154 protein-coding genes and 6 pseudogenes (1 of these 160 running past the window's edge) are annotated in these 176,719 nt (G+C 63.7%); 97 read left to right on the forward strand and 63 right to left on the reverse strand.

Annotated features, from left to right (window positions below; genetic code table 11):
- Nucleotides 1-55, forward strand: partial view of a cupin domain-containing protein gene (locus P5W99_RS34610; protein WP_421028296.1) — the final stretch only. It extends 1,070 nt beyond the left edge of the window; the window shows 55 of its 1,125 coding nt (coding positions 1,071-1,125); its start codon lies beyond the left edge, outside the window; the stop codon is at nt 53-55.
- A 19-nt stretch (nt 56-74) separates the two neighbouring features.
- On the opposite strand, the pseudogene P5W99_RS34615 reads toward P5W99_RS34610, so the two are convergent.
- Nucleotides 75-776: pseudogene (locus P5W99_RS34615) on the reverse strand (LysR substrate-binding domain-containing protein); the annotation flags it as partial.
- A gap of 1 nt (nt 777) precedes the next feature.
- On the opposite strand from P5W99_RS34615, the pseudogene P5W99_RS34620 reads away from it, so the two are divergent.
- Nucleotides 778-1,209, forward strand: a pseudogene (locus tag P5W99_RS34620) (MBL fold metallo-hydrolase); the annotation flags it as partial.
- A 36-nt stretch (nt 1,210-1,245) separates the two neighbouring features.
- Here the strand turns inward: P5W99_RS34620 and P5W99_RS34625 are convergent.
- The 7 genes from P5W99_RS34625 to P5W99_RS34655 all read right to left on the reverse strand — a co-directional run bounded on the left by P5W99_RS34625 (nt 1,246) and on the right by P5W99_RS34655 (nt 8,222).
- Nucleotides 1,246-1,602 carry an STAS/SEC14 domain-containing protein gene (locus P5W99_RS34625; protein WP_421028297.1) on the reverse strand — a complete coding sequence of 119 codons (357 nt, stop codon included), beginning with the start codon at nt 1,600-1,602 and terminating at the stop codon, nt 1,246-1,248.
- A 91-nt stretch (nt 1,603-1,693) separates the two neighbouring features.
- Nucleotides 1,694-2,020 carry a DUF4148 domain-containing protein gene (locus tag P5W99_RS34630; RefSeq protein ID WP_421028298.1) on the reverse strand — a complete coding sequence of 109 codons (327 nt, stop codon included), beginning with the start codon at nt 2,018-2,020 and terminating at the stop codon, nt 1,694-1,696.
- A 153-nt stretch (nt 2,021-2,173) separates the two neighbouring features.
- Nucleotides 2,174-4,552, reverse strand: coding sequence for a plasma-membrane proton-efflux P-type ATPase (locus tag P5W99_RS34635; RefSeq protein WP_421028299.1), 2,379 nt, complete (start codon nt 4,550-4,552; stop codon nt 2,174-2,176).
- A gap of 143 nt (nt 4,553-4,695) precedes the next feature.
- Entirely contained in the window at nt 4,696-5,586 is an 891-nt protein-coding gene (locus P5W99_RS34640) for an amino acid ABC transporter substrate-binding protein (RefSeq protein ID WP_421028300.1), read from the reverse strand.
- A gap of 409 nt (nt 5,587-5,995) precedes the next feature.
- Entirely contained in the window at nt 5,996-6,625 is a 630-nt protein-coding gene (locus P5W99_RS34645) for a hypothetical protein (protein ID WP_421028301.1), read from the reverse strand.
- Nucleotides 6,626-6,645: 20 nt separating this feature from the next.
- Nucleotides 6,646-7,023: a hypothetical protein gene (locus P5W99_RS34650; protein WP_421028302.1), complete on the reverse strand. Its 378-nt coding sequence runs from the start codon at nt 7,021-7,023 to the stop codon at nt 6,646-6,648.
- 146 nt (nt 7,024-7,169) lie between these two features.
- Entirely contained in the window at nt 7,170-8,222 is a 1,053-nt protein-coding gene (locus P5W99_RS34655) for an acyl-CoA dehydrogenase family protein (RefSeq protein ID WP_421028303.1), read from the reverse strand.
- Between the two features lie 615 nt (nt 8,223-8,837).
- On the opposite strand from P5W99_RS34655, the gene P5W99_RS34660 reads away from it, so the two are divergent.
- From P5W99_RS34660 to P5W99_RS34690, 7 genes are all read left to right on the forward strand, one after another.
- On the forward strand, nt 8,838-10,025 hold the full coding sequence (locus P5W99_RS34660; protein ID WP_421028304.1) for an ABC transporter substrate-binding protein: 1,188 nt from the start codon (nt 8,838-8,840) through the stop codon (nt 10,023-10,025).
- A 62-nt stretch (nt 10,026-10,087) separates the two neighbouring features.
- Nucleotides 10,088-11,311 carry an ABC transporter substrate-binding protein gene (locus P5W99_RS34665; RefSeq protein WP_421028305.1) on the forward strand — a complete coding sequence of 408 codons (1,224 nt, stop codon included), beginning with the start codon at nt 10,088-10,090 and terminating at the stop codon, nt 11,309-11,311.
- Between the two features lie 46 nt (nt 11,312-11,357).
- Nucleotides 11,358-12,230 (forward strand): branched-chain amino acid ABC transporter permease, encoded by an 873-nt coding sequence (locus P5W99_RS34670; protein ID WP_421028306.1) that lies wholly within the window; start codon nt 11,358-11,360, stop codon nt 12,228-12,230.
- Between the two features lie 5 nt (nt 12,231-12,235).
- Nucleotides 12,236-13,249: a branched-chain amino acid ABC transporter permease gene (locus P5W99_RS34675; RefSeq protein ID WP_421028307.1), complete on the forward strand. Its 1,014-nt coding sequence runs from the start codon at nt 12,236-12,238 to the stop codon at nt 13,247-13,249.
- Nucleotides 13,236-13,976, forward strand: coding sequence for an ABC transporter ATP-binding protein (locus tag P5W99_RS34680; RefSeq protein ID WP_421028308.1), 741 nt, complete (start codon nt 13,236-13,238; stop codon nt 13,974-13,976). Before P5W99_RS34675 ends, P5W99_RS34680 begins: the two co-directional genes overlap by 14 nt.
- Nucleotides 13,969-14,670 (forward strand): ABC transporter ATP-binding protein, encoded by a 702-nt coding sequence (locus P5W99_RS34685; protein ID WP_421028309.1) that lies wholly within the window; start codon nt 13,969-13,971, stop codon nt 14,668-14,670. The genes P5W99_RS34680 and P5W99_RS34685 overlap by 8 nt, the downstream gene beginning before the upstream one ends.
- A gap of 247 nt (nt 14,671-14,917) precedes the next feature.
- Nucleotides 14,918-15,562 (forward strand): FMN-binding negative transcriptional regulator, encoded by a 645-nt coding sequence (locus tag P5W99_RS34690; RefSeq protein ID WP_421028310.1) that lies wholly within the window; start codon nt 14,918-14,920, stop codon nt 15,560-15,562.
- 21 nt (nt 15,563-15,583) lie between these two features.
- Here the strand turns inward: P5W99_RS34690 and P5W99_RS34695 are convergent, their stop codons facing one another.
- Together P5W99_RS34695 and sbcD are read right to left on the reverse strand one after the other, a co-directional pair.
- A complete protein-coding gene (locus P5W99_RS34695; protein ID WP_434665819.1) occupies nt 15,584-19,114 on the reverse strand; it encodes an AAA family ATPase in 3,531 nt (1,176 codons plus the stop codon).
- A complete protein-coding gene (sbcD, locus tag P5W99_RS34700) occupies nt 19,111-20,391 on the reverse strand; it encodes an exonuclease subunit SbcD (RefSeq protein WP_434665821.1) in 1,281 nt (426 codons plus the stop codon). Before sbcD ends, P5W99_RS34695 begins: the two co-directional genes overlap by 4 nt.
- Before the next feature lie 237 nt (nt 20,392-20,628).
- Here sbcD and P5W99_RS34705 point away from each other — a divergent pair, with 237 nt between their 5' ends.
- A complete protein-coding gene (locus P5W99_RS34705; RefSeq protein WP_421028313.1) occupies nt 20,629-21,621 on the forward strand; it encodes an IclR family transcriptional regulator in 993 nt (330 codons plus the stop codon).
- A 39-nt stretch (nt 21,622-21,660) separates the two neighbouring features.
- On the opposite strand, the gene P5W99_RS34710 is transcribed toward P5W99_RS34705, so the two are convergent.
- On the reverse strand, nt 21,661-22,737 hold the full coding sequence (locus P5W99_RS34710; RefSeq protein WP_421028314.1) for a porin: 1,077 nt from the start codon (nt 22,735-22,737) through the stop codon (nt 21,661-21,663).
- A 445-nt stretch (nt 22,738-23,182) separates the two neighbouring features.
- Between P5W99_RS34710 and P5W99_RS34715 the strand changes: the two genes are divergently transcribed.
- The 14 genes from P5W99_RS34715 to P5W99_RS34780 are packed head-to-tail and all read left to right on the forward strand — an operon-like array spanning nt 23,183 to nt 36,659.
- Nucleotides 23,183-23,497, forward strand: a complete 315-nt coding sequence (locus P5W99_RS34715; protein WP_421028315.1) for a non-heme iron oxygenase ferredoxin subunit — start codon at nt 23,183-23,185, stop codon at nt 23,495-23,497.
- Between the two features lies 1 nt (nt 23,498).
- The gene (locus tag P5W99_RS34720; protein WP_421028316.1) at nt 23,499-23,810 is read left to right on the forward strand and encodes a recombinase-like helix-turn-helix domain-containing protein; all 312 of its coding nucleotides are present in this window, start codon (nt 23,499-23,501) and stop codon (nt 23,808-23,810) included.
- Nucleotides 23,811-23,854: 44 nt separating this feature from the next.
- Nucleotides 23,855-24,940: a Rieske 2Fe-2S domain-containing protein gene (locus P5W99_RS34725; RefSeq protein ID WP_421028317.1), complete on the forward strand. Its 1,086-nt coding sequence runs from the start codon at nt 23,855-23,857 to the stop codon at nt 24,938-24,940.
- Nucleotides 24,933-25,709, forward strand: a complete 777-nt coding sequence (locus P5W99_RS34730; protein ID WP_421028318.1) for an SDR family oxidoreductase — start codon at nt 24,933-24,935, stop codon at nt 25,707-25,709. The genes P5W99_RS34725 and P5W99_RS34730 overlap by 8 nt, the downstream gene beginning before the upstream one ends.
- Nucleotides 25,710-25,755: 46 nt before the next feature.
- On the forward strand, nt 25,756-26,292 hold the full coding sequence (locus P5W99_RS34735; protein WP_413188254.1) for a cupin domain-containing protein: 537 nt from the start codon (nt 25,756-25,758) through the stop codon (nt 26,290-26,292).
- Nucleotides 26,293-26,342: 50 nt separating this feature from the next.
- Nucleotides 26,343-27,233: an alpha/beta fold hydrolase gene (locus P5W99_RS34740; RefSeq protein ID WP_434665829.1), complete on the forward strand. Its 891-nt coding sequence runs from the start codon at nt 26,343-26,345 to the stop codon at nt 27,231-27,233.
- Nucleotides 27,234-27,253: 20 nt separating this feature from the next.
- The gene (locus P5W99_RS34745) at nt 27,254-28,135 is read left to right on the forward strand and encodes an IclR family transcriptional regulator (protein WP_421028320.1); all 882 of its coding nucleotides are present in this window, start codon (nt 27,254-27,256) and stop codon (nt 28,133-28,135) included.
- Nucleotides 28,132-28,971 carry an SDR family oxidoreductase gene (locus P5W99_RS34750; protein WP_421028321.1) on the forward strand — a complete coding sequence of 280 codons (840 nt, stop codon included), beginning with the start codon at nt 28,132-28,134 and terminating at the stop codon, nt 28,969-28,971. Before P5W99_RS34745 ends, P5W99_RS34750 begins: the two co-directional genes overlap by 4 nt.
- On the forward strand, nt 28,964-30,622 hold the full coding sequence (locus P5W99_RS34755) for a thiamine pyrophosphate-binding protein (RefSeq protein WP_421028322.1): 1,659 nt from the start codon (nt 28,964-28,966) through the stop codon (nt 30,620-30,622). The genes P5W99_RS34750 and P5W99_RS34755 overlap by 8 nt, the downstream gene beginning before the upstream one ends.
- Nucleotides 30,615-31,430, forward strand: coding sequence for an aspartate dehydrogenase (locus P5W99_RS34760; protein WP_421028323.1), 816 nt, complete (start codon nt 30,615-30,617; stop codon nt 31,428-31,430). The genes P5W99_RS34755 and P5W99_RS34760 overlap by 8 nt, the downstream gene beginning before the upstream one ends.
- A 20-nt stretch (nt 31,431-31,450) precedes the next feature.
- Complete coding sequence (locus P5W99_RS34765; protein ID WP_421028324.1) at nt 31,451-32,944, forward strand: aldehyde dehydrogenase; 1,494 nt, start codon at nt 31,451-31,453, stop codon at nt 32,942-32,944.
- Between the two features lie 23 nt (nt 32,945-32,967).
- Nucleotides 32,968-33,930 (forward strand): VOC family protein, encoded by a 963-nt coding sequence (locus P5W99_RS34770; protein ID WP_421028325.1) that lies wholly within the window; start codon nt 32,968-32,970, stop codon nt 33,928-33,930.
- A complete protein-coding gene (locus P5W99_RS34775) occupies nt 33,927-35,192 on the forward strand; it encodes an NAD(P)/FAD-dependent oxidoreductase (RefSeq protein ID WP_421028326.1) in 1,266 nt (421 codons plus the stop codon). The genes P5W99_RS34770 and P5W99_RS34775 overlap by 4 nt, the downstream gene beginning before the upstream one ends.
- 51 nt (nt 35,193-35,243) lie before the next feature.
- The gene (locus P5W99_RS34780) at nt 35,244-36,659 is read left to right on the forward strand and encodes an MFS transporter (protein ID WP_421028327.1); all 1,416 of its coding nucleotides are present in this window, start codon (nt 35,244-35,246) and stop codon (nt 36,657-36,659) included.
- An 82-nt stretch (nt 36,660-36,741) separates the two neighbouring features.
- Here P5W99_RS34780 and dkgB read toward each other — a convergent pair whose 3' ends face one another.
- Nucleotides 36,742-37,548, reverse strand: a complete 807-nt coding sequence (gene dkgB / locus P5W99_RS34785) for a 2,5-didehydrogluconate reductase DkgB (RefSeq protein WP_434665836.1) — start codon at nt 37,546-37,548, stop codon at nt 36,742-36,744.
- Nucleotides 37,549-37,578: 30 nt separating this feature from the next.
- Nucleotides 37,579-38,847, reverse strand: coding sequence for an MFS transporter (locus P5W99_RS34790; protein WP_421028329.1), 1,269 nt, complete (start codon nt 38,845-38,847; stop codon nt 37,579-37,581).
- 118 nt (nt 38,848-38,965) lie between these two features.
- Here P5W99_RS34790 and P5W99_RS34795 point away from each other — a divergent pair, with 118 nt between their 5' ends.
- Complete coding sequence (locus tag P5W99_RS34795) at nt 38,966-39,868, forward strand: LysR substrate-binding domain-containing protein (protein ID WP_434665840.1); 903 nt, start codon at nt 38,966-38,968, stop codon at nt 39,866-39,868.
- Nucleotides 39,869-39,882: 14 nt separating this feature from the next.
- Here P5W99_RS34795 and P5W99_RS34800 read toward each other — a convergent pair whose 3' ends face one another.
- Entirely contained in the window at nt 39,883-40,884 is a 1,002-nt protein-coding gene (locus tag P5W99_RS34800; RefSeq protein ID WP_434665843.1) for an AraC family transcriptional regulator, read from the reverse strand.
- Nucleotides 40,885-41,134: 250 nt separating this feature from the next.
- On the opposite strand from P5W99_RS34800, the gene P5W99_RS34805 reads away from it, so the two are divergent.
- The 6 genes from P5W99_RS34805 to P5W99_RS34830 all read left to right on the forward strand — a co-directional run bounded on the left by P5W99_RS34805 (nt 41,135) and on the right by P5W99_RS34830 (nt 46,928).
- A complete protein-coding gene (locus P5W99_RS34805; RefSeq protein ID WP_434665846.1) occupies nt 41,135-41,983 on the forward strand; it encodes a TauD/TfdA dioxygenase family protein in 849 nt (282 codons plus the stop codon).
- A gap of 64 nt (nt 41,984-42,047) precedes the next feature.
- Nucleotides 42,048-43,103 (forward strand): 3-keto-5-aminohexanoate cleavage protein, encoded by a 1,056-nt coding sequence (locus tag P5W99_RS34810; RefSeq protein ID WP_421028333.1) that lies wholly within the window; start codon nt 42,048-42,050, stop codon nt 43,101-43,103.
- 140 nt (nt 43,104-43,243) lie between these two features.
- The gene (locus P5W99_RS34815; RefSeq protein ID WP_421028334.1) at nt 43,244-44,542 is read left to right on the forward strand and encodes an MFS transporter; all 1,299 of its coding nucleotides are present in this window, start codon (nt 43,244-43,246) and stop codon (nt 44,540-44,542) included.
- Nucleotides 44,543-44,589: 47 nt separating this feature from the next.
- Nucleotides 44,590-45,321: an SDR family NAD(P)-dependent oxidoreductase gene (locus tag P5W99_RS34820; protein WP_421028335.1), complete on the forward strand. Its 732-nt coding sequence runs from the start codon at nt 44,590-44,592 to the stop codon at nt 45,319-45,321.
- Between the two features lie 40 nt (nt 45,322-45,361).
- On the forward strand, nt 45,362-46,234 hold the full coding sequence (locus P5W99_RS34825; protein WP_421028336.1) for an SDR family NAD(P)-dependent oxidoreductase: 873 nt from the start codon (nt 45,362-45,364) through the stop codon (nt 46,232-46,234).
- A gap of 115 nt (nt 46,235-46,349) precedes the next feature.
- Complete coding sequence (locus tag P5W99_RS34830; RefSeq protein WP_421028337.1) at nt 46,350-46,928, forward strand: HD domain-containing protein; 579 nt, start codon at nt 46,350-46,352, stop codon at nt 46,926-46,928.
- Between the two features lie 29 nt (nt 46,929-46,957).
- Here the strand turns inward: P5W99_RS34830 and P5W99_RS34835 are convergent, their stop codons facing one another.
- The 18 genes and pseudogenes from P5W99_RS34835 to P5W99_RS34920 all read right to left on the reverse strand — a co-directional run bounded on the left by P5W99_RS34835 (nt 46,958) and on the right by P5W99_RS34920 (nt 67,307).
- Entirely contained in the window at nt 46,958-48,202 is a 1,245-nt protein-coding gene (locus P5W99_RS34835; RefSeq protein ID WP_421028338.1) for a hypothetical protein, read from the reverse strand.
- Nucleotides 48,203-48,258: 56 nt separating this feature from the next.
- On the reverse strand, nt 48,259-49,203 hold the full coding sequence (locus P5W99_RS34840) for a hypothetical protein (protein ID WP_421028769.1): 945 nt from the start codon (nt 49,201-49,203) through the stop codon (nt 48,259-48,261).
- Nucleotides 49,204-49,485: 282 nt separating this feature from the next.
- The gene (locus P5W99_RS34845) at nt 49,486-50,409 is read right to left on the reverse strand and encodes a transporter (RefSeq protein WP_421028339.1); all 924 of its coding nucleotides are present in this window, start codon (nt 50,407-50,409) and stop codon (nt 49,486-49,488) included.
- A 211-nt stretch (nt 50,410-50,620) separates the two neighbouring features.
- Entirely contained in the window at nt 50,621-51,571 is a 951-nt protein-coding gene (arcC, locus tag P5W99_RS34850) for a carbamate kinase (protein WP_434665852.1), read from the reverse strand.
- Between the two features lie 81 nt (nt 51,572-51,652).
- Nucleotides 51,653-52,663 (reverse strand): ornithine carbamoyltransferase, encoded by a 1,011-nt coding sequence (locus tag P5W99_RS34855; RefSeq protein ID WP_421028340.1) that lies wholly within the window; start codon nt 52,661-52,663, stop codon nt 51,653-51,655.
- Nucleotides 52,664-52,767: 104 nt separating this feature from the next.
- Nucleotides 52,768-54,024, reverse strand: a complete 1,257-nt coding sequence (gene arcA / locus P5W99_RS34860; protein WP_421028771.1) for an arginine deiminase — start codon at nt 54,022-54,024, stop codon at nt 52,768-52,770.
- Nucleotides 54,025-54,040: 16 nt separating this feature from the next.
- Nucleotides 54,041-55,522, reverse strand: a complete 1,482-nt coding sequence (gene arcD, locus P5W99_RS34865) for an arginine-ornithine antiporter (protein ID WP_421028341.1) — start codon at nt 55,520-55,522, stop codon at nt 54,041-54,043.
- Between the two features lie 64 nt (nt 55,523-55,586).
- Nucleotides 55,587-55,790: a hypothetical protein gene (locus P5W99_RS34870; protein ID WP_421042648.1), complete on the reverse strand. Its 204-nt coding sequence runs from the start codon at nt 55,788-55,790 to the stop codon at nt 55,587-55,589.
- 61 nt (nt 55,791-55,851) lie between these two features.
- Entirely contained in the window at nt 55,852-58,098 is a 2,247-nt protein-coding gene (gene potE, locus P5W99_RS34875) for a putrescine-ornithine antiporter (protein WP_421028343.1), read from the reverse strand.
- 176 nt (nt 58,099-58,274) lie between these two features.
- Nucleotides 58,275-58,904, reverse strand: a complete 630-nt coding sequence (locus P5W99_RS34880) for a YdeI/OmpD-associated family protein (protein WP_421028344.1) — start codon at nt 58,902-58,904, stop codon at nt 58,275-58,277.
- A gap of 152 nt (nt 58,905-59,056) precedes the next feature.
- Complete coding sequence (locus tag P5W99_RS34885) at nt 59,057-59,581, reverse strand: polymorphic toxin type 4 domain-containing protein (protein ID WP_421028345.1); 525 nt, start codon at nt 59,579-59,581, stop codon at nt 59,057-59,059.
- Between the two features lie 66 nt (nt 59,582-59,647).
- Nucleotides 59,648-60,118, reverse strand: a pseudogene (locus P5W99_RS34890) (XdhC family protein); the annotation flags it as partial.
- A gap of 154 nt (nt 60,119-60,272) precedes the next feature.
- Nucleotides 60,273-62,081 (reverse strand): alkaline phosphatase D family protein, encoded by a 1,809-nt coding sequence (locus P5W99_RS34895; protein ID WP_421028346.1) that lies wholly within the window; start codon nt 62,079-62,081, stop codon nt 60,273-60,275.
- Nucleotides 62,082-62,199: 118 nt separating this feature from the next.
- The gene (locus tag P5W99_RS34900; protein WP_434665859.1) at nt 62,200-63,315 is read right to left on the reverse strand and encodes a succinylglutamate desuccinylase/aspartoacylase family protein; all 1,116 of its coding nucleotides are present in this window, start codon (nt 63,313-63,315) and stop codon (nt 62,200-62,202) included.
- Between the two features lie 31 nt (nt 63,316-63,346).
- A complete protein-coding gene (locus tag P5W99_RS34905) occupies nt 63,347-64,123 on the reverse strand; it encodes an ABC transporter substrate-binding protein (protein WP_434665862.1) in 777 nt (258 codons plus the stop codon).
- 288 nt (nt 64,124-64,411) lie between these two features.
- On the reverse strand, nt 64,412-65,173 hold the full coding sequence (locus tag P5W99_RS34910) for an ABC transporter substrate-binding protein (RefSeq protein WP_421047102.1): 762 nt from the start codon (nt 65,171-65,173) through the stop codon (nt 64,412-64,414).
- 202 nt (nt 65,174-65,375) lie between these two features.
- Nucleotides 65,376-65,885, reverse strand: coding sequence for a nucleoside deaminase (locus P5W99_RS34915; RefSeq protein ID WP_434665866.1), 510 nt, complete (start codon nt 65,883-65,885; stop codon nt 65,376-65,378).
- Between the two features lie 63 nt (nt 65,886-65,948).
- Complete coding sequence (locus P5W99_RS34920; RefSeq protein ID WP_434665869.1) at nt 65,949-67,307, reverse strand: nucleobase:cation symporter-2 family protein; 1,359 nt, start codon at nt 67,305-67,307, stop codon at nt 65,949-65,951.
- Nucleotides 67,308-67,435: 128 nt separating this feature from the next.
- Here P5W99_RS34920 and P5W99_RS34925 point away from each other — a divergent pair, with 128 nt between their 5' ends.
- Complete coding sequence (locus P5W99_RS34925) at nt 67,436-68,350, forward strand: LysR family transcriptional regulator (RefSeq protein WP_434665872.1); 915 nt, start codon at nt 67,436-67,438, stop codon at nt 68,348-68,350.
- A gap of 343 nt (nt 68,351-68,693) precedes the next feature.
- On the opposite strand, the gene P5W99_RS34930 is transcribed toward P5W99_RS34925, so the two are convergent.
- Nucleotides 68,694-68,951, reverse strand: coding sequence for a hypothetical protein (locus tag P5W99_RS34930; protein ID WP_434665875.1), 258 nt, complete (start codon nt 68,949-68,951; stop codon nt 68,694-68,696).
- A gap of 268 nt (nt 68,952-69,219) precedes the next feature.
- Between P5W99_RS34930 and P5W99_RS34935 the strand changes: the two genes are divergently transcribed.
- The 7 genes from P5W99_RS34935 (at nt 69,220) to P5W99_RS34965 (ending at nt 80,931) form a co-directional block, all read left to right on the forward strand.
- The gene (locus tag P5W99_RS34935) at nt 69,220-72,186 is read left to right on the forward strand and encodes a patatin-like phospholipase family protein (RefSeq protein WP_434665877.1); all 2,967 of its coding nucleotides are present in this window, start codon (nt 69,220-69,222) and stop codon (nt 72,184-72,186) included.
- A gap of 3 nt (nt 72,187-72,189) precedes the next feature.
- The gene (locus P5W99_RS34940) at nt 72,190-73,092 is read left to right on the forward strand and encodes an alpha/beta fold hydrolase (RefSeq protein ID WP_434665880.1); all 903 of its coding nucleotides are present in this window, start codon (nt 72,190-72,192) and stop codon (nt 73,090-73,092) included.
- A 92-nt stretch (nt 73,093-73,184) separates the two neighbouring features.
- A complete protein-coding gene (locus tag P5W99_RS34945) occupies nt 73,185-75,719 on the forward strand; it encodes a hypothetical protein (RefSeq protein ID WP_434665883.1) in 2,535 nt (844 codons plus the stop codon).
- 27 nt (nt 75,720-75,746) lie between these two features.
- Nucleotides 75,747-77,597 (forward strand): GMC family oxidoreductase, encoded by a 1,851-nt coding sequence (locus tag P5W99_RS34950; RefSeq protein WP_421028356.1) that lies wholly within the window; start codon nt 75,747-75,749, stop codon nt 77,595-77,597.
- 17 nt (nt 77,598-77,614) lie between these two features.
- A complete protein-coding gene (locus tag P5W99_RS34955; protein ID WP_421028357.1) occupies nt 77,615-78,046 on the forward strand; it encodes a hypothetical protein in 432 nt (143 codons plus the stop codon).
- Between the two features lie 13 nt (nt 78,047-78,059).
- Nucleotides 78,060-79,361, forward strand: coding sequence for a hypothetical protein (locus P5W99_RS34960; RefSeq protein ID WP_434665887.1), 1,302 nt, complete (start codon nt 78,060-78,062; stop codon nt 79,359-79,361).
- Nucleotides 79,362-79,383: 22 nt separating this feature from the next.
- The gene (locus P5W99_RS34965) at nt 79,384-80,931 is read left to right on the forward strand and encodes a Dyp-type peroxidase (protein ID WP_434665890.1); all 1,548 of its coding nucleotides are present in this window, start codon (nt 79,384-79,386) and stop codon (nt 80,929-80,931) included.
- Here P5W99_RS34965 and P5W99_RS34970 read toward each other — a convergent pair.
- The gene (locus P5W99_RS34970) at nt 80,895-82,109 is read right to left on the reverse strand and encodes a catalase family protein (protein ID WP_421028360.1); all 1,215 of its coding nucleotides are present in this window, start codon (nt 82,107-82,109) and stop codon (nt 80,895-80,897) included. The genes P5W99_RS34965 and P5W99_RS34970 overlap by 37 nt on opposite strands.
- A 138-nt stretch (nt 82,110-82,247) precedes the next feature.
- Here P5W99_RS34970 and P5W99_RS34975 point away from each other — a divergent pair, with 138 nt between their 5' ends.
- Complete coding sequence (locus P5W99_RS34975; RefSeq protein ID WP_434665893.1) at nt 82,248-84,263, forward strand: ATP-binding response regulator; 2,016 nt, start codon at nt 82,248-82,250, stop codon at nt 84,261-84,263.
- 24 nt (nt 84,264-84,287) lie between these two features.
- Here the strand turns inward: P5W99_RS34975 and P5W99_RS34980 are convergent, their stop codons facing one another.
- Nucleotides 84,288-84,983 carry a response regulator gene (locus P5W99_RS34980; RefSeq protein WP_421028362.1) on the reverse strand — a complete coding sequence of 232 codons (696 nt, stop codon included), beginning with the start codon at nt 84,981-84,983 and terminating at the stop codon, nt 84,288-84,290.
- A gap of 243 nt (nt 84,984-85,226) precedes the next feature.
- Between P5W99_RS34980 and P5W99_RS34985 the strand changes: the two genes are divergently transcribed.
- Both P5W99_RS34985 and hutC read left to right on the forward strand, forming a co-directional pair.
- Complete coding sequence (locus P5W99_RS34985; RefSeq protein WP_434665896.1) at nt 85,227-85,715, forward strand: hypothetical protein; 489 nt, start codon at nt 85,227-85,229, stop codon at nt 85,713-85,715.
- Nucleotides 85,716-85,752: 37 nt separating this feature from the next.
- Complete coding sequence (gene hutC / locus P5W99_RS34990; protein ID WP_421028364.1) at nt 85,753-86,490, forward strand: histidine utilization repressor; 738 nt, start codon at nt 85,753-85,755, stop codon at nt 86,488-86,490.
- Between the two features lie 88 nt (nt 86,491-86,578).
- Here hutC and P5W99_RS34995 read toward each other — a convergent pair whose 3' ends face one another.
- Entirely contained in the window at nt 86,579-87,430 is an 852-nt protein-coding gene (locus P5W99_RS34995) for a phytanoyl-CoA dioxygenase family protein (RefSeq protein WP_434665899.1), read from the reverse strand.
- 23 nt (nt 87,431-87,453) lie between these two features.
- Nucleotides 87,454-88,239 (reverse strand): ABC transporter substrate-binding protein, encoded by a 786-nt coding sequence (locus P5W99_RS35000; protein ID WP_421028366.1) that lies wholly within the window; start codon nt 88,237-88,239, stop codon nt 87,454-87,456.
- A 705-nt stretch (nt 88,240-88,944) separates the two neighbouring features.
- Here P5W99_RS35000 and P5W99_RS35005 point away from each other — a divergent pair.
- Nucleotides 88,945-89,685, forward strand: coding sequence for a 3-ketoacyl-ACP reductase (locus P5W99_RS35005; RefSeq protein WP_421028367.1), 741 nt, complete (start codon nt 88,945-88,947; stop codon nt 89,683-89,685).
- A 586-nt stretch (nt 89,686-90,271) separates the two neighbouring features.
- On the opposite strand, the gene P5W99_RS35010 is transcribed toward P5W99_RS35005, so the two are convergent.
- Nucleotides 90,272-91,498 carry an IS110 family transposase gene (locus P5W99_RS35010; protein ID WP_434661090.1) on the reverse strand — a complete coding sequence of 409 codons (1,227 nt, stop codon included), beginning with the start codon at nt 91,496-91,498 and terminating at the stop codon, nt 90,272-90,274.
- A gap of 276 nt (nt 91,499-91,774) precedes the next feature.
- Between P5W99_RS35010 and P5W99_RS35015 the strand changes: the two genes are divergently transcribed.
- Both P5W99_RS35015 and P5W99_RS35020 read left to right on the forward strand, forming a co-directional pair.
- Complete coding sequence (locus P5W99_RS35015; RefSeq protein ID WP_434665903.1) at nt 91,775-92,998, forward strand: Zn-dependent hydrolase; 1,224 nt, start codon at nt 91,775-91,777, stop codon at nt 92,996-92,998.
- 43 nt (nt 92,999-93,041) lie between these two features.
- A complete protein-coding gene (locus P5W99_RS35020) occupies nt 93,042-93,806 on the forward strand; it encodes a DUF169 domain-containing protein (protein ID WP_421047121.1) in 765 nt (254 codons plus the stop codon).
- A gap of 63 nt (nt 93,807-93,869) precedes the next feature.
- Here P5W99_RS35020 and P5W99_RS35025 read toward each other — a convergent pair whose 3' ends face one another.
- Nucleotides 93,870-94,808 (reverse strand): helix-turn-helix domain-containing protein, encoded by a 939-nt coding sequence (locus tag P5W99_RS35025; protein ID WP_421028370.1) that lies wholly within the window; start codon nt 94,806-94,808, stop codon nt 93,870-93,872.
- Nucleotides 94,809-94,999: 191 nt separating this feature from the next.
- Here P5W99_RS35025 and P5W99_RS35030 point away from each other — a divergent pair, with 191 nt between their 5' ends.
- The 7 genes from P5W99_RS35030 (at nt 95,000) to P5W99_RS35060 (ending at nt 101,933) form a co-directional block, all read left to right on the forward strand.
- A complete protein-coding gene (locus P5W99_RS35030) occupies nt 95,000-95,899 on the forward strand; it encodes a DMT family transporter (RefSeq protein WP_421028371.1) in 900 nt (299 codons plus the stop codon).
- A 192-nt stretch (nt 95,900-96,091) separates the two neighbouring features.
- Entirely contained in the window at nt 96,092-96,334 is a 243-nt protein-coding gene (locus tag P5W99_RS35035; RefSeq protein ID WP_421028372.1) for a type II toxin-antitoxin system CcdA family antitoxin, read from the forward strand.
- Nucleotides 96,334-96,651 (forward strand): CcdB family protein, encoded by a 318-nt coding sequence (locus P5W99_RS35040; RefSeq protein WP_421028373.1) that lies wholly within the window; start codon nt 96,334-96,336, stop codon nt 96,649-96,651. The genes P5W99_RS35035 and P5W99_RS35040 overlap by 1 nt, the downstream gene beginning before the upstream one ends.
- 345 nt (nt 96,652-96,996) lie before the next feature.
- Nucleotides 96,997-97,440, forward strand: coding sequence for a (2Fe-2S)-binding protein (locus tag P5W99_RS35045; protein WP_421028374.1), 444 nt, complete (start codon nt 96,997-96,999; stop codon nt 97,438-97,440).
- 4 nt (nt 97,441-97,444) lie between these two features.
- The gene (locus P5W99_RS35050) at nt 97,445-99,697 is read left to right on the forward strand and encodes a xanthine dehydrogenase family protein molybdopterin-binding subunit (protein WP_421042649.1); all 2,253 of its coding nucleotides are present in this window, start codon (nt 97,445-97,447) and stop codon (nt 99,695-99,697) included.
- Between the two features lie 81 nt (nt 99,698-99,778).
- A complete protein-coding gene (locus P5W99_RS35055) occupies nt 99,779-100,852 on the forward strand; it encodes a porin (RefSeq protein ID WP_434665907.1) in 1,074 nt (357 codons plus the stop codon).
- Between the two features lie 94 nt (nt 100,853-100,946).
- The gene (locus P5W99_RS35060; protein WP_421028376.1) at nt 100,947-101,933 is read left to right on the forward strand and encodes an AraC family transcriptional regulator; all 987 of its coding nucleotides are present in this window, start codon (nt 100,947-100,949) and stop codon (nt 101,931-101,933) included.
- 70 nt (nt 101,934-102,003) lie between these two features.
- Here P5W99_RS35060 and P5W99_RS35065 read toward each other — a convergent pair whose 3' ends face one another.
- Nucleotides 102,004-102,921 carry a LysR substrate-binding domain-containing protein gene (locus P5W99_RS35065; protein WP_421028377.1) on the reverse strand — a complete coding sequence of 306 codons (918 nt, stop codon included), beginning with the start codon at nt 102,919-102,921 and terminating at the stop codon, nt 102,004-102,006.
- 118 nt (nt 102,922-103,039) lie between these two features.
- Between P5W99_RS35065 and P5W99_RS35070 the strand changes: the two genes are divergently transcribed.
- A complete protein-coding gene (locus P5W99_RS35070) occupies nt 103,040-104,122 on the forward strand; it encodes a tartrate dehydrogenase (protein ID WP_421028378.1) in 1,083 nt (360 codons plus the stop codon).
- Between the two features lie 138 nt (nt 104,123-104,260).
- The gene (locus P5W99_RS35075) at nt 104,261-105,568 is read left to right on the forward strand and encodes an MFS transporter (RefSeq protein WP_421028379.1); all 1,308 of its coding nucleotides are present in this window, start codon (nt 104,261-104,263) and stop codon (nt 105,566-105,568) included.
- An 86-nt stretch (nt 105,569-105,654) separates the two neighbouring features.
- Here P5W99_RS35075 and P5W99_RS35080 read toward each other — a convergent pair whose 3' ends face one another.
- From P5W99_RS35080 to P5W99_RS35095, 4 genes are read right to left on the reverse strand one after another with little or no spacing between them, the layout of a single operon-like run.
- On the reverse strand, nt 105,655-106,350 hold the full coding sequence (locus P5W99_RS35080; RefSeq protein WP_434665910.1) for a DUF2894 domain-containing protein: 696 nt from the start codon (nt 106,348-106,350) through the stop codon (nt 105,655-105,657).
- Nucleotides 106,343-107,008 carry an OmpA family protein gene (locus P5W99_RS35085; RefSeq protein ID WP_421028381.1) on the reverse strand — a complete coding sequence of 222 codons (666 nt, stop codon included), beginning with the start codon at nt 107,006-107,008 and terminating at the stop codon, nt 106,343-106,345. Before P5W99_RS35085 ends, P5W99_RS35080 begins: the two co-directional genes overlap by 8 nt.
- Nucleotides 107,005-109,560, reverse strand: coding sequence for a DUF802 domain-containing protein (locus P5W99_RS35090; protein WP_434665913.1), 2,556 nt, complete (start codon nt 109,558-109,560; stop codon nt 107,005-107,007). Before P5W99_RS35090 ends, P5W99_RS35085 begins: the two co-directional genes overlap by 4 nt.
- Nucleotides 109,561-109,580: 20 nt before the next feature.
- Nucleotides 109,581-110,420, reverse strand: a complete 840-nt coding sequence (locus P5W99_RS35095) for a DUF3348 domain-containing protein (protein ID WP_421028383.1) — start codon at nt 110,418-110,420, stop codon at nt 109,581-109,583.
- A 150-nt stretch (nt 110,421-110,570) separates the two neighbouring features.
- Between P5W99_RS35095 and P5W99_RS35100 the strand changes: the two genes are divergently transcribed.
- The 3 genes from P5W99_RS35100 to P5W99_RS35110 all read left to right on the forward strand — a co-directional run bounded on the left by P5W99_RS35100 (nt 110,571) and on the right by P5W99_RS35110 (nt 111,872).
- The gene (locus P5W99_RS35100) at nt 110,571-111,182 is read left to right on the forward strand and encodes a LysE family translocator (RefSeq protein WP_421028384.1); all 612 of its coding nucleotides are present in this window, start codon (nt 110,571-110,573) and stop codon (nt 111,180-111,182) included.
- Nucleotides 111,183-111,258: 76 nt separating this feature from the next.
- Nucleotides 111,259-111,495, forward strand: a complete 237-nt coding sequence (locus P5W99_RS35105; protein ID WP_421028385.1) for a type II toxin-antitoxin system Phd/YefM family antitoxin — start codon at nt 111,259-111,261, stop codon at nt 111,493-111,495.
- Entirely contained in the window at nt 111,495-111,872 is a 378-nt protein-coding gene (locus P5W99_RS35110; protein WP_434665918.1) for a type II toxin-antitoxin system VapC family toxin, read from the forward strand. The genes P5W99_RS35105 and P5W99_RS35110 overlap by 1 nt, the downstream gene beginning before the upstream one ends.
- Here the strand turns inward: P5W99_RS35110 and P5W99_RS35115 are convergent.
- The gene (locus tag P5W99_RS35115) at nt 111,837-112,265 is read right to left on the reverse strand and encodes a helix-turn-helix domain-containing protein (RefSeq protein ID WP_434665921.1); all 429 of its coding nucleotides are present in this window, start codon (nt 112,263-112,265) and stop codon (nt 111,837-111,839) included. The genes P5W99_RS35110 and P5W99_RS35115 overlap by 36 nt on opposite strands.
- On the opposite strand from P5W99_RS35115, the gene P5W99_RS35120 reads away from it, so the two are divergent.
- On the forward strand, nt 112,242-112,502 hold the full coding sequence (locus P5W99_RS35120) for a transporter substrate-binding domain-containing protein (RefSeq protein ID WP_434665924.1): 261 nt from the start codon (nt 112,242-112,244) through the stop codon (nt 112,500-112,502). The two genes, P5W99_RS35115 and P5W99_RS35120, sit on opposite strands and share 24 nt — an antisense overlap.
- A 24-nt stretch (nt 112,503-112,526) precedes the next feature.
- Here P5W99_RS35120 and P5W99_RS35125 read toward each other — a convergent pair whose 3' ends face one another.
- The gene (locus P5W99_RS35125) at nt 112,527-113,249 is read right to left on the reverse strand and encodes a TetR family transcriptional regulator (protein ID WP_434666570.1); all 723 of its coding nucleotides are present in this window, start codon (nt 113,247-113,249) and stop codon (nt 112,527-112,529) included.
- 98 nt (nt 113,250-113,347) lie between these two features.
- Between P5W99_RS35125 and shc the strand changes: the two genes are divergently transcribed.
- Nucleotides 113,348-115,396 carry a squalene--hopene cyclase gene (gene shc / locus P5W99_RS35130; protein ID WP_434665927.1) on the forward strand — a complete coding sequence of 683 codons (2,049 nt, stop codon included), beginning with the start codon at nt 113,348-113,350 and terminating at the stop codon, nt 115,394-115,396.
- 259 nt (nt 115,397-115,655) lie between these two features.
- Nucleotides 115,656-116,393, forward strand: a complete 738-nt coding sequence (locus P5W99_RS35135) for a hypothetical protein (protein ID WP_434665930.1) — start codon at nt 115,656-115,658, stop codon at nt 116,391-116,393.
- A 55-nt stretch (nt 116,394-116,448) separates the two neighbouring features.
- Here P5W99_RS35135 and P5W99_RS35140 read toward each other — a convergent pair whose 3' ends face one another.
- Together P5W99_RS35140 and psrA are read right to left on the reverse strand one after the other, a co-directional pair.
- Nucleotides 116,449-117,753, reverse strand: coding sequence for an MFS transporter (locus P5W99_RS35140; protein WP_434665932.1), 1,305 nt, complete (start codon nt 117,751-117,753; stop codon nt 116,449-116,451).
- 176 nt (nt 117,754-117,929) lie between these two features.
- Entirely contained in the window at nt 117,930-119,021 is a 1,092-nt protein-coding gene (gene psrA / locus P5W99_RS35145) for an iron-containing alcohol dehydrogenase PsrA (protein WP_434665935.1), read from the reverse strand.
- 100 nt (nt 119,022-119,121) lie between these two features.
- Here psrA and P5W99_RS35150 point away from each other — a divergent pair, with 100 nt between their 5' ends.
- The 7 genes from P5W99_RS35150 (at nt 119,122) to P5W99_RS35180 (ending at nt 127,726) form a co-directional block, all read left to right on the forward strand.
- On the forward strand, nt 119,122-120,033 hold the full coding sequence (locus P5W99_RS35150; protein WP_421028393.1) for a LysR substrate-binding domain-containing protein: 912 nt from the start codon (nt 119,122-119,124) through the stop codon (nt 120,031-120,033).
- Between the two features lie 239 nt (nt 120,034-120,272).
- Nucleotides 120,273-122,858 (forward strand): bifunctional aconitate hydratase 2/2-methylisocitrate dehydratase, encoded by a 2,586-nt coding sequence (gene acnB, locus P5W99_RS35155; protein WP_421047150.1) that lies wholly within the window; start codon nt 120,273-120,275, stop codon nt 122,856-122,858.
- A 174-nt stretch (nt 122,859-123,032) separates the two neighbouring features.
- A complete protein-coding gene (locus P5W99_RS35160) occupies nt 123,033-124,013 on the forward strand; it encodes a chromate resistance protein ChrB domain-containing protein (protein WP_434666573.1) in 981 nt (326 codons plus the stop codon).
- Nucleotides 124,010-125,191 carry a chromate transporter gene (locus P5W99_RS35165; RefSeq protein WP_421028396.1) on the forward strand — a complete coding sequence of 394 codons (1,182 nt, stop codon included), beginning with the start codon at nt 124,010-124,012 and terminating at the stop codon, nt 125,189-125,191. The genes P5W99_RS35160 and P5W99_RS35165 overlap by 4 nt, the downstream gene beginning before the upstream one ends.
- Before the next feature lie 34 nt (nt 125,192-125,225).
- Entirely contained in the window at nt 125,226-125,417 is a 192-nt protein-coding gene (locus tag P5W99_RS35170; protein WP_421028397.1) for a hypothetical protein, read from the forward strand.
- Between the two features lie 27 nt (nt 125,418-125,444).
- The gene (locus tag P5W99_RS35175; RefSeq protein ID WP_421028398.1) at nt 125,445-126,686 is read left to right on the forward strand and encodes an MFS transporter; all 1,242 of its coding nucleotides are present in this window, start codon (nt 125,445-125,447) and stop codon (nt 126,684-126,686) included.
- 65 nt (nt 126,687-126,751) lie between these two features.
- Complete coding sequence (locus tag P5W99_RS35180) at nt 126,752-127,726, forward strand: hypothetical protein (RefSeq protein ID WP_421028773.1); 975 nt, start codon at nt 126,752-126,754, stop codon at nt 127,724-127,726.
- A gap of 145 nt (nt 127,727-127,871) precedes the next feature.
- Here P5W99_RS35180 and chrA read toward each other — a convergent pair whose 3' ends face one another.
- Nucleotides 127,872-129,101: a chromate efflux transporter gene (gene chrA / locus P5W99_RS35185; RefSeq protein WP_421028399.1), complete on the reverse strand. Its 1,230-nt coding sequence runs from the start codon at nt 129,099-129,101 to the stop codon at nt 127,872-127,874.
- Between the two features lie 162 nt (nt 129,102-129,263).
- Between chrA and P5W99_RS35190 the strand changes: the two genes are divergently transcribed.
- The 3 genes and pseudogenes from P5W99_RS35190 (at nt 129,264) to P5W99_RS35200 (ending at nt 131,035) form a co-directional block, all read left to right on the forward strand.
- A complete protein-coding gene (locus tag P5W99_RS35190; RefSeq protein ID WP_421028400.1) occupies nt 129,264-129,806 on the forward strand; it encodes a helix-turn-helix domain-containing protein in 543 nt (180 codons plus the stop codon).
- Nucleotides 129,803-130,219 (forward strand): annotated as a pseudogene (locus P5W99_RS35195) (VOC family protein). The gene P5W99_RS35190 and the pseudogene P5W99_RS35195 overlap by 4 nt, the downstream one beginning before the upstream one ends.
- Before the next feature lie 189 nt (nt 130,220-130,408).
- Nucleotides 130,409-131,035, forward strand: a complete 627-nt coding sequence (locus P5W99_RS35200) for a histidine phosphatase family protein (RefSeq protein ID WP_434665942.1) — start codon at nt 130,409-130,411, stop codon at nt 131,033-131,035.
- Nucleotides 131,036-131,404: 369 nt separating this feature from the next.
- On the opposite strand, the gene P5W99_RS35205 is transcribed toward P5W99_RS35200, so the two are convergent.
- The 3 genes from P5W99_RS35205 to P5W99_RS35215 form a co-directional block, all read right to left on the reverse strand.
- Nucleotides 131,405-132,592, reverse strand: coding sequence for a porin (locus tag P5W99_RS35205; RefSeq protein ID WP_421028403.1), 1,188 nt, complete (start codon nt 132,590-132,592; stop codon nt 131,405-131,407).
- A gap of 120 nt (nt 132,593-132,712) precedes the next feature.
- A complete protein-coding gene (locus P5W99_RS35210) occupies nt 132,713-133,507 on the reverse strand; it encodes an ABC transporter substrate-binding protein (RefSeq protein ID WP_434665945.1) in 795 nt (264 codons plus the stop codon).
- Nucleotides 133,508-133,546: 39 nt separating this feature from the next.
- Nucleotides 133,547-134,668, reverse strand: coding sequence for a M20 aminoacylase family protein (locus P5W99_RS35215; protein ID WP_421028405.1), 1,122 nt, complete (start codon nt 134,666-134,668; stop codon nt 133,547-133,549).
- A 178-nt stretch (nt 134,669-134,846) separates the two neighbouring features.
- Between P5W99_RS35215 and P5W99_RS35220 the strand changes: the two genes are divergently transcribed.
- Nucleotides 134,847-135,800, forward strand: a complete 954-nt coding sequence (locus P5W99_RS35220; protein ID WP_434665948.1) for a LysR substrate-binding domain-containing protein — start codon at nt 134,847-134,849, stop codon at nt 135,798-135,800.
- 422 nt (nt 135,801-136,222) lie between these two features.
- Here the strand turns inward: P5W99_RS35220 and P5W99_RS35225 are convergent, their stop codons facing one another.
- Nucleotides 136,223-137,305 (reverse strand): ArsO family NAD(P)H-dependent flavin-containing monooxygenase, encoded by a 1,083-nt coding sequence (locus P5W99_RS35225; RefSeq protein ID WP_421028407.1) that lies wholly within the window; start codon nt 137,303-137,305, stop codon nt 136,223-136,225.
- A gap of 276 nt (nt 137,306-137,581) precedes the next feature.
- Here P5W99_RS35225 and P5W99_RS35230 point away from each other — a divergent pair, with 276 nt between their 5' ends.
- From P5W99_RS35230 to P5W99_RS35260, 7 genes and pseudogenes are all read left to right on the forward strand, one after another.
- Nucleotides 137,582-138,766 (forward strand): thiolase family protein, encoded by a 1,185-nt coding sequence (locus tag P5W99_RS35230; RefSeq protein WP_421028408.1) that lies wholly within the window; start codon nt 137,582-137,584, stop codon nt 138,764-138,766.
- 224 nt (nt 138,767-138,990) lie between these two features.
- The gene (locus P5W99_RS35235) at nt 138,991-140,430 is read left to right on the forward strand and encodes an NADH-ubiquinone oxidoreductase-F iron-sulfur binding region domain-containing protein (RefSeq protein WP_421028409.1); all 1,440 of its coding nucleotides are present in this window, start codon (nt 138,991-138,993) and stop codon (nt 140,428-140,430) included.
- Nucleotides 140,418-143,078, forward strand: a complete 2,661-nt coding sequence (gene fdhF / locus P5W99_RS35240; protein ID WP_421028410.1) for a formate dehydrogenase subunit alpha — start codon at nt 140,418-140,420, stop codon at nt 143,076-143,078. Before P5W99_RS35235 ends, fdhF begins: the two co-directional genes overlap by 13 nt.
- A 256-nt stretch (nt 143,079-143,334) precedes the next feature.
- Nucleotides 143,335-144,270, forward strand: a complete 936-nt coding sequence (locus tag P5W99_RS35245; protein ID WP_421028774.1) for a DnaJ C-terminal domain-containing protein — start codon at nt 143,335-143,337, stop codon at nt 144,268-144,270.
- Nucleotides 144,271-144,542: 272 nt separating this feature from the next.
- A complete protein-coding gene (locus P5W99_RS35250) occupies nt 144,543-145,418 on the forward strand; it encodes a tyrosine-type recombinase/integrase (RefSeq protein WP_434664670.1) in 876 nt (291 codons plus the stop codon).
- 20 nt (nt 145,419-145,438) lie between these two features.
- Nucleotides 145,439-146,608, forward strand: coding sequence for an IS91 family transposase (locus P5W99_RS35255; protein ID WP_434664668.1), 1,170 nt, complete (start codon nt 145,439-145,441; stop codon nt 146,606-146,608).
- 382 nt (nt 146,609-146,990) lie between these two features.
- Nucleotides 146,991-147,140: pseudogene (locus P5W99_RS35260) on the forward strand (chaperone modulator CbpM); the annotation flags it as partial.
- Between the two features lie 261 nt (nt 147,141-147,401).
- Here P5W99_RS35260 and P5W99_RS35265 read toward each other — a convergent pair.
- The gene (locus P5W99_RS35265; RefSeq protein WP_421028412.1) at nt 147,402-147,599 is read right to left on the reverse strand and encodes a CsbD family protein; all 198 of its coding nucleotides are present in this window, start codon (nt 147,597-147,599) and stop codon (nt 147,402-147,404) included.
- On the reverse strand, nt 147,580-148,620 hold the full coding sequence (locus P5W99_RS35270; RefSeq protein ID WP_421028775.1) for a LysR family transcriptional regulator: 1,041 nt from the start codon (nt 148,618-148,620) through the stop codon (nt 147,580-147,582). Before P5W99_RS35270 ends, P5W99_RS35265 begins: the two co-directional genes overlap by 20 nt.
- Nucleotides 148,621-148,754: 134 nt before the next feature.
- Between P5W99_RS35270 and P5W99_RS35275 the strand changes: the two genes are divergently transcribed.
- Complete coding sequence (locus P5W99_RS35275) at nt 148,755-149,471, forward strand: SDR family NAD(P)-dependent oxidoreductase (RefSeq protein ID WP_421028413.1); 717 nt, start codon at nt 148,755-148,757, stop codon at nt 149,469-149,471.
- Between the two features lie 125 nt (nt 149,472-149,596).
- On the opposite strand, the gene P5W99_RS35280 is transcribed toward P5W99_RS35275, so the two are convergent.
- The gene (locus tag P5W99_RS35280; protein ID WP_421028414.1) at nt 149,597-149,974 is read right to left on the reverse strand and encodes a helix-turn-helix domain-containing protein; all 378 of its coding nucleotides are present in this window, start codon (nt 149,972-149,974) and stop codon (nt 149,597-149,599) included.
- Nucleotides 149,975-150,501: 527 nt separating this feature from the next.
- On the opposite strand from P5W99_RS35280, the gene P5W99_RS35285 reads away from it, so the two are divergent.
- Entirely contained in the window at nt 150,502-150,630 is a 129-nt protein-coding gene (locus tag P5W99_RS35285; RefSeq protein ID WP_421028415.1) for a hypothetical protein, read from the forward strand.
- Nucleotides 150,631-150,887: 257 nt separating this feature from the next.
- Nucleotides 150,888-152,000 carry a Glu/Leu/Phe/Val family dehydrogenase gene (locus P5W99_RS35290; RefSeq protein ID WP_434665956.1) on the forward strand — a complete coding sequence of 371 codons (1,113 nt, stop codon included), beginning with the start codon at nt 150,888-150,890 and terminating at the stop codon, nt 151,998-152,000.
- Nucleotides 152,001-152,077: 77 nt separating this feature from the next.
- Here P5W99_RS35290 and ald read toward each other — a convergent pair whose 3' ends face one another.
- On the reverse strand, nt 152,078-153,193 hold the full coding sequence (gene ald / locus P5W99_RS35295; protein WP_421028417.1) for an alanine dehydrogenase: 1,116 nt from the start codon (nt 153,191-153,193) through the stop codon (nt 152,078-152,080).
- A gap of 92 nt (nt 153,194-153,285) precedes the next feature.
- Nucleotides 153,286-153,765, reverse strand: a complete 480-nt coding sequence (locus tag P5W99_RS35300) for a CreA family protein (RefSeq protein WP_421028418.1) — start codon at nt 153,763-153,765, stop codon at nt 153,286-153,288.
- Nucleotides 153,766-153,943: 178 nt separating this feature from the next.
- Between P5W99_RS35300 and P5W99_RS35305 the strand changes: the two genes are divergently transcribed.
- From P5W99_RS35305 to P5W99_RS35335, 7 genes are all read left to right on the forward strand, one after another.
- A complete protein-coding gene (locus P5W99_RS35305) occupies nt 153,944-154,165 on the forward strand; it encodes a hypothetical protein (protein ID WP_421028419.1) in 222 nt (73 codons plus the stop codon).
- A 31-nt stretch (nt 154,166-154,196) separates the two neighbouring features.
- A complete protein-coding gene (locus P5W99_RS35310; protein WP_421028420.1) occupies nt 154,197-154,901 on the forward strand; it encodes an ABC transporter ATP-binding protein in 705 nt (234 codons plus the stop codon).
- Nucleotides 154,895-157,264: an ABC transporter permease gene (locus P5W99_RS35315; protein WP_421028421.1), complete on the forward strand. Its 2,370-nt coding sequence runs from the start codon at nt 154,895-154,897 to the stop codon at nt 157,262-157,264. The genes P5W99_RS35310 and P5W99_RS35315 overlap by 7 nt, the downstream gene beginning before the upstream one ends.
- Complete coding sequence (locus tag P5W99_RS35320; protein WP_421028422.1) at nt 157,261-158,427, forward strand: efflux RND transporter periplasmic adaptor subunit; 1,167 nt, start codon at nt 157,261-157,263, stop codon at nt 158,425-158,427. The genes P5W99_RS35315 and P5W99_RS35320 overlap by 4 nt, the downstream gene beginning before the upstream one ends.
- Before the next feature lie 173 nt (nt 158,428-158,600).
- The gene (locus P5W99_RS35325) at nt 158,601-159,077 is read left to right on the forward strand and encodes a hypothetical protein (RefSeq protein WP_421028423.1); all 477 of its coding nucleotides are present in this window, start codon (nt 158,601-158,603) and stop codon (nt 159,075-159,077) included.
- 301 nt (nt 159,078-159,378) lie between these two features.
- Nucleotides 159,379-160,719 carry an alkaline phosphatase family protein gene (locus P5W99_RS35330; protein WP_421028424.1) on the forward strand — a complete coding sequence of 447 codons (1,341 nt, stop codon included), beginning with the start codon at nt 159,379-159,381 and terminating at the stop codon, nt 160,717-160,719.
- A 48-nt stretch (nt 160,720-160,767) separates the two neighbouring features.
- Nucleotides 160,768-161,820: an IS630 family transposase gene (locus P5W99_RS35335; RefSeq protein WP_434664674.1), complete on the forward strand. Its 1,053-nt coding sequence runs from the start codon at nt 160,768-160,770 to the stop codon at nt 161,818-161,820.
- A gap of 9 nt (nt 161,821-161,829) precedes the next feature.
- Here P5W99_RS35335 and P5W99_RS35340 read toward each other — a convergent pair whose 3' ends face one another.
- Entirely contained in the window at nt 161,830-162,495 is a 666-nt protein-coding gene (locus P5W99_RS35340) for a hypothetical protein (RefSeq protein ID WP_434665964.1), read from the reverse strand.
- 8 nt (nt 162,496-162,503) lie between these two features.
- A complete protein-coding gene (locus P5W99_RS35345; protein WP_434665966.1) occupies nt 162,504-163,112 on the reverse strand; it encodes a glycoside hydrolase family 108 protein in 609 nt (202 codons plus the stop codon).
- Between the two features lie 107 nt (nt 163,113-163,219).
- Between P5W99_RS35345 and P5W99_RS35350 the strand changes: the two are divergent.
- A pseudogene (locus P5W99_RS35350) lies at nt 163,220-163,615 on the forward strand (acyl-CoA dehydrogenase family protein); the annotation flags it as partial.
- 444 nt (nt 163,616-164,059) lie between these two features.
- Here the strand turns inward: P5W99_RS35350 and P5W99_RS35355 are convergent.
- Nucleotides 164,060-164,491: a hypothetical protein gene (locus P5W99_RS35355; protein ID WP_434665969.1), complete on the reverse strand. Its 432-nt coding sequence runs from the start codon at nt 164,489-164,491 to the stop codon at nt 164,060-164,062.
- Between the two features lie 489 nt (nt 164,492-164,980).
- Between P5W99_RS35355 and P5W99_RS35360 the strand changes: the two genes are divergently transcribed.
- Entirely contained in the window at nt 164,981-166,375 is a 1,395-nt protein-coding gene (locus P5W99_RS35360) for an MFS transporter (protein ID WP_421028428.1), read from the forward strand.
- A 175-nt stretch (nt 166,376-166,550) separates the two neighbouring features.
- Here the strand turns inward: P5W99_RS35360 and P5W99_RS35365 are convergent, their stop codons facing one another.
- Nucleotides 166,551-167,522, reverse strand: a complete 972-nt coding sequence (locus P5W99_RS35365; protein ID WP_434665972.1) for an alpha/beta hydrolase — start codon at nt 167,520-167,522, stop codon at nt 166,551-166,553.
- Between the two features lie 166 nt (nt 167,523-167,688).
- The gene (locus P5W99_RS35370; RefSeq protein WP_421028430.1) at nt 167,689-168,606 is read right to left on the reverse strand and encodes a LysR family transcriptional regulator; all 918 of its coding nucleotides are present in this window, start codon (nt 168,604-168,606) and stop codon (nt 167,689-167,691) included.
- A 153-nt stretch (nt 168,607-168,759) separates the two neighbouring features.
- Between P5W99_RS35370 and P5W99_RS35375 the strand changes: the two genes are divergently transcribed.
- The 7 genes from P5W99_RS35375 to P5W99_RS35405 all read left to right on the forward strand — a co-directional run bounded on the left by P5W99_RS35375 (nt 168,760) and on the right by P5W99_RS35405 (nt 176,610).
- Nucleotides 168,760-169,524 carry an SDR family NAD(P)-dependent oxidoreductase gene (locus P5W99_RS35375; RefSeq protein WP_421028431.1) on the forward strand — a complete coding sequence of 255 codons (765 nt, stop codon included), beginning with the start codon at nt 168,760-168,762 and terminating at the stop codon, nt 169,522-169,524.
- 225 nt (nt 169,525-169,749) lie between these two features.
- A complete protein-coding gene (locus P5W99_RS35380) occupies nt 169,750-170,670 on the forward strand; it encodes a LysR substrate-binding domain-containing protein (RefSeq protein ID WP_434665977.1) in 921 nt (306 codons plus the stop codon).
- A gap of 174 nt (nt 170,671-170,844) precedes the next feature.
- Entirely contained in the window at nt 170,845-172,278 is a 1,434-nt protein-coding gene (gene leuC / locus P5W99_RS35385; RefSeq protein ID WP_421028433.1) for a 3-isopropylmalate dehydratase large subunit, read from the forward strand.
- A complete protein-coding gene (gene leuD / locus P5W99_RS35390) occupies nt 172,278-172,916 on the forward strand; it encodes a 3-isopropylmalate dehydratase small subunit (protein WP_421028434.1) in 639 nt (212 codons plus the stop codon). The genes leuC and leuD overlap by 1 nt, the downstream gene beginning before the upstream one ends.
- A 39-nt stretch (nt 172,917-172,955) precedes the next feature.
- Entirely contained in the window at nt 172,956-174,173 is a 1,218-nt protein-coding gene (locus P5W99_RS35395) for a CaiB/BaiF CoA transferase family protein (protein ID WP_421028435.1), read from the forward strand.
- Nucleotides 174,170-175,156, forward strand: coding sequence for a hydroxymethylglutaryl-CoA lyase (locus P5W99_RS35400; RefSeq protein ID WP_434665982.1), 987 nt, complete (start codon nt 174,170-174,172; stop codon nt 175,154-175,156). The genes P5W99_RS35395 and P5W99_RS35400 overlap by 4 nt, the downstream gene beginning before the upstream one ends.
- Before the next feature lie 95 nt (nt 175,157-175,251).
- On the forward strand, nt 175,252-176,610 hold the full coding sequence (locus P5W99_RS35405; RefSeq protein WP_434665985.1) for an MFS transporter: 1,359 nt from the start codon (nt 175,252-175,254) through the stop codon (nt 176,608-176,610).
- Nucleotides 176,611-176,719: the final 109 nt, after the last annotated feature.

The raw sequence follows: 176,719 nt of genomic DNA on the forward strand, positions 1-176,719 counted from the left end.
TGATCTCCAGTTGCTTGAAATTACGCTGCCAGACCAGTTTTTGATCGGCGATTGATATCGATCTCGTGATGTGCTCAGGCGCTGCTTTCAGGCGCCGGGCCTCTGGCTTCGTCAAAAATCCAGTTCGCAAATGCCTGGAGCGGCCCTGCACTCGATTCGATGGATTCAGGAAGAACGAGGCAGAAGTTTTTGACTACCCCTTTACCGTCGGGCCAGGGCGCGACCAAACGGCCTTGTTCGAGCTCCGTTCCGACGTAAAGACGCGGCACCAGCGCAACACCCAAGCCGGCTAGCGCCGCCTCGATCAGCATGGCATGGAGGTCATAGCGTGCGCCAACCGCCGAGTTGGTCAGCGCGATGCCGCACTCCTGGGCATAACGCTGCCAGGCGTCCGGATTCTGTCGCCGGTGCAGACGTGGCAGATCATCCAGCGATGCGTCTGCACCGGCGTCTTCGAGCAGCGCCGGACTGCAGACGGGCACCAGCACCTCCTCCCGCAGCCGATATCGATGCATCCCGGCCCACGCGGGGTGCTCAAAATGGATGGCTGCGTCGAAACCGCTACCCGCAAGAACGAACGGCTCCATGCGCTCGGCGATATGCACGGTGATGTTCGGATGCCGAGTCTGAAAACGCTTGAGCCGAGGGATAAGCCAACGGGTGGCAAAGGTCGGAATGGCGGCGATATCGATGCTCGCGCCTTCAACGGGCTGCCCCATCAGATACAGGCTGTCGCGTTCCAGCCGTTCGAGTATCTCGCGAACCTGCGCCGCGTAGCAAGATGACGGAAATCTGGCGCGTGCCAGCGAACGGGCACGCGGAAATTTCCTGATCGCGCGCCAGGTGTTCGATAGCTACAGGGACAAGCTTCGTACTATCGCTGAGGGGGACGTGCTCCCCGGTATCAGCGCGGTGCCGTTGCCGGGGCATACGGACGGTCACACCGGATACCTCCTTGAATCACGCGATCAGGGCGTGCTTGTCTGGGGGGATATCGTTCACTTTCCTCACATCCAGATTAAACGGCCAGACGTATCGATCGCATTCGATCAAAACCCGTCGCTCGCGGCCACTACACGGTCACGGCTTCTGGAGCGGGTCAGCGCGGACGGGCTTTTGATCGCTGGCATGCATTTGGGGGTGCCCGGTTTCGCGCGAATAAAGCGAACGACGGGCGAATACGGTCTGCATTACGAAACAGATGCCTGAAGCGACGCGCACGGCGATGCCGTGACCACCGCCTGATCAGGCGGTGATCCAGGCCCGCGCCTGTTCCAGCTCGTTGACGTGGAAGGCCTTGATTTCAGCCTTCGTGAAGAACCGCGCCAAATGCATCGATGCACGAATCCAGCCGGCGTCGGCCACCACGGCAGCGCGCGTGATCTTGCGGGCGAGGGGGACACCGAGCGTCATGTCGGTCCACAGCGCCTTCGGCTCGATGCCGCTGAAATGCTCGATGCGTTCGAGCACGCGGGTCTTGCCGTTCAGTTCGATATCGCTGCGCATGCGCTCGATGGTTTCGCGCAATTCGTGGTCGGTGATTTTACCTTCGACGGTTATTTCGACGACCGGGGAATCTGAGGTGGTGTGATACAGGATCATGGTGGACTCCTCGCTTGGGAGAGTGCGGCTCAGGCACGAATGCGCCTCGCGTTCGATAACGTCTTCATGGTACCCCTTTCCCATGCGGTTCTCAGCCGGGTTGAAGGTGCGGGCACTCTGTCTGGAACCAATAGTCAACCAGGCGCTGCGCCGCTTGTAGATCATCCGGATAGTACGGGTCGTCGAACCAGGGCGACGGGTCGTAACCCGCTTTCCTCAGGGCCGAGAGTTCGCTTTGGTGTTGCGCCATCGTAGGCGGCGCGTTGCTCTTCAGCGATGCAAGGTCGCGGCACTCCGTTGGACTGAGGTGCGGGCCGGCATAAGGCGGCGGCATGCCGCTGTAGACACAACCGGCGAGCAGAAGCACCAGCGCGGCAAGAAGTGCGGAGCGTATTCCTGGCGGATGCGGCTTTCTCATGGCGCGTGTCCTTTGCATTGAACGCGCTGGCGCCAGGCGGTGGCGTGCGTCCGGCCGGATCCAGCGTTGTGCGTTCTTTCACAAATTGTAGGCGCTATGTAGACGTTAGACGGCTGGAGGTGTCCGCCGGGCTCCATGACGTGCGAGCGTCATTTACGCGCCGCTGAACATGAAACGCCGAAACACGACACTCTTGATCCGATCGAGAAGGACAGCGAACAGGACGACGGCACAGATCAAGGCTCCAACGAGTTCCGGTCGGACGGCTGCCATCAGCGTTCCGGTTACGGCCATCGAACTCACCAGGACGACGTCGATGGCGCTCGCACACGCCATGAGCGTCCCGGGAGCGAACGCCCACATTCGCCCGTCGTTGCGGAGCACATAAACATTGGCCTGCGTCGTGAATACCAGCAGCAGGAACACGATTGTCTGCATTTGCCCGGCACTCAGCCCAAACTGGGTGCGCGCCACGCCATACAGCGATAGCGTGAACACAAGCGAAACGGCTGCGAGCACGGCTGAGGCGCCGACAAGCTGGCCGACTCGCCAGCGCTGGGGCTGGGTCGCCGGTCGGACGCGGTCGGCTGCGATGCTCATCGTGACGAAGTCATTGGCGAACAGCAGCAACACGATCAGCCGCGGCGAGATCACGAAGCCTTTGGTGAGCCAGAGACCCAGTGTGAGGAAAACGACGATCTCAAGTGTCTTGACGATTTTGTTGAGAACATACGTAAGCATGCGCCGGTGCACTTCGCGCCCTGTGCCGACCACGGTCAGGACACCGCTCAGACCCGGATCGGTCAGCACAACGCCCGCTGCGGCCTTGGCCACATCCGTGGCACTGGCCACGGCGATCCCGAGTTCGGCCTGCCGTAGCGCGGGCGCGTCATTGACGCCGTCGCCGGTCATTCCCGTGATGTGTCCTGCCCGTTGCAGCGCGCGGATGATGGCATGCTTCTCTTCAGGCAGCACGCGGGCGAAGATGTCGCATTTTTCGGGATGTCGCAGGTCGTCTTCGCGCGGAACGCAGATACGCGTGCCCAGCCCAAGTCGTTGTCCGATGGCCCGCGCGGTCTCCAGCGCGTCTCCGGTGGCCATGCAGACTCTCACGCCAAGCTGGCCTAGTTTGGCGATGAGTTCGGCAGCGTCCTCCCGAGGCGGATCGGAGAGGCCGATCAGGCCTACAGGCCGGATCGCGCCCACTGGACCCGCCGCAACCGCGAGCACGCGCGCGCCTCCAGCGGCCAACTCCCTTCCGGTGTCTTGCGCGGCCTGGCGTTGCGCCGCGCTGGCACCGCAATGTTCGAATACTGCGCTGGTCGCGCCTTTCAGGGCATGCCACTCCTGCCCATCGACGACGTAGATGCCTTCGCTGAATCGGCTTGCCGGATCGAAGGGCTGAAAATGCGCGCGCGCGGGCACCGGGGCAGTCTGCGCGCTTTTGCGATGGGCAAAAAGGATCGCGAGATCGAGCGGATCCTGCGATGCATCGTCGCTCGCCATTGCTGCAGCGCGCAAGACGGCGCCCTCGTCGGCGTCAGCCAATGCCTCGACCCCGACGACAGACAGGGCGTTCTGCGTCAATGTACCGGTCTTGTCGGATAGAAGGGTGTCCATGGCTGCAGCTTCCTCTACCGCAGGCAGCCTCGTGACGAGAGCCCCCTGTTTTGAAAGGCGTGTGCTCGCGATAGCCGTGGCCAGGGTGTAGGTCGCCGGCAAGGCGACCGGAACGGACGCGACGAGCAGCAGCAATGCGAACACCACGGTATCGCCCAACGGCAGACCATGCGTGACGGCGTAAAGGACGACCAGCACCACGAGCACGAGGTCGAAAGCGACGAGGCGCTTGACGATCGAGAAAATCGTGCGTTGCATATGGCTGGGCGCGCTGGACGTGCGCACGAGTTCCGCGGTCCGCCCGAAGCAGGTTCGCGAGCCGGTGGCAATCACTTCGCCGCTGGCTTCGCCCTGATGCACGATCGAACCGGTGTACGCGGGCTGCCCGGGACCGGCGTCGACGGCGAGAGACTCACCGGTCAGGGCCGACTGATCCAGCGTCACGGCTCCATCGAACAACGCGAGATCTGCGGGGATGATATCGCCCGCCCGCACGCGCACCACATCTCCGGGAACCAGTTGCGCGGCGGGACGACGGCTCCAATGCGCGTCGCGCAGCACGCGCGCGTTGACCTGCAATTGCCGGCGCAGCAAAGTCAGTGCGTCCTGCGCGCGCTGCTCCTGTACGAAGGCAACGAGGGCGTTGAAAGCGAGCAGAAACAGGATAACCAGCGCCTCCTGGCCACGATGAAGCATCACCTGCAGCGCGATTACCGCTTCGAGCATCCACGGCACGGGGCCCCAGAGCTTGCCGAGAAGCTGGCGCCATCGCGGCGTGCGAACCTCTTCGATGGCATTGACGCCGAATAATTGCAGGCGGCGTTGCGCCTCGGCCGACGCAAGTCCCGTCGCACGGTCGGTGGTCGGCAGGGCTTCGGCGGCGTCAGCGCGAGGTCCGGCGGCGATTGTCATCGTGATGCCTGGTCAGCGATGGTTGGGGTGCGCTGTCCGGTGCGGGCGCGACATGCGCCGGGCACCCTCGAGGCATATCGCGACGCCAGCCACTTGCGGTCATTTGCGCCTGTTCTGCGCGAAGTGAAGACGCGCGCGATCTGTCATTGTGCGGGGCGATCGCTGCGCGCGTTCAGGTTTGCCTTCAGCGCAGCGCTCATCGGCATTTTGAGGTTTGCGCCGCGCGGTGGAATCGGCGATTCGAACCACTTTGCGTACAGGCGCGTGAACTCGCCGCTCTTCATCAGCCGGGTCAGCGTGCCGTCGACGAGCCGTTTGAACGCCGGATCATCCTTTCGCACCATACACGCGTATGGCTCGATCTGCAGCGCCTCGCCGGCGACTTCCCACGTATCCGGGTCGCTTGCGTTCGCACGTAGCCCATAAAGCAGAACGTCGTCGAGTGCGAGCGCCGCCGCTCTATTGTTCGCAACGTCCTGCAGCGCTTCGGCGTAATCCTTTGCGAGCACCACGTCCGCTTCGATGCGCTGCGTGTTGAGTTGGCGGCGCAAGACCGTCTCATTGGTGCTGCCGCCGACGGTCGCGACGACCTTGTGTGCGAGACCCGCGTAGTCACCGATGTGTGATTCACGTTTGGCCATCAGTCGCGTGCCGGCATAGAAGTAGTTGATCGAAAACGCGACGTCCTTGCCGCGCGTCGATGTATTTGTCGTCGATCCGCACTCCAGATCAACGGTGCCGTTGACGAGCAACGGAATCCGGTTTTGCCCGGTAACGGGCATGTAGACGGTGCGCAGGTCCGGCTTTCGAAGTGTCTTTCGGACGTCATCGACAATGGCTTCGGTCACATCCACCGAAAATCCAACCGCCTTATGCGGCGTCAGCAGATAACTGAAGGGGACCGCGGATTCCCGATACGAAACGACGATCTGATTGGTTCGCGCAATCTTGTCCAATGTCTGGGCCTGAGCGGCCGTCAATGCGGCAAGGCCGACAAACGCTGCGGCGAGCGCCGCAATGGGTTGATGGATCATGATGCCTCCCGGGTCGCGATATGAGCGCTTGGTGGTGCGTTCTTCGTACGAATCGTAGCGGCTCGGCAGGCGGGACGAACGCGCTCCGCGCCCCATCGAGCAGCAGTCGATTCGGCTCGTAACCCACCATAAGGTCCCATTGACGGTATCCGATTGATTCAGGTCAATGGCTTCTTTCCCGTTGTAAAGCCGTCTTTGCCGCCGGCCATTCAAGGCATCGCGAAATGGGAAGGTGTTCGGAAATCCACGGGCGATCGTGCGGCGTCCCCATGGACATCGTCGGATTTTTGCCGGAACTATCGTCGAGCGTTGTCGAACCTTAGCAGCCGCAGAATGATGCGCGGCTGCTCGAATCTGGAGCAGAAATCGGATTCACCAAGGCGTTCGCGAACTCGAGGCAGCCTAGCGGCTACTTCTCGAACCAGTATTCGAACTCGGTATGGTTCTGGTTGAAGGTCTTGGAGTCGGAGGTTGTCTCTGCGCGCACGATGCCGCGAATACCGCGGAACTTGCCGGTACCGCCGGTGATATCCAACTCTGTGAGGTTCTTCAGACGGTTGCTGTCTGGCAGCTTGTGATTGAGGAAATATCCACGCGCAAAAATCTTGTCGCCGTTCTCCATTCGGTATTCGACATAGCTGCGTCCCAGGCCGTTCAGATCGGTCAGATCGCTGGTGGCGCGGATGACGGCTTCTTTCAGAACGATGCCTTCGATTGTCTGGTCTTTGCCGCCGTAATTGCGCACCAGCTCGTATAGCCGCAGTTTGTGGCCGGGCACGTCACCGACGTCGAGGACATACTGTTGCGTGTACTTGTTTCCGCTCGCTGGTGCATCGAATGCGGCGATATGCGTATCTTGCGCAATGGCGGTCGTGGAAGCGAAAAGCAAGCCGCATAGTGCCGCCATCATTCCAGGTTGCATGGTCTTCTCCCAGCGGGGAAACCTGAAGCACGCCAGCAAGATCGCGGGAGGCAAACGCAACGCGCCTGGATCGGCCGGCGAGGCCGGAGCCAGGGCGAATGCGTGTTGCTGGCGCATGCCGTGAAAGCCAGGGACGCCTAGGCCTTCAGCAGCTCAGCTGCGAAAGAATTTGCGTGCGCTACGGCCTCTTGCGCGTTGAGGAATACACCGAGCTGCTCCCAGTGCTCCTCGACCGCGTAGGTTCCGTTGATGCCGAGTGCTCTTTGAACGCGCAGCTGCGCCGCGTACCTGCCGTCCTCCAATGGTCGTGCTGTCGCAACCACCTTGTGCGGAAGGCCGGGTCTTTCCGGCTGAACCAACTGTACAGGGGCTCCGGGCGCCCCGATATTGTTTAACTCGTTCCTCGCGTTACAGTCCGGGCAGTAGAAAAACCACGCCTCGTCGTCACGACTGAGTCGGACCTGCCCACGAGCCAGCACGGCACGACATTCAACGTTTTCACAGATGAACGGCATCGCAGTCTCCGGAGTTGTTTGGAGGAAAGCCTAGCATGTCTGCGGGCGGCCGGCCATCGGCGATGGTGCCGTGCCTGAAGCCAAAATCCGCGCCATTTCGGAACCGACGTCGTGGCGTTATGGACTGCGGAGCCGCATTCGTATGACTACCGCGCAGACAGATCCTGTTGCGGGCGATTCGATGAAAGCGTTCTCGAAAGCGCCAACGGCGTAGCCGCTTCATCGAGCGCATCGAAAATACCCGATGCATCTTCGCAGCGATCAACCGCCTGCGCACTCACAATCTCATCCCAGAAGGATTCCGAACCATATTGCAGGCGCTGCGCATGCAAGCGCCGCGTATAAAGCTGCAGATCGAACTTCGCGGCAATGCCCATCGCGCCCAGCAGCCCATGCGCGCCGTTCGCGACCAGCGGCGCCGCTCGGCTTGCGCGCGCCTTGGCAATCGCGGTGGCGAGGCGCTGCTGCCCGCTGCGATGCGCGGCACAGCCCATCTGCGCAGCCGAGCGCGTGGCGGCAACGTGCCCCGCCATCGCGCTCAGTTGCTGCTGCGCCGCTTCGACTTTGCCGGATTTGCCGGATGTTTCGTCAACCCGCTCGCGCGCGTTTACATAGTCGGCCGTGATGTCGAGCACGCGCTGCATCGCGCCCGCCATTGTGGCGGCCGTCACAAGCGCGCCCAACTCGGCGATGCCGCGCGCGGGCAGCGTACGTGCCGTGCGCGTATCGAAGCGCACAGTCGCGTCCAGTCCGTCGCCGTGTTTCTCCACGCAGGCTGTGTCGAGCGAGACGAGATACACGCCTGCCGCAGTCTCGACCACGACCGCGTCGGCCACTTGTCCATAGGGCACGAAGGCCATGCGTTGCGTGGAGTCGGCAATCGCCAGCGCGATCGGGCCGCGTGGCGCGTCCACCTGTGCGGCAGCCAGCAGATGGCGCGCGAGCATCGTGTGCGCGGCGGGCAACGGCAAGGCGTGCTGGCCGAACGCGAACAGCACGCCAGCCGCCTCGGCGAGCGGCAAGTCGGCGCCGCCTTGCGCCTTGGGCACGAGCGCGTCCAGCAGTCCGAGTGTTTCGAGTTGCCGCCAGAGTTCGCGACCCGCGCGGCGGTTGTGCGCCGCCTCCACGCCGCGCACGAATTGCGGCGTGCAGAGGCTGGCGAGCACCGCTTGCGCCGAAGCGGTCAGCATGTCGTCCATTTGCATCTCCCCTGGGTTGGCGTCGTTCCAGCATTTTTTTGCGGGAGGCTCGCGAGCGCTGCCCGAGTCCGTCCGATTCTAGGATCGCGGTCAAGGCGAAGCAACCGGAAAAAATCGGCGCTGCCGCGATTGATGCTTTGTTTAAGGCCTTGCTTCATTGCTGGGACGACGAATTCTCATTGATTCGCAAGGGAATTCGGGCGCGGCAGCGAAGCTTCGGGGTATACGCGCAGGCCGTTCCGATTCGCGCATCAGTTCATTTCGAAATTGGAAATGACGTGATGTGCGTGCAGTAGTTGCGTATGCAATTGATCGGCGGCGTCGATGCGAGCGCCGAACGCGGCCGAGGGTTTTCCCTTGGCTGTCGGGCGCAACGGCCACCCTCAGGCGCGCACCTAGGGGCAATTGCCGACTTCCACCGAGCCGAACGCCGGCTTTCCCGAAAACTAATTGTTAGCGTGGCGGCGCTCGACCACACTGGCACCTGTTCGATAGTGGCAAGCCCGGTGTGCCAGTCGGCCCGTTGGACCGAGGCCACCGAATAATGATTCGATATGCGAAATAAAAAGATACGATAAGCCTTCACACAAAAGCCCTCGAGGCACCGGAGGAGACATGACTCGATTGAAGCCGCGCGTCGCGCAGGCATTCGCCGCACTCGCCGCACTGAGCGGCCTCTTCGCCCCGGCTCAGGCCCACGCCTCCGAATGGAAAGTGGGCGTCGAACTGCCGCTCACCGGGCCGCTCGCGCAGGCCGGCACGGAGATGTACCGCGGCATTCAGGTGGCCGCCGACATGTTCAACCGGCGTCATCCTCAGGACAAGATCACGCTGGTCACCATCGACGACGAGTCGAACCCCGCCAAGGCCGTAGCGGCGGTCGAACAGCTTGCCTCGCAGCACATGGTCGCCATCGCGGGCGCGGCGAACTCGAATTGCGCGGGCCCGGCCTCCGAGGCCGCGAGCAAGGCAGGGCTCGTCTACGTGACCTCGGGCGGCACCAGCGACGACATGGTCACGCGCGGTCTCAAGAACTTCTTTCGCGTGAGCAACACGCCCGGTTATACGAAGGGCATGGCGGGACTCTTCGAGACGCTCGGTGTGAAGTCGGTGGCCATCGTCTACTCGACCAAGGACGCGACTAGCGACCTCGCGCGCCAACTGGATGCGGCGCTCAAGGCCAAGGGCGTGACGACGTACCTGCATGCCTACGACCCTTCCATTCGCGACTTCAAGCCTCTCATCAACAAGGTGAAGCTGCAGGACAAGCCCGACGCCATGGCCATGCTCGGCTACGAGAACGACTACGTGGGCATTCTGCGCGCCTCGCGCGTGCTCAAGCCCGAGGTCAAGGCGATTGCGGCGCCGTGGGCCTTCGCGAGCCCGAAGTTGGCGCAGTCGTTTCCCGAACTCGTGCCCAACGTGTACGGCGCGACGGTGCTTGCCTCACCCGCCGACTATCGCTCGGCGGATCAGCGCGACTTCTCGGACACCTATCAGCGGCTCTTCAAGACCGTTTCGAACTATCAGTCGCAAACCTCGTTCGTCTACGCGCAACTGCTGTTCGACGCTGTCGCCAGCGCGCAGAAGGCGGGCACGCTCGACAAGGGCGGCCTTGCCGACACCCTGCGCGCCACGCAACGCGACGACACCTTCATCGGCAAGGTGAGCTTCGATGCGCGCGGCGACAACCCGCACTACGTCGCGCACATGGGCCAGTTCGCTGCCAACGGTCAGCTCGCGCTCGTCTGGCCGGCACAGTACGCCACCGCGAAACCCGTCTATCCGGGCGTGCCGTGGTGAGCCCGCGCGTTCTCGCGCAATAACGCTATAAAAAACGCCATAAAACCGGTTTGGAGAACTCGATGTCCCGCAGCACTTCTCGCAACACGAACAACGCCGGGCGCGGCAAAGGGCGCGAGTTCGCACGCGCAATGATCAACCTTGGCGCATGTGCGCTCGCGCTGCTAGCCGGCACACCGTCCGCGTTCGCCGACGTGTTGCCGGTGGGCGTCGAGTTGCCGCTCACGGGAGCCATGGCGCGCGCGGGCACCGCGCAGCTCGAAGGCATCAAGGTTGCGGCCGACCTGTTCAATCGCAGCAACGGCCAGCACAAAATCGCGCTCACCGTGATCGACGACGAAGCGCAGCCGGCCAAGGCCGTCTCCGCCGTGGAGAAGCTCGCTTCGCAAGGCGTGCTGGCGATTACCGGCGGCTACGGCTCGAACGCCGTGAGCCCGGCTTCGGAAGCCGCCGACAAGGCCGGTCTCGTCTACATCACCTCGGGCGCCGTCGACAGTGCGATCACCTCGCGCGGTCTCAAGCGCTTCTTTCGGGTGGGCCCCGCATCGGGCTATTCGAAGGCCGTGCTGGCGCAGCTGGATGCGATGGGCGTGAAGTCGGTGTCGATCGTCGCCTCGACAAAGCAGGCGACCACCGACCTGAGCAACGACGTCTCCACGAAGCTGCGCGCTAAGGGCGTGACGGTCACGGTGCATGCGTTCGATCCCACCATGACGGACTTCAAGCCGCTCGTGAACAAGATCCGCTTGCAGGACAAGCCCGAAGTCATGCTGATGATCGGCTACGAAAACGACTATATCGGCATCCTGCGCGCGGCGAAGGTTCTCAAGCCGCAACTGAAGGCGGTGATGGGCACATGGTCGCTTGCCACGCCGAAGATGGCCGCCGAGTTTCCCGACCTCGTGAACAACGTGATCGGCTGCGCGATGTTGCCGTATCCGGTGCAGTTCGCGAGCGCCGAGGGCAAGGCCTTCGTCGACGCCTTCGTGACCGCGTACAAGAAGGAACCGGACTACGCCGCCGAGTTCGCCTTCGTGCAATCGACGCTGCTCTTCAACGCGATGGCGCGCGCCGCCGACGCCGGCACGCTCAAGAAAGACGGCATTGCCGCGGAACTGCGCGCGAAACCGCAGGACACGCTGATCGGCAAGGTGAGCTTCGCGGCGAATGGCGACAACCCCTCGTTCGTGAACTACGTGGCGCAGATTCAGGGCGAACGCATCGTGATCGTGTGGCCGAAGGAGCACGCTACGGGCAAGCTCAACTATCCGGCGCTGCCATGGTGAGCGCGCCGCTTTTTTCGCAATCGCGGATTTGAAAGAGGAGGTCGCGATGAGCGAACTCGTATTGCAATCGCTGTACTCGGGGGTGCTCGTGGGCGGTGCGTATGCACTTGTCGCGCTCGGGCTTGCCCTCGTGTTCGGCTCGATGCGCGTCATCAATCTCGCGCATGGCGAATTCGTGCTGCTGGCGGCCTATATCGCCTATACGTTCGAGACGCGCCTGAACCTCAACCCCGTGTTCGCAATTCCAGCGGCGATTCCGGTGGTATGCGCGGCCGCGGTGGCCGCGTGGCATCTGGTGAGCCGCATCAAGAGCGACCGGGAGCTGAACTCGCTGATCCTCACCTACGGCATCGGCATCGTGCTCACCAACGCGGTGCTGCTGGGCTGGGGCGCCGACGTGCGCTCGACCGGCAACCCCTGGCTGCAAGACAGCGTGATGCTAGGCAATCTGCTTGCGATGCGCAGCGAAGTGCTGTCGTTCGGCATCAGCGTCGTGCTGATGCTCGCGCTCTGGTGGTGGCTCTCGCGCTCGTGGTATGGGCGCGCGGTGCGCGCGATCTCGAGCAACCGCGACGCCGCGCGCCTCATGGGCATCGATCCTCGCAAGACCGAGCTGGTCTCGTTCATCGTGGCGGGCGTGCTGGCCTCGTGCGCGGGCGTGTCTATCTATGCGTCGAGCGCCGTGCAGCCTTCGATTGGCGAGGCGCTCACCGTGAAGGCGTTCATCATCACGGTGCTCGCGGGCGTGGGCTCGATACCTGGCGTGCTGGCGGGCGCGATGCTGCTAGGCATTACCGAGGCGCTGACCGTCACGCTCGCGAGCTCCGCATTGCAGGAACTGGCCGGCATGCTGCTGTTCCTGATCGTGCTGTACGTGCTGCCCAACGGCCTGTTCGGCGTGGCGAAGAGAAGAGGGTGAGGCCGATGACCACCATGTCCAAACTGGCGTCGAAACCGCAGGCGGCACGCGCCTCCAGGCCCGCCGCGCGTCTTGTCGCGCTGGCCATGACGCTGGCGCTGCTCTATGTGGCCGTGCCGCTCGCGCTGGGGCACAACCTCTACCTGATGAGCCTGGCCGTGGCCTCGCTCACGATCGCGGCCATCGCGCTCGCGTGGGCCTTGCTCGGCAACCTCGGCGGCATGGTGAGCTTCGGGCACAGCGCATTCTTCGGCGTGGGCTCCTATATCTCGGCGCTGCTCACGCTGAAGGCGGGCTGGCCCGTATTCGCGGCAATCGCGGCGGGCGGCGTGGGCGCGGTTATCGCCTCGCTTGCCATGGCGCCGGCATTGCGCCTGCGGGGGCCGTACTTCGCGCTGGCCATTCTCGCGTATGCGCAAATCTTCCGCATCGTCGCGACCGAATGGTCCGGCCTCACGGGCGGTGCGAGCGGCCTCTCCAGCATTCCATCGTTGCCTGAAGTCGCGGGCTTCGACTTCGGCAGCAAGGTCGGCGGTTATCTGATCATCCTGACGATCGTGCTGGTCTTCGCACTGATCTATGCAAAGCTGCGCGGCTCCAACGTGGGGCTCGCGCTGCGCGCGATGCACGAATCGGAAGACGCCACGCGCGTGGTGGGCGTGAACAGCGTGATGCTCAAACTCGCGATGCTGATGCTCTCCGCGCTCATGACGGGCCTCGTGGGCGCTTTCAACGCGCACTACATCAACTTTCTCGAACCCGACTATGCCTTCAACGCGAGCTGGGCCGTGGTGCCCATCATCGCGGCGATCTGCGGCGGCTATCGCACCATACTCGGGCCGCTGGTGGGCGCGGTGTCGGTGTATCTGATCGATCAACTGGTGCTCAAGAGCCTGTTGCCCACCGGGCATCAGATTGTACTTGGCATGCTGCTCGTGGCGATGATCATCGTGAGCCCGGCGGGGCTGACCGCGCTGCGCCTGAAACGTACCCGGCGAGGTGTCTATGCAGCAGGCTGAAGGCAAGACTGCGCTGCAACTGCAGGACGTGTCGATTCGCTTTGGTGGCATCACGGCGGTGAGCGGCGTTTCGCTCACGCTCGACACGCACGACGTGGTGGGCCTCGTCGGCCCGAACGGCGCGGGCAAGACCACGCTGTTCAACGCGGTCTCCGGGCTCGTGCGTCCCACCAGCGGCTCGATCCGCTTCGCGGACGTGGACCTGCTCAAGACGCCGCTGTACCGGCGTGCGCGCATGGGCATCGGGCGCACCTTCCAGGTGCCGCAGCCCCTGCACGAACTCACGGTGCGCGAGAACCTCGTGGTCTCGCAGCGCTTTGGCGCCGGCCACGTGGACGACGCGCGCATCGACGAGATTCTCGAATTCATGGGCCTCGCCGGCAAGGCGCAGCGCAACGCGGCGACCGAACTGGCGCTCACCGAGCTCAAGGCGCTCGAAGTAGCGAAGGCGCTAGCGACCAATCCCAGGCTGCTTCTGCTCGACGAAGTGCTGGGCGGCCTGGAGACGGCAACCAAGCGGCGCTTCATGAAGACACTGATCGACGTGCATGAGCGCTATCAGGTAGGCATCCTGATCATCGAGCACGACATCGAGACGGTGATGAACCTGTGCCGCCGCGTGGCTGTGCTCAACTTCGGCAAGCTGATCGCCGACGGGCCGCCCGCCGAGGTGTTCCGAGATCCGGAGGTCGTGCGCAGCTACACCGGGGAGGCGGCCCATGCTTGACATCGTCAAAGTGCGCGCGGGCTACGGCGCGATCAACGTGCTATGGGACGTATCGCTGAACGTGGCGAGCGGCGAGGTGACCACCATCGTCGGCCCGAACGGTGCGGGCAAGACCACGCTGCTGCGCGCGATCATGGGGCTCGTGCCGGTCGAGCACGGGCAGATCCTGTTTGACGGCGCACCGCTTGGGGGTGTGCCCACGTGGCAGATGGCGCAGCGCGGCATTGCGATGGTGCCCGAGGGCCGCATGATCTTCCGCGATATGTCGATCGAGGAGAACCTCATGCTGGGCGCATTCGCGAAGACGCGCCGCGCCGGGGCCGCCCGGCAGATCGAGGAGGTCTACGCGCTTTTTCCGCTGCTCAAGGAGCGCCGCGCGTTGCCTGCGGGCACGCTCTCGGGCGGCCAGGCGCAGATGCTCGCGCTCGGGCGCGGCCTGATGTCCGCGCCGCAACTGATGCTGATCGACGAGCCATCGCTCGGGCTCGCGCCCGTGATGGTGCAGGAGGTGTTCGCGATCCTCGAACGGCTGAAGGCGGCGGGCCGCACGATCGTGCTGGTCGAGCAGAACACCCATATGGCGTTGCGGCTGGCGAATCAGGTCTACCTGATGCAGGGCGGCAAGGTTACGTTCGCGGCGCGCGCGAACGAGGTGGATGTCGAGGCGCTGCACGACAGGTACTTTGCGCGCTGAGGGTTCCGGGCGGGTGCAAAACCGGGATGCGCGGTCAATTCCAGATATCGTCAAGGGAAGCGGGATATCGGCCGCTTCATGGTGCGCCGTGGCGAACGCTAGCGGCATGAAGTCTGCGGCTGGTCCCTCGAAGATGGCCCGCGCTGGCTCTACAGCACGGGCCGGTTTGGCGCGACAATAGATGGATTATTCTCGCAGGGCGCGCGGGTCGGCACACCGTTAGCGCCCGCCCACCCGTGGAGCCGCCATGTACGTCCCAGCCCATTTCGACGAGTCCCGCACCGAGGTCCTGCACGCGCTCATCGCGCAGCATCCGTTCGGCACGCTCGTCACGCACGGCGCAAACGGCCTGGACGCCAATCACATTCCGTTCGAACTCCTTGCCAATGAAGGCGCGCTCGGCACGCTGCACGCGCATGTCGCGCGCGCGAATCCGCTCTGGCAGGAAGTGGCCGACGGCGGCGAAGTGCTAGCCATCTTTCGCGCCGGCGACGCCTATGTTTCGCCCACCTGGTACCCGAGCAAACACGAGACGCACCGCCAGGTGCCCACCTGGAACTATGTCGTGGTGCACGCGCATGGCCGCATCCGCATTCGTGACGACGAAAAATTCGTGCGCGGCGTGGTGGCGCGCCTCACGCGCACCCACGAGGCGAACGAGGCCAGGCCCTGGAAAATGGGTGATGCGCCGCAGGACTATCTCGACACCATGCTCAAGGCCATTGTGGGGCTGGAGATCGAGATCACGCGCCTCGTGGGCAAGCGCAAGCTCGGACAGAACAAGGACGCGCGCGACATACACGGCGCAGGCGATGCGCTCGTGGCGCGCGGCCACGACGACCTGGGCCTGCAGATGCTCGAAATTGCCACGCACAAGGCCGGGCAGGGCTGAAGCGCGCGCGGCGGATTCGCCTTAGCGCGCGTGGATCGATAGCCGCGAGTGGCCGATCCCACCGCCTTTGTCCACGCGGATCTGCGTGGCAATGCGCTCCTTGAGGCTGTCGACGTGGCTGATTACGCCGATCATCTTGCCGCTGGCGTTGAGCGTATCGAGTGCATCGAGCGCGATTTCCAGCGTATCGCCGTCGAGCGTGCCGAAGCCCTCGTCCAGGAACAGCGAATCGATCGAGGTCTTGTGGCTCACCAGATCCGAAAGCGCGAGCGCCAGCGCGAGACTCACGAGGAAGCTCTCGCCGCCCGAAAGCGTGCGCGTGTCGCGCGTGGCGTCGGCCTGCCAGCCGTCGACAATCTCCAGTTCGAGTTCGCCCGTGGACTTGCGGCGCAGCAGATAGCGCGCGTGCAGGCGGTCGAGATGGCGGTTCGCGAGCGCGAGCAGATGGTCGAGCGTGAGCCCTTGCGCGAAGCGGCGGAACTTGTCGCCCCTTGCGGAGCCGATCAGCGCGTCGAGCCGTTGCCAGAGATCGGCGTCCTGGGTTTGCGCTTCGATTTGCTCGAATAGCGCGCGCTGGCTTTCGCGCTGCTGCGCATCGCGTGCGAGCAGCCCGCGTTGCTCGCCTAACCGTTCGGTGAGCGCGGCGCTTTCCTTCTCCACCGTTTCGAGTTGCGCGTCCAGTGCGTCGGCGCTGGCCTCGGTGAGCGCTTGCGCTTGCAGGCGTGCGAGCTTGTCGCGCACGCTTTGCAGCAGCGCGCCAGCTGTCTGTTGCTCTTGCTCATGTTGCTGCTTGAGCGTCTGAAGCTGCTTGCGCGTCTCGGCAGGCAACAGCGCCGCGAGGAACGCGATGTGATCGGCAAACGGGCTGTTGGCGAGCGCTGCTTGCCATGTTTGCGTGGCTTCGTCGAGCGCGGCGCGCTGCTGTGCGAGCGTGCGTTCGAGATGGGTGCGCTGGCCGTCGAGCGTGTCCAGTTCGCGCGTGAGCGCATCGGCGCGCGCCACGCCGGCTTCGAATGCTTCCGCTGAGGCATCTTCCTCGCTATCGCTGCTGTGATCGATGTCGTCGAACAGGGAGGCCGTCTGGTTCCGGCGTGCCGGATCAATTGGTTCGGACGTCGACATTTCCATGCCGACGGCCTTGCAGCGCTCGCGCCATCCCTGGACTTGCGCCTGCGCGGCGTCGCATTGCACGCGCTGGCGCACGAGCGCCTGTTCGAGCGCTTGCAGGCGGCGCTGCGTGTCTTGCCACGTGCGCCATTCGACCTCGCGTGCTTGCAGCCACGAAGCCGTGTCTTCGGGGACGGCTTCGAGCTGGTAGCCTCCTGCGCGCACCGCGTCGAGCAAGGTGCTGGCCTCGCGGTCGAGGTCGGCTTGCAGCGCGTCGCGTTCATGTGCGATCTCGGCAAGCCGCGCCTGCATGGCGTTGAGCGATTGCTCCAGCAACGCTGCATCAGCGCGCGCCGCCTGCAATGCGTCCGAGCAACGGTTGTTTGCCTCGCGTGCGCGAGCGAGCGCTTCCTCTGCCTGCTCGGCGGCGTCCAGATGCTGCTTGAGTTGCTGCGAAGTTTTCCCGGCTGATTCGCGAGCCGCTGCAATGCCTTCCGAATCTTGCCAGCCCGTCTCGCCAGTTGCGGGCTGCGCGGGGAGCATCGCGACGATCGCGTCCCATTCCTCGCGGCCCTGAGCGCCGCGCGTGGCGAGCTGCTCGTGCTGCGCACGCTGCTGTGCCTGGGTCGCGCGCAGCGCCGACAAGGCCTCCGAGCCTTCGCGCAGACTCCGCTCGGAGACCTGCAGCTCCGCGCGAATCGCCTGCAAAGCCGTTTGCGTCGCCGACACATCGAGTGCGCGATATGCCTCGATTGCCGGGTGCTCGTGCGAGCCGCAGAGCGGGCAGGCCTCGCTGGGCCGCAATTGCTCGCGGTGCTGCGCGAGGCTGCGGATGATTTGCTCCTGTTCGAGCAGCTTCTGCTTGTCGGCCTCGCGAGCCCGGCATTGCGCATGCGTCTGCTGCAACGTCTTGAGCCCGGCGTCTCGAGCGTCGATCTCCCGCTCCACGCGCGCCAGATTGGCCGCGAGCGCGCGCGTTTCCGCGGCGATCGCACGGCGGCGCTCCGCCACGGCTTCCAGTTGCTGCCAGCGGGTGAACGTTGCTTGTCCCGCCTGCCATGCGTCGCGCAGTTGCGCGAGCGGCCGGCCCGCAAGCCGCTGGGCTTGCGCGGCATCCAGCTTTTGCACGTTTGCGTCGGACTCGGCTTTGGCGCGCTCGGCGGCGGTGAGCTTCGCAGCATGCTTTTCGCGTTGCGCGCGCTGTTCGCCTTGTTGCCGCTGCAGATCGGCGCGCAGTTTTTCCCGCGCGGCAACATCGGCTTGCATGCGCCGGCGCTGATCGAACTGCTGACGCCATGCGCCGATCCGCTCGCCAAGCTGCGCGAGATTTTCATTGGCGCGGCAAAAGGCATCGAGTTGCTGCTTCTGCGCATCGAGCTTTTCGAATTCCGCGCGTGCGCCACGCGCGAGGCTCGCGGCAAGCGCGGTGGTCTTGCCGTACGCGCGCCGTTGCGCAGTGAGCCGCTGCGTGCGGTCGCGGTGCAACGCAACGAGGTCCGCGCTGGATTGCCGGCATGCTGCTTCCGCTTGCTGCGCAGCTTGAAACGCGGGGCGCAGCGCTTCCGCTGGCTCGCTTGCCGCAAGCCGCCCGAGTTCGGGCGCGGCGGCATCAAGCGCGCTCACCGCCGTGGCCAGGCGCGCCTGCGCCGAATTCGCATCGGTTTCGGCCTGAGCGAGTTCGCGACGCCACTGGCGCTGGGCATGCAGCGTTTTCGCGTGCGTGGCGAACGCGCTCAACTGGCCCGTGAGCGTGCCGATTTCCTGCTCCATCGCCGCGCGCTGTTCGGCGCTCAGCAGTTCCATGCCGTCCGCTTTGGCGCGCAGTTGCTTGAGTGCGTCGCGCGCCTCGCCCGCGCGCTCGAATACCTTGCGCGAAATGTCGCCGTAGATTTCGGTGCCGGTGAGCTCTTCGAGCAATTCGGCGCGGTCGTTCGCGCTGGCGTTGAGGAACACCGCAAAGCCGCCTTGCGCGAGCAGCATCGAGCGCGTGAAGCGCGGAAAATCGAGCCGCGTGATTTCCGTCACACGCTTGAGTTTCTCGTTGATGTGAGTCGTGAGGATCGTGTCGCCGCCTGCGCCGCCGGGCAACACGCTCGCCAACTCCACGCGCGGCGCCTGCAATGCGCCGTCGACCTTGTCGCGCGCGCGGCGCTGGCTCCAGAACGCGCGATACACGCCACCCTTCACTTCGAAGACCACTTCCGCGAGGCAGTCCGCGGTATGGCGCGTCATGATCTCGTTCGCCGACGCGGACACCGTCTTCAGGCGCGGCGTTTCGTGATAGAGCGCGAGGCAGATCGCGTCGAGCAGTGTGGACTTGCCGGCCCCCGTGGGCCCGGTGATGGCGAAGAGGCCGTTATCGGCGAAGGGCGGCTGGGTGAAGTCGATATGCCACTCGCCCTTGAGCGAGTTCAGGTTCTTCAGGCGCAGGCTGCGGATCTTCATGCCTCGCCCTCCACGGTGGCGACGAGCACGCTCTTGTAGCGCTCGGTGAGCGCGGCGCGTATGTCGTCTTCCAGCGTTTCGTGTGCGAGACGCTGCGCGAACACGTCGAGCGGATCGAGCTCGTCGAGCGTCACGCCCGCGCTGCCCGACCACTGCGCCACGGCATTGCCGCGTTCGCGGCGAATGCGCAGCACTTCGAGCGGCAGGCCTTCGGCCATCGCCTGGATGCGCGCGGGCAGGTCGGCCAGATAGTCGTCTTCGGCCACCGTTACTTCGAGCCAGACGGGCCGCTCCGGCGAGGCGTCGCACGCGGCTTGAGCGACCTGAGCGACCTGAGCGACCTGAGCGACCTGAGCGAACGCGCCGGGCAGCGACTTCAGATTGCCCCGCAGGGCGACGAGCGGCTGAAACACCGGCACCGGAAGGGGCGTGACGGCTTCGAGGCCAGTCTCGCCCAGATCGACGAGCAGGACCTCCTTCTGTTGCGCGGCTTCATCGAAGCTCAGCGCGATGGGCGAACCGCTGTAGCGGATATGCGCGAGGCCGCCCACTTTCTGGGGCCGATGGATATGCCCGAGCGCGAGGTAGTCGACGTCCGGGAAAGCGCTGGTGGGGAACGCATCGAGCGCGCCCACGTAGATCTCACGCACCGATTCGCTCGCGCTCGCGCCCACCGTGGTGAGATGGCCCGTGGCGATGAGCGGGACATGGCGGCCAAGCTGCGCGCTCAATAGTTTGCGCGTGCTCTGCGCTTGCGCGTGGACGGCCTGATAGTAAGCCTGGATAGCGAGTTGCAGCGATTGCTGCTTTTGCTCGGCGCTCTGGCCATATTCGCTCTGCGTGACGTCGCGCGCGCGAATGAAGGGCACCGCGCAAACCACGCAGCCCGGCGTGGCGCCCGCGCCGCCGCCGCCGCGTTGCGGCAACACGCGCACCTGGTTCGCGGGCGCATCGGCGGCCGGAACCACGCTTGCCGAGAGCTGCTCCAGCAACGCGCTGCTTTCGCGCAGCGTCGCCACCGAGTCGTGATTGCCGCCGAGCAGCAGCAGCGCCACGCCGGCCGCGTGCAGGCGCACGACAAGCTGGCTATAGAGCTCGCGCGCGTAGCTCGGCGGCGTGCCGGTGTCGAAGATGTCGCCGGCGATCAGGACCGCATCGACAGCGTGCGCGTCGACTTGAACCATCAGCCAGTCGATGAGCTGCTGATGTTCGGCCTGGCGGCTCTTGCCCATGAAGTTCTGGCCCAGATGCCAGTCTGAGGTGTGAAGGAGGCGCATGCGGGGCGGATTTCGTTGGAGAGGCGGCCCGCGTGGTGCGGCTTGAAGCGGGCGCGAGTGGGCAATTGTAGTGCAGGCGCTGCGCCGGAGTTCGATGGGGGCGGTGCGCAACCCGATGGCGTGATGGCTGACGGGAGTGCGCTTCGCGCTATCATTGCCTCCATTACCGAATGCTTGAGGCGGGTTCGCCGGAGGCCACCCGATTCGAGCCGATTATTCAGCCGATCCAAGCCACCCATGGCCACAAAGAAAACGACTGGCAAGCGCGCCGCGCCGCCACCCGAGGAGATGCGCGACGACATCGACGCCGCCGAAACGGACAGCAACGCCGACAATAGCGCGGACGCGAACGCCGATGCAGAAGGCGCGCTGGCGTCCACCTATCTCGTGCCGGGGCTCGAGCGCGGGCTGCGCATCCTCGCCGAATTTTCGGCGCGCGAGCCCGTGCTGGGCGCGCCCGAACTGTCACGGCGCATCGGCATTCCGCGCACGACCACGTTTCGTCTCTTGCAGACGCTCGAAGCGCTCGGCTTCATCGAACGCGCCAACGGCGACCGGCAGTACCGGCTGAGCGTGGCGGTGCTGCGCCTCGGCTTTGAATATCTGAGCTCGCTCGAACTCACCGATTTCGGCACGCCGGTGCTGGAGCGCCTGCGCGACGCGACCGGCCTGTCCACCCATCTGCTGATACGCGACGAGCGCGACGTGGTGTTCGTGGCGAAGGCGCAAACGCGCGAGCCGATGTTCAGCTCGGTGAAGGTCCATGTGGGCACGCGCCTGCCCGCGCATGCGACCGTGCACGGCCAGGTGCTGATGGGAGACCTCACGCTCGCCGACTTGCGCGCGCTCTATCCTGAGAAGCAGCTCGAACGCTATACGGACCTCACGCCCGCGACCGTGGCCGACCTGTATGCGCGCGTGCGCGAATTCGCCCAGCAGGGCTATGCGGTGAGCGAAGCCTCGTTCGAGACCGGCATTTCGGTGGTGAGCGCGCCGGTGCGCGATCAGTCGGGCCGCATCGTGGCCGCGCTCACGGCGACCGTGCCGCGCTCGGACATCGGCGAGGCCGAGCGCGCGCCGCTGGTGGCCGCGGTGTGCGCGGCGGCACTGGATTTGTCGACGCGGCTCAATTACCGGCCCGCGCCCACCGACCCCACCGCGGCCCAGGCGGCTCTGGCCAATCAGGCGCCAGCCGCCGCGGCGCGCAGCCGGGGCGTTCACACACCCTGATGGGTTTCGGCGCGCGCGCCGCGCGCCAACGTCCGGCTATCAGAACGAATGGTGGATGCCGGCGAGCACGATGGCCTGATTGCGCCCGCTCGACACGCCCGCGGTGAAGAAGGCGGCGTTCGCCTCGGAGTTGGCGCGCTGGTAGAGCGCGTTCACATAAACCTGCGTGCGCTTCGACAGCGAGTACACGTCGCCGATCATCACCTGAGTCCAGCGGCGGCCGTCCAGCGTGGAGGTGGCCGCGCCGCCCACGACGCTGTTGAACGCCGTGAACTGGTAGTTCGCGCCGGCGTCGTAGCTCTGGAACGTGTCCGAGTGGCCGTTGGATTCCAGCTTGGTGCGCGTATAGAGGCCGTGCACGAGCAGTTTGCCGAACGAATACGACGCGCCGACACCCATGTTCTCCACCTTGTCGGCCATATACGTGGCCGAGGGCTGGCCCTGGAACGTCGGGACGATGCCCGTGGTGGCGATCGCCACCGCGCGGTTGTGCTCGTTCGACCACGCGGCGCCAGCCTTGAATGGGCCGTTCGCATAACCAAGCGAAAAGCCCATCGTGCGGCCGGTCGAGAAGTTCGTGGTGTTGCCGAAGCCGAACATCGCGCCCGCCGTGAAGCCGTACCAGCTGGGCGAGCGGTATTTCACCGAGTTGTCATAGGGCACCACGCTGGTATCCGCGAGCTGATCGATATTGCCCGGATGGAAGGCGTACCAGCTCTGCCCCAGATACGCCGTGCTTAGCGGGGAAAGCACGTCGAATGAAAACGGTGTTTGATGGCCGAACGTGAGGGAGCCAAACTTGTCCGAGGCGAGACCCACGTACGCCTGGCGATTGAACAGCGTGTTGGCCTTCGCCATCGCGCCCGTGTTCGTGTAAAAGCCGTTCTCCAACTGGAAGATCGCCTTGAGGCCGCTGCCCAGATCTTCCTGGCCGCGCAGGCCCCAGCGGTCGGGCTGTGTGTTGCCCTGTTCCATCATCCACTTCGAATGGCCGCCCACGTTGCTGATGTAGGCCACGCCCGCATCCAGACTGCCATATAGCGTGACGCTGCTCTGCGCCCATGCAGACGAGACGGCGCAGATGCCCGTCAACCCCGCGGCAATGAAGTGTTTCAAGTTGGTACTCCTGATCGTATGACGAAAAGCCAGGTTGATCGCCCGGCAGACCCAATTTCCTCGGACTGGTGCGGCGTGCTTCCAGCACCGTTACGCACGCTTTATTATTTGTTCCACCTATGGTTATATGTGCTGTATGTGGAACGTTTTGAGCAGTATAGTAACTATCGCGCGACGCCAAAATACTTTTTTGGGACGGTAGTTCCCCCAGGTGCGGACCCGCCGTTGTTTGCTCCACACGCGCGTAAGTGCCTGCGCTGTAGGCGTTTTGGCAACTTGAGCGGGATCTTGCGCAACGTTGATCATGTCCTTTTCAGAGATGCGCTCGGTGTTTTCCCCAGGAGCCATGAATTTCTGTTTTCTCGCCGCCTGAACGTTTCTATAATTGACCATACACGAACTGATGTTCCGTATGTGGAACATAGCTGATCGGGAAAGGTGAGAAATGGCTGAAGAATGGCGTTGCGCCGGACATGCCGGCGATCTGTCCGAAGATGCGCCGATCGAGTACAAGCTCGACGGCACGGAGATCGGCATCTACAAGGTGGGAGACGCGCTCTATGCGCTCGAAAACGTCTGCCCCCATGCATACGCGTTGCTGACGCAGGGCTTCGTCGATGGTGACACCGTCGAATGTCCGCTGCACGAAGCCGTGTTCCATATCCCAACCGGGAAGTGCCTCAAGGAGCCCGGCGGCCGCGATCTGAAGACGTACGCAGTGCGACTCGCCGGCGAAGAAATCCAGATCAAGGTGGAATGACATGCGAGAAGTCCCCGTGAAATTCAATCCGTGGCTCAAGCCCTGGCTCGCGCCGCAACCCAACAACGTCGCTGGCAAGGGCGTGATCGAGCAGCCGGGCCAGACCGAAAACATGGTCTGGCAAACGCGCAAGGCCGAGCCCACGCAATATGAGAACGATTTCGGCGATGCGCTAGAACAGGTGTTCGAAGCAGGCGCCGCCGAACTCGATGAAGTGGTTGCGGGCCTGAACCGCATCGGTTTTCGCACGCCAGAAGGCGCGGCATGGAACGCCGAGCGCCTCGCCGCCGAATTCCGTCTGCTTGCTGAATAAGCCAGCGCCCGGAACCACGGAAACACTGAACACGGAGACCCCACATGACGTCCCCCACGCCTGAAGCCGCCGGCGGCGCCGACCCGATTCGCGCCTATCTCGACCGCGGCATCAAGAACTACTGGTACCCCGTTGCGCCCAGCTGGCAAGTGGGCAACGCGCCCATCGGCATCACGCGCCTTGGCGAGCAGATCGTGCTGTGGCGCGATCAAGACGGCTCGGTCCACGCACTCGAAGACCGCTGCCCGCACCGCGGCGCGCGCCTCTCGCTTGGCTGGAACCTCGGCAACCGCGTGGCGTGCTGGTACCACGGCATCGAAGTCGACGGCAGCGGCACGGTGCAGAACGTGCCCGCCGTTTCGGCGTGCCCGCTCGAAGGCACGAAGTGCGTGAAGTCGTATCCGGCGCAAGAGCATGCCGGTGCAGTCTTCCTGTGGTTCGGCGACGAAGCGCACAAGGAACCGGCACCGCTGAACTTGCCCGAAGAACTCGTGGGCGAGGAGTACGCGAGCTTCCTTTGCATGTCCAACTGGAAGTGCAATTACCAGTACGCGATCGACAACGTGATGGACCCGATGCATGGCGCGTATCTGCACGCGACCTCGCACTCGATGGCCGAAGGCGACAAGCAGGCCGATATGCGCGTGCGCAAGACCGAGTCCGGCCTGATGTTCGAAAAAGTCGGCCAGCGCGACGTGAACTTCGACTGGGTCGAACTGGGCGAAACCGGCTGCCTGTGGATGCGCCTCGCGATTCCGTACAAGAAGAAGTTCGGGCCGGGCGGCAACTTCGGCATCATCGGCTTTGCGGTGCCGGTCGACGGCGACAACTGCCAGGTCTACTTCTGGCGCACGCGCAAGGTGCAGGGCTGGCAGCGCGACGCATGGCGCTTCCTTTATCGCAACCGCCTGGAAGGCCTGCACTGGGACGTGCTCGAGCAAGACCGCTACGTGCTGGAAAGCATGGCGCCGAACGCACGCGATCACGAATTTCTTTATCAGCACGACGTGGGCATGACGCGCGTGCGCCGGATGCTGCGCCAGCGCGCCCAGCAGCACTTCGCCGAACTCGATGCGCTGCGCGCCCAGCAAGCCAGCGCCACGCAAGAAGCAGGGCACAGCCATGCATGACGCCACGCTTGCGGCGCAAGCCTCGCTCGCCGGCCGCCGCGTGATCGTCACGGGCGGTGCGCGAGGACTCGGCGCGGCGTTCGTCACCGCGCTGGTTCAAGCTGGCGCATGCGTGACCTTCGGCGACGTGCTGCACGAAGCGGGCGAGGCGCTGGCGAAGTCGCTGGCGGCCAGCGGCCATGACGTGGCGTTCGCGCCGCTCGACCTCGCGCAGCCCGAGAGCATTACGGCTTTCGTCGATGGCGCCGCGCACCGCATGGGCGGCGTGGATGCGCTCATCAACAACGCGGCCATCACGAACTCGGGCGGCAAGTTCGCACACGAAATCAGCGTGGCCACGTGGGACGCCGTGATGGACGTGAACGTGCGCGGCACCTGGCTCATGTGCGCGGCGGCGCAGCGCTGGCTGCGCGAGTCGGGTCGCGGCGCCATCGTCAATATCGCTTCGGATACCGCGCTATGGGGCGCGCCGAAGCTGCTCGCCTACGTGGCGAGCAAGGGCGCCGTGATTGCGATGACGCACTCGCTCGCACGCGAGTTCGGCGCGGACGGCATCACCGTCAACGCCATTGCGCCGGGCCTCACTGAAGTGGAAGCCACGGCCTACGTGCCGGCCGAGCGTCACGCGTACTACCTCGAAGGGCGCGCGTTGCAGCGTGCCCAGGTGCCCGAGGACGTCTCGGGCCCGGTGTTGTTCCTGTTGTCCGACGCGGCGCGATTCGTGACCGGACAACTGCTGCCGGTGAACGGCGGCTTCGTGATGAATTGATTTCGTAGAACTGAAGACGCGTTCGAAAGAACCCAAGGAGAAAGCAATGGCCGATGTCGAGATCGAGAGCAAGTCGTGGGATCGTCCCGCCGATGCGAGTTTTGACGACTGGATGAACAGCCGCGTGGCGCGCTACGAAACGCGCCGCTACGACTGGGACGCCCTGAAGTTCCAGGCCGATTACGACCCGAAGTACCGCCGCGCGCAAATGCGCTACGTGGGCACGGGCGGCACCGGCGTCGCGAAGGACGTGAACACCGTGCCGGCTGGCAACTTCACGTTCTCGACCATGGTGATTCCGGCCGGCAACATCGGCCCGAGCCATATTCATATGGACGTCGAGGAAATCTTCTTCGTGCTGCGCGGCAAGATGAAGGTGATCTGCGAGAAGGACGGTGAGACCTGGGAAGCCGTGCTCGGCGAGCGCGACCTGATCTCGGTGCCGCCAGGCGTGTATCGCACGGAAATCAATATCGGCGAAGAAGACGCGCTGATGTGCGTGATGCTCGGTTCGCCCAAGCCCATCACGCCGACTTACCCGCCGGATTCACCGCTCGCAAAGATCAAGCGCGAAGCGAAGTAAGGCGAAAGCGTCAAACCAGTCACTTGCGAAGCCCAACGGAACCCGAAGTCATGAACGAAGCGATGCACACAGCCGCCTCATCAGCCGCCGCGCTCGAAACGCGTCTCGCGCGCTTTGTGCTGCGCGACGCGCAAGCCGGCGAGGCGCGCGTGAGCTATCGCGAAGCCGTGGATGAGCGCGGTAAAGAGGCACTGCCGCTCGTGCTCCTGCATGGCATCGGCTCCGGCGCGGCTTCGTGGGTGCAGCAGTTCGAAGCATTGGGCGAGTCGCAGGACAGACCGCGCCGCGTGCTTGCGTGGGATGCGCCGGGTTACGGCGCTTCCACGCCGGTCGCGAACGCGTCACCCGTCGCCGCCGACTATGCGCGCGTGCTGGCCGACTGGCTCGACACGCTCGGCATCGAGCGCTGCGTGCTGGTGGGGCATTCGCTCGGTGCGATCATCGCGGGCGCTTTCGCGGCCTGGCATCCCGAGCGCGTGGCGGGCCTGCTGTTGATTTCTCCCGCCGCCGGCTACGGCGCAGCCGAAGCGGCCGTGCGCGAAGGAAAGCGCGATGCGCGTCTCGCGATGCTGGCCGAACTCGGCCCCCAGGGCCTTGCGGAGAAGCGCAGCGCCAATATGCTTTCGCCGCACGCGAGCGCCGATGCGCGCGCGTGGGTGCGCTGGAACATGGCGCGCGTCGTGCCGCAAGGCTATGCGCAGGCCACGCATCTGCTCGCGAATGCCGATCTCGCTACCGACCTCGCGCGCTGCGCCGGCAAGGTGCGTATGGCCGTTGCCGTGGGCGCGGAAGACACGATTACCCCGCCGCCGGCCTGCGAGCGGCTTGCGCACATTGCGCAGGCGCCGTTCCAGACCATGCCGCGCGCGGGCCACGCAGGCTATATCGAGCAGCCCGCCGCATATAGCGCGCTAATCGATATGTTCTGTGCTGAACATTAAGTACTACGGAGCTTAGAGGCATGACACCCGACGTCGCCAACGCGTCCCCCGACGCCGACGCAGACCGCAACGACACGAGTTACCGCGTGCCGGGTCTGGAGCGGGGCCTGCGCATTCTGACCGAATTCTCGCCGCGCGAGCCGGTGCTCGGCGCGCCCGAACTGTCGCGCCGCCTCGGCATTCCGCGCACCACGGTGTTTCGCCTGTTGCAGACGCTGGAATCGCTGGGCTTTCTGGAGCGCGCCGACCGCGACCGCAACTATCGCCTCGGCGTGGCTGTGCTGCGGCTCGGTTTCGAATACCTGAGCTCGCTCGAGCTGACCGATCTCGGCCTGCCGCTGATCGAGTCGCTGCGCGACGACACCGGGCTCACCTCGCATATCGTGATTCGCGACGGACGCGACATCGTGTTCGTCGCCAAGGCCCAAAGCCATGCGCCCATTTTCAGCTCGGTGAAGGTCAACGTGGGCACGCGCCTGCCAGCGCACGCCACCACGCACGGCCAGGTGCTGATGGGCGATCTCACGCTCGACGAATTGCGCGCGATCTATCCGGAGCCCCAGCTCGAACGCTTCACGCCCTCCACGCCGGAAACGGTCGAAGCGCTCTATGAGCGCATTCGCGAGGACGCGGAGCGCGGCTACGCCGTGAGCGAGTCGTCGTTCGAGCGCGGCATCTCGGTGGTTTCCGCGCCGGTGCGCAACGACACGGGCCGCATCGCGGCCGTGGTGACGACGACCATTCCGCGCCCCGGCATCGACACGCAGCTGCTCGACAGCGGCCTGATCGACAAGGTGCGCCACACCGCCGACGAACTCTCGAAGCGCCTGAACTATCGTCCGCAGGCGTCGAAGGGCAATAGCAAGCGTACGGACTACATGAAGGCATTGGGGATCAAATGATTCAACTCGACTTGACTGGTCAGGTTGCAGTGGTGACGGGCGGCTCGTCCGGCATCGGCCTCGCCACCGCCGAACTCTTTCTGCGCGCGGGCGCATCGGTCGCGATCTGCGGCCGCGACAGCGACCGCCTCGCGCGAGCCGAGCGCGAATTGCGCGAGCGGCATCCGCAGGCGCAACTGCTGGCCGTGCGCTGCGACGTGCTCGACGCCGACGACGTGGCCGCCTTCGCGGACGAAGTCGAAAAGCGCTTCGGCCGCGCCGACATGCTCGTGAACAACGCGGGCCAGGGCCGCGTCTCCACCTTCGCCAACACCACCGACGAAGCGTGGCGCGAGGAACTGGACCTCAAGTACTTCAGCATCATCCGCCCGACGCGCGCGTTCTTGCCGATGCTGCGCCACGCCGCGAAGCAGGGCGACGGTGCTGGCAACGGTGCTGGCAACGCCGCGATCGTCTGCGTGAACTCGCTGCTGGCCTTGCAGCCCGAGCCGCACATGGTGGCCACCTCGTCGGCGCGCGCGGGCGTGCTGAGCCTCATCAAGTCGCTCGCGGTGGAACTCGCGCCCGAGCACATTCGCGTGAACTCGATCCTGATCGGCATCGTGGAGTCGGGCCAATGGCGCCGCCGCTACGAAGCCGACGGCGAGGCGCAGGCCGCTGGCCAGAGCTGGGAAGACTGGACCCGCGAGCTCGCGCGCAAGAAACACATTCCGCTCGGCCGCTTCGGCCGCCCCGAAGAAGCCGCACAGGCGCTGTTTTATCTGGCCACGTCCCTGTCGTCCTATACGACGGGCAGTCATATCGATGTATCTGGAGGCGTTGCACGTCATGTCTAATCAAACCACCGTCGGCGAACTGATCGCCGCCTTCCTCGAACAATGCGGAGTCCAAACCGCTTTCGGCGTGATCTCGATTCATAACATGCCGATTCTCGACGCCATCGGCCGTCGCGGCAATATCCGCTATGTGGGTGCGCGCGGCGAAGCGGGCGCGCTCAACATGGCGGACGGCCTCGCACGCGTCTCGGGCGGCCTCGGCGTGGCGTTCACGAGCACGGGCACGGCGGCGGGCAACGCAGCGGGCGCGATGGTCGAAGCGCTCACGGCCGGCACCGCGGTTCTGCACATCACCGGCCAGATCGAAACCGAATACCTCGATCAGGACCTCGCCTATATCCACGAGGCGCCCGATCAATTGTCGATGCTCCAGTCGATCTCTAAGGCCGCGTTCCGCGTGCGCTCGGTCGAGACCGCGCTGCCGACCATCCGCGAAGCGGTGCGCATCGCGCAAACCGCGCCGAGCGGCCCGGTGAGCGTGGAGATTCCCATCGACATCCAGGCCGCGCTGACCGAGTGGCCCGCCGATCTGAGCGCGCCGCACCTCACGACGCTCACGCATGACGAAGCCCGCGTGGAGCAATTGGCCAACGAACTCGCGAAGGCGAAGCGTCCGCTGCTGTGGCTCGGCGGCGGCACGCGTCGCGCGCGCGCTGCCGTGGAGCGTCTGGTGGCGCTGGGCTTTGGCGTGGTGACCAGCGTGCAGGGCCGTGGCGTGCTGCCCGAAGATCATCCGGCCACGCTGGGCGCGTTCAACGTGAGCCCCTCGGTCGAGCGCTTCTACAAGACCTGCGATGCGATGCTCGTGGTTGGCTCGCGCCTGCGCGGCAACGAAACGCTCAAGTACAAGCTTGGTCTGCCGCAGCCGCTTTATCGCATCGATGCCGACGCGCTCGCCGACAACCGCGGCTACCGCAACGCGCTGTTCGTGCATGGCGACGCCGCGCGCGTGCTCGATGCGCTCGCCACGCGCCTCGAAAACCGCATCAAGGTCGATCCGCAATTCGCCGCCGATCTGGCCGAAGCGCGTGAGATCGCCGTGTCGGATACCGCCAAGGGCCTCGGCCCGTATCGCCGTCTCGTGGAGTCGCTGCAGCGCGCCGTGGGCCGCGACTACAACTGGGTGCGCGACGTCACCATCTCGAACAGCACGTGGGGCAACCGCCTGCTGAAGATCTTTTCGCCGCGCGCGGGCGTGCATGCGCTTGGCGGCGGCATCGGCCAGGGCATGCAGATGGCGATTGGCGCGGCGCTCGCGAACGCCGCCGCGAAGACCGTGTGCCTCGTGGGCGACGGCGGCCTGATGGTGAACGTGGGCGAGCTCGCGACGGCCGTCCAGGAAAAGGCCAACGTGATGATCGTGCTGATGAACGATCAGTGCTACGGCGTGATCCGCAACATTCAGGACGCGCAGTACGGTGGCCGCCGCATGTTCGTCGATCTGCATCAGCCGGAGTTCTCGCAGTTCTGCGCGAGCTTGGGGCTGAAGCATTTCCGCCTGTCGTCGCTCGACGATGCCGACGCGGTGATTCAGGAAAGCATGGCATTCGACGGCCCGGTGCTGCTCGAAGTCGACATGAAGTCGGTGGGCAGCTTCGAGACGGTGTTTGCGGGCCCGCCGGTGCGCAAAGAGGAGCCGCAACATGCATAACGGCCATGCGCCCATCGACATCGCCATGATCGGCTTCGGCGCGATCGGGCAGACGGTGTATCGCGCAGTCGCGGCGGACCCGCTCGTGCACGTCTCGCACGTGATCGTGCCCGAGAGTCACGCCGCCGCCGTGCGCGAGCAGGTGGACGGCGCGGTGGAAGTGGTGTCGTCGGTGCGCGCGCTGTCGACCCGGCCGCAGTTCGCGCTCGAATGCGCGGGCCATGCGGCGCTGGTCGATCACGTGGTGCCGCTGCTGCAAAGCGGCACCGATTGCGCGGTGAACTCGATCGGCGCGCTTTCCGACGTCGACTTGCTCGAGCGCCTCTCGCTCGCCGCCGATGAAGGCGGCGCCACCGTCACGCTGCTGTCCGGCGCGATCGGCGGCATCGACGCGCTTTCGGCGGCCAAGCTCGGCGGCCTCGACGAGGTGCTGTACACGGGCCGCAAGCCACCGCTCGGCTGGCTCGACACGCCGGCGGAAAAGGTCTGCGATCTGCGCACGCTCACGAAGGAGCAGGTGATCTTCGAAGGCAGCGCGCGCGAAGCGGCGCGGCTCTTTCCGAAGAACGCGAACGTGGCGGCCACCGTCGCGCTCGCGGGCCTCGGGCTCGACCAGACGAAAGTGCGCCTGATTGCCGATCCTGCGGTCGAGCGCAACGTGCACCGCATCGTCGCGCGCGGCATGTTCGGCGAGATGTCGCTGGAGATGTGCGGCAAGCCGCTGCCCGACAACCCGAAGACCTCGGCGCTCACCGCGTACAGCGCGATTCGCGCGCTGCGCAACCGGGCCGCGCGCTGCGTGATTTGATGAACGAAGAGACCTCTGACATGACTCCATTCGATACCAGCCTCGTGCCGACCGGCGATATCCTGATCGGCGGCGAGTGGCGCCAGGGGCGCGCCGCGCCCTTCGCGAGCCTCTATCCCGCCGACCAGTCGGTGAACATGGAGGTCTCGACGGCAAGCGCCGAAGACGCCAGCGAGGCAGTCGAGAAAGCGCACGCGGCGTGGAAGCACGGCACGTGGGCCGGCATGAAGCCGCATCTGCGCGCGCTCGTGCTCTACCGCATCGCGGACCTCATCATGCAGCGCCACGAAGCGCTCGCCCAACTGCAGCGCCGCGACAACGGCAAGCCCATCGGCGAGACGCGCGTGCTGGTGGCGAGCGCCGCCAACACGTTCCGCTACTTCGCCGCCTGCCTCGAAACGCTCGACGACGACCTCACGCCGCCGCGCGGCGACTATATGACGATGAGCGTGCACGAGCCGATTGGCGTGGTCGCCGCGATCACGCCGTGGAATTCGCCGATTGCCTCGGATGCGCAGAAACTCGCGCCCGCGCTCGCGGCCGGCAACGCAGTGGTGCTCAAGCCCGCCGAAGTCACGCCGCTTGTTTCGCTTGCGCTGGCGCGCATCTGCGAGGAAGCGGGCGTGCCCAAGGGCATCCTGAGCGTGCTGCCCGGCAAGGGCTCGGTGATCGGCGACGTGCTGGTGCGCCATCCGCTCGTGAAGAAAGTCTCATTCACGGGCGGCACCGAAGTGGGCCGTGGCATCGCGCGCATCGCGGCGGAAAAGCTCATGCCCGTATCGCTCGAACTGGGCGGCAAGTCGCCCACCATCGTGTTTGAAGACGCCGATCTCGACCATGCCGTGAACGGCGTGCTGTACGGCATCTTCAGCTCGTCGGGCGAGGCCTGCATTGCGGGCTCGCGCCTGTTCGTGCAGCGCTCGATTTACGACGTGTTCATGCAGCGCCTCGTGGAAGGCGCGCGCAAGCTGCGCGTGGGCGACCCGACGCGCGAGAACACGCAGATGGGGCCGCTCATCACCGCGAAACATCGCGAGTCGGTGGAGCGTTACGTGGCAATCGGTCTCGAGGAAGGCGGCCGCCTCCTGTGCGGCGGCGAGCGTCCCGTGGGCGACGGCCGTGAAAACGGCTTCTTCTATCAGCCGACCATTCTGGAAGGACTCCAGAACAGTGCGCGCATCTGCCAGGAGGAGATCTTCGGGCCGGTGCTGGTGGCCATGCCTTTCGACGACGAAGCCGCGCTCATCGAGGAAGCCAACGACAGCGTGTTTGGACTCGCCGCCGGCATCTGGACGCGCGACTACAAGCGCGCATGGCGCGTGGCGCGCAAGCTCGAAGCGGGCACGGTCTGGATCAATACCTACAAGCTGTTCTCGATCTCCACGCCGTTTTCGGGCTGGAAGGAGAGCGGCATGGGCCGCGAGAAAGGGCGGCTCGGCATTCGCGAATACATGCAGCAGAAGAGCCTCTACTGGGGTTTGAACGACGCGCCGCTGCCCTGGGCCAACGCCTGAGCGCGCGCAACGGAGCAATGAACATGACGATTCTCGGCATCGAACAGATTACCTACGGCGTGACCGACCTCGAAACTTGCCGCCGCTTTTTCGCGGACTGGGGCTTGACGCAGACGTCGCATGACGAGACGCGCGCGCGCTTCGAAACGCTCAACGGCTGCACCGTGCTCGTGGCCGACGCGAACGACGCGTCGTTGCCCGCCGCATTCGAAGCGGGTCCGACGCTGCGCGAGGTGACATGGGGCGTGGCCACGCGCGAAGAACTCGACGCGCTGCGCGAGCGCCTGAAGGGCCAGCCCGGCTACTACAGCGACGCCGATGCAGTGGGTTGCTTCGACCCGGCCGGCATGGCGATTCGCGTGGAAGTCACGCGCCGCCGCGAGATCGACGTGAAGGGCTCGCCCTCGAACGTCTGGGGCCAGACGCTGCGCGTGGATACGCCGTCGCCGGTCTACGAGCGCGCCCAGCCGGTGGAAGTGGGGCACGTGGTGTTCTTCACGAACTGCCTCGCGGAGCAGGAAAAGTTCTATCACGAACTGCTTGGCTTCGAGACCTCGGACCGCTATCCGAATCGCGGCGCGTTCATGCGCTGCGCGCCGCACGGCGGCCATCACGACCTGTTCCTGCTCGCGCTGCCCGACGGCAAGAAGGGCCTCAATCACGTGGCGTTCACGGTGCGCGACATTCACGAGGTGTTCGGCGGCGGCCTGCATATCAGCCGTTGCGGCTGGACCACGCAACTCGGTCCGGGCCGGCATCCGGTTTCGTCGGCGTACTTCTGGTACTTCAAGAACCCGGCGGGCGGCCTGATCGAGTATTACGCCGATGAAGACGTGCTCACGCCCGAATGGCAGCCGCGCGAGTTCGAGCCGGGCCCGACCGTGTTCGCGGAATGGGCCATCGACGGCGGCCTCGACGGCAACACGCGCCGCCAGAAGAACGCCGAAGCGCCGCAAGGCAAGTTCATGACGGAGCGTAAGCAATGAGCGACGCACAGCAAAACAGCGAGGAAAGCAGCGCGCCGCACAACACGCAGGACGTGCCGCGCACGGTCGTCGTGATCGGCGGCGGCCAGGCGGCAGGCTGGGTCGTGAAGACGCTGCGCAAGGAAGGCTACGCTGGCCGACTCGTGATGATCGCCGACGAAGTGCATTTGCCCTACGAGCGGCCGCCGCTTTCGAAGGCCGTGCTCGCGGGCGAGGCCGATATCGAAACGGTGCGCATTGCAAAGCCCGACGAATTCGCGGCGCTGAATGTCGAAGCCTGGCAGCCCGACTGCGCAACGGCCATCGACCGCGCGGCGCGCGTGGTGACCACGCGCTCGGGCCGCGAAGTGAAGTACGACCGGCTCGTGATCGCCACGGGCGGCGCGGCGCGCAAGCTTCCCGCGAGCGTGGCGAAGAGCGCGCACGTGACTTACCTGCGCACGCTCGACGAGGCGATGGCGCTGGGCGAGCGGCTGCGCCGCAGCCAGCGCGTGCTGGTGGTGGGCGGCGGCTGGATCGGGCTCGAAGTGGCGGCCACGGCGCGCAAGCTCGGCGTGGCGGCCACCGTGGTGGAGGGTGCGCCGCGTCTGTGCGCGCGTTCGCTGCCGCAGGACGTCTCGGACTTCCTGCTCGATCTGCATCGCGCGAACGGCGTGGACGTGCGGCTGAATGCGGCGCTGGTCTCGCTGGAAGACCGTGAGGATGGCGGCATTCGCGCGACCTTCGCCGACGGCAGCACGCTCGATGCGGATTTTGCCGTCGCCGGCATCGGCCTCGCGCCGCACACGGCGCTGGCCGAGGCAGCGGGGCTGGCGGTGGAAGACGGCGTCGTCGTGGACGAATTCGGAGAAACTTCGGATCCCTGCATATTCGCGTGCGGCGACGTGGCGAACCATCCGAACGCTTGGCTCAAGCGCCGCGTGCGTCTGGAGTCGTGGGCCAATGCGCAGAACCAGGCGATTGCCGCAGCCAAAGCCGTGCTGGGCGTGAAGACGCCCTATGCGGAAATTCCATGGTTCTGGTCCGATCAGTACGACGTGAATCTGCAGATTCTCGGCGATATTCCGGCCGGCGTCGCGCCAGCGCTGCGCGGCAGCCTCGTGGAAAAGCGCGCGACGCTCTTCTTCGTGGCGGACGGACATGTGCGCGGCGTCATCGCAATCAACTCGGCGCGCGACCTCAAGCTCGCGCGCAAATGGATGAGCCAGGGGCGCGCGGTCGATATCGCCGCGCTCACGGACACCAGCAAGGCCCTCGCTTAAAGCAGCACCAAGGCGGCATACACGAGACAACACGGAGACGGGACGACAGGCATGACAACATTCGACACTACCCTCGGCCATAGCGGCGACGCCGCAGCCGTCGAGCCGTACAGCGGCCCGCTCACGCGCGGGTCGATCATTGCGCGGCTCGAGCGGCTGCCAGCCAACGCCATGCAGGTGCGCGCGCGTCTTTTGATCGGCCTGGCGACTTTCTTCGATGGTTTCGATGTGATCGCGATTGCCGCGACGCTGCCGATCCTGATTCAGAAGTGGCATCTCACGCCTTGGGAGATCGGTTTTCTGATCGCTTCGGGCTCGGTCGGCCAACTGATCGGCGCGTTCCTGTTTCCGTGGTTCGCGGAACGTCGGGGCCGCGTGCGGGCGATCGCGTGGAGCTCCGGCATCATCGGCGTGACGAGCATTGCATGCGGCTTCGCGCCGTCGTTCATGGTGTTCGCCGCGCTGCGCGTGGTCCAGGGCCTGGGGCTGGGCGGCGAACTGCCCGTGGCGGCGACCTATATCAACGAGGTCAGCCGCGCTCATGGCCGTGGACGTTTCGTTCTTCTCTACGAGATCGTGTTCCCGGTTGGCCTGCTGGCGTCGAATGCACTGGGCGCATGGATCGTGCCGCGCTTCGGCTGGCAGGCGATGTACTTCATCGGCGCGATGCCGCTGGTGCTGTTCTTCGTGCTGCGCAAGCTCGTGCCCGAGTCGCCGCGCTGGCTGGCTGAACGCGGTCGCCTGCAGGAAGCCGACGACGCCGTGAATGCGTTCGAGCGCACCGCGAAGGGTCCGCTCGAGCCGGTCACGAACGCCGCCGATTTCGATGCCCTCGTCAAGCGCCATCCGAAGCGCAGCGTGAAGGATCTGTTCGGTCCCGCGTATCTCAAGCGCACGCTTGCGGTGGCCATGCTGTGGATGACGTGCGGCTTCATTCAGTACGGGCTGTCCACTTGGCTGCCCACGATCTATCGCACCGTCTATCACGCGCCGCTGCAGCTCGCGCTCAATCTCGCGGTGGCTGCGTCGGTGCTCGGCGTGCTCGGTTCGCTCACCTGTGCGCTGCTGGTGGACAAGGTGGGCCGCAAGCCCATCATCAACGTCTCGTTCGTGCTGTGCGCCCTGTCGCTCGCGCTGGCCGGCATTTGCCACGCGATGTCGGTCTACGTGGTGGCGACGTTCTGCGCGCTGTCGCTCGGCTTTCTCGCTTGCGGCTTCATTACCGCCTACGTCTACACGCCGGAGCTGTACCCCACCAGCATCCGCGCGATGGGTTGCGGCGTGGGCGGCGCATGGCTCAAGGTGGCGGCCATCTTCGCGCCCACCATCGTGTCGAAGACGATGATCGGCGGCAATCTGGACGTGGCTTTCTATATCCTTGCCGCCGTGCCGTTCCTCGCGGCTATCACCGTGCACTTGCTCGGCATCGAGACCAAGGGCAAGGTGCTGGAGCAACTGGAGGCTTGAGCCGCCAGTCCCCAGCCGGCGGGTTTGCTTGAGCTGCGTCGACGTGTTGGGCGTCGGCGCAGCGGTACTTCAAAGCCGCTGATTAATCCCACTGTGCCGCGAGCCTCTCGGGGCTCACCTCGCGGCCATTGCGCTCGAGCGCCGCGATTTCCGCCATGTCGTCCTCGCTCAGTTGCAGCGTTTGCGCGAGCAGGTTGCTGGCGAGGTTTTCGCGCTTCGTCGACGAAGGAATCACCGAGTAGCCGAGGCGCAGCGCCCAGGCGAGCGCAACCTGGGCCGGCGTGGCGTGGCGGCGTTCGGCGATCGCGCGAATGACCGGGTCGCCGAGCACCTTGCCGTAGGCGAGCGTCATGTACGACGTCACGTGAATGCCTTCCTGCTGGAGGAAGCCCACGAGCTTGCGGCTTTGCAGATACGGGCTCAATTCGATCTGGTTGGTCGCGATATTCTCTTTGCCCACCACGGCGATGGCCTGCTGCGTGAGTTCGATGTTGAAGTTCGAAACGCCGATCTGCTTTGTCAGACCCTGCGACTTCGCCTCGGCCAGCGCGCTCATGAATTCTTCGAGCGAGACGCCGTTATTCGGTGCGGGCCAGTGGATCAGCGTGAGGTCGACTTCGTCGGTGCGCAGTTTCTCGAGGCTGTCCTTGAGGCTCGGCACGAGCTTTTCGCGCGAGTAGTTGTCGACCCAGATCTTCGTGGTCAGGAACAGGTCCTTGCGCGCGACGCCCGAGGCGGCCATCGCTTCGCCCACTTCGGCTTCGTTGCCGTAGATCTGCGCGGTGTCGATGGCGCGGTAGCCGAGTTCAAGGCCATTGCGCACCGAGTCGATGACCATCTGGCCTTGCAGACGGAAGGTTCCAAGACCGAATGCGGGAATCTTGCTCATGAGGTTCTCCGTTGCCGTGTGGGGAAAAAATCAAATATGGGTCGACGGGAGATCGCGCGCCGAGCTGTGCGAGCCACCGTTGGGCTGTTTGCGCTGCAAGGCCATCTGCACGAACACCAGCGCGAGTCCCGAAGTGGCGATCATCGCGCCCACGATGGGCACGGCGGCGTAGCTGAAGCCCGCTGAAATCGCCGCACCGCCCGCGGCCGCGCCCAGCGCATTGCCGAGATTGAACGCGCCCACATTGACCGACGAGGCGAGCCCCGGCGCTTCCGAAGCGGCGCGCATGACGCGCATCTGCAAGGGCGGCACGACCGCAAAGGTGGCGATGCCCCATACGACCACCGCAATCGCGGCGCCGACGTGATGCCTCGCCAGCAACGGAAAGGCCAGCATGATGGCCACCAGCAGGGTCAGGAACACGATCAGGCTGCCATTGAGCGAGCGGTCCGCGAGCCGTCCGCCGGCCACGTTGCCGATCGAGAAGCCCACGCCCACGAGCACCAGCATGACCGTCACGAACGAGGGCGATGCGCCGGCAAGATGTTCGAGGGTCGGCGCGATATAGGTGTAGAGCGTGAACATCGCACCCGAGCCCAGCACGGTGGTCGCCATCGCCATCAACACCACGGGGCGGGTGAGCACCTTCAATTCGCCGCGCACGTGCGGCACCTTTCCGGCTTCGCCCTTGGGCAGCGCCATGCGCAGAATCAGCATCGTGAGCACGCCCAGCGCGGCGGTGGCCGCGAACGACATGCGCCAGCCGATCGTCTGGCCGAGCCACGTCGCGGCGGGCACGCCGCCGATGTTGGCGATGGTCAGACCCATGAACATGGTGGCGACGGCGCTGGCCTGCTTGTGACGCGGCACGACGCTTGCCGCCACGAGCGAGCCGAGCCCGAAGAACGCTCCATGATTGAGGCTCGTGACGAGCCGCGCGAGCATCAGCGTGGTGTAGTTCGACGACACCGCCGAGAGCAGATTGCCGATCACGAAAAGGCTCATGAGCGCGATGAGCGCCGTTCTGCGCGACCAGCGCGAGAATGCGAGCGTCATCAGCGGCGCGCCGACCATCACACCGATCGCGTAGGTGGTGATCAGCATGCCGGCGGTCGGGATCGACACGTGCACGCCTTCGGCGATCACGGGCAGCAGCCCCATCGGCGAAAACTCCGTTGTGCCGATGCTGAACGCGCCCATGGCGAGCGCCAGCAACGAAAGCCAGGCGCTTCCTTGTTCGCTTTTCTCCGCGCTGGCCGGTAGAACCGGCGCGGTCTTTTCAGGTGCATTCACGTTCATGCTCGATGCTCCGTTACGTTTCGTGGAATGTGCATTCATGGTGAGGACGTAGTGTGCACGCTTTACTTTTGACGAAAAACAGGCTTATAAGGGAATATGTTTTGATTTGAAATCAACAATGAAAATCACCCTGGACGAGCTGCAAGCCTTTGTCAGCGTGGTCGATAGCGGATCGATCACGGCCGCCGCGCAGCAACTCGGCCTGACGATCTCGGCCACGAGCCGCACGCTCGGGCGGCTGGAGGACAAGCTCAAGACCACGCTGCTGCGCCGCACGACGCGGCGTCTGGAATTGACCGAGGAAGGGCGCGCGTTTCTGAACGACGCGCGGGCGATCATCGCTTCGGTGGAGGGCGCGGAGGAGCAGATGGCCGCGCGCCGCGAGCGCCCGTCGGGCCGGCTGCGCGTGGATGCGGCCACGCCATTCATGCTCCACGTGATCGTGCCGCTGGTGCAGGGCTACCGCGAGCGCTACCCGCAGGTGGAACTGGAGCTCAATAGCAACGAGGGGTTCATCGACTTGCTGGAGCGGCGCACCGACGTTGCGATCCGCATCGGCGCGCTCAAGGACTCCACGCTGCATGGCAAACTCGTGGGCTGCAGCCGCGTGCGGATTCTTGCGAGCCCCGCGTATCTTGAGGCCCATGGCCACCCGAAGCGCGTGGAAGATCTCGCGAAGCACGTGCTGCTGGGCTTCAATCAGCCCGAGGCCCTCAACGTCTGGCCGATTCTGGGGCCGGACAATGAGCCGTATCGCGTCGCGCCGGCCATCTGGTCGTCGAGCGGCGAGACGCTGCGTCAGCTGGCGCTGGCCGGCGCGGGCATTGTCTGTCTGTCCGATTTCATGACGGCGCGCGACCGGCGCGACGGCGTGCTCGTGCCGCTTTTCGCGCGTCAGACTCAGGAGGTCCGGCAGCCGATTAATGCGGTGTACTACCGGAATACCGCGATTTCGGCGCGCATTGCCTCGTTTGTGGATTATTTGATCGAGGCGGTGCGAGGCACGGAGTTCGAGCGCTAGCGGATAAAGCATCGCTAGCGTTTGCGGCTTCGCCTCCACGACGAAGGGGCACAGCCGTAGCGCGCCGTGAACCACCTCGAAAACGCGCTCAACGACGAGAAGCCCAACAGCCTCGCCACGTCGGTAAAGGGGCGCTCATCGGACTCGACATAGCGCGTCACCAGTTCGGCCCGTACTTCGTCGACGAGCGATGACCAGGTATGGCCGTGTTCAGCAAGGTGCCGATAGAGCGTCTTCCGGTGCATGCCAAGTTTCTGTGCCACCTGGTTCGAGTCACATTCGCCAACCGGCAGCAGCGCAAAGATGAGTTGCGTGACTTTCTCGGCCATGCCGGCGTTTGACTGGGCCAGCTTCGCATCGAGGAAAACCCGTGCATGTGACGCGAGCAGGGGATCGTACGAGGAGATAGGGGTATCCAGATCGGCTCTCGAGAGCACGATCCCATTGAAGTCCTGCTTGAAATCGACGGGCATGCGGAAGATGCGCCGGTGGGTGGCAAGACTGGCCGGCGGCCGGTGGGAAAAACAGATGCCGCGTGGCTTCCAGTCGCTGCCCAGAAGTGTTGTGAGCGTGCGATGCAGGACGCAGACGACCAACTCGACCGATTGTCGAAACGTTCCAGGCCCCAAACCGAGGACCTCTACGATGAGCAGCGCGACATCGCCCTCTTCCTGCAAGCGGGTCGCCATCGCCTCATTCTGCAGACGCACGTAACGAGAAAACGATTCGAGCGCCCGTCGCAGGGTGGGGGCCTCCTGCAAGGCAATGGTCAACGGGCCAAGATTGGCGAACTGGCGCGTCTCGCCCATGCGAAGCCCGAAATCCTGCGCGCCGCTTATCTCGGCGGATTCTTCGAGCATGCGCATGGCCGGCTGCGCGGGAAGCCGGATGTCCGGATCGAGCAGGGCAGCCGCACTGATGCCGGCGCGGCGAAGTTGCATATCGGGACTCAGCCCCACTTCGCGGGCGACAGTCACAAAATTGGTCAGGCTCGCGCTTCTCAGCAACGACGGCATAGGGGTCTCCACCAGTGCCACAAAATGTAAAGCCCGTGCCACCGATTGTCAAACTCCTCCATCGCCATTCGTTGACACTGTGCTCACGCCAATGCACGGGAATGCGGTTCGATCAACAAGGACGGAGAGGAACACATCATGGGTTATGCGAGGTACGAGACTGCCGGTCCGGCAGTCATGCGGTGGGAGCCCGTCGAGGTCGGCGCGCCTGAAGCGATCAGTCCGGTCTTCACCGTCTGATGGGACTTCCATGAGAATCGAGCCGCTTACCTGTTCGATCGGTGCTGAGCTGTTTGGCGTGAACCTGGCTCGCGCCATTCACGATGACGGCCTGTTTGCCAGCATCCATGCGGCCCTGCTCACGTATCGCGTGCTGTTTCTGCGCGACCAGGACATCACGAGCGCCGAGCTCGTTGCTTTTGCACGCCGCTTCGGTCAACTCGAAGACCACCCGGTCGCCGGCAGCGACCCGGAGCATCCGGGACTGGTCCGCATCTACAAGGATCCGGGCCAGCCGACGCCACGCTACGAGAACGTATGGCACACCGACGCCACCTGGCGTGAGGCGCCCCCGCTGGGTTGCGTGCTGCGCTGTCGCGAGTGCCCGCCGGTAGGCGGCGACACCATGTGGGCCAACATGGCGCTGGCCTATGAAAACTTGCCCGGCCCTGTCAAGCAACAAATCGCGGACTTGCGGGCTCGCCACAGCATCGAGGCGAGTTTCGGTGCGGCAATGCCGATCGAAAAGCGTCTTGCCCTGAAGGCGCAGTATCCGGACGCCGAGCACCCGGTAGTACGCATACATCCCGTGACCGGTGAAAAGGTGTTGTTCGTCAATGCATTCACGACGCACTTCACCAACTACCACACGCCGCAGCGCGTGCGTTTCGGCCAGGACGCCAACCCGGGCGCCGCCCAGTTGCTGGGTTACCTCCTGAGTCAGGCATATGTCCCGGAGCACCAGGTGCGCTGGCGCTGGACGAAGCACAGCGTCGCGATCTGGGACAACCGCAGCACCCAGCACTACGCCGTGATGGATTACCCCCCGTGCCATCGCAAGATGGACCGCGCCACGATCATCGGCGACACACCGTTCTGATTCGGCGCGGCGCCAGCCCCTGGTCGCATTCGCGACCCGATCACCCTGCCAGGAGACACAAGCCATGCAATTTCTGGATGATTCGCTGCACCCCGAAAATCAGGACAAGGTCGTCATCACTGTCGCACCGTACGGCCCGGAATGGATGCCCGAGGACTTTCCCGAGGACATTCCCGTCACCATGGAAGAGCAGATCCAGAAGGCCGTGGATTGCTACAACGCGGGCGCAACGGTGCTGCACCTGCACGTGCGCGAACTGGATGGCAAGGGCTCGAAGCGCCTCTCGAAGTTCAACGAGCTGATCGCCGGTGTGCGCGCGGCCGTACCGGACATGATCATCCAGGTCGGCGGCTCGATTTCGTTCGCGCCGGAAGACGCAGGCCAGGCCGCGAAGTGGCTCTCGGACGACACCCGCCACATGCTGGCCGAACTCGACCCGAAGCCCGATCAGGTGACGGTGGCGATCAACACCACGCAGATGAACATCATGGAGCTGCTCTATCCGGAGCATCTGCAAGGCACTTCGCTGTCCAATCCCGCGTTCATGGCCGCCTATAGCGAAATGACGGTGCCGGCTGGGCCGGCATGGGTCGACGAGCATCTGCGCCGCCTGCAGGCTTCGGGTATCCAGCCGCACTTCCAGCTCACCGGCATCCACGCGCTCGAAACGCTCGAGCGCCTCGTGCGCAAGGGCGTGTACAAGGGCCCGCTGAATCTCACGTGGATTGGCATCGGCGGCGGCTTCGACGGGCCGAACCCCTTCAACTTCTTCAACTTCGTCCATCGCGCACCCGACGGCTGCACGCTCACCGCCGAGTCGCTGATGAAGAACGTTCTGCCGTTCAACATGATGGCGATGTCCATGGGTCTGCATCCGCGCTGCGGCATCGAAGACACGATCATCGACCAGCACGGCAAGCGCTTCACATCGATGCAGCAGATCGAGCAGTGTGTGCGCGTGGCGCGCGAACTGGGCCGTGAAATCGCCACGGGCAAGGAAGCACGCGAGATCTACCGCATCGGTGTGCAGTACGAAACGATCGACGAGACGCTGGCCGCCAACGGCATGACGCCGAACCGCAAAGCGGGATTGACGGATCGCCAGCTGCGCGCTGCCTGAACGAAAGGTCGTGCGTCCGGCATGGCGGTGCCGCTCATGGGCGCATTGCCTGCCGGTCTGCCAGGACTTTCGCGGTCTGCCGCGTTTTCACTGAGTCAACGTCCTTACGCCTCGCACGTGGCAAGGAACAAGGGGAAGCCATGCTGGAAGAGAATATCGGTTCGTTTGCCGGGCGCGCCGTCCCGGTGCGGGCAACCCGCTCGCGCGTGTATCCCTGGGTGGTGTTCGGCTTGATCTTCGGCCTCATGCTCTCCGACTACATGTCGAGACAGGTGCTGAACGCGGTGTTCCCGCAACTGAAGTCCCAGTGGTACCTCACCGACGCGCAACTGGGCCTGCTTAGCGGCGTGGTCGGCCTGATGGTTGGCATGCTGGCCTTTCCGGCCGCACTGCTCGCCGATCGCTGGAACCGCACGCGAAGCGTCGTGCTGATGGCGCTCTTCTGGAGTCTCGCCACGCTTGGATGCGGGGTCGCGGAAAACTACGGTCATATGCTGACTGCGCGTCTGCTCGTCGGGATCGGCGAGGCCGGTTACGGTAGCGTCGGTCTCGCCATCATCCTGAGTGTGTTTCCTGCCTCGATGCGCGCCACGCTCACGGGCGCCTTCACATCGGCCGGGATGCTCGGCTCGGTGCTTGGCATGGCAGCGGGCGGCGTGGTCGCGGCCCGCTTTGGCTGGCGCGCCGCTTTCGTCGGGATGGCGCTGTTCGGCCTCCTGCTTGTCCTGGCGTGCGCCGCGACGGTCACCGAAGCCCGCGTGAAGCGTCATGCGCGTTGCCAGGAGGGCGGGCCGCAAGGCGTTTCAAAGTCGTTGCCGAAGCTCGTTCGATCGCTCTTTTGCACGCCAACGCTGGTTTTCACCTATGTGGGCAGTGGTTTGCAGCTCTTTACTGCCTACGCCATCATCGCCTGGCTGCCCAGCTATCTCAATCGCTACCATCACATGGCTCCGGCGAAAGCCGCCCTCTCCGCCGCGGTCATGCTGATCGTGAGCGGCGTGGGCATGGCGCTCTGCGGGATGGTCACGGACTGGGCCGCGCGAAAATCGGCTCGCAGCAAGGTCACGCTGGCTATCGGTTACTGCCTCGGTTCATGCGTACTGCTGATGATAGCCATGCGGATGGAAGACGGCGGCGCCCAGTTCGCGGTCCTCGCCGCGGGTGTGTTTCTTGCCGCCGGGACCTGGGGGGCCGCCGGTGCGATGGCAACGAACCTCGTGCATGCCTCGATGCATTCAACGGCGCTAGCCACATTGACGCTCGCCAACAACCTGCTCGGCGGCGCGCCGGGACCTTACGTTACCGGGGTACTGGCAGACCGGATCGGTTTGCTTGGCGCCCTGCAGTGGATCCCGCTCGTCTCCGTCGGCGCGGCGCTCGCTTTCGCCTGCGCCAGGGTGACTTACGAACGCGACCTGAACCGATTCCAGGCAACCTGAGTGTAGCGGCGCGTAGCTCCGCCTCTCAATTCATACAGGAGTTCTTGATGGCACAGACGAGTACACCGCGCTCCCTCGACGGCAGGGTGGCCGTGATTACCGGCGCCGGCCGCGGAATTGGGCGCGCGATTGCCCTCGCGTATGCGCGCGCCGGCGCCTCCGTTGTGTGCAGTGCGCGCAGCGAGAAAGAGATCATGGAAACCGCCGCCCTGATCCGCGAGGCGGGAGGAACCGCGATCGCCCAGACGGCGGATGTCGGCAACTACGAGGACACGGTTGCACTGTTGCGCCGCGCGAGCGAGGTCTTCGGCGGCGTCGATATTGTGGTGGTCAACGCGGGTGTCGCATCGGACCTGCGCAGGATCGAAGACAGCGATCCCGCAGCGTGGCGCAAGACGATCGACATCAATCTGAACGGGGCCTACCACACCGCGCACGCGGCCATCCCGCATCTGCGGCGGCGCGGGGCGGGCAAGATCATCATGGTGGGCTCAGGCCAGCGCAACCGCCCGGTGCCGGGGTTCTCCGCCTATTCCTGCTCCAAGAGCGGTCTGTGGATGCTGACCCAGTCGCTGGCCGTGGAACTGCTCGACTACAACATCAGCGTCAACGAACTCATTCCGGGCCCCGTCAGGACCGACATGACCCGCGATGTGCCCATGCCCGCTGGCGAATGGGCCAAGCAACCCGAAGACGTGGTGCCGTTGGCCCTGTTCATGGCCAGCATGCCCGATGGTGGTCCGACGGCACAAAGCTACAGCCTGATGCGCCGCGCGTGAGCCGCGCAGGCAACCCATTACACGAATAGCGGAGAGATTCATGCTTATGAAAGAGCAGGTTGGCCAGTCCAGCGAAGCGACTGCGAACGTGCGGACCCTCGCGGGCCGCGTCGCCCTCATCACCGGAGCAGGCCGTGGCCTCGGTGGCATCATCGCCCGGCATTTCGCGAGAGCGGGCGCGGACATCGTCATCTGCGATGTCAATCTGCCCGCCCTCGAGGAGACGCGGGCAGCCGTCGAAGCCATTGGAGCCCGCTGTATGGCGCTCGGATGTGACATCACGTCGAGCAGCAATGTGAAAGACATGTTCGCCGCGATCGTCGAGCGCTTTGGCACGCTGCACATTCTGGTGAATAACGCGGCGCTGGGACCGACGGCGGCCGACGACGAGGCGCGGCGCAACAAGCACTACGCGTACATCACGACGCCGCAACCCCGGCAGGCCCTTGGTTTCACGAGCGAGATCACGGACGAGGACTGGCATCGCTACTGGGATGTCAATGTGCACGGCATGTTCTACTGCACGCGCGAAGCCCTCAGGTTGATGCAGCCGCAAAGCTATGGCCGCATCGTGAATCTCGCGTCCATCGCGGGAATTTCGCCCATTAGCGCGCACAGTCCGCACTACAGCGCGTCGAAGGGGGCGGTGATCGCGTTCACGAAGTCCGTCGCGGCCGAGGTCGCCGGGGGCAACATTCTTGTCAACGCGCTCGCGCCAGGCGGGGTGCAGACGCCGTTCTTCGAACACTATCTGGGCTCCATAGGCGAAGAGGCGCGCAACCGGTTCTGGCAGGTCATACCGGCCGGGCGGTTTGGCACGATGGACGAATATGCCTCGGTGGCAACGTTCCTCGCAGGCGATCACTACTTTGTCGGGCAGGTCATCAGCCCCAACGGAGGCGCCGTGATCTGAGCGGCGCATGCATGGCGAACACCCCGATCACCGATCGGCGGAATCGCGCGAGGGCAGGGCGGCGCGCGCTCATCCGCTTGATCGGTTCACTCACCCGATCCCACGATGCCACACCATGAAACTGGCCACGTTCAAACGCATGCAGGACAGCACCCGGGAGGACTGGGAGATCATCAAGCCCCAGGCTGCGGAGTACTTTTTCAAACTTCCCGAGCGTGTACTTGCGCACCTGAAGCTGCTGGAAGGGGAATACAGCGGATTTCCGATAGATCGCTACCACCACTGCCTGCAGACCGCCACGATGGCGCTGAAGGATGGCCGTGACGACGAGTACGTGGTTTGCGCACTGCTTCACGATATCGGCGATACGCTCGGCTCGTACAATCACCCAGAGATCGCGGCCGCCATACTCAAACCGTTTGTTTCCGAAGCGAACCTCTGGATGATCGAGCACCACGGCATCGTACAGGGGCACAACTTCTTTCACCATATTGGCATGGACCGCAATATGCGTGAGCAGCTCAGGGCGCATCGCCATTATCAACATACGCTCGAGTTCGTCGATCTCTACGACGACCCTGCGTTCGACCCCTCTGCGGAGACCTGGCCGATCGACGTATTCGAGCCGATTGTGCGTCGGGTGATGAAGGCGCCAAAGCGATCGATCTATAAAACGATTACCGCGGACGCGTGAACGTGTGAATCGATCATCGATCGATGCTTTCAGAGTATCAATCCGAACAGTCTTTTCAGCAGGTCCTCCAGCGACATCATCGTGAGCGCCAGCGGCACGATGGGCACAAGTACCGCGGCTGCGAGGCGAATAATGGCATCTTTGGTAATGGGCGCGATACGCATGGTTCGGACAACGTCGAAACTGTTGGCGAGATCCGCGAGCGACTGAATATCGCCGCTGCCCACCAGCGCCTCGTCATCGGGCGAGCCGCCTCGCAGCCACTTGGCGTCGAATTCGCGCACGTACCGTTGCGCCAGGGTGCCGTATTCACTCAGGCCAGTCCGCTTCGCCTGGGCCAGTTGCGGCGCGAAAACCAGTAACGGACCAAAGACCAGGCACAGCAGGAAGAGCACCATCGTTGCGGTCTCTACCTTGAATTCGGTGAGTGCGACCCCGGCGTAGAAAATGCGGTTGGCGAACTGGGCAGCGAGCATTGCGCCGTGCGCGGCAAGCAGGGGCGTGAAGGCATAGACGGTATTGGCAAGGAATCCCAGACCGCCGACGCGATCGGGATGAGTCGGAACGAGGCTGAGATCGATGCGCGACACTCGCCAGAGAAACCGCATCCAGACGAACAGCCGGAAGTACCAGCGGATCAACAGGAACTGGAATAGCGGAACGCTCACGTAGGCATACCAATATCCGGCGAGCGAAAGTTTCAAGCCTTCTGGCGTGGGTGTTGCGTACCATGTCGAAGTCGCTTGCATTGCGGTGTATTGGCGCCACACGACAAGGATGCCAACACCGTATACCAGCGCGATCATCAGCAGCTCGGCAGCCACGGAGTTGCGCAGACGGAATACCGACCTGATTGCCTCGTCGAACCGCGCCGCCGACGCTTCCGGAATGATCTTGCGGTCGAGGAATGCCCGCGCGATGGGACGCATGCGCCGATGCACCACCAGCTCCGCGATGATCAAAAGCGGCACGGCCACCAGGAAGCGGATGTGAACTTCCAGATCCAGCAGGAATGGCACGGCCACGCGCTTGTCGAGCAAATGCCCGTCCAGCGCGGCTAGCGCCAGGAGCGGTAGCCACGCCGCGAGCGCGATGACGAGAACCCGCTGGCGCACCAGTTCCAGCGCATCGTCGGCCATGCGCGTGCGGCGCAGAAGCTGGAAAAGGGGACCGCCCAGCACCAGCGAAAAATTTTGCGTATCGTTCAGAATATCTGCGGCGGTTGGCGCCGCACGGTCTATTCTTCGTGATCCTGAATGAAATAAGTGATTCATCGCTGGGCACCCTTGCTCTCGAATTCGAGTTCACCTTGGGACCGCACAGGCCTGCTTCAGTGCCACGACGCGCGTGTTGCGGCGTCGATATGCAGTCCGGCTGGCAGGAGTTCGGCACGTGGAAATCGCACGAGTGCGAACGCGCGCATGCGAGGCGGATCACCGGGAATGCGTGCGAGGCGAAACTCCATGATGCGGCTGGCCTGTGTTTCGTCGTTCCTCACCACGTTCATCAGGTCCAGACGGACATTGCGCTGCTCGACGTAGATGTGCTCCGCAGGCGTGGAAAACACCTCGCAGACCCGCTCCAGTTCGAGCTCGATCGCCTCGGTCGGCACGCGAAGCGCCGCCAGTTCGCGCGCGTTTTCTTCGATTTGGGCCTGCAGTCTTTTCAGTTCGTCCGCTGCGGTGTCTGGTGCGTCGCCTACCAGAGAGCGAATACCCGTACCCTGCTGCTCCAGCAACTTCACGCGCGCCTCGAGCAGTTCGCGTCCTTTTTCGACCAGCTCGCGCCGGTCGGCGGCGAGTTTGGCCAGTCCTTCCAGCGCCAGTTGATCGATCAGACGGCGCACGATTTCCTCCCGCAGATCCGGGGCCGAGCGCGCGCAGATGCTGACGCGATGGTCCAGGAAACACAGCTTGGTCTGCGGCACTTCATGACGTACTGAATCGCCTTCCAGGGCGACACCCAGCACGTGCCGCTCCATCATCGCCATCCCGAGCGTGACGTAGGCGTGCGTCATATCAGGATTCTGATCGAAGTATTCGCGTAACGTCTCCGAGCGGCTGAATGCTTTTGGCAGGTCGTCGGACGTCGCAAAGAATGCGCGAATCAACGGATCGGTCGACCACGCTGCCATGTTGGCCTCGTGAGGCGCGGGCAACGAACCGGTCAGATCGTCGATGTAGCGAAGCGAGAGGCGGATCGATTCGCCAAGGCGTTTGCGGTAATGCTGCGCCAACCGCAGACGGGGCTCCATGGCGACGACACGTTCGATCATTTCGTCCACGCGGGCGCCCTCATCACGCGCGCCCGGGGCTCGTGAGGGACTCATAAAGCGAGCTAGCAAACCCATATCGCTACCTTTCAAGGGTGTCGTGCAACCAGGACCGCCTGCAACGTCGGCTATCCCACGGACCCGCCTGGCGCAATGAAGAACCGCGCATCGGAAACCGGGAAACCGTTCGCCTTCACTCTAGTATTTCGTCCCTCCGGCTCGTTGATCTCCGTCAATCGCGCGCCTTCGCCGCAAACGTCGCGATTATCGGGCGGCGATGCGTGGTCACCGGTCGAACCAGCGATATTGAAGCGCCACCGTCACGATCTGGTAATTGCCCGCCGCCCGCGTGACGAAGCCGCGCGACCAGGCGAGCTTGGCCGACCAGCCGCGCGCGATCGGCACCGCGAGCGTGACGCCGCCGCGCAGGTTCGCCTGGGAACCGCCGCTCGACGCACCATCCACACTCGCGCCGCCGCCCAAGGCATAACCGAGATCGACGGCAAGCCATAAGCCGGGGCGGAAGGTGTAGCCGCCATGGAACTGCGTGAACGCGAGCGGCGCCTGGCTGCGCTCATGTCCGTTGACGAAGTTCGTGTTGGCGGTGAAGAAGAAAACGCCCGCCGAAGCCTCGAAGAACCAGTTTCCCCACGGCTGCGATACGCCGATTTCAGGTCTGAACGCCCAGCGATTGTTTCCCAGGTTGACGAGACGCCAGGGAGCGTACTGGCCAGTGGGCGCCTGGACCGTCAGGCTGATGCCCAGCGAAGTGCGAGGCGGCGCTTGCGCGAATTCCTCGGGCGAAAGCGGGGGATTGCCGAACAGGTTGAAGGCGAATCGCATCTGCATGTCGCCCATGCCGCCGCGGTGGATCTGGGTCGGCGCGTCGATGACGAGCCCGCTCAGGTCCCCGCGCTGGAACGGAACGACCAGGCCAAACGACGCCGTGTGACCGGCGAGCGCGAATGTGCGCACGTAGCCGAGCACAAAATTGTCGACTTGCGCGCGTACGCCGCTCACCGGGAGGGAAGGGTCGGTGAGAACGTCTCCGCTCACGTGCGAGTAGCCGGCGACAATGAAATTCGTGCCGACCGGGGAGGCGGAATAGGCTCGCGGCTCCAGTTCCTGGGCGTGCGGCGCACCCGCCTGCCAGAGCAGCACGGCGGTGCCGAAGCACGCATGCCTCCAGTGAGCGGCTCGCCTGCTCATCGCAGTTCAGATCGGAGTATCGGGAATGGTGCCGTGCGGCGCTGCACGGCGAGGTCCAGCATAGCAGTGCCATTCGACACGATGAATAAGACTTTGGTCGGATCCCTGCTAGTGACGTTCGGCGCTTAGCGCGCAGCGGCGGGCGCCGGTTCGGCGTCCGCGCCCCTTACCGCCATCGCGGCTTTCACTGGAGGCATGATGCGCTACGGCGTTAGCCGGCCGCTACCGCGCGATACTGGATGCCGGGCTCGGTGATGCTGATGCGGGTGCCGGCCTGGCGCGTCGTAATCGCAACGATGTCCGATAACGAACCGATCACCGCGTCCTTGCCGGTATTGCGCGCGAACTCGATCGCCGCCTGGATCTTCGGCCCCATCGATCCCGCAGCGAAGCCCAGCTTCTCGAGCGCGTCGGGGTGGGCCTGCGCGATGGCCTTCTGGCCCGGCTGGCCCCAGTCGACATAGGCCGCATCGACATCGGTGGCGATGATCAGCAGGTCGGCGTCCAGCTCTTCGGCAAGCAGCGCGGAACACAGGTCCTTGTCGATCACGGCTTCGACTCCGGTCAAATGCTCGCGCGCCTCGTCGTAGCAGGTCGGTATGCCGCCGCCGCCCGCGCAGATGACGATCGTGCCGTGGTCGAGCAGCCACTTGACCGGCCGGATTTCGAAGATGTGCTTCGGCCGGGGGCTCGCAACGACGCGCCGAAACTTGTCGCCGTCCGGCGCGATGCTCCAGCCGCGTTCCTTGGCAAGACGCTCGGCCTCCGCTTTGTCATAGACCGGGCCGATCGGCTTGGTCGGGTTGCGGAACGCGGGATCGTGCGCGTCGACTTCGACCTGGGTCAGGATCGTCGCGAACGGGACTTCATAGGGCAGCAGGTTGCCGAGCTCCTGTTCGATCAGATAGCCGATCATGCCTTCGGTCTGCGCGCCGAGCACGTCGAGCGGATAGGTTTCGACTTCCTTGTAGGCCGCGCCCTGCAGCGCGAGCAGGCCGACTTGCGGGCCGTTGCCGTGCGCGATCACCAGCTCGTTGTCTGGCGCGATCTGCGCGATCTGCTGCGCTGCGATTCGCACGTTTTCGCGCTGCTTTTCGGCGGTCATCGGCTCGCCGCGCCGCAAGAGGGCGTTCCCGCCCAAGGCTATGACGATACGCATCATGCTGCCCCTTTCAAAATTCGTTTCGATGGCGCGCTGCGCGCCCTTTCATCGGGCGCGCAGCGTCAGCCGGGGCCACGCGGCTCAGAGGTCGGCAAGCGTGGAGACGAGGATCGCCTTGATCGTGTGCATACGGTTCTCGGCTTGCTCGAAGGCGATATTGAGCGGCGACTCGAAGACATCCTCGGTCACTTCGATCCCGTTAGCGAGCGCCGGGTACTGCTGGGCGATCTTCTTGCCGACCTCAGTCTCGCTGTTATGGAACGCGGGCAGGCAGTGCATGAACTTCACCTGCGCGTTTTGCGCGGCTTTCATCAACGCCATGTTGACCTGGTAAGGCAGCAGCTCGCCGATGCGCTCGCCCCACGCCTCGACCGGTTCACCCATCGAAACCCAGACGTCCGTATGCACGAAGTCCACGCCATTGACGGCGGCCTGCGCATCCTCGGTCAGCGTCAGACGGGCGCCGCTTTCGGCGGCAAAGTGCTGGCAAGCCTCGATGTGCTCCGCGTTCGGCCAAAGCGCCTTTGGTGCGCCGATACGCACGTCCATGCCGAGCTTCGCACCGATCAGGAGCAGCGAGTTGCCCATGTTGTTGCGCGCGTCGCCGAGGTACGCATAGCTGATCTGGGGCAGCGGCTTGTCGCTGTGTTCGCGCATCGTCAGTACGTCGGCGAGCATCTGGGTCGGGTGATATTCGTCTGTGAGACCGTTGAACACCGGCACACCCGCGTACTTCGCCAGCTCTTCGACGATGTCCTGCCTGAAGCCCCGGTACTCGATGGCGTCGTACATGCGGCCGAGCACGCGAGCCGTGTCCTTCATGCTCTCTTTGTGGCCGATCTGCGAGGAATGCGGATCGATGTAGGTGACGTTCGCGCCCTGGTCGTAGGCGGCCACCTCGAATGCACAGCGCGTGCGCGTGGACGTTTTCTCGAAGATCAGCGCGATGTTCACGCCCTTCAGATGCTGCTGCTCGGTGCCCGTGTACTTGGCGCGCTTAAGGTCGCGCGAGAGGTCGAGGAGATACCGCAGCTCGCGGGGCGTGTGATGCATCAGGCTGAGGAGACTTCGATTGCGCAAATTGAAACTCATAGCGGTTCTCCAACGTAATAGGGCCGGCGGGAAGCAAGTTGTCGAGTGCTGGGCCCGTTGTCGGCGGGGGCGGGCCCAGGTGCGCGGGCAGGTGCGTGGGTGATTCAGTAATCGATCGGGTCGCGCGCGATCGGGCATGTCATGCAGTGGCCGCCGCCCCGGCCGCGGCCCAGCTCGCTCGCGCTGATCGTGATGACCTCGACGCCAGCCTTGCGCAACAGCGTGTTCGTGTAGGTGTTGCGGTCGTAGCCGACGACCACGCCGGGCTCGAGGCAGACGACGTTATTGCCGTCGTCCCATTGCTCGCGCTCGGCAGCGAAGCTATTGCCGCCCGTCTCCACGACGCGCAGTTTCGGAAGACCGAGCGCTTCCCCCACGACGTCGATGAACGGCTTTCCCTCGTGGCGGATGCTCAGATTCGAAGGCTGCGATTCGTCGGGCCGCACCGAGAACGCGACGATTTCGTTCACGACTTCTGGGAACACCGTGACGAGATCGCGATCGCAGAACGTGAATACCGTGTCCAGATGCATGGCCGCGCGGGATTTCGGCAATCCGGCGACGATGATGCGCTGTGCCGCGCCCTTCGCGAACAGGCTCTGCGCAAGCGCGCCGATGGCCTGCCGCGACGTGCGCTCGCCCATGCCGATCAGGACGATGCCGCGGCCGATCGGCATCACGTCGCCGCCTTCGAGCGTCGCCGCGCCGTGATCCTCGTCCGGGTCGCCGTACCAGAACTCGAACGGTTGATCGGCGAAGTCGGGATGGAACTTGTAGATCGCCGTCGTCAGCAGCGTTTCCTGCCTGCGGGCTGGCCAGTACATCGGGTTGAGGCTCACGCCTCCATAGATCCAGCAGGTCGTATCGCGCGTGAAGAGCGTGTTCGGCAGCGGCGGCAGCACGAAGCTCGAGTAACCCAGATACTGGCGAAACAACTTGAGGGCGTTGCTATGGGCAGTGTCGGGAATGTCCTCCGCGACGACGCCGCCTATCAGAAACTCGGCCTGCTTGCGCGGCTCGAGGCTTTCCATCCACGACCGAACCTCGCTGGCGAGGCCGACGCCGACCGTGTTCGGGCGCACCTTCCGGTCGAGGATCCACTTCAGCGCTTCCGGGTTCTGCACCGTCTCTGTGAGAAGGTTGTGCATCTCCAGCACTTCGACATCGCGCTCGCGCATCTTGGTGACGAAGTCGAAATGATCGCGCTTGGCCTGGTTGAGCCAGATGACGTCATCGAAGAGCAACTCGTCGCAATTGCTCGGCGTCAGGCGCTGGTGCGCAAGGCCGGGCGAGCACACCATCACCTTGCGCAGCTTGCCTGCTTCGGAATGAACGCCATATCGGGGTGTTTCCGTGCCCATCATGTCTCTCCTGAATTTAAAGCGTGAGGTATCCCCGGTACAGGCCGAATGCGGCGGCGACTGCGCCGACCACGACCACCGCGAAAATGAGTTTCTCGAGCTGTGTGAAGACCGGTTGCCCGGCTTCGCGCTTCGCCTTGGCGAACAGCAGGACGCCCGGCGCATAAAGCAGCGCCGATAGCAGGACGTACTTGAGCCCGCCCGCGTAGAGCAGCCAGAGCGCGTAGAGCACCGAGATCGCCGAGATCACGAGGTCCTTCGTGCGCTCCTTCGGTTCGCGCTCATAAGACTCACCGCGCCACGCGAGGAGCAGTGCATAGGCCGCCGACCAAAAGTACGGCAGCAGGATCATGGACGTTGCCAGGTAGATCAGGGACAGGTAAGTTCCCTTCGAGAACAGCGTGATCAGCAGAAACAGCTGGGTCAGGCCATTGGTCAGCCAGAGCGCGTTCGTCGGCACATGCTTCGCGTTCTCCTTGCGCACGAACCTGGGCATCGTGCTGTCGCGCGCCGCGGAGAAGATGATTTCGGCGCACAGCAGCACCCACGACAGCAGCGCGCCGGCCAGCGAGATTACGAGCCCCACGCTGATCAGGATGGCGCCCCAGTGGCCAACGACATGCTCGAGCACGCCGGCCATCGACGGGTTTTGCAAGGCGGCGAGCTGCGGCTGGGTCATGATGCCGAGCGACAGGATGTTCACCAGCACGAGCACGAGCAGCACGCCCACGAAACCGACGACGGTTGCCTTGCCGACATCGGTGCGCCTTTCCGCGCGCGCGGAGAAGATACTTGCGCCTTCGATCCCGATGAACACCCAGACGGTCACCAGCATCATGTTGCGGACCTGATTCGTTATGCTGCCGAGCTTCGGATTGCCCAATCCGAAGAAGTCGCTCGCGAAGATGCGCGACTTGAAAGCGAAGGCGCAGATCAGAATGAACAGGACGATTGGGACGATCTTTGCAATCGTGGTGATCAGATTGACGAAGGCTGCTTCCTTGATGCCTCGCAGCACGAGGAAATGCACGCCCCACAGCAGCACGGACGCGCACACGATGGCGATTGGCGTGTTGCCTTCGCCGAAGACCGGGAAAAAATATCCGAAGGTGCTGAAGAGGAGAACAAAGTAGCCGACGTTGCCGAGCCACGCGCTGATCCAGTATCCCCACGCGGAGGAAAAGCCCATGTAGTCGCCGAAGCCTTCCTTCGCGTAGATGTAGACGCCGCCGTCGAGCTCGGGCTTGCGGTTGGCGAGCGTCTGGAAGACGAACGCAAGGGTCAGCATGCCGACCGCCGTAATGGCCCAGCCGATCAGCACGGCGCCGGCGTCTGCGCTGACCGCCATGTTTTGAGGCAAAGAGAAGATGCCGCCGCCGATCATCGAACCCACGACCAGCGCGGTTAGCGCACCCAGGCGCAGTTTCGGGGCGGGCGCGGCAGTGACGGCTGGCTTGGCCGCCGGGCCGGAGCCGGTTGCAGACGCGGAATCAGACATGAAATGCCTCCTTCAATCAGATAACAGGGACTTTCTGGCTCACCTGGTTTTTCCAAAGAATTTGTTATCTAACATCGATATTTCCAATATTTAATTGGATTGCTAAACAAAATAGCGTTGCGGATAAAAGATTTAAAAAAGCGACATTTAGATCGATGATGGCAACGCGATACTTTTGCCATTTGATCGAAATCAATTGCTGGCGGAGTTGCTGGCGTGGGCCCATGGCGTCTATTGCTGCGATGCGCCGCATTTCACGGCATTTCACGACCTTGCATGGGCCCTTGCACGGACGCTCGCAGGCGGGTTTTACACGAGCGCAGGAATGGTTACTCCGGCAAGGCGGCAGCGCGGAAGAACGCGCTCGCGTCCGCGTCGAGTTTTCCAAACGATCTTTCGTATACGGCCGCGAACTCCGCAGACCCGTAAAGCCGGCTGAGCGTGCGGTCTATCAGCAAGCGCAGATCGTCGTCGCCGCGCGCCATGCCGATTGCCACGGAAACCCGCGTGAATCGCCGGTCGAGAACGACCAGTTCGCCCGCGGCAGGACTGTCGTGCGCCGCAGCAAAGAGCAGGGCACGGTCCGCGAAAAAGACGTTCGATCGACGGTCAATCACCTTCTCCAAACCTGCCTCCATCGAGGTGACGGGAACGACCGTCGCGGAAACCTCGAGCTCGCCGAGCTTGCCGGAAAGCCATCGCTGTGCCGGAGAATCCGCGATGACCGAGACCGTCTGCCGCGACAGCAATTGCGCGGGCGACGCGCGCCAGACCGGATGGGATACCCGTTCGCCAGAAAGAATCTCGCGGAGTCCGGAAGGCGCATCGGTGCGCAGAAGCGCCCCGATTCCGCCTGGATAGACAGGAATGGAGAAAGACATTCCCGCTCTGTTCGTCAGCGTGTCGGGTGCTCCACATACGAGATCGACACGTTTTTCATGCAGTGCGCGTATGTCTTCGCCTGACGAGAGGGGGACCCACTGGGTCTTGAGCGCGGCCAGTCCCGCCTCGCTTCTGATCTGTTCTGCAATCTTCTGGCACAGCGCAACCGTGTAGCCGGTCACCTGCCCGGCAGCGTTCTGATAAGCAAACGGACGCGCGCCACTGAGATAGCCCATGCGGATCGTGCCCGATTGCTCGATCCGAGCGATCGTCACACTCGTCGTTTGTTCACGCGCTCGCGCCGGATGCGGCATCAATGCCGAAAGCGCCAGCAGGCCGATGGTGATCGCGGCGATAGTCGGGCCCGCAGCCGTGCGCGGCGCGGAAGCCGGCGCGCCGGTGCGATTGACGGCGAAACCATATATCGCGTAGCCGATCGCCATGACCAGCATTGCGCCCATCACGGCATTCGTGCCTGAAGCGTAGATGGCATAAATCGAATACGCGAGCGCCACCAGCGTCACCGTCGCGTTAAGCCGGAACTTTGCCGACTCCGTGCCGGCGGTGCGCATCATCACAAACAACGCGGAGAGCGACACGACATACGGAACCACGTTGGTGACCACGGCCAGGTTGACGAGCGCAGCAAACTGTTCGCTCAGGTTGGGCGAAATCGTGGACACGGCCATCATCGACTGCACGATCCCCATGATCACCATGCCGGCAACAGGAGCGCCCGCACGATTCGCCTTGCCGAAAACGGCGGGGAACATCTGGCTATCGGCGGCGTTCTTGGCCGTTTGCGCGAGGGTGAACTGCCAGCCCAGCAAGGAGCCGATGCACGCCATGGCAGCGAGGGCCATGACGATCGAACCCACGGCAGGACTGAACATGCGGGCAAAGGCGAGGCCGAACGGTCCTGTCGATCGGGCGAGATCGGCATTGGGCACGATGCCCTGGATCACCGCGGTGGAGAGAATGTAGATGACCGCCGCGCCCAGTGTGCCGAACATGCACGCCAACGGCACATCGCGCGCGGGGTTCTCGACAGCCGACGAGTTCTGCACCGCCGATTCCATGCCAAGGAACGCCCACAGCGTGAGCGCGATGCTCGAACCCATGCCTTCCACGAGGCGCAGCCCCTTCGGGTTCCATGCAGCAGCGAAGGTCGCGCCGTGAAACCAGAACCAGCCAGCAACCGAGATGAAACCTACCGGCAGAATGACGCCCCAAACGGTGAGCGCGCCGATACGTCCGGTGATTTTCGGGCCGCCGAAGTTCGCCAGCGTGGTGAGCCACAGCAGCGCGATCACGCCGAGGCAGGTCGCGACTGGCGAGGAGGTGAGCACCGGGAAGAATGCGGCGAGATAGCCGAGCGCGGAGCTTGCGACCGCTACGTTCGCAATGGCGATAGAGAGGAAGTAGAGGAAGAAGACCTGAAAATAGCCGTCCTTGCCATACGCCTCCTCGGCGTACGCGGCCATGCCGCCGGCGCGCTGATTCAATAGCCCGGCTTGCGCAAAGCCCCAGGCAATGGCGAGCGAGCCGATGGCGGTGACAAGCCACGACAGCAACGAAATCGCGCCGACCTGCGCCATATTGGCGGGCAGCATGATGATGCCCGAACCCATCATGTTGACGGTGACGATGAACGTCAGTTGTACGACGTTCATCTTTTTGGGTTGATCGGCCATGGTGATTCTCCCGCTCGCTGGCACCGGCGCCAGGCTCGGAACGCTCCGAGCCTGTGTGAACGTTAGGGCGGCGGCCAATGCGCCCATTGATATAGGTCAAGCGGGTAGGTCGAGCGCCAGGATGATGCATGATTCCGGCTTCGCGCGTTGAGCACGGAGGAAGTGCGGCAGACGGTTCAGGGTTTTCGCCTTGCGGCGCGTCGGGCGATCGAAGCCGGTGCTGCGATTGCTGGATGCCGGGGGTGAATGGTTTCGCCTCGATTGAGCATGCCGATGAACTCCTCGATCTTGCGCGCCCGCGTTGCGGGCTTTTTGGCATGCTGGATACGAAACAGGATGGCGTAGCGGTTGCGGGCGTTCAGCGTTGCAAAGAACGCGCTGGCCTTGGGATTGGCATGCAGTGCGGCCTGCAGGTCGTCCGGCACGACCGAGTTGCTGGCCGACGTATAGGCCGCCGCCCAGCGGCCATCCTCTTTGGCTTTCTCGATCTCCCGCAGGCCCGCGGGAAGCATTCTGCCCGCGGCGATCAGCGCTTCGGCGCGGTCTTTGTTGAGCCTCGACCAGATACTTTTTGCGGAGCGCCGAGTGAAGCGTTGCAACCAGTATTCTTCGCTTTCGCTCTGTTTTTGACCGTCGATCCAGCCATGACAAAGGGCGCTTTCCAGCGCCTGTTCGTAAGTCAAGGTTTGCTTACCGGCGCCCTTTTTGGCCAGGCGCAGCCAGATCCCGGTCGAAGTGCCGCCGTTTTGCGTCAACCAGTGTTCCCATTCGTTCTGATCGAGGAAGGTCAGACGAGGCTCAGTCATCGAGGAACCGAAGGGTTGCGTTCATGCAGCGAGATGTTTTCGTTCACTGAAACCTCGCGGATTACCGGTTTGCGCGGATTTGGGAGTAGCCGATTTATCGACGATTCAGCGTGTATCCGCCGGAGGGAGGGTGGTGGCCTTTCTGGCGAGACTCAAAATGTCTTCACGAAGGGCGTGGCATGAATGATTACTTTCGGGTTAATCCGTTGATCCGAGACCTCGATGCTTGCCTCGAATAATTTGCGGGACAGACCATTCTTCACCGCATCCACACGGTACTGAATTTCCTTTAGCCGAAGCGTCCGGGAATGAGTCATTGTTACTGTTGTGAGCCAAAGCTCCGTGTCTGATGGTTTTAGCTCAACAAGCTCTCTGAGATATCGTTCTATACCTAAGCGCTGAAACTGCTGATTCACTTCTTCCGGGGCGTAGCGAATAGCATGTGGGCTTTCAAATCCCGTGCCGCCACCTTGACTGTGTGATCTCTGCCAGCCAGCCAATCCCACTTCGATGCCCGGAAACAAGAGCTTCTCGTATCCCTGCCTGCCTTGTGAAAGTCCTAGGCGGCTCTGTATGACGGTTGCTCCAAGTGCGTCCTTGAACGTTCGCTCGCTGAAGTGCATGTTGACCTCTTCGCCGTCCGGTAGTTGGTAATGTAGGTAAACGATTTGCCTCATGCAATTCTACTGACGTAATCGTGAGTCACGAGCGGCGTTGAACATTCGTATTCGCTTCTGCTCCGCTTACAAGGCGCCACAGCCCACCGCGTTGCCCGCCATCTCCAGGACCGCCTTAGCGCCTTCGACCCGCAGCAGTTCCGGCAACGACACGCCATTTTTCGCGGCCGTCAATTCGGCAAGTATCGAGAGGGCGATCTCCGGCGGCGTCCGGCTGCCGATGTAGATGCCCACCGGTCCGTGCAGGCGCGCGAGTTCTTCATCGTTGAGATCGAACTCCTTCAAGCGCTTGCGCCGCGCCGCGTTATTGCGACGCGAACCGAGCGCACCCACATAGAACGCAGGCGTTTTCAGCGCTTCCATCAGCGCGAGATCGTCGAGCTTCGGATCGTGCGTCAGCGCGATCACTGCACAGCGTTCGTCGAGCTTCATGTCCATCGCGGTGTCGTCGGGCATGGCGCGAACGATGGTCGTGCCCGGCACGTTCCACTCGTCCGTATATTCCTCGCGCGGATCGCACACCGTGACCTGATAATCCGGGCACCGGGTGGCCCAGGCGCAACCATTCGCCCGAAGATTCCCTGTATCTGTGGGGGCCGGACGTGCCAGGCTATTTCTTCGAGAACACCGAAGCGTGACATGCGCAACAGTTGTTCTAACTGCGGATGCGTCTTCGTTTGCTCACGTGGACCTAGAGGCGCTCGACGTGCACTTCGACCGCGTCCCTCGGCACGGTCAGCCGCGTGCGATCGAGCAGGGCGTCCGCGGGCGCGGTGCGGTCGGGATTCAAGGGCTTCACCTTGTTGAACACCACCGAGAAATGCTCGGGCGTCACGGTGACCGACGCGTAGCCCTGCGCATCGTGGTCGGCGTGGCACAAATCCGGATTGTTGGTCTTCAGGAAGGCGTCGAGCCTGGCTGGTGTGGTTGCCAGCGACGCGAACGGCGTGCCGGACCAGCCCGCCTTGACGTAGGCATAAAAAGACGTGCTGCTGATTCCGGCGCACACGAAGTCGACGATCACGGGCGTCCCCTTCACGGGGTCCGGGTCGTCCCGCACGACTCCGCACTGAAACGCGTGGAGATCACCCGAGATGGACACGGCGTTATGGATGCCCTGTTCCTTCAACCAGGAGAGCAGGTCGTGTTTGTGCGCCGGATAGCCGTCCCATGAATCGCAGTCGATCACGAGGCGCGCCGCGGGATTCTTCGGTGCGCCAGGCATCACAGCCCACAGGCGGTTCAGCATCACCTCGTTGCCCCACACCTTCCACACCGCTGGCGAGCGCTTCATCGTGTCTTTCCACCATTGCGTCTGCTCGGCGCCGAGTATCGAAGGCGCGCGGCCGAAGTGCCTGGTATCCCAGGTTTCGAAGCGCTGAAGAACATCCTGCTTGACGAAGTAGCGCGAGCCGACGGAGTCGTTGCCATGAACCGGGTCGTGCAAGTGCGCGCGCGCAATCGCCGCCTCGCTCACGACATGATCGTCGCGATAGAGGCGCTCGTCCGTCATCACGAGATGCATTAGCATGCCGAAACGAAAATCGCGGTAGATGCGAATGTTCGTGAATGACGGGTTGTCCGGATCGAAGTGCACGTCGCCCCAGTCCACCGGCATGTACTCCGCCCACGCGCGATTGGCGTTGCGGCGGCGCGCGCTCACCTGCCTTTCCTCGTTGGTGTAGACCTGATGATCCTGCCAGCAATCGTCGGAGAATTCGTGGTCGTCCCATATCGCGATCATCGGCAGGCGCTGGTGCAGCGTTTGCAAGCGCGGATCGGAACGATAGGTGCGATAGAGCGTGCGATAGTCGTCGAGCGAATCGGCATAGAGCGTGCCGTCGGCGAGCCGCTTTGCATCGGGTAGCTGCAGCGCCGGATGCGCCGTCTCGACCGCATCGCTTCTCGGGCCTCCGACCGTTTCATAGATGTAATCGCCCACATGCACGACAAAGGCGAGATCGCTTTCGTCTGCAAGCAGCGTCATGGCCTGCCAATGATTGACGCCCCAGTCCTGGCAATTGAGCCACGCGAAGCGAATCTCGTCGTTGGCTTCGTTTTCATCGGGGGCCGTGCGCGCAACGCCGCTGGCGCTCACCTCGTCGCCGGCGACGAACCGATAGTGATACGTCGTGTTTGGTGAAAGCGCCGTGACCTTGGTGCGTACCGTGAAATCGTAGGCGGGCAATGCCGCGAGCCGCACGTTGGCGACGAGCGCGGAGAAGTCCGGTTGCCTCGACACTTCGAGCCGCAGCGGGACCGCGCGCATGGCGCGTTTTGCGTGGTGCGGTTCGTTCCCGGGCGCGGGCGCGCAGCGCGTCCAGAACACGATGGAGCGATCGCGCGGATCGCCGCTGGCGACGCCCTGCGCAAAGCGGTAGAGGCCGTTGCTCGCGGCGTTGGCGTTGGCGGGGAGCGCTGGACGAGACGCGGCGCGCGCGCCGGTGGCCGCTGCAATTGTGAAGAATGCCGACGACTTGAGGAAATGGCGCCGATCCATCGGCTCTGACCCTCCCGATCGACTTGCTGCAAATGTCCGAGACGCATTGCGATGCCGCAGCATGCGATGTGCCTCTATCGGGCAGCAGTTTTGGCTCCTGCTGCCCGCACCACCCACCTCAATCCGGCAGCAGCGCGCCGGTTCGAACCGCGTCCTTGCCCGCCACGCATGCCACTTCCATTCCCGCAGTGGCAAAGCGCGTGCGCTGCCGCGCATACAGCACCCCGGCAACGGAACTCTTGACCGTAACGGTGCGGTCGGTCAGCGGATCGACGATGTCGGCAATCGGCTGACCGGGCTCGACGCGTGCGCCCGCCGCCGCACGGAACACGATCACGCCCGAGGCCGGCGCGATCAGCGATTCGCTGCCCGCGAACGGCGTGGGCCCGAATTCGAGCGGCGGCAACGGCGCGGGCGAGCCGTCGATTACGCCCCGATGCGTCAGGTACTCGACGATCGCGTTCGCGTCCTGCTCCGCGAACGCATAGGACACGTCCGCCTGGCCGCGCAACTCGATCGTTACGGATATCGAACCATTCGGAATCGGATAGCGATCGCCGTAACGCGCACGCAATTCCGACCAACAGAAGCTGTGAATCTCGTCGAACGGATTGCCGATCGAATTGAGCGCGAGCAGCGACGCCTTCGCGTCGAGATAGCGCGCGAGCGGTTCGACCTCGGGCCACAGGTCGGGGTTCGTGTAGAGATGCAGCGCGGCTTCGAAGTCGCAATGCAGGTCGAGCACCACATCGGCGTCATACGAAAGGCGCTGCAGCGCGAGGCGCTGCGATTGAAGTTCGGTGGTCGGCGTTTGCTCGGCGAGCGCCTCGCGCATGGCGGCGCGCACGGCAAGCAGGTTCTGCTGCGCGTCGCCGGTAAGGCGCGACTCGATACGCGGCATCACGAGCGCGGCGAGATCGTGGAATTGCCGGTTGAAGTTCGAGGCCGTGCCGGCTTCGTAGCGGCCAAGCATCTGGCCGAGCAGGCGTTGATTCAAACCGATTGGATTAGGCACCGGAACCACCACCACCTCGCCGCGCAATCTGTCCGCCGCTTCGAGCGCGGCGAGGCGCTTGCGCAGCGCCCAGGCGACCAGCATGCCCGGCAGTTCGTCGGCATGCAGCGATGACTGGATGTAGATCTTCTGCCCGCCGCCGGGGCCGTAGTGGAAGCTCGTCAAGTGACGCTCGGTGCCGAGCGCCGGGGATATCAACGGATGTGTCTGTGTCTGCATGATGAGAGGCTGCTCTGGATCGTTGGGCTTTTCAGCCGCCGTACACGTCGAAGTCGAAGTACTTCGATTCGATCTTTTTGTACGTGCCATCCTTGATCATATCGGCGATGGCCTTGTCGATCTTCGCTTTCAGTTCGACGTCGTCCTTGCGCAGGCCGATGGCGGCGCCCGCGCCGAGCGTGCCCTTCGGGTCGTCGATGTCGCCGCCCGAGAACTGGAAGCCCCCGCCGCGCGGGGTCTTCAGGAAACCCTGCTCGGCCTGCACGGCGTCTTGCAGCGCGGCGTCGAGGCGGCCCGAGATCAGGTCCGCGTAGACCTGGTCCTGGTTCTGGTAAGGCACGATCGACACGCCCTTCGGAGCCCAGTAGAGCTTTGCGTAGGTTTCCTGAATGGTGCCTTGCTCGACGCCCACGGTCTTGCCCTTGAGCGCGTCGGCCGTCGGCTGGAGGCTCACCCCCTTCTTGGCGACGAGGCGCGTTGGCGTATGGAACAGCTTGGTCGAAAAGGCGATTTGCTCGAGACGTTGCGGCGTCATCGACATCGACGAGAGCACGCCGTCGAATTTTCTTGCCTTCAGCGCCGGGATCATGCCGTCAAACTCGTTTTCGACCCAGACGCACTTCGCGTTCAGGCGCTTGCAGATTTCGTTGCCGAGGTCGATGTCGAAGCCGACCAGCTTGCCGTCCGTGCTCTTCGATTCAAACGGGGGATAACTCGCATCGACGCCGAAGCGGACCGAGGAAGGGTCCTTGGCGAAGGCCGAGGTGGCGATTGCGAGGATTGCGAGGGACAGGGCAAGCTTCTTCATTGACGCAAGGTCTCCAGTATCGACATCGACGCTGCCGTGGGTTGGCGGCGTCCTCAGGCAGACGAGGGTTCATCTGCAAAGTTGAATAGACAAGATAACCGGTCAGTGATGTTCGAGTAACTGGGGTTTTCGCTGAAGCGACCTGAATTTGCCGATTTTCGACGTATGGAAACAGAAAGGTTGGGAAGCGTTTTAGGTATTTAATGTATAGACAACATTGCGTGTGGCGTTGCAAACAAAAAAGCCCAGACCGGATGGTCTGGGCTTTCGTGACGGGTTCTCGAGGGCTTAGTTGCTGCCGTACACGTCGAAGTCGAAGTACTTTGCTTCGATCTTCTTGTACGTGCCGTCCTTGAGCATGTCGGCGATGGCCTTGTCGATCTTCGCCTTCAGGTCGGTGTCTTCCTTGCGCAGGCCGATGCCGGCGCCGTCCGAGGGAATCTCCTTGCCCGCGAACTCGTAGCCCGCGCCGCGCGGCGTCTTCAGGAAGCCGATATCGGCCTGCACCGCGTCCTGGAGCGCGCCGTCAAGACGGCCCGAGATCAGGTCGGCGTAGACCTGGTCCTGGTTCTGGTAGGGCACCACGTTCACGCCCTTGGGCGCCCAGTTCGTCTTCGCGTAGGTTTCCTGGATCGTGCCCTGCTCGACGCCCACCGACTTGCCCTTGAGCGATTCGGCCGTGGGCAGCAGGTTGGTGCCCTTCTTGGCGACGAGGCGCGTGGGCGTGTTGAATAGCTTCGACGAGAACGCGATCTGCTCCTGGCGCTGCGGCGTCATCGACATCGAGGAGAGCACGCCGTCGAACTTCTTCGCTTTGAGCGCCGGAATCATGCCGTCGAATTCCTGCTCGATCCAGACGCATTTGGCGTTCAGACGTTTGCAGATTTCGTTGCCGAGGTCGATGTCGAAGCCGACCAGCTTGCCGTCCGCGGCCTTCGATTCAAACGGCGGATAACTCGCATCGACGCCGAAGCGGATGGTGGACCAGTCCTTCGCGAACGAGGAGGTTGCGATCGCGAGGATCGCCATGAACAGGGCAAGCTTTTTCATTGCTTTGGAGTCTCCGTATTAAGAATGGGGGCCGCCGTGAAAAGCTCGCCGTACCTTCGGCAAAGACTGTTCCATGCGCCGGTTGGGTAGACAACATAGACAATCGCCGAAGGTCGGTTAAGTAGGGTTTTCGCTGAAGCCGATGCTGCCGGTTCCGATTTCGACAAGAGCCGGCGAGAACGCGTGCGAAAAACCTGCGCTCTTACTTCCAGAAGCCGTGATGCGAGCAAGCGGCTTCGTCTTCGATCAGCGGACCGACCACGTCGATATGGCGCTGGCCGCGCGTGAACACCTCGCGGCACGGCAGCGAGAACGTCGGGTTTTCGGGGTGATCGCCGGTGAGCGAGAGCAGGCGGTGCTCGGAAAGCGCATACACCACTCGCCCGATGTTGCACCAGTAGATGGCGCCCGCACACATGCAGCACGGCTCCGCACTCGTGTAGAGCGTGCAGCGCGCGAGCTGCTCGGGCGAGAGAATGCGTGCGGCCTGGGCGGCGGCGGCGAGCTCGGCGTGCTGGGTGGGATCGCCTTGCGGCGGCATCGAGTTGTTGCCGGCGGACGCCACGATGTTGCCGTGCTCGTCGGCCACGAGCGCCGCGAACGGATGGCGGCCGTTGCGCCGCGATTCGTCGGCCAGTTCGATGGCTTTGCGCAGCAGGGCGAGATCGCGGTCGGCGAGGGCGGCGGGGGCGAGATCCGTATTGGCGTTCATTGGATTTTTTCCGTTGTGCTGGGTGAGTGGTGGATGAGGAAAATGAAGTAGACAGTGCTGCGTTCAATGGACTTCGGTGTTGGCGTTGCTGGCCAATGCGGGCGTGTTTTCGTGCGCGCCGGCTTCCTGCTTGTCGCGGTTGAGCAGGAGGTTGAGCACGATGGCGGTAATCGCGCCGAGGAAAATGCCGCTGTCGAGAATCAGCTTGGCGGGGCCGTGGATCTGGGCGAACAACGTGGGGAACGACATCGGCAATACGCCCACGCTCACCGACACCGCAACGATGATCGCGTTGCGCGTGCCCTCGAACTTCACGCGCGAGAGTTCCTGAATGCCGGCCACGGTCGTCATGCCGAACATCACGATCGCGCAGCCGCCCAGCACGGGGCGCGGCACCGAGGCGATCAGCGCGCCGAGCTTCGGAAAGAGCCCCATGAGCACCATGATGACGCCCGCGGACGCCACCACGTAGCGGCTCTTCACATTCGAAAGCGCGATGAGACCGGTGTTCTGGGTGAACGCGTTATAGGGAAAGCTGTTGAAGAGGCCGCCGAGCATCGTCGAGAGGCCATCGGCGCGGAACGCATTGCCGAGCGTCTGTTGCGAGGACGGGCGGCCGATGATGGTGCCGATGGCGAGCACGTTGCCGGTGGTCTCCGCCATGATGACCAGCATGGCCAGCGCCATCACGAGCGTGGGCGTGACGGCGAAGCTCGGCAGGCCGAATGCGAACGGCGCACTGATCTCGAACCAGGCGGCGTCGCCTACATGCGCGAAGCTCGCCATGCCGCACGCGGTTGCGATGACGGTGCCCACAATCAAGCCGATCAGCACCGAAAGATTGCCGATGAAGCCCTTGAAGCGCGCATAAACGAACAGCGTGATGCCGACCGTTGCGAAGCCGAGCAGCAGATTCGCTGCGGAGCCGAAGCCAGGCGCATCGGGATTGCCGCCGCCTAGCCAGATCGCGGCGGCCGGCATCAGCGAAACGCCGATGATGGTGATCAGGCTGCCGATCACCACGGGCGGAAAGAAGCGCAGCAGGCGGCTGAACACCGGCGCGATGAGCACGGTGAGCGCGCCCGCCGCGATCACGGAGCCGAACACGCAGGCAAGGCCATATTGCTTGCCGATCATGATCATCGGCGCGATGGCGATGAACGAGCAGCCCTGGATCAGCGGCAGGTGCGCGCCGAACTTCCAGATGCCGATCGTCTGGATCAGCGTGGCGATGCCCGAGGTCAGCAGGTTGGCGTTGATCAGCGTGATCATCTGCTGCTGCGTGAGGCCGAGTGCGCTGCCGAGTATCAGCGGCACGGCGACGGCCCCCGCGTACATCACCAGCACGTGCTGCAATCCGTAACTTGCGAGTTGGCGCAGCGGCAGAATCTCGTCAACCGGATGAGTACCTGGTTTGCTCATGAAGTTGTCTCCTTTGTCGTGGTCCCGGGCGGCTGGTCAGGCACGGGGCCGGCACGTCATAATCCATCACGTCTGCGGGGCCACCAAACGAATATCCATCGATTTTTTCAATAGATTGGGGAGGCGCCATGCGCTATTCGCTCGACCAGCTCGAAATGTTTGCCCGCGTGGCGAAGACCGGCTCGTTCTCGGCGGCGGCGCGCAGCCTGGGCAAGACGCAATCGACCATCAGCACGGCGATCGCCAATCTCGAAGTGGATTGGGGCTTGCCGCTGTTCGATCGCGCCAGCAAGCTGCCCGCGCTCACGCCGGCGGGCCGCAAACTGCTCAACGAAGTGGAGGTGGTGCTGGAGCGCTGCCTCGATCTGGAATCGCAGGCCAACGATCTGGGGGAACTGGTCGAGCCGCGCCTGACGCTCGCAATTGAAGTGCCGTACAACGCGCTGATGCCCGCGATCGAGGACTTCGCCGCGCAGTTTCCCGCCGTCGATCTGGATGTGCGCCATCCTTTTCACGGCGACGTGAGTGACTTGTTGCTGAAGGGCGAAGTGGATCTGGGCGTGGCCTTTGCGCAGCCGGATTACCCGCGCGACCTGGGCTTTTCGCAGATGGGCAAGCTGATTCTGGCCCACGTGGCGCGCCACGACCATCCGCTGGCGCGCCAGGCGAGCGTGAGCTTCGCCGAGTTGCGCTCGCATCGCCGTCTGGTGTTTAGCGCGCACAACAATACGCTGCCGAGCACGGAATATCTCGACTCGGCGCGCAGCTGGCAGGCGGAGAGCTATCTCGCGCTGCTGGAGATGACGCGCGCAGGGCTGGGCTGGACGACCTTGCCGCGCCAGTTGATCCTGCGCGAGCTCGATGAAGGGGAATTCGTGGAGCTGCAACTGGCTGCGTATCCCCACACCGACTGGCTGGTGGGGGTCGACCTGATCTGGTCGAAAGCGCGTGTGCTGGGCAAGGCGGGCGTGTGGCTAAAGCGCCGCTTGCAGCATCATAAGGTCTACGAACTGGACCGCAATGGCAATGCCACTACGCTGTAGCGAGGGCGCCCGGACTGCTATCGCGTGAAGTCGCGCTGTCGTGCGCGAGATGACTGAAACGCGAATGAAGCAAGCGTTGTCTGAGCACGACACGTGTCATGCCATGGACACGGACGGCAATACCTACGGCGGCTCATAGAGCGTTCACTACGCCGTTGGCACACCCCTTGGCGCTGTCCGCAACGAGCGGAACGCTTGTCTGCACGCAATTGATTGCAGAAACGGTCGGCAACAATGAAGGCGCTATCACCGGTACGGTTGCCACCGCATCGGCCAAACTCGATCTGGGCGCGCACGCTCGACGACCTGAGCATATCGTTCAATCTCGATGATTCCGGCTTGCTCAATCTGAACAGCTCCAGGTGCTTGGGCATGACGCAACACAGCCGCTCGTCGCACTGGGATTCTCAGGCACGTTGCCGAATGCGCAGGCCATCGCCGGTGTCGCGGTGTTGTCGTGCAAATAGAAATCCATGTCGAGCTGGTTCGCGTCAACGACGAGAATGCCTGCAAACCAGAAGCCAGGTAGCATCACTTCTTTCGCGATCCTTATAACGACAAACCCAGCCTTCAGAGCTGGATTTTTTGTTTTGTAATGCAAACGCTATTTATTGTTTGAATTCGTTCAATCACATCTGGTCGAGAAGCTCACCGTTACATACCCCTCCTCCTGCGTCCCCACATCCTTCTTATCCCCCCGAAAGACGGGATGGGAAAGCAGGGTTGTTCGCCCGAAAATTCCGTACTACTGTTGCATCGAAGGAAGGCGATATTCAGGCCAATTCGCTAAATCAGAAACGGCGTGAGACACCGACCTATTGTTTCTAATCATCACGTCGCATCAGAATTCAATTCTGCCTTGGAGCGCCATGAACGCGCCGTCCACCGGGGAAAACCAAGTGAAGAATTCGGCGGGGTCGAGAGGGCAACGCGTCGCCCACGATTTTGCGCAAGTGCTTCATGAAGAACTCAACGAAATCGTGAAGGCGCGCAAAGGCCAAATCGATCCCATTGACCGCGGTTCTCCAGCCAGTCCCGGCGCTCCCGGCAGTGAAGCCGATGCATTGCGGCGAAGCGAGCGACTTGACCTGAAGGGTTTGGCGCTGTCCGGAGGCGGCATACGGAGCGCGACCTTTAGCCTTGGCGTGATCCAGGCGTTTTGCGAAGGCAAGGTGTTGCGCGAGTTCGACTATCTTTCCACGGTCTCTGGCGGCGGTTACATCGGCAGTTGGCTGTCTGCACAAATGCTTCATCGCTTTCCCAATGGGAACGTGGCGGATCTCGAGTCGGTGCTGAGTCCCAATACCTCGCCGGGCGGTCCGCCAAAATCGAAGGAAGACGCGTCGATTGGCTTTCTGCGCGAATACAGCAATTACCTGACACCACGGGTTGGCTTGTTGAGCACCGACACGCTGGCCGCGATCTCGGCATACGTTCGCAATCTTGTCTTGATTCAGGCGATCTTTCTGGCGTCGATCGTGGTGGTGCTGTCTTCGCCGCGAGTGGTGTTCCTCGCTGCGCAGGCGCTGCTTCAGTGCGCCTTCTGTCTGTGGCTTCCCGGGACTTTGGGTTTGGTGTTGCTTTCGTTGAGCGTTGCCGGAATAGTGCTCAATCTGCGCGCCGATCAAACGAGTCCGTGTGCAAAGACCGCGTTTGTTTTGATCTACGTGATTCTGCCTGGCGTTCTCGCGGCATTTCTCATGGGCATCGAAATGGTGAATAGCGGCGGCCTTGTTGCAGGCTGGGGTATGGGCGGCTGGGTCGTCTTCTTCACGCTGTTCTACGCGGCTGTCGCATTGGTGCTGCCTGCACAGGATCGGTATCCGGCCCCGGGCCAGGCTCAACACGCGGGCGTCCAGAAGATTCATTGCCGAAGGGGGCGCGTAGTGCCATTGCCGAAGCGCATCGCCATCGTGATCGCCGGATCATTGGCGGGTGCGACGGGTGGTGTGCTGCTGTCACTCATGCATCAGGGAATACGCGCGATGGTTCATGCGCATGGGCATGAGCAAGCATTATGGTTTGCCGTATCCATTGCGCCATTCATGATTCTCCAGGTGTTTGCCTTGACCATCGTGCTGCATCTGGGCCTGGTCGGGCGTATCTTCGATTACGACGTACAGGAATGGTGGGCCCGTTATGGCGGTTGGCTGCTCGCGGTCACGGTCGGCGGTGGCGGAATCCTGACTGCTGGAATCTACGGCTCGGCGCTGGTGTTGTGGGGTGACGCGTGGTTGACCTACCTTGGTGGACCGGCATGGCTTTTTGCGTCGCTCTGGGGCGTGGTCACCGGTTCATCGAAAAAGACGGACGGGTCGAGTAAGTCATGCAGGGAACTCGGACTTGTGATCGTGCCGTATGTGTTCATTATCGGATTGACCGTGATCCTCTCGTATGGCGAGTACCGGGCGCTTCCGGTTGACACGGCTGCAACCCGTGTGGCGGTTCCGCACACAGCGGACGAATCCCCGGCGGCGCACGCTCCCAAACCGGATTTCGCGCAAGCGGTGGCCGAGGTATCGACTCAATTGTCGAGACAGTCGGTGCATCAAGTCGAGGTTGGCGGGGTCAAGTTCAATACCGTGCTGGTGGTGTTCTTCTCCTTTCTTGTGGCTGGATTCATCCTGGCCTGGCGCGTCGATATCAATCTGTTCTCGCTCTTTAATTTCTATCGAAATCGATTGACGCGATGCTATCTAGGCGCATCACGCGCGGTGCTGGGAAAGCGGCATCCGCATCCCTTCACCGGTTTCGATCTCGATGACGATGTTCCTCTCAGTCATCTTGCAGCCAACGAGAAACGCAACTTTGCCCAGCGCCCATATCACATCATCAACACGACGTTGAACATGACGTCCGGCGAGAATCTTGCCTGGCAACAACGTAAGGCCGCATCGTTCTTCTTCTCGCCACTCTATTGCGGGTTCCGCTTGCCCCGCACGATGGAGCCCGACCATTCCAGAAAGAGCTTCATGAAGACCGCGCAATACATGCGAGGCAAGCACACCTTCGGGCCACTGGATGATATCGGCCCGATGCTGGGCGGCGCCGTCGCGGTCTCGGGCGCTGCGGTCAGCCCGAATTCCGGCTTCCACACCGATCCGGGCGTCGCGTTCCTGCTCACGCTGTTCAATGTGCGGCTTGGGCGCTGGTGCCCGAATCCTGCGTCGCCCAATGTGCCGAAGCGCTCGAGCCCCGAGTTCGGTGGAGCGCTGTACCTCAATGAGCTCTTTGGCGCTGCCGATAGCACGTCGCGCTACGTCTATCTGTCCGATGGCGGGCACTTCGACAATCTGGGCATTTACGAACTCGTCCGGCGGCGTGTCAGCCTCATCGTTCTTTGTGATTGCGGCGAGGACGCACCCTTGCAGTTCGACGACCTTGCGGATGCCATACGCAAGTGCTCGGCTGATTTCGGCGTGGACATCGTCATTGATGTCGATCCGTTGCGGCGCGAATCCAGCGACAGTCCCCCGCCGTTCAGCGCGAACCACGTGGTAGAAGGCGTGATCCGTTATCCGTGCCTCGAGGGAAGCGCGCCTGACGCGGCGGCGTTCGAAGGAAAGCTCATTCTGATCAAGCCGACATTGACGCGGGAGATCTACGCGTGCGCTTCGGATCTGCGCAACTACGCCATTGTCGAGCCTGCATTCCCGCAGCAGTCCACGGTCGATCAATGGTTCAACGAGGCGCAGTTCGAAAGCTACCGGAAACTCGGTTACCTGATCGGACGTCACCTGCTCGAGAAGCCCCTCGAGGACGGTTCCATGCTGGCTGGTCGTTTGCAACGCTCCGCGGATTTGCAGGCCGGCGGAGCGGGCTTGAGCGAGTGCTGAATCATGGCCACGGACATTGTTCATCGGCTTGTCGAGGCAAATGGCGTCACTTTTCATGTGGCCGTATCGGGCCCGGACAATGCCGCGCCGGTTCTGTGCATTCATGGATTTCCGGAAGGATGGGTGAGTTGGCGTCACATCATGCATCTGTTGCCGCAATCGCGAATCTACGCGCCCGATCTTCGTGGGTATCCGGGTTCGAGCTATCCGAAAAGCGGCTACGACGTTTTTACGCTGACCGACGACATCAAGGCCTTGATAGAAGTTTTGGACATTCGCCAATGTGTGCTTGTTTCGCATGACTGGGGCGGTGCGTTGGGGTGGATATTCGCACATCGATATTCGAGCTTGATAAGCAAGTTGGTTGTCGTCAACTGCACTCACCCTCGAACCCTGGTGCGCGCGGTGGTGACATGCGATGACTGGCAACCGTTTCGTATTCCGTGGGTGCCGTTCTTCCAGATTCCATGGTTTCCCGAGTGGTTCATGACCACGGCGATTGGCAGAAAGCTTTTGAAATGGACCTTCCTGATCAGGCAGGGCCAACCCGGAACGATGGACGTCGGGCTCGTCGATGAACTCGTCGGCCGTTTTGCGAACGCAGCCGATATGCATGGACCGATTGAATATTATCGGCAGATCGTCTTGACCATTCTTTTGCCGGAGCGGCACAGAAAGCTGTATGGGCTCTATGCCACGCCTATCAGCGTGCCCGTTACCGTGATCTGGGGCATGAAGGACGGCGCGTTGCCTGCGCTCGTCGCGCGCAAGAGCTTCGGTGATGCGGGATGCAACGGTGATTGGAGGCCGCTCGAAGGCGTCGGCCATTTCGTCGATCTGGAGGCGTGGGAAACGTTGGCGGGCGAATTGGCGAGGGTGCTTGACTTCGGCCCAGGTGATTCCTAGGGTTCCTATACATGCCGTTATGGCGCGTAATGGCGGCTTGCAATGACGCACGAATGTGAATTCCGGCGAGAACATCAGAACAGGAGGCGACCGTGAATCGGCAACGACAATTACATGTATGGTTACTTGTCCTCGTCGGGGTATTCAACATGGGCGCGAGTGCGGCACCCCAATCCGGCTACGTGCAAGACGAAGCCAAACAGGCTGGCCGCGATGCCGCGTCGTTTCCTCAAGCGGACGAGGACTACTTCAAGGACATGGACCGGGGTATCGCCCTGAGTCCGGAAGAGGTCAAAGGGCGCAACATGTGGCTCGTCTGGAGCGGGGGCAACGACCGCTTCTGGGACAGAATGACGAAGGACACATTCGGTGCGTTCGACATTATCAAGTCGATCAGCTCTTATCCAGGCCAGGGGCATTCGCGAGACGACCGCTGGCGCTATCTCGGGGTGATCAACGAGCCCTGCTTCGAGAAAGCATCGGCCCCCGATCCGCAACGCTTTGGTTTGTGGCTCGATCGACGCATCGTTAGCGACAAGTGTCCGAAGGATCCGTTCGAAAATGAAGAGAAATATCCGGGCGTAAAGACCGGTGCGCGGGGCATGACGTTTAGTGACGGCAAAACACTGCCGGTCGGTTCGTTATATGGCTATGCAACGGGAATTGTCGGCCTGCGTCTGTTCCCCAATCCGGATTTCGACGAGAAGGCCGAAAAAGCATGGGACGCGCGCCGCTACTATGAGGACCCCGCGTATTACAACAATCCCAATCTCGTTCGTCCTTACCGCGTGGGAATGACATGCGCGTTTTGCCATATCGGCCCGAGCCCGGTTCATCCGAGCGCGGATCCCGAGCATCCGCAATGGGCCGATCTGAGCGGCACGGTGGGGGCGCAGTACATGTGGGTGGATCGGCTCTTCATCCATAACGCTGCAAAGCCTGAAGGGCAGCAAAACTTCATGTATCAGCTCACGCACACGTGGCGGCCGGGAACGATGGATACGTCGCTCGTGTCCACGGACAACATCAACAACCCCCGAACGATGAATGCGCTTTACGACCTTCACGCCCGGTTGGGAATGGCGCTCAAGATCGGCAAGGAAAAGCTGGCAGGCGGGGAACTCGATAACAAACAACTCAACGATTTCGTGTCGGACGGACCGCTTGCACAATTCTTCAAAGCACCCAACACCGTGTGGACGCCGCGCGTTCTCAAGGATGGCGCGGATTCGGTAGGCGTGCTGGGCGCGCTCAATCGCGTGTATCTGAACATCGGGCTGTTCAGCGAAGAATGGCTGCTGCATTTCAATCCGGTTTTCGGCGGCAAGCCCATCTCGCCCATTCAGATTGCCGTGGCGCGAAAGAACTCGACTTACTGGCAAGTGACGGAAACGGGCACGGTCAATATGGCGCTGTACCTGATTGCGGCATCGCAGCCCGATCATTTGAGCGATGCGCCAGGAGGCAAGCAATACCTCGCCGACGCGTCCGCCAGCGATGGCGCGGCGATGCTCCAGCGCGGCAAGAACGTGTTCGCGGATACCTGCGCGCGCTGCCACTCGAGCAAAGCGCCGCCGGTGCCGGCCAGTCTGAATTTGCACGACTGCAACGGGCCGAACTATATGGCATGTTTCAAGCGCTACTGGAAATGGACGCAAACGGACGATTACAAGACGCAAATGCGCAAGGTCGTCAATGCGCCGGATTTCCTCGACGGAAACTATCTGTCGAGCGATGCGCGGATTCCGGTGACGCTATTGCGAACCAACATCTGCAGTCCGCTTGCGACCAACGCGATTCGTGGAAACATCTGGGACAATTTTTCCTCGGAGTCGTACAAGACGCTGCCTTCGGTCGGGTCGGTCACGCTCAACGATCCGTTCTCCGGCAATCCGTGGCAATACCCCATGCCCGCCGGCGGCCGTGGCTATACGCGGGTGCCTTCGCTGATCAGCATCTGGTCGACGGCGCCGTTCCTGCTCAACAACTCGGTCGGGCCGGAGAGGTTCGATGGCGATCCGTCGGTTGCGAGCCGCATGAAGGTGTTCGACGCATCGATCGAACAGATGCTGTGGCCCGAGAAGCGGCAGCACGATGCAGTGCTGGGCAACAAGGTGCCGGGGCTCATCGACCGGACGACGGTGCGCAGCCAGATCACGATACCGAAGGGCTATTTGCCTGCGTCGCTGCAGTCGACCTTGCAAAGGATCGACCCGAAATTGTTCGATCCGAAAAGCGGCGATCTCGCGCTTGGTCCGGTGCCGTCACAGGTTCCGGTCAACTTGCTGGCCAACATCCGGCCTCTGCCTGAAAGCAGCGATCCGGTGGTCATCGGACAGCACATCGGAGAACTGACGAACTTGCTATTCAAGCTCGGAAAGAATCTGCTGACGATGCCGGACAACGCGACCGACGAGGCGTTGCTCAAGAAATATGCGGGCCTTGAGAAGCCGATGCTGGCGCTCAGCAAGTGTCCTGACTTCATCGTCAATCGCGGCCACTACTTCGGCACTTCCGAGTTCAACGACCAGAACGGGCTGACTGCCGACGAGCGTTCGTTCGGCAAGGAGCCGGTCCTGAGCGACGACGACAAGCGCGCATTGATCGCGTTTCTGAAGACGTTTTGAGCAAGAGGCTTCGACGGTCCACAGGCTATGTCCACTCCAGACGATGAGGTATGGGATTACGTGATTGTGGGTTCCGGCGCGGGGGGCGGCACGCTCGCCGCGCGGCTTGCGGAGGCGGGCATGCGGGTGTTTCTGATCGAGGCCGGAGGCGATGCGCCAGCGAGCGGGGCGGACCGGATGCCCGCGGACTACCACGTGCCGGCCTTCCATGCATGCGCCTCGGAGAATCCGGCAATGAGCTGGAACTTCTTCGTGCGTCATTATGCTTCCGATGCCCAGCAGCAGCGCGATCCGAAATGCACGCCCGAAGGCGTGCTGTATCCTCGCGCCGCGACGGTGGGCGGGTGCACCGCGCACAACGCGATGATCTTCGTGTATCCGCATGACTCGGACTGGGACGGCATCGCGCAATTGACCGGCGACCGGTCGTGGCGAGCCTCCGCCATGCGCCGGTATGGCAAGAAGCTCGAGCAATGCCGCCACCGTCCGCTTTGGGCGCTCGCGCGCCGGTTTGGCATCAACCCGACCGCGCATGGCTTTGACGGCTGGCTGACCACCGAACATGCAACGCCGAAGAAGGCGCTCGCCGACGACCACCTGATGCGAGTGGTCTTCGGCGCGATGGAACTCACCGCGCGCAGTATCCCGAAGCGCCTGCACGCGCTGCTCGGCCTGATTCGCTGGCAGGGCGATCCGAATTCGCGGCTCTGGGGCAGGCGCTGTTTCCGCGGCGTGTGCTATACGCCGCTCAGCACGCGCGACCATGCACGGCATGGCGTGCGTGAGCGTGTGCTCGACGTGGCGGAGCGGTTTCCGTCTCGCCTGAAAATTTCGCTCGACTCGCTCGCCACGCGGGTGTTGTTCGACGAGAATGGCGCAGCGGTTGGCGTCGAATATCTGAAGGGCGCGCGTCTGTATAAAGCGCATCCTGAATGCAGCGCCGAGCGGGGCGTGCGCTGTGAAGTGCGTGCGCGTCGCGAGGTGATTCTGGCGGGCGGCGCGTTCAATACGCCTCAACTATTGTTGCTGTCGGGCATTGGTCCGGCAGAGCATTTGAGGGCGCATGGCATTCCGGTGCGAGTCGATCTCGAAGGGGTTGGAAGTAATCTGCAGGACCGCTATGAGATTGCCGTGATCAGCCGCATGGCGCAACCATGGGAAGTGCTCAAGGGTGCGGCGTTCACGACCGACGATCCGGCTTATCGGGCGTGGTCCGATCTGCGAGAAGGCGTTTATATCACCAACGGCGCAGCGGTCGCCATTGCGCGTCGATCGACGAAGGCGCGCTCGCTGCCTCCGGACATTTTCTGCATGGCGCTCATCGAGCGTTTCATCGGCTATTTCCCGGGATTTTCAACAGGCTTTGCCCAGCACAACGATTTCCTGTCTTGGACCATACTCAAGGCACACACCCGCAACGATGCCGGGACGGTGCGCCTGCGCTCCGCGGATCCGCTCGATATGCCGCTTATCGATTTCCACTATTTCGAGGAAGGCAGCGATGCTTCCGGGGACGATATGCATTCAGTCGTCGAGGCAATCAAATTCGTGCGCGGATTGGCAGCGCCGCTTGCCGAGCGCGGCTTGATTGCGCAAGAGCAACTGCCCGGTCCAGAGGTGCAGAGCGACACGGCGATTGCCGATTACGTGCGCGACAACGCATGGGGCCATCATGCATCGTGCACCTGCGCGATGGGCGATCCGGGGGCAGGAGGCGTGCTCGACAGCACGCTCTCCGTTCACGGAGTGCGCCGCCTGCGGGTGGTGGACGCGTCTGTGTTTCCGAAGATTCCGGGCTTCTTTCCGGCCAGCGCGGTCTACATGGTTGCGGAAAAAGCGGCGGACATGATTTTGAAGGATGCAACGAGTCAGACGTAACTTATCGGAGGTGAAAGATGGCGTACGACACCAGCAAGCTTCTGTCCATGAGCCAGGCCGAACTGGATGATCTGTTCCGCAACAGCCCGGCCGGCGACATTCCGGACGGAGAAGCCAGGGGAACGGCGATCGTTGCGCCGGGAACCGTGATCAGCGACGCCGCCGCCAACCTGGTGAAGGTCTTCGCGTGGCAAGGAAAAGTGTTTGATTCGCAGAATGGGATCCTGAAAAACAAGATCTCCCCATTCGGCATCGACGCCATCCAGGCAACTGTCTATAAGGGCGAAAGCTGGTTCGACGGTAACGAGTGCATCGTCCTGGACTATAGCAAGACGTCGATCGTGGCTCATTGGATACGCGACGAAATTCGCCTGATTGCACCGGGTGTCTACCTTGGATTGGTGTACTGGGACAAAAGCCGCTTGATCTGCTTTAGTCTCGAGTTTTAAAGGACGGCCCGCCGTGACCCCGCAATCGAGCTTTATGGTGGTCGCACCGTTGCTGCCTGGTAAGGCGGCAGCATTGAGAGCGCTTCTGGCGACGATGAACCACCGCCCCGGCAGTGTCGATCCGGACAACACGCTGGTTCCGTTCGGCAGGTTCGATCGTCTGCATTTCGCCCGCTTCGTGATTCTGGAAGACGTGACTGCCGGCGATATTGCACGGTACGGCGTCAAGCCTGCTGATTTTCCGGTGTATCTGGCGTTCCTTGGCGATTGCGATGGTTCGAAGCGGACCTTTATCGTTGATCTTGCGCGTCGGGCCGGTGAGGGACTGTGCGCGATATTTTCGCATTGCGAAGGATTCGATTCCGGTAGCGACCTTGGCGCGTGGATGCTCGCACACGATAAGCCGGCTGCGGCCGCCTACGTCAACTGGATCGGCCGTTCGGTCCGGCAGATCGTGGAGGAACGCGCGTTGCGGCATTTCCTGTCCGCCAACGTTCCTCGCGACGTCGATGGAGGTGCGAATGGCGATCCGCAGTCCATCCGCAAGCATCTGCGCGAGCTGGTCGATGCGCAACGAAATGCCGGGCGTCTCAGCCTGACTGAACCCGAACCGACACCGCTGGGTTGGCAAATTCGTGAATGGCTTCACGCTGTGTGGGTGCCGTTGGTGCTGCTCGCCGCGCTGCCGCTGATGATCGTGGCGTTGCCGTTTCTCGCGTGGAAATTGCGCCGCCTCGAAACAACCGATCCGGAAGTTGTTTACCGGCCACCTGAGGCGCAACTCGCGAAACTCAGGGTGCTGGAAGACTACGACGTCACCAATCAATTCACGGCGCTAGGCAGCGTGAAGCCCGGACGCTTCAGGCGCTATGCGGTGATCGTCCTGCTTCTGCTTCTCGATTATTCGTGCCGCCATATCTACAACCGCGGCCATTTAACCCGCGTGCAGACCATTCATTTCGCGCGTTGGGTGCTGCTCGACGATAAACAGCGCTTGATGTTCGCAAGCAACTACGACGGAAGCCTCGACAGCTACATGGACGATTTCATCAACAAGGTGGCATGGGGCTTGAATCTGGTCTTCAGCAATGGGGTGGGTTATCCGCGCACGAGTTGGCTCGTCGTCGAGGGGGCGCGCAACGAGCAGCATTTCAAGAACTATCTGCGGCGGCACGAATTGCCTACGGATGTCTGGTACAAGGCCTATCCGGGCCTGACTGCGTTCGATCTCGCCACCAACACACGCATTCGCGAAGGCCTGGAAGCGTCAAGTGCAACGGACGAGCAGGTGCGGGAATGGCTGAAGCTACTGTGAAAATCGATACGGGAGACCTGCCGTGGCAGTCGATCTGGACGATATACAAGGCCTCGTGCGGCATGCGTATGCGCGCCTGACCGAAGCCTGCTTTTACGTGCTGCGCATCGCGGACGCGCAGGCCGCCAGGCGTTGGCTGTCGAGTGCGCCGGTGACGAGCGCGGCACTTGCCGCGAAGTTGGTTCAGGAAGTTCTGCAGGTGGCGTTGACGAGCGATGGCTTGCGCGCGCTCGGTGTTCCGCAGCAGATGATCGAACAGTTTTCTTCCGAATTCATTGGCGGCATGAGTGCGGATGCGAATCGCTCCAGAAGGCTTGGTGATGTTGGACCGAATGCGCCAGAACACTGGAAATGGGGCGGAACGGCGGCGCCGCATATGGTGGTGCTGCTGTACGCGGCTCCGGGACGGCTCGCCGAATGGACGCAGGCGGTGACAGGGCCGGAATGGGCCACTGCTTTCTCGGTGGAAGCCGTTTTGCCGACTGCAGACATGAAAGGCGTCGAGCCGTTCGGTTTTGCCGATGGCATCAGCCAGCCGCAACTCGATTGGCAACTGGGCTTGCCCTCGCACGATCATACCCAGCCCGGGTATTCGAACCTCATCGAACTGGGCGAATTCCTGCTTGGGTACCCGAACGAATATGGGCGTTTCACCGAGCGTCCTTTGGTTGATCCCGCCGATGATCCGCATGACCTGCTCGCACCGGCTGCGGATGCACCGGGCAAACGGGATCTGGGGCGCAATGGATCGTACCTGGTGTTGCGGCAATTGCGTCAGGATGTGCAGGGTTTCTGGCGATTTCATGACGCTCGCGCGAACGGAGATCCCGCCGCACGCAAGGCGATGGCCGAAGCGATGGTCGGGAGGACGATGGCGGGCGTGTCGCTCGTATCGCGCGTCGAAGGCGCACCGGCGTCGGCACCCGATCCCGGCACGAAGGCGGGCCGCGAGCAACTCAATGCATTTACCTATGCGGGGGACCCGGACGGGCTGCGGTGTCCATTCGGCGCTCACGTGCGGCGCGCCAATCCTCGCAATGGCGATTCGCCGGACGCCAGCGGCGACGGTGGCAAAGTCAGCGTGCTTGCGCGCCTGCTGACCACGCTGGGTTTCGACGCGGCCGCCTTGCGTGGCGATCTGGTTGCGTCGAGCCGCTTCCACCGCATGCTGCGGCGCGGCCGCGAATATGGCCAGAGCCTGCCGCCCGAGGCCGCGATTGCCGATCAAGGCGAAACGGTCGAGACCGGACTGCACTTTATTTGCCTCGGCGCGAATATCTCGCGTCAGTTCGAATTTATTCAAGGCGCATGGATTACTGGCGCAAAATTCAATGGGCTCGCGGCGGAGCGCGATCCGCTGATTGGCGAGCGGCAGCCGCTCAGTGACGGTAGCGAAACGGATCGCTTCAGCCTCCCTCAAGCCGCAGGCGCGGCGTGCCAGCTCACGGGATTGCCACAATTCGTTTCGGTCGTGGGCGGTGCATATTTTTTCATGCCGGGCCTTCGGGCGCTGCGCTTTCTGGTGACGCTGAATCACTCGAATACTTCGTCGCCGGTCGGCTCGACGTGAGGCGTGCTGTTCATCGATTGACGCAAAGCCGAAAGTGTTTTGTATATCGCAAGGCGCGCGCGATTTTGATTGCCTAGTGGCCGATGTTCGGCAAGGCAATGCCACGGATTGATCGACAACTGGCCGGCAAACGCGAGCTGAGCCGGCGATGCAAACTGCTGCTCCGGAAAATGCAGTGTCGCGATGCGTATGGGCGTTGAAAGGTGCTCGGGCCAGCGCACCGACGCATTCTCGATCGGCATGCGGTGGGGATCGGTTTGCACCTGCACGAAGACGTCGAAGTCGACCGGGCGCTCGGCGAGTGTCCGGATCATCGCCTCGCGCAGGTAGTTATCGTTGGGGCGCCCCGGCAAGCCTGGAATGGCGCTGGTTTCGCGGGACCTGGGCCGGAACGCGTATTGAACCGCCTGGCCAGCGCCCAGCAGGTACGGTACGCAACTCCAATAGCTGGTCTGCAGCGGGCTCGATTGCGTGCGCGCCCACAGGCCCTGCATGACGCCGTCCAGCAGGTGGGAGTCGAACGGATTGATGAAGTAGAAAAGCGGCGTGCGGCGCAGGACGGCCGCCTGAAGCTTGGCATTCTCGATAATGTTCGGCGTGGTGAACGTGGGAGTGCTGATGCCGGTGAAATCCTGGGTGAAGCGCTCGTCGTCGAGGAGCTTCGGGCCGGGAACCCGCATCACCTTGATGCCGATGCTCAGCACACCCACATCCTCGATATCGGGCGGGCTGTCGGGTCCCGGTCCGGCCAGCCGCACCCAGGCCGGATAGCTGCGCGGCGCGCTGAAAATGCCATGGCGCAGATTGGGCGGAATATCGCCGTGCACCTGGAATTCGGCGCGCAGCACGCCGTGTGTTTTCGTGTTGCCGGCCCGCTGGAACGTTCCGGGCTGGTATTGCTCGCGCATATATGCGCCCATGCGCTCGATGATCTGCTGGACGATCGCATGCTCGTCCGGCAGCGCAAGTTCCTGCGCCAGCGCGAGATTGTCGTTGGGCCTTTGCGCATTGATGGCCGCCTGCACCAGGCCGGCAATGGGCTCCTGGGCCAAAGTGTCGAGAAAAGGCCGAAAAAACGGATCGAATCTTCGCTCAACGTGGAGTAGCGAGATTAGCGAACGATGCAGGGCATTGGCTAGCAATGGAGGTCTCCCTGGGTACTCAACGCTCGTGGCCATCAGTCAAAATAGCTTAGGCAGAAAGTCCCGCAAATGCCAATGCTGCGGCTAATCCGGTGCCGAAGTGCATCGATTTTTCATAAAATGAATAGATCCTGTCTTGCTTCGCGAGACCAGCGAGCATACCGGCGAGATGCGATGAACATATTCAGGTTTCAGTCGGCGGCGGAAGCGAATTTCCTTAAACGCTCTTCGGCGCCGGGCGCGATTCGTGCATGGCTGGGCGATATGCTGTGCTGGCCGGCACGTTTCGACGACCCGCGTCTAGAACAGGAGTTCACGGAAGACTATGGCCGGCGTTTCGCTGACTTCCGCCGCGCGGCGCTGGTGCTCGGCACCTTGATCTGGGTGTGTTTCGGTTATTGGGAAATCAGCCTGGCGCGAACCAGTGCCGTGTTCCAGCCGTACTTTGCGGAGATTTTCACGTTTCGCTGCGCAGGTGCACTGGTTGCGGGCGTCGGCATCGTGCTGGCTTTCCGGCTCGACTTTCAGCGGGACACGGTCGCGCATTGGATCTTGCTGGGCGGCCTGGCGGGCATGTGTCTATGCTTGTTGATTCAAACGTTTCTCGCGCCACGGCCGTTCAATTTCACGCATTTTTTTGTCGGCTTCTATTTAATTCTTTTCTATCAGTTCGGCTTTCTTCGCCTGCGGGCCAAGGCGACGCTGATGCTGGCCGTGTGCGTGATCGCCGTGATCGTGGTGGCGCAATGGCTTACGCACGCAATCGAGCCCGACAACTTCGCGGCGGGCATGTTCTATTTGCTTAACGTTGCGGTCCTCGGCCATAGCGTCAATGTGAATGCCGAGCGGCATGTGCGCGACCGGTACGTCGCCGTCCAGGCGCTTGCGCATGGTAACGAAGCCTTGCAACGCGCGAATGCGGAGCTCGCGCAAAAGCACCGCGACCTTGAGCGCGCGCGGCGCGATCAGGAGACCAAATCGGAAGCGCTGATTGCCTTGCGCGAGCAGCAGCGCGAAGCTGCCGAGCAGGCGAGCCGCGCAAAATCGCGCTTTCTGGCGGCGGCAGCGCATGATCTGCGGCAGCCTATGCACGCGTTGAACCTCTTTCTGGCCGCGGCCGACGAAGCGCTGGAAGCGCGCGATGTTCAAGCGTCGAGCAAACTGATTGGCGAGGCGCGCAAGGCGTCGGTGCTCACGGCGCGGCTCTTCAACGCCGTGCTCGATCTGTCGAAGCTCGAATCCGGACACGTGAACCCGAGCTATACGGGCGTCGACCTGAACCGGGTGATTGAAGAGACCGTCGAGCAACTCGCGGCGGTCGCCGGGAATCGCGGCGTTGCGCTGCGCTATGGCAAGACCCCGCACAAGCCCGCATGGGTGCGCACCGACGCCGACTGGATGCCCCGCGTGCTGAGCAACCTCATCGCGAACGGCATCAAATATGCGGATCCTTCGAAGGCGGGCCGCGCAGCGGTGATCGTCGGTCTGGTTCGCATGCCGAATTATGTGCGCGTCGACGTAATCGACAACGGCATAGGCATTGCGCCCGAGCATTGGGATGCCATCTTCCAGCCGTTCGTGCAAATCGGCAACCCGGAGCGCGACCGCGAGAAAGGGCTCGGACTCGGTTTGTCGATCGTGAATGCGGTGGTGTCGTTGCTCGAGGGGCATCGTCTCGAACTGAAATCGATTGAAGGGCGAGGGTCGCGCTTCTCGATTCGCATGCCAGTGGCCGATCCCTTTGCGCTCCATGATGTGGCGATATCGCCCGCGGATCCGGCGTTGTCGCCGGCGCCTTCACCGTCGTCGCTGCGGGGGCTTTACGTGTTGCTGGTCGAGGACGACAGCCTCGTGCGCGCGTCGATGGAGGCGCTGTTTGCGCTATGGGGCGTGCTGTTCGATTCGGTCCGCTCGGTGGCCGAGCTCGAAACACTCTTGCAGGAGATCGAGCGCGTGCCGGACCTCGTCATAAGCGACTATCGGTTGCCGGAGATGTCGTCCGCGCACGATGTGATCCATCTGCTGGGCGAGCACTTCTCGCGGCCCGTGCCGTGTCTCGTGGTGACGGGGGAAGCCGGGGCCAGCACGCAGGGCGTGTTGCCGGAGCGCTGCGTGCTCAGCAAGCCGCTCTCCACGAACGTGCTGATTGCGCGCATGCTCGAATTGACCGAGGCGTCGGCCCGCGTTTAGGGCGTGGTGTTCGGGACGTAATGTTCAGGACGTGGAAGCGCGTGCAACGGTGGGGATCTCGATGCCCCGACGCGCCATTTCGACGATCAGAAAAGTGCGCCGCGAAACATTGAAGCGGCTCAGCAGATCGCTGATGTACTCCTTCGCGGTGTTCTCCGTGATATTCATTTTTCGCGCGATGGCCTTGTTCGACATGCCCTGCAAAAGAAAACTCAAGGTTTGCGCAAGGCGCGGCGGCAGGTTCAGCGAGTCGATGGGAATGCCTTTGTTCGGGCCGGGTGGCTGCGGGGTGTGGCCGCCTTTGCCGAGCACGCTGTTGGGCAGGTAGACGCGGCCGTTCAGGATCGTTTGCAGCGCTTCGCGGAACACCGCGCCGCCTTCCTCGCTGGCCTTCGAGATGAAACCGCCGGCGCCATTCTTGATGCAGTCCAGCACCGTCTCGCGATCGTCCTGCGCGGACAGCATCACCACGTGCGCTGCACACTCGTTTTCCTGCAACCAGTGCAGCAGGTCCAGCCCAGTGTGATTACCGCCGATTTGATAGTCGAGGAAAACGAGGTCGTAAGCCTTGCTTTGCAGCCGCTCGACGGCGGCGGCGTACGAGCCGGCCTCGTCGATGTCGAGCGTCGGCTCCGACGTGAGGATCAGGCTCTTCATCGCGATGCGCGTCAAGCCTTCGTCTTCGACTAGCAGTACATGGCGGAAATACAGGTTGTCCATCGGCGCTTCTCCCGCACAAGCCCGTTATTGATGTGAACAGGCCCTTAGCCATGGTACCCGCAATCGCAAGGGGCGCGATCCCCCCAAAGCGGGGGACCCTTTTGGGGCCGCCTTCTGGAGGCGGTTTTCCCCCCGCATGCCCGGTATTGCGCGAGTCACGGGAAGCGCACGATGGAGTCGTTGCAAATCAGACGAGGGGGATCACCGCCATGCGCACGTCAAATCTTTCGATCGTCTTGCGCCATGAGCTCGATCCCCGGGTCTGAATGCAGCAAGCACGCAAGCCTGGCGGGGCAAAAGCGGGCAGAGCGTGAGGAGACCATCCAGTCGGATCTGGTGGGGGGCCAGCGAGCAACACACGAGGAGACCATTCGGGCGGGCCTGGCCGGGGGCAAGCAGGCAGGGCGCGAGGAGACCATCCGGGCGAGGGTAAAAACAAGGAACGAGCCGGAAGCAGAAATAGAAACAGAAGCTGAAGCAGAAGCAGCAACACCAGAAGAGACTGGGCGGCGTCCCCTCAGCCCCTACACAGTCCACAATCTGGATAGCGCCATCGCTCACCTCGAAATCGCGATGAACGCGGACAAATCGATGGCGATCTTCGGTTCGAACTATTGGCAAGGACGCGTGCTCGAACTCCGTTGCACGCCGGGGATCCTGCATGCTCAGGAGCGTCGGCTTCAGTCCTTGCTCGACGGGTTCGCGACCCTTGGGTTAGCCTCGCCGTTATAAAATCTGGAGTTTCGCTGCCCGCCCATCAGGACCCTCGATGATCAAAAAGGTCGACGCGCCTTTCCAGCAGATCAAGGCACTCGTTCGCAAGCGTATTCATGCCGGCGACTGGAAGATCGGGGAGCGAATCCCCTCCGAACTCGATCTCGCCGCGGAACTCGGCGTCGCGCGAATGACCGTGAATCGGGCGCTGCGCGAATTGACCGACGAAGGGGCATTGCAGCGCATCCTTGGCGTGGGGACATTCGTGGCCGAGGAAAAACCACAATCGAATCTGCTAATGATTGCGCATGTGCGTGACGAGATCCACGCGCGCGGGCATCAATATCGCTGTCACGTCATCAGCCAGACCCGCGGGCATGCGACGCCCGAAATCGCGGCGGCGTTCGGCTTGCCGGTCGATGCGCCCGTGTTTCATGTGGTCTGCGTGCACGAGGAGAACGGCCGGCCAATCCAGTTGGAGGAGCGGTATGTGAATCCGGTCGCGGCGCCCGGTTTCATCGATCAGGACTTCCAGGTGGAGCCGCCGTCGGAGTATCTGTACAACAACGTGTCGCATTACGAGCTCGAGATCGAGCACATCGTCGATGCGGCCATGCCCACTGTAGACGAGGCGCGCTTGCTCGACATGCGCACCAACGAGCCATGCCTGACGCTCACGCGCCGGACCTGGACGAACGGGCTGCCGGTCACGTTCGCGCGCTTCGTGCACCCGGGCAACCGTTACCGGCTCGGCTCGCGTTTCAAGCCGGGCGCCACGCGGCATCAGGTCTGATTCGCGCCAGGCATTCGCGCCAGGCGAATGGCAGGCACCACAAGCGGCGGCACATACCTGCCCGCCGCCCCTGTGTTTCATTGCGATTTCAGAGCGTGCTCACCTGGCCATCGCTTTTCGACCACAGGACAGGGAACAGCGGATGCACGAGCGGCGCGCCGTCCGGCAGCGCTTCGGCGAGCCCGGGGAAGTCCGGCGAGGTTTTCCATCGGCGTGGCGCGTGGCGAACGTCATCGCCGACGAAGCGGATCGAAAACGCGCGCCGTCTGTTGCGCGTGCCGCCCGACGCATGCAGCGTCAGCATCCTGAAGCACACCATGTCGCCGGGTTCGAGCGCCCAGCGCCGGATCGGGAACGCATTGCGATTTGCTTCGATATCCGGAAGATCGGCGAGACTGCCTTCGGGAAACCACTTTGCTTCCTTGTCCATGAACGTGCGCGGCATGAGCCAGGGGCCGCGATGCGAGCCCGCGACGAATTCGAGCGTGGATTCGAGCGGGACCGGATCGACGGGAGTCCACATGCTGACGTTGTCGTCGCCTTCGATGTTGTAATAGGGCTGGTCCTGGTGCCACGGCGTGCGCTGCTGCGTGCCCGGCTCCTTCACGAGCAGATGGTCGTGATGGAGCCGGACCGTATCGACGCCCATCAGCGCCGCCGCGACCGTTGGCGCGGGCGAGCGCGCGATGAACTCGCGATACGCGGCGTTGTGCTCCCAGTTGCAGAAGTCCTCGAAGAACCAGCCCGGATCCTCGGGCCGGCTTGCCACTTTCGAGCGCGTGCTCGGATGCGCCAGATTGGTCTCGATGCCGGCCTTCAGCGCTTCGATTTCGTCCGCCGAAAAAATGCCCTTGATGCATACGGCGCCGTCCGTGCGGAACGCTTCGATGAGTTCGGGCGTGACCGCCTGCGCTACGCGTTCACAAATATTGATGGCCATGATTGCCCTTACGGTAATTAAATTTATTGCTTGGCGCCGTAAATATCGAAATCGAAATATTTGGCGGCAATCTTCTGATAGGTGCCGTCCGCGCGAATGGCGGCGATGGCCCCGTCGAGGCGCTTCTTCATATCGGTGTCGCCTTTGCGCAGCCCCATGGCAACGCCATGGCCGATGATGCGAGCATCGGTCACATCGCCGCCGGCGAACGTGAAGGCCTTGCCGCGCGGCGTATTGAGGAACGCGTAGCCGGCCTGCGTTTTATCCTGGAAGGTGGCGTCGAGGCGGCCATTGACGAGGTCGTCATAGACCTGGTCCTGGTTCTGGTACGTCACGATCGTGACGCCCTTGGGCGCCCACTCCGCCTTCGCATAAACCTCCTGCGTCGTGCCCTGATCGATGCCGATGCGCTTGCCGACGAGCGACGCGACGGTCGGTTGCAGCCTGGAGCCACGCGGCGCGACGAGCGCGCCCGGCGACGAATAGAGTTTGTCCGAGAAGTCGATCTGCTTGAGGCGGTCGTCGGTGGCGGTCATTGCGGACATGATCACATCGAACTTTTTCGCTTGAAGCGCGGGAATCATGCCGTCGAAACCTTGTTCGACCCATATGCATTTTGCATGGATCTGCGCGCAAATTGCGTTGCGCAGATCGATGTCGAAGCCGGCGAGCGAGCCGTCAGGCTGCTTTGCCTCGAACGGCGGATAAGTGGGATCGATGCCCCAGCGAATCGTCGGGGTGTCCTGGGCAAACGAGACGAGCGGTGCTGCGGCAAGCGAGGCGACGAGAAACTTGACGATCCGGTTCATGACTTTTCCCTGAATGGGTGGGCGCGACGGAGAAAGCCCGCGCGGCCGGTTGGATGAACGTCAGCAATGGGTGCACTTGCACTGCAAGCGGGTTCGAGCCGCCAATGAAACCGTCTAGCAGTCTAGACCACGTAACTTGACGTGTGCAAGCGAAGGCCATGCGCCGACTTCCGGTGCCGGCGCGGCAGTGCGTCGATAAATCTGGAGAAAGCCGCCCGTTCGGCTGAATATCGCCTGATTTGCGGAGGATTGATGGGGAAAGCGGGGGCGAGCGAGAGGATAGGGATTTGCCCTGGCTGCTGCCTTCAGGCCATGATGGCGGACATCCGGCTATGGGAAGCGGCGCCAAAATGTCTAGACAACACGAGGGCGGCGAATAAGTGGCCGGCACTGCTGGCGGTTGGGCATTTTATGCGGCAGTGCTATTGATCAGATGATTAAGCGGCTGCGCGGGTGCTTGAAAACGAAGCAACATGTTTATTTACAAACACGATAACGCTATAGATCATAATAAGGTGACAAATCACGGCAATAGCCGCTTGACTCGTGGCGATAAAAGATAAAGCGCTATTTATGCCGGTGTGCAGCATGATATTTCCATAAGGGATAGTGCCCATCGCCCCGGCATCGGATGCTGATGCACACTGCCTTTTATCCTCCTGTTGAAGCCGTTCTTTATACAACCGAGAAATGTTTGGAGGACTTATGGCACAGCGCATTGCCTACGTAACTGGCGGAATGGGTGGCATTGGAACCGCAATCTGCCAGCGGCTGCACAGCGATGGTTTTACCGTCATTGCCGGGTGCGGTCCGAATTCACCTCGCCGCGCACGATGGATCGAGGATCAAAAGGCGTTGGGATTCAATTTTGTAGCTTCAGAGGGTAATGTCGCCGATTGGGAATCGACGGTTAAGGCTTTCGAAAAAGTAAAGTCGGAAGTCGGTGAAATCGACGTGCTCGTCAACAATGCCGGAATTACCCGGGACGTCGTATTTCGCAAGATGACGCGCGAGGAGTGGGACGCCGTGATCGATACCAATCTCACCAGCCTCTTCAACGTGACCAAGCAGGTGATTGACGGCATGGTCAATCGCGGGTGGGGGCGCATCATCAATATTTCGTCGGTCAATGGCCAGAAAGGGCAGTTTGGCCAGACGAACTATTCGACGGCCAAGGCCGGTATTCACGGCTTCACGATGGCGTTGGCCCAGGAAGTTGCCACGAAAGGCGTAACGGTCAATACCGTTTCGCCAGGCTACATCGGGACCGACATGGTGCGCGCGGTGAAGCCCGAAGTGCTCGAAAAAATCGTGGCGAGCATTCCGGTGCGGCGTCTGGGTGAGCCGCATGAAATCGCATCCATATGCGCGTGGCTTGCTTCCGCAGAAGCAGGATTTTCAACCGGCGCGGACTTCTCGCTTAACGGCGGGCTTCACATGAGTTGAGCCTTCGGGCTGCATGCCGTTGCATTGTCTCTCGTGGCGTGCGGTATTGCGCAATGACCTCAACCAATCCCTGCCTGGCGAATAACGCTGGGCAGGGATTTTTCATTGGCGTGTCGCTTGTGCATGCCGATCCTGCCGATCGGGTTTGGAACTCTATGGCGGGTCAGGGACGCGAGTACGGATCCTGAACCGGCGCATGGCGCGTCGTATGGTGTCGATGGTGCGTGCTGTGCTTCGACTTCGATCTGGCTTTCGGTATTGCTTTCGCCCCGGCTTGCGAGTGCGGTTCGCCTGCAGGCAGCGGTTGTGTCGGTTGGGCGCCGGGAAGCGGCGGCGGAGAACTGGTGCGCGCGTGTTGCGGCGTGCTTCGGCCTTCACCGAAACCGGCTTGCCCTTCGCCGAAGTGATAGGTCTGCGAGGTTTGCGCTTGACTTGCAGCGGACAATGCCAATCCCATCAGTAACAGGTATTTCGGACGCTTCATGCATGTTCCTTTTGAACGAGGGGTATCAGGATAGCGCAATGTGGGTGGCGGAAGACTCTCGAATCGGTATGGCCACGGGCGTTATATGCTAGCAAGAAACTCTCATGATGCAGGGACTTCTGGTTGCAGGTGACAGCCGAGATCATCGAGGCGTTTGAGCAGGCGCTGAATGGTCTTGGTGGTGTCGTGTCGGGAGAAGTAATCGCGGCCGAGGTCGGCATACTCGACGCCATCGCGCAGCATGTGCCAGGCAGCTGTGAGCATGGAGGCGGCAACCGCCAGGATTGCCTTTTTGGGGCCACGTCGGGCCTTGATGCGCAGGAACTGCGCGTGCAGATAACTGTTTTGGACGCGCACCGCGGCCCATGCGGCGCTCACCAGCGAGGTCTTGAGCCAGGTGCCGCCCTTGCGTACCCGCGTGCTGCGGCGCTTGCCGGCACTTTCGTCGTTACGGGGACACAGGCCGGCCCAGGAGATCAGGTGGGGTGCATCGGGGAAACGTGTCATGTCGGCACCGACCTCAGCCAGGATCACCTGGGCCGTCACGTCACTTATCCCCGGCATCGTGGTGAGCAGGCGCACACATTGCCGGATTGGCGCCAGGGCTTTTCCCACTTCGGCATCCAGCTCGGCGAGCGTGTGCTCAAGCGCATTGATCACATCGAGATGCAGCTTGAGCAGGGTCCGGTGATGCGCAGTAATGCGTCCGCGCAGCGCCTCGCGGAGTTCGGATGTTTTCCTGCGGGCGCGGCCTAGAGCCAGTGCGGCCAAGCGTCCGGGGTCGGCCTCGCCCGCGATGATGGCCGACAGCATGTTCCGCCCGCTGGCGCCGAGTACGTTTGACAGCACACTGCCCAGCTTGAGGTTGGCATCTTCGAGTACTTTCTGGATGCGCAGGCTGTGTTGGGCGACCTCGCGCACCAGCTGCTTGCGCGTGCGGGTGAGATCCCGCAGCTCCTGGGTGGCCACCGGCGGCACAAAGCTTGCGCGAATGAGTCCGTGTGCCAGCAGGTCGGCGATCCACATGGCGTCATTGACGTCGGTCTTGCGTCCGGGCACGTTGCGGATGTGCTGTGCGTTGGCCAGTACCAGCTCGAAGTGCGCTTCGAGAATGTGCCAGACTGGTTTCCAGTACACCCCCGTTGCCTCCATGGCGACATGCGTCACTGAATGTTTGCCCAGCCAGTCCGAGAGCGCGAGCAGGCCGCTGGTTGTACTGGCAAAGCTGCGTACTTCATGGTGTTCGGGTGCCGAGACGCACCGCACGCTGGCCACAATCGTGTCCTTGTGCACGTCCAGGCCCGCACAGCGGGGATGAAGAATGTCCATGGGAACTCCTGCCGGATGGTTGGCGGCAGCAGCAGTCCTCGTTATCGAACTCTAGCAATCGTGCTTCGGGGCAAACCTCGCCCGCGGTCACAATTCGGGGTGCGCGCAGGACTGCGGGTCCAACTAGGCAACGGGCTCAGGGCACCAGGCAAGAGCCGACCTCGATCACCGCCGCGTCCACATACTACGCTGGCCCACTTCACACGAAAATCTGTTTCATCCCTCGGGGTCGGCCCCGCCAGATGGGCAACTAGGTACTTTTCGGGAGCAACCACAATGATCCGCGTTAATCAGCAACGGCTCTGGGATTCGCTGATGGAGATGGCGCAGATAGGCGCTACTGCGCACGGCGGAAGTTGCCGTCTCGCGTTGACCGATGAAGATGTGCTGGGCCGTCGCCGTTTCATCCGCTGGTGCGAAGAGGCCGGCTGCGAAATCCGCATCGATCCGATCGGCAACGTGTTCGCGCGCCGGCCCGGCACGCAGGTCGACGCGCCAGCCGTGATGTGCGGCAGTCATCTGGACACGCAGCCGCTCGGCGGCCGCTTCGACGGCGTCTACGGCGTGCTCGCGGGCCTCGAGGCCATTCGCACGCTCAACGATCTCGGCATTGCGACGCGGCATCCGCTTGACGTCGTGGCATGGACCAATGAAGAGGGCTCGCGATTTACGCCGGGCATGATGGGCTCCGCGGTCTACGCCGGCACACTCGATCTCGACTATGCACGCGCGAGGCCCTGCATGCAGACGGGCGTGCTGCTCGGCGATGAACTCGAGCGCACCGGTTTCGCCGGTCCCGAGCGCGAGCGGCAGATGCCCAAAGCCTACTTCGAGGCCCATATCGAGCAAGGCCCGGTGCTGGAGAACGCCGGCATTCCGATTGGCGTCGTGACCGGCGTGCAGGGCATTTACGAACTCGACGTCACGGTAACCGGCTTCGAATCGCATGCGGGCACGACGCCGATGAACGTGCGCAAGGACGCGATGGGCGTGGCCGCCGCGATGATCGCGGCAATCGTCGAGCATGGCCATGGCTTCGACGCCGAAGCGCGCGTGACCGTCGGCCATGTCGGCTGCCAGCCGAACTCGCCGAGCACGATACCCGGCAAGGTCGGGTTCAGCGTCGATGTTCGCCACCCGTCGCGGCCGGCGCTGGAACGTCTCGTGGCCGATATCGAAGCGATCTGTCTGCAACGCACCGCGCTGCGCGGCACGAGCGTGCGCTTGGAGAAGGTCGCCGAGTACGAGCCGGTGGTTTTCGACGCGCAGTGCATCGCGCGCGTGCGCGAAGCCGCCATCGCCGCGGGCTATCCGTATCTGGAGATGCACAGTGGCGCGGGGCACGACGCCGTGAATCTCTCCTATGTTGCCCCGACCGCGATGGTGTTCGTGCCGTGCAAGGCCGGGCTCAGCCACAACGAGGCGGAGGACGCCGACCCGGCGCACCTCGGACAGGGCGCGTCGGTGCTTGCGAACCTGCTGGCCGATTGCGCGCGATAGCCGTGTGAGGCATGTTGCCGTTCCTGTCTGGGAGACGAGCTTGATGAAAGACGAGTTGGGAAAACTGGCGGCAGACCTCGAGCGCTTGCTCAAGCTGCGCAGTCTGCCGTTTGGCATGACACTGTACGAGCGGCGCGAGGACATGGAGGCGATTCATCGCATTCGCCGCCCGAAGGCGATCCATACGCTCGATCAGATCGTGGGGCAAGCCGCCCGGTTGGGTTTTACGGTCGGTGTAACGGCGGATGATCTGGTCGGTTCGCAATGCCGGTCTGTCGTGGGCCTGGGAAATGCAAAGGATGCCGAATGGAAATCGGGTGCGCAAATGGCTGGTGTCTGGTACGCCACGCTCGAAGATTCCCGCGCCCATCAGGCGGCAATGGATTGTGTTGCGGACGGCAAGTATGAGGCGCTGGTGGTGTCCCCGCTTGCCGCTGGCCGAATCGAGCCGGCCATCGCGCTTTTCTATGCCACGCCGGGCGCCATGATGTATTTCATCAACGGCTTGCAGTGGTCGGGCTACAAGCGCTTCGACTGGAGCGTGGTGGGCGAATCGTCCTGCGCGGATTCGTGGGGCAGGGCGTTGAAGACGGGCGAGCCGAGCCTGTCGATTCCCTGCTTTGCCGAGCGCAGATACGGCGGCGTGCTCGACGACGAAATGCTGATGGCGCTGCCCCCCGGGACGCTGGCGAAGGCCATTGCGGGCATGGAAGCGCTCGCGAAGAACGGGCTTCGGTATCCGTTCGCGCAGTACGGGATCCAGCAGGACGTGCGGGCCGGCATGGAAGTGAGCTACGCAAAAAAGTAGCGGGATTCGGCAAAGGCGCCTGGCGGCGCGTGTGTTCCATCGGACTGTTTTCGCCAGCCGTGATCAGGCTCGAACCACCGTTGCGCCGGTACCGAGCGCTTGCCGATACACGTTGGGCGCGGCGCCGAACGCATCGCGAAAGCGATGGCTGAAGTGGCTTGCATTCGCGTAGCCGCACGCGCTCGCAATATGGGCGAGCGGCAGGCCGGTCGTGCGCAACAGCGCGCGAGCCCGTTCGAGCCGCTGCGCCGCAATCCATGCGTGCGGCGGCTGCCCGAACGAAACACGGAACATGCGTGCGAGGTGGTATTCGGAAAGGCAGGCGACTTCGGCCAGCGCGCCCAGCGTCAAGGGTTCGCCGAGATGGGCGTCGATGTAGTCGCGCAGACGCCGCCGCGTGGCCACCGAAAGGCCGCCCTTGAGCGCCGCGCCCGGACGGCGCACGCCCTGGCTGCGCAGCAGCAGGCTCAGCACTTCGTGGGCCGTTTCATTGCCGCGCAGCAGGCCCTCCGGATTGGCCCAGTCCTCGTTGGCGAGCGTCTGGCAAAGTGCGGCAATGCGCTCGTCTTCGAAGTACGTGCGGTCGGCGAGCGTGAGCTCGCGCGGTTCCTGGTCGAGTTCGCGAATGGCCCGTTGCGTGAAATGCCCGGGCAAAAAATAGAGGTGCATGAAATGCATGTGACCCCGCACCCACCAGCGCGATTCGTGATCGCCCGGCAGCGCGCAGAGCCGGCTTGGCGCGCCATAAACGCCCGGCAGCTTCTGCCGCTCCGTGCGGTAGCCGCCGTCGATATAACACGACAGCGTGTGATGGCCCGGCTGCTCATAGACAGTTTCGGCTTCGCGCGTTTCGCGCGTCCAGACCGCCGCCGCGAGTTGGTCGCCGAGCCACGCGAATCGCTCCAGCGTCGCGTTCGCGGCGCTTAACGTGCGGCACACCGAATGCAGCCCGAACGGCGTGCTGGCGAGGTCGAGCACGGGAGGCGACGAAGGAGCGTCCATGGTTCGGCGATCAGGCGGGGTGGGTGGTATCGGAATGATGACGGGTGGCTACCGCGAGCGGTTAGCGAGTCTGAGTATACGCTTCGGCCCCGCCTCGCGAGGGTCACCGGCAAGAAATGCGCAATCCTGGACAAGCGCGTGCCGCCGCTGCGCGCCATAGTTGAAGCCTCGAGTCCCGGTCAATCCCAGCCATGAATTTTCTTCTCTACGCGCTCACCGTGGTGATCTGGGGCACCACCTGGATTGCCATCAAGTGGCAGCTTGGCGTCGTGCCTGCGCCTGTTTCCATCGCGTGGCGCTTTGGCATTGCAGCACTGCTGATGTTCGCGCTGCTGCGCCTCATGCGCCGGCCCGCATGGCCGCCGCGCGCCGCCTGGCGCTATCTGGCGGCTCAGGGCATGGCACTCTTCTGCCTCAATTTCCTGTGCTTCTACTATGCCGAGAACATCGTGCCGAGCGGCCTCGTCGCCGTGGTGTTCTCGACAGCGCCACTGCTCAATTCGATCAACGGGCGTCTCTTCATGGGCCGGCCGTTGCAGCCCACCGCGTTGGGCGGGGCCGTGCTGGGACTCATTGGGATCGTGTGCCTGTTCGTGCAGCAGATGGCTGGCCATATCGGCGATCACACCGCCTGGCTGGGGCTCGCCGTCGCGTTTCTCGGCACGCAGTGTTTTTCGGTCGGCAATCTGCTGTCGAGCCGCATGCAATCGATGGGGCTGCATCCGCTCGTCACGAATGGCTGGGCCATGCTGATCGGCACGGCGGTGCTGCTGGCGGGCAGTGCGCTAGCCGGATTGCCGTTCACTATCGAGCTTGATGCGCGTTACCTCGGGGCGCTCGCCTGGCTCGCGGTGGCCGGCTCGGTAGTGGGCTTTACGGCGTATCTCATGCTGGTCGGGCGGATCGGCCCCGAGCGGGCCGCCTATTGCACGGTCTTGTTCCCGATCGTGGCGCTCGCGATATCGACCGTGTTCGAAGGCTACCGCTGGACATGGCTCACCGTGCTGGGGCTGCTGCTGGTGGTTGCGGGCAATCTCGTCGCCTTCGATCTCACGCGGCGCGTGTTCGTGCGCCGGGCATCAGCTTCCTGAGTGTGACCTCTGTAATGTCACTGACATATGACGGTTGCTTGTGCATAGGGGCGGCTGAACGCTCTCGTATTGCACCTGCCAAATAAACATCGACGAAGGCAAACAGCAGTGGCATTAGCCGTGGAGCTCGGTTGATATGTGAGTTATCATGTTGGGAAACATGCGCATAAATAGCTGCGCGGAGGATTCAACATGGCACATGCAACTACAGTCGGGCCGCGTAAGGCGACCAACGTGACATTGCCCGTTGACGTCTATGAACGGGCGAAAAATCTGGGCATCAATTTTTCCCGCACGTGCGAGCAGGCTTTGCGGGAGGCCATCAAGGCGGAAGAGGGGCGTCGCTGGGCCGAGGAGCACGCCGAATTCATCAAGCACACGAACGAATGGGTCGAGAAGAACGGCTTGCCACTGGCTGAGTACCGGACGTTCTAATGGCGCGATTTGACGTCTACTCCAATACCGGAAAAAGTCGGGCAATCACACCGTACCTTGTCGACGTGCAAAGCGACTTTCTGGAGGGACTGACATCCCGGGTCGTTATACCGCTGATCCGGGTTGACTCTTTTCCGCAAGGGAAACTTCCCGCGGATTTCACCCCCTCATTCGACATTGGTGGCATCCAGTGCATCCTGCATCCGGCATTTATTGCGTCGGTCCCTTTAAGTGAACTAGGACCGAAGAGCGGCTCACTACGAGAACACCGGGACCGGATTACTTCGGCGCTTGATCGCCTCCTGGGTGGCTACTGATCAGCCACGCGGCATCGTCGCGCGCTTCAACAAGGCCTAGCCAGGCTTGTCCCGGAAGTCGCTGAATGTCCCGTCAATATTCCATGGATGAAACGCCAACTCGCATTTGAACCCGGCGGGACGACGATCCGAATGGATGGAAAGAGGTAATGGCCCGATATAAAAGGACATCGGGAGAATCCTGCTATTTCCGGCTATTGAATGTCAAGCTGATCGAAAGAGACGATCGGCAACTTCTTTGGGTCATCGCGCCATTGTCGGGCATTTTGTCCGCCCCAAGAATCTCACGCATCGCCAACCGCTTTCGAAGCGGCCGCAAGCGGCGACTTCTGGGGAGACAAGCGCATGCAATTCACACTGAACGGTCGGCCTTTCGAGTTCGATGGCGACCCGGACACGCCCCTGCTGTGGGTGATACGCGAAGCCGCGGGACTGACCGGCACCAAGTACGGCTGCGGCATCGGCGCGTGCGGCGCCTGCACCGTGCATCTCGAAGGCGAGGCCACGCGCTCGTGCGTGCTGCCGGTCTCGGCGGTGGCCGGGCGCGCCATCACTACCATCGAAGGGCTCGCACCCGATGCGTCGCATCCGGTGCAGCAGGCGTGGATCAAGCAGGACGTGCCGCAATGCGGCTACTGCCAGTCGGGCATGGTGATGGCCGTGGCCGCGCTGCTCAAGCAGCACCCGCATCCCACCGACGCGCAAATCGACCAGGGCGTGACGAACCTGTGCCGATGCGCGACCTATCACCGTATTCGCGAGGCCATCCATGTCGCAGCGAAAGCCTGAGTGGATGTCTGAGCGGATGCGCCACGCCCCTGGCGTCGACGGCGCCGATCATGCGAGCACGCGCGCATCGCACCGCGAGAGCCGGCGCGCCTTTCTGAAGACCGGTCTCGCGATTGCGGGCAGCCTCGTGTTGCCGCTCGCGCTTGGCGAACACGTGGAGGCTGCCGAGGACGGCACGCGTTTTCGCGAGATCAACGACTGGGTTCGCGTCGATCCGGATGGCCGCACGATCATCGGTCTTTCGCAGGCCGAAGTCGGTCAAGGCGTCTACACGGGCCTGCCGCAGTTGCTCGCCGACGAGATGGACGCCGACTGGCGCCGCGTGAGCGTGGAGTTCGTCACGGGGCGCGACGCCTACCGCATTGCGGCTGCGAACGAACATCCACAGCAGTTCGTGGGCGCCTCGATGTCGGTCACCATGTTCCAGCAGCGTTTGCGCATTGCGGGCGCGCAGGCGCGCGAGGTATTTCTGGCGGCGGGTGCGCGGCGCCTGGGCGTGCGGCCCACGCAGTGCGCGACGAAGAGCGGCCGCGTGATCCATCTGCAAACGGGACGCTCGCTGGGCTACGGCGAATTGCTCGCGGACGCGGCGCAACTGCCGCTCAATCCGCAGCCGCGCCTGAAGGCGCAGTCGGCGCGCACGCTCATCGGCCAGCCGCTGCACAAGCTCGACGTGCCCGCGAAGGTCAACGGCAGCGCCGTGTTCGGCATCGACGTGAAGGTGCCCGGCATGCTCGAAGGCGCCCTGAAAATGGCGCCCGCGCTCAACGGCAAGCCGGTGGCCGTGCGCAATCGCGACAGCGTGCGTGCGCTGCCGGGCGTGGTCGACGTGGTGCTGGCCAAAGACGCCGTGATCGTGGTGGCGAATACATACTGGCAGGCGAAGAAAGCGTGCGATGCGCTCGACGTGCAATGGCACGCCGGTGCACTGCCGGCGGACAGCGCGGCGATTCTCGCGCAGCGCAAGGCCGCGCTGATCTCGGAGCACGCGGTGGCGGCCACGCGCATCGGCGATGCGCCGGCGCAGTTCGAAGCCGCGCATGCCACGGGCGGCGCGTCCCCGGGCGTGAAGGTGATCGAAGCCGACTACCACACGCCATACATCGTCCACGCGACCATGGAGCCCGTGAACGCGACGGTGCATGTGCGCGAGCACGAGATCGAGGTGTGGGGCCCGATTCAGGGGCAGGACAAGGTGCGTTGGGCGCTCGGCGGCATCTTCAAGCTGCCGCCTGAAAAAGTGATTGTGAACACAACGTTTCTCGGCGGCAGCTTCGGACGCAAATACGTGCCCGATTTCGTGATTCACGCGGCCGTCGCTTCGAAGGCGGTGGGCCGCCCGGTCAAGGTGATCCGCTCGCGCGAGGACGATATCCGTCACGGCTTCTACCGCCCGGGCGTTTCCGCGCGCATGCGCGCCGTGCTCGGCGCCGACGGCTATCCGCAAGCAATGCATTTGCGCGTGGTGGGGCAGTCGCTCTACTGGTCGATCAAGCGCGATTACTTCGAAAAGGCGGGCGGCTGGGACGAGACCATGCTCGACGGCCTCTACGATCTCGGCTACACGGTGCCGAATCTGCTCGTCGATTCGGTGAGCGTCGATCAGCATATTCCCGTGAGCTTCATGCGCAGCGTGGGCAGCACGTCGAGCATCTTCTTTCTCGAAAGCTTCGTGAACGAACTCGCGCACGCGGCGCGCATCGATCCGCTCGAGTACCGGCGCAGGCTGCTGCGCGACGATCCGCTCGCGCTGCGTGTGCTCGAGCGCACGGCGGCGCGAGCCAACTGGGCGCGCAAACCCGCTGCGGGCGTGCATCGGGGGCTCGCATACAGCCTCTACACGGGGCGCGGCGGCGCATTCACGACCTATGTCGCCATCGTTGTGGAACTGCGCATGGTGGACGGCAAGGCGAAGCTCGAACGGGTCGTGTGCGGCATCGACTGCGGCCAGGCGATCAATCCCATGCTGGTGCGCGAGATGGTGGAGGGCGGCATCGGCTTCGCGCTCACCAATACGTTCAAGAGCGAAATCACGTTCAAGGACGGCGCGGTGGCGCAGGCGAACTTCTCCGACTATCCGCTCCTGTCGCTCTCGCAGATGCCGAAGATCGAAGTGGAGATCGTCGAGAGCGACCGCACGCCGCAAGGCTGCGGTGAGGTGGTGCTGCCGCCCGTCGCGCCCGCCGTGGCCGCCGCGCTGTTCGAGGCCACCGGCACGCGTTTGCGCACGATGCCGCTCGAACAGGCGTTGGCCTGAGCATCGAAGCGGGCCGTGCAAGCGGCCCGGCAGATGCACACAACAATAAGCATGACTGATAAAAAATTTCGGAGACACCTGATGAAAAAATGGATTGCGGCAGCCGCGCTCGCCGGCACGTCGGCGCTCGCCTGGGGACAAAGCAGCGTCTCGCTCTATGGCATCGTCGACACAGGCATCGAGTACTACAACAACGCAGCGAAGGGCGGATCGTTCGTCGGCATGCCTTCGCTCACGGGCGAAGTGCCGTCGCGTTTCGGCCTGCGCGGCCAGGAAGATCTGGGCGGCGGCTACAAGGCCTTCTTCGTGCTGGAGAACGGCTTCGCGCCCAATAGCGGCGCGCTCAATTACGGCGGACGTCTGTTCGGGCGCCAGGCGAACGTGGGCGTGAGCAGCGACTATGGCGCGCTCACGCTGGGCCGCCAGATGAATATGTCCATGTACGTGCTGTTCAACGCGGACGTGATCGGTCCGGCGATTCATTCGATGGCGAGCTTCGACAGCTATCTGCCGAACGCGCGCAGCGACAATGCCGTGGGCTATCTCGGCAAATTCCACGGCGTGACGCTCGGCGGCACCTATAGCTTCGCGCGCGACGCGGCGGGACCAGCCGGACCTTCGGCGACCCACTGTGGCGGTCAGCTTCCCGGCGACGCCGTGGCCTGTCGCCAGTACACGATGATGCTCGCCTACGACAACGCATGGGGCGGCGCGGCGGCCTCGTACGACGTGATGTACGGCGGTCCGGGTGCTTCGGCGCCGCTCGTGAGCAGCGCCGACACCGACAAGCGCGTGATCGTGGACACCTACGTGAAGTTTGGCGCGGGCAAGGTGGGCGGCGGCTGGATCCGCCGCAACACGGCGGCGGCCGAGCACGCCCAGTCGGACATCTTCTTTCTTGGCGCCGAGTATTACGTGGTGCCCACGTTCGCGCTCGACGCTCAGGCACTGCGCTACCTCTTGCGCGATCATGCGAATTCGACGCTGCTGATCGCGCGCGCAAACTATTTCGTCTCGAAGCGCACGACGCTTTATGCTTCGCTGGGTTACATGATGAACAGCGCGCGCGCGGCGAACGCCGTGGCCGCAGGCGGCACGGTGCCCTTGGGCACGAACCAGCTTGGCGCGATGATGGGTATTCAGCAGCGCTTCTGAAGCGGCGCTCGCGAAAAACGCCGGAAAAAGTGCAGAAAAAGGGCGCTCCCGAGGGCGCCCGCAAGTACACCCGAAGGGAAACGGAGAGGAGCACATGGCCACAGACCTGTTGAGCGCCGCGCTAGCCGATCTGCGCGCCGACGCCGTGGTGACGGGGCACTTCTCGCTCGCGGCGCCGTGGGCGTTCGTGAAGCCGGCCGTCGAAGGCGCGGCGTTCAGGACCGCCTTCGGCGGCCCTTACACCATCATCGTGGAGGGCATGGAGCCGTTGCGCGTCGAGCCGGGCGACTTCGTGCTGCTGCCGCACGGGCACGAGCATGTGCTCGCGTCGGCGCCCGGCGTGACGCCGGTGCCGTTCGACGATCTCGTTGCGCGCGAAGGCATCCGGCCGAGTTTCGACACGCCCCTGCGTCTCACGGCGGGAGGCAGCGGCGAGGTCTGCGATCTCTATACGGGCATCGTGTTTTACCGCGAGGCGGTGCGCAATCCACTCTTCTCGGTGCTGCCGCCGCTCATTCACGTGCGCGCGAACGATCCCGCGGTCGGCCCCTGGCTTGCCGATACGCTGATGGCATTCATCCGCGAATCGATGGCGTGCCAGCCAGGCTGGGCGGTCGCGGCGGCGCGCCTCGCCGACGTGCTGTTCGTGCAATTGCTGCGCGCGCATCTGGCCTCGGCAATCAGCCACACGGGCTGGCTGCGCGGCTTGATGGACCCGCAGATCGGCCGTGCGATCGCGCAGTTGCATCGGCACCCCGAGCGCGACTGGACCGTCGAATCGCTGGCCGCCACGGCGGGCATGTCGCGCTCGCGCTTCAGCGCGCGGTTTGTCGAACTCGTTGAGGAGACGCCGATCGGGCATCTCACCGCGTATCGCATGTATTTCGCGAGCGGCGCGCTGCGCGATTCGCGGCGGCGGCTGATCGAGATTGCGACGAGTGTGGGCTATGCGTCGGAGAAGGCGTTCATTCGCGCGTTCCGGCGCTGGTCGGGCATGGCGCCCAAGCAGTACGCGCGCAGCGTGCGCGATCCTCATGAGGCGCCTTACGCGCCGGGCGTACCACCTGCCGCTTCGCCATGATGCGGCAAGAACGGCGCGGCTCCGCATCGCCGTGCGGGGTGAGTCGCGGGCGTGTCATGCCTGAAGCGGTTCAGCCCCGGCGCGCCTCGAGTTCCTGCGCGAGGAAGTCGACAAAGGCGCGAATGCGCGTGGACATCTGGTGCCGCTGCAAATAAACGGCGTAGATGTCTGCGTTGGGTGTGTCGTACTCGGGCAGCACCTGCACGAGCCGGCCATCGGCCAGATACTCGGCGATGTCCCATTCGGCGCGCATCAGGATGCCGTGCCCCTCCAGCGCCCAGTGCACGGCGATCTCGCCGTCATTGGTGGTGAGATTGCCGTTGATGCGCACCGTCTCGGTCTTGTGCGCCGCACCGCGCCCCGCGATGAGACGCCAGACGCCGTAAGCCTCGTCGCCCTGGCGGATGCCGATGCAATTGTGGCGCGTGAGCTCCTGCGGCGTGGCGGGCACGCCGCGCCGCGCGAGATACGCGGGCGACGCGCACAGCAGCCGCCGGTTGGCCGCGAGGCGGCGCGCTACCACGCGCGTATCGGGCGGTTCGCCAAAGCGCACGCAGACGTCGAAGGTGTCGTCGGTGAGCGGCGGCGGCGCCACGGAAAGCTGCAATTGCACGCTCACCTGCGGATGCTTCTCCACGAACCGCGAGATGGCCGGCCCGACGTGGCTGCGCCCGAAGCCGAGCGTCGCGTTCACACGCAGCAGGCCCTTGGGACTCTTTCTCGCGCTGCCGAGCAGTTCGGCCAACTCGTCGATGTCGTCGAGAATGCGCCGCGCGCGCTCCAGATACAGCTCGCCCTCGGGCGTGAGCATCATGCGCCGCGTGGTGCGGTTGACGAGCGACACCCCCGCGCGCTGTTCCATCTGCGTGAGGCGCTTGCTCACGGCCGCTGCGGTGAGCCCCAGCTCGCGCGCCGCGGCGCTCAGGCTGCCCGCCGCCGAAAGCGTAGAGAAGAACGAGAGATCGGCGGGGTGCACGGCTTCACTCATAAATGACCCGCATTTGTGAATTGAAGTTAAGAATGCTTTGAGTCTAGCACCGGTTACGGCGCTCCTGGTTCGGTAAAGTCCAATCCACATTCAATCGAAGGACGTGGAGACGGACACCATGAAGACGTATCGCATCGCAACCATTCCCGGCGACGGCATCGGCAAGGAGGTCGTGCCGGCGGGCAAGGCCGTGCTGGAAGCGCTCGCACGCACGAACCGCTCGTTCGCGTTCGAGTTCGAGAACTTCGATTGGGGCGCCGACCACTACCGCGCCAACGGCGTGATGATGCCCGCCGACGGCCTCGACCAGATCCGCGACAAGGACGCGATCCTGTTCGGCTCGGCGGGCGACCCCGATGTGCCCGATCACATCACGCTGTGGGGGCTGCGCCTGAAGATCTGCCAGGGCTTTGATCAGTACGCGAACGTGCGCCCGACGCGCATCCTGCCCGGCATCGATGCGCCGCTCAAGCGCTGCGGTCCGCAAGACCTGAACTGGGTGATCGTGCGCGAGAACTCCGAAGGCGAATACGCGGGCGTGGGCGGGCGCGTGCACCAGGGCCATCCGATCGAGGCGGCCACCGATGTCTCGATCCTCACGCGCGCCGGCGTCGAGCGCATCATGCGCTTCGCGTTTCGCCTCGCGCAGTCGCGTCCGCGCAAGCGGCTCACGGTCATCACGAAGAGCAACGCGCAGCGTCACGCCATGGTGATGTGGGACGAAATCGCCAACCAGATCGCCGCCGAATTCCCGGACGTGAAGTGGGACAAGGAACTCGTCGATGCCGCCACGGCCCGCATGGTGAACCGTCCCGCCACGCTCGATACCATCGTCGCGACCAACCTGCACGCGGACATCCTCAGCGACCTGGCCGCCGCGCTTGCGGGCAGCCTCGGCATTGCGCCCACCGGCAACATCGACCCCGAGCGCCGCTATCCGTCGATGTTCGAGCCGATCCACGGCTCGGCGTTCGACATCATGGGCAAGGGCCTCGCGAACCCGGTGGGCACCTTCTGGTCGGTGGTGATGTTGCTCGAACATCTGGGCGAGCAGGCCGCCGCGCAGCAGGTGATGGATGCGATCGAGCGCGTGACGGCCGACCCGGCGCTGCACACGGGCGACCTCGGTGGCACGGCCACTACCGCGCAAGTCACCGATGCAGTGTGTGCGCTGATCGAGAAGGTGGCCGTTGCGGCCTGAGTTGCTGCCTGAATTGCCGCCTGAACCGCTTTCGACGGCGCGTGCCCAATCACACGAATCCACTACGACACACGCACGCGCCGCTTTGAAACCGTGATCCGCGCTTCGCGTGCGGAACGGTCTCCAAGGAGGAGATACATGCATTCCGAACTCGAAAACCGAGTCTCGAAGAAACTCCTGTGGCGCATCATTCCGTTTGTGATGCTGCTGTATTTCGTGAGCTTTCTCGATCGCGTCAACGTGGGCTTCGCCGCGATGTCGATGAACAAGGCCATTGGTTTGTCGTCGGCAGCGTTCGGCTTTGGCGGCGGCCTGTTCTTTATCGGCTACTTCATTTTCGAAGTGCCATCCAATTTGATCTTGCATCGCGTGGGCGCGCGCGTCTGGATCGCGCGTGTGATGGTCACGTGGGGCATCGTGAGTGCAGCTTCGGCATTCGTTAGCGGTCCTGCGAGTTTCTACACGCTGCGCTTCCTGCTGGGCATCGCGGAAGCGGGCTTCTTTCCCGGCATCATCCTGTACCTGAGCCAGTGGTTCCCGTCGCGCCAGCGCGCCGTGGCCGCCGCCTGGTTCATGGCCGCCGCGCCCATCTCCACGGCCATCGGCTCGCCGCTTTCGGGCGCGATCATGCAGATGAAGCCGATGTTCGGTCTCGCCGACTGGCAGATGCTCTACGTGCTCGAAGCGATTCCCGCAGTCGTGCTGGGCTTCGCGGTGCTGCGCTGCCTGACCGATGCGCCGGCGAAGGCGCCATGGCTCGCCAGTGACGAAAAGGGCTGGCTCATCGGCAAGCTCGACGAAGAAGCGAGCGCGCGCAACGCGCAGCACGGCGATACGGGCGCGGTGCTGGCGGCGCTGTGCAATCCGCGCGTGCTCGCGCTGGCGCTGATTTACTTCGGCACTTCGGCGGGGCTCTATACGCTTGGCATCTGGGCGCCGCTGATCGTCAAGCAGTTCGGCTACAGTCCGTTCCAGACCGGTTTGCTCACCGGTATTCCGAGCGTGGCGGCGGTGGTGGCGATGGTGCTGTGGGCGCGCCATTCGGACCGTACCCAGGAGCGCACGTGGCACGTGGTGGTGCCGTGCCTGCTCGCATGCGCCGGGTTCGTGCTGGCGGCCGGCGCAAACGGCACGGCTGCGATCGTGGGTGCGCTCGTGCTCGCCAACGTGGGCATCAGCGCGGCCAAGGCGCCGCTGTGGGCGATGCCGGGCGCGTTCCTTTCGGGCGCGGGCGCCGCTGCGGGGATCGCGATGATCAATTCGCTCGGCAACCTGGGCGGCTTCGTCGGGCCTTCGGCGATCGGCTGGCTCAAGAACACGACCGGCGGCTATGGCGCGGGCCTGTATGTGGTGGCGGCGACGCTCGCGGTTTCGGCGGTGGTGACGCTGGTGCTCGGACGCAAGACCGGCGCCGAGGCCGAGCCGCTTGCCCAGGCGCCTCGCTGAAAACGTGCGCGGCGTGCTGGCAAGCAAGATGAAGATGCCCCGCGCCGCTGTTCTGTGCGTTGGCGCTTGGCGGTCGCTAATGGTCGCTATTGCGTGCCCTTGCGCGTTCCCTTCTTCGGCGCGGCTTTCGTGCCCGCCCTTGCGTTATTCGCACGCGGCGTTTCCTTCGGCGCCGGCGCCGTGGCGGCGTTCAAGTCTTCGAGCCACGACAGCGCGTCGGCATACGCGAGGAACTGGCGCAGATAGCCCGGCGAGAGCTCGCGCATGAGCAGCAGCGCACGGTGCACGAGGCTGCTCGAATTGAGCGGCCCCGCATTCTTCGGCACCTGATCGAGTGACTGCTGGACCTGCTGGTCGGCGCTCAGGTGCGACCAGACTTCGCGGAAGTAATCGAGCAGTTCCGCAGGCGGCCCGCTGCGTGCGAGATGGTCCGCGTTGCCGATGTGCGAGGTGAGTGCGCCATGCGCGCTTGCGCCTTGTCGTGACGCGTCTTCAGCGTGCACGGGTGGATTCGAGGCGGCGTGCAATGCCGCGCGCTCGATCGCGCCGGCATAGTCGGCGAGCAATCCGTCGATGCGCGCATCAAGCACGCGCCGCGCCGCGCCCGCATGCATGCGGGCGCGGCGGTCCAATGCGTCGATCAACGCGTAGCGCACGGGATCGAGCCGGTCCGCGCCCCGAGCGCGCCAGGCGTCGAGCGCGGCGCGCGCGCGCGTGGCTTCGGGCTCGGCGGTTTCTTCGTGTTTGTTCTCGCGGGGGAGTTCGCGCGCGCCGTCATTCATGGCCGTTATGCGCCCCGGTTTGCGCACGCGCGCTGCTCGCGGGCCTCGGCACCGCGGCGATCTCCACGCGGCGATTCTTCGCGCGGCCTGCTTCGTCGGCGTTCGAGCTCACGGGCTGTTCCGAACCGAACGCGGCCGCGAACACCGACTGCGCCGGCACGCCCGCATCGATGAACGCGCGCGTCACGGTCAGTGCGCGCTGGGCCGAGAGTTCCCAGTTGTCGGCGAAGCGGCGGTTGCCCGCGTGTACCTGCTGGTCGTCGGCGAAACCGCTCACCATCAGAATCTGGTCGCGGTCGCGCAGATACGCGGCGAGCGGCCCAGCGAGACTCTTGAGCAACTCGCGCCCTTGCGGCTGGAGCTGGTCGGAGTTCAGCGCGAACAGCACGTTGCCGCTGATGCCGATGCGCCCGTTCACGAGCGTCACGCGCCCCGCCGCGAGCGGGCCGGCCAGCGCCTGCTCGAGCGTCTTGCGCCGCTGCGTTTCGATCTGGCGCTGCTTGACCTCGTTGGCGAGACGTGTCGACGCTTCGAGCTGCATGCCGATCACCCCCACGAGGATCAACACGAACGCGCCCAGCAATGCCGCCATCAGGTCGCCGAATGCGGCCCAGACTGGCGCGGTGGGCTCCACGCCGCCGTCGATTTCGTCGTTCATGCGGCTTCAGCCCCTGCCTGCACGCGCAAGCGTTGCAGGTTCTCGACGATCTGCTTCTGCGACAGCAGGCTCAGGTCGATCACTTCCTTGGCCTGGGCGACGTAGTAGGCGAGCTGGTCGTCGCTGCGCGCGAGCGACTTGTCGAGCGCCGTTTCGATGCGCTGCAACTGCGTCATGAGCTTGTCGTTCGATGCGCCGAAGTGCTGGACGGCCGCGCCGAATGCATCGCCGAGGCTCGCCATTTCCACGGCGCTGCCCGTGACCTGAGCGGCCGCGCCTTCGAGCGTCTGCGCGCCGGTTTCCACCTGGCTGGAGAAGCGCTCGCCCACGCGCTCCATGAGTCCTGCCGAGGTTTGCACGAGCGCGTCGATGGCGGTGCGCTGCTCGGTGCTCGCGTGGTTCACGGCGTCGAGCAGCGTGGTGACGGTGGAGAGCAGTCGGCCGCGCTCTTCAAGCATCGCGGTGTCCTGCACCATGCTTTCGGAGAGCTTCTTGCGCAGTTCGGCGACCACTTCCGCGGCCACGCGCGGCGCTTCCGACGCGGCATCGACGAGACGTGCGATTTCGGCGATGGTGCCATTGGCGTGCGCTTCGGTGTGTGCGGCGATGTCGCTGGCGGCTTTCGCGAGCGCATCGCAGGTGGCTTGCTGGCGTTCGGCTGCTTGCGTGTTTGCGGCTTGCCATGCCGCCGCGTTGGCCTCCGCCGCGCGTGCGATTTCCGCGATCGTGCCGCTCGCATGTGCTTCAGTTTGCGTGGTGATGTCGTTGGCCGTTTTCGTCAGCGCATCGCAAATGATCTGCTGGCGTTCCGCTGCTTGAGCGCTCGCCGCCTGCCAGGCCGCCGACGTTGTCTCGGCCACGCGCGTGATTTCGGCAACCGTGCGGTTCGTGTGCGCACTGGCGTGTGCGGCGATATCGCTGGCGGTCTTGTTCAGCGTCTCGCACACGGCCTGCTGACGTTCCGCAGCCTCGGCGCTGGCCGCTTGCCATGACGCCGCTGCCGCCTCGGCCGCGCGCGAGATTTCGGCGAGCGTGCTGTTCGCGTGCGCTTCGGTCTGGGCGGCGACCGCTTCGGCGGTTTGCGCGAGCGTGGCGCACACGGCCTGCTGATGTTCGGCGGCCTGCGTGCCGGTCGCGCGCCACTCGTCGCGCAGCGTGGCGCTCATCGCGCCAAGCGTTTCGCGCCACGTTGCGAGGCGCGCCTCGTCTCGCGCGACAAGCTGCGTTTGCAGATTGGCATGCGCATCGCTCACGGCGCGCAGAAGCGCGGCCGAGTGCTGCTCGAAAGTCGCGGCGGCCGAGGCGAGCGCCTGCTGATTGTCCCCCGCGAGTTTTTCACCGGCGCGCTGCTGGCTCGCGAGCGCGTCCTGCCACGCCTGCGAAACACCGGAAGCCGACGCCGCAAGCCGCGCATCGACGTCGTGCACCAGATTGGCCGAGCGCTCCTCGAAGGTCGCGGCGAAGCGTTCAAGCGCGCCTTGCAGGTCGCGCGCGAGCGCTTCGCCCGAACGGCGCTGGTCGGCCAGCGCCTCGGTCCAGATGCCGGCCACGCGCGTGGCGTTGGCCTCGAAGCCCGAGGCGAGGCCGTCGAGCTGGCGCTCCACGGCCTGCGTGAGCGTACCGTGCAATGCGGCGCTTTCGCGCGCGAGGCCCGCCATGGTCGCTTCCACGACCGGCGCGAACGCCGCGCCGGCGGCGCGCGCGCTTTCGGCGGCGCTGGCCTTGAGCGATTCGCCCACTGAGGAAGCCAGGCGCGCATACGCCGCCTCGGCGTTGCCGAGGAAGGCTTGCTGGCTTGCGAGCTGGCGTTCGCCGAGCGCGGCGCCCTGGCGTTCGATGGCCGTCATCATCGCATCGAGGCGCTCGACCAGCTTGGGCATCGCATCGGCCTGGCGCGCCATGAGCGCGAAGCTCGTCTCGCGCTGGTGCGCGTGCGAGAACGGGCGCAGCGTGGTGGCGCTCAGCGCGTCGAGGCGCTGGGCGGTCTCGATGCGCTCGCGGCGGCACAGCGCCGAGAGCAGGCCCAGCATTGCAGAACTCGCGACGCCCGCGATCGAAGTGCCGAACGCGAAGCCGAGCCCGCGAATCGGACCGGCGAGCGCAGCGCGAATGCCATCGAGATCGGTGGCGCCGTCAAGCGCCACGCCGGTGCCGCGCAGCGTCGTCACCATGCCGAGCAGCGTGCCCAGCATGCCGAGCAGCACCAGCATGCCGACCAGATAGGGCGTGAGCGACGGGCCGGGCAGCGCGACGCGCTCGCCTTCGACGCGCGCGCGCACGGCGCTGCGCAGGCTCGGATGCAATTGATCGAGCCAGCCGCCGAGCGAAGCGGCTGGCATGGGCGCGGTGCCCACGGCGCCGACGGCGCGCGCAAGCGTGGCGGTGGCCTGAGTGTAGCGGTAGAGCTCGAAGGCGCCGGCCACATAGCAGGCGCCGATCAGCATGGTGACCGCGAGCGCGAGCGGATTCGAGCCGGCATAGCCGGCGGCGATCCAGCACACTGCGGCGAGGCCGGCGAGGAAAACAACGAGATCGATACGAAGTCTGGACATAGCGTTTGGGTTAGCAGGCGCTAGTGGGCGCGAAGCGCTGCAAGCAGCCCTTCGACCGGTTGAAACCGAACATCGAGTTCGGCGAGCAAAACACTCTGTACATCCTTGCGGAACGCATCGAGCCACGCGCCGGGCGCGGCTCGGGCCGGCGCCGCGGCTTCCGCTTGTCGAGCACTTTCCGCGTCTTGCGCGTCATCGGCTGCGGCCAGGGCTTCGCGGGCCGCGGCCTCGCGAGCCACCTTGCGCAGCCGCTCGAAATGCGCGCCCAGCAGGCCGGGCACCGCACCGAGCAGACTGCGCTCGCGCGCGGCGAGCGAGCGCTCCATGATGGCGTCGAGCGTCGCGAGCTTCGCCATGGCGGGCGACACCGCCGCGAGCCGGCTGCGCAGACGTCCGCGCAAGTCGCCGATGTCGGTCTCCATCTTCTGCTGTAGCGCGACGTAGCACTGGCGAAAGACGGCGTAGTCGGCGTCCGTTTCGTCAGCAACGGGGGCTTGCTGAACCGGCGCTTGTTGCAACGCGCGCGCGTGGCCAGCGTGACCATGGACGCTCGCGCGGCGCGCCTTCGCGGGCGCGAGCATGCCGTCGAGCGCAATCGCCTTCGAGAGCGCCGAGCGCAGGCTCAGGCATCGCTGTGCTTCGTCCTCGCCGCTCGTGCGCGCGCCGTTCGCCACGGCGCTTGCCGTTGCCGGAGCGGTCAGCACCGTCGAGAGCGCGATCGCGTCGGTCCAGCCGAGCCACTGGCTCAGCCGGTCCGCGAGCGGCTGCGGCGACGCTTGCACGTCGGCCTCGCTCAGGCGCGCCAGCAGGCGAACGAGGGCCGGACCGCTCAATGAAGTGCGTTGCGGGGGATGGACCATACCACAAGAGGCAAAAAAGGCAGCAGTTTACACGGCGGCGCGGCGTCGATCGTGGTTTTCGTCGCGGACGGCTGGTCGTAGGTGGTGATTGGCGCGCGTTAAACTGTTTCTCCCGCGCGGGCGCTGCGGCTCGTGCACGAGGAGATTTCCATGGCGTTTTCCAGTTTGAGCGCATTCGCGCTGGCCCTGCTGATCGTGGCCGGCATGCCGGGCCCGAGCGTTGCCGCGCTGGTGGCCCGCGTGCTGACCAGCGGTTTTCGCGACGTGCTGCCGTTTCTCGCTGCCATGTGGATCGGCGAAGCAGTTTGGCTGACCTGTGCCGTTGCCGGACTCGCGGCGCTCGCGCATACCTTTGCACTCGGCTTTATCGTGCTCAAATTTCTGGGCGTCGCGTACCTGCTGTTTCTTGCGTGGAAAATGTGGTTCGCGCCCGCCGATTTTCAGGCGGATAGTCTGCCGGGCAAGCGCTCGCCGTTGCGCATGTTTCTCGCGGGGATGGCCGTTACGCTGGGAAATCCGAAGATCATGATTTTCTATATGGCCCTGCTGCCGACGATGGTCGATCTTTCGCGTGTGGGCGTGTTCGAGTGGTCGGAGTTGGTACTCACGATGCTGGCGGTGCTCATCGCCATCGATCTCGCGTGGGCGATGTTTGCGGTGCGCGCGCGGCGTTTGCTCACGAGCCGTCGCATGGTGCGCGCCGCGAACCGCAGCAGCGCGATTGCCATGGCGGGCGCAGCGGTGACGATTGCGGCGAGGTAAGAAGGTGGTTGACCGGCGTCTATTGTGCGCCGCGTCGTTGTGGACTAACATGGACTAGACTCACTTGGAGGTAGTCGTGCCTACGGTCAATATCCACGAAGCCAAAACACATTTCTCGCGTTTGGTCGATGCCGCAGCGAATGGTGAGGAAATTGTGATTGCTAAAGCAGGCAAGCCGGCTGCACGGCTGGTGCCCATGGAGCGCGCAAAGCCGATTCGACGTTTTGGCGGCTTGAAGGGCAAGATTCGTATTGCGGACGATTTCGATGCGCCGCTGCCCGACGAGATCCTTTCCGCGTTCGAGGGGCGCTAATGCGCTTGCTGCTCGATACGCACGTCTTTCTATGGGCGGTCAAGGATGAACCGAGGCTGACCAAAGTGGCGCGCAAGTTGATTGCGGACGCCGATGAAGTTTATGTGAGCAGTGTGAGCATTTGGGAAGCGGCGGTCAAGGTCGGACTCGGCAAGCTGGACGTGGACATCGATTTGCTCGTTGCCGAGATTGAGGCGAGTGGTTTTTCAGAATTGCCCGTGCGCGCCGTTCACGCCGCGAGGGTTCGCGGCCTTCCAGACATTCTTCGAGACCCGTTCGACAGGCTTCTGGTTGCGCAGGCCTTGTCCGAGCCGCTTCGTTTAGTAACTGCTGATGGTTATTTATCGAAGTACACAGAACTGGTTCTTTCGTTCTAAAGGTGCATACACCGGCCTACCCAACGGAAAACGCCTCCGGGTAAGCCGTCTGCGCCGCCGTCTCGCGCACGCAGGCTCGCGCGATTTCAAGCACGTCGCCAACTGCGCGATTGTCCTTGAGCGCGCGGCGATGTACGAGATAAAGTTGAACCACTGGTTCGAATCGAATGCGCGCGCAACGAGATCGCCGTTCGCGCACAGATCGGCCGCGCTCAGCGCGTTGAGCAGGCTCACGCCGTTCGTGAGCCGGATCATTTCCCCCAGCGAACTCAGATTGACCCGCAGCTCGTATCCAAGCCGACTCTGCAGACGCTGGTTCTCGCGTTCGAATAGCTTGATGCGCAAGCTGCCCTCGAGCCGCGCGAGCGCATGGCTGACCGCCGACTGCGTCATGTCGAGCCGCACCGCCGCCTGGCGCGTGGACCCGGTCGTGGCATTCTGACGATCCGCGACAAGCAGATCGACGCGAAGCCGGTAGGGCCGCTGCTGTATCCCGAACTGATGACGATTGCGGTGCGCAAGGACAGCCCGAAATTGCGCGATGCCATCAACGGCGCGCTCGATTCGCTCTATAAGGATGGCGAATACAGCTCGATCAGCAAGAGGTGGCTGGGGGAGGATGTGCTCTGAGTGCAGTGACGCTGCGCCGTAAAATCAGGAAGCCTTATCGATCGTCATGCGTTCGATCTGCCTCACGATCTCGTCGCGCAACGCGGGCGACAGGTCCTGATAGCCGAGCAGGTCCGAGATCCACAGGCCGTCCGCCACCAGCCGGCAGATCATGAGCCGCGCCGCGTGTTCGAGCGGCAGCGGGTCGGGGCGCGTCCACTTGCGCATGGGCGCGGAGTGGCGCTCGCGGATCTCGGGGTCGGTCATCATCGCGGCTACCAGCACCCGCAGCACGTTGGTGCTCGCGGCCGGGCTCGTTTCGTCGAGGGTCGAATGCAGGTAGGCGCGCGCGCTGGCGCCGTGAGGGTCGTTGCGATCCTTGCGGTCCGCCGCGATGCGCGCTTCCATTTGCGCGTCGAAGCGCTCCAGCGTCTGCTCGAACAGGGCGTCGATGAGCCCTTGCTTGTTGGCGAAGTGATACTGCAGCGCGCCCTTGGTCACGCCGGCGCGCTCGGCCACGGCGTCTAGCGTCACGGCCTGCACGCCGTGATCGGTGGCGATATCGGAGGCCGCTTGCAGCAACTGGGCGCGCACCTGCACGGGCGCTTTCTTGCGGCGCGTGCCCGAAGCGGGGGCGCCGGGCGGCTCCGCGTTCTTCCCGCCTGACGTTTCGGCAGATCCTGCATCGGGATGCCGCGCAGCCTCGTGAGGGGCCTTGTCAGGCACCTGCGCGGGCCGCCGCGCCGGGCGCGCGGCGTGTCCTGCCATGCTGGCAGAGGCTTTGACGGGGGAATTTTTCATGCATCGATCTTACCATCGAGGGCCGAGGCGCAAAACATTCCGTACGGATGGTATTATTCGGCACCATGAAGAATTCCGATATGCCAACCAACGTGCAACGCGCGGCGCTGCTCGACGCCGCCATTGTCCGCGGGCGCGAAGCGCTCGCGCGCCGGCAGCATCCCGACGGGAGCTGGTGTTTCGAGCTCGAATCCGACGCGACGATCACCGCCGAATACATCCTCATGATGCATTTCATGGCGAAGATCGACACGGTGCGCCAGGAGAAAATGGCGCGCTATCTGCGTGCGATCCAGCGCCTCGAAACGCACGGTGCGTGGGACCTGTACGTGGACGGCGCGCCCGATGTCTCCGCGAGCGTGAAGGCCTATTTCGCGCTCAAGGCAGCCGGCGACGCCCCCCACGCGCCGCACATGGTGCGGGCGCGCGAAGCCATTCTGAAGCTGGGCGGCGCGGCGAAATCCAATGTATTCACGCGCATCCTGCTGGCCACCTTCGGCCAGGTGCCGTGGCGCGCCACGCCGTTCATGCCGATCGAGTTCGTGCTGTTCCCGAAGTGGGTGCCCATCTCGATGTACAAGGTCGCGTACTGGGCGCGCACGACCATGGTGCCGCTGCTCGCGCTCTGTTCGCTGAAGGCGCAGGCGCGCAATCCGCACAACGTGTCGATCGCCGAACTGTTCGTCACGCCGCCCGATGAGGAGCGCGATTATTTTCCGCGTGGCAAGGGCATGCGCAAGCTCTTTCTCGCGCTGGATCGCTCGGTTCGCCATCTCGAGCCGCTGATTCCGCAATCGCTGCGCAAACGCGCGATGAAGCACGCGGAAGCGTGGTGCGCGGAGCGCATGAACGGCGAGGACGGCATGGGCGGCATTTTTCCGCCTATCGTCTATAGCTATCAGATGATGGAAGTGCTCGGCTATCACGAGAATCATCCGCTGCGTCGCGATTGCGAAAACGCGCTGGAGAAGCTGCTCGTGGAGCGTCCGGACGGCAGCATGTACTGCCAGCCGTGTCTGTCGCCCGTATGGGACACCGCGTGGAGTACGATGGCGCTCGAGCAGGCGCTGGCGGTGCCGGAAGTGTCGAGCCCTGATTCGACCTCCAGCGCGCCATTGCAGCAGCAGATCACGCGCGCCTACGACTGGCTCGCGACGCGCCAGGTGGACGACCTCGCGGGCGACTGGATCGAGAACGTGAGTCCCGACGTGCAGCCGGGCGGCTGGGCGTTCCAGTACGCCAACCCGTATTACCCCGACATCGACGACAGCGCGGTCGTGGCCGCGATGCTGCATCGCCGGGGCCGCTCGATCAAGCGCGCCACGGGCACCGACCCGTACGCCGCGCGCGTGACGCGCGCGCTCGACTGGATGCGCGGGCTGCAATCGCGCAATGGCGGCTTTGCGGCGTTCGATGCCGACTGCGACCGGCTCTATCTGAACGCGATTCCGTTCGCCGACCACGGCGCGCTGCTCGATCCCCCCACCGAGGACGTATCGGGCCGTGTGCTGCTGTGCTTCGGCGTGACGGGCCGCGAGGAGGACAAGCCCGCGCTCGTGCGCGCGATCGACTACATCAAGACGACGCAGCAGCCCGATGGCAGCTGGTGGGGGCGCTGGGGCACCAATTACATCTACGGGACGTGGAGCGTGCTCGCGGGTCTCGCGCTGGCGGGCGAGGATCCTTCGCAGCCGTATATCGCGCGGGCGCTCGCCTGGCTCAGGTCGCGCCAGCATGCGGACGGCGGATGGGGCGAGACCAACGACAGCTATATCGACCCGCGCCTCGCGGGCACGAACGGCGGCGAGAGCACCTCGAATTTCACGGCGTGGGCGCTGCTTGCGCAGATGGCGTTCGGCGACTGCGAATCGGAGTCGGTGCGGCGCGGCATTGCATATCTGCTTTCGGTGCAGGACGACGAGGGCTTCTGGTGGCATCGCTCGCATAACGCGCCGGGCTTTCCGCGCATTTACTACCTCAAGTATCACGGCTATACCGCGTATTTTCCGCTCTGGGCGCTGGCGCGGTATCGCCGGCTGGTGGCGGATGGGGCGCGGGCCAGCGCGGCGAGGTCGGTCGAAGCGAAGTCGGGCGAGGCGGTCACGTTGGCGTGAACGCCGCGCGCATGAAATGAACGCCATCTTTCGAGGTGGCGTTTTTTTCATCTATGTAATTTGGAATACGAAATAAACGTTAGCTGGATTGTCCTTCTGATTGCGCGTTACGGCGCGCCATGGCGTTGAATTTCGAAAGTAGCAAGCGGTCACGCCGTCACTTCGTGGCACATCGTTTGCGCGATTGTTGACGTACGCGCAGCGCGGTTTTGCGCGGTAAGGCGCGTTCTTGTGGCGACTTGCACAAGAAGGGGGGGCGATGAATCGATCGACGAAACAGACGGTGACTTGGGTGTTGGCTTTGGCGATATCGGGTGCGGCTTATGCTGCGGGCGCGGGCGCGGGCGCGGGCGCGGGCGCGGGCGGCACGGGGGCGGGTAGTGCGGGTGCTGGCGGCACAGGCGCAGGTAGTGCTGGCACGGGCGGCACCGGCTCGGGCGGCACGGCTACGGGTAGTGCAGGCACGGGCGGCACCGGCGCAGGAGGCACAGGTACGGGTAGTGCCGGAACGGCAGGCACCGGGGCAGCAGGCACAGGCGCAGGTAGTGCTGGCCCGGGCGCGGGCAGCACTGGCGCCGGTGGATCCGGCACGGGTAGCGCGGGCGCTGCAGGCACGACCAGCACGGGTCATGGCAACGCGAGCGCGGGCGGTCCTGGAGGCCCGGCGGGCGTCGGCGCATCGTGGGGGCCGGAGCCTGGCGCCATGTACGTGGAGCCCGGTGCCGTGTATGTGGAACCCGGCGCCGCCCCGCCCGTAAACGATTACTATGGCCCACCGCCCGACGCCTACAGGGGTATGGGCGCCGGGGATGCCGTTCCGGTCACGAACGACTACTACGGCCCACCCGCGCCCGGCGCCGCACCAGCCACGGATTACTATGGCCCGCCGCCCGCGCCTGGCAGGGGCAGCTACGCGCCGCCGGGTGCACCGCCGGGGGCGCCTATGCCGAGCTACAACGAGAGTGTGCACACGGTTCCGTATGATCCGACGCAATGACGACGCATCGTGCCGTCCCGAAAGCCCGATCCTTGATGGCCGAATGCACGCACCCTCAGTAGGTGCGCCGCATCAGACTCGTGCAGGTCGCGCTGAGTGCGCCCACGCAGGTGATGTAGACCGCAATCCACCATGGCTGCTGATTGCCGTAATGCAGCAGCGTGGTGGCGACGAGCGGCGTGATCGAGCTGGAGACGATGCCGGAGATCTGATACACGACCGAGATGCCGCTGTAGCGCACGCGCGTATCGAACAGCTCGCAAAAGAGCGCCGCTTCCGGGCCGTAGACGAATGCGTACAGAACGCCGAGCACGATCACGATCGCGCCGACGATCGCGCCGAGGCTCTGCGAAAAATGGAAGATCGCGAATACCGGCCACGCGCTCAGGCCGCACACGAGCGCGCCCCAGCCGAACACCCGGCGCCGTCCGACCTGATCCGAGAGGCGTGACGCGAGCGGGATCGTGAAGATGAGCACGAACGCGGCCAGCGTGATGGCGCTCAGCACGGCAGCCTTCGAATAATGCAGCACGCCGATCAGATAAGTGAGCGCAAACACCGCATAGGTGTTGAAGATGACGCCGTCGATATAGCGTGCGCCCCAGCCGAGCAGCACGTTCTTGCGATAGTCGCCGAACACTTCCTTCACCGGCACTCTCGCAACCGTATGGGAATCGCGCACTTTCGTGAAGGCCGGCGTTTCGACGACGCGCAGCCGGATGAACATGCCTACGCCCACCAGCACGATGCTCGCCATGAAAGCGGCGCGCCAGCCCCATTGCATGAACGCTTCGGCGCTCATCGATGAAGTCAGCAGCGCGACCACGCCGCTGCTCAGGCACAGTCCCACCGCAAGTCCGATCTGCGGATAGGACGCGTAGAGCCCGCGCCGCCTGCGGGGCGCGTACTCGAACGCCATCAGCACCGCGCCGCCCCATTCGCCGCCAAGGCCGATGCCTTGCAGCAGGCGCAGGAGCAGTAGACACACCGGCGCCCAGACGCCGATCGTTGCGTAGGTGGGCAGCAGGCCGATGAGGAAGGTCGAGACGCCCATGATCGAGAGCGTCAGCACGAGGAGCGGCTTGCGTCCGTGGCGGTCGCCGAAATGACCGAAGATCACGCCGCCGAGCGGGCGTGTGGCGAAGCCGACGGCGTACACCGTGTACGCGAGCATGGTTGAGACGAAGGCGTTGCCGGTTGGGAAGAACAGCTTGTCGAACACGAGTCCGGTGATCGTGCCGTACAGAAAGAAGTCGTACCACTCGACCGTCGTGCCGATCAGGCTCGCGAGCGCAACCGCCCTGGCGGTGCGCGCGTTCGTGTCCGTCGGCAGGCTTCCAGCGATTTCCACTGCTTCCATGACATGTCTCCTTGTGTCTCCGGGAGGCGGCCGGTAGCGCGACGGGGTCGATCGGTCGCTGCTTGGGGCGCCGTTCTCGTTTGCAGCGGCGCGCGGCTTGCTCGCGCCAATGTACGCTCGGCGGGCTTGGGCGCCCGCTTCTGTTGAGTTCCGTTGTGTTCCGTGCGCGGGCCGGCTCAGGCGTGCGCCGCGAGGAAGTTGCGCCCGCGCGGCCCGCTCAGCGCGTGCGCGATCATGCGGCGCGATTCGTCGTCGCCAACGCCATAGCTCGCGAATTCGGTACGCACGCCAAGTCCTTCGAGAAAGCGCGCAAGAAAATGATCGGCATCGCGAAGCGCGCAGGGAAACACGCGAGCTAGCACCGCGTCGCGGTCCGCGTCGCGTCCGCGTGCGAGACCCAACACCATCGGCAGCGTGAAAGAGCATGCGATGCCGTGCGGGATGCCGTGACGGATCGTCATTTCGTAGGAAATCGAGTGGGCGAGGGCGGTCTTCGTGTTGGAGAACGCCAGGCCCGCTTTGAGCGCGGCGAACGAGGCGCGCTCGCGCAGGAGCGGATTGCCGGGGTCGCTTGCGAGCACGGGCAGCGTCTCGAGCATGTCGCGTGCCGCCGATACCGCGAACTCGTCCGAGATAGGGTTCGCGTTCACGTTCCAGATCGCCTCCAGCGCGTGCGACAGCGCATCGAGCCCGCTTTGCACCGTCACCGCGAGCGGCAGTGACAGCGTCAGGTCCGGATCGACAATCGCCGCCTCGGGCCATGTCTGCTGCAGATGCAGCGAGTATTTGCGCTGCTTCACCGTGCGGTCCCAGATCGTGGCCCACGGCGTGACTTCACTGCCCGTGCCGGCCGTGGTGGGCACCGTGATCAGTTGCTTCGCGTGCGGCGGCGTGAACGGCGCGCCATTGTCCAGACAGTCGAGCAGTTCGCCGAACTCGCCGCTGTGCGTGCCGACCATCAACGCCTTGGCCGTATCGAGCACGCTGCCGCCGCCCACCGCGACGATTGCCGGGGTCGCGTGATGCGCGCGCCAGTACTCGCCGTACATGTTCGCGAGATGCACGACGTCGGGATTGGGCTGGACGTCACTGATGATTTCGACGATGCGTGCGCCGGCGATGTCGCGCAATCGCTGAATCAGACCGAGCTCGGCGGCTTCTGGAAACGTCACCACCACCGCATTGCGCTCGCCGAGGATCGATGCCAGCCGTTCGAGACTGGCTCGGCCGAAGTTCACCTCGACAGGATTCCAAAACACGCCGTTCATCGTTTTCCCTCAATGAGTGGTCGCGGGTATGAACGGATTATGGGAAAGCACGGCTTATAGTAAAAATACAAAAATTTTCACATGATCATTCAACGGATCTATGCGTCTGACACACCTCCGGTCGTTCTACGCCGTGGGCCGTTATGGCAGCGTGACGGCCGCCGCGAAGGCGCTGCACGTCAGCCAGCCGACGGTGACGACGCAAGTGCGCGCGCTCGAGGAAGGCTATGGCGTGGAGCTGCTGCATCGCAGCGGGCGGCGCGTCGCGTTGACGCCCGCGGGCGAAACCCTCTACGCGATGGCGCAGCGCATGTTCAGCAGCGAGCAGGAAGCGATCGATTATCTGAAGGAGTCCGCAGGCCTCACGACTGGGTTGATCCGCGTAGGCGCAGTGGGTCCGCTGCACGCGATCGAAATCGTGGCCGCGTTTCATCGGCGGTATCCGGGCTTGAATGTGTCGGTGCGGCTGGGCAACTCGGAAGACACTGTGCGCGATCTGCTGGCGTATCAGACCGATGTCGCGGTGCTCGCACAGTACGAAGACGATCCTAAGCTCTGCTACGTACCTTACCGGCGCCATCCACTCGTCATCATCGTGCCGGCCTCGCATCGGCTGGCGCGCCGCCGCAGCATCCGCATCGAGGACCTGCGCGACGAACCGGTCATCATGCGCGAACCGGGTTCGACCACGCGCAAGGCGCTGGAGGCGGCCATGCGCGCGCACGGCGTCGTGGCGCGTTACTCGCTCGAGATCGGAAGCCGCGAGGCCATCCGGGAGGCGGTGATCCTGGGACTGGGCATCGCCGCCGTGTCGGAGCGCGAGCACATCGACGATCCGCGCTTGCGCAAGCTGGCGATTCAGGGCGACGACGTTTATACGCACGCGCACGTCGTGTGCCTCGAAGAGCGGCGCGGCGCGCGACTCGTCGCAGCCTTCTTCGATGTCGTCCGGCAATTGCTCGCCAGCGAGCAGGCCGGCCCCCCGTCGCCTCGCCACGAACGACGCGGGTGACGGCGCTGCGCCTGCCGTTCATCCCCGCGTGCCGCGCGGACAAACCGCCCCGTTGCTCCCGAAAACAGACTGAACGCTTGCCGCCATGGGTTTCAATGCGCCTCTAACTCTTATATAAGACATAAGACATTTGACGCTAGAGCCCATTTGCCATTAAAATCCCCCTCAAAGCGGTACCCGGAGCAGCCTTGGCGTGCTTGACAAGCCTTCCCCTGAAACGCAACACCAGTAGGCCCCACATGCTTGAAAACTTTCGTGCACACGTAGCCGCGCGCGCCGCGCTCGGCATTCCCCCCCTGCCGCTGACGGCCCAGCAGACCGCCGAGCTGGTCGAATTGCTGGCGAATCCGCCCGCCGGCGAAGAGCAGACCCTGCTCGACCTGATCACCAACCGCGTGCCGGCCGGCGTGGACGAAGCTGCCCGCGTGAAGGCCGGCTTCCTGGCCGCCGTCGCCAAGGGCGAAACCGCCTGCGCGCTGATCTCGCGCGCCCGCGCCACCGAGCTGCTCGGCACGATGCTGGGCGGCTACAACATCGCCCCGCTGATCGAGTTGCTGTCCGACGCCGAAGTCGGCACGGTCGCCGCCGACGCGCTGAAGAAAACCTTGCTGATGTTCGATCAGTTCCACGACGTCAAGGAACTGGCCGACAAGGGCAACGCGAATGCCAGGGCCGTGCTGCAAAGCTGGGCCGACGCCGAATGGTTCACGAGCCGTCCGGAAGTGCCGCAAAGCCTGACCATCACCGTGTTCAAGGTGACCGGCGAAACCAACACCGACGACCTCTCGCCGGCCCCGGACGCCACCACCCGCCCCGACATCCCGCTGCACGCGCTGGCGATGCTGAAGAACGCGCGCCCCGGCATCACGCCGGAAGAAGACGGCAAGCGCGGCCCGGTCAAGTTCATCGAATCGCTCAAGGAAAAGGGCCACCTGGTCGCCTATGTGGGCGACGTGGTCGGCACGGGTTCGTCGCGCAAGTCGGCCACCAACTCGGTGCTGTGGTTCACGGGCGAAGACATCCCCTTCATCCCGAACAAGCGCTTTGGCGGCGTGTGCCTCGGCGGCAAGATCGCCCCGATCTTCTACAACACGATGGAAGACGCCGGCGCGCTGCCGATCGAGCTCGACGTGTCGCAGATGGAAATGGGCGACGTGGTCGAACTGCGTCCGTACGAAGGCAAGGCGCTCAAGAACGGCGAAGTGATCGCCGAGTTCCAGGTCAAGTCCGATGTGCTGTTCGACGAAGTGCGCGCCGGCGGCCGCATTCCGCTGATCGTGGGCCGTGGCCTGACCGCGAAGGCGCGTGAAGCGCTGGGCCTCGCGCCTTCGACGCTGTTCCGCCTGCCGCAGCAGCCGGCCGACAGCGGCAAGGGCTTCTCGCTCGCGCAGAAGATGGTTGGCCGCGCCTGCGGCCTGCCGGAAGGCCAGGGCGTGCGCCCGGGCACGTACTGCGAACCGAAGATGACTTCGGTTGGCTCGCAGGACACCACGGGCCCAATGACCCGCGACGAGCTGAAGGACCTCGCATGCCTCGGCTTCTCGGCCGACCTCGTCATGCAGTCGTTCTGCCACACCGCCGCTTATCCGAAGCCGGTGGACGTGAAGACGCACCAGACCCTGCCGAACTTCATCAGCACGCGTGGCGGCATTGCGCTGCGCCCGGGCGACGGCGTGATCCACTCGTGGCTGAACCGCATGCTGCTGCCCGACACCGTCGGCACCGGCGGCGACTCGCACACGCGCTTCCCGATCGGCATCAGCTTCCCGGCGGGTTCGGGTCTGGTGGCGTTCGCGGCCGCTACCGGCACGATGCCGCTCGACATGCCGGAATCGGTGCTCGTGCGCTTCAAGGGCAAGATGCAGCCGGGCGTCACGCTGCGTGACCTCGTCAACGCGATCCCGCTGTACGCCATCAAGCAAGGCATGCTGACGGTCGCCAAGCAGGGCAAGAAGAACATCTTCTCGGGCCGCATCCTCGAAATCGAAGGCCTGCCCGATCTGAAGGTCGAGCAAGCGTTCGAACTCTCGGATGCGTCGGCCGAGCGTTCGGCGGCCGGTTGCACGGTGCACCTGAACAAGGAACCGATCATCGAGTACCTCAACAGCAACATCACGCTGCTGAAGTGGATGATCGCCCAGGGCTACCAGGACCCGCGCAGCCTCGAGCGCCGTATCAAGGCGATGGAGGCATGGCTGGCCGATCCGCAATTGCTGCAACCGGATGCGGACGCTGAGTACGCCGCCGTCATCGAGATCGATCTGGCTGACGTGCACGAGCCGATCGTGGCCTGTCCGAACGATCCGGACGACGTGAAGACGCTCTCCGATGTCGCCGGCGCGAAGATCGACGAAGTGTTCATCGGCTCGTGCATGACCAACATTGGTCACTTCCGTGCGGCTTCGAAGCTGCTCGAAGGCAAGCGCGATATTCCGGTCAAGCTGTGGGTTGCGCCGCCGACCAAGATGGACCAGAAACAACTGACCGAGGAAGGCCACTATGGCGTGTTCGGCACCGCTGGCGCACGTACCGAAATGCCGGGCTGCTCGCTGTGCATGGGCAACCAGGCACAGGTGCGCGAAGGCGCGACGGTGATGTCGACCTCGACGCGTAATTTCCCGAACCGTCTGGGCAAGAACACGAATGTGTACCTCGGCTCGGCGGAACTGGCAGCGATCTGCTCGCGTCTGGGCAAGATCCCGACCAAGGACGAGTACATGGCCGATATCGGCGTGATCAACGCCAACGGCGACAAGATCTATCAGTACATGAACTTCGACCAGATCGCGGACTTCAAGGACGTGGCCGACACCGTGGCGATGTAAATGTGACGATGGCCTGAGGCGCGGGAGTTTTCGCGCCAGGCTGGCGTCCTCGTACTTCGCGCAATGGCCCCGCAGGCATTCAGCCTGCGGGGCCATTTTTTTTGTGGGCTTTGGAGGTTTCTTGCCTGAGAAGTAATCTTGTAGATCACGTTACACACGAGTAGTATGATCTACATGAATGCTTGTTCGACGTGGTCACTCCTTGTGCTGACGCTTCCGACTGAGAATGCGACGGCGCGCATGCGCTTTTGGCGCGCTCTCAAGGCGCGCGGCTGCGCCGTTCTGCGCGACGGCATATATCTGCTGCCTTACACGGCCGAACGTGAGGCGATGCTGCGCGAACTCGCAGTCGCCATTGGCGAGAGTGGCGGCACCGCCCATCTTCTGCGTGCGCCGAGCCTCGATGCTTCGCAGGAGGCAGAATTTCGCGCGCTGTTCGATCGTACCGATGAGTACGACGGCTTCACCCGCACACTCGCCGATGCCCGGAAGACGGTTTCGGGCCAATCCGCCGCTGAACTAACGAAGGTCTTGCGGCGACTGCGCAAGGACTACGAGACCCTCGTTGCGATCGACTTCTTTCCGGCTGAGGCAGCGACGCGCGCCGAAGCCGCCTGGCATGATTTTCTGGCGCACGTCGATACGGTGCTTTCACCGGGCGAGCCGCACGCGACAGACCGCGCAATCCGCTCGCTATCCGCTAGCGACTATCAGGGGCGAACCTGGGCGACTCGCAGGCGCATGTGGGTCGACCGAGTGGCCAGCGCCTGGCTGATCCGCCGTTTTATCGATCGTGACGCGCGCTTTATCTGGTTGCCGTCGCCGGAGGCGTGTCCGGCCGACGCGCTCGGCTTCGATTTCGATGGTGCAGCCTTTACCCATGTTGGAGAACGCGTCACGTTCGAAGTGCTGCTGGCGAGCTTTGGCCTGGACAGTGACCCGGCGCTTGTGCGGCTCGGCGCGATGGTTCACGCGCTCGATGTGGGTGGTGCGAGCGTGCCGGAAGGCATCGGGTTCGAAGCGGTCATGGCCGGAAACCGAGAGCGCACGGCCGACGACGATCAACTACTCGCTGCCATGAGTCCGGTGCTCGAGTCGATGTACACGCATTTCGCGGCTCGTGAAAAAGGCAGCGATACAGGACGGCGCCCATGAGCACGACCACCGCGCAGGTTCCCGGCTACACGCTTGGGCAGATGGCGCTCTATATGCTCAAGCTCGGCACGGTCGGCTTTGGCGGGCCGGTCGCGCTCGTCGGCTATATGCGTCGTGATCTGGTCGAGCGGCGCGGCTGGATCACCGAAGCGGATTACCGCGAAGGGCTGGCACTGGCGCAGATGATGCCCGGTCCGCTTGCCGCGCAGCTTGGCATTTATCTCGGCTTCGTGCACTACCGTCTACTGGGCGCAACGCTCGCAGGCCTCGCCTTCGTGCTGCCGTCGTTCCTGATGGTCGTCGCGCTGGGCTGGGCTTACGCGCATTTCGGTGGACTGTCGTGGATGCAGGCGGTCTTCTATGGCGTTGGTGCGGCCGTGGTCGGCATCATTGCGATGAGCGCATACAGGCTGACGACAAAGACGCTTGGCACAAACCGGTTGCTCTGGATCATCTTCGTGATCCTCGCGGTTGTAACGGTCTACACGGAATCCGAAATTGCCTGGCTCTTTATCGCGGGTGGTGTCGTCAATTGGCTGCGCCGGTCGCCGCCCGGATGGCTCAATAAAGGCGGTCTCAATGCACTCGCGGCGACACAGGCGCCAGCATTTGCTGGCGTGGCCAGCGGGCTGGATCTCTCGCTGCTTGGCCAGATTGGTTTTTTCTTCACGAAGGCGGGTGCGTTCGTGTTCGGTTCGGGCCTCGCGATCGTGCCATTTCTCTACGGCGGCGTCGTGACCGAGCACCACTGGCTCAACGACAAACAGTTCGTCGATGCAGTGGCCGTCGCGATGATTACACCGGGGCCGGTTGTCATCACCGTAGGTTTCATCGGCTATCTGGTTGCAGGGCTAGCCGGTGCCTGTGTCGCCGCGATCGGCACGTTTCTGCCATGCTACCTGTTTACGGTCCTGCCCGCGCCGTACTTCAAGAAATACGGGCGGCTTCCTGCCGTGAAGGCGTTTGTCGACGGTATCACCGCTGCGGCCGTAGGCGCGATTACCGGGTCGGTCGTTGTCATTGCGAGGCGTTCGGTCGTCGACTGGCCAACCGCGCTGATCGCGCTCGCAACCGTACTGCTGCTGTGGCGCTTCAGGAAACTTCCGGAGCCCGTGATCGTTGTCGCCGCCGCCCTGATCGGTTTTGGCCTCTATCCGCTTCTTCACCTGCACACCTGATAGCTCGCGCGCGGGAAGAATGTGAGGAATGCAAATGAAATTGCGACGTATCTTTCTGCAAGATGCCGCCGAAGTTGGCGCAGAAATGATGCTGTCTCAGGCACGGAAGGTCCATGCGGCCAGCGTGCCCGGCTACGTTGCCAGACTCGTTGCGCAGTTCGTGGCAGCGACCGTCGCCACCGAAGCGTCAGGCCGGGGTGTCGTTGGATACCTGCCGGCCGCGTAACGTCGACGCGAAAACTCGGGGACTGCGATGACTCCCTCCAAGGCGCCGCTTTCCGTTCTGTTCCCGCCTGCTGGCGTGGACCGCAGTGCGTGGCTGCTGCTCGTTGCACGAAGCCTGCGCGGGATCTGCGATGGGTTCGTTGCTGTGCTGCTGCCAGCCTATCTGCTGGCGCTCGGATTCGGGAAGCTCACGGTTGGACTGATCGGCACCGCCACGCTGCTGGGCTCTGCCGTTGCGACGATCGCGGTCGGCTTGATGGGCAGCCGTTACCCCCAGCGTGCGCTGCTGGTTTTCGCTGCCGCCCTGATGGGGGCGACCGGCCTGGCGTTCGGATTCCTGTCGTCACTCTGGCCGCTGCTCGTGGTGGCGTTTGTCGGTACGCTCAATCCAGGCTCGGGTGACGTCAGCCTGTTTTTGCCGCTTGAGCACGCACGCCTTGCCGCATCCGCGAAAGGTGATGCCCGAACAGCGCTCTTCGCGCGGTACAGCCTCCTGGGCGGGCTCTCGGCTGCGTTGGGCGCACTGCTCGCCGGACTTCCGGATTGGATTGCTGTGCATGCCAATGTGCCCGCGCTTCTCCCGATGCGTGCGATGTTCATCGTCTATGCGATAACGGGCTTCGTTATCTTCCTGCTGTATCTGCGGCTGCCAAAACGCGAGGCGCACGCGGCGGCGGCCCGGGCATCGCTTGGTCCCTCGCGCGGGATCGTTACACGTCTCGCGCTGCTGTTCAGCGTCGACGCGTTTGCAGGAGGGTTGCTCGTGAACTCGCTGCTGACGCTGTGGCTGATTCAGCGATTTGGCTTTTCGCTTGTCGCCGCAGGGCAGTTCTTCTTCTGGTCAGGGCTGCTGAGCGCGGGCTCGCAACTTGCCGCTGCACCGATTGCCCGCAGGATCGGCCTGCTCAACACGATGGTGTTCACCCACATTCCATCGAGCATGTGCCTGATCGCTGCCGCGTTCACGCCAACGCTTCCGTTGACGTTGATGTTGTTGCTCGCGCGCAGCGCGCTGTCGCAACTCGACGTGCCAACCCGGAGCGCATACGTGATGGCTGTCGTGACGACACCCGAACGACCGGCTGCGGCGAGCTTTACGGCGGTGCCGCGCAGCCTCGCGGCGGCAGTCGCGCCGACGATCGCCGGTGCGCTGCTTGGAGCAGGATGGCTCAGTGCGCCGCTGATAGCGTGCGGCACGCTCAAGATCGCCTACGATCTAGCGGTGCTTGCCGCTTTCCGTCATATCAGGCCGGACGGAGGGGCATCGTGAAATGTTTTCGCGCAGGCCATGACGTCATTGCGCCGCGCGTCTGCATGCTTTGCGCGCTGGTGGCCATGGCCGGCTGCCTTGTCAGTTGTGTTGCGCATGGCGCGGATGACGCGGTAACCGGCAATCTGCCATTGAAGCACGTCGAGGACGTTCCTCTGCCCGGACGAGCGTCACGATTCGACTACGAAAGCTATGACCCCGGCACGCATCTGCTGTTCATTGCCCATCTCGGGGACAGTGAAGTTGTGGTGTTCGATACGCGCGCGTCTCGCGTTGTCGCGCGCGTACCCGGCATCTCGTCCGTGCATGGCGTGCTGGTAGTGCCCGAACTGTACCGCGTGTATGCATCGGCAACCGGTACAAACGAGATTGTCGCAATCGACGAGCGCACGCTAAAGATCACTGCTCGCGTGCCTGGCGGTACCTATCCGGACGGTATGGCCTATGCGCCCGATGCGCACCGACTCTTCGTTTCAGATGAAACGGGTGAAACCGAGACGGTGATCGATGTTCAGGGTAACCGTCGTGTAGCGACGATTCCGCTCGACGGGGAAGTTGGCAATTCGCAGTTTGATCCGGTGTCGCGACACATCTTTGTCAATGTGCAGACGCGAAGCCAACTGGTGGACATCGACCCAGCCACCAATACGATCGTTTCCCGTATCGATCTGCCGGGCGCGAAAGGCAATCACGGGCTGTTGATCGTTCCGGAATCTCGCCTCGCGTTGATTGCCTGCGAGGGCAACAATCGCCTGCTTGTGCTCGACATGAGGACGGAGAAAATTATCGAGGCGTTCGATGTCGGCGGCGATCCGGATGTGCTCGCGTTCGATTCCGCGTTACGCACGGTATACGTGGCCGGTGAGGCGGGCGTCGTGTCGATGTTCGGCGTTGCGGGGAGCCGGGTGACGAAGATCGGCGACGGCAGGGTAGGCCCGAATGCACATGTCGTCAATGTAGACGCGGCGACGCATCGATCCTGGTTTCCGCTGAAAAGTGTCGATGGACATCCAGTGCTGCGGATCATGGCGCCGCAATAAGCCCCGAGCTACCGGCAGGCTGGATATTTCCTCGGGGCCATATTGTGCCGAGGGGCGCTGCGCTACCGCATAACAGGCAGCCGATGACCAGAGTCGAATGATTCATGGTGCAATCAATTTCCCCAGAAATCCGCGAAGAACTCTTTCACCCGAGCAAACTCTCCCCAATCCCCATTGCCATGCAAAAACCCACCACCACCAGCGGCGCCATCTTCCACCGCGTCAACAGAAAAAAGCCAACACAAGCGATGGCGAAATCGATCTGCGTGCGCACCGCGCTGGTCCATACCGGCGAGTAAAGCGCCGCAGCCAGTAATCCGACCACCGCCGCATTGATCCCGGCCAGCGCCGCGGACATCGCCGGCCGGCTGCGCAATGCGTGCCACCACGGCAGCGCGGCCAGCACCAGCAGCAGCCCCGGCAGAAAGATCCCCACGGTAGCCAGCAGCGCGCCGCTCCAGTGGTTGGGCGGGCTCGCCATCATCCAGCCGAGAAAAGCGGCAAACGTGAAGAGCGGACCCGGCACGGCCTGCGCCGCGCCGTAGCCGGCGAGAAAGTCATTCGGCGCGACCCAGCCCGTTGCGACCGTTGCGTGCTGGAGCAGCGGCAGCACCACGTGTCCGCCGCCGAACACGAGCGCGCCCGACCGATAGAACGCTTCGAACATTCGCGCGCCTTGCGCGGTTGCGCCAATCAGAGGAAGCCCGAAGAGCAGCACGCAAAAAACGATCAACGCGGCGATGCCCACCTTGCGTGAAACGGGAAATACGCCGGAATGCGGAAGCATGGCGCGCGCATTCCCAGCGCTCGCCGAGCGGCACAGCGCAAGGCCGAGCAGCGCGCCCGCGGCAATCGCGATCAGTTGTGCGTAAGCCGTGGTCAGCACGCTCAGCATGGCGATAGCGGCGAGCGCGATGCCCGCGCGGCGGCGGTCGGGGCACAGGCGCCGCGCCATGTCCCAGACTGCCTGGGCCACCACGGCCACCGCGACCAGCTTCAGCCCATGCACCACGCCGGCACCCACCGGCCCGCCCAGGTCCGGCGCGATGGCCGCGAAGACCAGCATCAAGAACACCGAGGGCAGCGTGAAGCCGCACCAGGCCGCGAGCCCGCCGGCCCATCCCGCCCGCAGCAGGCCGATCGCAAAACCGGTCTGGCTGCTGGCGGGGCCGGGCAGGAACTGGCACAGCCCGACCAGATCGGTGAAGGCCGCGTCGTCGAGCCAGCGGCGGCGCTCGACGAACTCGCGACGGAAATAGCCGAGGTGGGCAATCGGGCCGCCAAAGCTCGTCACGCCGAGCCTGAGAAAGACCAGCAGCACTTCAAGAGCGCGGCTGGCGGAGCAAGTGCGAGGCGAAGACATGTCGGTATGCATGAGGGTGTGCGGAGTTTGGGCGCTCTCGATCTTATCGTCCGAATATGTCGGGAGCCAAACCCGAAGGCATCCCGGCAGGGCGAATCACGCGCCAGCTCTCCTGGGATGCCGGTATGCTTGTTGCGCCCGAACCATCGGCCATCACGCCAGCCCTCGAAACCCATGCCCTCACGCAAGAATCATGGCACGCCGCCGCCCGCCGTTTCTCCCGCGGCGCGCAGCAGCGACGCACTCGAAGACCCGGCCCTGTTGCGCCGCCTGCTGCGCGCACGCGACCGCATGGACGCCGCCTCGCACGAGGCCTGGCCCGTCAAGCGTCTTGCCGAAGTCAGCGGCGTGTCCGAGGCGCATTTCGCGCGCTCGTTCAAGCGGGCCTTCGGCGTGCCGCCGCACCGCTACCTGCTGACGCGGCGCATCGAGCAGGCCACCACGCTGCTGCGCGACACCGAGCTCGGCGTTATGGATATCGCGTTCGCCACCGGCTGGGAGAGCCTCGGCACGTTCGGGCGCATTTTTCGCGACATCACCGGCAGGAGCCCGAGCGCGATGCGCCGCGCGGCGCGCGCGAGCGGGTCCGCGTTGGGGCGTGTGCCCGCGTGCGTGCTGAAGGCCGCGCAGCGCCCCGATCTCACCATGGCAGTTTTGGAGAAGCGCCGCCGGCTTGCCCAAGCTACAGTGCGGCCATCTACCAAGGAGGTCACATGAACCAGGGCATCAATGTAGTGGGCTTGTACGTCGACGATCAAGACGAAGCGCTCGAGTTTTAGGTCGGCAAACTCGGCTTTCGCGTTCATACGGATGTGCGTAACGGCACGTACCGCTGGCTGACGGTCCAGCATCCGGATCAGCCTTCGTTCCAGCTCGGCCTGTTCGCGCCCGGCCCGCCCGTGCACGACGAAGCCACCGCGCAAACCCTGCGGGCCATGGTCGCCAAGGGGGCCATGCCGCCCCTCGTGCTGGCGGTGGCAGACTGCCGCGCGAGCTACGCGGCGCTCAAGGAAAAAGGCGTGGAGTTCACGCAGGAGCCGGTGGATCGCTACGGCAGCGTGGATGCCGGCTTTCGCGACCCGGCCGGCAATGGATGGAAAATGATCCAGGCGCCGGACCAGGGACACTGAGCGGACACTGAGGCCCCGCCCTGACGCCTCGCTTCGAATCTCGGATGAGCGGTCCGTCCACGCGCAAGGATCGCGCTGTGCGCTGCCTGCCATCGGGGGCGCAGCGCTGCCTTAAAATGACTCCGTGAATTCGTTCCTGCGCCTTGCGGCTTGTGCCGCGAGGCCGCAGCCCGTTACCGGAGTGACCCGATGTCCGTCGATACGAAAGCAAGCGCCGCGTCCGGCGAGGTCTGGCTGATCCGCCACGGCGAAACCGAGTGGAGCCGCAGCGGCCAGCACACGGGGCGCACGGACATCGCGTTGACCGACCATGGCCGTGAACAGGCGCGCGCGCTCGCGAGGCCGCTCGCTTTGCAGCGCTTCGACGCGGTGCTCGCGAGCCCGATGTCGCGCGCCATCGAGACCTGCCAGCTGGCGGGCCTCAGTAACGAGATGATGGTGTCGGCCGATCTGCACGAATGGGACTACGGCATTTACGAAGGCCGCACGACCGCCGAAATCCACAAGACGGAGCCGGACTGGAATGTCTGGAATTCGCTGATCCCGCACGGCGAGAGCCTCACGCAGGTGGAGGCGCGCGCGCGTGGCGTGGTAGGGAGTTTGCTGACGATGCTCGCTCAGGGCGAATCGGGGCGGCGCATTGCCGTTTTCTCGCACGCGCATTTCCTGCGTGTGCTCGCCGGATGCTGGGTTAGCAATTCGGCGGCGCTGGGCGCGCATCTCTATCTGGACACGGCCACGCTCAGCGTGCTCGGCTTCGACCGCGAGAACCGCGCGATCCGGCGCTGGAATTCGCGGCCCGAAGGGTGCGCGTAAGGGCGCGCCGCAGCGGTTTTTCTCTTCGTGCCCCTTGCCCCTCGAAGGCGGGCATGCCGCTGCAAATCGAACAGCTCATGTTGTCGCCGTATTGAACGGGCGGCCGTTGATTTCTGCGCGCGCAAAAAAGTTTTCGCGGATTTACGGGGGAGATAGTTTGCGGATAAGGTGTTGTCGGCCAGTTTCGGACATACATCACGAGCCAGAAGCGGACACTGGAGCGTCCGCTCTGTTCGCGAACGCCGTCGTTGACGATATTCGCACGCACATTAGCGTCGGGAAATGGTACGGCGACGGCTGAGGCTGCCCCGCTTGCGTGCGTCAGTCGACCTGTGCTCCAGTCGAGCGGAGCACAAGGCTGACCTGTACTTAGAAGCTGTGCCGGATGGCAGCACGTACAACTAGCTGGCGCGAAGTCGAGGAAAGATCCTGCGCGCCGGGCACGTACGCGTGATCGAGCGACGAGCCGGTCTTATCACCTGCGACCAGCTGGAAGGCGCCTTGAAGATAGACGTCCGTGCGCTTCGACAGATTGTAGTCGGCCATCAGCCCCACCGAGTGGATCGACGGGTTCACGCTGCCTGTCGTCGCATCGTAGTGCTCGAGCGTGTAAACATAGTCCGCTGCGACGACGAAGGCCGGCGTGAACTGGTACTTGCCATTCACCTCAAAGTTCTGGTACCTGAGTGACGTTACCCGGCCGCCGGCGAGCGGTCCGGTCACCGGCTGGATCGTCTCGTCGCCGCTGAGATACCCGACGTTGGCCACGGGCTGGCCGATGTATGTGTTGGTATACGCGAAGCCTATCGTTGCCGATCCGGCCGTGTAGTTCACGCCCGCGCCGAATATCTGCAGCCGCGACGAAGCGAAATTGCCGTCCGCGCCATTCGAGCTGCTCGCACCAGCGATCGCGCCGCCCGAGGTCAGCGCGGGATTGCTGGCGTTAAGGTAGGCAGCGGCGATGAGCCATCCGCCCACCGTGTATTGGGCGCCCAGGCTCACCGCCCGGTTGTTCGCAAAGTTCGTATCGTTGCTGAAGCTGTACGTGCCGCCAAACGAGAAGCCGCCGTACGTTGGGCTTGTGTATTTGATCGTGTTGTTGAGCCGGAAGGTGTTGTCGGTGTTGTCGTTGTCGAAGGGGTGCGCGAACAGGTAGCCGCCCCAGTTGCCATTTGACGTGGTCTGCGCGAGATAGTCGACCACGGAATCGTACTGACGCCCGAGCGTCAGTGTGCCGTAGCGCTCGTTGGCGAGGCCGACGAATGCCTGCCGCCCGAAAGCGCGGCCACCTTCTGCCAGCGCGCCGTTGCTCGCGTTGAATCCGCTTTCGATCTGAAAGATCGCGTTGTTGCCTCCGTCCAGGTCTTCAGTGCCCTTGAGTCCCCAGCGGCTGCCCTGAGCATAGCCGCTCGTCATTTCGTAAACGGCGTGGCCACCCACGTTGTTCGTGTAGTCAATACCCTCGTCGATTACACCGTACAGGGTTACGCTACTTTGCGCGAACGCAGGCGCCGCTACACCGCACAGCGCCATGACGCAAAAGATCTTCCTCTTCATCAGATCTCCAATTTTTATATGGCATGCTAAACATATCAACGAAGGTATTCCCCTTTTTCCTTCGCCTTGGCGGGGCGCATGCCTTGCGCCCGCCACGCCGGCTACACGACCCGGTCTGCGTTATTTCGCGCCGTAAATGTCGAAGTCGAAATACTTCTGGTTGATTCGCGCGTAGGAGCCGTTCGCGAGAATCTCGGCTAGCGCTCCGTTGAACGCGTCGCGCAACTCAGTGTCCTGCTTGCGCAGGCCGAGGCCGTCGCCTTGACCGAAGAACTTCGGATCGTCAATGGCGTGTCCGGCGAAGGTGAAGTCCTTGCCCTCGGGTCGTTTCAGAAAGCCATTACTTGCCGCAATCGAGGCCTGAAAGGCTGCGTCGAGACGACCGGACGTCAGGTCCGCGTACACCTGATCCTGGTTCTGGTAGGCGACGATCTCCACGCCGGCCGACTGCCACTTCGCGCGTGCGTAGTCCTCCTGGCTCGTGCCTTGCTCAACGCCCACACGCTTTCCTTTAAGCGAGGCCGCGGCGGGCAGCAGCGGCGAGCCGCGCCGTACGACGAGCCGCGCGGGCGCGTTCGAGATCTTGTTGGTGAAGGCGATCTGTTCCATGCGCTTGGGCGTGATCGTCATCGACGAGGAAATGACGTCGAACTTGCGCGCTATAAGGCCCGGGATCATGCCGTCGAAGCTCGTCTCCACCCACACGCAATGCGCGTTCAGTTGCGCGCACAACGCATTGGCGATATCGACGCCGAAGCCCGTGAGCTTGCCGTCCGGCGTCTTATATTCGAGCGGCGGATAGGTCGGGTCGACCGCCAGCCTGATTTCCCGCCCCTTGAGATCCGCCGCGTGTACGGAACTCGCCGTCGCAGCCGCCGCGAGCGCCAGTGAAAGCGCCATCGTCCATGTCTTCATTTGCCTGTCTCCTTGCTGTCGTATCAGTTGTTTCGAGAGTTATTGCAGAATGTGCTCCGCGAGCTTGACCCAGTAGCTCGCGCCAATGGCGAGGCTCGCATCGTTGAAGTCGTAGCCGGGATGGTGCAGCGAGCAATGCTGCGCGCCGTCCCCATTGCCGATCGAGAGGTAACTGCCCGGGCAGCGCTCCAGCATGTATGCGAAGTCCTCGCTCGCCATGAGCGGACGCAGCCCGTCGATCAGCATCTGCGCACCGCCCCATTCGAGCGCGACGCGACGGGCCAGTTCGGTCTCGTCTTCGTGGTTGACGAGCACCGGGTAGCAATGACGGTAGTCGATCTCCACGCTTGCGCCATAGCTTGCGGCCTGCCCTTCGGCCACTTCGCGGATGCGCCGCTCCAGCAGGGTGCGCACCTGCGCCGAAAGCGCGCGCACACTCAGGTGCAGTTCCGCGTGGGGCGCGATGACGTTCGAAGCGCTTCCCGCGTGCAGCGCGCCGACGCTGACCACGGCCTGATCATGCGGGGCCACGTTGCGCGCCACCACGCTTTGCAACGCCATGACGATCGACGCACCGACCACGATCGGGTCGATCGTCTGCTGAGGCGCTGCCGCATGGCCGCCGCGCCCGATCACGCGGATCGTCACCTCATCCGCGGAGGCCATGAACGCCCCGCTGTGAAAACCAATCGTTCCAGCGGGGAAGCCCGGTATGTTATGCATCGCGAACACGGCGTCGCAGGGAAAGCGCTCGAACAGGCCGTCTTCGATCATCCTGAGCGCGCCGCCCAGGCCCTCTTCAGCCGGTTGAAAGATCAGGTGCAGCGTGCCGCACCACTGCGGTTTTTGGGCGAGGCATCGTGCGGCCGCCAACAGCATCGCCGTGTGGCCGTCGTGGCCGCACGCGTGCATGACACCGTCGTTGCGGCTGGCATAGGGAAGGCCCGTCGCCTCGTGTATCGGAAGTGCGTCCATGTCGGCGCGCAGTCCGAGATTAAAGCCCCGCCCGCGCTCGATCGTCCCGACCACGCCCGTCCCTCCGATGCCGCGCATCACACGATAGCCCCACGATTCGAGCTTCGCAGCGACGAGCGCGCTCGTCGTGTGCTCTTCGAAGCCCAGTTCGGGCTGCGCGTGCAATTCGTGGCGCAATGCAATCATTTCAGCTTCTATCGCCGCCATTTCCGCCAAAACCCACTGCCTATTCAATTCGCCTCCTTCACCCTTGCGTGCATCGTGGATCGAATCGTATGCAGTGCAAATTCCGGGGAACAGCCAGCGTTTTGTTATGATGACAACCTTTTGTTGTCGCCCTTCGCCAATCGGCGTCTCTGCATAAATGAAACTGCACCAACTGGAAGCACTCGTCGCCAGTGCGGATGCCGGCAGCATCCGCGGCGCGGCCCGCGCGCTCGGGCTTTCCCAGGCCGCCGTCACGCGCGCGCTGCGCGAACTGGAGGCGAGCGAGCGTCTTCCTCTACTGATCCGCGCGCCGGAAGGCATTACGTTCACCGAGCATGGCAAGGTGCTGCTCACGCACGCGCGCCTCGTGCTCAATCAGCTCGAACACGCGCACAGCGACCTGGAGCGCCTGAGGGGGCGAATGGAAGGCAGCCTCATGGTGGGCGTCACGCCGTGGATTACGCTGACGTTTCTTGCAGAAGCAGTGCAACTTTTTCGCAAGCGCATGCCGGATATCCGCCTGGAGCTGATTGAAGGACTGATGGCGGTCGCCCAGCCTTTGCTGCGCGAAGGCAGCATGGACTTCGCCATCGGGCAGTTGCAGCCCGGTGCGAGCGCGCAGGAGTTCGCGTGTGAACCAGTGCTTGCTTACGAGTCGACGGTGATGGTGCGCGAAGGCCATCGGAAGGCGCGGGCGCGCTCCATCCACGAATTGCTGGACGAGGACTGGGTGCTCAATTTTGCCCCGGACGGCCAGCGAGATCTCATCGACTATCTCTTCACGCGCCACGGCGCGCAGATAGACGAGCGCCGTATCGTGCGTGCGCAGTCGGTAGCGACGCTGCAGACCATGGTCGAGCGGGCAGACATGTGCACGTGGAGCCCGACGATCCTGAGCAGCGTGCCGCCTTTCGGCGGCCGCCTGAAGCCGCTCGCATTGCGCGAGGCGTTCGAACCCCGACAACTGAGCATCGTCACACGCCGCAACAGCACGCTGAGCCGCGCGGCCGTCGCCTTCATCGAATGCCTGCTTCAAGTCATACGCCGACATGCGCGCTCGGCGAAAAAGGAAGACCTCGCCTTGTTCGAAACGTTGGAGCTGTTGATCTAGCGCCAGAGACTGTGCGTCATCGAGCGACCAGTCTGCATTTGTGAACGGCCATCGCCAATCCGCGAGATGGAGTGGCAGCAACGGCTCGGTTCAGTGCATTCGCCGGCGGAACGACGGCGGCCGAACGCCAGCGTTCGGCAGCAGGCAAATTGATGGTCATCCATGAACACTGGCCACGGACGCATCGGAGCGTGCAGTCTGGTCGCACTCGCCTACCTTGTCACGCTCAGTCTGGCTGGTGTGTGGTGGGGCTTTCCAGCGAATGTCCGGCTCTTGCGTGCTACCGCTATCGTTACAGCCTGGACCGGAGCCGGGTTGCTGGTGGGGGGCCTGGCCTTGATGATGCGCGCGCCGCGCCGGGCTGCCTTAATGGGCGGGCTAGATCTCATTTGCCAGTGGCATCATCGCAGCGGTGTCATCGGCTACGGTCCCGACGTGCTGCGCGGCTGTATGGCGCGCAGATATTGGGCTATGTCTCCCGCCGCGTCGCGAGCACTACGCATTACACCGATGAGCGTGGCAGAGGCGGCGCCGCACCACTCGCCGTAACCGACAAACCACAAGCGTTCCTCGTCGCTGGCGCGCGTCCCGTCTGTCCTCGGCAATCCGTTGGCGTCACAGATTTGTAGCGGATCAAGATGTTTGAGTGCGGGGCGGAACCCGGTGCACCAGATCACGACATCGACGCGGGAATGCGTGCCGTCGCTCCAGACGACGCCGTCGGCATCGAAATGGCTGAACGGACGCATTGCGTGCAGCACGCCTCGCGCACGCGCCTCCCGTACCGGGGCCACCATGACGATGTCGCCCAAACCTCCTACCGGCGCCATTATCGTGCGCCCGTCGCGCAGAGCCTGCCATTTGGCTGTCGCGCGTTCGAACAAGACCCGGCCATCCACGTCGTCTGGAAGAAAAACGGGTTCCTGCACTGTCACCCACGTAGCGTTGCAGACGGTCGATACCTCTGCCAGGATTTGTGCGCCTGAGTTGCCGCCGCCCACCACCAGCACGTTTTGTCCGCGCAGATCGTCAGGATTGCGGTATTGCGCCGAATGCATCTGGCGACCCCCAAAGTTCTCGCGTCCCGGGTAGTCCGGGACATAGGGCGCGCTCCAGGTGCCGGTCGCGCTCACGACTGCCCTTGCCAGCCATTCTTCGTGAGCGGCGGTGACCAGCAGGCCATCCTGAACGCGTGAAACGGATTTGACATGAACGGGGCGCCGGACAGGGAAGTGATAACGGTCCTCATATCGCGCCAGATAGTCGATGACCTCGTTGCGCGACGGGTATGTGTCGTGTGATACGGGCATCTGCCAGCCTGGCAGCGAACTCCATTGCGCAGGCGAAAACAGGTGGAGCGAGTTCCAGGTATGTCGCCAGGCGCCTCCGGGGGCGCTCTGGTCGTCCAGCACGAAATAGTCGAGTCCCGCACGACGCAGGAAGTAGGCGGTGGCAAGGCCGGCCTGGCCACCTCCGATGACTACCACATCGATGTCTGTACGCATGAGTTTTCGTCCCATCTCCTGATTCGGATTCTGGCGGTGACGCGGCACGGCGCACGAACGGCACCTCGCAAGATCTCCCGTTCGATGTCTTTCACGGCAGATTCTCCGCTCTGTCACAAACCATAAGGTCCAACCATCGTTGTGTCTCAGCTTGAGAGCGGCCACGGTACCTGTCTTGATTTACGTCAAAAAGGTCGCGACTGCCACTGCCATCATGGAAGGCCGTCAATGCGGAAACAGAACCGCATGGGCGTCCTTCCTTTGAGGAGCAAGCTCATGAGCAACGTTGAAGTTGTCCTGTGCAGCCCGGTACGTACGGCAATTGGTACCTACGGCGGGACCCTCCGGGACCTGCCAGCGCCGACGCTTGGCGCTGCGGTTATCCGTGAAAGCCTCAAGCGCGCAGGATTGGCCGCCGACAAGGTCCATTCGCTCGTCATGGGCAATGTCATTCAGGCCGGCGTGAAGATGAATCCGGGGCGGCAGGCCGGCATCGCCGCGGGATTGCCGGTCGACGTTCCGGCGCTAACGGTCAACCGCGTGTGTGGATCGGGCGCGCAAGCCATCGCGAGTGCGGCCACCGAAATCTGGGCAGGCATGATCGAATGCGCGATCGCAGGTGGCATGGAAAACATGGATCGCAGCCCCTATCTGCTGCCGCAAGGGCGTTGGGGTGCCCGGATGGGCGACGTGACGTTGTTCGACAGTATGCTGCTCGATGGGCTCAATGATGCTTTCAGCGGTCAGCATTCAGGCTGGCACACTGAAGACCTGGTGGCGAAGTGCGGCATCTCTCGCGAGGACCAGGATCGTTGGGCGCTGCGCTCCCAGCAACGCTTCGCACAGGCTCAGGACGCCGGCTTCTTCGATGCCGAAATCGTGCCGCTGGAAGTGCCGGGTCGCAAAGGGCCCACGGTGTTTGTCCGCGACGAGCACAATCGGCCAGACACCAGCGCCGAATCGCTTGCCCGACTCAAACCGGCCTTTCGCAAGGACGGGACGATTACCGCAGGCAACGCGCCCGGCCTGAACAGCGGTGCAGCTGCGCTGATCGTTGCCGGGCGAAGCTGGGCCGAACGCAATGGCCTGACACCCATGGCCCGGCTGGTCAGTTATGGCGTGGGAGCCGTGGACCCCGGTTTCTTCGGCCTGGGCCCGATTCCTGCAGTGCGACAGGCTATTGCACGCGCCCGCTGGTCTGTATCCGATGTAGATCGCGTGGAGATCAACGAGGCGTTCGCGGCGATCGCACTGGCATGCCTGCGCGAGCTGGGCTTTGCGGAAGACGTTGTCAATGCCGAGGGTGGCGCGATTGCTCATGGTCATCCGATCGGTGCGAGCGGCGCGGTGCTGACCACGCGGCTGTTGCACCAGATGCAGCGTGGCGGCGGGCGGCGCGGGATCGTGACGCTGTGCATTGGCGGAGGACAGGGCATCGCGCTGGCGCTCGAGCTTCTGTGAAAGCCCGATAGTGGTTGCGCCCGAAAGCCATGAGCCGTCGAAGAGGTGAACCTGCCATCGGCTTGCGAGCACCACGGCGCTTGACCTGGGCTGGATCGCCTGGGAGGACAAGGGTGCGGGCGAGTCAGCGCGAAGCAGATCGGTCGAGTCTTCTTGCGAGAGTGGCGCAATGCAGTGCTGATTACCGGGCCGAAACAGGACTGGTCTTTTGAGTGAGGAAACCGGTGAAACCGCTCCAGCGCCACGCAGCGGCGCACTCGTTCTATCACCTTGGTCAGCGCGAGATGACGGGTTGCGCGTGTGCGGGTCTGGCCTGCTTTGCCGCGCGAGCCGATCAGCCGCAGCGCTGGCAGGCCGCGATCGGCCAACGTCCTGCCGTGTACTGTCTGGGCAAATGCTACGAGAGCCCCAGCGATAGCGAGCACGACATCCGCCCGTATATTGGCGCCTGCGCGCGTCATACCGTGCTGTTGAGCAACGTGCTGGCGGGCGGGGTGCGCGATCTGGCGAGCTATCTCGAACGTGGAGGTGGTGCGGCGTTCGCCAAAGCGCGTGCCATGACGCCGATCCAACTGGTGTCGATGGTGCAGGAATCCAGATTGCGTGGACGCGGCGGTGCGGGCTTTGCGGCAGGCATCAAGTGGCAGGCGCTCGCGAACGCGCCCGGGCGCACCAGGTACCTGATCGTCAACGCCGACGAGGGCGACCCCGGTGCGTTTTCCGACCGGTTTCTGCTCGAAGACGATCCATTCCGGCTGATTGAAGCGGCTGCGATCGCTGCCTACGCCGTGGGCGCATCTCGCAGCTACGTCTATCTACGCAAAGAATATCCCCGGGCCGCGCGGGTGCTTTCGGCTGCGTTACTGCAGGCGCGCGCAGCAGGGTGGCCCCACCCGTCATTCGAGCTCGAGTTGGTCGTTGGCCAGGGGGGCTACATTTGCGGCGAAGAAACTTCGCTGCTCAATGCGCTGGAGGGGCGCCGTCCCGAAGTACGGCTACGGCCGCCCCAGATTACCGAGCATGGCCTCCAAGGTGCTCCCACGCTGGTCCACAACGTGGAGACGCTGTGTGCCGTGCCATGGATCGTCATACACGGCGCGGCAGCCTATGCCGACCTCGGATTCTCGCGCAGCCGTGGTACCAAGCTGCTCTCGCTCAATTCGCTGTTCCGGCGCCCCGGGCTGTACGAGGTGGAGTTCGGCATCTCGCTGGCGGACGTTGTCGGGCAACTGGGGCAGGGATTGCGCCGTGGCACGCTCAAAGGCTTGATGGTGGGCGGGCCGCTCGCCGGCATCGTGCCGCCAGAGTGCATGACCACGCGGCTCGGCTACGAGGAAATGCAGGCCATCGACTGCGCGGTCGGGCACGGTGGAGTCATCGCGTTTGCCGACGACACGCCCATCATCGAGATCATCGCAGAGGTGCTCCGGTTCGGCGCCCGCGAGTCCTGTGGCGAATGCACGCCCTGCCACTTCGGCACACCGCTGCTGGCGGCAATGAGCGATGCTGCTGCGGCAGGCGCTCCGATCGATGCCTCGCGCTATCAGCGCCTGATTGACGCGCTCGCGCAGACGAGCCTGTGCGGCCACGGGCGTGGGCTGGCCGAGTTCGTCCTCTCGGTGCAGCGGCACTATCGCGAGGAGTTGCGCAGATGGTTCAGCTGACTATCGATGGTATCTCTCACGAAGTCGCGGACGGCACGCTGCTGATCGATGCATTGACGGCAGCCGGCGCCGCCGTTCCCCATCTCTGTCACGACAGTCGCGTGAAGCCGTCCGGGGCGTGCCGACTGTGCGTGGTTGACGTGTCCGGTCAGGCGCGGCCCGTTCCAAGCTGCGCGTTGGAAGTGAGTGCGGGGATGGTCGTGCGCACTCGTGGCGAAGCACTCGACGCCCTGCGCCGCACTAACCTCGAGCTGATCGCCGCGCACTATCCTGCAGCGGCATGCGCCGCCGAGCCAGACCATCCATTCCATCGCCTGCTTGCCGCGCACGGCGTGGAGCCTGGAGACGTGCGACAGGAGGGGCTGTTTCAGGACGAGACGCACCCCTATATCGGCGTGGCGATGGAGCGCTGCATTTACTGCGAGCGCTGCATCCGCATTTGCGAGCAGGTGCAAGGCCAATTCGTCTGGGAGGCCTGGGGGCGTGGCGACGGCACGCGCATCTCGCCCGGCAAAGGCTCGACGCTGCTCGCCGGAGGGTGCGTGGGTTGCGGTGCCTGTGTGGACAGTTGCCCCAGCGGGGCGCTGTTCGACAAACGGGTCGGCGTCGAGCCGGCTGTCTGGACACGTACAACCTGTGTGTATTGCGGAGTGGGCTGTCAACTGGACGTGGGTACGGCGCATGGCCGCGTGGTGGCGATGCGGCCGGCCGACAGCCCCGTCAACCGGGGGCACGCGTGTGTGAAAGGGAGATACGCCTTCGAGTACAACCATGCTCCTGATCGCATCATGCAGCCGATGATTCGCCGCGACGGCAACTGGCAGGCAGTGAGCTGGGACGCAGCGCTCGACTTTGCCGCTTCGAAGCTCGAAGCAATCGTTGCGCGCGACGGGCCCGATGCGGTCGGCGTGCTGGGTTCGGCACGCGCGACCAACGAGGAAAACTACCTCGTGCAGAAGTTCGCCCGCGTGGTGCTCGGCACGCACAATGTCGACTGTTGTGCCCGCGTGTGTCACACGCCCAGCGCCAAAGCGCTCAAGACCATGCTGGGCGTCGGCGCCGCCACGAACAGCTTTGACGACATCGACGAGGCGAATGCCTTTCTGATTTGCGGGGCGAACCCGACGGAGGGTCACCCTGTCGTGGGCGCGCGCATCAAGCAGGCCGTGCTCAAGGGGGCGGGCCTGGTGGTCATCGATCCGCGCCGCACCGAGCTCGCGGAACTGGCGGATGTGCACCTGGCAGTGCACCCCGGGCGCAATGTGCCGCTTTTCAATGCGCTGGCTGCCACCCTGATCGAGGAAGATCTTGTCGACCGGCGCTTCCTCGCCGAGCGCGTGGAGGGCTTCGACGCCTTCGCCGCTCACGTGGCCGACTTCTTGCCCGAGAGCGTGGCCGACGCGTGCGGCGTGCCGGCAGAGGCGATTCGGGCTGCCGCGCGGCTGTATGCGGGCGGCCGACCGTCCATGTGCTTTCATGGCCTTGGCGTGACGGAGCACCTTCAGGGCAGCGAAGGCGTGATGGCGCTCGTCAATCTGGCGCTGCTGACCGGCAACCTCGGCAAGCATGGCTCCGGCGTCAATCCTCTGCGTGGTCAAAACAATGTGCAAGGTGCGGCGCATATGGGTTGCGATCCGGCGTCGTTGACAGGCGCGCAGGCAATCGATGTCGCGGGTGCGTGCTTCGAACAGGTGTGGGGCGCCAGACTGCCGGCCAGCCGTGGCCTTGATTTGCCCAAAATGATCGACGCGGCTCGCACAGGCCGGCTCAAGGCGCTTTGGGCAATGGGTTATGACGTCTATCTTTCTTTCGCCAATGCAAACGACACGGCCGCGGCGCTGGCACGACTTGAACTGGTGATCGTGCAGGATCTGTTCATGAACGAGACGGCGCGGTCGTTCGGTACGGTCTTCTTCCCGGTTGCCTCGTCGTTCGAAAAGGACGGCACGTTCATGAACTCCGACCGGCGTGTGCAGCGCATTCGCACGGCGCTGCCAGCCCCGGGGGAGGCACGGCCGGACTGGTGGGTCATCCAGGCGCTCGCTGCGCGCCTGGGCAAGCCGCGCGGCTTCGAGTTCACCGGCCCCGAAGCGGTCTGGGACGAAGTCCGTTCGCTATGGCCCGATGGTGCGGGGCTCACCTATGCGCGACTGGAGCACGCAGACCTTCAGTGGCCGTGCCCGGACGAAAGCCATCCGGGGACCCCCGTGCTGCATCGGGAGCGCTTCGCGGGTGCGAAGACTGCCAAACTGGCCGTGGTCGAATATGTCCCGACGGTCGAGCAACCCGACGAATCCTATCCACTGCTGCTCACCACCGGGCGCACGCTCTACCAGTTCAACGCAGGCACGATGACTCAACGCACCGCCAACCTGTTGCTGCGCGCGTCGGACACGCTCGACATGGCGCCCGACGACGCTGCGCGCTACGGCTTCGTCGAAGGAGAAACCGTGCATATATCGAGCCGCTACGGGGCGGCGGATCTGACGGTCCATATCAGCGGGGCAATGCGGGCAGGGCAGCTATTCAGCGCTTTTCATTGTCCCGACCTGTTCATTAACCGATTGACTTCTCCGGTTCGCGACCGCCTGGTTCGTACTCCGGAATACAAGGTGGTTGCGGTGCGTGTAGAAAAGCTCGGCGACTAGCTCGGGTTCACAGGTATCTCAATGGCGCACTACCACTTGATGCACATCAAGCCAGAAGTCCGCCTGGACTTGATACTGGATTCGTCCGTCAACGTCTCGCGCACGGTTTGGTGAGATGAAGACGGGAATTTTGCAGAGCAGCAGGCACCTCAAGGAGAATTGCAGTGACGCGGAGGAAATGTCTCGTCGTCTTCTATTCTCGATCGGGGACGACACGCGCCTTTCTGGTTGCGAATGCTATCGACGTATTTTTCAAATGAAATACAAAGACTATTACGCGATCCTCGGCGTGGAGCGTACGGCGGCTCAGGACGACATCAAGCGCGCCTACCGCAAGCTCGCACGCAAATACCATCCGGACGTCAGCAAGCACAGTGACGCGGAGGATCGCTTCAAGGAATTGGGCGAGGCCTACGAGGTGCTCAAGGATCCGGAAAAGCGTGCAGCCTATGATCGCATGGGTACTCAATGGCGCGCCGGAGAGGAATTCCAGCCGCCGCCGAACTGGGACGAAGGTTTCGAATTCAGCGGAGCGAGCGAGAATGCCGGCACGCACGCCGATCTGAATGATTTTTTCGAAGCAATGTTTGGCCGTGCACGAGCAGCGCATGCGCGGCCCTCGCACGCCATGGGACAGGATCACCATGCCAAGGTGGTCATCGATATCGAAGATGCTTATCGAGGAGCGCAGCGCTCGATTTTGCTGCAATTGCCTGTCGTCGATGCACAGGGTCATGTATCGCTGCAATCCCGTACGTTAAGCGTTGCGATTCCCAAGGGTGTGCGGGCGGGGCAGCACTTGCGGCTCGCAGGCCAGGGTGGGGCCGGAGCAGGTGGAGGGCCGGCCGGCGATCTCTATCTGGAAGTTGCGTTTCGTGAGCATCCGCACTTTCGCGTCGATGGCCCCGATGTCTTGCTCGACTTGCCGGTGGCGCCCTGGGAAGCGGCGCTTGGCGGGCCCGTCACCGTGCCGACGCCAGACGGAAGGGTGGAAATGAGGGTGCCAATGGGCTCGGCTAGCGGCAGGCGCTTGCGGCTCAAGGGCAAGGGGATTCCTGGGAACCCACCGGGGGACCTGTACGTGATCTTGAACATCGTATTGCCGCCGGCCGACAGCGAGCCAGCCAAAGCGGCGTACAACACGATGCGGCAAGCGTTCAACTTTGACCCGCGTGCGCGGCTTTATGGATAGCTTCATTATGAAGAGCGCTGAGAGAACGTGTCTGGTGGGCCAGATTGTCGATGAAGACGTCGAGTTCACGCTCGTCGACATGAGTCGGATAAGCGGCGCATCGGAAGAAGAAATAACCCTTTGGGTTGCTGAAGGCGCCTTCGAGCCGCGGGACTAAACCGCTCGCGCGGTAGGGGCTACGGTCCGACGCTGGAGATCAGGGAGAGGCCGGTCACGCGGCTTTATGTTGGCGAATGAGGCAATCCGCCTCGTTCTTCAACAGGAGCCGAATCATGACCTCCTTACCGGCAAACGCCAGCCCACTGCGCCAGCGCATGATCGACGACATGCGCATGCGCCAGCTTGCCCCGAAGACGCAGGAGAGCTATCTGCGCATCGTGCGCGAGTTCGCCCGGTTTCTCGAGCGCTCGCCCGACATGGCCACCGTCGAGGACCTGCGGCGCTACCAGCTCTATCTGGTCGATCACGGCACCTCACCCGTCTCACTGAACCGCGCGATCACCGGCCTGAAGTTCTTCTTCACCGTCACGCTCGACCGGCCCGAGCTGATGGTCAGGATGCAGCCGGTGCGCGTGCCCCGCATATTGCCCGTCGTGCTTAGTCCCGATGAGGTGCGGCGCCTCATCGAGGCAGCCGGCAACCTGAAGCACCAGACCGCGCTGTCGGTCGCCTACGGTGCCGGGCTGCGCGCGAGCGAAGTGGTGGCGCTGAAGGTCACCGACGTCGACAGCCAGCGCATGACACTGCGTATCGAGCAGGGCAAGGGCCGCCGCGACCGCTACGCAATGCTCTCACCGGTTCTGCTTGAGCGTCTGCGTGTGTGGTGGCGCGTGGCCCGTGCGCAGGGCAAGATGCTCGACGGCGGGTGGCTGTTTCCCGGGCTCGATCCGGTCGATGCGCTGAGCACGCGGCAACTGAACCGCGCCATTCACGCCGCCGCCGAGGCCGCGCACATCGACAAGCGCGTGTCCATGCACACGCTTCGACACAGTTTCGCGACACACCTCCTTGAACAGAAGGTGGACATCCGCGTGATCCAGGTCCTGCTTGGCCATGCGAAGCTGGAGAACACCGCGCTTTACGTCCAGGTCGCCACCGACCTGCTGCAGGAGGTCACCAGCCCGCTGGACCGGCTGCCTACCGAGTAAGCCCGCAGCCGCAACGCCTCATGCTGGAGGTTGCGGAGATCTTCCGCAGCCACGGGCCAGCGTGGCGAGCCACGACACACCTGAGCCTGGGGCAGCTGAAGGTCATGTCGGCCATCGAACGGTGCCGCACGGCGGCACTGGGCGGACATGTGCTGCGCTGTTCAGGCTGCGCAAGGACGGAAGTGTCCTTCAACTCGTGCCGGGACCGCCATTGCCCGAAGTGCCAGGCCAGCGCCGCACACCGCTGGCTGGAGGCGCGCCAGGCCGACCTGCTACCCGTCGAGTACTTCCACGTCGTCTTCACGCTTCCCGCACCCATCAGCGCGATCGCCTGGTACAACAAACGGATCATCTACGGCCTGCTGCTCGACATCGCCGCCGACACGCTGCGCACGATCGCTGCCGATCCCAGGCATCTCGGCGCGCAGATCGGAGCCACGCTCGTACTGCACACCTGGGGCTCAGCCCTTACGCATCATCCACACGCGCACGGCATCGTACCCGGCGGCGGACTCTCGCCCGATGGCGAGCGCTGGATTGCGTGCCGGCCCGGCTTCTTCCTGCCGGTGCGCGTGCTCTCACGCCTGTTCCGCCGGCGCTTCCTCGAAGCGCTCGAACTGGCCCACCGGAATCGCCAGCTGCAGTTCTTCGGCGAGTACACCGGGCTCGCTGATCCCGCCACCTTTGCCCACTGGCTTGCGCCGCTGCGTACCTGCGAATGGGTGGTCTACGCCAAGCGCCCGTTCGCCGGACCGAAGGCGGTGCTCGAGTACCTCTCACGCTACACGCACCGCGTTGCCATCTCCAACCAGCGTCTGGTCGCCTTCGATGAGCGCGGTGTGACGTTCCGCTGGAAGGACTACCGCGCGAAGGGACACACCCGCTACAAGACCATGACCCTCGAAACCGGCGAATTCATACGCCGCTTCCTGCTCCATGTGCTGCCCGGCGGTTTCCATCGCATCCGTCACTACGGACTGCTCGCCAACCCGGTACGCCGCGCCAGGCTCGCCAGGGTGCGCGATCTGCTACACGTCGCACCAGGGATCAGCCCGTCACCGGACGACGCCACCCTCGAAACCCGGCCCGTCTTCATCTGCCGGCACTGCGGCGCACCGATGATCGTCGTCGACATCCTCGCGCGCAGCGCCCCGATCCGCGCACCGCCAATGCGCCGGGAGCAGACATGAACTCCACGGTTCCCCGATATCTGAACCGACCGTCGGCTTTGCGGCAACGCGGCCCACGAGCGGACATTTGCGCGTGTCGCTTCTCGAAGCGCCTCCCAAGCCCGCGTCATCATCGCGATTGCACCTCAGTACCGCTTCGCCATCGCGTCAGTGCCCGTCCGGCATCCCGCCTGAACGCGCCGCATCCGGCACCGCTGAGCATCCCGGCCTATCAATCGCCATAGCCGCGAAGACTTCAAGCGCTTCGGGGCACTCCGCGGTTTCCTCCATCGAGGCTTATTCGACGCCTGCCGACACGCGCGCAGGCACCGTCACATTCCTGTGGCCGATGGCAGGCATCGAATAACCCTTAACGAAAGGCGCCGGGCCGCAGGAATGGCGGTTCAGCGGCGCTTCGCTGGGCCGCGTACGCACCGCTTTCAGGCTGGCTCGAGACCTTCAGATCAACGCGCCGGGCATTGCGCTCGCGCTCGATCTGCTGGAGGAGATCGAGACGTTAAAAACGGGCTCTGGATGCTCGTCGGGCGACTGATTTGTCGCGGGCGTTTCCCAGGCAGCAGGAGCAAAGGCTGAGTAACGGCGATAACCACGGTTAGGACGGCGACAACGGGAATGGCCGACGGCAGCCACCGAAGCTTCAACTGGTGGACGCAGCCGCAACGGGGCGTCGGCGAGCGTGTGCACGTCGACGGTGATGTGTCGAACCCGTCGTATTGGCCTTCGCGAGTCGAGCCGTCAAACCGCCTGGGCGTCGGATCGGCAGACGCGCCGCTGGCGGCGCGTCCCTTCTCCGTCACAGTGTGCTGTTGAAGTCCTTCAATTGCCGCTCGGCCTCGTCGCGCGCGATCCCGTAGCGCTCCTGGATCCGCCCCACGAGATACTCGCTGTTGCCGCTGGCCACCTGAAGGTCGTCATCGGTCAGCTTGCCCCACTTTGCCTTCAACTTGCCGGACAGCTGCTTCCACTGGCCCTTAATCCTGTCTTCGTTCATCGTTAGCCTCATCGTCGGGTTGAGAGCCTACGTATTCGCAAGCCGCGTGCCGCCCGATGGCCTGCATCGAGCCTCGGCCGCATCCATCACCGCCGGCGGGTGGATAAGCGGCCCGGCACACCGCCAGAATTTCGGCGCGAAGCCAGCGATGGGCGGGATCATGGTCAAGGCGCGGATGCCAGATTGACGAGACATTGAACGCAGATGTCGAGACAGGCAGTTCGAACCACTGCAGTCCATTCGCAGCCGCATGTTCAGGCGCGAAGGCATTCCCCACGCAGGAATGCGGGATGACGGCGAGCAAGTCGCCGCGACGGGCCACCTGCATGGCGCTGGTGAACGACGGCACTACCATTGCTACCTTTCGTTGCATACCGCGATCTGCCAACGCCACATCGACAGGATTCGATGCCTCACCTGATCGCGCAGTCAGCACGTGGCCGAACTCGACCCAGCGCTCAACGGACACCCCGGAATCGCGCAGAATTGGATGGCCGAGGCGGCACACGCCGACATACCGATCGCGAAAAAGCAGGCGCGTCATGATCTCGGGTGCGGAAGTCCTCACGGTGCCAATCTCGAGGTCGATTGTTCCGTCACGCAGCGGCTGCGCATCCCAATCTGGCTTCGGCGCGAAACACAGTTGAACGCGAGGCGCGATACGGCTGAGCCGCTCCATTAGCGCGGCGCCGAGAAGATCGATGAATCCTTCGCCCGCTCGTACAGCGAAGCTGCGTTCCAAAGTCGCAATATCGAACTGGTATTCCGGAGGACTGAGTACAGCCTGGGCTTCCCTCGCTAAGGCGGGGAGGCGCTGGCTCAATTGCTCGGCATAGGGTGTGAGGACCAGCGAACGGCCGGCCTGTAGCAGTAGCCGATCGCCGGTCGCCGCGCGCAGACGTGTGAGTGTGCGGCTCATGGCGGATACGCTGAGGTCCAGGCGCCGCGCCGCTGCCGTAACGCTACGTTCGGTCAACAGCGCTTCCAGAGCGGTAAGGAGATTGAGATCGACGCGAGACATGGCCCACAGCATATCGGATCGCCAGATAGCCATGGCGTTCTGTGCAACCCTGGTTTGCAGTTCAGGCGTCTGGTTCAAATCGATTGCGGTAGCCAGAATTGAAGCCATCGCAACGCTCAAGGACGACAAATCTCATGACCCACGCTCAATGTTCCTGCACGCCAACGATTCTGATCGTCGGTGCTTCTCGCGGCCTCGGGTACGCCATGGCCGCCGAATTCGTGACCAAAGGCTGGAATGTGGTCGGTACCGTGCGCGCCGGCCGAAGCCCCACATTGCTGCACGCCTTGGCGGATCAATATCCACAGAGAGTTGAGGTCGCAACGGTCGATATCACTCGGCCCCACGAAATCGATTCGCTGCACACACACCTGTCTAACCGTATGTTCGAGATTCTGTTCGTCAACGCCGGCACAACTAATCCTGATCCGACGCAGACTATAGGCGAGGTCTCCACTGTAGATTTTGTCAACCTCATGATTACGAACGCGCTGAGTCCGATGCGCGTTGTCGAGCGGCTATCCGATCTGGTGCCCGCGGCAGGGCTGATTGGCGTCATGTCGTCCGGGCAGGGCAGCGTCGCCGACAATGAGTCGGGGCAGCGTGAAGTCTATCGGGGCAGCAAGACAGCACTGAACCAGTTCATGCGCTGCTTCGCGGCACGGCAGGTCAACACGCCACGCGCCATGCTGCTGATGGCGCCGGGCTGGGTACGCACAGACCTGGGCGGCCCTGAGGGGCGGTTATCGATTGACGAGAGCGTACCCGGGATCGTTGACGTACTACTGGCCAAGCGGGGGCGTTCTGGGTTGGAGTACCTCGACTACCGCGGTCGTACCGTTCGGTGGTGACAACTCCCGGCGCGACGACCGGAGTGTCAGGGGTCCGTGCGCCGCAGCGCAGAGTGCCGCTTTCGCCCCCCGGCTTTGCTGAGCAGCGAGCCGTTCCTTAAAGGGGCCGATTTTTATCCTGTCAATCAAAGACTTCTGGCTTTTTCAGCAGTTGGCCGCGGCCGTTGCAGTATCCGGGTCGCGAATACGTTCAGCCATTCGATAAGAAGCGTGCGGTCTGACTGGTGCAGTCGGCCTAACACGGCAGATACCGCCAACGCCTGGTCGTCCTCCCTGTCCGAGGTTTCCGTGACAAGCTGTGCGATGTTGCACTGGTATATCTCTGCGAGCGTTGCAAGTCGGGCGACAGTCAGGTTCGCGACGCCTCGCTCCATCCGCGAAACGGCTTCTTGTCCGATGCCGAGACGTTCGGCTACCTGTTCCTGAGTCAGTCCCGCTATCAAGCGTCGGCGCGCAATAGCCGTTCCTATGGTGCGAGCCGCAGCTTTGTTGCTGTTGTTCATATTGACCTCCTTCCGCAAAACACCACCCGAATGGTGGCAATACAACCGCTTGACATGAAGGACTTATCGGGTTGTAATCGGTCATCGTTTCAGGTGGTAATGAGTTCGCGGCAATACTTACCGCCATGGATCGAGATGCGCAGTACCTCCCATTCCTTGCGAGTGGATATAAAAGGCGTCAGCGGGGAGTGTGCTTCTTCGTCGGCGTCGGTATCCCATGCGAGCGGCCCGACGACTACGCGAGTCCGGCTCTCTGAATGCTGGAGAAACCTGTCGATTTGCTTTCGGCAAGTGGACTTGCTGCAAGTGCAGGAAGCGGATATTCGATCCGTGCATCAGACGGAACCTGAGAGAAAAAAATCAAACCAGGGTTGTAGATATTATCCCCCGCCAGGGGGAGTGTGGCGCATGCATGGCCGAGATCACGCGCCCGCATTAGAGGCGCAGAGCGTCCTTCAGGCGAGAAGCGCGCAGAGAGAGTCTCAGTGGCCGGTGCTGCGCAGACGCGATTCCACGGATGGCGGTTGATGGAACCAAGACATCAAAAGACTGGGGCGGATGGCATCAATTATTTACTTATTGTTTTCGGTCTGCTTATGTTTTCGTTATCCCTGATCCTGCTGCTTGTCGCGGTGCTGGTGGGCGGTTCGACGTAATTCAACGCAATCAAGCCATGCTTCAAGCACGGGCTTACCCAGCGATCCGGATGCCGCCTCCCGATCCGGCTAACCAGCGAGTTGCTCCGGGCCACCAAGTTGACTCGGATCAAGCGCCCGGGTTTTAGACGTCCTATGTTCATCAAGAGTAACGACGCAGGCGAAGCGGTGCGCGCCGACAGACAGCGTCGTGGCAATTCGCGCGATTAGACGACGGTACGTGCAGCGATTCGTCGCCATGGCGTGGGAGATGAACGATGAACGACATATTCAGTTTCGCAGACGAATTGGGGCCCACCAGAATCATCCATGTCCACGACGCGTCGATCGGTCTTCGCGCTGTACTGGTTGTGGACAACGTCGCCGCGGGTCCGGCAATCGGCGGCCTGCGGATGGCGCCCGATGTCAGTACCGAGGAGTGCGTCCGCCTCGCACGCGCGATGACGTTCAAGAACGCTGCTGCGGGACTCGCGCACGGCGGCGGGAAGGTCGTGCTATATGGCGATCCCGGAATGCCGCGTGAGGGCAAGGAGCGTCTGATTCGGGGCCTTGCGTGCGCACTTGGTGACGTCCGCGACTACATTTTCGGACCCGACATGGGCACTGATGAAACGTGCATGGCGTGGGTCAAGGACGAAATCGGCCGCTCGGTAGGGCTGCCACGCGAGCTCGGCGGCATCCCGCTGGACCAGATTGGCGCTACGGGCTGGGGCATCGCACATGCAGCGGAAGTCGCCGTGCCGTACTGCAACTTCGAGCTCGCAGGTGCGCGCATGGTGATCCAGGGCTACGGTGCAGTGGGCCGCCATGCCGCGCATTTTCTCGCACAGAAGGGGGCGATCGTCGTCGGCGTTGCCGATTCTGGCGGCACGCTGGTGGACGCGGCCGGCATCGATCTCGCGTTACTCGACGACCTCAAGACCCAAGGCAAATCGGTGGTCGATTACCCGCGCGGCGAGAAGGCCGGGCGCGACGCGGTCGTCGACGTCGACTGCGAGATCTGGATTCCTGCCGCGCGGCCTGACGTCGTGCGCGAGGATAACGTGGCTCGTCTGAAGACGCACCTCGTGATCCAGGGCGCAAACATTCCCTTTACGCGTGGAGCCGAGGGATATCTCCATCAGAAGGGCGTGTTGTGCGTACCCGACTTCATCGCCAATGCTGGCGGAGTGATTTGCGCGGCCGTCGAGTACGCTGGCGGTAACCAGGCGATGGCGCTCGACGCGATTGCCACGAAGGTGCGCGAGAACACGCGCGCAGTGCTTGAGGCCGCCGCGGAGCATGGCCAGTTGCCGCGCGAGGCAGCGATTGAACTGGCGACTGCGCGGGTCAAGAAGGCCATGTCGTTGCGGCGCTGGGGCGCCTTCTGACCGTGTCGCTTCTGGCGGCGTCGCTCGGGACGTCGCCGGGCCGCGTTTGCCGCGACAATGCTTTCGCGGCCTCGCTCCTAACCAGGCAGATCGCGCGCAGGCACGTAAGGCTCGCCGAGCGCACGCGCCACTGCCTCGTGAGTGACACGGCCTTCGCAAATGTTCAGGCCGGCGCGCAGGTGAGCGTCGTCGGCCATGGCGCGCTTCCAGCCCTTGTCTGCAATCGTGATCGCATGGCCAAGGGTGGCATTGGTCAACCCGAACGTCGAGGTTCGCGCAACCGCGCCCGGCATGTTCGCCACGCAGTAATGGACGACGCCATCGATAACGTAGGTGGGTTGCGCGTGCGTTGTGGGATGCGAGGTCTCGAAGCATCCGCCCTGGTCAATGGCGACATCCACGACAACAGCGCCCTTTTTCATTCGGGCGATCATGTCGCGTGTAACGAGCCTGGGCGCGGCAGCACCGGGTATCAGAACCGCGCCGATGACGGCGTCTGCGCTCAGCACGGTCTTCTCGACGGCGTGAGCGCTCGAACTAAGCGTGGTGATACGGTTTCCGAAGATCAGATCGAGCTGGCGCAGCCGTTCCACGTTGGTATCGAGAATGGTCACACGTGCGCCCATGCCCACTGCCATCTGCAACGCATTGGTCCCGACCACACCCGCGCCGAGGATCGCGACATGACCGGGTGCGACGCCGGGCACGCCGGCGAGCAGCAACCCCATGCCCCCATGCGGCTTCTCCAGACTGGCGGCGGCGACCTGAATTGACATGCGGCCGGCCACTTCGCTCATTGGCGCGAGGAGCGGCAGTCCGCCGCCCGCAGCGGTGATGGTTTCGTACGCGATGCAGACCGCACCGGAAGCGATCAGTGCCGTGGCTTGCTCACGATCGGGCGCGAGATGCAGGTAGGCGTACAGGATCTGGCCCGGCCGCAACATGCTGCGCTCCGTCGCCTGGGGCTCCTTGACCTTGATGATCATGTCGGCGCGCGACCAGACTTCGCGTGCGTCGCCGCAGATCATGGCGCCTGCGGCTGAGTACGCCGCGTCCGGCAGGCCCACCGCTGCGCCGGCCTGCGTCTCGATCAGCACCGTGTGTCCGCGACGCACAAGTTCGTGGACGCTCGCGGGCGTGAGGCCGACACGATATTCCTGACTCTTGATTTCCTTAGGCACGCCGATCTGCATGTCGCCACCTCGCGGAAAAGCGTTTGATCGAATTCTCGAATTTGCGTCAGCGCTGAAGATGATCTGGATCAAACATCCGCGCGGTCGGTGAACTATCGCGTTTCCAGTCGGTTTGGCGGTGGCAATCGAATCACGTCCACGTGACCAGGCAGGTTGCCTGCGAGTTCTGCTTCCGTATATGCGAAGTACAGTACGGCGTGCCGCTTTGGGTCCAGGATTCGGACTACGTGAACGGTCTTGAATACCGGATCCACCGATTCGTCGAATACCTGCGCCTGGCGGGGAACATGGACTGGCACACTCAAGGTGGCGACCTGGTGGCACGAAACGACGACGTCAGACATGCGCCGTTTGGCTGACCCGCCGAGATTGCCGTCGTCGTGCGAACCGGACAGGTAGCAAGCGACTCCTTTCAGAAGCGGATCTTCATAGGCCGAGATTCCAATGTGCGTGCCGTAGCGCTGCGAATGGGTACCGATGCTTGCGAGTTCCTCGCCGTGAGCGGCGAGTGCGGTGAAGGCCGTGGCCAACACGGCGCCAGCCGTCAGGCCCCACACAACAGAGCGTGCCATGTCAGTTCTCCCCCATGACGGGCGACAATCCAATGATGTTTTCCGCAAGCTCCTCGCGCTTGCCTGCCCAGCGTATTTCGTCGCTACCTCCGGCGCTTGATGCACGTCAACCTGCCATCGGGCCGGCGCGACATTTGACGCTGAGGATCCATGCCGTCGGGCGGGATTTGGGGCTTGTATGTCGGCCGCAATCCCGTCGGCGCAGTCGCAATCCTGGCAATGCGGCTCATCACCCGGGCTTCGGCAGCAAGGCTTCCGGGTCGACTGGGTCCGCGACGGCGAAGCCGCGCAACGGCAGTTGCGTGCGCGCTTTCCGGCGTTCGGTGGATTAAGGGTCGAGGTGTCCTTTGCCGAGTTGCACGTTGATGCAGATCAACGGCCTGAAGTGGTGCGTCGCTAATGTGAATTGCACGCGGCACATCGGAGACGTGATGAAGACCGTCTTTTCCATTCAGGCAGTCAGCAAGGTCTACCCGATGGGAAGCGTCAGCGTTCGCGCGCTGAACGATGTGAACCTGGCGCTCGAAGCCGGGGAGTTCGTGGTGCTGCTGGGCGCATCGGGCAGCGGCAAATCGACATTGCTGAACCTCATGGGTGGGCTCGACACGCCCACGAGCGGCTCCATCGTCTACCGCGACCACAGTCTCGCGCGTGCCACGGAGCGCGAACTCACGCGGTTCCGGCGTGAGCATGTGGGGTTCGTGTTTCAGTTCTATAACCTGATACCGGGGCTCACGGCACGCGAGAACATCGCGCTCGTGACCGATATCGCCGAGCAGCCGCTCGATCCCGAAGACGCATTGCGCATGGTCGGCATCGAAGCGCTCGCGGATCACTTTCCTTCGCAGATGTCGGGTGGCGAGCAGCAGCGTGTGGCCATTGCGCGGGCCGTTGCCAAGCGCCCGGACGTTCTGCTTTGCGACGAACCCACTGGCGCACTCGATTTTCGCACCGGACGACGCGTGCTCGAAGTGCTCGAACAGGTCAACCGCGAATTCGGCGCGCTTACCGTTATCGTTACGCATAACGCTGTGATCGCCGACATGGCGAGCCGCGTCGTGCGCATGAGTAGCGGCGCAATCGTGGAGGAGCGCCGCAACGCGCGGCGCTGCAGCGCCCAGGATCTGTCATGGTGAACGCCCTGACGCGCCTTTCGTGGCGAGACCTTTGGCATATGCGCGCTCAGGCGATGGCCGCGGCGCTGGTTGTCGCGTGCGGCGTCGCGACATTCGTGGCCATGCGCAGCACGTATCTGGCCTTGCAGGACGCGCAACAGGACTACTACGCGTCGTACCGCTTCGCGGATCTGTTCGTGCATTTGAAGCGGGCGCCGCTCGCGGTCGCGGCGCGCATCGCGGCGATCCCTGGGGTGGCGAGGGTACAGGCGCGCGTGGTGTCGGATGTGACGCTGGACGTTCCCGGGCTGGACGAGCCAGCCACCGGTCATATCGTTTCGGTTCCCGAGAATGGCTGGCCGACGCTGAACCTGCTGCATCTGAAAAGCGGCCGTTATGTCGCGCCGGGCCGCGACGATGAAGCCATGGTGAGTGCGGCCTTCGCCGAGGCAAATGGCCTGCACGAGGGCGAGCGCATCGGTGCGGTGCTGAGCGGGCGCTGGAGATTGCTTCGTATCGTCGGCATCGCGCTATCGCCCGAATATATCTATGAAGCAGGTGCGGGGTCGATTTTTCCTGACAATCGTCACTACGGCGTGCTGTGGATGGGCAACGACGCCGTCTCTGCCGCCTTTCGCATGGACGGTGCGTTCAACGACCTCGTCCTCGCGCTCGATGGCCGCGCCGTGGCGCCCGCAACCATCGCGCGTATCGACCGGGAACTGGCAGCCTATGGCGGGCTAGGCACACTCACGCGGGAAGACCAGATATCGAACCGCTTCATATCGGACGAAATCGCACAAAACCGCATCACGGCCACTTATGTTCCCGCCATTTTTCTGTGTGTGGCCATGTTCCTGCTGCAGAACGTCATGAGCCGGCTGATCGACACGCAGCGCGCCCAGATCGGCCTCATGAAAGCGTTCGGATATGGCAACGCACGCATCGCATGGCATTACCTGCAGTTTGCCTGTCTGATAGGCGCGGCGGGGGCGCTCGCCGGCGTGGCCGGCGGCCTCGCGCTGGGCTCTTCGCTGACCGGTCTGTACGCTCGCTATTATCACTTCGCACACCTTGAATTTCGCGCCGACTTGACGGTGTTGATCGGGGCGTTCGGTGTGAGCCTCGCGGCCGCGATGGCCGGTGCGGCGGTCAGTGTCGTCAAGGCTGCCAGGCTGATGCCGGTCGACGCGCTACGCCCGCCGTTGCCGCCCGATTTCGCGGCGGGATGGGCCGAGCGACTCGGGCTATTCCGGCATCTGGGCGTGACCTGGCGGATGATCGCGCGCAATATCACGCGGCAGCCCCTCAAGTCCTTGCTCTCGTGCCTTGCAATGGCCTGTGCGAGCGCGATCCTCGTGACGGGCGGGTTCTTTTTCGACGCGATCGATTATCTGTTCGACGTGCAGTTTCAGCGCGTCGAGAGGCAGGACGTGACCATCGCCTTCGCCCAGCCGTTGTCACACCGCGCGATTCATGCGCTGCAACGGCTGCCCGGCGTGTTGCGAGTCGAGCCCTTTCGCGACGTGTCCGTCAAGCTTACCGCCGGGTATCGGTCGCGCCGTGTCGTCCTGAGCGGCGTTGCGCCTGAAGCGCAAATGCATCGTCTCGTCAATGAGCGGAGCCTGCCGCTGCGTGTCGCGCCAGACGGATTGATGATCTCGTCGCAGCTAGCAGACTCGCTCGGAGTGCGCGCCGGTGATCCGGTCACGATCGACGTGCTGGAAGGCAAGCGACGAACACAAAGGGTCGTCGTGGCGGGTCGTGTCGGCGAACTGGTGGGCGTTCGTGCGTACATGGATGAGCAGGCGCTCGCGCGTCTGCTTGGCGAAAGCGGGAACTGGAGCGGCGCGTGGCTGCAGGTAGACGCGCGCGCGCTCGACCATTTGTACGCGGATCTCAAACGTATGCCGTCGGTCAATGCGGTCGCCGTGCGCCAGTCGGTGATCGACAGCTTTCGCAAGATCATGAATGAAAGCATGCGCGTTTCCACATCGATCAATTTTGTGTTTGCCTGCATTATCGCGTTTGGTGTCGCATTCAATGGCATGCGTCTCGCTTACTCCGAGCGTGTCCAGCAACTGGCGTCGCTGCGCGTGCTTGGCTTTACGCGGACGGAAGTCGCGTGGATTCTGCTTGGGGAGCAGTGTGTCCTTACCGCGTTGGCCACCCCTGCTGGGCTGGTACTCGGCTATGGCGTGTGCGCGCTGCTGGCCAAACGGCTCGCAACGGATCTTTACCGGCTGCCCCTCGTGATCGAGCCCTCCACATTCGCCTATGCGTTCATCGTGACAGCGGGTGCGGTCGCCAGCTCCGGCCTTGTGGTGGCGTGGAAAATCAAACGTCTCGATATCGTGGCTGTGCTCAAGGCGAGGGAGTCATGAAGCGCGGCAGCAAACGCACATTGTGCGTTCTGGCAGCGGCCACGCTCGTGCTTGGGTTGATGCTCGCCTATGCGTTCTGGCCGGCGCCGATGTCCGTCGAGACGGCGTTGATAAGCCGCGGTCCGCTGCGCGTCACGATTGATGAGGATGGCGAAGTTCGTGCGCACGATCGTTACGTGGTCACCGCGCCTGTCACCGGGCGCCTGCTGCGCGTAGCGTTGCGCGAAGGCGACCGGGTCCGCGCTACGCAAATCCTCGCGGTGCTGGTGCCGGTGCCGATGACGCCCGGCGAAACCGCCGGACAGCGTGCGCGTGTGGAAGCCGCCGAGGCGTCGTATCGTGAGGCCCAGGCCCGCGTGGACCATGCGCGCGCCGATCTCGCCCAGGCGCGTCGGGAGCGTGAGAGAGGGCAGAGCCTGGTCGATCTTGGCGCGATCTCGAGGCAGGGTATGGAGCAGTTGCGTGCCATCGAAACGTTGGACATGAGCGATCTGGAAGCGGCGCGCGCTCGCGAGCGGTCGGCGGCCGCGGAAGTCCGGGCCGCGACGGCAAATCTCAAGGCGCTCGAAGCTGGGCAACCCGTCGAAGTCCGCGCCCCCGTCGATGCTGCACTGCTGCGCGTCGACGAGAAGAGCGAGCGGGTGGTGCCGGCGGGTACGCCGCTGATGCTGCTGGCCGATCCGTCGCGCTACGAGGTAATCGTCGACGTCCTGTCGACCGATGCGGTCAAGATCAGTCCTGGTATGCGCGTTTCGGTGGAAGACTGGGGCGGCGACGTGCCGTTCGACGCCAGAGTGCGCATGGTCGAACCCGGGGCATACACGAAGATATCGGCGCTGGGCGTGGAAGAGCAGCGGGTCCACGTAATCGCCGACCTGAAAGGACCGCCGGGGCGCCTGAGCGACGGCTATCGCGTGCTCGGCCGGATTGTCATCTGGGAGCGCGACGACGTGCTGCGCCTGCCGATCGGCGCGCTGTTCAGATGCGCTGAGCAGTGGTGCGTGTTTGCCGTCGAGCGTGGCCGGGCGGTACAGCGCATGGTTCGCATCGGGCAGCGAAATGCCGAAACAGCCCAGGTGCTGGATGGCCTGCGCGAAAGAGACACCGTGGTGGTGTATCCGCCGACGCTGTTGACGGGAAATGCGCGGGTGCGATCGCAATAGAAATAGAGGGTGTGGAAAACGCGATTTAGTTCGGTATCCATGGCAAATGTGCAAGAATTGATATGCATCAATCGGACCTCGCCTTGCCGATCTCAGCATTTCAATATCAAGTCCAGGCACGTACACCATGCGTTCCGGGTTTCGAACACTCCGCTCACGAAATCGAGGCGATCATGCAGAAGATCATGAAACTCCTGTTGGCTGTACTGGTGATATTTTTGGGCACAACGGCCGGCGCGGCTCATGCGGACGCGTTGAATCGAAGTACGACAAAGAGCGGGTTGACGGTGCACTTCGGCGTGGTGCCTGCAGACAAGGCGATGGTGGTCGAGCGAGGGGCGAGCGCACCCGAGGATACGCAGACACATGGGGGATCCAGCTACCATCTGGTTGTCGCGTTGTTCGACAAGTCGACCGGTGCGCGTATCGACGATGCAACCGTGACCGCGAAAGTAACCAGCCCGGCGCACAAGTCGCGGGCGCAACCCCAAGTCAAGCTGCTGCAGGCGTTGCGAATCAACGATACGGTGACCTATGGCAACTACTTCGAGATGCCGTGGCAAGGGCGTTATCGCATCGACCTTTCGGTCACGAGAAAAGGCAACGCCGAACCGACTCACATCCGGCTCGCCTACGACCAGCATTTCTGAGCAGGTGTCGCGCTGGCCAGTCATTCATGGGTGATTCATGGCAGGGGCGTATAGATAAGCCACTTTGTTCCGAAACATACGGTGTATAAAACCATCGTTTCGATATTCAAAATGAATGGCCTGTTTCAGAAATTGCCGTGCAAATCGTCCTGCCAGGATGTTTCTATCTGAAAGCTCACGCTTTGACCGAACCGTTCGAAAGCGCACATAATGGGCAAGCCGTGTGACGTAGCAAGCGAGCTGTTCATCGTCCCATTCCCACCGCGAGATGGGTGTCCATGCCGAGCTTGAAGGTAGCCCTATGCCAGAGATCAAACACGTATTCGTCCTGATGCTGGAAAACCGCTCGTACGACAGCATCTTTGGCCTGTCCAACTTCACCGGCACGCTGCCGGGCGGCGGAGCCACCACGGCCAATGGGTTGCCGGCGGAGCCCATTGTCAATTACGGGCGAACCGGAACCTCATACACGCTAGGGCACGGCTCGCCCTATGCGCTGGGCTTCGATCCCGGCCATGAATTCACCGACGCGTGTGTCCAGTTATGTGGGCTGCAGGTTGCCAGCGGCGCCACCGTGCTCCACGACTCGCTCGTTCTTCCGCCAGGCAAATATCCGCCGTTGGCGGAGGCCCCTGCCAACACGGGTTTTGCCGCAACCTACGAAGATCATTCCGACAATGTCGCCGACGCCTTCAGCGTGTTCACGCCCGATCAACTGCCGGTACTGAACTTCCTGGCGCGTCAATTCTGCGTGTGCGACAACTGGTTTTCTTCCATGCCCGGACCCACGTGGCCCAACCGCTTCTTTGCAATCGCGGGCACTTCGTCCGGACTCGATCATTCGCCGAGCTCGGGACAAGTCTTTCAGGCGGTATTCACGAATGCGCCCATCTTCAACTTTCCGGCAGGCACGATATTTTCGGCCTTGCAGCCATCGGACTGGCTCGTCGTGCAGGGCGACGTCGCGCAGACCCGAGGCATTGCCGGCATACACAATTCGCTGAATCGATTTGTTTCGATGAACACGTTTCTGACGCAAATCGCGGCAGGGCAGGTGACGGAGAAATTCGTCTTTATCGAGCCTACCTACGATGCCACGAACGATTTCCGCAACGGCAACTCGATGCATCCGGCCTGCGATGTTTGCAAAGGCGAAGCGCTGGTCAAGCAGGTCTACGACGCGATTAGCGGTTCAGCGCTGTGGCCCAGTAGCGTGCTGCTGATCGTCTTCGACGAGCATGGCGGATTCTTCGATCACGTGACGCCTCCCGCCGCAGTGGCGCCGGGTTCGACCGACAATCCTGCGCTGAACACGCACAAGTTTGCATTCAACCAGCTTGGCGTGCGGGTGCCCGCGATCGTTGTCTCGCCTTTCGTGCAAGCCGGCACGATCGACCACACGCTGTACGACCACACGTCGATCCTGAAGACCACGGACGCCCTGCTCGGGCTTGACGGCGCATTGAATTTCACGGCGCGCGTGAAGGCGGCCAATGATTTCACCCAGGTCCTGAGTCTGGCCGCGCCTCGCACGAGCATTCCACAATGTCCGCAACCGCACGCGCCGGATTCATCGCGGCCAACGAGCGAGGGCACGCCGCGCGCAAAAGATCCTTTCCTGCCGCTGTATGCCCATCACTAGTCGATTGCGTCATTGAATTAGCACCCCGTCTGTGTTCAGATCTAGGTCATGGGAAAAATGAATCTGACAGATATTGAGCGGGAGCAACTGCTGTCGGCGGCGCGTAGCCGGACGGTGCGTGCGGCGGACGTGCGACGCGCGAAGTTGATCCTGATGCTCGAGGACGGCGAGTCGCGTGACAGCATCATGCGCACACTCGGTTGTGATTCTCGCTTCATCGCGCGCTGGTCGGCGCGATTCCTCAGTGAGCGGCTGGCCGGCATGTATGCCCGGCACCCCGGGCGTGCGCCCAGGCAGCCTCCCGCGAGACTGGAAGCGCGGGTGCTCAACCGAACCCTCAAACACAGGCCTGCCGACGGTTCGACACACTGGAGCAGCTACAAACTCGCGGCAGAACTCAGCGACGTGTCGGTCTCGACCGTGCAGCGCATCTGGCGCAAGCACGGCATCAAACCGCCGCAGCTGGGGCGGCACATGGTCTCCAACGACCCGGATTTCGAGGCCAAGGCGGCCGACGTGATCGGGCTGTACCTGAACCCACCGGCGCACGCAGCGGTGTTCTGCGTGGACGAGAAGACCGCGATCCAGGCGCTCGACCGCAAGGACCGGATGCTGCCGCTGTCACCGGGGCGTGCCGAGAGCCACGGCTTCGAGTACAAGCGCAACGGCACGCTCAGTCTGTTCGCGGCATTCAACACCGCCACCGGCGAGGTGTTGGGCAAAACGGCAGCACGCCACACCAGCGAACAGTTCGTGGCCTTCCTGACCGACGTCGTCGCCAGCCAGCCCAAACGCCGCGAAATCCATGTTATCTGCGACAACGTCAGCAGCCATAAGACGCATCGGGTCGCCGAGTTCCTCGATGCGCATCGCAACGTGCGCCTGCACTTCACGCCGACCTACTCGTCGTGGCTCAACCAGGTGGAGAACTGGTTCTCGCGCATCCAGCGCGATGTTATCGCGCGCGGCATCTTCACTTCGGTGAAGGATCTGGATCGCAAACTGATGCATTACATTCGCGAGCACAACAAGAACCCGAAGCCGATCAAGTGGAAATATGACGATCCTTCGCGTCGGATTCGAGTGGTGCCAATTCAATGACGCAGCGGACTAGGAGCCCTTTGTCGTCATTCTGGAGCGTGGCGGTCCTGAAGTTGACTGCTGCTGTTGCTGCCGTGAAGTAAGGACTGCCGTTAGTGCCTGGGTCTTTTGCGCGGAGCCTGCGCTAGAGCCAAAGTAGAAACCGATGACATTGGCCCAGCCGGTGCCAACCACACCCAGTAGTGTGTACAGCAGGTCTTTATAGAGTGTATTCACCTTGTCGCTAAAGAACATCAGGATGATCAGAATGGCGAAAAAGCCAATGCTAACCCCATAGGCCAATATCGAATTGGTGAAGTCATGCGAGGCGATCTGGCGTGCGCGCGCCCCTTCGATATCGCCATATTTCAGGCGCTGGGTTTGCTCGTCGTCCGAGATGACGGCCAAGGCGACCTCGGGGGCAAGTTGAGCGAGTCCGCTGCCGCTTTCCCGCAAGCGTAGCTGACAAGATTCCTCCGCAGCCAGAATGGCGTTTTGCATTGCAGGATCGCCTTTCTTCAAGACCGTGAGTATGTCGTCGGAGTTTGCCTGGACGTCTTGCAGCAGGCAACGCCCGAGCGCGGCGACCACAATGCCTGCGGAGGGGCCGCCGAGCGCTTGCGCAAGGCTCGGGGAAACCGGGCGGACGATGTTAGCGATTTGTGCCAGCTCGTTGTTGGTGGAGGTATCGGCCATGATCGGTCTCAAAGGATGTTGAGAAGTGATGTAGCGCGACTGACCCATCCGCGCAGAAAGATAATCTGCGACTGGTCTTTTGCAACGATATCGGCAATGGCGCCGAACCGCAGTGCGAGGATCGCGCGCGCGAGTTTCGGCGGATCGGTGCAAGCGGACAACGCACTCAGCGTATCGGTGCCCATTATCCCGTCAGCCTTGATTTGCAGCGCTTGCTGAAGCCAGCGCGTCGAACGCGATGTGCCGAACAACACGCCGGCGTCCACCACTGTGAGCTTGATCGTGCCGTCTGTGATGGGCCCGAACCCGGGTTGGGCGATGTAGTCGCGCTTGTAAATGGCGATCGCATCGTTGCGCGACATATTGCTGATCTGCTCGGCGCTCGCGGGGCCATGGAGTCCGAGAAAGCGGCCATAGTCGGCGGCGGTAATGCCGAAGTTGGTCGGGCCGCCGTGATCCGATGGGTTGTTGGTGAAGCCGCCTTCGAACCTCAGCACGTAGTCGATAATGTCGTCGTCAGTCATCGCCACGTCTCCTTTTTTCGAACTCCGGGAACGCATATCCATTAGGATTGCATCACGCTGATATCCATGAATTCTAGAAAACAGAAATGCCATAGACGGCGTGAAATTTAAAAAATGTGCGTTAGCGTACGGAAGGGATGTGAAGGAGATTGAAGTTGAAGCAGTGTTATGCGAACTGAATTTGTTTAATTGCCGAGACGCAAGCGGTAGGTATGGCACGAGCAGCATTCGAAGCGGCCGTGAAATACGCCAAAGAACGTGAGACCTTCAGAAAATCGTTGATTGAGCATCAGGCGGTCACGTTCCGATTGGCTGACATGGCAACGCAGATTGAAGCTGCGCGATTGATGGTGTGGCGGGGCGCACCGTTGAAGGATGCGGGCAAGGCATGTCTGACCTGGGCGTTAATCGCGAAGATGTTCGCGTCGGAGATTGCTGAGAAGGTTTGTTCCGATGCGATCCAGATTCACGGCGGCTGCGGCTACGTGTCGGATTTTCCGGTCGAGCGCATCTATCGCGATGTTCGAGTGTGCCAAATCTACGAAGGCGCAAACGACATCCAGCGAATAATGATTGGCCGGGCGATTGCGCAATGAGCCAAGTTCACGCAAGCCACCGGGAAGGGGGACGGCGCGCCGTCGCTGGTGGCTGAGGCTCCAGCGCTCCAGCCCTTTCGCCATCGGAGTTTGCGGCGAAACATCGGGCAACGGCGGATGCTCCTGCCGCTTTCCAGGAACTGGTTTAAAGAGGCTTTGCCAGAAGCCCATTGGCCCTGGGCAGGTCAACGCGCGCGTGACCAGCAGATTGAGATCGAGACGACGCAAACTATTGTGCCGTACTGCCGCGGGCTTCGACGTCTTGCTCTGGAGCGCCGCGCCCATTGCATTTCGTCCGCAGAATGCGGGAGGGTACGAGATCGCGGCGCTCACGCTGCGCGATGAGATCGCGCCGGGAAGCAGCGGTTTGCGGCTCATATCGAGCAGGCAGCAACGGCTGAGGCGCTATCGGGCTGACGCGTGAGGGTGGTGGATCGCAGGGCCTCAGTGCCCCGGGCCATCTTCGTGTACGCAACTGAGCACGAGCGTATCGCCAGGCGACGCTTCGGCGCCAAGCGCAGCGTCATGCACCTCGCGGCTGCCGCATCGCCATCTTGCGCGGTAGTCGACGCGGCAGGTTCGGGCGGCAGTGGCGTTTCGCGTCGAAGTCAGTGACTCGCCGACGCGGGCCGGCAGCGAATGGATCGCCCGCGCGTCGAGTACATAGCCGCAGGTCCGCAGACCGTTACAGCGCCGCGCGAGTTCGCGCGTGACGTTGCCGTGCGGCGCGCCGCAACTGGCGCCCCATGTGCCGGAAACGATGGCGATTGCCGGCGCAGCAGCGGGTTTCAGCGTGTTCGCAGCGACGCTTTCCGACCATACGGCGCAAGTGACGAAGGCCAGCGTGCCCAGCAGGATCCAGCCGGCGGGTCTCATGATGCGCCTCCTTCCTGGCCGGGATGAATGCCTGCTCCCGGCCCATATAGAGCACTTCGCTCCAGTCAATGATAGGTCGCCTGACGACGCGCGCCCGCCTCTGGTGCGTGAGTACGCTGCGGTGCACCAATAGCTTTCATCGATCGCACAGGGATGGTGGGCGCACAGCGCCGGGCCGGCCGCCAAGCGGGCATCTAGCGCCTGTTTTGCCGTTGGCATGCAGATTGCTTGATACGCCGCGAGGCCAACGACGGCCTCGGTGATTTCAGTTCGTCCCGCACGCGCGGGACGATTGCAGGCGGCGACTACGAGCAAGGCGGGGCAAAGGCGTCCCGAGGCGGCATCGCATGAAGCGCAACAGTTTCATGCGGATGCGCCTCGGGACGCTTTTTTATGCCCTGTGCCGCCGACGAATGAAATATCGGATTGCGAAGTAAATGGAACCGGGCGCCGCTGGCGCGCACAGACGCATTACCTGGAGAGAGCCTCGTGAAAGATCTTTTGAGTTCGCTGAAGAGTGGCAACTGGCGCGCGCTGGTGGCGTGTTTTCTATACTTCGACACCGGATTTACGGTGTGGGTGATGTTTGGCCCGCTTGCGCCGTTTATTCAGAAGGACGTGGCGATGACGCCGGCCGAACTCGGCTTGCTCGTCGCGGTGCCGGTGCTGGGCGCGGCAATATTGCGCGTGACGCTGGGCAACCTCTACCAGGCCTGCGATGGCCGCAAGGTCGCGCTGATGGGCATTGCGCTCTCGGCCATTCCCGCCCTCGTGCTGCTGATGATGCCGGGCGCGCCGTCCTATACGCTGCTGCTCGTGCTCGGCGTGTTGCTGGGCGTGGGCGGCGCGAGCTTCGCGGTGGCGTTGCCGATGGCGGGCAGCAACTATCCGCCGAAGGTGCAAGGCCTCGTGCTAGGCCTCGCCGCTGCCGGCAACATCGGCGCGGTGCTCGACGGCTTCCTGTTCCCGGGGCTCGCCAACAGCCATGGATGGATGCGCGCTACGGGCGCGGCGCTGCCGCTGCTCGGCCTCGCCGCCATGGCAGTGTGCTTCTGGGCCCGCGATCTCGGCGAGAAGTCGGGCAGCGCGCGCGAGGCGCTGCGCGCATTTTGCATCGCGCTGGCAGGCCTGATCGCGCTCGTGCTCGCCGTGCATGCGGGCGTGTTCGGCGCCGGCAAGACCGGCGTGCTGCTGCTGCCCGTGATGGGCGCGCTGCTCGCGATCGCCGTGCTGCCGCGCCACTATCGCGGCGTGCTCGCGGAGGGCGACACCTGGGTCGTCATGCTCGTGTACAGCATCACGTTCGGCGGCTTCGTGGGCATGTCGTCGTACGTGACGACGCTGCTGGTGTCGCTCTACCAGGTGCCCAAACTCGAAGCCGGCGTGATCATGTCGCTGCTTGCGCTGACTGGCGCGATGGTGCGCCCGATCGGCGGGCTAGTCGCCGACCGCATCTCGGGCGTGCGCGCGCTGGTGCTGCTGCTTGCGGCCATCTCGCTGTGCGACTTCGCGTTCGCCGCGTGGATGCCGCCGTTTGGTGCGGGTATCGCGCTGCTTGCGTTCACTTATGTGTGCTTCGGCCTGGGCAACGGCGCCACGTTCCAGCTCGTGCCGCGCCGCTGGCAGGGCCGCACGGGCCTGATGTCAGGCATCGTGGGTGCGGCGGGCGGCATTGGCGGGTTCTATCTGCCCGTGATCATGGGCATCGCGCGCGAAAGCACGGGCAGCTACCAGATGGGCTTTGCGACCTTCGGCGTGCTCGCGGCGCTCGCGTTCATGCTGGTGCTCGCGCACCGCGCGCGCTGGCTCGAATGGGCGCTGCCGCAGGAGAGTGTTGTAGGGCAGCCGGCCGTGCAGGCCGTGGAGGCAAGCGCCGGCAATTGAGCAGCGCATTGCTGCTTTGATTGGGGCGCTTCGGGACTAACCGGAGCGCCCTTCGCGCGCGATGCCGAGACGTTTTGTTGCAGCGAGGAAGGTGGTGGTATCGAATGCGCGTTGTTCGATGGGCATATTCGGTCCACTGCTGCCGGTCGACGCAACGCGACAGACAGGGCGGTTTTCAAGGTGCTTGAAGACGCGTCTTCAACGCGTGTGCCATCTGCTGCATGGCGGCGCGCGTCGGGGCGTCAGCGGCGAGCGCGTTGAGCAGGCCGAAGTCGTGAATCGTCCCTTTGTACTGGGTCGTCGTCACGTCGTTGCCCGCCTGGTCGAGCCGATGTCCGTATGCCTCGCCTTCGTCGCGCAGCACGTCGAACTGCGCGGTCTGAATGAGTGCGGGCGGCAAACCCTTCAGTTCGTCGATCGAGGCGCGCAGCGGCGATGCGTAACGTCCGTTGCGCTCGCGTTCATTGCTCGTGTACGCGTCCCAGAACCACTTCATCATGTCGCGGCTGAGGAAGTAGCCGTTCGCAAAAGCGTCGTACGAGGCGTTGTCGAACGCGTGGTCCGTCACCGGCCACATGAGCCCCTGGAAGCGGATGGCAGGGCCCTGCCGGTCCTTCGCCATCTGGCTGACGACCGCCGCCATGTTGCCGCCCACGCTGTTGCCCACGACGGCCAGGCGCGCACCATCGACGCCGATTTCCTCGCCATGCGCGGCGACCCACTTCGTCGCCGCATAAGCCTCGTTGATCGCGGCCGGATAGCGGGCCTCGGGCGAAGGTGTGTATTCGACGAACACTGCGGCTGCGCCCGACTGGACGACGAGGTCGCGCACCAGACGCTCATGCGTCGGATAATCGCCGAGAATCCAGCCGCCACCGTGGAAGAACATGAACACGGGCAGCACGCCGCGCGCGTTCTGCGGCTTGACGACCACGACCGGCACGACGAGGCCATCCTGTTCGATCGTACGTCGCGTGACGTCGATGCCCGAAACGTCGACCGGCACGCTGCGCTGGGCGCCCGCCAGAACTTCGCGCGCTTCGGCGGGGGCGAGCGTTTCGATCGCCGGGCCGGTTGCGCCGTTGAGCGCAGCGAGGAAGGCGACGGTTGCGGAATCGGGCGAATTCGGCGTGGTTTGCGTGTTCATCGTGATTCTCCTTTTCCGTATGGTCGAGTGGCTTTCGACGCGTGATGTCGTGCAGCCGGTCGATAGGAGAATACGGATTGCGCGATATTTGCGAAATGGAAGTTTTCTAAACTTACTATTGCATAAATGCAATGATGCGGGCCGGCTCGCCGAATCGGCCAGCACACTACTTCGGCCATCGCCACGATGGCTCGCAGAGATGTTCCGCAAAGAAGTCGGACAGCGCGGCCACCTTCGCAGGACGCGCGCGCGCCGACGGCGTGACGAAGTAAAGACCGCCCTTCGTGAGCGACCAGTCGGTGAGGATCGCTTCGAGGCGGCCATCGGCCAGATATTCGGCGGCGATGAATTCGGGCAGCTCGGCGATCGCGAGGCCATCGAGCAGCGTGGGCAGCAGCGCATCGGCGTTCGTCACGCGCAGCGGGCCGGTTGGCATGACCGGCTCCTCCTCGCCCGCCGCGTTCGTAAAGCGCCACACGTCGCTGCGCGCGCGGTACGCGTATGAAAGGCATGGCCGGTCGATCAGCTCACGCGGATGGGCGGGCCGCCCTTCGCGCTCCAGATACGCCGGCGACGCCACCACGAATTGCGTGACCGCGCATAGCCGCCGCGCGACCAGCGACGAATCCGGCAACGCGGCAATGCGCAGCGCGGCGTCGAACCCGTCGGCGACCAGATCGACCGACGCATCCGATAGATGCAGGTCGATCGACACCTCCGGATACGCGCGAAAGAACGCGGGCAGCAGCGGCGCGACCCAGCGCAGCCCGAACGACATCGGCACGGCCAGACGCACCAGTCCGCGTGGCTGCACCGACATCTCGCGCGCGGCGCTCTCCGCTTCTTCGGCCTGACGGTAGATCTCGCCGGCCTTCTCGCAGATCGTCCGGCCGAACTCGGTGAGCGAGAGCTGGCGCGACGTGCGGTTGAAGAGCCGCGCGCCCAGCCGGTCTTCCAGACGGGCGACGCCGCGCGAGACCGTTGCCACCGACACCCCCATCGCGCGCGCCGCGGCCGCGAACGATCCTTCCTCGGCGACCTTCGCGAACATCGCGAGTCCTTCGAAATCAGGCAGCTTCGCCATTTCCCCTCATCTTTTCATTTTTGCAACGTTGGATTGCAATCAATTCTATTTCGAAAAGAAGCGGCCGTCGATATTCTCCTCACATCGCAGCACGCAACACCGAACGCAGTCATTCACGCAGTCATTCACCTGGCGAACGAAAGGAGAAACACCATGGCACGCAAACTCGACAACAAGATCGCACTCGTTACCGGCGCAACCAGCGGCATCGGCCTCGCCACGGCACAGCGCTTTGCCGCAGAAGGCGCGCACGTCTACCTCACCGGCCGCCGTCAGGCCGAACTCGATGCCGCGGTGAAGCGCATCCGCGAAGCCGGCGGCAACGCGACCGGCGTGCGCGTCGACTCGACGAAGCTTGGTGAACTCGACGCGCTGTATGCGCAGATCAAGGAAGAGCACGGGCGCCTCGACGTGCTGTTCGCGAACGCCGGCGGCGGTTCGATGCTGCCGCTGGGCGATATCACCGAAGAGCACTACGACGACACCTTCGATCGCAACGTGAAGGGCGTGCTGTTCACCGTGCAAAAGGCGCTGCCGCTGCTCGCCGAGGGCGCATCGGTGATTCTCGCCGGCTCGACGGCGGGCAGCGCGGGCACGGCTGCATTCAGCGTGTATTCGGCTTCGAAGGCCGCAGTGCGCGCCTTCGCACGCAGCTGGATTCTCGATTTGAAGGACCGCCGCATCCGCGTGAACACGGTGAGCCCGGGTGCGACCCGCACACCCGGCCTGCTCGACCTGGCTGGTGACGATGCCGCCCAGCGCCAGGGTCTCGCCGATTACCTGGCTGCGCAGATCCCGATGGGACGTCTTGGCGAACCCGGCGAGATTGCAAGTGCGGCGCTGTTCCTGGCCTCTGACGACGCGAGCTTCGTGAACGGCATCGAGCTGTTCGTCGATGGCGGCCAGCAGCAGGTCTGACTGCAGATCGGATGACGCGGGCAATCGCGGGCGGCGGGGCGCCGATGATGACGTCGTCGTGATCGATGAAGTGCAGCTTACGATGGTTGCGCGAGACGACACGGATGTCGTGCTAGTCGAGCCTTTACGATCGGGCCACTGCGTCCGTCGGCTGGACTGTGCCCAGAGCGAATGCCCGGTTCATTCCTCATAATGGAGTCTTTGCCGTCGTTGGAATGTCCGCAAATGAATCTCCATCGTCTCGATCTCGTCTCGCTCTCGTTGTTCGCGCTGGTCGTCCGCAGCGGCAGCATCAGCAAGGGCGCCGAGCTCGCCCATCTCGCCGTGGGGGCAGCCAGCAAGCGCATCGCGGACCTCGAAGCGGCGGTCGGCACGCCGCTCCTCGAGCGTCATTCGCGCGGCATCACGCTAACCGCTGCGGGTGAGGCGCTCAAACAGCATGCGCAGCGCATCCTCAGCGACGTCGATCTGATGACGGCCGACATGTCGGACTATGCGGCCGGGGTAGCGGGCGTCGTGCGGCTCTGGGCCAACACGTCGGCGGTCACGCAGTTTCTGCCCTCGGACATCGCGGCGTTCAATGCGGCTAATCCGGAAATCCGCATCGAGCTCGAGGAGCAGGACAGCGAACAGGTGGCGCTCGCCGTGGTGGACGGGGCGGCCGACTTCGGCATCATGGCCGACCAGATGCCGACGTTCGGCCTGCAGACCATGCCGTACCGCAGTGACCGGCTCGTGGTGGTGGCGCCGGGCGGCCATCCGCTGACGCAGCGTGAAACGGTGTCTTTCGCCGATGCGCTGGCATTCGATTTTGTGAGTCTCTCGCGCGGCACCTCGCTCGCGAGGCGCCTGAAGGCCGCCACGGCCTTCACCGGCGCTCAGCTGAAGCTGCGCATCCAGGTCCGCAGCTTCGACGCGATGTGCCTGATGGTCGCCGCCGGACTGGGCATCGCCGTGCTGCCCGACGCGGCCGTGCGCCCGCATCTTCGCTCGATGGACCTGCACAGGATCGGTCTTGCCGAAGACTGGGCCGTGCGCGACCTGCTGATCTGCGCGCGCGACCTGAGTGCGTTGCCGAAGCCGGCGCGGCTGCTCATCAATCATCTGGTGGGCTCTGCTTCGCAACCGCCAGCCGGGCCGAAGTGATGTCTGCGCCCACGGGCGCGCGGCGAGCTTTCGCGTTTCGCGAAGCTCGCTTCCACATCGTGTCATTCCGCCCATGGCCATGCGCGCGCAGAATGCCTCTCCATAGGCCGCAGCCTCGCCCGCCAGGGCGACGGACTGCGAGGCAATCATTAGCCGAATCCAGGAGACACATTGATGGAGTCCGCGAGCACGCCCCGCACGCTCTTCGACAAGCTGTGGCAAAGCCACGTCGTCGCCCAGACGCCCGATGGCCCGACGCTGCTCTATGTCGACCGCCACCTCGTCTACGAGGTGACGAGTCCGCAGGCGTTCGAAGCACTGCGCATGGCGGGCCGCAAGCCCTGGCGCGCCGGCACGGTGCTTGCCGTCGCCGATCACAACGTGCCGACGCTCGCCGCCGAGCGCACCAGCATCGACGCCATCGCGGACCCGCTCTCGCGCATGCAGGTCGCCCAGCTCGACACCAACTGCAACGAATTCGGCATCCGAACCTACGGCCTTCGCGACGCGCGGCAGGGCATCATCCACGTGGTCGGTCCGGAGCAGGGCGCGACGCTGCCCGGCATGACGGTCGTGGCCGGCGACTCGCACACGAGCACGCACGGCGCCTTCGCGGCGCTCGCGTTCGGGGTGGGCACCTCGGAAGTGGAGCACGTGCTGGCGACGCAGTGCCTCTCGGTCGAAAAAATGAAGTCGATGCGCGTCGAAGTCGAAGGCGCGCTGCCGCCAGGCGTGAGCGCCAAGGACCTCGTGCTTGCCATCATCGGCAAGCTCGGCACGGCGGGAGGCACGGGCTACGCGATGGAGTTCGCGGGCGGCACGATCCGCGCGCTCTCGATGGAAGGGCGCATGACGCTGTGCAACATGGCGATCGAAGCCGGCGCGCGCGTGGGGCTCATCGGTGTGGACGACGTGACGCTCGACTACGTGAAGGGTCGCCCGTTCGCGCCGGGCGAAGCGCACTGGGACGCCGCGGTGAAGTACTGGCGCACGCTGGTGAGCGACGAGGGCGCGCAGTTCGACAAGACCGTGCGCATCGACGCGACGCAGCTCAAGCCGATGGTGACCTGGGGCACCTCGCCCGAGATGGTGGTGCCGGTCGACGGCATGGTGCCCGACCCCGCCGCCGAGGCCGACCCGGTGCGCCGCGCCGGCATGACGCGCGCGCTCGACTACATGGGCCTCGAGCCTGGCACGCCGATCGGGCGCATCGGGCTCGACAAGGTATTTATCGGCTCGTGCACGAACGCACGCATCGAAGACCTGCGCGCCGCCGCGGCGGTCGTGAAGGGCCGCCGCGTCGCGCCCACCATCCAGCTGGCGCTGGTGGTGCCAGGCTCCGGGCTCGTCAAGGCACAGGCGGAAGCCGAAGGGCTCGACGCCGTGTTCAGGGCAGCGGGCTTCGAATGGCGCGAGCCCGGCTGCTCGATGTGCCTGGGCATGAACGACGACCGCCTGCGCCCGGGCGAGCGCTGTGCCTCCACGTCCAACCGCAATTTCGAGGGGCGCCAGGGCCCCGGCGGCCGCAGCCACCTCGTGAGCCCCGCCATGGCCGCGGCGGCGGCTGTTACCGGCCACTTTGTCGACGTTTCCCGTGGAGTGATCTGATGCAAGCCTTTACCCGACTCGATGCGCTCGTCGTGCCGCTCGACCGCGCGAACGTCGACACCGACGCGATCATTCCCAAGCAGTTCATGAAGTCGGTGAAGCGCACCGGCTTCGGCGCCAATCTCTTCGACGAGTGGCGTTATCTGGACCACGGCGAGCCGGGCCAGGACCTGGCGACGCGCCGGCCGAATCCGGATTTTCCGCTCAACCAGCCGCGCTACGCGGGCGCGCAGATCCTGCTCACGCGCGAGAACTTCGGCTGCGGATCGAGCCGCGAGCACGCAGCCTGGGCGCTGGCGGATTTCGGCATCCGCGCGCTGATCGCGCCGAGCTTCGCGGACATCTTCTACGGCAACTGCTTCAAGAACGGCATGCTGCCCGTGCGCCTGCCCGAGCGTGCCGTAGCGGCGCTGTTCGATCTCACCGCACGCACGCCGGGCCTGCGCATCGAGATCGATTTACAGGCGCAGATCGTGCGGCCCGCCGGCGGCGACGCCATCTCGTTCGAGATCGAGGCCGAGCGCAAGCGCCGGCTGTTCAATGGTCTCGACGATGTCTCGCTCACGCTCGAGCAGGCCGACACGATCCGCGCCTACGAGCGCGAGCGCAGCGCGCGCGAACCCTGGCTCTTTGGCTAAGCGGTTTCACGTGCCCACCGTATTTCAGGAGTGAGTGTGATGAGTGCCCAATCTTCCCTGCCGCTTTCGCCCGCCGCGCTCAAAGGCGTGCGCGTGATCGAGATGGGACAACTGATCGCCGGGCCGTTCGCGGGCAAGACGCTCGGCGAATTCGGCGCCGAGGTCGTCAAGATCGAGCCGCCCGGCGCCGGCGATCCGCTGCGCAACTGGCGCCTGATGAAAGACGGCACCTCCGTCTGGTGGCAGGTGCAGTCGCGCAACAAGCGCTCGCTTGCGCTCGATCTGCGCAGCGCCGAAGGCCAGGAGATCGCGCGCACGCTGATCGCCGAGGCCGACGTGCTCATCGAGAACTTCCGTCCGGGCACGCTCGAAGGCTGGGGCATGAGTTACGAGGCGCTCGCGGAAGTCAATCCGCGCCTCATCATGCTGCGCATTTCGGGTTACGGCCAGACCGGCCCGTACCGCGATCTGCCGGGCTTCGGCTCGATCGGGGAAGCGATGGGCGGGCTGCGCCATTTGACCGGCGAGCCCGGGCGTGTGCCGGTGCGCTGCGGCATCTCGATCGGCGACACGCTCGCCGCGCTGCATGGCGTGATCGGCGTGCTCACGGCGCTCTATCACCGCGACGCAAACGGCGGCAAGGGGCAGGTGATCGACGTGGCGCTGCACGAAGCCGTTTTCAACGTGATGGAAAGCCTCATTCCCGAGTACAGCGCGTTCGGCGCCGTGCGCGAAGCCGCCGGCAGCGCGCTGCCGGGCATCGCGCCGTCCAACGCGTACCGCTGCGCCGATGGCTACGTGCTTATCGCAGGCAACGGCGACAGCATCTTCCGCCGACTGATGATGGCGATCGGCCGTGGCGATCTCGCCGACGATCCCGCGCTCGCGAACAACGCAGGCCGCGTCGCGCGCGTGGACGAGCTCGACCGCGCCATCGAGGCATGGACCGTCGGGCGTTCCAGCGAAGCGGTGCTGGCCACGCTGACCGAGTCGCGCGTGCCAGCAGGCAAGATCTACACGGCCCGCGATATCGCAGAGGACTCGCACTACCGCGCGCGCGACATGATCCTGCGGCAGCCTACGCGCGACGGCTACGAAGTGGACGTACCGGGCATCGTGCCCAAGCTCATGGGCACGCCTGGCAGCGTGCGCTCGTCGGCGCCCAGGCTCGGCGACGACACCGAAAGCATCCTGCGCGAGATCGGTCTTGCCGAAAGCCAGATCGCCGCGCTGCGCGAAAAAGGAGTGATTGCATGAACGTCTGGAGTGGAGAGCGCCGGCGCATTTACATGCAGGAAGTCGGCACACGAGATGGGTTCCAGTCCGAAGGAACCTTCGTCGAGACTAATGAGAAGATCGCGCTCATCGATGCGCTTTCGCGCACCGGCGTTGCCAAGATCGAAGTGACGGCGTTCGTGTCGCCCAAGGCGATTCCCGCACTGAGCGATGCCGAAGCGGTGCTGCGCGCAATCGAGCGCCGGCCCGGCGTGGTCTACACGGCGCTCGTGCCCAACGTGCGCGGCGCCGAACGCGCGATCGAGGCGCGCGCCGACGAGCTCAATCTTGTGATGTCCGCCACCGAGAGCCACAATCTCTCGAATCTGCGCATGATCCGCGAGCAGTCTTTCGACGGGCTGAAGCAGGTGGCCGCGCTCGCCCGCGAGGCGGGCCTCGCCGTGAATATCTCGCTGTCCTGCGCATTCGGCTGCCCGATGGAAGGCGACGTACCGGACGCGACCGTGCTCGAATGGACGCAGCGCTTCATCGAAGAGGCGGGCGCGCGCGGTGTGACGCTGTGCGACACGACCGGCATGGCGTATCCGCGGCAGGTCGCGGCGCTCACGGCGCAATGCCTCGCACGCTGGCCGCAAACCGAATTCACGCTGCATTTTCACAATACGCGCGGCATGGGGCTCGCCAATGTGCTCGCCGCGATCGATGCCGGCGCGGATCGCTTTGACGCGTCGCTCGGCGGCATCGGCGGCTGTCCCTACGCGCCGGGCGTGAGCGGCAACGTCTGCAGCGAGGAAATCGTGCATGCGCTCGAACTGATGGGCTACGACACAGGCGTCGACCTGGCGGCACTCATCGCGGCGTCGAAGCGACTACCCGCACTGATCGGCCACGACACGCCAAGCCAGATCGTGAAAGCAGGGCAGCGGCTGGATCTGCATCCGCTGCCCGCCGATTTTGCGGCTATCCGCGAGCGGGCCGCGCAGCGCGGCAGTATTTCAATTTAGTATCGCCAATCAAATCGCATTGACAGAAAGATCGCGGTTTTACCCGAAGACGAACACAGAAAGCGTCGAAACCACGTTCCTCAGGAGACAGCATCATGCAAGAAACCCATATCGCCCAGCCGCCCAAAACACACTGGTATGACGGCCTGAGCGCAACGCACTGGCGCGTGCTGCGAGGCGGCTTCCTCGGCTGGATCTTCGACGGTTTCGAAGCGCTCGCACTCGTGGTCGTGCTCGCGCCCATGCTCAAGTCGGTCCTGACGGCGCAGCAGGCGCATTCGCTGCCGGTCTTCGCGGGCACCGTGATCGGCATCACCTTGCTCGGCTGGGGCGTGGGGGGCCTCGTCGGCGGCATTCTCGCGGATTACGTCGGGCGCAAGCGCATGATGCTGTGGTCGGTGTTTCTCTATGCGCTGTTCTCCGGCCTCACCGCGTTTTCGAATACCTTCGTCGTGCTGTGCGCCTTGCGCTTTCTCACCGGGCTCGCGATGGGCAGTGAATGGAGCACCGGCGTGGCGCTGGTCTCCGAAACGTGGCCCGAGCATGCGCGTGCGAAGGGCGCCGGCTTCCTGCAATCCGGTTTTGGCTGGGGCACGCTGCTCGCCGCCGTGATCTGGTATGCGCTGTCTTCGACTCATCCGCTGGGGGCTGAAACCTGGCGCCTGATGTTCATCGTCGGTGCGCTGCCCGCGTTCTTCGTGCTCTATCTGCGCCGCGGCATGAACGAATCGGAGAAGTGGCAGCAGGCCGTCAAGGAAAAGCGCTGGAACGCCACCTCGGACGCGAGCGCGAGCTCGGCGGCGCGCGCCGGCAAAGCGGACAAGCGTCCGTTCACGCTCAAGCAACTGTTCACGGAGCGCGAAGCGCTGCGCCGCACGCTGCTGACGATGGTGCTCTCGATCGTCGCGACCACGGGCTGGTGGGCCATCTCGAGCTGGCTGCCGACCTTCACCGTCGGCCTCGCCAAGGCGACGGGCGCCGCCGATGCGCTCGCCTGGGGCTCGCGCATCTCGATCATCTACACGGCAGGCGCTATCGTTGCGTATCTCGCGTCGGGCTTCATGGTCGATGCGATGGGCCGGCGCGCGTTCCTGAGCATGACCTTCGTGGGCTCGCTGATCACCACGATCATCACGTACCACTTCACGGCGACGCTCGGTGGCATGCTGATCATCGCGCCGATCAACGGCTTCTTCACGCTCGGCTGTGCGTATGCATGGATGGCGATTTACCCCTGCGAACTGTTCACCTCGACCGTGCGCTCGACGGCGATCAGCTTCGTGTTCAACGCCGCGCGGTTGATCGCGTGGGTCTTCCCGATCCTCTCGGGCTCGATGATCAAGGCATTCGGCGGCGTCTCGCAGGCCGCGCTCATTATGAGTTCGTGCTACCTGCTGGGCATTGTCATTCCCTGGTTCCTGCCGGAAACACGCGGCAAAGGCATGCCGGAGTGAACCGGTGAGGCCGCGGTATGCGCATGGCCATTCACACGGACGCCGGCTCGGCTGTTGCCGAGCCGGCGAAGGTTTTCAAGGCTATATGCCTGTCGTGTTGCGCGACAGG

The sequence above is a fragment of the Paraburkholderia sp. A3BS-1L genome, from assembly GCF_051125215.1.
Lineage (GTDB): Bacteria > Pseudomonadota > Gammaproteobacteria > Burkholderiales > Burkholderiaceae > Paraburkholderia.

Excerpts from the sequence above, each read along its gene's own strand:
- P5W99_RS34625 (WP_421028297.1), bottom strand. The coding sequence starts at position 1,602 with ATGATCCTGTATCACACCACCTCAGATTCCCCGGTCGTCGAAATAACC.
- P5W99_RS34630 (WP_421028298.1), bottom strand. The coding sequence starts at position 2,020 with ATGAGAAAGCCGCATCCGCCAGGAATACGCTCCGCACTTCTTGCCGCG.
- P5W99_RS34635 (WP_421028299.1), bottom strand. The coding sequence starts at position 4,552 with ATGACAATCGCCGCCGGACCTCGCGCTGACGCCGCCGAAGCCCTGCCG.
- P5W99_RS34640 (WP_421028300.1), bottom strand. The coding sequence starts at position 5,586 with ATGATCCATCAACCCATTGCGGCGCTCGCCGCAGCGTTTGTCGGCCTT.
- P5W99_RS34645 (WP_421028301.1), bottom strand. The coding sequence starts at position 6,625 with ATGCGCCAGCAACACGCATTCGCCCTGGCTCCGGCCTCGCCGGCCGAT.
- P5W99_RS34650 (WP_421028302.1), bottom strand. The coding sequence starts at position 7,023 with ATGCCGTTCATCTGTGAAAACGTTGAATGTCGTGCCGTGCTGGCTCGT.
- P5W99_RS34655 (WP_421028303.1), bottom strand. The coding sequence starts at position 8,222 with ATGGACGACATGCTGACCGCTTCGGCGCAAGCGGTGCTCGCCAGCCTC.
- P5W99_RS34660 (WP_421028304.1), top strand. The coding sequence starts at position 8,838 with ATGACTCGATTGAAGCCGCGCGTCGCGCAGGCATTCGCCGCACTCGCC.
- P5W99_RS34665 (WP_421028305.1), top strand. The coding sequence starts at position 10,088 with ATGTCCCGCAGCACTTCTCGCAACACGAACAACGCCGGGCGCGGCAAA.
- P5W99_RS34670 (WP_421028306.1), top strand. The coding sequence starts at position 11,358 with ATGAGCGAACTCGTATTGCAATCGCTGTACTCGGGGGTGCTCGTGGGC.
- P5W99_RS34675 (WP_421028307.1), top strand. The coding sequence starts at position 12,236 with ATGACCACCATGTCCAAACTGGCGTCGAAACCGCAGGCGGCACGCGCC.
- P5W99_RS34680 (WP_421028308.1), top strand. The coding sequence starts at position 13,236 with ATGCAGCAGGCTGAAGGCAAGACTGCGCTGCAACTGCAGGACGTGTCG.
- P5W99_RS34685 (WP_421028309.1), top strand. The coding sequence starts at position 13,969 with ATGCTTGACATCGTCAAAGTGCGCGCGGGCTACGGCGCGATCAACGTG.
- P5W99_RS34690 (WP_421028310.1), top strand. The coding sequence starts at position 14,918 with ATGTACGTCCCAGCCCATTTCGACGAGTCCCGCACCGAGGTCCTGCAC.
- P5W99_RS34695 (WP_434665819.1), bottom strand. The coding sequence starts at position 19,114 with ATGAAGATCCGCAGCCTGCGCCTGAAGAACCTGAACTCGCTCAAGGGC.
- sbcD (WP_434665821.1), bottom strand. The coding sequence starts at position 20,391 with ATGCGCCTCCTTCACACCTCAGACTGGCATCTGGGCCAGAACTTCATG.
- P5W99_RS34705 (WP_421028313.1), top strand. The coding sequence starts at position 20,629 with ATGGCCACAAAGAAAACGACTGGCAAGCGCGCCGCGCCGCCACCCGAG.
- P5W99_RS34715 (WP_421028315.1), top strand. The coding sequence starts at position 23,183 with ATGGCTGAAGAATGGCGTTGCGCCGGACATGCCGGCGATCTGTCCGAA.
- P5W99_RS34720 (WP_421028316.1), top strand. The coding sequence starts at position 23,499 with ATGCGAGAAGTCCCCGTGAAATTCAATCCGTGGCTCAAGCCCTGGCTC.
- P5W99_RS34725 (WP_421028317.1), top strand. The coding sequence starts at position 23,855 with ATGACGTCCCCCACGCCTGAAGCCGCCGGCGGCGCCGACCCGATTCGC.
- P5W99_RS34730 (WP_421028318.1), top strand. The coding sequence starts at position 24,933 with ATGCATGACGCCACGCTTGCGGCGCAAGCCTCGCTCGCCGGCCGCCGC.
- P5W99_RS34735 (WP_413188254.1), top strand. The coding sequence starts at position 25,756 with ATGGCCGATGTCGAGATCGAGAGCAAGTCGTGGGATCGTCCCGCCGAT.
- P5W99_RS34740 (WP_434665829.1), top strand. The coding sequence starts at position 26,343 with ATGAACGAAGCGATGCACACAGCCGCCTCATCAGCCGCCGCGCTCGAA.
- P5W99_RS34745 (WP_421028320.1), top strand. The coding sequence starts at position 27,254 with ATGACACCCGACGTCGCCAACGCGTCCCCCGACGCCGACGCAGACCGC.
- P5W99_RS34750 (WP_421028321.1), top strand. The coding sequence starts at position 28,132 with ATGATTCAACTCGACTTGACTGGTCAGGTTGCAGTGGTGACGGGCGGC.
- P5W99_RS34755 (WP_421028322.1), top strand. The coding sequence starts at position 28,964 with ATGTCTAATCAAACCACCGTCGGCGAACTGATCGCCGCCTTCCTCGAA.
- P5W99_RS34760 (WP_421028323.1), top strand. The coding sequence starts at position 30,615 with ATGCATAACGGCCATGCGCCCATCGACATCGCCATGATCGGCTTCGGC.
- P5W99_RS34765 (WP_421028324.1), top strand. The coding sequence starts at position 31,451 with ATGACTCCATTCGATACCAGCCTCGTGCCGACCGGCGATATCCTGATC.
- P5W99_RS34770 (WP_421028325.1), top strand. The coding sequence starts at position 32,968 with ATGACGATTCTCGGCATCGAACAGATTACCTACGGCGTGACCGACCTC.
- P5W99_RS34775 (WP_421028326.1), top strand. The coding sequence starts at position 33,927 with ATGAGCGACGCACAGCAAAACAGCGAGGAAAGCAGCGCGCCGCACAAC.
- P5W99_RS34780 (WP_421028327.1), top strand. The coding sequence starts at position 35,244 with ATGACAACATTCGACACTACCCTCGGCCATAGCGGCGACGCCGCAGCC.
- dkgB (WP_434665836.1), bottom strand. The coding sequence starts at position 37,548 with ATGAGCAAGATTCCCGCATTCGGTCTTGGAACCTTCCGTCTGCAAGGC.
- P5W99_RS34790 (WP_421028329.1), bottom strand. The coding sequence starts at position 38,847 with ATGAACGTGAATGCACCTGAAAAGACCGCGCCGGTTCTACCGGCCAGC.
- P5W99_RS34795 (WP_434665840.1), top strand. The coding sequence starts at position 38,966 with ATGAAAATCACCCTGGACGAGCTGCAAGCCTTTGTCAGCGTGGTCGAT.
- P5W99_RS34800 (WP_434665843.1), bottom strand. The coding sequence starts at position 40,884 with ATGCCGTCGTTGCTGAGAAGCGCGAGCCTGACCAATTTTGTGACTGTC.
- P5W99_RS34805 (WP_434665846.1), top strand. The coding sequence starts at position 41,135 with ATGAGAATCGAGCCGCTTACCTGTTCGATCGGTGCTGAGCTGTTTGGC.
- P5W99_RS34810 (WP_421028333.1), top strand. The coding sequence starts at position 42,048 with ATGCAATTTCTGGATGATTCGCTGCACCCCGAAAATCAGGACAAGGTC.
- P5W99_RS34815 (WP_421028334.1), top strand. The coding sequence starts at position 43,244 with ATGCTGGAAGAGAATATCGGTTCGTTTGCCGGGCGCGCCGTCCCGGTG.
- P5W99_RS34820 (WP_421028335.1), top strand. The coding sequence starts at position 44,590 with ATGGCACAGACGAGTACACCGCGCTCCCTCGACGGCAGGGTGGCCGTG.
- P5W99_RS34825 (WP_421028336.1), top strand. The coding sequence starts at position 45,362 with ATGCTTATGAAAGAGCAGGTTGGCCAGTCCAGCGAAGCGACTGCGAAC.
- P5W99_RS34830 (WP_421028337.1), top strand. The coding sequence starts at position 46,350 with ATGAAACTGGCCACGTTCAAACGCATGCAGGACAGCACCCGGGAGGAC.
- P5W99_RS34835 (WP_421028338.1), bottom strand. The coding sequence starts at position 48,202 with ATGAATCACTTATTTCATTCAGGATCACGAAGAATAGACCGTGCGGCG.
- P5W99_RS34840 (WP_421028769.1), bottom strand. The coding sequence starts at position 49,203 with ATGATCGAACGTGTCGTCGCCATGGAGCCCCGTCTGCGGTTGGCGCAG.
- P5W99_RS34845 (WP_421028339.1), bottom strand. The coding sequence starts at position 50,409 with ATGAGCAGGCGAGCCGCTCACTGGAGGCATGCGTGCTTCGGCACCGCC.
- arcC (WP_434665852.1), bottom strand. The coding sequence starts at position 51,571 with ATGATGCGTATCGTCATAGCCTTGGGCGGGAACGCCCTCTTGCGGCGC.
- P5W99_RS34855 (WP_421028340.1), bottom strand. The coding sequence starts at position 52,663 with ATGAGTTTCAATTTGCGCAATCGAAGTCTCCTCAGCCTGATGCATCAC.
- arcA (WP_421028771.1), bottom strand. The coding sequence starts at position 54,024 with ATGGGCACGGAAACACCCCGATATGGCGTTCATTCCGAAGCAGGCAAG.
- arcD (WP_421028341.1), bottom strand. The coding sequence starts at position 55,522 with ATGTCTGATTCCGCGTCTGCAACCGGCTCCGGCCCGGCGGCCAAGCCA.
- potE (WP_421028343.1), bottom strand. The coding sequence starts at position 58,098 with ATGGCCGATCAACCCAAAAAGATGAACGTCGTACAACTGACGTTCATC.
- P5W99_RS34880 (WP_421028344.1), bottom strand. The coding sequence starts at position 58,904 with ATGACTGAGCCTCGTCTGACCTTCCTCGATCAGAACGAATGGGAACAC.
- P5W99_RS34885 (WP_421028345.1), bottom strand. The coding sequence starts at position 59,581 with ATGAGGCAAATCGTTTACCTACATTACCAACTACCGGACGGCGAAGAG.
- P5W99_RS34895 (WP_421028346.1), bottom strand. The coding sequence starts at position 62,081 with ATGGATCGGCGCCATTTCCTCAAGTCGTCGGCATTCTTCACAATTGCA.
- P5W99_RS34900 (WP_434665859.1), bottom strand. The coding sequence starts at position 63,315 with ATGCAGACACAGACACATCCGTTGATATCCCCGGCGCTCGGCACCGAG.
- P5W99_RS34905 (WP_434665862.1), bottom strand. The coding sequence starts at position 64,123 with ATGAAGAAGCTTGCCCTGTCCCTCGCAATCCTCGCAATCGCCACCTCG.
- P5W99_RS34910 (WP_421047102.1), bottom strand. The coding sequence starts at position 65,173 with ATGAAAAAGCTTGCCCTGTTCATGGCGATCCTCGCGATCGCAACCTCC.
- P5W99_RS34915 (WP_434665866.1), bottom strand. The coding sequence starts at position 65,885 with ATGAACGCCAATACGGATCTCGCCCCCGCCGCCCTCGCCGACCGCGAT.
- P5W99_RS34920 (WP_434665869.1), bottom strand. The coding sequence starts at position 67,307 with ATGAGCAAACCAGGTACTCATCCGGTTGACGAGATTCTGCCGCTGCGC.
- P5W99_RS34925 (WP_434665872.1), top strand. The coding sequence starts at position 67,436 with ATGCGCTATTCGCTCGACCAGCTCGAAATGTTTGCCCGCGTGGCGAAG.
- P5W99_RS34935 (WP_434665877.1), top strand. The coding sequence starts at position 69,220 with ATGAACGCGCCGTCCACCGGGGAAAACCAAGTGAAGAATTCGGCGGGG.
- P5W99_RS34940 (WP_434665880.1), top strand. The coding sequence starts at position 72,190 with ATGGCCACGGACATTGTTCATCGGCTTGTCGAGGCAAATGGCGTCACT.
- P5W99_RS34950 (WP_421028356.1), top strand. The coding sequence starts at position 75,747 with ATGTCCACTCCAGACGATGAGGTATGGGATTACGTGATTGTGGGTTCC.
- P5W99_RS34955 (WP_421028357.1), top strand. The coding sequence starts at position 77,615 with ATGGCGTACGACACCAGCAAGCTTCTGTCCATGAGCCAGGCCGAACTG.
- P5W99_RS34970 (WP_421028360.1), bottom strand. The coding sequence starts at position 82,109 with ATGGCCACGAGCGTTGAGTACCCAGGGAGACCTCCATTGCTAGCCAAT.
- P5W99_RS34975 (WP_434665893.1), top strand. The coding sequence starts at position 82,248 with ATGAACATATTCAGGTTTCAGTCGGCGGCGGAAGCGAATTTCCTTAAA.
- P5W99_RS34980 (WP_421028362.1), bottom strand. The coding sequence starts at position 84,983 with ATGGACAACCTGTATTTCCGCCATGTACTGCTAGTCGAAGACGAAGGC.
- P5W99_RS34985 (WP_434665896.1), top strand. The coding sequence starts at position 85,227 with ATGAGCTCGATCCCCGGGTCTGAATGCAGCAAGCACGCAAGCCTGGCG.
- hutC (WP_421028364.1), top strand. The coding sequence starts at position 85,753 with ATGATCAAAAAGGTCGACGCGCCTTTCCAGCAGATCAAGGCACTCGTT.
- P5W99_RS34995 (WP_434665899.1), bottom strand. The coding sequence starts at position 87,430 with ATGGCCATCAATATTTGTGAACGCGTAGCGCAGGCGGTCACGCCCGAA.
- P5W99_RS35000 (WP_421028366.1), bottom strand. The coding sequence starts at position 88,239 with ATGAACCGGATCGTCAAGTTTCTCGTCGCCTCGCTTGCCGCAGCACCG.
- P5W99_RS35005 (WP_421028367.1), top strand. The coding sequence starts at position 88,945 with ATGGCACAGCGCATTGCCTACGTAACTGGCGGAATGGGTGGCATTGGA.
- P5W99_RS35010 (WP_434661090.1), bottom strand. The coding sequence starts at position 91,498 with ATGGACATTCTTCATCCCCGCTGTGCGGGCCTGGACGTGCACAAGGAC.
- P5W99_RS35015 (WP_434665903.1), top strand. The coding sequence starts at position 91,775 with ATGATCCGCGTTAATCAGCAACGGCTCTGGGATTCGCTGATGGAGATG.
- P5W99_RS35020 (WP_421047121.1), top strand. The coding sequence starts at position 93,042 with ATGAAAGACGAGTTGGGAAAACTGGCGGCAGACCTCGAGCGCTTGCTC.
- P5W99_RS35025 (WP_421028370.1), bottom strand. The coding sequence starts at position 94,808 with ATGGACGCTCCTTCGTCGCCTCCCGTGCTCGACCTCGCCAGCACGCCG.
- P5W99_RS35030 (WP_421028371.1), top strand. The coding sequence starts at position 95,000 with ATGAATTTTCTTCTCTACGCGCTCACCGTGGTGATCTGGGGCACCACC.
- P5W99_RS35035 (WP_421028372.1), top strand. The coding sequence starts at position 96,092 with ATGGCACATGCAACTACAGTCGGGCCGCGTAAGGCGACCAACGTGACA.
- P5W99_RS35040 (WP_421028373.1), top strand. The coding sequence starts at position 96,334 with ATGGCGCGATTTGACGTCTACTCCAATACCGGAAAAAGTCGGGCAATC.
- P5W99_RS35045 (WP_421028374.1), top strand. The coding sequence starts at position 96,997 with ATGCAATTCACACTGAACGGTCGGCCTTTCGAGTTCGATGGCGACCCG.
- P5W99_RS35050 (WP_421042649.1), top strand. The coding sequence starts at position 97,445 with ATGTCTGAGCGGATGCGCCACGCCCCTGGCGTCGACGGCGCCGATCAT.
- P5W99_RS35055 (WP_434665907.1), top strand. The coding sequence starts at position 99,779 with ATGAAAAAATGGATTGCGGCAGCCGCGCTCGCCGGCACGTCGGCGCTC.
- P5W99_RS35060 (WP_421028376.1), top strand. The coding sequence starts at position 100,947 with ATGGCCACAGACCTGTTGAGCGCCGCGCTAGCCGATCTGCGCGCCGAC.
- P5W99_RS35065 (WP_421028377.1), bottom strand. The coding sequence starts at position 102,921 with ATGAGTGAAGCCGTGCACCCCGCCGATCTCTCGTTCTTCTCTACGCTT.
- P5W99_RS35070 (WP_421028378.1), top strand. The coding sequence starts at position 103,040 with ATGAAGACGTATCGCATCGCAACCATTCCCGGCGACGGCATCGGCAAG.
- P5W99_RS35075 (WP_421028379.1), top strand. The coding sequence starts at position 104,261 with ATGCATTCCGAACTCGAAAACCGAGTCTCGAAGAAACTCCTGTGGCGC.
- P5W99_RS35080 (WP_434665910.1), bottom strand. The coding sequence starts at position 106,350 with ATGAATGACGGCGCGCGCGAACTCCCCCGCGAGAACAAACACGAAGAA.
- P5W99_RS35085 (WP_421028381.1), bottom strand. The coding sequence starts at position 107,008 with ATGAACGACGAAATCGACGGCGGCGTGGAGCCCACCGCGCCAGTCTGG.
- P5W99_RS35090 (WP_434665913.1), bottom strand. The coding sequence starts at position 109,560 with ATGTCCAGACTTCGTATCGATCTCGTTGTTTTCCTCGCCGGCCTCGCC.
- P5W99_RS35095 (WP_421028383.1), bottom strand. The coding sequence starts at position 110,420 with ATGGTCCATCCCCCGCAACGCACTTCATTGAGCGGTCCGGCCCTCGTT.
- P5W99_RS35100 (WP_421028384.1), top strand. The coding sequence starts at position 110,571 with ATGGCGTTTTCCAGTTTGAGCGCATTCGCGCTGGCCCTGCTGATCGTG.
- P5W99_RS35110 (WP_434665918.1), top strand. The coding sequence starts at position 111,495 with ATGCGCTTGCTGCTCGATACGCACGTCTTTCTATGGGCGGTCAAGGAT.
- P5W99_RS35120 (WP_434665924.1), top strand. The coding sequence starts at position 112,242 with ATGGCTGACCGCCGACTGCGTCATGTCGAGCCGCACCGCCGCCTGGCG.
- P5W99_RS35115 (WP_434665921.1), bottom strand. The coding sequence starts at position 112,265 with ATGACGCAGTCGGCGGTCAGCCATGCGCTCGCGCGGCTCGAGGGCAGC.
- P5W99_RS35125 (WP_434666570.1), bottom strand. The coding sequence starts at position 113,249 with ATGGCAGGACACGCCGCGCGCCCGGCGCGGCGGCCCGCGCAGGTGCCT.
- shc (WP_434665927.1), top strand. The coding sequence starts at position 113,348 with ATGAAGAATTCCGATATGCCAACCAACGTGCAACGCGCGGCGCTGCTC.
- P5W99_RS35135 (WP_434665930.1), top strand. The coding sequence starts at position 115,656 with ATGAATCGATCGACGAAACAGACGGTGACTTGGGTGTTGGCTTTGGCG.
- P5W99_RS35140 (WP_434665932.1), bottom strand. The coding sequence starts at position 117,753 with ATGGAAGCAGTGGAAATCGCTGGAAGCCTGCCGACGGACACGAACGCG.
- psrA (WP_434665935.1), bottom strand. The coding sequence starts at position 119,021 with ATGAACGGCGTGTTTTGGAATCCTGTCGAGGTGAACTTCGGCCGAGCC.
- P5W99_RS35150 (WP_421028393.1), top strand. The coding sequence starts at position 119,122 with ATGCGTCTGACACACCTCCGGTCGTTCTACGCCGTGGGCCGTTATGGC.
- acnB (WP_421047150.1), top strand. The coding sequence starts at position 120,273 with ATGCTTGAAAACTTTCGTGCACACGTAGCCGCGCGCGCCGCGCTCGGC.
- P5W99_RS35160 (WP_434666573.1), top strand. The coding sequence starts at position 123,033 with ATGAATGCTTGTTCGACGTGGTCACTCCTTGTGCTGACGCTTCCGACT.
- P5W99_RS35165 (WP_421028396.1), top strand. The coding sequence starts at position 124,010 with ATGAGCACGACCACCGCGCAGGTTCCCGGCTACACGCTTGGGCAGATG.
- P5W99_RS35170 (WP_421028397.1), top strand. The coding sequence starts at position 125,226 with ATGAAATTGCGACGTATCTTTCTGCAAGATGCCGCCGAAGTTGGCGCA.
- P5W99_RS35175 (WP_421028398.1), top strand. The coding sequence starts at position 125,445 with ATGACTCCCTCCAAGGCGCCGCTTTCCGTTCTGTTCCCGCCTGCTGGC.
- P5W99_RS35180 (WP_421028773.1), top strand. The coding sequence starts at position 126,752 with ATGGCCGGCTGCCTTGTCAGTTGTGTTGCGCATGGCGCGGATGACGCG.
- chrA (WP_421028399.1), bottom strand. The coding sequence starts at position 129,101 with ATGCATACCGACATGTCTTCGCCTCGCACTTGCTCCGCCAGCCGCGCT.
- P5W99_RS35190 (WP_421028400.1), top strand. The coding sequence starts at position 129,264 with ATGCCCTCACGCAAGAATCATGGCACGCCGCCGCCCGCCGTTTCTCCC.
- P5W99_RS35200 (WP_434665942.1), top strand. The coding sequence starts at position 130,409 with ATGTCCGTCGATACGAAAGCAAGCGCCGCGTCCGGCGAGGTCTGGCTG.
- P5W99_RS35205 (WP_421028403.1), bottom strand. The coding sequence starts at position 132,592 with ATGAAGAGGAAGATCTTTTGCGTCATGGCGCTGTGCGGTGTAGCGGCG.
- P5W99_RS35210 (WP_434665945.1), bottom strand. The coding sequence starts at position 133,507 with ATGAAGACATGGACGATGGCGCTTTCACTGGCGCTCGCGGCGGCTGCG.
- P5W99_RS35215 (WP_421028405.1), bottom strand. The coding sequence starts at position 134,668 with ATGATTGCATTGCGCCACGAATTGCACGCGCAGCCCGAACTGGGCTTC.
- P5W99_RS35220 (WP_434665948.1), top strand. The coding sequence starts at position 134,847 with ATGAAACTGCACCAACTGGAAGCACTCGTCGCCAGTGCGGATGCCGGC.
- P5W99_RS35225 (WP_421028407.1), bottom strand. The coding sequence starts at position 137,305 with ATGCGTACAGACATCGATGTGGTAGTCATCGGAGGTGGCCAGGCCGGC.
- P5W99_RS35230 (WP_421028408.1), top strand. The coding sequence starts at position 137,582 with ATGAGCAACGTTGAAGTTGTCCTGTGCAGCCCGGTACGTACGGCAATT.
- fdhF (WP_421028410.1), top strand. The coding sequence starts at position 140,418 with ATGGTTCAGCTGACTATCGATGGTATCTCTCACGAAGTCGCGGACGGC.
- P5W99_RS35245 (WP_421028774.1), top strand. The coding sequence starts at position 143,335 with ATGAAATACAAAGACTATTACGCGATCCTCGGCGTGGAGCGTACGGCG.
- P5W99_RS35250 (WP_434664670.1), top strand. The coding sequence starts at position 144,543 with ATGACCTCCTTACCGGCAAACGCCAGCCCACTGCGCCAGCGCATGATC.
- P5W99_RS35255 (WP_434664668.1), top strand. The coding sequence starts at position 145,439 with ATGCTGGAGGTTGCGGAGATCTTCCGCAGCCACGGGCCAGCGTGGCGA.
- P5W99_RS35265 (WP_421028412.1), bottom strand. The coding sequence starts at position 147,599 with ATGAACGAAGACAGGATTAAGGGCCAGTGGAAGCAGCTGTCCGGCAAG.
- P5W99_RS35270 (WP_421028775.1), bottom strand. The coding sequence starts at position 148,620 with ATGTCTCGCGTCGATCTCAATCTCCTTACCGCTCTGGAAGCGCTGTTG.
- P5W99_RS35275 (WP_421028413.1), top strand. The coding sequence starts at position 148,755 with ATGACCCACGCTCAATGTTCCTGCACGCCAACGATTCTGATCGTCGGT.
- P5W99_RS35280 (WP_421028414.1), bottom strand. The coding sequence starts at position 149,974 with ATGAACAACAGCAACAAAGCTGCGGCTCGCACCATAGGAACGGCTATT.
- P5W99_RS35285 (WP_421028415.1), top strand. The coding sequence starts at position 150,502 with ATGGAACCAAGACATCAAAAGACTGGGGCGGATGGCATCAATTATTTA.
- P5W99_RS35290 (WP_434665956.1), top strand. The coding sequence starts at position 150,888 with ATGAACGACATATTCAGTTTCGCAGACGAATTGGGGCCCACCAGAATC.
- ald (WP_421028417.1), bottom strand. The coding sequence starts at position 153,193 with ATGCAGATCGGCGTGCCTAAGGAAATCAAGAGTCAGGAATATCGTGTC.
- P5W99_RS35300 (WP_421028418.1), bottom strand. The coding sequence starts at position 153,765 with ATGGCACGCTCTGTTGTGTGGGGCCTGACGGCTGGCGCCGTGTTGGCC.
- P5W99_RS35305 (WP_421028419.1), top strand. The coding sequence starts at position 153,944 with ATGTCGGCCGCAATCCCGTCGGCGCAGTCGCAATCCTGGCAATGCGGC.
- P5W99_RS35310 (WP_421028420.1), top strand. The coding sequence starts at position 154,197 with ATGAAGACCGTCTTTTCCATTCAGGCAGTCAGCAAGGTCTACCCGATG.
- P5W99_RS35315 (WP_421028421.1), top strand. The coding sequence starts at position 154,895 with ATGGTGAACGCCCTGACGCGCCTTTCGTGGCGAGACCTTTGGCATATG.
- P5W99_RS35320 (WP_421028422.1), top strand. The coding sequence starts at position 157,261 with ATGAAGCGCGGCAGCAAACGCACATTGTGCGTTCTGGCAGCGGCCACG.
- P5W99_RS35325 (WP_421028423.1), top strand. The coding sequence starts at position 158,601 with ATGCAGAAGATCATGAAACTCCTGTTGGCTGTACTGGTGATATTTTTG.
- P5W99_RS35330 (WP_421028424.1), top strand. The coding sequence starts at position 159,379 with ATGCCAGAGATCAAACACGTATTCGTCCTGATGCTGGAAAACCGCTCG.
- P5W99_RS35335 (WP_434664674.1), top strand. The coding sequence starts at position 160,768 with ATGGGAAAAATGAATCTGACAGATATTGAGCGGGAGCAACTGCTGTCG.
- P5W99_RS35340 (WP_434665964.1), bottom strand. The coding sequence starts at position 162,495 with ATGGCCGATACCTCCACCAACAACGAGCTGGCACAAATCGCTAACATC.
- P5W99_RS35345 (WP_434665966.1), bottom strand. The coding sequence starts at position 163,112 with ATGGCATTTCTGTTTTCTAGAATTCATGGATATCAGCGTGATGCAATC.
- P5W99_RS35355 (WP_434665969.1), bottom strand. The coding sequence starts at position 164,491 with ATGAGACCCGCCGGCTGGATCCTGCTGGGCACGCTGGCCTTCGTCACT.
- P5W99_RS35365 (WP_434665972.1), bottom strand. The coding sequence starts at position 167,522 with ATGAACACGCAAACCACGCCGAATTCGCCCGATTCCGCAACCGTCGCC.
- P5W99_RS35370 (WP_421028430.1), bottom strand. The coding sequence starts at position 168,606 with ATGGCGAAGCTGCCTGATTTCGAAGGACTCGCGATGTTCGCGAAGGTC.
- P5W99_RS35375 (WP_421028431.1), top strand. The coding sequence starts at position 168,760 with ATGGCACGCAAACTCGACAACAAGATCGCACTCGTTACCGGCGCAACC.
- P5W99_RS35380 (WP_434665977.1), top strand. The coding sequence starts at position 169,750 with ATGAATCTCCATCGTCTCGATCTCGTCTCGCTCTCGTTGTTCGCGCTG.
- leuC (WP_421028433.1), top strand. The coding sequence starts at position 170,845 with ATGGAGTCCGCGAGCACGCCCCGCACGCTCTTCGACAAGCTGTGGCAA.
- leuD (WP_421028434.1), top strand. The coding sequence starts at position 172,278 with ATGCAAGCCTTTACCCGACTCGATGCGCTCGTCGTGCCGCTCGACCGC.
- P5W99_RS35395 (WP_421028435.1), top strand. The coding sequence starts at position 172,956 with ATGAGTGCCCAATCTTCCCTGCCGCTTTCGCCCGCCGCGCTCAAAGGC.
- P5W99_RS35400 (WP_434665982.1), top strand. The coding sequence starts at position 174,170 with ATGAACGTCTGGAGTGGAGAGCGCCGGCGCATTTACATGCAGGAAGTC.
- P5W99_RS35405 (WP_434665985.1), top strand. The coding sequence starts at position 175,252 with ATGCAAGAAACCCATATCGCCCAGCCGCCCAAAACACACTGGTATGAC.